Genomic DNA, 224,496 nt, shown 5'->3' with positions numbered 1-224,496 from the left:
GGCGGCGATGGCGCGCGTCCTGCACCGTCCGGCCCCGTTCGCGGTGCCTGCGCCGGTGCTGCGGGCGGTGCTGGGCGAGATGGCCGGGGATGTCCTGGGCAGCCAACGGGTGGTGCCGAAGCGGCTGTTGGAGTCGGGGTTCCGGTTCGCGTTCCCGGGCATCGAGGAGGCGATCCGAGCGGCCTGAGGCCCCTGATCCCGGCGGCTTGAGGCCCCTGATCCGGGCGACCTGAGGCTCCTGATCCCGGCGGCCTGACGCCCTCGGTCCCGACGGCTCGACGTACGTCAGAGATGTCCTGCGACCTCTTGTGACCGTATGCGACCTCCATGCGACCGTGCTCTGTCCATGCGCGACTGTTTGTGACCGATCACAGACCTAACCTCGACCCGAACTCGGGTATCCCCGAAGCCAGTTGGGGGCATGACGTCTCCACCGGCCGCGCAACCACAGGAGGGGCCTCGTGCTTGAGCCCGCGTACCAGGTGGACGTCGTCATCGTGGGAGCCGGAACAGCCGGACTCTCGGCGGCCCATCGGCTGACCAGCGCAGGAATCTCGACCGCCGTCCTGGAGGCCGCCCCGTACGTGGGCGGCCGCATGTCGACGGAGAAGGTCGACGGCTTCCGGCTCGACCGCATCGGACAGCTGCTGTCCACGTCCTACCCCGAACTGCGCACCACCCCCGGCCTGGACTCCCTGGTCCTGCGCACCTTCGCGCCCGGCGTCCTGCTGCACCGCGACGGACGCACCCAGCGCGCGGGCGCTCCGGCGAGCGGGGGGAGCGCACGGGGCGCACTGCATGCGGTGCGCGCCCTCGCGAGCGCCCCCAGGGGGCCGGCCGCCACCCCCGGCCGGGTCGGCGCGCCGGTGGGCGGCGCGGTCGACCAGGCCCGGCTCGGCGCCGCGCTCGGCCGGATCGCCGCCACGCCCGTGGAGCGCGTCCTGGCCCGCCCCGAGATGCCCGCCGGCCAGGCCCTCGCCCAGCGCGGGATGCCGTCACGCACGGTCGAGGGCTTTCTGCGCCCGCTGCTCGCCACGCTGCTGTGCGACCCGGAGCTGACCACCTCCAGCAGGTGCGCCGACCTCGCGCTGCGCGCCTTCGCGAGCGGCCGGCTGTGCGTGCCGGAGGGCGGCGCGGACGTGCTGCCGGAGCTGCTGGCGCGGGCGCTGCCGCCCGGCACCGTGCGCACCGGTGTGCGCGTGACCTCGGTGTGCACCACCTCGGTGACCACCGCCGAGCACGGTGAGATCCGCTGCCGGGCGGTACTGCTCGCGACGGACGCGCGGGCCGCGGCGCTGCTGCTGCCGGGCCTCAGGGTGCCGGACTTCCATCCGGTGACCGTGGTCCACCACACCACCGACGAACCGGCGGCGGCCTTCGCGACGGGCACCTCCCTACTGCTCGACGCCGACCGCGGCGGGCCGGTGGCGCACACGGCGGTGCTCAGCAACGTGGACCCGAGCCGGGCGCCGGTCGGCCGGGTGCTGATCTCCTCGACGGTGCTCGGGGCTCCGCCCGAGGGCGTCGACACCGCGGTCCGCATCCACCTCTCCCGCCTCTACCGCACCTCGACGCGCCGCTGGGAGACGCTGGCCGTGCACCACACCCCGGAGGCCGTACCCGCGATGCGCCCACCGCACGACCTCCGCCGCCCGGTACGCCTCCTGGCCGGCCTGTACGTCTGCGGCGACCACCGCGACACCAGCACCGTCCAGGGAGCCCTGCACTCCGCTCACCGAGCAGCGGCGGCCGTCCTGGCGGACCTGGGCGCCGCGGGATCGATGCACCGCGCGGAACCGGCCCCGACGTTGCCGAGGGCGGCGTAACCCCGAGGTGAACTAGCCCAACGCCGCCACCTTCTCCCGGTACCCCCTCACCGGTGCCGCGTCGCGATACGGCTCCAGTCGGCGTTCGAAGTCCCGCACGTACTCGATCGCGCGAGCGCTCCGCATCTCGGCGGCCTGCCCGGCGGCCTCCGCGGCCAGTGCGCAGGCCTGGTCCAGTTCGCCGAGACCGAGGCGGGCCGTGGCGAGGACGACCCGGCAGAAGAGCCGGCTGCGGGCGTGGGCGGGCGCGCGGAGCTGGAGCGAGCGCTCGGCGTGCTGGGCGGCCGCCCGGAACTGCTGCAGATCCCGGTGGCAGTGCCCGAACTCGTCCGCGAGCTGCGCCTCGTCGAAGAACTTGGCCCAGTACGGCACCTCGTCCCCGGGCCGGGCCGCCTCCAGGGCGCGCTCGGCCCGTACGAGCGCCGCCGTGCACGCCCGCACCTCACCGAGCACGCCGTGCGCTCGCGCCTCGCAGGCGTGCAGCAGCGCCTGCACCACCGGCGGGCCCGCGGTCCCCATGCCCTGCTGGGCGACCCGGGCCAGCTGCATGGCCTCCCGGCCGTGGCCGAGATAGACGGCCTGACGGCTCATGGTGACCAGCACATAGGAGCCGTACGCCCGGTCACCGGCCGCCTGGGCCAGCCGCAGGGCCTGCACGAAGTACCGCTGGGCGAGTCCGTGCGCGGCGATGTCGTACGACGTCCAGCCCGCGAGCCGGGTCAGGTCGGCCGCGGCGCCGAACAGCCGGCGGCCGGACTGCTCGTCGTAGCTGCCGCGGAGCATCGGCTCGCACTCGTGCTCCAGATAGCGCACCAGGGCCTGCCGGGCGTGGCCGCCGCCGAAGCGGTCGTCGAGGGTGCGGAACAGCTCACCGACCGAGCGCAGCGCGTTGATGTCGCCGTTGGTGACCCGGTGGCCGGGGGCGCGCTCGGCCTGCCCGCGCGCCCGGGGCGGGATCACCAGCACCTGCCGGCCCGGGGGCTTGGCGGGGGCCGGGCGGCTCTGCGGGGGCACGCGGGCCGCCGGTTCGCGGGCCACCTTGTCGTCGGGCTTGCCGATCAGCCAGTCCCGGCTGGGCACCACGAGCCCCGCCGGGGTGAACGCGATCTTGCGCAGTTCGGCGTGGCTGCCGGAGTCCTTGCGCCACAGCCCGCTGACGATGTCGACGGCCTCCTCGGGGGTGGCCGCGAACTCCAGCCCGGCGTACACCGGCGCGCACGCGTCAAGGCCGAGGTCCTGGGCCGTGAGCCTGCGCCCGAGGCGCCGGGTGAAGACCTCGGCGATGAGGGCGGGCGTCGTACCCCGCGGCTGCTGTCCGCGCAGCCAGCGGGTGACCGACGTCTTGTCGTATCTGAGGTCCAGGCCGTGCTCCAGGCCGAGCTGGTCGACGCGACGGGCCAGACCCGCGTTGGAGAACCCCGCTTCTGCGATGAGCGCGGCGAGTTGGCGGTTGGGGGTGCGCTGCGCGGGTCGATCCGTCATCTGCGGTGCGGTCTCCTGCCTTCCGGGCCCCTGAAGTGCCCGGCTTTCCGTTGAGCAGCCCTTTTGGCCTCACGAACGGCGCGAATGTAGCGGAGAGTGAGGAGGCGATCACACCTTCCGTCAGGCATTCATCCGATCGTGTGAGAAACGCCCGCAGGGCTGACGCACACCGGTCGGACGTACAGTGGCGTGGGCGCTTTACGTGCCTGACACACCGATTGCTCGGTCGCTGAGGGAGGCGCTTGCCGTGAGTGAGTTGCGGTTCGTCCGCATGGGATTCGGTGCGGATGCCGTCGATTACCAGGAGGCCTGGGACGAGCAGCGCCGGGTGCACGCGGCCCGGTTCGCGGACGAGGTCCCGGACACCGTGATCCTCCTGGAGCACCCGCCGGTGTACACCGCGGGCCGCCGCACCGCGGACAGCGAGCGCCCGCTGGACGGCACCCCGGTGGTCGACGTGGACCGCGGCGGCAAGATCACCTGGCACGGCCCGGGCCAGCTGGTGGGCTACCCGATCCAGAAGCTCCCGCGCCCGGTGGACGTGGTCGCGCACGTACGGCGCCTCGAAGAGGCGCTCATCCGCACCTGCGCCGACTTCAGTCTGGAGACCACCCGGGTCGAGGGCCGCAGCGGTGTGTGGGTGCTCGGCGACCCGGTCGAGCAGCGGCCCGCACTCGGCGGGCTGTCGCTGGACTTCGATCCGCGGCTGCAGGACGAGGAGTTCGACCCCCGGCTCAACGGCCCCGAGTACGCCCCCTCCAACGCGGGTCAGCGGCGCGAGGACCGCAAGATCGCCGCGATCGGCATCCGGGTCGCCAAGGGCGTCACGATGCACGGCTTCGCCCTGAACGTGAACCCGGACAACAAGTGGTTCGACCGGATCATCCCGTGCGGCATCCGGGACGCGGGGGTCGCCTCCCTCGCGGGCGAGCTGGGCCGGGACGTCACCATCGAGGAGGTCCTGCCGGTGGTCGAGAGGCACCTGACGGACATCCTGGAGAACGCGGAGCTGAAGCCCCGGGCGATCGAGAAGACCTCCGCCTGATGCCGCGCCGGTAGCGCGCCCCTCGCCCAGCACCCCCTTGCCGGGGAATGCGCCCTGCGGCAGCGGGGTTGGCTCCAGCGGCAGGGCGCAGTTTGTACGGGCGTACCCTAGGGTGCGCCGAAGAATCGAAGTCACAGGGAGCCGGTCGTGTCCGCAGTCGCACCCGACGGACGCAAGATGCTGCGCCTGGAGGTCCGCAACAGCCAGACCCCCATCGAGCGCAAGCCCGAGTGGATCAAGACCCGGGCGAAAATGGGTCCCGAGTACACGAAGATGCAGAACCTCGTGAAGAGCGAGGGCCTGCACACGGTCTGCCAGGAAGCCGGCTGCCCGAACATCTACGAGTGCTGGGAGGACCGCGAGGCGACCTTCCTCATCGGCGGCGACCAGTGCACCCGGCGCTGCGACTTCTGCCAGATCGACACCGGCAAGCCCGAGGCCCTCGACCGCGACGAGCCGCGCCGCGTCGGCGAGTCCGTGGTCACGATGGACCTGAACTACGCCACCATCACCGGCGTCGCCCGCGACGACCTGGAGGACGGCGGCGCCTGGCTGTACGCCGAGACCGTGCGCCAGATCCACCAGCAGACCGCGGACCGCGAAGGCGGCCGTACGAAGGTCGAACTGCTGGCCCCCGACTTCAACGCGATCCCCGAGCAGCTCGCCGAGGTCTTCTCCGCCCGGCCCGAGGTCTTCGCGCACAACGTCGAGACGGTCCCGCGGATCTTCAAGCGGATCCGCCCCGGCTTCCGCTACGAGCGCTCCCTGAAGGTCATCACCGAGGCCCGCGACTTCGGCCTGGTGACCAAGTCCAACCTGATCCTCGGCATGGGCGAGACCCGCGAGGAGGTCGGCGAGGCACTGAAGCAGCTGCACGAGGCGGGCTGCGAGCTGGTCACCATCACCCAGTACCTGCGCCCCTCCGTCCGGCACCACCCCGTCGAGCGCTGGGTGAAGCCGCACGAGTTCGTCGAGCTGAAGGAGGAGGCCGAGCAGATCGGCTTCTCCGGTGTGATGTCGGGCCCGCTGGTGCGGTCGTCGTACCGCGCCGGGCGCCTCTACCAGATGGCGATCGAGAAGCGTGGTTCGTACATCGCCTCACAGGCGGTGTGACACCGGCGTACGCCCCCGGCACGCGCGCGCGTGTGAATTCGCGCACAAGCAATTACTGGCCAGTAATGGCCGAGTCGACGCGGCCCTGACCGTCCTCGCTGATGAGGGCGGACATCAGGGCCGCGTCAGCGTTTCAGTGCTCTGTATCAAGGCTTCATTGGTGTTTGACCGGTCGGACACGCCCTGGTAACACCAATCAGTGACTCTGGTATCACGCCTCGTACACCACCCGCTCCGAGGGGGGACCTCGATCATGCAGGCCGCGCCCGTACGCGCCACCGCCATCCCGTCCTTCACCGACGCACTGCGCGCCGTCGAGTCCCTGCTCATGAGCGGCGGCCAGCGCACCGCCCGCCGTAACGCGTGGACCTCCGTGCTGGAGGACCGCCGGCGTGCCAAGGACCGGGTCGAGGCGCAGCGTGTCCTGGAGCAGGCCGCGGACCGCTCCTGACCCGCCCCTTGTCGCTCACCCCTCCCTTCCCCCGTTCCTTCCCTCCGGGCACTGCCGTCGTCCGCACTCCCGGGGCCACGTAGACTTCGTGCCATGGCGAGGAAGGAAACCGCGGCGGACGCCGCGAACGCAGGGCGACTGAAGCAGATCGCCCTCACATACAAGATGACCCGCAAGGCCGACAAGAAGATCGGTCTTGTCCTCGGGGCCGTCGGCATCGGCACCCTCGCTGTCTTTCTCGCGATCGGCTTTCTGCTCGGCCACCCCGTCTACCTGGGCATCTTCGGCCTGCTGATCGGCCTGCTGGCGGCGGCGATCGTGTTCGGCCGGCGAGCCGAGCGCGCCGCCTTCGGCCAGATGGAGGGCCAGCCGGGCGCCGCGGCCGCCGTACTGGACAACATCGGCCGGGGCTGGACGACGACTCCGGCGGTGGCGATGAACCGCAGCCAGGACGTGGTGCACCGGGCGGTCGGGAAGGCCGGCATCGTGCTGGTCGCCGAGGGCAACCCGAACCGGGTGAAGAGCCTGCTGGCCGCCGAGAAGAAGAAGATGAACCGCATCGTCGCGGACGTCCCCGTGCACGACGTGATCGTCGGCACCGGCGAGGGCCAGGTCGAGCTGAAGAAGCTGCGCACGACCATGCTGAAGTTCCCGCGCGTGCTCACCGGCCCCCAGGTGACGACCACCAACGACCGGCTGCGCGCCATGGGCGACCTGATGAGCAACATGCCACTGCCGAAGGGCCCCATGCCCAAGGGCATGCGGATGCCGAAGGGTCGCTGAGGCTCCTCAGTTCAGCGTCCGGAACTCCCGCTCGCAGTAGACCATCGGGGCGCCCTCGCCCAGCCGTACTCCCGTTACCCGGCCGATCAGGATCGTGTGATCCCCGGCCGGGTAACGCGCGTATGCGGCACAGTCCAGCTGCACCGGCGCCTGCTGCACCGTCGGCAGCCCGGTGGGGCTCGGCTGGAGCAGGGCGTCGGAGAACTTGTCCGCGCCCTTGGTGGCGAACAGCAGGGCCAGCGGCTTGTGCTCGGGGGCCAGCACGCTCACCGCGAAGTGGTCGCACCGGGCGAAGACCGCCGCCGAGTCGGCCGCGTCCGAGAGGCAGACCAGGACCAGTGGTGGCTCCAGGGAGACGGAACAGAAGGAACTGGCCGTGAAGCCGCGCGGGGTGCCGTCAGCGCAGCGGGCGGTCACCACCACCACGCCCGACGGAAAGCGCGCCATGGCGTCCCGGAACTCCTCCGGCGTCACCTCGGGCGCCACCACATCCTGAGCATCGGTCATACGGCGACCATGCCGCCGGCTGTTTGACCGGGCAACCGGATGGGGGCATCTGGGCCATTGCCGGGTGCGGGTACGTCGGGGCCGTTCACGCAGCCGAAAACGGTCAGATACGTACTTCGACGGTCTGCGCGAACCGGTCGTGCAGGCCGCGGCCGTCCCGGTCCCAGATCAGCGCCGGAATCGCGAGGCACAGCAGGACGGTACGGATCAGCGCGCGCACCGGGCTCACCGTGCCGGTCCGCAGGGCCACCACCCGGATGCCGAACAGTCGCTTACCCGGTGTGAAGCCGACCGTGCCGACGGTCAGGGCGCTCATGACGAAGAAGACGCCGAGGGCCCAGTTGCTGGTAGCGGGGCTGTAGCCATGGGTGATCAGCCCGTATGCGATCAGGACACTCAGACCCCAGTCCACCGCGAGCGCGCCGAGCCGTCGGCCCGGGCGGGCGACGGAGTTCGGCCCCTCCTCCGGGAGGCCCAGCTGCTCACCCCGGTAGCCGAAGTCCGCACCGGCCTCTTCCATGGCCGCGCGGGGCCCGGAGAGCCACGATCCGAGTGCTTGCCTGTTGTCCACGCGTCCACGGTACTGCGCCCGGTTTCGGACACTACGCCGAGGGGTGTGTCGGAGCTACGGTGGACACGTGGTCGGTTAACTTCTGCGAAACAAATGGGTCACGCCCGAGAAATCACCCGTCCCTAGGGTCGAGACCAGCGTGTGCCACCGCACTGGCCGCACGAACGATCTACCACCCCGGCGAGGACGGTCGGGAGTAGGAGGAGCTGGATGTTCCAGAACGCCGACGAGGCCAAGAAGTTCATCGCGGACGAGGACGTCAAGTTCGTCGACGTCCGGTTCTGCGACCTGCCGGGCGTCATGCAGCACTTCACGGTGCCCGTTGAGGCGTTCGACCCGGACGACGAGCTGGCCTTCGACGGATCGTCGATCCGCGGTTTCCAGGCCATCCACGAGTCCGACATGGCGCTGCGCGCCGACCTGTCCACCGCCCGGGTGGACCCGTTCCGCCGGGACAAGACCCTCAACATCAACTTCTTCATCCACGACCCGATCACGGGCGAGCAGTACTCCCGTGACCCGCGCAACGTGGCGAAGAAGGCCGAGGCCTACCTCGCGTCGACCGGTATCGCGGACACCGCGTACTTCGGTCCCGAGGCCGAGTTCTACGTCTTCGACAGCGTCCGCTTCGCCACCACGGCGAACGAGTCCTTCTACCACATCGACTCCGAGGCGGGCGCCTGGAACACCGGCGCCATCGAGGACAACCGTGGTTACAAGGTCCGCTACAAGGGCGGCTACTTCCCGGTCCCGCCGGTCGACCACTTCGCCGACCTGCGCGCCGAGATCTCCCTGGAGCTGGAGAAGAACGGCCTGAAGGTCGAGCGCCAGCACCACGAGGTGGGCACCGCCGGACAGGCGGAGATCAACTACAAGTTCAACACGCTGCTCGCGGCCGCCGACGACCTGCAGCTCTTCAAGTACATCGTGAAGAACGTGGCCTGGCGCAACGGCAAGACCGCGACCTTCATGCCGAAGCCGATCTTCGGTGACAACGGCTCGGGCATGCACGTGCACCAGTCGCTGTGGAGCAACGGCGACCCGCTGTTCTACGACGAGGCCGGTTACGCGGGTCTGTCGGACACCGCCCGCTACTACATCGGCGGCATCCTCAAGCACGCCCCGTCGCTGCTGGCCTTCACCAACCCGACGGTGAACTCGTACCACCGTCTGGTGCCGGGCTTCGAGGCGCCGATCAACCTGGTGTACTCGCAGCGCAACCGCTCCGCGGCCATGCGTATCCCGATCACCGGCTCCAACCCGAAGGCCAAGCGCGTCGAGTTCCGCGCGCCCGACTCCTCCGGCAACCCGTACCTGGCCTTCTCGGCCCTGCTGCTCGCGGGTCTGGACGGCATCAAGAACAAGATCGAGCCGGCCGAGCCGATCGACAAGGACCTGTACGAGCTGGCTCCCGAGGAGCACGCGAACGTCGCCCAGGTCCCGACCTCGCTGCCGGCCGTCCTCGACTCGCTCGAGGCCGACCACGAGTTCCTCCTCCAGGGCGACGTCTTCACGCCGGACCTGATTGAGACGTGGATCGACTTCAAGCGCACCAACGAGATCGCGCCGCTCCAGCTGCGTCCGCACCCGCACGAGTTCGAGCTGTACTTCGACGTGTGACAGGCGCCTGACCGTCGGATCCCCTGGGATCGGAAGGCCCCCCGGCTCGTGCCGGGGGGTCTTCGGCGTCCTGGGGCCGTGTGTCAGGCCGTGTGCCGGAAGCGGCTGCGGTACTCCGTCGGGGTCGTGTCCAGCTGCCGGCGGAAGGCGCGGATCAGGGTGTCGACCGTGTGGAAGCCGCAGGCCGAGGCCACCCGGTCGAGGGTGTCGTCGGTGGTCTCCAGCCGGCCCCGGGCCACCTCGACCCGGGCGGACTCGATGTACGAGGCGGGGGTGGTCCCCAGTTCGGTCCGGAAGAGCCGGGTCAGCTGGCGTTCGCTGACATGGGCGTGGGCGGCGAGGTCGGCGACTGTGAGCCGGCCGGTGACGTGCTGGGCGATGTGTCGGCGCAGGTCGTCCATGCGCCGGGTGGTGGAGACGGGTTCGATGGGGACGCTGAACTGGCTCTGGCCGCCCGGTCGCTTCAGGTACATCACCAGCTGCCGGGCCACGCGGAGCGCGACGGCCTCGCCGAAGTCCTCGGCGACGAGGGCGAGCGACAGATCGAGGCAGGCGGTGATGCCCGCGCCGGTCCACACCTTGCCGTCGCGGATGAAGATCGGGTCGGCGTCGACCTGGACGGCGGGGTGCTCGGCGGCCAGCTGCGGCGCGGTCGACCAGTGGGTGGTGGCGCGTCTGCCGTCGAGCAGTCCGGCGGCGGCGAGCAGATGCGCGCCCACGCACACGGAGGCGACGCGCCGGGAGCGGCCGGCGAGCGTGCGTACCCAGCGGACCACGCCCTCGTCGGTCACGGCGCGCACCCGGCGCCGGTCGTCGGCCTCGACCGCGCCGGGCACCAGCAGGGTGTCGATGGTGCGCCGGGCGGCCTCGGCGAAGGTGAGGTCGGGCAGGACGCGCACCCCGGCGAAGGTGGTGACGGGGTCCATGGTCTCGGCGGCCAGGACGACCCGGCAGCCGGCCGCGTCGTCGGTCTCCCGGCGCAGCAGCGCGAACACCTCGGGCGGGCCGGTGACGTCGAGCAGGTCGACGCCGTCGAAGAGGAGGACGACGACGAACCGTTCCATGCTGCTCACGAGGGCTCCCGATCCCGCATCCCGCTGATGTCCGTATCTGCAAGTTACATGACATTGCCGCCATGGGGTGGCCGCTCATAGCGTGATGACCATGGCTACGACGACTCTGCGTGACCTCAACGGCTTCGATCAGACCCCGGCCTCGCTCGCCGGCTCGACCCTGATCCTCATCGACTACCAGAACACCTACACCCGCGGCGTGATGGAGCTGACGGGCTGGCGGGCCGCCCTCGACGCGGGCGCCGACCTGCTGGCCCGGGCGCGGGCCGCGGGCGCGACGGTCGTGCACGTCGTCAACGACGGCGGCGCGGGCACGCCGTACGACGTCCGCGAGGAGATCGGGCAGATCCACCCGGCGGTCGCGCCGGCCGAGGGCGAGGCCGTGGTCGTCAAGCAGACCCCGAACGCGTTCCACGACACCGATCTGGCCGCGCACGTGGACGCCGCCGGGCACAAGGACGTGATCATCGCCGGCTTCATGACCCACATGTGCGTCGCCTTCACCGCCCACGGCGCGTTCCTGCGCGGCAACCGGGCCACCGTCGTCGCCGACGCCTGTGCGACCCGGCCGCTGGGCGCCGCCGTCGCCGAGGTGTCCGCCGAACAGCTCCACCGCGGCGCGCTCGCGACGATCGAGGACCTGTGGGGCGTCGTCGTCCCGTCCGCGGCGTCCCTCGGCTGAAATCCGCCGGCCTCGGCCGGATCCGCCCGCCCCGGTGCCGGGGCGGGCAACCTTTCCCGCTTCCCAGGCTTCCTACTCTCGGGGGATCATCCCTCCTGACCCTGCCGGACTAGAGAGGTTTAACGGGGATGACGGAACAGGACGACTGGGAGCGGGAATTCGATCACCGTTGGGCGAATTCCGCCGAGCACAAGGAGCCCTCCGCCCGGGCCCGGATGCTCGCCGCGCGCTGGAAGGAGAACCCGCCGAATCCGGCGCCCTTCCGCGCCGACCCGGACCCGGCGCCGCGCCGGTCGTCGTGGGCGTCGACGGCCATGGTCTTCGGGTGTGTGATCGCGGTGATGGTGCTGATCGGGGTGGTGCAGTTCGGCTCGGCCCGCTAGGCCGCCGCTGGGCCCTGTCGCGGCGGGCGGCGGGGACGCACCGCGACGGTCGGCGACTCACCGGTACGTTTTGCTGCTCCTAGGGGCGTTCGCAACCACTTCATGGGACTCGGCAGGTGCACACTGGACAGCGGGACGAGTGCCTGACTGCGGGGTGATGCAAGATGCAGAGCCGCTTCCGGAGCGATCGACGGCTGACCGTGCGCATGGGACTCACGCTGTTCCTGCTGGGTCTGCTGTACGTGGGCTTCATCGCCGCGTTGATCACGCTGCTGAAGTCCTGGGTGCTGGTCGTCGTGCTGGTCGGAGCGATGTTCGTGGCCCAGTTCTGGTTCTCCGACCGGATCGCCATGTTCGCGATGCACGGCCGGGTCGTGGAGCGCGAGGAGTATCCCGAGCTGCACGCGGTGATCGACCGGCTGTGCGCGATCGCCGACATGCCCAAGCCGGTGGTCGCCGTGTCCGAGATGGACATGCCGAACGCGTTCGCGACCGGCCGGAATCCCGACCATGCCGTGGTCTGTGTGACCACGGGGCTGCTACGGCGGCTGGAGCCCGCCGAGCTGGAGGGCGTGCTGGCGCACGAACTGTCGCACGTCGCGCACAAGGACGTCGCCGTGATCACGGTCGCGTCCTTCCTCGGTGTGCTGGCGGGCCTGATCGTGCGGTTCGCCTTCTACTCACAGGTCTTCGGCGGAGGCCGCAGGGACCAGAACACGGCCGCGGTCTTCGCCGCCGTCCTGGGCGTCTCCGCGGCGGTGTACGCGATCAGCTTCCTGCTGATCCGGGCGCTGTCCCGGTACCGCGAGCTGGCGGCCGACCGGGCGGCGGCGCATCTGACCGGGCGGCCCTCGGCGCTGGCGTCGGCGCTCACCAAGGTCTCCGGGGACATCGCCCGGATCCCGACCAAGGACCTGCGCACTGCCCAGGCCTTCAACGCCTTCTACTTCACCCCGGCGACGGGGAAGGAGCCCGGCATGGAGCGGTACTTCTCCACGCACCCGACCCTGGAGCAGCGGCTGGAGCAGCTGGGCCGGATCTCGGCGGAGCTGGGCGAGGCCGCCACGCCCGGGAAGGCGAGCTGACCAGATGGCACTGCGGAAGGCGGGCTGAGCCTTGGGGCTGCTGGACATCCTGCTGGGCCGTACGAAACCGGTCGCGCCCGATCTCGACCAGCTCTTCGCGCTGCCCTCGGCGGCCGTGACCCTCCAGGCCGCGGCCGGTTTCACACCGACCGGAACGGGCGCGGTGTGCTTCGCCACGGTGGAGGGGGCGGCCTTCGAGCAGACCCACCGGGAGGTGCAGGCGCTGCTGGACGCGGACACGGACCGCAGCGGCCCGCCGGTGGAGCTGCGGCGGGACGACTACGGCTACTCCTGGCTGCTCTCCGAGCGCGGCCCGGAGCAGCTGCCGGAGCTGGTCAACGATCTGCACGCGGTGAACAGCGCGTTGGAGGTCAACGGGTTCGGCCCGCAGCTGCTGTGCTCACTGGCCGCGTTCACGGACGACGGCGGCCGCAGGCTCGCGCTGGTCTATCTCTACAAGCGGGCCGCGTTCTACCCGTTCGCCCCGCTGCCCGGCGGCGCCGAGCGGCGGGACAGTGCGCTGGAACTGCAGGTGAAGGCGGCGCTCGCGAACGACCTGCGGATCGAGGAGGACCTGAGCCGCTGGTTCCCGGTGTGGGGCGCCCCCGGTCTGTGACCGGGGACGCCGTCGCTCACCTGCTCTTCTCGCGCTCCTGCCGGCGGGTCTCGAAGGGGCGCTCACGGCGGTAGCGGCGCTCCCACTTGGCCTGCCGGTCGCGGCGCTCGCGGTAGGCGCGGTAGCTGTCGGGCGGGGGCGGGGTGCCCGCGCCGGTGCCGGTGGTGGGTGGTGGCGTGCCGGGCGAGCCACGACCGTGCGTCGCGTACAGATACAGCAGCGCGACGGCGGCGAGCCACCACAGATGGTTTCCGATTCCGAGGATCACCAGGACGGCGGTCCCGGACACGACGATGCCACGCATGACGGACCTCCTCCGTGGGATGAGGGTGGCTGGGGTGGGAGTGTGTCGGCTTCGTGCCGTTTGTTCAGCGTAGGGAGGCCACCACCGCACCCGCATCCCGTTTTCCACCCGGCACGGCCCGCCATCAGTGCATGACCCCATGGCCGAACTCTCCGGTTTCACCCATGACTTCGACGGCGAACGGCTCAGCGGAGTGAGCGCCGGACCATCGGGCCGGGCGGCGCCGGCGGGGACCGGCGGGAGTTCGCGACCCGTCTGCTGGACGCCGGGTGCCCCGGCGGGGCACCCGGCATCGGTGACAGGGCCGGTGTCAGCGGCTGTAGCGCATGAAGGCGCGGACCATGTGGCAGGTCGTACCGGACGGCGGGCGCATCCCGATCTCCTGCGCCTTGCTGCGGATCCTCTCGTCGCGGGCCTGGGCCGGCAGGTAGATCCCGGAGTCGAGCAGGGCTATGGCGAGGCGCATGGCCTTCAGGCGGCGGTTGTGGGTGACGTACCACTCGCGCGGCCGTCCGGCCGGCAGCGGACGCTTCGTCACGGGCTCGTGGGGCGAGTCGAACAGCACCGGGTGCTGGGCGGTGGACTGGGTGGGCAACGGCTTCGGCTTCAGGGCGGCAGCGGGCACAGGCATCCTCCTGTCGCGGTCGGGCACCGGCCGGACAGTCCGGCCATGCCCTCGAACACTGCCTCCAGTTTAGTGCCCGGCACTGACATCGAGGGAGTCCGCAGAGTCCGAGAAACCTCCAGGTGGACAGGTGAATTGACCGCTCGTCACAGTAGGTCTTCGTGGTGCTCGTGAGGCGGCGTCAAATTCGAACAAGGGGGAGCGGCAACGACGCTCAGTCCGGGCCGGCGCCGACGCCGGCGACCACGGCCCTGGCCCTGGCCGTGGCCCGCAACGCGCTCTTGTCCACCTTGCCGTTCCCGGTGAGCGGCAGGCGCTCCGTCCACCAGACCGTGGTCGGCCGGTGCGCCGGGGCGAGCCGCTCCGCCACGAGCGCACATGCCTCGGCGGCGGCGGACGGGCTTGCCGTGCCGCCGGGTGCCGGCACGAGGAAGGCGCAGACCTCCTCGCCCGTCCAGGCACTGGGTCTGCCGACCACGGCGGCCTGACCGACGGCGGGGTGCCGGGCGAGGGCCGCTTCGACGGGCAGGCTGTAGATGTTGTCCCCGTCGACCACCACCATGTCTTTGACCCGGTCGTCGAGGTAGAGATAGCCCTCGCTATCGAGGTGCCCGAGGTCGCCGGTGCGCAGCCACCCGTCCCGCAGCACCTGCGCGGTGAGGTCGGGCCGCATCCAGTAGCCCGACATACCGGCGGCCGACCGCACCCACACCTCGCCCACCCGCCCGGCGGACAGGGGCCGCCCGGCATCTCCCGGCTCCCGTACCTCGATCTCCACGCCGGCCGCCGGGCGCCCCACCGAGCCGAGCAGCCAGGGCCGGCCGGCGACGGCCGCCGCGTGATCGGCGGGAGTGAGCCGGGTGACAACACCGGTCTCGGTCGCCCCGTAGCCCTGCTGCCAGCGGCAGCCCCAGGCGGCGACCGCCTGCCGCAGCCGCTGTGGCAGGATCGGCGCGGCGCCGTAGCTGATCGCTTCGAGACCCGGAATCCCGTCGGCGGTGCGGGGATCCTCGAGGAGCCGGTAGATCATGGGCGGCATCAGATAGGTCGACGCGGGCCCCAGTCTCCGGCAGGCGTCCGCCAGCCGCCCCGCGTCGAACGCGGACAGCACCTCCACCCGGCCGCCGGACCGCCACTGTTCGAGGCAGCGGCCGCCGGACCGCGCGGCCAGGGAGGTCACCGAGACGTAGGTACCCGGACCGTGGCGGCCTTCGGTGCCGCGCGCGTCCTGCCCGCCGGGGCGGGCCGCCAGCGCACGGAAGGTGATGGCGACGCCTCTCGGGCGGCCGGTGGTGCCTCCCGTGTACGCCACCCGGGCCACATCGTCCTCGCGGGCCGCGACCGGCACCGCGTCCGCCCGCCGCTGCGCGGCCCGCGTCAGCACCTCGGCCAGAGTCAGCCGCGGTACCCCCGGGTCCGGGACCGGTACGTCGTGCACCACCAGATCGGGACGGCAGTCCCGGAGCACGTGGTCCACTCCGTGGGTGGACGCGTCCCGCACCACCAGGGTCAGCCGCGCGCCGAGGACATGGGCGGCGGTTCGCAGCAGCAGTGCCTGAGCCCGGTTCGCGCCCAGCACACAGGCCAGTCCGGAGCCGCGGCACACCCCCGCGTCGCCCAGCACGCCGGCGATCCGGTGGACCTCTTGGAGCAATTCGCCGTGGTCGAGCACCCGGCCGCCGAGGCCCGCGCCGCCCAGCACCGGGCGGCCGGCATGCCCCTCCAGCGCCTCGACGAGCCGGGTCACGTAGATCGCCGCCACACTCCCATGGAAAGCCGGGCACGACCGCCGTGCAACACGGACCCGCGCGCGGTGACACCCGACGTCGCCACCGGCTGGGAGCCGGTTCTCGCATACCGTGTGCGGCATGGAAATCTGGATCAATCCCGCCTGCTCCAAGTGCCGCAGCGCCATCAGCCTGCTCGATGCCGAGGGGGCCGAGTACACCGTCCGCCGCTATCTGGAGGACGTCCCGAGCGAGGACGAGATCAGGGCCGTACTCGACCGGCTGCACCTCGAACCGTGGGACATCACCCGCACCCAGGAGGCCGTGGCCAAGGAGCTGGGGCTCAAGGAATGGGCGCGGGACGCGAGTGCGCGGGACCGGTGGATCGCCGCGCTCGCCGAGCACCCCAAGCTCATCCAGCGGCCGATCATCACCGCCGACGACGGAACGACGCTGGTGGCCCGCTCCGAGGAAGCGGTACGCGAGGCCCTCACGCACAACAAGGGCTGAGCAGCCGCTCAACTCCCCTGTGATGCAGGCCACTTCACCGACTGCTGCGAGCGCTGAGCAACCCCGTTCGGGATCTCGTACATAGCGGCGTACGCTCCCCTACCTCTTCAGGAGGCGCGCATGTCGCGCAGGCGCACCCTCAGTACGAAGAAGAAGCTCGCGCTTCTCGTCAGTGCCGCGGCGGTGGCGGGCGGCGGGGCCTTCGCGCTGGCCACCACGTCCAACGCCGCCCAGCCGGCGAACAACGCGAAGACCCTCTCCGCCGCGGACTCGTCGACCGCCTGCCAGGGGCTCGCCACCGCCCTGGGCAACAACGAGCGGTTCATCGCCGGGCAGCAGGCGAACCCGGACGCCCAGTCGGCGGCCCGGATCGCCAACCGGCAGGCAGTCATCAAACAGATCGAGGTCCAGCAGAAGGCAGCCGGTTGCACGGTTGGGGAGTCGGCTCAGGGCTCCCAGGCCGGTCAGCAGGCGCAGGGCGGCCAGCAGGGCGCAGGTCAACAGGGCGCCGGCCAGCAGAGCGGTCAGCAGGGCGCTGGTCAACAGGCCGGACAGCAGGGTGCCGGTCAGCAGAGCGCGCAGCCCTCGCAGAGTGCCGCCGGTGCCGCGGGCGCCGGTGGTGGCGCGGCGGCCTCCGGGCAGCAGGTCTGCAACGGCTCCACGGTCACCCTCTCCGGCGAGGCCGGCGCCCCGGCCGCGTCCAGCGGCCAGTTCCCGGCGGGTACGACCCTGAAGGTCACCAACCTGGACAACAAGAAGTCCACGACGGTGAAGGTGACCTCGGTCTCCGGCAGCTGCGTGCTCCTCAACAACGCGGCCTTCGAACAGGTCCGGGAGCCGGGCAAGTTCCTCATCCGCCACGCGCTGATCGAGAAGGTGGGGTGAGGCTCACCGGCCCGACAGGAAGGCGGTGAGGCGGCGGGCCAGGACGGCGGGTGCCGCGTGCGGCAGCGCGTGATGGGACATGCCCGGCAGTACGGCGGTCTCGACGTGCGGCACCAGTGCCGTCGCCCTGGTCACCACCTCGCGGGGGTCATGGGTCCTGCTGTTCGCCGCCACGAGCAGCAGGACCTGTGCGTTCAGGGCCCGCAGCGCGTCCGGCGCCGGGCGCGGGCTCGTCACCGGCTTGGCGGCCGGGAACCCGGCCGCCGCCTCCTGGAGGGCGAGCCAGTCCGGGTCCAGCGGTACTCCCCCGGTCTCCCACTCCAGGAAGGCGCGGACCCGGCGGGGCGAGGGCCGCAGCAGCATCGGCAGGGCGCGGAGCAGATACGCCGCCTTGAACCCGGCGAAGCACTGGGTCGGGTCCAGGAGGAACAGGCGGCGCATCCGGTCCGGGGCGCGCAGAGCGTAGTGCAGGGCGATCCAGCCGCCGTACGAGTGGCCGCCCAGGTCGGCCGAGTCGGCGCCCAGACCGTCGAGGACCGCGTCCAGCCAGCGCGTCAGGTCGGCGACGGTGCGGGGGTGGAGGTCGCCGGCCGGCTCGCTCAGCCCCGGGGCGCCGATCACATCGACGGCGTAGACCCGGCGGATCCGGGCCAGTTCCGCGACCTGGGCGTACCAGGAGACGGAGGTGGCTCCGCCGCCGCCCGGCAGCAGGAGCAGCGGGGGCGCTTCCCGGGGGCCGCAGGCGTTGACGCGGGTGGCGCCGAAGGGGGTACGGACCGTCAGCGCCTCCCGCTCGGCAGGCCACTTCGCCAGGACCTTGTCGTACGCAACCCGGAAGACCTCGTCGTCGTACCCGGCCATGGAACCGCCCCCTATTATCTCGCTCAACAAGATATTCGCTGAACGAGACAATAGCTTCGGAAGCCCCGCGTGCAGCCCGAAATGGAGATCGTCCATCTGCTGCGTGCCGTCGCCGTCGAACTCGGCCTGCACAGCGCCCGGTTCGCGCAGCGGAACGGCATGCACCCCACGGACGTACGCGCGCTGATCGCGCTGATGGACGCGCGGCGGGCGGACGAGGAGATGAGCGCCGGGCGGCTCGGGGCCGGGCTCGGGCTCAACTCGGCGGGCACCACGGCGTTGCTGGACCGGCTGGAGCGGGCGGGACATGTGCGGCGGGTGCGCGCGGAGAGCGACCGGCGGAAGGTCGTCGTGGAGGTGACGGACGGCGCCGTGGACCTCGGCACGTCCTTCTTCGGGCCGCTGATCGAGCGGTCGGTGGAGCTGCTGCGCGGCTACGACGACCACCAGCGAGCCGCCGTCCGGGACTTCCTCGACGGGGTGCGGGAGGCCGCGACGGAGAGCGCCCATACCCCGCCCCCTGGCACCTCACAAGGTGAGTCGTGACACAGAACCACCAGGTAACACGGGGTTCACATACGAGCAACGGTCGGGAAATCGCCCGTTGACAGGCTGCCGGGCAGATCGACGCGGCGCCCCGGTGCCGTGGCGCCGCAGCATCCGCAGCACCCGCACCGACGTGCGCCCGACACACCCCCGAAGGAAGTGCCCCCGTGACCTTCAAGGCCGAGTACATCTGGATCGACGGCACCGCGCCGACGGCCAAGCTCCGTTCCAAGACGAAGATCATCACGGGTGCCCCGGCCGGTCTCGACGCGCTGCCGATCTGGGGCTTCGACGGCTCCTCCACCAACCAGGCCGAGGGCCACGCCTCGGACCGCGTGCTCAAGCCGGTCTTCACCTGCCCGGACCCGATCCGCGGCGGCGACGACGTCCTCGTCCTGTGCGAGGTCCTCGACATCGACATGACGCCGCACGTGTCCAACACCCGTGCCGCGCTGGCCGAGGTCGCCGAGCGGTTCGCCGCGCAGGAGCCGATCTTCGGCATCGAGCAGGAGTACACCTTCTTCGACGGCACCCGTCCGCTCGGCTTCCCCGAGGGCGGCTTCCCGGCCCCGCAGGGCGGCTACTACTGCGGTGTCGGCGCCGACGAGATCTTCGGCCGTGACATCGTCGAGGCCCACCTGGACAATTGCCTCAAGGCCGGTCTCGGCCTCTCCGGCATCAACGCCGAGGTCATGCCCGGCCAGTGGGAGTTCCAGGTCGGCCCGCTCGCCCCGCTGGAGGTCTCCGACCAGATGTGGGTGGCCCGCTGGCTGCTGTACCGCACCGCCGAGGACTTCGGCGTCTCCGCGACCCTCGACCCGAAGCCGGTCAAGGGCGACTGGAACGGCGCGGGCGCGCACACCAACTTCTCCACCAAGGCGATGCGTGAGGGCTACGACGCGATCATCACCGCCTGCGAGTCGCTCGGCGAGGGCTCCAAGCCGCTCGACCACGTCAAGAACTACGGCGCCGGCATCGACGAGCGGCTGACCGGCCTGCACGAGACCGCCCCGTGGGACAAGTTCTCCTACGGCGTCTCCGACCGCGGTGCCTCGGTCCGTATCCCGTGGCAGGTCGAGAAGGACGGCAAGGGCTACATCGAGGACCGCCGTCCGAACGCCAACGTCGACCCGTACGTGGTGACCCGCCTGCTGGTGGACACCTGCTGCACCGCGCTGGAGAAGGCCGGCCAGGTCTGATCCCGGCTCCCGGAGGGGGCGTCCACCGTCGCGGTGGGCGCCCCCTTCCGCATGTCGTACGGTCACCCGTCCGGATGCCGAGACGGCGTCACGGACCGCACGGCGGGAGGGAAGCCGCTGATCAGGCCCTGATGCGCGCCCGCGACGGACTCGCCACGTCAACTTCACGCCAAGGAAGCGTCCAAGCAGTGAGAGGAGGGTCCTGCCCGGCGCCGCTGTCTGCTTCAATGGGCTCATGGCCAGCTTCCAGAAGATCACCGCGACGGGTCGCCATGACCTCGAGCCCTTCTGGCCTTCCCGTCAGCATCACGACTTCGACCGGGTGTGTTGCCGCGCGACGAACGCGCGGGCCCTCTAAAGCCGTAACCCCGGCCTTCGGCCAGCGCGAAGCGATGTACGTCCTCCGGCGCGCCCCGACCACGAATCGCGGCCGTCGCCTCGTCCGACGAAACTTCTCGCGCGAAAGAGCTGACCTCTCATGGCGACCTCTCGTTCTCTCTCCTCCGCCTCCACTCTGACCGCCCCCGCCCGGCACCGGCTGCGCGCCGTGGACCGGGACGAGGTGGTCGACGTCGCGGACTTCCTGCCGCCGGGCGCCACCTGGCTGCCCGCGCCGCAGCACACCCTGCCCACCCTCCCCGGCCAGCCGCCGATGGTCGGCTATCTGGTGCTGGTCCCTGCCGACCAGCGGCCGCCGTTCCTGCCGGTCGCGGTGCCGGACCAGCCGGGGACGGCCCCGGTCACCGACGCCGGCACGGGCAGCGGCCCGGCCGCCGAGCCGCTGGTGCGGTTGGACACCGAACGGCGCACCGCCGCCGTCGACGGCCGTGAACTCGACCTCACCTACCTGGAGTTCGAGCTGCTCGCGCACCTGGTGGCGCATCCGCACCGGGTGCACACCCGCGACCAGCTGGTCACCACGGTGTGGGGCTACGGCCATGTCGGCGACGGCCGCACCGTCGACGTGCACGTCGCCCGGCTGCGCCGCAAGCTGGGCGCCGAGCACCGCAAGGCGATCCAGACGGTGCGCCGGGTCGGCTACAAGTACACGCCGCCGACCGGCCGCTGACCCTCCCCCGCTCTGCCCTCGGCAGAGTCGCGTACCGCGACGCGCCCGGAGCGGGCACGATCACCGGTATGAGACTTCTGGTGCTGGGCGGTACGGAGTTCGTGGGGCGGGCGGTCGCCGAGGCCGCGGTGGCGCGCGGCTGGGAGGTGACCGTCTTCCACCGGGGACGGCACCAACCCCCGCCCGGGGTGCGGTCGTTGCACGGCGACCGCACCGCCCCGGACGGGCTGGCCGCGCTCGCCGCCGACCCGGGCGGCTGGGACGCCGTGGTCGACACCTGGTCGGCCGAGCCGCGTGCCGTGCTCGCGGCGGCACGGCTGCTGCGGGGCCGTGCCGCGCGGTACGCGTACGTCTCCAGCCGGTCCGTGTACGCCTGGCCCCGGCCCGCGCCGGGCGGGGCGGGCGAGACGGGTCCGGTGGTCGAGGGCGCCGCCGCCGACGCCGGGCCGACGGACTACGCACGGGACAAGCGGGGCGGCGAACTGGCCGCCGTCGAGACCTTCGGTGCGGAGGGCTCGCTGCTGGTACGGGCCGGGCTGATCCTCGGCCCGTACGAGAACATCGGCCGGCTGCCCTGGTGGCTGACCCGGATCGCCCGCGGCGGCCCGGTACTGGCCCCCGGGCCGCGCGAGCTGCCGGTGCAGTTCATCGACGCCCGCGATCTGGCCGGCTGGCTGCTCGGAGCGGTCGAGCGCTCGCTGAGCGGGCCGTACGACCTGGTCGGACCGCCGGGGCACAGCACCATGGGCGAGCTGCTCGACCTCTGTGTGCGGGTCACCGGCGCGGACGCGGAGCTGCGCTGGACCGACCCGGAGGTGATCCTGGCCGCCGGGATCGAACCGTGGACCGAGCTGCCGGTGTGGGTGCCGCCGGAGAGCGAGCTGCACGCGGCCCTGCACCGCGCCGACGTGTCGCGGGCGCTCGCCACCGGTCTGGTGTGCCGGCCGGCCGCGGAGACCGTCGCGGACACCTGGCGCTGGCTGACCCGGATCGGCGGCGAGGCACCCCGCCGCCCGGACCGCCCGCCCGTCGGCCTCGGCCCCGAGGCGGAGGCGAAGGTGCTGGCCGGGGCGGGGGGTGTACCTGGCACCACCCCGCAAGAGGCGACTTCGGACGACTGACGCGCGCGGAGCCGTCGGCGAGACTGACGGCATGAACACCGACCCGAAGAGAAACGACTTCCGCGCCCTGGCCAGGGAGGCACTGCTGGCCGCCGTGCAGGGGCTGGTGCTGGCCCTTGTGGTGCTGCCGACCGGTGCGGCGTTTCTCGTCCTGACCCTCGTCTCCGTCGCGCTCGTCCCGCTCGGCGTCGGGCTCGTCACCACTCCGGCGATCCTCACCGGCGTACGGGCTCTCGCGGACGCCCGCAGGAGGCTCGCGGCGGAGTGGTGCGGGATCCGGATCCCGGCGGTGTACCAGCCGCTCCCGAAGTCCGCCAACCCGTGGACGCGCACGGCCGCCCTGCTCCGGGACCCGCAGGTGCGGCGGGACCTGGTCTGGCTGCCGGTGGACATGACCGCGGGCTTCGCCACCGCGCTGCTGCCCGCGGTGCTGGTGTTCTTCCCGGTCGAGGGGTTCCTGCTGGCGGCCGGGCTGTGGCGGGCGTACGTGCACGGTCCGGGCGACACCTACTGGTACGCCTTCGTGCCGGTGAGCGGCCAGGCGAGTGCCTTCGGCGCGGCCGCGCTCGGCGCCGTGATCCTCGCCGTCTCCTGGCGCCGCACCCCGCGCCTGCTGACCACGCACTTCCGGCTCACCCGGGCCGTGCTCGGCGGCGACGCGGAACTCGCCGAGCGCGTCCGGGTGCTGACCGAGACCCGGCGGGACGCGGTCGACACCTCGGCCGCCGAGCTGCGCCGCATCGAGCGGGACCTGCACGACGGGGCGCAGGCCCGGCTGGTCGCCATGGGCATGGACCTCGGCACCATCGAAATGCTGGTGGAACACGACCCGGCCCAGGCGAAGCGGCTGCTCGCCCAGGCCCGCCGGAACTCCGCCGAGGCCCTGGAGGAGCTGCGCGACCTGGTGCGCGGCATCCATCCGCCGGTCCTCGCCGAACGGGGGCTCGGCGACGCCGTACGGGCACTCGCGCTGCGGCTCCCGCTGCCGACCGAGGTGAGCGTGGAGCCGGCGGGCCGTGCGGACGCGCCGGTCGAGTCGGCGGCCTACTTCGCGGTCAGCGAGGTGCTCACCAACGCCGTCAAGCACTCCGGCGCCGACCGGATCTGGGTGGACGTGCACCACGCCGACGGGCGGCTGCGGATCACGGTCACCGACAACGGCAAGGGCGGCGCGGTGATCGGCGGCGGGTCGGGGCTCGCCGGGGTCGAGCGCCGGCTCGGTACATTCGACGGCGTCCTGGCCGTCAGCAGCCCCGCGGGCGGCCCCACCCTGGTGACGATGGAGATCCCGTGCGCGTTGTCCTAGCCGAAGACCTCTTCCTGCTGCGCGACGGGCTGGTCCGGATGCTGTCGGCCTTCGGCTTCGAGATCGCCGCCGCCGTCGAGTCCGGTCCCGAACTCGCCCGCGCGCTCGCCGAGTTGGAGCCGGACGTGGCCGTGGTCGACGTACGGCTGCCGCCCACGCACACCGACGAGGGCCTGCAGTGCGCGCTCGCGGCCCGCAGGGCGCGGCCGGGACTGCCGGTGCTGGTGCTCTCCCAGCACGTGGAGCAGCTGTACGCGCGCGAGCTGCTCGCGGACGGCAACGGCGGGGTCGGCTATCTGCTCAAGGACCGGGTCTTCGACGCCGAGCAGTTCATCGACTCCGTACGCCGGGTCGCGGCCGGTGGTACGGCGATGGATCCGCAGGTCATCCAGCAGCTGCTGTCCCGGCGCGCGGCCGACGACCGGCCGCTCGCGAGCCTCACCCCGCGCGAGCTGGAGGTGCTGGAACTGATGGCGCAGGGCCGGTCGAACGCGGGCATCGCGGCCCAGCTGGTGGTGACGGAACGGGCCATCGCCAAGCACACCTCCAACATCTTCACCAAGCTGGGCCTTCAGGTGTCGGACGACGACAACCGTCGCGTCCTGGCGGTCCTCGCCCATCTCGACCGGGACCGCTGACCGAATCGGCGTGACCTGCCAACTCGCCTGTTCCTGCGAGGAATTTGTGAGACCGGTGAACATCTCTGGGGCGGCGTCCGTATGGAAGGACGCCGCTTCACTCCTGTCGGGCGCCCCGATGCTGCCCCGCTCGCAAGGAAGTCAGAGGAGTTCCATGGGACGCAACACACGAAAACGCCGTACGCCGCTGGCCACCAAGGCCATAGCCGCATCGGCGGCCCTAGCGCTCGGTGGGGGCGGGCTGATCTGGGCGAACTTCTATGCCTCCGCGCACGAGTCGAACAACCAGATGTGGGGAGGCAACCAGACGAAGGCCGCGACGGCGCAGGTCGCGACGATCTCCTGCCCGGACGTCCAGCAGAAGCTGACCAACGTGCCCTGGCGGGCCCGCCAGGGCGTGGCGACCGAGCTGGCCAACCTCGACAAGCAGATCACCGAGGCCTACACCCGGCTCGCCTCCACCCGGGACGCGCAGTCCAAGGATCCGAGCTTCGTGCAGAACGCGATCGTCGGCCCTCTCAAGGACAAGCGGGCCGCGACGATCGACCGGATCCGGATCGACGTCCAGCGGGTCGGCGGGGCGTTCAACAGCTCGCTGGCCCAGCTCGCCGCCTGTACGACACAGACCGCCAACCAGACCACCGCCGGCGGCCAGCAGCAGAACAACGGCGGTCAACAGCAGAACAATGGTGGCCAGCAGCAGAACAACGGCGGTCAGCAGCAGGGTGGCCAGCAGCAGGGCAACAACGGCGGCCAGGGCGGTGACGGCCCGGCCGCGGCGGACTTCGTGGACATCACGAAGGTCGCCCCGAACGTCCAGGGCAAGCCGCAGAATCAGCAGAACGCCTCGACCGGCCAGTTCATCACGCGCTGCGGCGTGAACGCGAACCAGAACCACAACAGCGACAACGTGATCGTCGCCCCCGGTGTGACCAACGGTGCCCACCACGTGCACGACTACGTCGGCAACCAGAAGGTCAACGCGTTCTCCAGCAACCAGACGTTCCTGCAGGGCGGCACCAGCTGCCAGAACCGCAACGACCTGTCGGCGTACTACTGGCCGGTCATCCGCGAGCAGGACGGCACCCAGGAGAAGGACGCGAACGCGGACGGCGGTGGCAAGGACCTCAACGTCGGCAAGATCCTGGTCGCCCAGCAGGCGCAGATCAAGTACGTCGGCAGCCCGGCGAGCAAGGTCGTCGCGATGCCGCAGTTCCTGCGGATCATCACCGGTGACGCCAAGGCCTTCGTCAACGGCACGGCCAACGCCAACGCGCACTGGAGCTGCACCGGCTTCGAGAACAAGGTGCAGCTGACGGACAAGTACCCGATCTGTCCGCAGGGCAGCAACGTGGTGCGCTCGTTCGCCTTCCAGAGCTGCTGGGACGGCGTGAACATCGACAGCGCCAACCACCGCACGCACGTGGCCTTCGCCGACCCGGCAAGCGGGGTCTGCCCGAACGGCTTCAAGGCGATCCCGCAGCTGACGATGCGCCTGGTGTACAACGTGCCGCAGCCCGTCGTCCAGGCGGACGGCACGGTGAAGAACGCCTACGCGGTGGACGGCTTCCCGGAGGAGCTGCACAAGCCGATCACCGACCACGACGACTTCATCAGCGTCACGACCGGCGGTCTGGCCAACAAGATCGCGAACTGCATCAACAGCGGCCGCAGGTGCGCCTGATCACCTGACGCGGGCCACAGGACGAGGCCGGTGACGGACCCCCCTCCCGTCACCGGCCTTCCCGTGTGTTTCAGCCACCCTGCACGGCATGGGAGGAGTGGTGGGAGGAGTGGTTCGTACCCATCTCCAGGTCCCCGCCCAGTGTGCCGCGCAGCGCCTTGACGACGCCGTCGCCGCCGACCGCGACCCACTTGCGGCCGACCAGGTAGTAACCGCCGTAGTCCTTCGCGTCGTTGATCCACTCGCGCTGGCCGCGGTCGGTGGCGAAGGTGGCGAGAATGAACTTGCCGTCGCCGTTCGTGCAGATGGCCTGCCGCAGTTCATCGGCGTCGGTCTGCATGTTCGGCTTGCACTTCACCTCGGCGGCCAGGCTCTCCAGGCTGCCGGTCGCGGTGGCCGGGACCGCCTTGGTCTCCCCACCCGCGCCGCAGCCCGCCAGCGCCAGTACGGCCGCGGCGGCCGGCAGCAGTCGTGTCACCCTCATCAGTTCCTCCGGTCCTCGGGGCCCATGCCTCAGCTCCTTCGGATACGGCTCCCGGCCGCCGCGCGCTCAATGGCGGCCGCATACGCCCGGCTACGCGTGGCGAGGGATGGCCGAATCACCCATCCGGTGGTGACCAACCTCCCCCTCGCTCGTTTTCCCTGACGTGCAGTCACAGGATGTAGCCCAGCGTCACGCCCCCGCCTCCGCCGGACAGCCCGCACCGGTCGATCTCGAGCAGGCCGAGGCCGCGCTCGTCGAGCACTATCCACGGCTGGTCCGGATCGCCTACCTGGTACTGCCACCCGGACTCGGCCGCAGCCGCCGGGTGCTGACCGCACACTCCCTCGCCCAACGCTCCCTGCCCAAGGGCCGCGGGCAGCAGCCCGTCATCCCGGCGCAGGCCTCGGGCGAGGAGGGCGACCCCGGGTACGCCTTCCTGCGCGAGCGCGTCCTGACCACGGCCCTGGAGGCGGCCCTGCCCCGCAAGGGCCTGCCCCGGCTCTCCCAGCTGCCGCCGCTGCTGCCCCAGGTGTGGGGCCTCAAGCTGTTCCCGCGCTCGGGCGGCGCCGACGAGCTCGCCCTGGACCAGCGGCTGTCCGCCCTGTCCGGCCCGGCCCGCGCCGCCTATGTGCTGCGCGGCCTGGAGCAGCTGTCCGACGCCGAGATCCGGGAGCTGCTGACGGCCGCCGGGGTGGACGACCCGGGCGGCGCGCTGGCCTCGGCGAACGGCGTGCCCACCCAGCCCGAGCTGCTCGCCTCCGCCGAGTTCGACCCCTGCCTGCTGCAGGCCCGGCCCACCGATCTGATGCGCCGCCGCCAGCACGGCAAGGCCGCGCTCGCCGCCGCCGCGGCGCTCGCGGTGTGCGGGGCCCTGATCGCCCTGCCCGGTGACGGCTGGGGCCCCGACGGCGCCGCCGCGCCCGTCTACGCCGGGAACCCGGCCGCCGAGGCCGCCCTCGACCCGGGCCGGCTGATCCGGGTCTCCCCCTCCGCCTGGGAGTCCGCCGCCCGCACCGACTTCTCGGCGTGGCCCGCGCGCGGCCCGCTCACCGGCGACTCCGACCTGCTGCACCGCGCCCTCGCGGTATGGGCCCGCCCCGGCGCGACGGTCCATGTCTCGGCGACCCCCGGCACCGAGACCGGCGGCCCGGCCGGCCCGCCCCAGCTGCTGTACGCGGGCCAGGTGGACAACGCCCGCGTGGTGGTGTTCTACGACGGCCTGCGCATCACCCGGTACGCCGAGCCGGTCGACGGCACCCAGGGCGCGGCCCTCGACTTCGCCCGTGCCGACGGTGCGACCGGCGCCGAGGCGAGCGCGCTGGTGCTGGGCCGCTCCGACGGCAACGTGCAGTACCTGACCGCGCCCTGGGTGACGAAGGCGGCCTCGCGGGACCTGATGAAGCCGGACGCGGCCGCGACCCCGCTGACGCTCACCAAGGGCGTCACCGCGCCGCTGGCCAGCGCCGCGCTGCGCCCCGGCAGCTGCACCTCCTGGACGGCGCTCCAGCTGACCGACGCCACCGGCACCCAACTCGCCACCGACCTGGGCGAGTTGACCCCCGCCCACCTCACCGTCGGCAAGCCCGGCTCGCCCGACGAGGTGTCCGACGCGGCCGGGCGGGCGGCCTGGGCGCCGTTCGCCTGCTCGCTGGCGGCGGCGCGCTCCGCCGGGGTGCGCAGCGTCAACGCCTGGGCGTACGCCGACCAGCCGCTGCCCGACGGCAGCGGGGCGGCGCAATGGGTGTGCACCAGGGCCGAGACCTGGCGCGGGGACGGTACGGGCGCGCTGGCCCTGTTCCGTACGCCGGGCGGGCGGACGGCGTCGGTGGTCGCCAAGGGCACGGATGCGCGGTCCTGCGGGGCGCGTGATCCGCACGCGCTCGCCGGGGTGCTGTGGAAGTCCGCGGCCGGGCACTGGTACCTGCTGGCGGCGGGCGACAAGGACACGGCGTCGATCCGGGCGGGCGGCGGGGTCACCGGCGCCGGGCAGGGCCAGTTCCTGGTGGCCCGCGCCAAGCAGGGGGCTCGGGCCCGGCTGCAGGGCACACTGACGGACGGGCGGGAGATCAGCGGCTTGCAGTGAGCCGTTGCTGACACCCGCGTAAACAAGCCCTGCCGCAGGGGTTCTCAGCGGGCCTACCCGCCAGTACATTGACGCCATGTCTAATACGCAGGCCCGGGTGCCGCTCAAGGCACGCAAGGTGTCCTTCTCCTGGGACGGCACGCCGCTGCACTGGGTGCCGGGGGATCCCTTCACCACGCACACCATCAATGTGCTGCACCTGCTGCTGCCCGCCGGTGAGCGGTGGTTCGTGCACGTGTACAAGCAGGTGCTGCCGTACATACGCGACGAGCGGCTCCGCGAGGACGTCATCGGGTTCATCGGCCAGGAGGCGATGCACTCCCAGGCCCATGACGAGGTGCTGCCGCACCTGCGCGAGCAGGGCCTCGACCCGACACCGTACACCGCGCAGGTCGACTGGTTCTTCGAGAAGCTACTCGGGGACCGGACGCTGCCGCCGGGCCGGGCGCGCCGGTGGTGGCTGATGGAGCGGGTCGCGCTCATCGCCGCGATCGAGCACTACACCGCGTTCCTCGGCAACTGGGTGCTCAACGCCGACGAGCTCGACCGGCGCGGTGCCGACCCGACCATGCTGGACCTGCTGCGCTGGCACGGCGCGGAGGAGGTCGAGCACCGCTCCGTCGCCTTCGAGCTGTTCATGCACGTCGACGGCAGCTACAGCCGCCGGGTGCGGACCTGGGCCACGGCCTTCTCGGCGATGGTGTTCCTGTGGCAGCGCGGGACGCGGTTCTTCATGGCGAACGACCCGACCCTCATCGACGGCAGGGCGAGCTTCAAGGACTTGTACGACCGTGGCCGGCGGGGGCTGCTCCCCTCGACCGGGGACATGGTCCGGTCCATCCCCCGCTATCTGAGCCGCGACTACCACCCCTCGCAGGAGGGCGACACCGAGCAGGCCGTCGCCTATCTGGCCTCCTCCCCCGCGGCGACGGCGGCGGAGAAGAGGGCCGCCTGATGCCGAAGCTGCGTACCGTCGCGCTCGTCGCGGGCGCCGTCCTGCTGACCCGGCAGGCCCTGCGCCGCCGTATCCAGGTCTCGCCGCTGTGGCCGATGCCCGCGCTGGAGGAGCCCACGTCGGGCCGTCCGCGCTCGCGGGCCCTGCGGCTGCTGGTGACCTCGCGCGAGATCGTGGCCGACGGGGTCGTGCAACTCCGGCTGGAAGGGCGGGACCTGCCCCGCTGGGAGCCCGGCGCGCATCTCGACCTCGTCCTGCCGTCGGGGCTCGTCCGGCAGTACTCGCTGTGCGGTGACCCCGAGGACACCTCCTCGTACACCGTCGCGACCCGGCTGGTCGAGGACGGGCGGGGCGGCTCGCGCGAGGTGCACGAGCAGGTGACGGAGGGCATGGAACTGGAGGTACGGGGGCCGCGGAACCGCTTTCCGCTGGTCGAGGCGGAGTCGTACGTCTTCGTCGCCGGCGGGATCGGGATCACCCCGCTGCTGCCGATGCTGCGGGCGCTCCCGGAGAACGCCGGGTGGCGGCTGCTGTACGCGGGGCGCGAGAGGGCCTCGATGCCGTTCCTGGAGGAGGTCGAGAAACTGGGCCGCGACCAGGTCACCGTCGTGGAGGGCCGGCCGGACCTCGACGCGCTGGAGGTGAGCGAGGGGACTGCCGTCTACGCCTGCGGCCCCGAAGGGCTCATGGCGGCCGTCGCGGCACGCTTCCCGGAGGTCCGTCTCGAACGGTTCGCGCCCCGTGCGTCGTCCGACGGCAACACGGAGTTCGAGGTCGAACTCCGGCGCAGCGGGCGGACCTTGACCGTGCCGGCCGACTCCACCGTGCTCACCGCCGTACGCCGGGCACTGCCGGGCACCGCCTACTCCTGTGAGCAGGGGTTCTGCGGGACCTGTCAACAGCGGGTGCTGGAAGGAGAGATCGATCACCGGGACGAGCTGCTGACGGACGAGGAGCGCGCCGATTCGATGCTGATCTGTGTGTCGCGGGCCCGGGGCGATCGTCTGGTCCTCGACATGTGATCACCCGTGGCCGAATCGGATCGGCAATCCGATCGGTAAGGTGTTCGCATGAGTACCGGGGTTCGCCGCAGGATGGGCGTCGAGGAGCGGCGGCAGCAGTTGATCGGCGTCGCCCTCGACCTGTTCAGCAGGCGCTCGCCCGACGAGGTCTCCATTGACGAGATAGCGTCGGCGGCGGGCATCTCACGCCCGCTGGTGTACCACTACTTCCCGGGCAAACTCAGCCTGTACGAAGCCGCGCTGAGGCGTGCCGCACAGGATCTGGCGGACCGTTTCGGCGAGCCCCACGAGGGCCCGCTGGGCGCCCGGCTGCTGCGTGTGATGCGTCGCTACTTCGACTTCGTGGAGGAACACGGACCCGGCTTCTCGGCGTTGATGCGGGGCGGACCGGCCGTGGGCTCCTCGGCCACGAACGCGCTCATCGACTCCGTTCGGCAGGCCGCGTACGAACAGATGCTGTCGCACCTCGGCGTCACCGACGTTCCCCCGCGCCTGGAACTGGTCGTCCGCTCCTGGATCTCCCTCGCCGAGTCCACGGCACTGATCTGGCTGGACGGCCGGCGTATTCCGCGCAGGGAGCTGGAGATCCAGCTGGTGCACGACTTCGCGGCGCTGGCCGCGGTCAGCGCCGCCTACGACCAGGACATGGCGACCCTGCTGAAGAAGATGGTCAAGGACGAGCCGGCCGACGGCCACTTGGCGGACCTCATCGGCCGGCTCATCTCCCTCGGTCTCTGAAGGACGCCTACCGGTCGGACTTCTTGAACACCGCCACGGTGCGCGCCGGGACGGTGAAGGTGCCGGGTCCGGAGGCGTACGCGGAGGTCTTCACCACCGGGTCGGCGCCAGAGGCCTGCACCGGGTGCAGCCGGTAGTGCGTGCCGGCGAGGGCGCCGATCGTCTGCTCCTGCTGCCGCGGGGTGGCGTTGAAGACGACGACCAGGTCACCGAGGCGCATGGTGATCACACCCGGTGTCTCGTCCTTTCCCGACAGCGGGAAGGACAGTTCGTCCTGCACCTGCGCGGCGGTGGAGAGCGAGAACGCCTGCTCCGTCGTACGGATCCTCAGCAGATCCCGGTAGGCGGCGGAGGCGCCGGTGATCTGATCGCAGCCCACCTTGACCGTGGTCAACAGCGGCTTGGCGTACTCCCACGCGGACTTGTTGTCGGCCGCCATGGGCAGCCCCCGCCCGAAACCGTTGCCGTCGGCGCAGTTCCAGTGGATGGCGTTGAACCAGTCCCCGCTGTCGAAGGAGTTGCGGTCCAGCGACTTCGAGCGCAGCAGGTCGGTGCCGGCCTGGGACAGCGCCGGCCCCTGCGAGAGGCCGGCCGTGGCCAGCGCCAGGACCTGCATGCGGGCCCGGTCGGCCGCGCTGGTCCGCGCGGGCAGCTTGTAGGCCAGCGCGTCGAACAGCGACTCGTTGTCGTGCGCGTCCGCATAGGCGAGGGCGTCGCCGGGCGCGTCCGCGTAGCCGGCGGGCGAGCCGTTGTAGTCGATCTCGGAGCCCTTGGCCTCCTTGCCGTCGGTGTCGGTGAAGGTGAATGACTTCAGGTTGCCGGTCAGCCCGACCTTGATCAGATCCTGGTAGTGCAGCAGCCGGGCCTTCTGCTCGGCCGAAGTGCCGTTAGCTGCCGAGGAGTTGGGGTCGGTGTACAGCCCGGACGCGAAGCCCTGGACGCCGGGGTCGGAGTCGAAGGGGCTGCCGCCGCGCACCGCGTCCCGGGCCCGGTCGGAGAAGGTGGCAATGCCGGTGCCGGCCATGTTCGCCTGCGTGGCCTGGACGAAGCGGGCGTCGTTCGCGACCTCGCCGAAGTTCCAGCCCTCGCCGTACAGGATGATCTTCTTGCCGTCGACGCCGTCCTTGGCGACGGTCAGCGCGTCGAGCGCCTTCCTGACCGCCAGGATGTTGGCCTTCGGGTGGTGGCCCATGAGGTCGAAGCGGAACCCGTCGACCTTGTACTCCTTGGCCCAGGTGACGATCGAGTCCACGACCAGCTTGCCCATCATGGCGTTCTCCGGCGCGGTGCCCGCACAGCAGGTGCTGTTGGCCACGTTTCCGTCGGCGAGGAGCCGCTGGTAGTAGCCCGGCACGATCCGGTCCAGGACGGAGGTGTCCGCCTGGCCGCTCGCGGCGGTGTGGTTGTAGACGACGTCCATGACGACCCGGAGGCCGTCCTCGTTCAGCGCCTGGACCATCCTGCGGAACTGGACCGTACGGGCGGTGCCGTCCGGGTCGGTGGCGTACGAGCCCTCCGGGACCGTGTAGTGGTACGGGTCGTAGCCCCAGTTGTAGGCGTCCTTCGCGGCGGTCTTGGCCACGCACGCCTGCTGCTGCTCGGAGTCGGCCGGGTAGGAGGCCAGGTCACAGGCCGGGCTCTGCTGGTCGGCCTTCTTCTCCGGGACGGTGGCGAAGTCGAAGGCGGGCAGCAGATGCACGTACGACGTCCCGGCCCTGGCCAGCTCCCGCAGATGCCTCGACCCGTCGCTGTTCTTGTCGGTGAAGGCCAGATAGCTGCCCTGGTCCTTCGCCGGGACGGTCTTGTCCGCGACCGAGAAGTCCCGGATGTGCAGCTCCTGGATCTGCGCGTCCCTCATCGGCACGGCCCTGGGCTTGCGCAGCGACGACCAGCCGCCCGGCGCGAGGGACGAGTCGTCCAGGTCGACGACGAGGCTGCGCTCGGAGTTCGCGGTGAGGGCGACCGAGTAGGGGTCGGTGACCTTGTTGACGACCAGCTTGCGGACGCTGGGCGCCCAGACCTTCACGACGTACCGGTAGGGCTTGCCCTTCCAGGACGCGGGGCCGGTGACGGACCAGACGCCGGTGGTGCCGTCCCGGTGCATCGCCTTGACCGAGCCGTCCAGCTCCAGCGCGACGCTCTGCGCGGTCGGTGCCCAGACGGACAGGGTCGGCTTGCCGTCGTGGAACACCGGCCCGAGCGCGGCCTTGGTGGCGCCGGGGTACAGGTCGTCCAGCACCCCCGCGATCTGCACACCGGTCGCGGCCAGCACGGCACCGTTGGCGGCCCGCTGCGAGGCGACCAGTTGGCCGGTGAGCGCCGTAGGCACCCGGTCCCGGTCACGCGGGTCCACGGACCAGGCGGCGTAGTCCTTCAGGTGCGGGAACTTCGCCTTCTGGGCGTCGGTGAGCGTTGTCTTCTCCAGCCGGATCCAGCGCTCGTCGTCGCTGGTCAGCGTCCCGTCCTTGACGGTGATCGAGCCGTCGCGGGAGGAGAGCAGCTGGGTGGAGGCGGCGCCGTCGACGCCGTTCCAGGCGAGGGTGTTCCGGTCGATCCAGACCGCCTTGGACGTGCTCAGGTCGAGGGCGGCCGCGCTGCCGGCCGGCTGCGGGAGCAGGTGCTTCTCCTGGCCGTTCAACAGCCACACCTCGTAGCCGTCGGACTTGAGGTCGAGCGACTGGTCGGTGGGCAGATCCTTGTCGTCGCCCTTGTGGACGATGTAGCTGAGGCTGGTGGCACCCGCGGTGAGCGGCACCTCGAAGACCGCGCCATAGGCATCAGTCTTCACCGGCTGCAGCGGCTTCGACCAGTCGGTGGGGGTGGCGGCACCCGTCCAGACGTGCAGGCCCCAGCCGTCGTAGTTCCCGTCGGCCCGGTGGTAGTGGATGACGGCCTTGGTGGTGTCCTGCGCGGGATAGGCGGGCTTGGTCGTCAGTACGTCGGCCTTGCCCTGCTCGACCCACACCTCACCCGTCCTGGTGACGTCGATGCTCCGGTCGGTGGCGACGTCCTTGTTGCCGTTCTTGTCGACGACCAGGAAGCCGACGTTCGAGGCGCCGGGCTTGAGCTTGACGTACGCGAAGGCGCCGTAGGCGTCCCGGCCGACGAAGGGGTGGCCGGCCGGCCACTGGGTCGCCTCGCCGTCGGCGAGGTCGCCCCAGGCGTACAGGCCCCAGTTCGCGTAGTCGCCGTCGGTGCGCTTGTAGTGGACGATCGCGTAGTCCCGCGCGGAGGCCGTGGGGGCCGGGGTCGCGGGCGGGGTGCCGGAGGTGCTGCTCGCCGTGGCGCTCGCGGTGTGCCCGGCGGAGTCGACGACGACGGCCTTGTAGCGCAGGGCGGCCCCGGCGGGTACGGCGGTGCCGAGGGGCTGGGTGACCTTGTACGGGGCGTGGTCGGCGGAGCCGAGCACCTGCCACTGGGCGTCGCCGACCTGCGCGGCGAAGACGACCCGGTTCAGCTGTCCGCCATCGACGTCAGCGGTGAGGCCGACCGTGCCGGTGGCTCCGGCGGCCGGGGCCTTGAGGGTGATCGTCGGCTTGGTGGCGGGCCGGTCGAGGGTGCCGGTGGCCTTGTAGACGACGGCGGACTCGACCGGGACGGTGACGGTGACCTGGTGGTCGGCGCCGGTCCGCACGGAGCCGTCCGCGCCGTAGATCCCCCGGTACGACGTGTCCGCCGCCCCGGTCGCGAAGGTGGCCGTCTTCGCCGTGTCCGCGTTGTTGAGGGCGACGACGTACTCCTGGCCGGTCTTCGCGTCCGTGCGGGTGAAGGCATAGATCCCGGCGCCGTCGGCCGCGTAGCGCTCGGTCTGGACTCCGTCCGTCAGCGCCGGGTTGGCCGTGCGGAGCCTGGACAGTTCGGCGATCTCCCGGTACAGCGGGGCGTTCGGGTCGTAGGAGTCACTGGCGTGGGTGCGCGTGGTACCGATCTCGGTGTCTTTGAGGTAGTCGGGGACCTTGGAGGCGAACATGGTCTGGCGGGCGTCCTTGTCGCCGCCGGGGCCGGTGAAGCCCTGCTCGTCGCCGTAGTAGACGACCGGGTTGCCGCGGCTGAGGAACATGAGCTCGTTGGCGAGCCGGTCCTTCTTCAGGATCTCGGCGTCGGTGGCCTTCGGGTTGTCCTGCTTGAGGAAGGAGCCGATGCGGCCCATGTCGTGGTTGCCGAGGAAGGTGACCTGCTCGTACGCGTTGGCGTTGTCGGTCGTGTACTTCCAGTCGTCGCCGAAGACGCTCGCGAGCCGCTGGGCGCTGCCGCCCTGGGAGGCGTAGGCGCGCGCCGCGTCCTGGAACGGGAAGTCGAGCGTGGCGTCGAGACGGCCCTGGGTGACGTACGGGGAGGTGACGGAGGTGTCGGCGGAGTAGACCTCGCCGAACATGAAGAAGTTCTTCCGGCCGTGCGCCGCCGCGTACTTGTCGAGGGCGGTCGCCCACTGCGTCCAGAACGGCATGTCGACATGCTTGACGGTGTCGATCCGGAAGCCGTCGACGGCGAAGTCCTTCACCCACCGTTCGTAGATCTGCTCCATGCCGTGGACGGCCTCGGGGCGCTCGGTCCACAGGTCGTCGAGGCCGGAGAAGTCGCCGTAGGTGGTGGACTCGCCGGCGAACGTCGAGTCGCCCCGGTTGTGGTACATCGTCGGGTCGTTGAGCCAGGCCGGGACCTTGCTGTTGCTGGTGACCTTCGGGGTGTACGGGAAGGAGCCGGTGCCGACGGCCGGGAACTTCCTGGTGCCGTCGGCGTAGTCGCTGTCGTCGAAGGGCCTGCCGTCCTTGGTCAGGTAGGGGAAGGCGCCCTTGGAGAGGTAGCCGGAGGACTTCTCCTCGTAGTTGACGACGTCGGCGGTGTGGTTGGTGATGACGTCGAAGAAGACCTTCATGCCCTTGGCGTGGGCCTGGGAGATGAGGGTCTTGAGGTCCTGGTTCGTCCCGAAGTGCGGGTCGACCTGGGTGAAGTCGGTGATCCAGTAGCCGTGATAGCCGGCGGAGACGTTGGCACCCGTGCCCTGCACGGGCTTGTTCTTGAAGATCGGGGCCATCCAGATGGCGGTGGTGCCGAGCCCCTTGATGTAGTCGAGCCGCCGGGTCAGGCCCTTGAGGTCGCCGCCCTGGTAGAAGCCCTTGTCGGTGGGGTCGTAGCCGGTGGAGAGGCGGGATCCGGTGAGGCCGCCCTTGTCATTGCTCGTGTCCCCGTTGGCGAAACGGTCCGGCATGACGAAGTAGAACTGCTCGCGGGTGTCGCCGTGCCGGGCGGGCCGGGCGGCGAGCGCCGCGTCCGAGGGGGGTGCGGGCGGGGTGGGTGCGGCGTGTGCCGCGAGTGGCTGGATCAGGGCGGCGGCGAGGGCCACGGCGGCCACGGCCGCGGCCCGTCTCGCTCTGGGTATCACGCGGTAACTCCTAGCGAATGCGGCTCTCTTGGGTCCGACCCCGCGTGACCGTATCCCCGACGAAAGCTTTACAGCAAGAGTCTTGAAACTCATAGCAAGAAGTTTCAACGTCAACCTTGACGTGCCCTTCTCAACTGCCGCACGCTCACCGGTTGTTGAAGGCTGTCCCTTCTTTTGGAGCCGCACATGATCCTTCGGAGCCGCACATGAGCAGACACCGACCCCCGGGTGTCCTCCGCCGCACCGCGACCGCCGCGGCCGCGGGCGCCCTCGCACTGGCCGGAGCCATGGCACTTCCCGCGCCGGCCGCGCAGGCGGACACCACCGCCAAGGGCGATGTGATCGCCAACCTGTGGGAGTGGAACTGGGACTCGGTCGCGAACGAGTGCACGAACATCCTGGGCCCGGCCGGTTACGGCGCGGTCCAGGTGGCACCGCCGGCGGAGTCCCTGAAGCAGTCGTCGTACTACTGGTGGGACGTCTACCAGCCGTACTCGTACCGCCTGAACAGCCGTTTCGGCAACCAGGCGAAATTCAGCGCCATGATCACCGCGTGCCACAAGGCGGGGGTGAAGGTCTACACGGACGCGGTGATCAACCACACCGCCGCGCAGACCGGCACCGGCTACGACGGCAGCACGATCACCAACAAGTACGAGACCCCCGACTGGACCCGCTCCGACTACCACGACGCGTCCGACTGCCCCACCTCCGACCTCACCATCCAGGACTACTCCAACCTCACCCAGGTCCAGAACTGCGAACTCCTCGGCCTGCCCGACCTCAGGACGGGATCGGACACGGTCCGCGCCGGGCTCGCGAACTACCTCAACTCCCAGCTGGCCCTGGGCGTCGACGGCTTCCGGATCGACGCGGCCAAGCACATCCCCGAGACCGACATCGCGGCGATCGAGGGCAAGCTGACGAACACCACGTCGGGCTCGGCACCGTACGTCTTCCAGGAGATCTACCCGGGCGCGACTCCCCGGCCGAGCGACTACTACGGCACCGGTGACGTCCTGGACTTCACCTACGCGTCCAAGCTCAAGTCGGCCTTCCAGGGCAACGTCTCCGACCTGTCCTCGATCGAGAGCAGCGGCATCCTGCCGGCCGCGAACTCGGTGTCGTTCGTGACGAACCACGACACGGAACGCAACGGCCTGCACCTGTCGTACAAGGACGGCGACACCTACAAGCTGGCGAACCTCTTCCAGCTGGCCTACAAGTGGTCGACGCCGACGGTGTACGCCAGTTGGGAGTGGACGCAGAGCGACCAGGCCCCGCCGAACTCCTCGGGCTTCGTCACCGGCACGGACTGCTCCGGCGGCGCCTGGTACTGCCTGGACCGGGACACCGGTGTGGTCGGCATGGTGGCCTGGCACAACGCGACCGACACCGCCGCGGTCTCCGACTGGCAGACCAAGTCGTCCGACGTGATCGGCTTCGGCCGCAGCGGCAAGGGCTTCTTCGCCCTGAACAACGGGACTTCGCCGGCGACGTACACCTTCGCCACGGGCATGGCGGACGGCACGTACACGAACGTGATCGACGGCGGAAGGACGACGGTGACCGTCTCCGGCGGCAGCGCGTCGATCACCGTCCCGGCGAAGGGCGCGGTCGCCTTCTACAACTCGTCCTACACCTGCGCGGTGGGCTGCTCCGGCGCGGGCGGCGGCTCGGGCGGCACGGTGAACGCCACGTTCGACGCGTACGCGCCCACGACGTCCGGCACGAACGTGTACGTGGTCGGCTCCCTCGCGGCACTGGGCAGCTGGGACACGTCGAAGGCGATCCAGCTGTCCCCGTCCGGGTACCCGGTCTGGTCGGGCGAGGTGAGCGTGCCGGTGAACACGTCCTTCGCCTTCAAGTACCTCAAGAAGGACGGCTCGGGCAACGTCACCTGGGAGTCGAACGCCAACAGATCGGCGACGACGACCACGTCCGCACTGACGCTGAACGACTCCTGGAACGTGGCGGACACCGACGCCACCGACGTCACCTTCAGCGAGAACGCGACGACGGACTGGGGCACCAACGTCTACGTCACGGGCTCGATCCCGTCCCTGGGCTCCTGGAACACGGCCGACGCCGTCCCGCTGTCCTCGGCGTCGTACCCGGACTGGCGCAGGCTCGCCATCGTCCCCAAGAGCACGTCCTTCGCGTACAAGTACGTCAAGAAGGACGGCTCCGGGAACGTGACCTGGGAGTCCGGGGCGAACCGCTCGTACACGACGGGCAGTTCGTCCGGCTACACGACGAGTGACACGTGGAAGTAGCTCAGCAGCCGGACTTCCCCGAATAGATCGCCAGTGCCGTGTTGGCACCCAAGGTGGCGGTGAACTGCCCACTGGAGTTCACCGTCACCGTCGTGCCGTTCTGGACGTCGCAGTACGTGCCGGCGGACAGCGACGTCTGATAGGTCCTGGTCAGGCTGCCGGTCTCGTGGTTGATCGCCACGTAGCCCTTGTCGCCCCGCCCGAAGGCGATCGCGTTGTTCCCGTTGTCCCACCAGTTCGAGACGGCCTGGCCGTGGGTCGTGTTGCGGAAGGCGACCATGGACTTGATCTCCGGCCAGGCGTGCTGGCACTTCCAGCCGTTCTGCCAGCAGGCGCTCACCTGGCCGTTGTCGGGCGGACCGGCGTCCGCGTCGGACCATTCGTAGCCGGAGTTGATGTCGGGCGCGCCGTAGGGCCAGGCGAGCATGAAGACGTTGGCCAGGGTGTAGTTGGCGCCGTCCTTGTAGTTCAGGGTGCTGCCGTTGCGTTCGGTGTCGTGGTTGTCGACGAAGACACCCGCGACCGAGCTCTTCAGATAGCCCCAGCCCTCGCCGAAGTTGGTGAGGTAGGCCAGCTTCTCGCTGTTGAAGACGCGCTTGAGGTCGTAGGCGTAGCGGAACTCCTGGACGTCTCCGTTGCCGGTGTACTCGGAGGGCTGGACGGCCTCGTTCGCGCCGTAGATGACCTCCTGCTTCCAGTAGACGGAAGGGTTCGTCAGGCGGCTCTTGATGTTGGCCAGGTCCTCCGCCGGGATGTGCTTGGCCGCGTCGATGCGGAAGCCGTCCGCGCCCAGCGACAGCAGGTCGTTCATGTAGCCGGCGATCGTCTTGCGGACGTGCTCCTCGCCGGTGTCCAGGTCGGCCAGGCCGACGAGTTCGCAGTGCTGGACGTTCCAGCGGTCCTGGTAGTTGCTGACCGGGGAGGTGCAGTCGTCGAAGTCGGGGTACGAGTACAGGCCCGGGTAGTCGTACTTCGTATACGTGGAGCCGCCGGTGCCGGTGCCGCTGCCCGCGGACATGTGGTTGACGACGGTGTCGACGACGACCTTCAGGCCGGCCGCGTGGCAGGTGTCGATCATGTTCTTGAAGGCGGTGCGGTCACCGAGCCTGCCCGCGATCTTGTACGACACCGGCTGGTACGAGGTCCACCACTGCGGGCCCTGTATGTGCTCGGCGGGCGGGGAGACCTGGACATAGCCGTAGCCCGCGGGGCCGAGGGTGCTGGTGCACTCGCGGGCCACCGAGGCGTAGTTCCACTCGAAGAGGACGGCGGTGACGTCCTTGGGCCCGGGTGGCGAGGCATCCGCGGTGGTTGGGGTCATGACAAGGACGGCGGCCGTGAGGGCGACCGCCCCGGAGAGGGTTCTGCGTGCCATGTGGGGGTTCCTTCGACGTTGAAGGCTTGGGGAGCCCGCTGAAGGCGCTTGCTGAAATATTTCAGCAAACTTGCGGTGACGCAGATGTTAAAGGCCCGCTGCCTGAAAGACAGCGGGCCGTTGTGAAGTTGATGCAAAAACTTCTGGACGGGTCGTCAGCTCGTGGTGAACCACACCGTCGTGTCGGCCGGCACCTTCGTCTCGCCGTCGGCCTCGGTCACCTCACCGCTCGCCAGCAGGACGCGGCCGTACGCCGGGGTCGTCACCGGCTCCCCCGTGGTGTTCGCCACGCACACGAACTCGCCGCGCCGGAAGGCCAGGACGCCCTCGGGGGCGCGCAGCCACTGCACGGTGTCGCCGGCGCCGAGGCCGGGGTGGGTTCGGCGGGTGGTCAGGGCCGTGCGGTACAGCTCCAGGGTCGAGCCGGGGGCGCCGGTCTGGGCCTCCACGCTCAGTTCGGACCAGCTCTCCGGCTGCGGGAGCCAGCTGCCGCCGGTGCCGAACCCGTACGAGGAGCCCGTACGGGTCCAGGGGATCGGGACGCGGCAGCCGTCGCGGAAGCCGTCCTGGCCGGCGCCGCGGAAGTACGCCGGGTCCTGACGCACCTCGTCGGGGAGGTCCACCACGTCCGGGAGGCCCAGTTCCTCGCCCTGGTAGATGTAGGCCGAGCCGGGCAGCGCGAGCATGAGGAGGGTGGCCGCCCGCGCCCTGCGCAGGCCCAGGTCGCGGTCGCCGGCCGTGCGGATCTGGGTGCCCAGGCCGGGCGGGTTGGCGAAGCGGGTGGCGTGGCGGGTGACGTCGTGGTTGGAGAGGACCCAGGTGGCCGGGGCGCCTACCGGGCGCATCGCCTCCAGGGTGCGGTCGATGACCGTACGGAGTTCCTTCGCGTCCCATTCCGTCGACAGGTACTGGAAGTTGAAGGCCTGGTGGAGTTCGTCCGGGCGGACGTAGTGGGCGGTGCGCTCGACGGTCGGGGTCCAGGCCTCCGCCACGAAGATGCGCTCACCCGCGTACTCGTCGAGGATCCCGCGCCACTGGCGGTAGATCGCGTGGACGCCGTCCTGGTCGAAGAACGGCATGACATCGTTGCCCAGCAGTTTGAGCTGCTCGTGCGAGCCGAGGTCGGGCAGGCCGTCGGCCTTCACCAGGCCGTGGGCCACGTCGATGCGGAAGCCGTCCACGCCCATGTCCAGCCAGAAGCGCAGGATCGAGCGGAACTCGTCGCCCACGGCCGGGTGTTCCCAGTTGAAGTCGGGCTGCTCGGGCGCGAAGAGGTGCAGGTACCACTCTCCGGCCGAGCCATCGGGCTCCGTGACGCGCGTCCAGGCGGGGCCGCCGAAGATGGACTCCCAGTCGTTGGGCGGCAGTTCGCCGTTCTTCCCCTTGCCGGGGCGGAAGTGGTAGCGCTCGCGCAGCGGGGAGCCGGGGCCCTCGGCGAGGGCGCGCTTGAACCACTCGTGCTGGTCGGAGGAGTGGTTGGGCACCAGGTCGACGATGACGCGCAGGCCGTGGTCGTGGGCGTCGCGGATCAGCGCGTCGGCGTCCAGCAGGTTGCCGAACATCGGGTCGACGGCGCGGTAGTCGGCGACGTCGTAGCCGGCGTCGGCCTGCGGGGAGGCGTAGAAGGGGCTGAGCCACACGGCGTCGACGCCGAGGTCGCGCAGGTAGGGCAGGCGGGAGCGAACGCCTTCCAGGTCGCCCATGCCGTCGCCGTTGCTGTCGGCGAAGCTGCGCGGATAGACCTGGTAGATGACCGCGTCCCGCCACCAGTCGCGGCGGCGGTCGGCTACGGCGGCTGTGGCGGAGTGGGGGGCCGGTGCGGCAGGGTGCTGCTGGCTCATGGCGTCCTTGATGCGTAAGGGAATTCGGGCATGGGCGCGTGGGTACGGCGGTGGATGCCGGGGACCGGGGGTGTGCGAGGCGGCCGCGGTGTCAGCGGGGTCGGATGGATACCACGGCCGCCTACCCGCGCGGAGTTCGCGCGGGAGCCTCTCTTGCGATGCGGGCGTCAGCCCTTCGTGCCGCCCGCGGTCAGGCCGGTGACGAGGTTCTTCTGCACGAGGTAGAAGAACACCGACACGGGTATCGCGATCAGCACCGCGGTGGCGGCCATGTAGTTCCACTGGGCGTCGTGCTCGCTGACGAAGGTCTGCAGACCGACGGCGAAGGTGTACTTCGAGTCGTCCAGCATGAAGGTCGTCGCGAAGGCGACCTCGCCGACCGCGGTGATGAAGTTGTAGAAGGCGGCCACGGCCAGGCCCGGGCGGGCCAGCGGCAGGATCAGCCGGAAGAAGGTGCCGAAGGGGGTCAGTCCGTCCACCCGACCCGCCTCGTCTATCTCGAAGGGGATGGTGTCGAAGTACCCCTTGAGCAGCCAGGCGCTGTACGGCACGGCCGTGGTGCAGTTGATGACGATCAGCGACCAGTAGGTGTCGATGAGGTCGAGCTCGCTGAAGATCTCGTACATCGGCACGATCAGGATGGCGATCGGGAAGGCCTGGGTGAGCAGGAGGACCCACATCAGCGACTTGTAGCCGGGAAAGCGCATGCGCGAGACGGCGTAGCCGGTGGTGGCCGCGACGAAGACACCGATGAGGGTGGTGCCGAGGGCCACGATCATCGTCGACTTGAACCAGTCGAAGAAGGCGGTGTGCTGCAGCACGAAGCCGTAGTTGGAGAAGGTGAGCTTGCCCAGGATCTTGCCGGGGTGCAGGTAGTCGTCCTTGTCCGGGCCGAGGGACAGGAAGATCAGCCAGGCCACCGGGGCCAGCGCGATGAGGCTCGCGAGGGCGAGGCCGCCGTGCAGCAGGGTGGCGCCGAGCGGGCCGCGTTCGCCGCGCCGGCGGGTGCGGCGGCGGGGCTCGGCGGTGGGGGCGGGGGCGGGCCCGGTGCCGGTCTTCTCAAGGGTCGTGGTGCTCATGGCGGCGGCTCCTGCGGCGTCAGACGGCGAGCTGGTCATTGCGCTTCAGCCAGCGGAAGTAGAAGGAGGTGAAGACGGTCAGGATCGACAGCAGCAGGACGCCGTACGCGGCGGACTGGGCGAAGTCACGCGGCTGCTGTCCGAAGCCCAGGTAGTAGGCCCAGGTGACGAGGATCTGGGCGTCGGGCGCACCGGTGGGGCCGAACAGCAGGAAGATGATGGCGAACTGGTTGAAGGTCCAGATGATGCCAAGCAGGACGACGGTGGAGCTGACCGAGCGCAGGCCGGGCAGGGTGACGTGCCGGAACTGCTGCCAGGCGCTGGCGCCGTCCATCTCCGCGGCCTCGTAGAGGGTGGAGTCGATGGACTGCAGGCCGCCGAGCAGCGAGAGCATCATGAACGGCACACCGCACCAGGTGTTGACCATGATCGCGGCGGATCGCTGCCAGAAGGTGTCCTCCAGCCACTGCGGCTGGGGCAGGTGGAGCGCGCCGAGGAACTGGTTGAGCGCGCCGGAGTCGGCGAGCATGATCCGCCAGGAGAAGACGGTGACGAAGGTCGGCACGGCCCAGGGCAGGACCAGCAGCAGGCGGTAGAAGGTGCGGCCGCGCACCTTCTGGTTGAGCATGAGCGCGAGGCCCAGGCCGATGGTGTAGTGCAGGGCCACGCAGGCGGCCGTCCAGAAGACGGTCCACAGGAAGTGCGACCAGAACCGGTCGTAGGACAGCGGGCCGAACAGGATGTCCTTGTAGTTGCCGATCCCGATGAACTTGTACGTGGCGTCGATGTGGTTGACGCCGATCGTGCGCGCCGAGTTGAGGCTGTTGGCGTCGGTGAGGGTCAGATAGAAACCGCGCAGCAGCGGGTAGCCGACGATGACGCCGAGCACGATGACGACCGGCGCGATCATCGCGTAGGCGTACCAGTGCTTCTGGAGTCCGTGTCTGATGCGCTGGCCCAGGCCGGGCCGCGGCGCGCGGTCACCGCGGCGGTTGCCGGTGGCGCGGTCGATGGCGACTGTCATGTTCGACACCTTCGGAGGTTCAGGGGGCGGGCCTGGGCACAGGCCGGTGGCCGTCGGATCCTTCCCCCCTCAGAGAGGATCCGACGGCCACGCGGGCTCACTTGCTGAAGTCGGGGACCAGCTTGGCGATGGCCACCTCGGCGTTGCTCAGACCCTGGTCGAGGGACTCCTTGCCGCCGGCGACCTTGGGCAGCTCGATGTCCAGCGGACCCCACAGGGAGCTGTACTCGGGCAGGGCCGGGCGGGGCTGGGCGGCGCCGAGGACGCCCTGGAAGCCGGCGATGCCGGGGTCGGCCGTGACCTTCGCGGTGTAGGCGTCGGAGCGGGTGGGCAGGGTGGAGTTCTTCAGGGCGATGGTCTCCTGGGAGGTCGCCGAGGTCATGAACTTCAGGAACTTCAGGGCCGCGTCCTGGTGGGCCTTGTCGGAGCCGGCGTAGACGGACAGGTTGTGGCCGCCGGTCGGGGCGCCCGCCTTGCCGCTGGAACCGGCCGGGACGACGGCGATGCCGAGGTTGGACTTGTCCTTGAAGGCGCTGCCCTTGTAGATGTTCGTGATCTCCCAGGGTCCCTGGACGATCGCGGCGACCTTGCCGTTGACGAACGCGTCCTGGATGTGGGCGTAGGCGTCGGCGGTGGTGTCGGCCTTGTGCAGGCCCTTGCCGGAGAAGGTGCTCAGCCAGGTGCCGTAGGCCTTCTTGGCGGCGGCCGAGTCGACGGTGATCTTCTTGGCGGTGGCGTCGACGGTGTCGGTGCCCTCGCCGTAGAGGAAGCTCTGGGCGTAGTAGGCCTGGGTGGAGCCCCAGTAGCCGTCGGCGCCGGTCTTGTCCTTGACCTTGGCGGCATCCGACTTCAGCTCGTCCCAGGTCTTGGGGGCGTCGGTGATGCCGGCCTTCTTGAAGAGGGCCTTGTTGTAGACGAGGGCGAGAGTGTCGGTGACCAGCGGGACACCGTAGGTCTTGCCCTGGTACTGGGCCTGCTTGATCAGGTTGGGCTGGAACTTGGCCTGGTCGGCGAGGGCCTCGGTGCCGTCCAGCGGCAGGAAGTAGCCCTTCTTCGCGAAGGCCGGGGTCCAGCCGACCTCGGAGCGCAGGATGTCCGGGGCGCCCTTGGAGCCGGCCGCGGTGTCGAACTTGTTCTGCGCCTGGTCGAAGGGCACGTCGACGTAGTTGACCTTGATGTTCTTGTTGGCGGCCTCGAACTGCTTGACCAGGGCCTGGTACGTCGGCGCCTCATTCGTGCCGTTGGAGGTGTCCCACCAGGTGAGGGTGACCGGTCCGTCCGACTTGCCGCTGTCGCTGGTCCCGCCGCCGCAGGCCGTCGCCGCCAGGGCGAGGGACGCCACCAGCGCGGAGGCCGCTATGCCACGCCGCATGAGTTCTCCTTGAGGGGTTAAGCCCGAGTGAGGCAGGGGCGGTCCCGTCCACCGTCCCCGCGGTCTTGCCGACTGCGCCGTTGCGGCGGCCGGGCGACAGGGAACGTAACAGCGATGTAAGCGTTCCGAAAGACCTTGCAGAAAAAAAGTGCAAGGGAACACGATGGTTACCCCGCCGTGACCCGTCATCGACCCCCGCGCAACCGCGCATTGAAGCCGATGGGGCGGTACGGACGGCACTTGTGCAAGACTCTGCAAGCTCTTGCCACCAGATTTTCGAGGGAGCGCGATGAGGCAGCAACCCACGGCGGGCCGCCCGGCCGGCCGGGCCCGGCGTTCGGCCGGTGTGCAAGGCGTCATACGACCGGTACAGTCCAGTGCCGTGACCACACGGCTTGCCGACATCGCTGCGCAGGCGGGGGTGAGCGAAGCGACCGTCAGCCGGGTCCTCAACGGGAAGCCGGGCGTCGCCGCCACCACCCGTCAGTCCGTGCTGGCCGCGCTGGACGTCCTCGGCTACGAGCGCCCGGTCCGGCTGCGGCAGCGCAGCGAGGGACTGGTCGGGCTGATCACGCCGGAGCTGGAGAACCCGATATTCCCGGCGTTGGCCCAGGTCATCGGCCAGGCGCTGACCCGCCAGGGCTATACGCCGGTGCTCGCCACGCAGACGCCGGGCGGGTCGACCGAGGACGAGCTGACCGAGATGCTCGTGGACCGCGGGGTCGCCGGGATCATCTATGTCTCCGGGCTGCACGCGGACACCACCGCCGACATGCAGCGCTATGAGCGGCTGCGGGCGCAGGGCGTGCCGTTCGTGCTGGTGGACGGTTTCTCGCCGAAGGTGCAGGCGCCGTTCATCTCCCCCGACGACCGGGCCGCGATGACGCTCGCGGTGACCCATCTGGTGTCGCTGGGGCACACCCGGATCGGGCTCGCGCTCGGGCCGAAGCGGTTCGTGCCGGTGCAGCGCAAGATCGAGGGTTTCGTGCGGGCGATGCAGGAGCTGCTGGGGCTCGCCGCCGAGGTGATCGAGACCGAGCTGATCCAGCACTCGCTGTACACGCTGGAGGGCGGCCAGGCGGCGGCCACGGCGCTGATCGAGCGGAACTGTACGGCCGTGGTGTGCGCCAGCGACATGATGGCGCTCGGGGCGATAAGGGCAGCCCGGCAGCGGGGGCTGGAGGTGCCGCGGGACGTGTCGGTGGTCGGCTTCGACGACTCCCCGCTGATCGCCTTCACCGATCCGCCGCTGACCACCGTCCGCAAGCCGGTGCCGGCGATGGGGCAGGCCGCGGTGCGTACGCTGCTGGAGGAGATCGGCGGGACGCCCGCGCCGCACAGTGAGTTCGTGTTCATGCCGGAGCTGGTGGTGCGCGGTTCGACCGCTTCGGCACCGAATGTCGTTCGTACGTCGTAGAACGTGCGGGGCGGACCCAACCTTGGGATGATCTGGCGAGGAAGGCTTTTCTGGCAGACTCTGTGCCTATGAGTGACTCGTCCGTGACAGAGCTGGAAGGTCGCGAGGAAGTGGCCGTTCCGCGGCCCGTCACGGATGAGCGTGGCCCAGGGGGGCTGCCGGGTGTGCTGGGCCGGCTGCGGTCTCCGCGGCGGCCCCGGCTGTGGTTCGAGATCCTTCTGATCGCGGTGAGTTACTGGACGTACTCGCTGATCCGCAACGCGGTCCCGGAGCAGAAGGCCGAGGCGCTGCGCAACGCGGACTGGATCTGGCGGGCCGAGCACCATCTGGGCATCGCCGTCGAGCAGTCGGTCAACCACGCGCTGAACTCGGTGACTTGGTTGATCATCGGGATGAACTACTACTACGCCACACTGCACTTCATCGTCACGATCGGTGTCCTGGTGTGGCTGTACCGATGGCATCCCGGCCGCTATGCGGCGGCCCGGCTGGTGCTGTTCGCGACGACGGGTGTGGCCCTGCTCGGTTACTACCTGTTTCCGCTGGCTCCGCCCCGGCTGATGCGCGACGGGCAGTTCGTGGACACGGTGGTGGTGCACCACACCTGGGGCTCGATGGCCTCCGGCGATCTGAAGCACATGTCGAACCAGTACGCGGCGATGCCGTCGATGCACATCGGCTGGTCGCTGTGGTGCGGGCTGACGATCTTCGCGCTGGCGTCGGTGCCGTGGGCGCGGGTGCTGGGGCTGCTGTATCCGACGGCCACCCTGCTGGTGATCGTTGCCACCGCCAACCACTTCTGGCTGGACGCGGTGGGGGGTGTGCTGTGCCTGGCGTTCGGGTTCACGGTGGCGCGGGCGTGGTACGGGGCCGTGCCGTATGCGCTGCCTCGGGTCGTGCGGCGGTGGGGGGCGACGGCCGAGCCTGAACCTGAGCCCGAGGTGGCTCGGGCTTAGCGGATCGGTTTGTGTCCTCGTGGTGCCTGCCGGTGGTCGCGCTGCGTGTCGTCGTCACGTCGAGTCGCCGTAGAACAGTTCCTCCACCACCGTGCGTGCCCGTCGCGTCGTACGGCGGTACGCGTCCAGCATGTCTCCCGCGTGACCGGCGCCGTAGCCCAGGTAGCGGCCCACGGCCGCCAGCTCCCGGGGCTCGGTGGGGAAGGTGTCCCCGGCGCGGCCGCGTACCAGCATCACCGCGTTGCGCACCCGCGTGGCCAGCACCCAGGCCTCGTCCAGGATCTCCGCCTCCTCGGCCGACAGCAGCCCGGCCTCGCGGGCCGCGGCCAGCGCCCCGCGGGTGCGGGTGGTGCGCAGGCCGGGGTGGTCCCAGCCGTGCCGGAGCTGGAACAGCTGCACGGTCCACTCGACGTCGGACAGGCCGCCCGGGCCCAGCTTGGTGTGCAGCTTGGGGTCGGCGCCGCGCGGCAGGCGCTCGGACTCCATACGGGCCTTCAGCCGGCGGATCTCGCGGACGGCCTCCTCCGCGAGGCCGTGCCGTGGGTAGCGCAGCGGGTCGATCAGTTCCGTGAAGCGCCGGCCCAGGTCCTCGTCCCCGGCCACCGGTTCCGCCCGCAGCAGCGCCTGGGACTCCCAGACCAGGGACCAGCGGCGGTAGTACGCCTCGTACGCCTTCAGGGTGCGCACCAGCGGGCCCGACTTGCCCTCCGGGCGCAGGTCGGCGTCGATGAGCAGCGCCGGGTCGGCGCTGGGCAGCTGGAGCAGGCGGCGCATCTCGGCCACGACCTTGTTCGCGGCGGCCGCCGCCTCATGCTCGTCCACGCCGTCCTGCGGTTCGTGTACGAAGACGACGTCCGCGTCGGAGCCGTAGCCCAGCTCGTGGCCGCCGAACCGGCCCATCCCTATGATCGCGAAGCGGGTGGGGAGCGTGTCGCCCCAGCCGTCCCGGACCACCGCGCGCAGGGTGCCCGCGAGGGTCGCGGCCGTGAGGTCGGAGACCGCCGCGCCGACCCGGTCCACGAGGGCGCCCTGGTCGGCCTCGGCGTGGTTGTTCTCCGTGCCGTAGGAGTCGACGATGTCGCCGGCGGCGGTGCGGAACAGTTCGCGGCGGCGTACCCCGCGGGCCGCGGTGACCCCCTGCTCGGCGTTCTCCGCGCGGCCCACCGCGGCCAGGATCTCCTGCTCCAGCGGCGCGCGCTCGCGGGGCTCCAGTCCGCCGCCGCCGTCGCCGTCGCCCAGCAGGGCCACCGCCTCGGGGGCGCGCATGAGGAGGTCGGGGGCGAGGCGGCCCGCCGACAGGACGCGGGCCAGGTTCTCCGCCGCGGCGCCCTCGTCGCGCAGCAGGCGCAGGTACCAGGGGGTCTTGCCGAGCGCGTCGGAGACCTTGCGGAAGTTCAGCAGGCCCGCGTCCGGGTCCGCGGAGTCGGCGAACCAGCCGAGGAGGACGGGCAGGAGGGTGCGCTGGATGGCCGCCTTGCGGGTCACGCCCGAAGCCAGGGCCTCCAGGTGGCGCAGGGCCGCCGCCGGGTCGGCGTAGCCGAGGGCGATCAGGCGTGCGCGGGCCGCTTCGGCGCTCAGGCGGGCCTCGCCGGGGGCGAGTTGGGCCACCGCGTCGAGGAGCGGGCGGTAGAAGAGCTTCTCGTGGAGCCGGCGTACGACGCCCGTGTGCCGCTTCCACTCCCGGATCAGCTCCGCCGCCGGGTCCGTGCGCAGGCCGAGCGAGCGGCCCAGACGCCGCTGGTCCTCCTGCTCGACGGGGACCAGGTGGGTGCGGCGCAGGCGGTAGAGCTGGATGCGGTGTTCCATACTGCGCAGGAAACGGTACGCCTCGTCGAGGCGGGCGGCGTCCTCGCGGCCCACGTAGCCTCCGGCGGCCAGGGCCTGGAGGGCGTCCAGGGTGGTGCCGCTGCGCAGGGCGGGGTCGGTGCGGCCGTGGACCAACTGGAGCAGCTGGACGGCGAATTCGACGTCGCGGAGGCCGCCCGGGCCGAGTTTGAGTTCTCTTTCGATCTCGGACGCCGGGATGTTCTCCACGACCCTGCGGCGCATTTTCTGGACGTCCGCGACGAAGTTGTCGCGCTCCGCCGCCGTCCAGACCATCGGTTCCAGTGCGTCGACGTACGCCTGGCCCAGGTCCGCGTCGCCGGCCACCGGGCGGGCCTTGAGCAGGGCCTGGAACTCCCAGGTTTTCGCCCAGCGTTGGTAGTAGGCGAGGTGGGAGGAGAGGGTGCGGACGAGGGGGCCGTTGCGGCCCTCGGGGCGGAGGTTGGCGTCCACCGGCCAGATGGAGCCCTCGACGGTCGTCTCCGAGCAGATCCGCATCAGGTGCGAGGCGAGGCGGGTGGCGGAGGTGAGGGCCTTGGCCTCGGTGGTGGCTTCGGTCGCTTCCGCTACGAAGATCACGTCCACGTCGGAGACGTAGTTCAGTTCGTGGCCGCCGCACTTGCCCATCGCGATCACCGCGAGGCGGCAGGCGGCGGCGTCCTCGGGGGCGTGCGCCTGCGCTATGGCCAGGGCCGTGCGGAGGGTGGCGGTGGCGAGGTCCGCCAGTTCTGCGGCCGTCTCGGCGAGGTCCGTGGTGCCGCAGACGTCGCGGGCCGCGATGGAGAGGAGGCAGCGGCGGTAGGCCACGCGCAGGGAGACGGGGTCGGTGGCGCCGGCCAGGCCGCGTTCGAACTCCATGAGGCCCGGGTGCAGGTCCTGCGGCTCGTACATGACCAGGGCCTGCCAGTCGGCGGGGTGGCGGGCCAGGTGGTCGGTGAGGGCGGCGGAGGCGCCGAGGACGCCGAGGAGTCGGTCGCGGAGGGGCTTGGCCGCGATGAGGGTGTCCAGCAGTTCGCGGTGGGCCGTGGGGCCGTCCTGGGCCTCCAGGAGGCGGACCAGGCCGTGCAGGGCGAGGTCGGGGTCGGCGGTGGCGCCCAGGGCTTCCAGGAGGAACGGGTCGTCGCGGACGGGGGCGAGTTCCGGGCCGTCCAGGAGGCGCTCTGCGGCGGAGGGGTCGGTGAAGCCGTGTCGGAGCAGGCGGGTGAAGGTGCTGCTCCTGCGGCCCGGCGTCATGCTCGGCCTCCCCTGCGATATCGGTCTTCCTGGCCAGAGCCTAACCGGAACGGGCGGAGGTGACTGCGGACGCCTGCGGCGGGCCTTGGGGGGGTGGGGGGTGCGGGTGGGGGGTGGATTGCGGGGCCTGCGGCCTGCGGGGGCGTGGTCGTGGGTGGCTGCGGGCCTTGTGGGTGCGGGTGCGTGTCGTGGGTGGGTGCGGGTGCGTCGTCGTGAGTGGCTGCGGTCCGCATATGGGTGGCCGTGGTTCCTGTGGGTGCGCGCGTCTCGTCGTGGGTGCCTGCAGGTGCGTGGTCATGTGCCTGCGGTCCGCTGTGTGTCGGTGCCGCGGCGGGTGGCGTCCGTCCTCGGTCCGGCGGGCAGTTGCTTGATGGGGTGTCCGGGGTTTTCGCCGGCCGCTGCGGGCGGACACCACCCGCCACGTCCCCTTCCCGCCGTACGCGGCTTGAGGCAGCAGTTCATCTGGTCTTCACCTTTTCGGTTGGGTGCCGTGAGGCAGGGGAATATTGGCGTGTGCATGCTCTGTCCGCATCACCAACCCCATCCCCCACCCCGGAGGTTGATGTGTCCGGCAGTTCCGTGTACCGCCGTGCCCGTACCGTCGTGGCGTCCTCAGCGGCCCTCGCCGCGGCCGCGGTCGGGCTGTGGACCGGGGTCGGCGAAGGGTCCGCGCACGCCGCGGGCGCCGTGCCGACTCCGGATCACGTGGTCGTCGTGGTCATGGAGAACCACGCGTACAGCCAGGTCATCGGCTCCTCCAAAGCCCCGTACATCAACTCGCTGGTCTCGGGAGGTGCCAGCCTGACGCAGTCGTACGCCGAGACCCACCCGAGCCAGCCCAACTACTACGCCCTGTTCTCCGGTTCGACGCAGGGAGTCACGGACGACAGTTGTGTCGATCCGGGCTTCTCGTCGGCCCCGAACCTGGCGTCCGAGGTGATCGACGCCGGCCGTACCTGGGCCAGCTACAACGAGTCGCTGCCCAGCGACGGTGCGACGGATTGCAGCAGCGGCGACTACGCGCAGAAGCACAACCCGTGGTTCGGGTTCGGCAATGTGCCCACGTCGAGCGCGAAGACGTTCGACGAGTTCCCGACGGACTACTCCACGTTGCCGCAGGTGTCGTTCGTGACCCCGAATCTGTGCAGCGACATGCACGACTGCTCGGTGTCCACCGGTGACACCTGGCTGAAGGACAACCTGGGCGGCTACGCGAGTTGGGCCAAGACCCACAACAGCCTGCTCGTCGTCACCTTCGACGAGGACAACCGGCTGAGCGGGAACCGGATCCCGACCGTGCTGTACGGGCAGCCGGTCGCTGCCGGGTCGTCCAGTTCCACGACGTACAACCACTACGACCTGCTGCGCACCCTGGAGGACAGCCAGGGGCTGACCTCGCACGCGGGCAACGCGGACTCCGCCAACGACATCACCGGCATCTGGGCCTCGTGACGTGTACGTAGCGGACAGCCGCGCAAGCGCGCCGGCGTCCGCGGACGGTGCCGTCCGGCCCGTGGCCGGGCGGCGCCGTGCCGCGATCGCCCCAACCGTGTTCGCGCTCGGAACGGTCAGTCTGGTGACCGATGTGTCGAGCGAGATGGTCACCGCCGTTCTGCCGTTGTACCTGGTCACCGGGCTCGGTCTGTCGCCCTTGGGGTTCGGGCTGCTCGACGGCGTCTACAACGGGTTCTCGGCCCTCGTGCGGCTGGTGGGCGGGCATCTCGCGGACCGCGGCGGCGGGCGGCACAAGTGGGTCGCCGGGGTGGGGTACGGCATCTCCGCCGTGTGCAAGCCGTTGCTGCTGGTCGCTCATTCGCTGACGCCGATCGGGCTGGTTCTGGCCGCCGACCGCACGGGGAAGGGGTTGCGGACCGCTCCGCGCGATGCGCTCATCTCGTTGTCGAGTACGGCCGAGACCCGGGGGCGTGCCTTCGGGGTGCACCGGGCGATGGACACGGCCGGGGCGCTGCTCGGGCCGCTGGTCGCCTTTCTGATCCTGCGGGCGACCGTCGACGGGTACGACGCGGTGTTCACCGTCAGCTTCTGTGTCGCGGTCGTCGGTGTGCTGGTGCTGGTGCTCTTCGTGCCGGGCGGGCGGGGTGACGCGGTCCCGGTCGAGCGGCCCACCCTGCGGGGTGCGGTGGGGTTGTTGCGGCGGCGTGAGCTGCGGCGGATCACCGTGTGCGCGCTGCTGCTGGGGCTTGCCACGGTGAGTGACTCGTTCGTCTATCTGCTGCTGCAGCGCCGGCTGGGTGTGCCGGACCGGTGGTTCGCCCTGCTGCCGCTCGGGACGGCCGCCTCGTTCCTGCTGCTCGCGGTGGTGCTCGGGCGGCTCGCGGACCGGGTGGGCCGGTGGGCCGTGTTCGTGGCCGGGCACGGTGGTCTGCTGGTCGCATACGCGTTGCTGCTCACGGCGTGGCGCGGCTCGGCGCTGCCGTATGTCGTCCTCGCCCTGCACGGCGCCTTCTACGCGGCCACCGACGGGGTGCTGATGGCGGCGGCCTCGGACGGGGTGCCGGAGGCGCTGCGCTCGTCCGGGCTGGCCCTCGTGCAGACCGGGCAGGCCATGGCCCGGTTCGCCTGCTCGCTGCTGTTCGGTGCGGCCTGGACGGTGTGGGGCGACCGCGCGGCGCTGGCGGGGGCGGCCGTGGCGCTGGCCGCTTGTGCCCTGTTCTCCCTCACCCTGCGCCCGAAGGGGACGGTGCCCGCATGACCGTACGCAACCGCGTCCTGATCCTGGTCTCGGCCGTCGCCGTGCTGGCGGCGATCGGGGTCGCGTCGGTGCTGCATGCCTCGGCCCGGGCCGACCGGCGCGACCACACCCAGGCGGGCGGTCCGCGGGTCACGCCGGGGGCGGTGACGCTGACCGGGCAGGGGTCGCTGCTCTTCCGGAACATGGCGTGGGGGCCGCATAGGGACGAGGTCGTCAGCGTTCCGGCGGGCGATCCGTCGGGGGCGCGCACCGCGTCGGGCGTCAAGTGCCTGCGGTTCTACGCCGCTTCGGGGACGGGTGTGTGCCTGCAAGCGGTGCATGGGGCGGTTTCGGACACGTACCGGGCGCTGATTCTGGACGCTCGGCTGCGGACCGTGCACACGTACGACGTACCGGGGATTCCGTCGCGTGCCCGGGTCTCCCCCACCGGGCACTTCGCCGCCTGGACGGCGTTCGTGGGCGGTGACAGTTACGCCGGTACGAACTTCTCGACGCGTACGGCGATCGTGGACACCCGGAGCGGCCGGCTGATCCCGTCGCTGGAGGACTTCCGGATCGTCAAGGACGGGCATCCGTACCGGGCGCCGGACGCCAACTTCTGGGGCGTGACCTTCGCCCGCGACGACCGCACCTTCTACGCGACGCTCGCGACCAAGGGCAGCACCTATCTGGTGCAGGGCGATCTGCGCGCCCGTACCGTCACGACCCTGCACGCCGATGTCGAGTGTCCCTCGCTCTCGCCCGACGGGACGCGGATCGCCTACAAGAAGCGGGTCAAGGGGCTGCCGAAGGACGCTCCTTGGCATCTGTACGTCCTCGACCTGCGCACCATGCGGGAGACCCCGCTGGCCGAGCGGAGGAGCGTGGACGACCAGGCGGTGTGGCGGGACGCCCGTACGGTCGTGTACGCGCTGCCGGGGGACTACGGCGCCGATCTGTACCAGGCTCCGGCCGACGGGTCGGGGGCGCCGCGGCGGATCACCGAGGCCGCCGTGTCACCGGCGTACGTCGGATAGCCATACCGGCCGCGGCCGCGTGACCTGGGCGGATCCGGTGTCGTTGACCAGGCTATGAAGAAGATCACCGCTCTTGCCGCGCTCACCGCGGCCGGTCTCGGGTTCGCCGCTCCGGCCCACGCCCACGACGGCGACCACGGCCGTATCAACATCGCCGGCCGGACCCTGTCCGGGAACAAGATCTGCCAGCAGGCCCTCGGACTGGTTCCCTTCGTCGTGCCCGGGACCAGCCAGCCGGTGTACGACGCCTGCAACAACCGCGACCACGGCGGTCAGGTGAAGCCCCGGCCCGGTCACGTGCAGCAGTACCAGGAGACCAACTCCGAAGCCGACGCGGGGTGACGCCCGGCCCGGCCGAGAAGGACCTGCCGGGCCGAGAACACCCACGACGGCCCAGAGGGAGTGGGACGCGACGGGGCCGACGGTCCACGACCGTCGGCCCCAAGGGATCATTTCGGCGGAAACCCGCCCGACCTGCGCCTACAGCACCGGCAGATTCTTCCGCAGCTCGAAGGCCGTGACCTCGCTGCGGTACTCGTGCCACTCGGCCTGCTTGTTGCGCAGGAAGAAGTCGAAGACGTGCTCGCCGAGGGTCTCGGCGACCAGGTCGCTGCGTTCCATCAGGGCGAGGGCCTCGCCGAGGTTCTGCGGGAGGGGTTCGATGCCCATCGCGCGGCGCTCGGCGTCGGAGAGGGCCCAGACGTCGTCCTCGGCGCCCGGCGGGAGCTCGTAGCCCTCCTCGATGCCCTTCAGGCCGGCGGCCAGCAGGACGGCGTAGGCCAGGTACGGGTTGGCGCCGGAGTCGATGGAGCGGACCTCGACCCGGGCGGAGCCGGTCTTGCCGGGCTTGTACATCGGGACGCGGACCAGGGCGCTGCGGTTGTTGTGGCCCCAGCAGATGTACGACGGAGCCTCGCCGCCGGCGCCCGCGGTGCGCTCGGAGCCGCCCCAGATGCGCTTGTACGAGTTCACCCACTGGTTGGTGACCGCGGAGATCTCCGCCGCGTGCTTGAGCAGGCCGGCGATGAAGGAGCGGCCGACCTTGGAGAGCTGGTACTCGGAGCCCGACTCGTAGAACGCGTTGCGGTCGCCCTCGAAGAGGGAGAGGTGGGTGTGCATGCCGCTGCCCGGGTGCTCGGAGAAGGGCTTCGGCATGAAGGTCGCCTGGACGCCCTGCTCCAGCGCGACCTGCTTCATGACCAGGCGGAACGTCATGATGTTGTCCGCGGTGGAGAGCGCGTCGGCGTAGCGCAGGTCGATCTCCTGCTGGCCCGGGGCGCCCTCGTGGTGGGAGAACTCCACCGAGATCCCCATCGACTCCAGCATGGTGATCGCCTGGCGGCGGAAGTCCATGCCGACGTTGGTCGGGGTGTGGTCGAAGTAGCCCGAGTTGTCGGCCGGGGTGGGGCGGGAGCCGTCCAGCGGGCGGTCCTTCAGCAGGAAGAACTCGATCTCGGGGTGGGTGTAGAAGGTGAAGCCCAGGTCGGAGGTGCGGGCCAGGGCGCGCTTCAGGACATAGCGCGGGTCCGCGAAGGACGGCGAGCCGTCCGGCATGAGGATGTCGCAGAACATGCGGGCGGTGCCGGGGGTCTCCGCGCGCCAGGGCAGGACCTGGAAGGTGGAGGGGTCCGGCTTGGCGATCATGTCGGACTCGTAGACCCGGGCGAAGCCCTCGATGGCGGATCCGTCGAATCCGATGCCCTCGTCGAAGGCCTGCTCCAGCTCGGCGGGGGCCACGGCGACGGACTTGAGGAAGCCCAGCACGTCGGTGAACCACAGGCGCACGAACCGGATGTCGCGCTCTTCCAACGTCCGGAGCACGAACTCCTGCTGCTTGTCCATCTTCCGCTTCCCCATCCTTGCTGGTCAGGCCGCCTTTCCCGGGTGCCACCGGCAGGCGGTCGGGCACCTGAGCATCACACCACACCACCGTTTCGTGCGCGTTGCCGACCTTGATCGCCCGAGCGTCCTCGGTCTGAACGCCTCTCGTACGGCAGGTGTACTGCTCTGTCGCCCATCTTGCCTGCTTGGACCGACATCCGTAATGGCCGAACCCGTGCGACGAGTGAGCGAAGCCATGTCCGTTTAATTTGCATCTCAGATGCAAGTTTTCATAGCGTGCCGCTCAGCCGAGTCGTGAGGAGTCCCGATGCTGTCCGAGTCGTCCGCAGCCACCGTCCGCGCCACGCTTCCCGCAGTCGGCGCGGCCATCGGCGAGATCACCGAGCGTTTCTACGCCCGCCTCTTCGCCGCCCGCCCCGAACTGCTGCGGGACCTGTTCAACCGCGGCAACCAGGCCTCCGGCGCCCAGAAGCAGGCCCTCGCCGGCGCCATCGCCGCCTTCGCCACGCATCTGCTGGAGCACCCGGACACCCGGCCCGACGCGATGCTCGGCCGCATCGCCCACAAGCACGCCTCGCTCGGCGTCGCGCCCGAGCAGTACGCGGTCGTCCACGAGCACCTCTTCGCCGCCATCGCCGAGGTCCTCGGCGACGCCGTCACGCCCGCGGTCGCCGCCGCCTGGGACGAGGTCTACTGGCTGATGGCGAACGCGCTCGTCGCGGTCGAGAAGCGGCTGTACGAGGAGAGCGGCGGCCGGGGATGGCGGGAGTGGGAGGTCGTCGAGCGGGTCGCGGAGACCGCGGACGTCGTCACCTTCCGGCTGCGGCCGGCCGACGGCGGCGCGGTGCGGGACTTCCGGGCCGGCCAGTACGTCTCGGTGCGCGTGCCCCTGCCCGACGGGGCCCGGCAGATACGGCAGTACAGCCTGTCCGGGGCGCCGGGCGGGACGGTACGGCAGTTCAGCGTCAAGCGGGTGCACGGCGGTACGACCCCGGACGGCGAGGTCTCCCACCACCTCCACGCGCGCGTGCGCCCCGGCGACGTCCTCGAACTGTCCGAGCCGTACGGCGACCTGGTCCTGGCCGCCGGCCCGGACACCCCCTTACTGCTCGCCTCCGCGGGCATCGGCGTGACCCCGATGATCGCCATGCTGGCCGACCTCGCGGCCACCGGCCACCGCGCCCCGGTCACCGTCCTGCACGGCGACCGCTCCCCCGCCGACCACGCCCTGCGCACCGACCACGAGTCGTACGCCGGAAAGCTCGCGGCCGCCTCCGTGCACTTCTGCTACGAGCGGGACGCGGCGCCGGGCACCCGCACCGGCCTGGTCGACCTCGCCGGCATCCCGGTACACCCCGGCACGCACGCGTACCTGTGCGGACCGCTGCCCTTCATGCGCGCGCTGCGCACCCAGCTGATCGAGAAGGGCGTGCCCCCGGCCGACATCCACTACGAGGTCTTCGGCCCGGACCTGTGGCCGGCCCAGGGCTGAGCGCTCCGCTGGAATTGCCGCGATGTCCGTTGGAATTGCCGCGATGTCCGTCGTTCGCCTGCGGCGCCGTCGTGGCTGGTCGCTCCCCCGTCAACCGGCCTGCGGTCCGCGGGAGATGCCCAGCAGCAGCGGGCCGGTGGGGTCGGCGACGATGTCGGCGACCGTGACCGGGTCCAGGGCCACGAAGAACGCCTCCTGGGCCCGCCGCAGGGCGCCGCGCAGCCGGCAGCCGGAGTTCAGGGGGCAGGGGGTCGCGCCCTCGCAGTCGACCACGTCGCCGTCGCCCTCGAAGATCCGCACCACCGCGCCGACCGACGCCGTACGGCCCCTCCCGGTCAGCGCGAGGCCGCCGCCGCGGCCGCGGCGGGCGTCGACGAGGCCCAGGTGCTGGAGTTCGGCGACGACCTTCGCGGCGTGCGTGTAGGGCACGTCCATGTCCGCCGCGACCTGGCGGGTCGTGGGTGTGGCGTCGGCGGCCACGGCCAGTCGCATCAGGACGCGCAGGGCCAGGTCGGTGGAGCGCAGGAGCCGCATACCGCGAGCGTAGGTAATACGCATCCGCGGTTCAAATTATCCCGGCGTCGTCCACCGTCGCCTGTCTTCATCCACCGTCGCCCGCCTTCATCCGCTTTGCGCATCCCTCGGCCGTTCCTTTGCCCCGCCCTCCCTACGGAAGCCGTCCCCTCCCCTACTACGATCAGCGGGCTCCACCCTTCCCGTTGCCGTCCCTTTCCCCAGAAGGACACCTCATGGGTTCCGCCAAGAACAGCAGCGCGGCGCGCAAGGCGCGCATAGAGGAGATGCGCCGCGCCGAGCGGGCGCGCGAGCGCCGCGGCCGCATACTCACCATCGGCGCGAGCGTGGTGATCGTCGCCGGCCTCGTCGTCGGCGGTGTGGTCCTCGTGAACTCCCAGTCCGGCAAGAAGGACACCGCGAGCGACACCAAGGGCGGCTCCTCCGGCGACTCCGGCCACTGGACCACCGGCAAGGACGGTGTGCAGGCCTGGAGCGGCAAGCTGGCGCGGACCCATGTGCCGAACAAGGTGTCGTACCCGATGCACCCGCCGGTCGGCGGCAACCACAACCAGATCTGGGCGACCTGCAACGGCACCGTCTACACCAAGGCGCTGCAGGACGAGAACGCGGTGCACTCGCTGGAGCACGGCGCGGTCTGGGTGACGTACACCGACAAGGCGAGCAAGGCCGACGTGGACGCGCTCGCGGCGAAGGTGAAGAAGACGCCGTACTCGCTGATGAGCCCGTACGAGAACCAGGCGGCGCCGCTGGTCCTGTCGGCGTGGGGCCACCAGGTGACGGTCAAGAGCGCGACCGATCCCGAGGTGAACAAGTTCTTCGCCGCCTACGTCCAGGGCCCGCAGACTCCGGAGCCGGGCGCCGCCTGCACCAACGGGGCGATGTAGTGCGGCGCCGGCACATCGGCTGGCTCGCGGGGGCCGCGGCGGCGGTGCTCGTCGCGGCCGGCGCGATCACCTACGCGGTGGCCGAGGACTCCGGCGCTTCCTCGCAGCCGACGGTGCCGGGGGCGGAGTCGGCCGACGCCGGGTTCGCCCGGGACATGGCCGTGCACCATCAGCAGGCTGTCGAGATGTCGTACATCGTCCGGGACCACACGCAGAACGAGGAAGTGCGGCGCCTCGCCTACGACATCGCGCAGACGCAGGCCAACCAGCGCGGGATGCTGCTGGGTTGGCTGGATCTGTGGCAGCTGCCGAAGGTGTCGGCCGAGCCGCCGATGAGCTGGATGGGCATGGGTGACATGCCCGAGCGCGGGGACGGCTCGCTGATGCCGGGCATGGCGACCGACACGGAGCTGAAGAAGCTCCAGTCGCTGAACGGCAGGCAGGCCGAGGTCCTGTATCTGCAGCTGATGACGGACCATCACAAGGGCGGCATCCACATGGCCGAGGGCTGCGCGGCCAAGTGCACCGTCGACGTGGAGAAGCGGCTTGCGCAGGGCATGGTCGACGCGCAGCAGTCGGAGCTTCAGGTGATGGCCCAGATGCTCAAGGCGCGGGGAGCGAAACCGCGTTCTTGAACAGCGAACAACCCCATTCGTTACACAGCTGTAAGGATAAAAGCCCCAAATCTCCCCACCTGACGGCCACTTGGGCTTGTCTTGACCTGTTCATTCCCCTGGCATGAACAGTTCATCGAAAGAGTGACCCCCATCATGTGATCCAATCACCGGCCGAACCGCCGCGGGCCGGTGCGCGGAACGCATGGCGTACCGACCACTACATGCATGCGAACCGCATCGCAGGGGGTTCTATGAGATCCAACCGCGCCAAACTGCGCGCCATGAGCATGGCAGCGACACTGCCCATGGTCGCCGGCGCGCTGGCGCTGGGCATACCCGCGGCGCACGCCGCGGACAGCCCCGCTCGTAACGCACTGAAGGGCACCAAGCCTCTCTGGGCCACGGCCAAGGCGGACAAGGGCGCGACCTCGAACAGCGCCAAGGTCAACGCCCGGGTCTACTTCGCCGGAAAGGACGCGGCCGGACTCGCCGCCTACGCCAAGGCCGTGTCCGACCCCAGCTCGCCGCTGTACGGCAAGTACCTGAGCGCCAAGAAGACGCAGGCCCGCTTCGGGGCCACCAAGGCCCAGGTGGCCGCCGTCAAGTCCTGGCTAACGTCGTCCGGCCTGCAGGTCACCGAGGTCACCCAGCACTACGTCGCCGTCTCCGGTGACGTGGCCACCACCGAGAAGGCCTTCGGCACCCAGCTGCACAACTACGCCAAGGGCTCGGCGATCTACCGCGCCCCCGCGCAGCCGGCCTCCGTCCCGGCCGCCCTCCAGGGCGCCGTCCTGACCGTCACCGGCCTGGACAACGCCCCGCACATGGCGAGCCACGACGACACGCTGCCGCCGCCGGACGCCGTGTTCAAGAACGCCGGACCGTCATCCTCGTACTACGGTTCGAAGATCGCGAGCACGCTGCCGGACGCGTACGGCCAGAAGATCCCGTACGCGATCAAGGGCTACACCGGCAAGCAGCTGCGCGCCGCCTACGGCGCCGGCACGTACACCGGCAAGGGCGTCCGCATCGCCATCACCGACGCCTACGCCTCCCCGACCATCGCCTTCGACGCCGGCACGTACGCCGCGAAGAACGGCGACCAGGCCTGGACGACCGGCCAGCTGCACCAGTCGCTGCCGGCCGCCTACACCAAGACCGCCGAGTGCAAGGCGGCCGGCTGGTACGGCGAGGAGACCCTCGACGTCGAGGCCGCGCACGCCGTCGCGCCCAACGCCGACATCACCTATGTCGGTGCGGCCTCCTGCTACGACGAGGACCTGCTCGGCTCGCTCAGCAAGGTCGTCGACAACCACCTGGCCGACATCGTCTCCAACTCCTGGGGCGACGTCGAGGCCAACCAGACCCCGGACCTCGCGGCCGCCTACGACCAGGTCTTCCAGCTGGGCGCGGTGCAGGGCATCGGCTTCTACTTCTCCTCCGGTGACAACGGCGACGAGGTCGCCCACACCAAGGTGAAGCAGGTCGACACCCCGGCCAACTCGGCATGGGTGACCGCGGTCGGCGGTACGTCGCTGGCCGTCGGCAAGGGCGACACGTACCAGTGGGAGACCGGCTGGGGCACCGAGAAGGCGACCCTGTCGGCCGACGGCAAGAGCTGGACGGGCTTCCCCGGCGCCTTCACCTCGGGCGCGGGCGGCGGCACCAGCAAGACGGTCGCCGAGCCGTACTACCAGAAGGGCGTGGTTCCCGACGCGCTCGCCAAGGCCAACAGCGCCACCGGCAACCGTGTCGTCCCGGACATCGCGGCCATCGCCGACCCGAACACCGGCTTCCTGGTCGGCCAGACCCAGACCTTCCCGGACGGCTCGCAGCAGTACAGCGAGTACCGCATCGGCGGCACCTCGCTCGCCGCTCCGGTGATCGCGGCGGTCCAGGCGCTGGCCCAGGAGGCGAACGGCGGCAAGGCGATCGGCTTCGCCAACCCGTCGATCTACGCCAAGTACGGCAAGAAGGGTGTCTTCCACGACGTCACGGACAACCCGACGGGCTCCGGCCTGGCGGTGGCCCGCGTGGACTTCGCCAACGGCCTGGACGCCAAGGGCGGCCTGCTGTACTCGGTCCGCAGCCTCGGCAAGGACAGCTCCCTGTCCGCGACGAAGGGCTACGACGACGTGACCGGTGTGGGCTCGCCCGCGGACGGTTATGTGCAGTCGTACGCGGCGAAGAAGCACTGACGCAAACTGACGCACTGAAGCTCCGCTGAGGAGCTGGGGGGCGTGGGGTCCTGGGGACCGCACGCCCCCCCTTTTTTTTGCGTTGCAGCCCCGGTAACTCGCGGTGCAGCCACGGCTGTTGGCAGCGTGTACGCGAGGGGCGCGGCATCGAGCGCGCGCGTGGCCCGCCCCGCTGTCCGTCACGGCGGCGGAGGAGTCCGGGCGGGGCCGGGACCCCGCTGGACGGATGTGATCCCCGCCGACGGGCCGGGCCCTTTAACACGACTCAAATCGTCACATCCGCACCGACACGCGCGGCTGACGGGTGAGCAGGAGCCGGGAGATCGCCCTAACGGCCTAATAGTATGTCAATCCTACCTTTTTTATGGCCACTTGATCCGCTGTCGACCCCTCAGGAGCGGGGCGCTCGGAGCGAAAAATGCCCCAATCGGCACTATGTCGCCAAATCTCCGGTATTGCCGATATGCGAGCTGTGCGTAGCTTTGATCTCGAGCCGGCTGACGGGCCGGCCTCTCCGATACACGAGACAGGAGAAGCGACATGAAGCTCGCCCGTTCCACGTTGGTGACCGCATCCGTGTCAGCCGCCGCCGCGCTTGCCGCGACTGGCATCACCTACGCCTCGGCCGCCTCCGCCCCGGAGCCCCAGGCAGCCCCGACGGCCGCCGCCGGCGCGCCCGCACCCCGGGACGGTGGCTCCGGACAAACGAGCAAGGGCGACGAGGGTTGGAGCAAGGGCAACGAAGGGGGTGAGGAGCACCACCACCGCCGGCACGAAGGCCGCATCCAGGTCAACGAGCGGTCCTACTCCAGCCACCCGGGCGACTGCATCACCGTCGTCAGCGGCCTGGGCGCCAACACCCTGAACATCCGCAACGACAGCCACTCGACCGTCGAGGTGTTCCGTGGGGCGGTCTGCGACAACGGCGCCCCCATCGCCACCGTCGGGCCCCACAGCGAAAGCAACGGCGTGCACCCCCGCGCCACCGAAGGCATCGAGGTCGAAAACGGAGTGGTGGCCAGCTTCCGCGTGGTCCGGCACCACGACCACGAGGACCGCGGCGACGACCGCGGCGACGACCGCGGCGACCACGACAACTGGGACGACTGATCCTGGTTGATGTGGAGCCCCGGCCCGCCGCAATCGGGCCGGGGCTCCGGTCCCGACCATTGTCCGACAACCTCGCGCCTCAGACACCCCGCCCGAGCCGGACGCCAGGCGCCGCGGCCTGGCGTCCGGGCGGCCGTCCGGGCCCTCACCGGCCGATCCGCCCGGTGATTTCCGTGCGAACGCCTCCCGTTGGCGCATGTCCCGGTGGCGTGGCCGCCGGCTTCCTTCCGGCGTTCCCTCCACGCCCGAACGGGTGAGACAAGGGTGCGAGCGGCATTCCGGCGGCGTGCTCGGCGCCGCGGTCGTCCCAGGCCTCCTCGCCTGCTGGACAAGGGCGACTGAGGCGACCGCCTGTGCGCGACCGCTGTCGTGCCCGGATGGTTCGGGGCCCTGAGTGACGCTTCGCCGCCGGGTCGGGCACGTGCCACGGCGGCACCATTCGTATCCGCGACACCGCGGGGTGAGTGAGGTGAGTATGCGTCTGGTGGAGGACGCGAGCGACGACTCCTATGTCCTGGACATCCTCGATATCACGTTGACCCCCGCATTGCCGTGGCTCGGGCACCAGGTCCGCTGGGAGATGAACGGACACCTCAAGGAAACCGTCGACCTGACCCGGGTCACCTGCAATGTGATCATGAAGTTCGGTCCGGTGAAGATACTGGACAGGAGCTACCGGCTGCCCGATCTGCTGGCGCGCATGGGATCGAGGCTCACGGGTGAACCGATGCTGCCCGCCGGGCCCTGGAAGCAGGCGTGGAACCTTCGGCTTCCCGAGACGGTCCCGGTGGCACAGCACCGGATCCGCCTGCGCGCACGGACGGGCAACGGAAAGAAGTTCCTGGCCCTGGACATCCCGCTGGACTTCAGCCGCAGATTCCGTCCGGCCGCGATGACAGCCGGTTACGGCCCACGCGTGCTGCACGGCGCGTACCACTACTGACCACCACTACTGGCCGTGCCGGGTGGGCCCGAGGCAGAACGGGGGTCCAGAGGGCGGAGCCCCCTGGACCCCCGGCGGAGCCCCCTGGGTCAGTGGTGCAGCGCCCCCGACTCCTCCGGCAGATGCGAGGTGATCACCCGGCCCGCCGAGGGAGTCGCATGGCGGCGGTCGACGGCATACGCGACCGCCGCCACGCCCAGCCCCAGCACCGCCAGCGCCGCTCCCGCCGGCGCGGGCGACGTCGTACCGAAGCCCGCCGCGAGGGTCAGGCCGCCGATCCAGGCGCCGCCGGCGTTCGCGAGGTTGAAGGCGGCCTGGTTGGCGGAGGAGGCCAGGGACGGGGCCGCCGACGCCTTCTCCATCACCATCAGCTGCAGCGGCGAGCCCGTGATGAACGCCGCCATGCCCAGCAGGGTCACCGCCAGCGCCGCGCTCCACTGCGCCCGCATGAGCAGCGGGAACAGGAGCAGCACCACCGCCAGTGCGGCCAGGCCGCCGAACAGCGTGCCGCGCAGGGAGTGGTCCGCCAGACGGCCGCCCAGCAGGTTGCCCGCCGTCGCGCCCACACCGAAGAGGGCCAGGAGCAGCGTCACGTTCGACTCGGCGTAGCCCGCCGTGTCCGTCAGCATCGGGGTCACGTAGCTGTACGCGGCGAACAGCGCGCCGAAGCCCGCCACCGTCGTACCGAGCGCCAGCCAGACCGGCAGGGAGCGCAGCGCCGCCAGTTCGCCGCGCAGGCCCGTCGACGCGGCGGCATGCCCCTTGTCCTCCGGGATCAGCAGGGCCAGCGAGGCGATCGCGGCCAGGCCGATCACGCTCACGGCCAGGAAGGTCGAGCGCCAGCCCAGGTGCTGGCCCATCAGCGTCGCCACCGGCACGCCCGCGATGTTGGCGACGGTCAGGCCGAGGAACATCAGGGAGACGGAGCGGGCCTTGCGCTCCGGGGGGACCAGCGACGTCGCCACGACCGCGCCCACGCCGAAGAACGCGCCGTGCGGCAGGCCGCTGAGGAAGCGGGCGCCGAGCAGGGAGTCGTAGCCGGGGGCGAACGCCGACAGGGCGTTGCCCGCGACGAACAGTCCCATCAGGGCGATCAGGACCGTGCGCCGGGACATGCGAGCCGTGAGCGCGGCGAGCAGCGGGGCGCCGATCACCACGCCCAGCGCGTACGCCGAGACCAGGTGTCCCGCCGTGGGGATGGAGATGTGCAGGTCGTCCGCGACGTCGGGCAGCAGGCCCATCATCACGAACTCGGTCGTACCTATTCCGAAAGCGCCGACGGCCAGAGCGAGCAGGGCCAGGGGCATGAAGGGCCTGTGCCTTTCCGAGTCAGAGAGCGGAGTTCCGTGCGTTCTAAGTTCAGCAGCGGAACAAAGTCTCTCAGGCCCGGTATTCCAACCGGTTACGAGGACGTGTCGAGCTTCACACGGGCGGCCACCGGAAGGTGATCGCTGCCCGTGCGCGGCAGCGTCCAGGAGCTCTCCGGCTCCACTCCCCTGACCATGATCTGGTCGATCCGCGCCATCGGGAACGACGCCGGCCAGCTGAACCCGAACCCGCTGCCCGCCGCGCCCTGCGTGGAGCGCATCTGCGAGGTGACCGCGTTGAGCGAGCGGTCGTTCATTGTGCCGTTCAGATCGCCGAGCAGGACGACCCGCTGCAGCGGCTCGTGGGCGATGGCCTCGCCGAGCGCGTCGGCGCTCGTGTCGCGCTGCCGGGCGGTGAAGCCGGCCTCCACCTTCACCCGGACCGAGGGCATGTGGGCGACGTACACCGCGATCGGGCCCTTGGGGGTGGTCACGGTGGCGCGCATCGCACGCTCCCAGCCCAGCCTGATGTCGACGGCCCGGACGTCGGTCATCGGGTACTTGCTCCACAGGCCGACCGTGCCGACCATCGCGTGGTGCTTGTACGTCGACGCGAGCGCCTGCTCGTAGACGGGTACGGCGGTGCCGGGGACCTCTTCCAGAGCCAGGATCTCGGCGCCGGAGGCGGCGACGTCGCGGGCGGTCCCGGCGGGGTCGGGGTTCTCGGCGTTGACGTTGTGGGTCGCCACCATCAGGTCGCCGCCCGAGCCCGACTTGTCGGTGAGCAGACCGCCGAAGAGGTTCAGCCACACGATCGCCGGGAGCAGCACGGCGATCAGCGCGGTCGCCGACTTCCGGATCAGGCCGAGGAGCAGCAGCACCGGGACGGCGAGGCCCAGCCAGGGCAGAAACGTCTCGGTCAGGCTGCCGAGGTTGCCCACGTTGTTCGGGATGTGCGAGTGCAGCAGCATCACCAGGGCGAGGAGCAGGGCCAGCACCGCGAGGACGATGCCGCGGCGCCAGATGCGTGGATCGCCGCGCCAGCCGGAGAAGAGGCGGTGCATCAGGCGCCGAAGCCGGGTTCCTGGATGCTCGGGCCCCGAGCCGCCGCCCACCGTCTTCGTCACGTACGCCTGCTGCGCCATACCGTCTGCCTCACTGCCTGCCGTACACACCGTCGTTCCCCCGTGTGTTCTTCCGACCCTAGGGGATGATCGGCTCCGGTCCCGCCGTCCCATGACGGCCGTACGGAAGACGAGGACGAGGAGGCGGGGCGGCGAGTTCCGGCTGCCCCCGGGACGCGCAGGGTCTGTGACGAAATGCGCACATGGGTGCTACGAGGCTGTCGAGCTGACGGGCCGTAGGCCTTCCAGGACCGCGTCGACGATCTGTTCCGCCAGGTCCTCGGGCAGGTCGCTGTCGGGGCGCATGATGCTGCGGACGAGCATGGGGCCGACGAACATGTCGTTGGCCAGTTCCAGGTCGACGTCCGCCCGCAGCTCGCCGCTGTCCCGGGCCCGGCGCAACACCTCCATGGAGAGCCGGCGGCGGGGCGCTATGACGCTGTCGTAGTACTCCCGCCAGAGCCGGGGGGTGTGCTTGATCTGCGCGTACACGTTGTGCAGGATCGCCGAGGAGCGGGTGGCGAGGCCGCGTTGGCGCAGCGACTCCAGCAGCACGACGAGGTCGTCGCGCAGGCAGGTCCCGGGGAGTTCGGGGTCGGGGGGCTCGGCGGCGCGTACGACGTCGAGGAACAGTTCCTCCTTGCCGCTCCAGCGGCGGTAGATGGTGGCCTTGCCGACGCCGGCCGTGCGCGCGACGCGCTCGATGGAGAGTTCGGCGAGCGGTACGCCGTCCTCCAGGAGCTTCATCACGCCTTCCAGAATGGCCCGTTCCACGGCCTCGCTGCGGGGGCGTCCCCGCGCGGGCCCGTCCGGCCGCGGCCGGCTTTCGGCAAGGCTCACGTCGATCCGTCCTCTCACTGCGCTGCGGTATTGTCCCGCAGCCGCCTCCTTCCCCCGTGAAAGCCCGTGCGTTTCGCGTCACTCCGCGGCCGCGACCAACTCCGTCTCCTTCTCGCCCTGCTGAGCGGCCGGCGGCCTGCCCGGCAGGAACAGGGCCGTCACCACGGCGCCGATCAGCGCGACGCCCACTCCGCACAGCGCGGTGACGTGCATGGCGTGCAGGAACGCGTCGTCGGCGGGCGTGACCAGGGCCTTGCCCTGCGGGCCGAGCCTGCCTGCGATGCCGAGGGTGGCCTCGATGGACTCGGCGGCCTTGTCGCGCAGGGCGGGCGGCAGCACGCCGAGCTTGCCCTCGATGCCGTTGCGGTACGAGGTGGCGAGCACCGAGCCGAGGACGGCGATGCCGAGCGCGCCGCCGACCTGGCGGAAGGTGTTGCTGAGCGCGGAGGCCGAGCCGGCCTTCTCACGCGGCAGCGCCTGCATGATGACGACCGAGGTCGGCGTCATGATGTGCGCCATGCCGGTGCCCATGAGGAAGAAGACGACCTCCAGGATCCAGATCGGCGTGTCGGCCTCGAAGCCGGCGAAGGCGGCCAGCGTCGCGGCGATCAGCACCAGGCCCGCCGTGGTCGTGGCCTTGTTGCCGAACCGGTCGACCAGCAGCCGGGCGCGCGGCGCGAAGATCAGCTGGGCGAGGGCGAGCGGCAGCATCAGCACACCGGACTCCAGCGGCGAGTAGCCGCGCACGCTCTGGGTGTAGAAGACACCGAAGAACGTGACGCCCATGAGCGCGAAGAAGACCAGCGCGATGGCGCCCATGGCGGCCGAGAAGACCTTGTTCTTGAAGTAGGTGACGTCGAGCGACGGGTGGTCGCTGTGCCGCTCGAAGACGACGAAGCCGACGAGGACGAGGAGACCGGCGATGATGGTCGCCAGCACCTTCGCGTCGGTGAAGTCGGCCAGCTCGCCGCCCTTGATGATGCCGTAGACGAGCAGGACGAGGCCGACGACGGACAGGACGACGCCGACGGGGTCGAGGCGGCCCGGCTTCGGGTCGCGGGAGTCGGGCACCAGCCAGGTCATGAGGATCAGCGCGACGATCACGATCGGCACGTTGACGAAGAAGACCGAGCCCCACCAGAAGTGGTCGAGGAGAGCGCCGCCGGTGATCGGCCCGATGGCGATGGCGAGGCCGACACCGCCCGCCCAGATACCGATGGCCTTCGGCTGCTCCTCGCGCTCGAAGACGTTCATCAGGACGGCGAGGGTGGCCGGCATCACGAAGGCGGCACCGAGGGCCATCAGCGCGCGGTAGGCGATCAGCTGGCCGGGCGAGCCGGACTCGGCGGCCAGGGCGGAGCCGATGCCGAACACGGCGATGCCGCCGAGCAGCACCTTCTTGCGGCCGAGGCGGTCGCCGACGAGGCCGGCGGTGAACAGCAGGCCGGCGAAGACGAGGGTGTAGGCGTTGATCGCCCACTCGATCTGGCCCTGGGAGGCGCCGAGGCCGGTCGGCGCGGGGGTCGAGATCGTCTTGATGGCGACGTTCAGGATCGAGTTGTCGAGCACCACGATGAGCAGGCTCAGCATCAGTACGCCGAGGATCGCCCACCGGCGCCGGTGCACCGCTTCCGGTATTCGGGAGGCAGGGACGGGACTTGTCATGTGTTCGAGCGTACGATCATTTCGATACGGAACGGTCTCGTATCTCATTTCTTTACCAAGGCCTTACATGGCTCGGTTTCCGGCCATGGACAGGGATCACAGGGGGTCCCCCTGTTCCTGACTGGCACGAGGTGCCACCATGGAAGCGATCCGGGGACGCCGTCAGGGCGCCTCGAGATGACTGAAGGAGCCGTTGCCATGACGCAGCTTTCGGCTGCCCGGAATGCGCAGACCACGCAGACGACATCCTCCGACGGCAGCAAGGCGCTGTACGGAGGCAAGAGCACCCGGCGCATCACCGTCCGCGACATCACCCTCGCCAAGGAACGCGGCGAGAAGTGGCCCATGCTCACCGCCTACGACGCGATGACCGCGTCCGTCTTCGACGAGTCCGGGATCCCCGTGATCCTGGTCGGCGACTCGGCGGGCAACTGTCACCTCGGGTACGAGACGACCGTGCCCGTCACCCTCGACGAGATGACGATGCTGTCGGCGGCCGTGGTGCGCGGCACGCAGCGCGCCCTGATCGTCGGCGACCTCCCCTTCGGCTCCTACCAGGAGGGTCCGGTGCAGGCGCTGCGCTCGGCGACCCGGCTGGTGAAGGAGGCCGGGGTCGGGGCGGTCAAGCTGGAGGGCGGCGAGCGCTCGCACGAGCAGATCCGGCTGCTGGTGGAGGCCGGCATCCCGGTCATGGCCCACATCGGGCTGACCCCGCAGTCCGTCAACGCGATGGGCTATCGGGTCCAGGGGCGCGGCGAGGAGGCGGCGCAGCAGCTGCTGCGCGATGCGAAGGCCGTGCAGGACGCGGGCGCGTTCGCGGTCGTGCTGGAACTCGTCCCGACGGAGCTGGCGGCCGAGGTGACGCGGGTGCTGCACATCCCCACGGTCGGTATCGGCGCCGGTCCCGAGACGGACGCGCAGGTCCTGGTCTGGACGGACATGCTCGGGCTGACCTCCGGCCGGGTCCCGAAGTTCGTCAAGAAGTACGCGAACCTGCGTGAGGTCATGGGCGACGCGGCGAGGTCGTTCGCGCAGGACGTCGTCGCCGGCGCGTTCCCGCTGGAGGAGCACTCCGTCCACTAGGCGTTGCCACTGAGCCACTGCGGAAACACCGGGCAGCCCGCCGATCTTCCCCCGTCGGCGGGCTGCCGCCTTGTCGGGGCTGGTGTCCCTGGGGGCTCCGCTCCCAGCCCCCCGTTTCGCCCAGCCGCCCACCCGTCCGGGTCGGCCGAATGGGCACCCATTCAGCCAAGCGAGTCGGGTGGTGGGTGGGCATGGGCCGCGGGTCCACCGGGGGTGTAGGTGGGCTGTCGGTGGCTTGTCGGTGGGCTGTCGGCAGACCCTGGCACCGTCTCTGGCATGACACGCATCGACAACCCCGCCGGCGCAAGCCACGCCGTGCACGTACGGGGACTGGTCAAGCACTACGGCGAGACCAAGGCGCTGGACGGTGTCGACCTGGAGGTACGCGAGGGCACCGTGATGGGTGTGCTCGGTCCGAACGGCGCCGGCAAGACCACCCTCGTACGCATCCTGTCCACCCTGATCACCCCGGACGCCGGACAGGCCACCGTGGCCGGCTACGACGTCGTACGCCAGCCCCGGCAGCTGCGCCGGGTGATCGGGCTGACCGGACAGTACGCCTCGGTGGACGAGAAGCTGCCCGGCTGGGAGAACCTGTACATGATCGGGCGGCTGCTGGACCTGTCCCGCAAGGCCGCCCGCGCCCGCGCCGACGAGCTGCTGGAGCGGTTCTCGCTGACGGAGGCGGCGCGGCGCCCCGCGAGCACGTACTCCGGCGGCATGCGGCGGCGGCTGGACCTCGCCGCGTCGATGATCGGGCGGCCCGCCGTGCTGTACCTGGACGAGCCGACGACCGGCCTCGACCCCCGTACCCGCAACGAGGTCTGGGACGAGGTGCAGGCGATGGTCGGCGACGGCGTCACCGTGCTGCTGACCACCCAGTACATGGAGGAGGCCGAGCAGCTCGCCTCCGAGCTGACCGTCGTGGACCGCGGCAAGGTCATCGCGACCGGCGGGATCGAGGAGCTGAAGGCCCGCGTCGGCGGTCGTACGCTCCGTGTCCGTCCCGTCGATCCGCTGCAGCTGCGCCCGCTCGCCGCCACGCTGGACGACCTGGGCATCACCGGGCTCGCGAGCACCACCGTGGACCCCGAGTCCGGGACGCTGCTGGTGCCGGTCCTCAGCGACGAGCAGCTGACCGCCGTGGTCGGCGCGGTCACCGCGCGCGGCATCACGATCTCCTCCATCACCACCGAACTGCCCAGCCTGGACGAGGTGTTCCTGTCCCTCACCGGCCACCGCGCCGGTGCTCCGCAGGAGCCCACGCCCGCCGACTCCCGCGAGGAGGTCGCCGTATGAGCGCCGCCACGACCCCACTCACCGACGTCGACGTCCGGATCCCGCTGCGCGGGCATCTGCGGCACACCGGCGCGCTCATCCGCCGCAACCTGCTCTGGATCCGCCAGGACCCGGAGTCGATGTTCGACGCGCTGTTCATGCCGGTCGTCTTCACCCTGCTGTTCGTGTACGTCTTCGGCGGTTCGATCGGCCAGGCGCTGGGCGGCGGCCAGGGCCAGTACGTGCAGTACGTCATCCCCGGCATGATCGCGATGATGAGCATGACGCTGTCGCAGGGTGTCGGTACCGGGTTCAGCCAGGACTTCAACAGCGGGGTCATGGACCGGTTCCGCACGCTGCCGATCGGCCGCGGCTCCGTGCTGTTCGCGAAGATCGCCGTCGAGCTGGGGCGGATGCTGTTCGCCACGGTCATCCTGATGGTCGTCGCCGTGTGCGTCGGGTTCCGCATCCACCACTGGGCGGGCCTGTTCGCGACCGTGGGCCTGTCCGCGCTGTTCGCCTCATCGATCATGTGGGTGTTCCTCACCCTCGGCGTGATGCTGAAGAACGCGCAGTCCGTGCAGGGCGTGGGCTTCCTGGTGCTGTTCCCGCTGCAGTTCGGGTCCTCGATCTTCGCGCCGACGAAGTCGATGCCGGGCTGGCTGCGCGACTTCACCGACTACAACCCGCTGTCCACGCTCGCGGACGCGGCCCGGGGGCTCATGGTGGGCGGCCCGGTGGCGCACGATCTGTGGGTGACCGTGGCCTGGTCGGTCGGGATCACGGCGGTCGTGGCGCCGATCGCGATCCACAAGTTCCGTACCAGGACTTGACGTTCACCGTGTCTCAGAGCAGGGCGGTGGCCTCCGCGAGGGAGAGGCCACCGCCCTCGGCGTACGCGGCCCGGTAGGCCGGCTCGTCCAGGGCCTGCCGGATCCGGGCCTCGATCATCTCGTGGCACCGGCGCTCCATGCCGGAGGAGATGTGGCCGGACGGCAGCAGGGCGTCGGAGGCTCCGAGGCAACGGGCGGCGTCACCGGCGCGGCTGCCGCCGTCGAGGCGGGCGAGGCCCATGGCCGCGACGCCGAGGCAGACGGAGTCCATGTGCGGGGCGATGCCCTTGACCAGCGGGTCGCGGGCGAGGTCCAGCGCCCGTGCCACCAGGTCCAGGGCGTCCTCGGGCCGGCCGTCGAGGGCGTCCAGCCAGGCCTCCTGGGAGAGGATCATGGAGTCGAAGACGGCGAAGTGCGCGATCGTGAACTCCTCGCGCAGCACGCGCAGTTGCTCACGCGCCTCGGCGGTGCGGCTGGTCAGGCCCAGCCAGCAGGCGAGGAACAGCCGGGCGAAGGGCATCGCCTCGTTGAGGGAGCTGTCCTGGGCCGCGATGACGTCCCGGAGCAGTCGCTCACCGCGCTCGGCGTCACCGCTCTCCATGAGCACGCTGCCGAGGCGGGCCCGGAGGACGGCCATCTGCCCGCGGGCGCCGAGGCGTTCGGCATGCTCGATGGCCGCCTGGTAGTCGGCGACGGCCTCCCGGTAGGCACCCCGGCGTTCGTGGGCCTCACCGCGGGCGGACAGCGCCTCCGCGGTGCCCCAGGCGTCACCCAGACGGCGGAAGATCTCCAGCGCCTCGTCCGCGTCCCGGGAGGCGTTGCCCGCCCAGGCGCTGCGGTTGGCGAGGATGTTGGCGCGCATCTGCAGCGCCCCGGCCAGCTCCCACTCGAAGCCCGGGGTCTCCCGGCAGGTCCGCACGCAGGCGTCGATGACCGTCCGCATCCTGTCCGCGCCGCCGGTCAGCATCACGGCGAAGAACCACAGCATGCCGGGCGCGCGGCAGGTCTGCGGCAGCCCGGGCTCGTAGACCTGGGTGATGGCACGCAGCTTGGCCTGCGCCTCGCCGGTCTGCCAGGCGCCCAGCTCGGTGTCCATGCAGGCGAGATGGGCCAGATGGACCCCGCGCCGGGCCTCCAGGAGAACCTCGCCGGCGTACGGGGGCGGGGTGTCGGTACAGGGCCGCCACACCGGGCGGGCGGGGCGGACCGGTTCGGCGAACGGGTCGGGGCCGAGTGCCATGACCTCCCGGCACCAGGTGCGGGTCTCGATGCGCTGGTCGCGCATCTGCCAGAACCACACCAGGGACAGCGTCAGGCACAGCGCCTCCTGCTCGTCCCGCGCCGCGACGGCGTGCCGCAGGGCGGTGCGCAGGTTCTCGTACTCCAGCTGGAACCGTTCGATGGCGGTGCGCTGTTCGGGGCCGCGCAGCAACGGGTCGGTGGTGCGGGCGAGTTCGCGGTAGTACGCGAGGTGGGCGCGCTCGGCGCCGGTGCGCCGGCCGGCGGCGTCCAGCCGTTCGCCGGCGTACTCGGCGACGGTCTCCAGGAGCCGGTAGCGCATGGTTCCCTCGGCCGAAGGAGCGGCCACCACAAGGGACTTGTCGACCAGGGAGCCGAGCGCGTCCAGGGCGGCCGGGCCGCACACGGCCTCGGCGGCGGCCAGGTCGCAGCCGCCCGCGAAGACGGACAGCCGGGCGAGGACGTCCCGTTCGTCCGCGTCCAGCAGCTCCCAGGACCAGTCCACGACGGCCCGCAGGGTCTGCTGGCGGGGCAGCACGGTACGGCTGCCGGAGGTGAGCAGCCGGAACCGGTCGTCGAGCCGGTCGGCTATCTGCCGCGGGGTCAGCATCCGCAGGCGCGCGGCCGCCAGCTCGATGGCGAGGGGCAGGCCGTCGAGCCGCCGGCAGATCTCGGCGCAGGACCCGGGATCGTCCTCGACGCGGAATCCGGGCCGGGCGGCGGCGCCGCGGTCGGCGAGCAGCCGCAGGGCGACCGGCTCGGGCAGCGGCTCCACGGGCCGCACCAACTCCCCCGGTATGCCGAGGGGTTCGCGGCTGGTGGCGAGGACGGTCAGCTCCGGGCAACGGGCCAGCAGGCGCTCGGTGAGGTGGGCGGCGGCCTCGATGACGTGCTCGCAGTTGTCCAGGACGATCAGCATCCGGCGCCGGGCGCAGTGCTCCACGATCCGTTCGAGGGGGTCGTCGTGGCGGTCGCCGACCGCGCGTATGGTCTCGGCCCCCGCGCCGTACAGCACGGTCTCGCGGGCGCCGATCGCGGTGAGCACGGCCTGCGGTACGGCGTCGGGGTCGTCCACGGGGGCGAGTTCGGCCAGCCACACCCCGTCCCGGGCGGTGTGCCGTACCGCCTCGGCGGCCTCCTGGGACAGCCGGGTCTTGCCGGCGCCGCCGGGCCCGACCAGGGTGACCAGGCGGGCGCCGGTGAGATCGGCGCCGATGGCCTCGATGTCGGCCTCCCGGCCGACGAAGGAGGTGAGCCGGGCGGGCAGGTTGCCGAGGACCCGGCGCTCCGGCTCCCGAGGAGCTGCTGTCAGCAACTCGGTGTGCAGGGCGCGCAGTTCGGGGCCGGGGTCGGAGCCGAGCCGGTCCGCGAGCAGCCGTCGTACCTCCTCGTAGGCGGCGAGGGCCTGGGCCGGGCGGCCGGCGTCGCGCAGGGCGCGCAGCCGCAGCGCCTGCAGCGGCTCGTCCAGCGGGTGGTCGTCGCACAGGGCGGTCAGCTCGGGCAGCGACTGTCCGGCGTGGCCGAGGGCGAGGGCGGCGGTGTGCCGGGCACGCAGGGCGTCGAGCCGGCGGGTCTCCCAGCGGGCCGCCTCGGCGGTGTGGTCGGGCAGGTCGGCGAGGGCGGGGCCGCGCCACAGGGCGAGCGCGTCGTCCAGGACGGCGGCGGCCTTGGCCGGGTCGCCGTCGCCGAGGGCGGCGAGGCCGTCGCCGGTCAGCCGCTCGAAGCGGGTGAGGTCGACGTCGTCGGGGGCGGCGGTGAGCCGGTAGCCGCCCTCGGCGGAGGCGACGGCGTCCGCGCCGAGCGTACGGCGCAGCCGGCCGACCAGCGCCTGCAGCGCCCCGACGGCATCGGCGGGCGGGTCGGCGCCCCACACCTCGTCGACCAGCACGGCGGCGGGCACGGTCCGCCCCGCACGCAGCGCGAGCACGCCCAGCAGGGCGCGCAGCCGCGCCCCGCCGACCGGGACGGCCGTACCGTCGGGGCGGAGTACCTGGGTGGTGCCGAGCAGGCGATAGCGCACGGGGTCCATTGTCGCCGGAGACGACGGGGCCCCGCTTCCGGGTTTCGGATGACCAGGAACCTCTGGCCGTCCGCCGGACGTTCCCCCCACATCACCGGTACGGTCGACCCCGCCCCGTCCGACACGCCCCGAGGAGCCCTGCCCCCATGACCACCGCCACCACCCGCCCCAGCGACCGGCGGGTCAGTCCCGTGTTCCTCGGGATCCTGGCCGTGACGGCGGTGACCGGCTGGGCCACCTGGACCGGGTATGCGGCGCAGCCGGGTGTCGCGATCTTCCTGTTCGTGACGGCGGCCTGGATCGTCTCCCTGTGCCTGCACGAGTACGCGCACGCGCGCACGGCGCTGCACGGCGGGGACATCACGGTCGGCGCGAAGGGCTACCTCACGCTGAACCCGCTGAAGTACACGCATGCGCTGCTCAGCATCGTGCTCCCGGTGCTCTTCCTGATCATGGGCGGGATCGGTCTGCCCGGTGGCGCGGTGTTCATCGAGCGCGGCCGGATCCGGGGCCGCTGGAAACACAGCCTGATCTCGGCGGCGGGCCCGCTGACGAACGTCCTGCTCGCGGCCGTGTGCACCGCGCCGTTCTGGCTGCACGCCCTGGACGGCGTGCCCGCCGACTTCCAGTACGCGCTGGCGTTCCTCGCGCTGCTCCAGGTGACGGCGTCGATCCTGAACTTCCTGCCGGTGCCGGGCCTGGACGGCTACGGCGTCATCGAGCCCTGGCTGTCGTACCGGGTGAAGCGCCAGGTGGAGCCGTTCGCGCAGTTCGGGCTGCTGTTCGTGTTCGCGCTGCTGTGGGTGCCGTCGATCAACAGCGTGTTCTTCGACGTGATCGACACCATCCTGCGCGGCCTCGGCGTGGGCGACTTCCCGCGCTACTGCGGCCAGGAGCTGTACCGCTTCTGGCAGGGCAGCCCCGACATCTGCCGGATCAACCCGTGACGGACTTGCCCCGCGCCGCGGCGGCCCGGCCGCGCTTGACGTAGTACCAGGTCATGTTGGACGTCAGGCCCGCCAGCAGCACCCAGACGACGCCCAGCCAGCTGCCCCGGGCGAAGGAGACGACGGCGGCGGCCACGGAGAGGACGCAGACGACGAGGGGGTAGAGGGCGATGCGGGGCATGGGGTCGGCTCCTTGCGGGGACACTGCTACGACGACCAGTGTCCCCCATCCGCTCAGACGTCGGTGACGCGGAGCCCGGCGTGTGCCTTGTAGCGGCGGTTGACCGAGATCAGGTTCGCGACCAGGGACTCCACCTGGTGGGCGTTGCGCAGCCGTCCGGCGAAGACGCCGCGCATGCCGGGGATGCGCCCGGCCAGCGCCTGCACGATCTCCACATCGGCCCGCTCCTCGCCGAGCACCATCACATCGGTGTCGATCTGCTCGATGTCCGGGTCCTGGAGCAGGACGGCCGACAGATGGTGGAAGGCCGCGGCGACCCGGGAGTCCGGCAGCAGGGCGGCGGCCTGTTCGGCGGCGCTGCCCTCCTCGGGCTTGAGGGCGTAGGCGCCCTTCTTGTCGAAGCCGAGCGGGTTGACGCAGTCCACGACGAGCTTGCCAGCCAGTTCGTCGCGCAGCGACTTCAGGGTGTCGCCGTGCCCGTCCCACGGTACGGCGACGATCACGATGTCGCTGCGGCGCGCGGTCTCGGCGTTGTCGGCGCCCTCGACGCCGTGGCCGAGTTCCCGGGCGGCGGCCTGGGCGCGCTCGGCGGCGCGGGAGCCGATGATCACCTTCTGGCCGGCCCGAGCGAGCCGGTAGGCGAGGCCCTTGCCCTGCGGTCCGGTGCCGCCGAGCACGCCGACGACGTACCCGGAGACGTCGGGCAGGTCCCAGGGGTCCTTGGCGGGGGCCTTGGCGGGGGTCTGTGCGCTGTCGGAAGAGGTCGTAGAGGTCATGGGGGCGACTCTACGTCCGTGCCGGGTACGGCACCCGGTCAGGTGAGGCGGTGGACCGGCACCCGGCGGAAGGCGACGGTCTCGTAGGCGCTGAAGTCGCCGGTCTCGTAGAGGAGTCCGACCGTGTCCGCGTCGACGCGGACCAGGTCGGAGTAGGCGGCGGGCAGCCCGTCGACGGTGTACGCGGTGCGCCAGGTGGTGCCGCCGTCGGTGGAGGCGCGGAGCGTCATCAGGGCGCGGGAGGCGGGGGCGGCGGGGCCGGAGTAGAGGAGCAGGTCGGGGTCGCGGAGCTGCAGGACGGCGGCCTGGCAGACCGGGGCGGTCAGCCCTGCCTGCGGCCGGAACGGCCTGACCAGGGTCCTCCCGCCGTCCGTCGAGTGGGCGTCGGCGCGGTTGCCGGGCGAGCGCGAGTCGGTGCGGGTGTTGAAGTAGACGCGTCCGTCGGGGAGTTCGGCGGCGGTGGTCTCGTTGACGTTGATGTATCCATCGGTGTTCTCGTCGACGTACCCGAGGTACCAGCTCTCGCCCCGGTCGTCGCTGAGCAGGCAGTGGCCGCTGTAGTAGTGCGGCTCGGTGCCGGTGTCCGTGCCGGTGGGCGGCAGGGAGTGGTTGGCCGGGACGAGGACGCGTCCGCTGCCCAGCTGGAGGGCGTGCCCGGGGGTGGTGGCGTACCAGCGCCAGCCGGGTTGCTTCACCTGCGCGGTGATCTCCCTGGGCGCGGACCAGGACTCCCCGTCGTCATCACTGTGCTGCACCCACACGCGCCGCCCGTCGGCGTCCTCGACCTGGCCGCGCAGGATGGCGTCCTCGGTGGCGGAGGCGGCGGCCCTAAGGTGCACGAGCAGGATCCGGCCGGTGTCGAGGACGACGGGGGCGGGGTTGCCGGCGAGGTGGTCGCCGTTGTTCGCGGCGATCCGGAGCGGACCCCAGGTGCGGCCGCCGTCCGTGGACCGTTTGAGCACGATGTCGATCTGCCCGTGGTCGGCGGCGGAGCCGGACCGGCCCTCGCAGAAGGCGAGGAGGGTGCCGGCGCCGGTGGCGACGACGGCCGGGATCCGGAAGGCGGCGTAGCCCTCGTGTCCGGCGCGGAAGGGGACGGTGACCTCGGTCATGGGACGGCTCCTCGGGGTGGTGGGGCACCGCATCGTGTGGGGACCGGATTGTGCGGGGACCGGATCGTGCGGGACCGGTGCATGTCCCCGGGGCGGGCGAATTCCGGGTGAACTCCGTGTCACGGGTGACCGGTTGCGGCAGGATGCGGGCGCATGGACGCCGTACGGGTCGCGCTGCTGCGCGAAGTGCTCGCCGGGACCGAGTGGCTGGGGGCCAGCCGGAGATTCGCGGGGGTGCTGCGCGGTTCGGTGGTGGCCCACGGGGGCGGGCTGCTGCTGGTGGGCACGCCGGAGTACGAACCCTGGCATCTGGCCGCACATCTGGTGGACGAGGCGGCCTGGTCCGGGACGCCCGAGCTGGCGCCGACGCTCGTACGGCATGACGCGCGCCCCTGTGACCCGCCGCACCTCGCCGTCGGACCGGGGCGGATCGCGGCGGCGCGGCGCGGGGAGACCCTGCTGGTCGTGGCGCCCGAGGAGCCGGCGCCGCTGCTGGAACGCGTGCACTCGGCCCGGCGGGCCGGGGTGACGGTACTGGCCCTGGGCGCCGGCGGGGGCGAGCTGGCCGCGATGGCCCACGAGTCGCTGACGGCGCCGGAGGGGTCGGAGCTGGACCTGGACACGGTGCAGCACCTGGTCAGCGCGGGGGCAGGCGAAAACGCGGGCTCTCCGAGGGTTCGGCGGGGATTCCGGGACCGGTTGGCAAGACTGACGGAAGCCCTGACGGCACCGCCTCCCGCCCCCTGGTGACCCCCCTGGTAACCCCGTGGGTGTGGGGAAAAGCAGTTGCTCGGTGGTCGCGGGCAGTCGAGCATTCCCGGGTGATCCGCTCTCTTCTCCCCGACCTCTCCCCCTGGAAGGCCTCCGTAGATTTCCGTCGGCTCTGGAAGTCCGGGCTGATCAGCAACTTCGGCAGCTTCCTCACCCTCGTCGCGCTTCCCGTCCAGCTGAAGGACCTGACGCAGTCCACCGCTGCGGTGGGCGCGATCGGCGCCGTGGAGCTGCTCCCCCTCATCGTCTGCGGACTGTACGGCGGCGCCCTCGCCGACGCCCTCGACAAGCGGCGGCTCATCGCGTGGACGGAGGCCGGTCAGGGCCTGCTCAGCGCCGCGCTGCTGGTCAACGCCCTGCTCCCGCACCCGGCGGTCTGGCCGCTGTACGCCGTCGCCGCCCTCTCCTCCGCCCTGGTCTCCGTACAGCGCCCGGCGCTGGACTCGCTGTGGCCCCGGATCGTCGCCCACGCCGACATGCCCGCCGCGGCCTCGCTGAACTCGCTGCGCTGGACCGTCGGCGGAGTCGCCGGGCCGGCGCTCGCCGGCGTGGTCGTCGCCTACGCGGGCCTCGGCTGGGCCTACGCCGCCGACCTGCTGACCTTCGCGGTCTCCCTGGCGTACCTCGTCCGGATCGCCCCCTCCCCCGCCTCTCACGCGGCCGCCAGGCCGTCGCTGCGGGCCGTCGCGGAAGGTGCCCGGTACGCCTGGAGCCGCAAGGAACTCCTCGGCACCTACGTCGTCGACCTCGCCGCGATGTCCCTGGCCATGCCGCTCGCCGTACTGCCGTTCCTCGCCGACGAACTGCACGCCGACTGGTCGCTCGGGCTGATGTACGCGAGCCTCCCGGCCGGCTCCCTGCTGGTGAGCCTGACCAGCGGCTGGACCTCCCGGATCCACCGGCACGGGCTGCTGGTGGTGCTGTCGGCCACGGGCTGGGGCCTCGCGGTCGCGGCGGCCGGCCTGTGTGGGAACGTGTGGCTGGTCCTGCTGTTCCTGACGGTCGGCGGCGGCTTCGACATGGTCTCCGGGATCTTCCGGGCCGCGATGTGGAACCAGACGATCCCCGACGAGCTGCGCGGCCGGCTCGCCGGGATCGAGCTGCTGTCCTACTCGGTCGGCCCCCAGCTCGGCCAGGTCCGGGCGGGCGGCCTCGCCGCCTGGGCGGGCCTGCGGGCCTCGGTCGTCTCCGGCGGGCTGGCGTGCGCGGGCGCCATCGGGCTGCTCGCGCTCTGCCTGCCGGGTCTCATGACGTACGACGCCCGGACCAACGAGCACGCCGTACGGATGCGGGAGCGAAGCGCCGCGGGCACCCGGACCGCCGGCTGATCACTCCTCGGCTGATCACTCCTCGTCGGCGTCCCCCCGCGCAGCCCTGTCGTGCCAGCGCGGGTCGGTCTCCCAGTCGAGGTTGCGCTCGCGGGCCGTCTCCATGGCGTGCTCGGCCTCCTCGCGGCTGGTGTACGGCCCGAAACGGTCCTTGGCCGGGCACTCCGGCCCTTCCTCGACCTTGCCGTGCACCAGGCAGTAGTACCACTCGCCCGGCTTGCCGACGGTGCGCTTCTTGAACAGGGCCATGGACAGCTCCTCTCGCCACCGACATGTTCCCCCATGCGGGCTGGATAGACTCGCTGGCATGTCTGGCCAGTCGCTGCTCGTACCAGGGGAGCTCTCTCCCACCCGTTCGGTCCCCGGAAACATCCGCCGCCCCGAGTACGTCGGCAAGCCCGCGCCGACGCCGTACACCGGGCCGGAGGTGCAGACCCCCGAGACCATCGAGGCGATGCGCGTCGCCGGCCGTATCGCCGCGCAGGCGATGGCGGAGGCCGCGCGGATCATCGCGCCCGGGGTCACCACGGACCAGCTGGACAAGGTCGCCCATGAGTACATGTGCGACCACGGCGCCTACCCGTCCACGCTCGGCTACCGCGGCTTCCCGAAGTCGCTGTGCACCTCGGTCAACGAGGTCATCTGCCACGGCATCCCGGACTCGACGGTCCTGAACGACGGTGACATCGTCAACCTCGACGTGACCGCGTACATCGGCGGCGTGCACGGCGACAACAACGCCACGTACCTGGTCGGGGACGTGGACGAGGAGTCGCGGCTGCTGGTGGAGCGGACCCGTGAGTCCCTCAACCGCGCGATCAAGGCGGTCAAGCCGGGCCGGCAGATCAATGTGATCGGCCGTGTCATCGAGTCCTACGCCAAGCGCTTCGGCTACGGAGTCGTCCGTGACTTCACCGGCCACGGGATCAACTCCTCCTTCCACTCCGGCCTGATCATCCCGCACTACGACAGCCCGCACGCGACGACGGTCATGCAGCCGGGCATGACGTTCACGATCGAGCCGATGCTGACGCTGGGCACCCATGAGTACGACATGTGGGACGACGGCTGGACGGTCGTGACGAAGGACCGCAGGCGGACCGCGCAGTTCGAGCACACGCTGGTGGTGACGGAGACCGGCGCGGAGATCCTGACCCTGCCGTAGCGCCGCGCTCGCCCCGGCCACGGCCGCGGAGCCCGCCCTCGGCGAGGGCGGGCTTTCTCTTGTAGACTTTTACCGACACCATGTCGGCAAGATGTCGGCAAGATTGTCGGCAAGATGGGCCACGATGGGCAGGGGACGGTCGCATGGACTCCTTCTCGATCCTCATCCGCACCGCGTCCCACGAGCAGCATGTGGCGGCGGAGACGTCGACGTTCATGAGCGACCTGCTCGGCGGCAGGCTGGGCGTGACCGCGTATGCGCGCTACACCGAGCAGCTGTGGTTCGTCTACGAGGCCCTGGAGTGCGGCGCCGGGCGGCTGGCGGCGGACCCGGTGGCGGGGCCGTTCATCCGGCCCGAGCTGCTCCGGCTGCCCGCGCTGGAGCGGGACCTGGCGCATCTGCGGGGGCCGGGATGGCGGGCGGGACTGAGCGCCCTGCCGGCGACCCGGGCGTACGCGGACCGGGTCCGCGCCTGCGCCGAGCGCTGGCCGGGCGGCTATGTCGCCCACCACTACACCCGCTACCTGGGCGATCTCTCCGGCGGCCAGATCATCCGGGACCGGGCGGAGAAGACCTGGGGCTTCGCGAGGAAGGGCGACGGCGTCCGCTTCTACGTCTTCGAGGGCATCCCCAACCCCGCAGAGTTCAAGCGGAGTTACCGTGACCGCCTGGACGCGATAGACGTGGACGACCTGGAGAAGCAGCGGGTCGTCGCCGAGTGCAAGCGGGCGTTCGCCTTGAACACGGAGGTCTTCCGGGCCCTTGCCGACGAGTTCCCGCTGAGCGCCTAGGCGGGCAGGCCCTGGTGTTCCAGAGACACCCGCCCGCCGACCTCCGTCCAGCCGTGCGGCTGCGGTGCGGTGAGGATCTGGGAGCCCTGGCCCTGGGTGATGTTCAGGGCGCGGCCCAGCCGGTCGGTGAGGAGGAGGGCGGCCGCGCCGGTGGCCTCGTCCTCGTCGATGCCGTCGCCCCGGCCGGGGAAGGCGCGGGCGCGGATCCGGCCGGCCGCCTCGTCCTCCCAGGCCCAGGCGTAGATCCACTCGCCGGGCGGGGGCACGTCGAGGGCGTCGACCTCGGCGGAGGTGCCGTACTGACGCAGGGTGCGCGGCGGGGCCCACTCCGCCCGGGCCTCGATCCAGTTGAACTCGCCGTCCAGCCGGGTGCCCACCACTCCGGCGGGCGTGACCAGTTCGGGCACGTCGAGCAGCCAGGCCGCGCCGACGCAGGGGTGTCCGGCGAAGGGCAGCCGCAGGGTGGGCGTGTAGATGTCGATCACACCGCGCTCGGGGTCGTCCACGAACACGGTCTCGCTGAAGCCGAGTTTGGCCGCCAGCGCCTGCCGGTCGCTCCGTTCGGGCAGCACCGAGCCGTCGCGGACGACGCCGAGTTCATTGCCGTAGCCGCCGTCCGGGCCGCAGAAGACCCGGAGTACGTCGTAGTCAGTCACTTGGGAATTGAAGCATCGCGGCGGCCGCGAGCGTACGCCAGGCGGGGGCTCCGCCGGGGAGGGAGGTCACGGTGTGGCCGCTGTACCTGATCCCGGCGCTCGCGGTGTTCTTCGCCCCGGTAGGGTTCGCCTCCGGGAAGGGGAAGGTGAAGGGACCCGATGAGCAGGGATCGCAGCTCGCGCAGGCTCCGCAGGCGTGACCGGAAGGCGCTGCTCCGCAGCCATGGCCGGAACGCGTTCGCGGCGGCCTCGCTGACCGCTCTGGCGCTGACGGCGAGCGGGTGCGTGGTGGTGCACGGGGAGCGCGAGATGCTCCCCTCCGCCACCCGCGCCGAGGCCGCCAAGGCGGTCACCGCGTTCACGACCGCGTACAACCAGGCCGACAAGGCCTACGACAGCTCCCTGGACGCGCCGTATCTGACCGGCCCGTTCGGCGACATCACCGCCGCGCGGCTGAAGGCCGGGCACACCAACAGCCCCTCCGGCAACCCTCATCACGTGCCGCTGCAGCTGTCCGACGTGAAGATCACGATCCCCAGGAAGCCCGGCTGGCCGCGCTGGTTCCTCGCCGACGCCAGGGGCAACAAGACCGGCGCCGCGCGCTGGCTGATGGTGTTCACGCGGGGCGACCTCGGCGCGCGCTGGCGGGTGGCGTACGTGACCCTGGTGGCACCCGGCGCCGTACCGCAGTTCAAGACGGACAACGCCGGCTGGGCGGAGGCGGTACCGGCCGATTCCACCCAAGTCGCCGTCGCGCCGGGGAAGTTGAGTCAGGAGTACGTGACGTACCTGAAGAAGGGCGGGCCGGCTTTCGCCGACGGCCGGTACACCAGCGTCGAGCGCTCCGACCGGGCCGGGCGGGCCCGCAAGCCGGGCCTGGTCACCCAGTTCATCGACCGGCCGCTGACGAGCGGCGACTACGCGCCGCTGGCCCTGCGCACCGCGGACGGCGGCGCGCTCGTCTTCTTCACCACGCATCACTACGAGAAGCAGACCGCCGCCGCCGGCACCACCGTCCCGGTCCCGAACAAGGACGTACAGGCCCTGACCGAGGGCGAGGTGAAACAGTCCCTCACCCTGGAACTCATGTCCGCCGAGACCGCCCTGGACCCGGCGGGCAACGGCAAGGTGTCGGTGCTGGGCCGGGTACCGGGCCTGACGTCGGCGCAGGGCGCGTAGGGCGCCCGGAAGGCGCGGAGCGCCAAGGCGCGCGGGGCTGTGCCCGATGTGCGGCCACCGCCGGGCGCTCAGTGCCGCAGGGGCCAGACCCCGCCCTCCACGCTCGTGCCGGCATGGCGCCCACACGCGTCCGTGAGCACCTCCAGCAGGCTCAGCGGATCCGGCAGCGGCTGCTCCGGGCCGTGGCCCCGTACCCACCGCACCTGCCGCCCGTCGTCACCGGGCAGCCGGGCGGGCGGAACCAGCACGTACGACCCCCGGCAGTGCCAGCGCAGCCCGGGGTGCTCGTCCATGGTCTCGGGGTGGCAGTCCAGCTCGCACGGCCACCACTCGTCCTCGTCCTCGGGGGTGCCGCGGGTGAGGGTGAAGAACAGCAGGCGGCCGTCGTCGCTCTCGGCGACGGGACCGACCTCGACACCGCTGCCGAGCAGCCGCTCCAGCGCCTCCCGCCCGGCCTCCAGGGGCACGTCGAGGACGTCGTGGGTCATGCCGGTGGCGGTGATGAAGTTGGCCTGCGGCTGGTGCCGGGCCCAGCGCTCGATCTGGGCGCGGTCGGTGGTGGACTGGGTCTGCCAGGCGAACGACACCGGGTGCCGGGCCGGGGTGGGACAGCCGACGCGGTCGCAGGAACAGCGGTAGCCGGGGGCGGGATGCGCGGCGGGGGCGAGCGGGAGGCCCGCCGCGGCGGCGGCGAGCAGCTGGGCCTCACGGCCGCCTTCGTCGGCGGGGGCCTCCTTCGGGCGGCGTCCGAGCAGCCACTGGGAGAGTTTGCCCTGCCGGCCGGAGCGGCCGCCGAACGTCGCGCTCATCTATCGCCTCGCCTCGGTGGTTGCCTCGCTGGTGTGCGGCCAGCATGCCTTATCGTCCCATCTTCCTGCGCTTCGGGGGGCCGCGGGGCGGATCCGGAGGAACCGGGCGAGACGCGCCTCACACGACTCAGCGGGGGACCAGGCCGTACAGGGCGTAGTCGACCAGCGTGTCCGTGTAGGCGTACGTGATCGGCGCCGTGTGCTGGAGCCAGCGCTGGGCCAGGGGCGAGACGAACAGCTCCAGGGCGATACGGGGATCGACGTCGGCCCGTACGGCCCCGGTGTCCTGGGCGGCGCGCAGCCGGTCGACGTACAGCTGGAGCTGGGGTTCGAGGAGCTTGGTGACGAACTCGCGGCCGAGCGGCTCGTTGACCACGCCCTCGGCGGCCAGCGCGCGGGAGGGCACCGCGAAGCGCGGGTCGAGCAGCTGGTCCACGGTGATCCGCAGCACCGTCTTGAGGTCGGCGGCCAGGTCGCCGGTGTCCGGGATGACGTACGGCTCCTGCCCCGCCTCCTGTGCCGCCTGCGTGGAGAGGTCGAAGAACGCCTCCATCAGGACGGCCGCCTTGGAGGGCCACCAGCGGTAGATCGTCTGCTTGCCGACCCCGGCGCGGGCGGCGATCCCCTCGACGGTGGTCTTCGGGTACCCGACCTCGCCGACCAGGGCGAGGGCGGCGTCGTAGATCGCTCGGCGGGACTTCTCGCTGCGCCGGCTGGCGTCGGGGGCGGGCTTCTTGACCATGGGGCGACGCTACAAGCTCCGCCGGTTCAGCGGTCCGCGGAGGTGCCGCGTCGTGGGTGCTGGTCTACGCGTCCGGATCCGGCGGCGGCCACGGGTCTCCCCAGTCGGCGTCCCGGGCCGCCTTGTACAGGTCGCCGTGGCGTTTGGTGACGGTCGTGCGGCGCAGTCGTTCGTCCGCCTCGCACAGGTCCAGCAGCACCTGCCCCTTGCGGATCTGCGGGCGCCGGACGATGCGGGAGGGGGCCGGCGGGGCGGGCAGGCGGGTGGCGACGACGTACGAGAACTTCTCGTCCTCGTACGGCAGGGTGCCGCCCTTGACCTGGCGGTGCAGGGAGGAGCGGCTCACCCGGGCGGCGAAGTGGCACCAGTCCTTGCCGGGCTCGATGGGGCAGGCGGCGCTGTGCGGGCAGGGGGCGACGACGTGCAGGCCGGCGCGGACGAGGCGGTCGCGAGCCTCGATCACCCGGGCGTAGCCGGCCGGGGTGCCGGCCTCCACGATCACCACGGCCTGCGCGGCGGCGGCAGCGGCGTCGACGAGGGCGGCCCGGTCGGGTTCGGAGAGTTCGTTGAGGACGTACGACACCGTGACGAGATCCACGTCGTCGAGCGTGAGGTCGGTGCCGATCCGGGCGCGCTGCCAGTGGGCGCCCCGCAGGGCCGGGTTGGCGCCGGCGATCTCCCGGCCGAGGGCGAGGGCGGGCTCGGCCCAGTCCAGCACGGTGACGCCGCGCTCGCCCGGCCAGGTCGCGGTGACGGCCCAGGTCGCGGCGCCGGTGCCACCGCCGACGTCGGTGTGGCTGCGCGGCGTCCAGTCGGGTACGGCCGTGGCGAAGGCCTCCAGCGCCGCGTGGACCGCCTCGAAGGTGGCGGGCATGCGGTAGGCCGCGTAGGCGGCCACGTCGGCGCGGTCGCGGAGGATCGGGGTGTGGGTGGGGGTGTCGCCCCGGTAGTGGGCGATGAGCCGTTCGACCGCGCCCGCCGCCTGCTTGGGCGGGAGTCCGTCGAGCAGCTCGGCGAGGCTCCTGCGGAGGGCGTCGGCCGGGGTTACGGGGGCGTTCACCCGGTGATTCTATGGCGCCCGCCCTGCGCGGGTGCGGGCCCTGCTGGGGGGTGCCGGCCCGGGTGGGGGAGCCGGCCCGGGTGGGGGAGCCGGCCCGGGTGGGTGCGTGCGCGCCGTCCCGCGATCCCGCCCCCACCCCGCGGACCCGCCTCAGATCACGGCTCTCGCCAGTCGCGTCGCCAGTCTCGCCCTCGGCCCGCTGTCCGGTGCCCGGCGCCTCGGGTGGACCGTGTTGGCCAGCAGGATCAGGAACGTGTCCGTTCTCGGGTCGAGGACGAGGGACGTGCCGGTGAAGCCCGTGTGGCCGGCCGCGCCGTTGCCCGCGAGTTCGCCCATGAACCACGGCTGGTCGACGGTGAAGCCCAGGCCGGGTGGGGTGAGGAGCAGTTCGACGAAGTCGGGGCCGAGGATGCGGGCCGGGCCGTAGGAGCCGCCGGCCAGCAGGGCGCGGCAGAAGACCGCCAGGTCGGGGGCGGTGGAGAACAGGCCCGCGTGTCCGGCCACGCCACCCAGCGCCCAGGCGTTCTCGTCGTGGACGACGCCCCGCAGCATCCCGCGGTCCGCCTTGGCCCACGGCCGCCGCTGGTCCTCGGTGGCGGCCGCGCCCCGGCAGGGGCCGAAGCTGGTGGCCGTCATGCCGAGCGGGCGGGTGATGCCGTCCTGGACGAGGACGTCGAGCGGCCGGCCGGTGATCCGCTCCAGCACGGACTGGAGCACGAGCATGTTCAGGTCGGAGTAGAGATACCGGCCGGGTGTGCTCGTCGGGGCCTCGGCGCGCAGCAGGGACAGGCGGGTGGCGTCGTCCGGGCAGTCGTACAGCGGGAGTTCGGGGCGGAGCCCGGAGGTGTGGGTGAGCAGTTGCCGCACGGTGATGCCGTGGGCGGCCGCGGCGTGGAAGTCGGGCAGGTAGTCGCCGACCCGGGCGTTCATGCCGAGGGTGCCGCGCTCGATCTGCTGCACGGCGGCGACGGAGGTGAACAGCTTGGTGAGGGAGGCCAGGTCGAAGGGTGTGTCGACGGTGGCCGGGACCCGGGCGGCGGGCGGCAGTTCGACACCGGTGTCGGTCTCGGGGTCGTAGCCGGAGTAGCGGACGGCGAAGCCCGCCGCCTCGGCGACGGCGATCACGGGTCCGCGGCCGGCCAGCACGACGGCGCCGGGCGCCCAGGGGCGGTCTCCGGCGGTGAGGGCGTGCACCTCGCCGACCAGGTGCCCGAGTTCCGCGGGGTCGAGCCCGGCCCGTTCCGGTGTGTCGGCGCGCAGTTTCGGTGCGCTCAGTGCTCGTCTCCCTCCGACCCCGCACGGGTGTTCCCCCGTGTCTTCCAGGGACGGCACATTCCCATGAAGCAGGCCGCCGCGACCAGTGCTCCCGCCAGTTGGACCACTGCCATGGGTACGGCGGTGTGCTCTCCGGCGACGCCGACGAGCGGCGAGGCGACCGCGCCGACGAGGAAGGAGGTGGTGCCGAGCAGCGCGGAGGCGGAGCCGGCGGCGTGCCGGGTGCGCATGAGGGCGAGGGACTGGGCGTTGGGGAGGGTGATGCCCATCGCCGACATCAGGACGAAGAGCGCGGCCGCAACGGGGGCGAGGCCGGTCCCGCCGAGGGCGCCGGCCGACATCAGCAGCAGGGCGCTCGCGGCGAGCACGATCACCGCGAGGCCGCAGGCCAGCACCTTCTCCAGGGCGACCCGGCCGACCAGCAGCTTCCCGTTGACCTGTCCGGCGATCACCAGCCCGACCGAGTTGAGGCCGAAGAGCAGGCTGAAGGTCTGCGGGGAGGCGCCGTAGATCTCCTGGATCACGAACGGGGACGCGGATATGTACGCGAACAGCGCGGCGAAGGCGAAGCCGCCGGCCAGCATGTAGCCGGTGAAGGGCAGGTCGGCGAGCAGCCCCCGCATGGCGCGCAGGGCCGTCCCGGCTCCCCCGGCGTGGCGGTCTGCGGGCGGCAGCGTCTCGGGCAGCCGCAGCCAGACGAGCGCGGCGAGCAGCGTGCCGACCACGGTGAGGACCACGAACACGCCCCGCCAGTCCGTCACCCTGAGGATCTGCCCGCCGATCAGCGGCGCCACGATCGGCGCGGCCCCGGAGATCAGCATCAGGGTGGAGAAGAAGCGGGCCATGGCCACGCCGTCGTACAGATCGCGTACGACGGCCCGGGCGATGACGATCCCGGCCGCGCCCGCGAGGCCCTGCGCCAGCCGGAGGGCGACCAGCGTCTCGACGTTCGGCGCGAGGGCGCACAGGGCGGTCGCGACGAGGTACACGGCGAGGCCGGCGAGGAGTGGCCGGCGGCGGCCCCAGCGGTCGCTCATCGGGCCGACGACCAGCTGGCCGAGGGCCATGCCCAGCAGGCACGCGGTGAGGGTGAGCTGGACGGTGGCGGCGGGCGCGTGCAGGGACCTGGTGACCTCCGGCAGGGACGGGAGGTACATGTCCATGGCGAGCGGGGGTGTCGCGGTGAGGCCGCCGAGGACGAGGGTGACGAGCAGGCCGGTGCGCCGCGCCGCGCCGGCCTCCGCCGGGGCAGCGCGGGGCGTGGACCGTGTCTTCGATGCCGGTGCCGCCGCGCGCTCGCGCATGCGCCCCTCCCCTGTTCCGTTCCCCTGTTCCGTGGCCGTCTGCCGGACACGACCGGCACCCATGCTCTCAGCTCGCACAGGCTGCCGGGGCACACATGAGCGAGGGCGGGGTGACCGAGGTCATGCGGGCGCCGCGCGCGCCGCGGGGGCGGATCGGGGTGCGGTATCCGGGCGGGGATCCGGCCACCCTCCCCCGATAACCGTATGGCGGACACGGCATTCCGCATGGCGGACTTGCCGCCTACGCTGCCATGCCATGACTGACAGGCAATCGAAGATCGCGGTGGTGACCGGCGCCGGTTCCGGTATCGGGCGGGCGGTCGCCGTGGAGCTGCTGCGGGCCGGCTGGTCGGTGGCGCTGGCCGGCCGGCGCGTCGAGACGCTGGAGGCGACGGCGGCGCTGGTCCCGGAGGCCGCCGCGCTCGCCGTGCGCACCGACGTCTCCCGCCCGGAAGACGTGGAGGCGCTGTTCGCTGCGACGGTGGACCGGTTCGGCCGGGTGGACCTGCTGTTCAACAACGCGGGAACCTTCGGGCCCGGCGGGGTTCCGGTCGAGGAGCTGTCCTACGACGCGTGGCGGCACGTGGTGGACACCAACCTCAACGGGGCGTTCCTGTGCGCGCAGGCGGCGTACCGGCGGATGAAGGAGCAGGATCCGCAGGGCGGCCGGATCATCAACAACGGCTCCATCTCGGCGCACACGCCACGCCCGCTCTCGGTCGCCTACACCGCGACCAAGCACGCGCTGACCGGCCTCACCAAGTCGCTGTCCCTGGACGGGCGGCCGTACAACATCGCCGTCGGGCAGATCGACATCGGCAACGCGGCGACCGACATGACGGCCCGGATGCAGACCGGCGCCCTGCAGGCGAACGGCGAGGTGGCCCCGGAGCCGGTGATGGACGCGGCCGATGTGGCGCGCACCGTACGGCACATGGCCGAGCTGCCGCTGGAGGCGAACGTGCAGTTCGCGACGGTGCTGGCGACGGCGATGCCGTACATCGGGCGGGGCTGAGGGCGGGGCCGGGCGCGGCCGGATCCATTTCTACAAACGGAATTTGGAAATCCGCGGTATTGCGGCCGGTCGAGCGCATATGCTCAACTCTCCTCCACAAGAGCTTCACAGTTGGAGCTCGTGGATTCCGTAGCCATACCGAGGGGGGATGCGGCGGCCGTTCCACCGGGCCGGAGTTGGGGGTGGACCTCGCGCGGGACGCGGGGTACGCACCGGCCGGTGGAACGGCCGCCGCGCAATTCAGCCGTTCTGCGCCTGCGTTCGCTGCGTTCTCTTCTTTTTTACTCTGCGTTCGCCGCGTTTCAGCGCCGGTGCCGGCCCCCGGGCTCCCTCATCCCCGTCAGGTCCGCGACCTCCGTGTCCGCCTCGGCCGGCGCGGTCGCCGCGACCGCCCTGCGGCGCCGCTTCACCACCACCGCCGCCCCCGCCGCCAGCAGCAGCGCCGTGACCCCCGCGCCCTCCACCACCTGCGCGGTGGACGACCCGCCGGAGTCCGACCCGGGCGCGCCGACCGCCGCCTGTGCCGCGTTCCGCCCGTGCGCCGCGCTCGCGCCGCCCTCGCTGAGCGGATCGACGAGCGTGCCCACGGCCCGCGCCGTACGCCCGCGTCCGAAGCCCCAGTCGAGCAGTGCGGCGGTCTGCTCGTAGACGGCGATGCCACCCGCGGCCGGGTGCATGACCGTCACCAGCAGGGTGCGCCCGCCCCGGGTGGCCGCGCCGGTGAACGTGTTGCCGGCGTTGCTGGTGTAGCCGTTCTTCACACCGATCAGGCCGTCGTACGTCCTCAGGCCCAACGCCCCGGTCAGCAGGCGGTCGGTGTTCTGGATCTGGAAGGTCTTCTTGCCGCCGGCCGGGAAGTCGGCGGTCCGCGTGCCGCAGTAGCCGCGGAAGTCGGCGTCCTTCAGGCCGTGCCGGGCGAACAGCGAGAGGTCGTACGCCGAGGAGATCTGGCCCGGGTGGTCGAAGCCGTCGGGGCTGACCACATGGGTGTCCAGGGCCTGCAGGTCCTCGGCCTTGGCCTGCATCTCCGCGACGGTCTTGGCGATGCCGCCGTTCATGTGGGAGAGCACGTGCACGGCGTCGTTGCCGGAGCGCAGGAACACGCCCTGCCACAGCTGCTCGACGGTGTAGGTGAGGCCGGGCTTGATGCCGACCAGGCTGGAGCCCGCCGGGACGTCGAGGACGTCGGAGTCCTTCACCGTGTACCGCGCGGTGCGGTCGAACTTCTTCAGCACGGTGTCCGCGAACAGCATCTTCAGCGTGGACGCGGGCGGGAGCCGCCGGTGCGCGTTGAACGCGGCGAGCACCTCGCCGCTCTCGCAGTCGGCGATCAGCCAGGAGCGGGCGGTGAGTTTGGCGGGCAACCCGGAGGCACCGCGCACCTGGACACCGGTACGGGCCAGCTGCTCGCCCCCGACGACCGTGGTCGCGGAGGCCTCGGCGGCCATGGACAAGGGAAGGGCGGCGGCCGTCAGTCCAAGGACGGCACGTCGGCTGAGCCGGGAACATTCGCGCACCCGGGGACCGTACACCGCGCCCAGCAGGGGATTCCTCGATCCCGGGCCGGACGGCGCCGAATTTGCCGCGTTATGAAAATAAGATGAGTCACCCCACTTCCCAAGCCTCACGCATCTTTTCGCCAGGGTGGCTCAATGGGTCCTGCACAGCCGGCCGGTGCTATGCCTGCCCGTGCTATGCCTGCCCGGTCTCGAAGCGGGAGATCCGTCCGTCGTCCTCGACGGTGAAGGTCCACCGGGTGCGCATCTCGCCCCAGGTGTCGTTGCGGTAGCGGGCGAGCAGGGCCCGGCCGCCGGAGGACTCGTTGTCGACCTCCAGGTGACCGTTGGAGGAGAAGATCTCCCGGTCGATCCAGTCGTCGAGGTCACGGTCGGAGCCGTCGTCGGACATGGTCGCACCGGGCGCGAGGAGGGCCATGAATCCGTCCCGGTCATGGGAGTTGACGGCGCTGACGAAGGCCCGGACGGCCGGGTCGCTGAGATTGGCTGGCTTGATCGTCATGGCGCCAGGCTCACACCACTGCCCCGGACCCGCCACCCGAACGCCCGCCACAACGGGCCCACGGGTGCCGCAGCTGCGACGGTGGTGACACGCGCCTCTCCGCCACTTCGCCTCTCCGCCTGGGAGCCACCGTGAGCTGTTTCGACCGACGCGATCTGGGCCTGCTGCTGCTCCGGCTGGGGACCGGCGGGGTGCTGGCCGCGCACGGTGCGCAGAAGCTGTTCGGCTGGTTCGGCGGGGGCGGTCTGGAGGGCACCGGCCAGTTCATGGAGTCCGTCGGCTATGCGCCGGGCAGGGCGAGTGCTACGGCGGCGGGCCTGGCGGAGGCGGGCGGCGGCACCCTGCTCGCCCTGGGCCTGGCGACCCCGGCGGCGGGCGCGGCGGCGGCCGGCGCGATGGCGGGGGCGGCGGCGGTGCACCTGCCCAACGGCTTCTTCGCCCAGGGGGGCGGCTACGAATACGCGGCGAGCCTGGGCCTGGCAGCCGCGGGTCTCGCCGTCACCGGCCCCGGCCGGCTCTCCCTCGACCACGCCCTCGGCCATGTCTTCGACCGCGGCTGGATGGTGCCGGTGGCCCTGGGGGTGACGGCGGCGGCCACGGCAGCGATGATCGGGGCGCGGAACTGCCGGGTACGGGCGAAGACGGAGGGGCAGCAGGAGGTGTTGTTCGAGGAGTTCGAGGAGTAGCCGGGGCGCACTCTCCCGCCTGGCGGCGCCCCGCACCCACACCGGTGTGCGACGTGGCGATCAGGTGAGGCTTCGGCATGTCGGTGCGCGGGACGGGGGAAGCGGGCGCGGAAAGGATGAGTATCCGATCCGACAGAGGCGCACCGTGCGCGCGGTCGCCCCTCGAAGACCGACACCCGCCAGAAGCGAGGGAGAGACACAGACCATGAGCGATGTGCGACGGTCGGCCATGACGCCGGCGCGTCCCGGCACCGAACGCCGTCCGTCCGTCCGCCGAGGCGTGCCGAGGCGTGCGGGCAAGTGGTGCGTCGCGGCCCTTGCGGCGGGCGCCGCGCTCGCCCTGGGCGGCGGCCCCGCCCCGGCCACCGCCGCACCGGCGCCGGGGGCTCCCCAGCCGTACTGGGGAACCGACAGCCCGCAGAGACCGATCGCCCTCATCAAGTCGGGCGCGTCCGGCCCGGTGTCGTTCGGGATCAAGGCCACGAAGGGCATGCCCTCCCGCGTCGACGACCTGACCTTGACGGTGTACTCGCCGGAGCTCATGCGGCTGGCCGACACGAAGGTGACCCCGGTCGGCCGTGCGCCGGGCGGGTGGTCCTGCCGGATGTTCCACGGGATGACCCCCATGACGCACAACGGCACCCACATGGTCTGCACGTCCCGTTACAGCGGGCCGCCGCCGGCCAAGGAATGGCGCTGGAAGGTGAACATCGCGGTTCCCGCGGAGCTGCCGGCCGGCACCCGGAGCGCCAACGGCTGGGCGTCCTTGCGGCTGCACTCCCCCGGCCGCGGCTCCGGCACCGGGTGGGACTCACACGCGATGACCCTGGAAGCGCGTACGCCGGTCGCGTCGCCGGCCTCCTGACGGTGTCCGCCCCGGCACTGCGGTGCCGGGGCGGCCTGCGCACCCCGGTCAGCGATGCTGTCCGTGCCGGGAGGTGTGCTGGGGCTTGCCCGGAGTGCTGACCTTCAGGGACATGGTCGTCCAGACGGACCGCCCGCGGTATCCGAAGTGGAACGCGGCTCCCTGGTTGTAGGGCGTGCCGGCCAGCGTCGTTCCGGCCTTCGTGCCGGGCACGACCTTCATCTTCAGCTGCCAGGCCGCCGTTCCGCCCGCGCGGGCGACCCGCCCGTGGTGGTCGGAGAAGCAGCGCAGGATCGTGCTCTCGTACGGGACGCCCTTCCGGTACGCGTCGCCCTTGCAGGTCCAGCCGCCCGGCGCCCCGTGGAGCGGGATCAGCCTGGTGTCCGTGAAGCGGGTGCCGTAGGGGGCCCAGACCTCCATGTACATGCGCCCGTCGTTGCGCATGCTCTTCCTGCCGGTGTTCTTGAGCTCGATCCGCGCCCGGCCCGCCTGCCCGGGCGCGATGACGACGGGCGGGTTCTGCGGGTGGTCGACCAGCACGGGATGCGGTTTCCCGGCGGCCGCCGCCGGGTGCACGCCCATGACCGCCGCCGAGCCGGCCAGTATGGCCGTGGCGCACCACGTGCCGACCAGGCGGGCCGCGCCCCGGCGCCGCGAACGGGCGGCGCTCGTGGTCCCGGTGGCCGGTCCCTGTCCATCCGTCATGACGAACGGCCTTTCCGTTGCCCTGGGTGGGCCGTGCCGGCGGCACCGCCACCGTACGACCCGACTGGATATGCGGTATCCAACCTCCCGAACGCCCAAATAGGCCGGAAAAGCGGACATGACGGCAGCGCCACTAACCCGTTCAGCCCTCTTCGAGGATTCTCCGCACATCACCTACCAGTGCGGTACCAGAGGAAACAGACCCCAATAGAAGGAAATAAGAACTTTATGACGATTCGTCACTTTCACTGCGGTATACGTGAGTCGAAGCTGCCGTAGGACCCGGCCATGAGGGACACAGGGTGGCGGCGGCCTTCCAGGACGGCCCATGTGCTGCCCACTCTCACCTTGGAGAAAGGAAAAACAGTCGCATGACTGAGTCTGCTGAGATCACCGGCAGCGGGAGCGACCGCCGCGGGTTCATGAAGGGCGCGGCGGTCACCGCCGCGGCGGTCGGCGCCGGGGCTCTGGCGCCGGGTGCCGCCCAGGCCGCGGAGGCGGAGCGGATCGCGGCTCTGCAGCCCGCGTTCCCGTTCCCGCTGCCGCCCGTCGGCGTGGACATCCCTTGTAGCTGCTACGCCTCCAATGTGCCCCTGCAGATCAACACCGGGGTCGTCAACCTCGACTTCAAGGGCGGCATCGACGTCTGCGTCCGTACGAGCAGCGAGACCGGCCTCGTCCTGGAGATCATCGGCCACAAGGTGGTCGCGGACACCCCCACCCAGACGGTCACCATCGAGCAGTCGGACGCCACGATCACCCCGCTGAGCGCGCTGCAGATGAACCCCGGCAACCCGACCGCGGTCCCGCCGGTCCCGCCCTTCCCGGAGATGCTCCTCAAGCTGCTCTTCAAGCTCACGGTCGCCCCGAAGGACGGCAGCCCGCCGCTGGTCCTGTCCACCGACCCGAACAACCCCGCCACGCTCAGCTCGGGCATCCTCAAGGCGTTCCCGCCCTCCAACCAGGGCTACACGCTCGGCAGCAACGTGCCGCTCCTCGACTCGAACGGCAACCAGGCCGGCATGCTGCAGGGCTTCCCGGTCACGGTCAACCAGAGCGCCTGAGCACCGTCGAACGCCGAACCGCGCCCCGCCACCGGCCAGGTGGCGGGGCGCGGCGTGCTGGTACCGGCGGCCCCGGGAGGGTGCTCCGCCTCAGTCAGGCCGCCGGCTGAAAGGCCTCGCCGAACACGGACTTCATCAGATACGGCCCGGCCTCCTTCTGGAAGTCCACCTGCGGGGCGAAGGCCCGTACGGTGCCCTCCAGCACCAGCAGGGACAGCAGCGGGAACACGAACTCCGGTGCGGCGTACAGGTCGTGGCGGCGCTGGATGTCGAACAGCGAGGCGCCGAACGTCACCAGGTCGAAGTCGGCCGCGACCGCCCCGCTGTTCGCCCGTACCAGTGCGGCGAGTTCGCGTGTGAAACCGTCCGTGTCGGCGCGCGGCCCGGGGGTCGCCGTGGTCAGGACGATCTGGGCGCAGGCCTCCCCGTCCCCCACGTGCATCTGCAGGAAGAACCAGGCGAAGGCGGCGCGGGTCCGCTCGTCCAGGCGCACGGTGAAGCCGGCGTCCACCAGCACCACGTCGCCGTCCGGCAGGAAGTAGAGGTTGCCGGGGTGCAGGTCGCAGTGGACCAGCCCGTCGATGAAGAGCATCCGGTAGATCCCGCGCAGCGTCGACAGGACCGCCCGCTCGCGGACTTCCTCCGGGAACTCGTGGGGCGCACGGCGCCGCAGGCCCTCCATGAACTCCATGACCAGGACGTCGTCGTGGCCGAGGTCCCGGTGCACGGCGGGGACCCGGAGGCCGGACTCCTCCGCCATGTTCCGGCGGAACTCGGCCAGGAAGCGCGCCTCCCGCTGGAAGTCGAGCTGGCCGTGGACCGCCTCGGTCATCTGGTCGACGACGGCGACGGCCGGGAGACCGCGCAGCTGTGGCAACCGGGCCATCAGCCGGGTGCCCCTGCGCATGAGTTCCAGGTCCACCGCCAGCTGCCGGGCGACTCCGGGGCGCCGCACCTTCACCGCGACCCTGCGGCCGTCGGGGGCGATCGCGCGGTAGACGCAGGCGATGCTGCCGGCGGCGACCGGGCGGGCGATCCCGTCGGCGCCCCGGTCCAGTACGAGGCCGGTGTCCCGCAGTTCGGCGGCCTCGGTCGTCAGCGGCGCAGGCCGGACACCGTCGTAGAGGCGGGCGAACGCGGCGCACAGCCGGGGCGGCAGCACGTCCGCCCGGGTGGCCAGCAACTGGGCGGCCTTGATGAAGGCGGGGCCGAGCCGGGTGACCAGGTCCACCAGCCAGCGGTCGCGGCGGGTGCGCAGGTCGCGGCGGAGGACCCCGACCGCCGTCTGCCCGGCGAGTGCCACGGCGCCGCGCAGCAGGAGCAGGAGGAGAACCGCCGCACGCCCCACGAGCGCTCGGCGCGGGACGGTGGCGAACGGGTCCGCGGGCGACCGGACGGTGTCTGCGTTCATCGATGACTCCGAGACGACTCGTGGGCGGGGCAGCGGTGTGTCAGTCCCTGCTTCCCGCCGGAACCTGGATCTGTGACGGCGTCAGGTCGAGCGACGACGCCTCGTCGGGCGAGAGCGCCGCCCCCGCCCTGCGCGTGCGCACCCGGTCGCGCCAGCCGATCACGGCCAGCGACAGGGCGAACAGGACGGTCATCGGCACCGCGAGGACCATCATGGTGAGCGGGTCGCCCGTGGGGGTGGCGAGGGCCGCGAACACGAAGATCAGCATGACGAGGGTCCGCCAGCGGGCCAGCAGGCTCGCCGCGCTCACCACGCCCGTGAAGTTGAGCAGCACCAGCAGCAGCGGCATCTCGAAGGAGAGGCCGAACACCAGGATCATCCTGAGGAAGAACTCCAGGAACTGGTCGCCCTGGAGAAAGTTGCTGAAGGAACCCGGCGTGAATCCGAGCAGGATCCGCAGGGCCTGCGGGAACACCCAGTAGGCCAGCCCGGCCCCGGACAGGAACAGCGGCACGGCGGCGGCGACGAACCCGAGCGCGTAGCGCTTCTCGTGGCGGTGCAGCCCCGGCGCCGCGAAGGCCCACAGCTGGTACGACCAGAACGGGCTGGAGAGCACCACTCCGGCGGCCAGCGCCACCTTGAAGGTGAAGGTCAGCGGGGTCATCACGCCCTGCATCACCATCAGCCCGTTGGGGCAGGCGGGGGTCGGGGGCGCGATCCCGTGCAGGCCGGGGATGTGGCAGCTGGGACCGGTCAGTTCGGAGATCAGCCAGGGGTGCAGATACCAGCCGGCCACCGTGCCGAGGAGCACGAAGAGCAGCGCCTTCGCCAAGCGGTTGCGCAGCTCGCGCAGATGCTCGCGCAGCGGCATCCGGCCGCCCGGGTGGGCCGGGGTCCGGGGTGTGTCGGGTCGGGTCGTGTCCACGGGGCCGGAACTCCTCATGCGTGAGCGACGAGATCAGCGATCGTGCATCCGTACGCCCCCGCCGCCCTCCGGCGCGGATGCCTCCACGGCGGATGCCCGCGCCCCCGCCCCCGCCGCCTCCGCCGCGGCCGCCGGTGACGTTTCCTCGACGGGCTCCTGCGGCGCCGCGTCCGCCGAGGTGCCCTGGGCCGGCGGCCCGGTCCGCTCACGCGGGATGGGCGCGCTGAACGGGTCCGCGTCCTCGGGCATGCCCATCTCGGCGGCCGAGGGGAACGGCACGTGCGCCGGCCAGTCCGCGGGCTTCGGGCCCGGCTGCCACTGCGGCTTCGGCGGGTCCCAGGGCGTGTCGTCCGCCAGCAGGTGCTTCGCCACGAACGCCCGCGGGTTGAGGTCACGCAGGCGCAGATCCTGGTACTCGGGACCCAGCTCCCGCCGTACCCCGTCGGTGGCGCCGCGCAGGGCCGTACGCAGCCTGCGCAGGCCACGTGCCGCTTCCCCGACGGCCTTGGGCAGCCGGTCGGGGCCGTAGAGGAACATGGCGATCAGAGCGAGAGCGACCAGGGTGAACGGGCTCAGGTTGAACACCATCACTCCAAGAGGAACATCGAGGTCGCTGAGGTTGCTGAGGTCGCTGGATCCGTCGAACACCCAATCATGACGACCATTTCATGCCCCATATCACCGCATATCATCACAAACGCGCGCCATGTGGCCGGGGATTCACTCGTTGAGGCCCTCACCTAGCGGCGCATCCGCCGACCGCGGACCGGGCCGGGCCGAGCCGGTGTGCGGCGGACCGAGCCGGGCTCGCGTGATGCGGACCGAGCCGGCTCGGGTGAAGTCGTCGCCCACCGGGTCGCGGGGGCGCCGGGTCGCCGGGTCGCCGGGTCGCCGGGTCGCCGGGTCAACTCGACGCCTGGACGGGCATCCCGATCCGGTGAACCCGCCCCCGGCGGGAACCACGCGCGGACATACCGCCGGAATCCGCATCGCCGCAGGTCACCGAGAGCCCCCGGCGCGACCGGCGGCCGACGTGCCGTGATGGCGGGCTCGTGCCTTCTTGTCGGGACGCGGGGGGCTTCCTATGGTCCGGGCCATGAGCATCCCCACGGAACCGATCGGCAGCATCCCCCGCCCTCGCGACCTGCAACAGGCCCTCGGTGAGCACGCCCAAGGCCGGTTGGACGACAAAGAGCTGACAGCGCTTCAGGAACGGGCGACGGCGGACACGCTCGCCCGCCTCGAGGCGCTGGGCTGCCCCGTCCTCGTCGACGGCGAGCAGGCCAAGCCCAGCTTCGCCACCTACCCGATCGCGGGCCTGGCCGCCCTCGCGCCGGACGGCGCCGTCATCCCGTTCGCCGACGGTCACGTCCGGCAGCTGCCGCACCTGACCGCGGGGCCGTTCCGCTACCAGGTGCGCGCGGAGTCGTATCTGCGCGACGCCCTGCGGCACACCGACCGCCCCCTCAAGCAAGCGGTCATCGCGCCCTCGGCGCTCAGCCTGCTCTACCCGGCCGAGCCCCTCGCGGGGTACTCCCGCGAGGCGTTCCTGAGCGACCTGGCCGACGAGGCGGAGGCCGACATCCGCGGCTGCCTGGAGGCGGGCGCGCACGTGGTCCAGCTCGACTTCACCGAGGGCCGTCTCTCCCTCAAGCTCGATCCGAGCGGCGCTCTCCTCGACGACTTCATCGCCCTCAACAACGAGGTGCTCGGCCGGTTCGGCGAGGCGGAGCGGGCCCGCCTCGGGGTGCACACCTGCCCCGGCGGCGACCACGACTCCACCCACAGCCTGGACGTCGACTACGCCGGACTGCTGCCCAAGCTCTTCCAGCTGCGGGTGGGCAACTTCTACGTCCAGCTGGCTAGCGAGGCCGACCCCGAGCGGGTCCTCGGCATCATCGCCGATCAACTGCGGCCCGGCATCCGGGTGTTCGTCGGGGTGACCGATCCCATCGATCCCCGGGTGGAGACCGCGGAGGAGGTACGCGACCGGGTGCTGCTCGCGGCCCAGCACATCCCGGTGGACCAGCTGGGCACCTGCGACGACTGCGGCTTCTCGCCGTTCGCCGACGACACGTCCACCTCACGCGACCTGGCCTTCGCCAAGATCGACGCCCGGGTGCGGGGAACCGCCCTGGCCGCCGAGGCGCTGGGCGTTCCGCTGGACGTGCGGTAGACCGACCGAAGGAGCCACGCATGCCGCACATCGAGCTCGGCAATGACCTGCCCGGGATCGTGTCGCTGTTCGCCTTCCGGCCCGAGACGGCGGCACCGCTCAGCGAGCTGGCCGAGGTCCTGCTGCGCGGGCCCAGCGCCCTGGACCGGGGCGAGCGGGAGCTGATCGCCGCCCGGGTCTCCCACCTCAACAGCTGCTCCTTCTGCACCGACTGCCACGCCGCGTTCGCCGCCGCCCAACTGGACCAGGGGCTGCCCCTGGTCGACCAGGTCCGCACCGAACCGGCCAGCGCGCCCGTCTCCGAAAAGCTCAAGGCGCTGCTCGCCGTGGCCGACGCGGTCCACAAGAGCGGCCGCGACGTCACCGACGAGCACATCAGGACCGCCCGCTCCGCCGGGGCGACGGACACGGAGATCCACGACACCGTGCTGATCGCGGCGGCGTTCTGCATGTTCAACCGCTACGTCGACGGCCTGGCCACCACTCTCCCCGACCGGCCCGGCGCGTACACCGAGATGGCGGAGCACATCACCACGCACGGTTACCGCAGCGCCGTACCCCTCCAGCCCTGACGACACCGCTTCCGTTCCGTCGCGGCCGACAGGGCAGCCCGATATGCGGGCTGCCCTGTGCCGTTGCGTGTCACGTCGCGGCGGCCTGGTGAGCCGCGGGCGGGCGGGACGAGCGCACCTCGTCCTCGGCCCAGAACGCCGTCAGAGCCGCGGCGAGGGCGTCGGGGTTGTCGTGGTGGGGCAGATGTCCGGCTCCGGGGACGACACTGTGGCGCGCGCCGAGGTGCCGGGCCAGTTCCCGGGTGCGGTCCACCGGGACCAGCGGGTCCTCCGCGCCGCCCACCACCAGCATCCGGATGCCGTCGGCGCGCAGCGCGGCGACGAGATCCGGTGCGGCGGCGGCCGCGGCGAGGTGCTCCATGCTCATCGGGTGGCTGCGGGCCAGCCGCTGCCGGATCAGGGCACGACGCTCGTCGGTCAGGGTGCCGCCGCGGTGCTGCCGCGCCACCAGCGGCTCCCAGTCGGCCGACGCCACGTCACCGGCCGTCAGGGGCGCGTCCCAGCAGGGCGCGACGAGGGTGAGGCTGCCGTACGTCGACGGTGCGAACCGCTCCCGGGAGCGGGCCTGGAGCACGGCGGTGGCCGCCACCAGGGCGCCCGCGCCGTGGCCGACGAGGTGCACGGGCTTGCGGGCACACGCCGCCGTCATCGCGACGGCCAGGTCGGTGGCCTGCGCGTCGATGCCGTACGCGGCGGGATCGTCGGGGCCAGGGGTCTCGTTCTGGCCGCACAGGTCCACGGCGAAGAGCCGGTGTCCCGCCTCGACCAGGCGGTGCATCAGCGGCAGGAAGTCCTCCTTGGCGCCTCCCGCTCCGGACACCAGCGCCACTCTGCTGCCGTCCCAGTGGGGGCCGGACGGACCCGGGCGGCGGACCTCGACGCCGGCGAGCGGACCGTGCGGGGCGGGCATCAGCAGGCGGACGACCGTCCGCGCATCGGCTTCCCGGCAATCGGACTCGGGCGTTCCACACATGGGTTTCCTCCTTCAGGGCGCTTCAGGGGCGCTTCAAAGGCGCTTCAATGGCGCTTCAGGGGCGCAGGATCCGGCATCCCACCAGCCCCGTACGCCCCGACTGCGCGTCGATGTGGCACAGCAGTTGGGCCAGATGCTCCAGCGAGCGGGCATGGGTGAGGGGTCCCGCCGGCACCGCCTCGAAGCCGAGCGCCTCCACCCAGGCGCAGACCAGTCGCTGCGCCGACGGATCGTCCACGGCGACGGGTACGCTCGGCCGGCGCCACTCCCCGCCGGGCGCGGGCCCAAGTCGGCTCAGGGCCTTGGCCGATACCGTGTTCAGCGCCTTCGCCACCCGTGCCCGGGGCAGCCGCCGGGCCAGCAGCTCCGCCTCGCTCGGCCCCCAGGGCCCACGCGGTGCGGGCATGTCCCGCCGGGGCATCGCGGGGTTGGACAGCTCCAGCACCACCTTGCCGGCCAGCACCGGTGCCAGCTGCTCCGCCACCTGCCGCAGCGGCTCGCCCGGCGGCACCGCGAGCACCACCAGCTCGGCCGCCGCCGCGGCTTCCCGGGGCGCCAGCTGCACCACCTCCGGCGGCACACCGGGCCGTCTGCGCCGGTGTTCGCGCACCCCGGCCCGTACCGGAAGGCCCTGCCGGAGCGCGGCCTGCAGCAGCGCGGACCCCATGCGTCCGCAGCCCACCACGGCGGTGCAGACGGGCAGCGGCGCGGCCGCGGCGGCACGGCCGGGGCGGACGTCCCCTTCAGACACTCCGGGCCACCGCCAGGGCGGGTTCCCGCTCGTAGGGGCGCAGCGCCGCGGCGAGTTCCTCGGGTACGTCCATCGGCTCCATCCCCTCGGCGGTGCGCCGCATGCAGGCGATGGTCTGCTCTCCCCGGGCCACCAGCTGGGCCGTCCGGTCCCGCAGCCGGTAGTAGTCGAAGAACATGGTGACCTTGTTCGCCTCGCGGGCGCCGAGCGACATCCGCACCTCCACCTCGTCGACGGCGTACAGCTCGGCGAAGAAGTCACAGCGGCTGGAGACGGTGACCATGGCGAAGTCCTCGTGCAGGGCCCTGAGCACTCCCGGTGCCCGCTCGGCCAGGAAGCGTTCGCGGCAATGCCCCTGCCACAGGAAGTAGTTACTGAAGTACACGTTCCCGACGAGGTTCGTCTCTTCCAGCATCACCAGATGCCGGTGGTTGTACGTGGTGCGCTGCCACATGTGTGCCTCCCGCTCCTGTCATCACGGCCACGGCGATCACCGGGCCCGGCCCGTCGCCGTCGCCCGGCCCCGGTGCCTGCACGCCCTCGGGCGCCAGCTCGGCCGGGACCACCGCGGTCGCGACGAGCGAACGCCCGCTGCGGAAACGGACCCAGCCGTCCTCGAAGACCCCGTCCACGGTCAGCGGCGCGGTGGGGCCGCACCCCGCTTTGGCGCCGCACTCGGCCACCGCCCACAGCCGTGCCGCGAGGGCGTGGTCCGGTTCGTCCAGCGCCGGCCGCAGTTGCGTCCACAGCCCCTCGTAGGGGGCGCCGAGCGCCGAGCGCACCCCGTCCGCCTCGGCGGCGGCGATCCGCTGCCAGTCCACGGCGACCCCGGCCGGGGCCGTGGCGGTCAGGACCAGCGGACCGCAGTGGCTGCGCGAGGTCCCGTGCGGTGGCCGCACCGGAGGGACGGTACGTTCCCGCGGTGGGCCCGACTCGATGCCGAGCGTCAGGGCGGGGTCCAGGCCGAGCGTGAGCGCGCCCCGTTCCAGGTGCACCGCGAGCAGCGGCCGGGTCCAGCGCTCCCGGCGCGGCAGCGGGCCCACGTCCAGCAGCCGCAGCCCGCGCCAGCGGACCAGGACCCGCCCGCCCCCGTCCACGGCCTCGACGTCCCATGCGTACGCACCGGCCTCGGACCAGCGCTCCCGGGCGTGCACGGTGACATCTCCGTCCGCGCCTGCCGGGCCCGGCGCCGCGGCCTGGAACTCCTCGCAGCCCACGGGCAGCAGCCGCCGGCCCGGGACACAGGCCTGCAGCGCGTGGATGGTCGCGTCGTTGCGTCCGGGGCTGCCGAGGAGCAGGCCCTGGGCCAGTCCCCCGGCGAACCAGTCCGCCTCGACGGCCTGGCCCAGCCGGGCCCTGACCTGCCGGGCCCGCAGTCCGGCCAGCCGTTCGACCCGCCGGAAGCGGCCGGTGTGGAAGTAGAGCGGCCCGTAGAGGTCCGCGGCCGGGACCTCGGGGTCGTCGCCGGTCACCGGCGGCAGGGCCGGCGCGTCGCCCGCCGGCACCGTGTCGTCGTCGTCCGGCAGCGGGAACACGGCGCGGAAGTGGTCCGCTCCGAACGCCGTCTCGTCGCTGCGCAGGGCCACGGTGACGGCGCCGTCCTCGGCGAGCGCGCACAGCCGCAGGACGCGTGGGGCGCCGGACGCCGGTGTGACGGGCTGCTCGAACGTCACCTCGCGGCAGCGGCGCAGCGCCCGGCCCGCCAGTACGGAGGCGGCCTGGGCCATCGCCTCCAGACCGACGACGGCGGGCAGCACCGGCAGCCCGTCGATGCGGTGGTCGCGCAGATACGGGTCGGTGGCCTCGGTCAGCACGTTGTCCACGACGAGTTCCACGCCCGGGTAGTGGATGCGCGGGCGCGTCAGGAACCGGGCCGCGGTGCCGAACGCGTCCACGGGCAGCGGGCTCGGCGGCAGTCCCATGCGCCCGTGCACGGCCACCGCCGTGGGCAGGCCCCGGGCGGCGGCCAGCCGCAGCAACAGGTCCAGGCCCTGCTCCACGGGGATCGGTGTGACGTCGTTGCGGGCCAACTGGTCCAGCACACCGAGCCGTTCCCCCATGCCCACGCCGGCCCACACCGACCAGTCGAGGACCAGGGTGCGGCAGTCGGGCAGGTCGCGGGCCTCGTCCTGGAGCATCTGGCGCAGCCGGCCGTTGGCGAGCGCGTAGTGGCACTCGCCCGCCAGTCCGTAGCGGCCGATCACCGAGCCGAATCCGATCAGCAGGCGCAGCCGGCCGCGGTCCACCGCGGCCAGCAGATGGGCCAGACCCGCTGTCTTCGGTGCCAGGTGTGCCCGTACGTCGGTCTCGGTGAGGTCGGCGAAGCGCCGCGGCTGGTTGATCCCGGCGGCGTGCAGCACGGCGGTGACCGGGCCCAGTTCGCGCTGCACCTCGGCGACCGCGTGCGCGGTGGCGTGCGGGTCGGTGAGGTCCGCCCGCTGGTAGCGGACCGTGGCGCCGAGTTCGGCGAGCCGTTCCAGGTTCCGCCGCAGCGCCGCGTCCCGGGCCGGATCACCGCGGCCGAGCAGGGCGAGCGCGACACCCGTCGTACGGGCGAACGCGGCGGCGGCCTCGAAGCCCAGCCCCTTGCCGCCGCCGCTGACCAGCAGGACGTCCCCCGCGCCGAGCACCGGTTCGGCGCCGGCGTCCGGTTCGGGCAGCGGCATGGCGACCGGCTCGGCGCAGCTGCCGTCCTCGCGCACCACCAGCTCCCGCAGCACCCCGGGCTCGGCGCCCGCGACGGCTGCCGCGGCCGCCAGGCCCGTCTCGGTCGGCGGCACCCGGAGCACGGTGATGCCGAGCTCCGGGTGTTCCTGGTACAGGCTGCCCGCGAAGCCGGACAGGCCCGAACCGTGGGTGACCAGGACGAGCCGACCGCCACCGGCGAGGGCCGAGCGGGCCGCGCCGAGGAGCCCGGCGAGCCCCTCCGGCGCCGCCGCGTCGGGCACGTACACCAGCTCGGCCCGGCCCGCCGGCTCACCGGCCGGCAGCCGGAAGGTGCCGGGCGCCGATCCCCGAGGTGCCGCGACGGTGACCCGGCCCGGACGGTCGGCGGGGTCCGGGGCGGGCGGGGCGACGGGACGCAGTTGCTCGGCGAAGCAGCGGATCCAGGGCGCGACCCCGGGGACGATCGTGTCCGGCCCCGCGCCGCTGCCGGCTCCGGGGAGCGCGCGCACCACCTCGACGATCTCGGCGAGCGACGCGTCCGCCATGGTCAGCGGCGCGGCCGGGGGCTCGCGATCCGCCGCGCGGGCGGCCTCGGCGACCAGCTGGGTGACCTTCAGCGACGACAGGTGGAGGTCGCTGAGCAGCCGCTGGTCCGGCGCGAGCGCCGTCGGCTCGAACTCCGTGGCCCGGGCGACCAGGCGCAGCACGATGTCGGCGACGTCCTCCCCGGACGGGTGGCCGACGGGTTCGTCAGGATCGGGGGGCGGGAACGGCTGGGCGGGGACGGGTTGTTCAGGCTCTAGGGAAGGTTCGGACCGTACGAAAGGTTCGGGCCGTACTGAGGTGAACGGCTGGGCGAAGGTGAACGGCTGGGTGGGCACCGCCGGTTCGTCGCGTACGGGCGGCTCGGCCGACGCGGCCCGCTCGGCAGGCACGGAAGCGAACGGCCCGGCGGATGCGGACGGTTCGGCGGATGCGGACGGTTCGGCCGGTGCGGTACCGGGGCCGGGTGCGGGCCGGGCGCAGGGGTTGCTGATGAACACCCGCTCCCGCCACGGGTTCACGGGGCGGCTCTCGCGGCCCTCGAACAGTGCCTCGGCCGAGGCGAGCGCACCGCAGGCGAAGAGCGCGGCCGCGGTCTGCGCGCGCGGCCCCGGGCCCGCCGCCCCGACGTCCAGGGACACCGTGGGCACGCCGCTGGGGGCGGCCAGGGCCGCGAGGCCGCGGCCGGGGCCGGTCTCGCAGAACAGGTCCGTGCGGTCGGCGGCCGCGCGGACTGCCTCCCAGAACCGCACCGGTGCCGTCATCTGCGCACACAGCAGGTCCTGCAGCTCCGCTCCCCCTGCGCGGCAGACGCCGCCGGTCACGCCGGAGAGCAGCGTGCCCCGGGGCGCCGCCCATCCGGTGGCGCGGACCAGGGGCGCGAACTTCTCCGCCGCGGCGGCGACGGCGGGCGAGTGGAAGGCGTGCGCCACGGGCAGCGGCAGCGCGTCGATCCCGCGCTCGGCCGCGCGCCGGGCCAGTGCGGCCAGTTCACCGGCGGGTCCGGCGACCACATGGGCCAGCGGCCCGTTGTACGCGGCGACCACCAGCGAGGTGCCCCGGCACAGCTCCTCGGCGGCCGCGGCGTCGACGGTCAGCGCCAGCATTCCCGTGCCGGGAGCGCAGAGTTCGGCCATGGTCCGGCCGCGCCGGTCCACCAGTTCCAGGCTCTCCCGCGCGTCCAGACAGCCGGCCCAGACGAGCGCGGCGTACTCGCCCAGGCTGTGCCCGAGCGCCGCCTCGGCCCGTACGCCGAGCTTCTGAAGCCACCGCAGGCCCGTCAGCGAGGCCCGGTGCACGACCGACTGGGCGGCGGCCGTGTCGGCGACCGCGCGGGGTCCGTGGGCGAAGGGTGGCTGGAGTTCGTGGGCGAGGGGAAACCCGCTCGCCTCCTCCTCGGCCAGGTCGGCGCCGAGCGCACCCGGCCCTGCGGGCAGCGGGGCCCCCTGGCCCGGGAACAGCAGGGTGACCCGGCCGGGGCAGGCGTTCCCGGCCCACACGCCGGGGCGCCGGACCAGCGTGCCCGGCCCGGACTCGGCGAGTGCGGCCGCGGCGGTCTCGGCGCGCCGGGCGAGCTGCTCGGGGGATGCGGCGATCAGGGCGGCGCGGACCGGGCCGGGGTGGGGCGCGCGGCCCCAGGCGCAGGCGAGGTCGTGGAGTTCGGCGTCGCACAGCCGCGGCGCCAGCCGTGCCAGGCGTCGCAGCCGGTCCGACAGTTCCCCGGGGCTGTCCGAGCTGAGCAGGATCAGCTCCTGCTCCGGGTCGGCCCTGCGGGCGCGCGGCACAGCAGGGAGGGTGACGGCTCGCGGCTTCGGCTGCCGGGGTTCGCTCAGCACCACATGGGTGTTGATGCCGCCGAACCCGAAGGCGCTCACCCCGGCGACGCGCGGCCCGGGCTGCCACTCCGTCGGGTCGGCGAGGATCCGCAACACCGCGCCGTCGCCGACGAGTTCGTCCCGGGGGTGGTCGCATCCCGTGGTCGGCGGCAGCACGCCGCCGTGCACGCTCAGACACGCCTTGATCAGGCCGGCCAGTCCGGCCGCGGCCTTGGTGTGGCCGATGTTGGCCTTGATCGATCCGAGCGCGGCCGGCCGCGGGGACCCGGCGCGCAGCGCGCACAGCGCCTGCAGTTCGATCGCGTCGCCCACCGCCGTACCGGTTCCGTGGCCCTCCAGCAGCCCGGTGGCGGCCGGGTCGGCCTCCGCGTGGGCGTAGGCCCGGCGCAGCGCCAGGAGCTGGCCCCGCCGATCGGGGCGGGTGATGCCGCCCGCGCCGTCCGAGGAGATGCCCCAGCCCCGGATCTCGGCGTAGACGGGCATGCCCGCGGCGGCCGCGTCCCGGCTGCGCATCAGGGCAACGACCCCGCATCCCTCGCCGGGCAGGAAGCCGGTGGCCTCCTTGTCGTAGATCCGCATCCGGTCCTCGGCCAGCGCGCCGAGCCGCGCGAACCCGACGAGTTCGAACGGGTCGAGGCTGATGTCCACGCCGCCGGCCAGCACCAGGTCGACGCTCCCCTCGCGCAGCCGCCCGCAGGCCGTGGTCACGGCGAGCAGCGAGGAGGCGCAGGCACCGTCCACGGTGAAGCCGCCGCCGTGGAAGTCGAACTGATTGCAGATCCGGCCGGCGATGGTGTTGGCGAGGCCGCCCGCCAGGAACTCGTCGTCGGGCGCGGGGAACGGCTCCAGGTAGCGCTCGGCGGTCCGGGCGAGCACCTTCTCGCGCTGTGCCCCGGTGAGTCCCTCCTCCGCCAGGACGCCGTCGAGCACGGCCCGTACGTACGGCCAGCGCAGCCGCATGGAGCGGGCGCGGGTGACCTCGCCGGTGAGGGTGTTGCCCATGACCACCGCGACCCGGTCCCGGTCCAGGCCGGCGCCGCCGGGGGCCCCGGCGTCCTCCAGCGCGCGGGCCGCGGTCTCCAGCGCGAGCCAGTGGGCGGGGTCGGTGGCTCGGTGCACCGCGCCGGGGACCCGGAAGGCGCCCCGGTCGAAGTGCCAGCCCTCCAGCAGGGCGGCCCTGGTCCCGTAGATGCTGTCCGGGTCGCGGCGCGTGGGGTCGGCGTAGTCCTCGACGGCGAGGCGTTCCGCGGGCAGCCGCCGGAACGCGCGCCGCTTGCGCAGGACGAGGTCCCACAGCTGCGCGGGGTCGTCGGCATCGGGGTAGCGGCAGGCCATGCCCACGACGGCGATGCCGTCGTGGGCTGCCGCACCGGCCTTCTCGTACGGGGACAACGGCGACCCTCCTAGCCAGTCAGGACGCGTCGGCGACCGCGGCACCGGCGCCGGAAGCGGCCGTGGCACGGGCGTCCTGGGCGTCGGCCTGTTCTGCCTCCTGGCGCGGGGCCGGGATGCTGCTGCCGCCGCGCGCCGAGAGGAAGGCCAGCAGGGCCGCGCGCAGCACGCAGGCGGTGACCAGGGCGAAGAACAGGCCGAAGACGATGTGCAGTTGCACGAGCACGCCGTACGCCGCGGCGATGGTCGCGCCGAAGACGACCTGGTTGCGGCGGCGCCACGGCGAGGTGCCCGGATCGGTGATCATGTAGTTGGTGAACAGCACGAAGGCCGTGCCGGTCATCGGCAGCAGGGCGCTCACGGTGGAGACGTCGGTGACCGCGCCCCGCAGCAGTGCCTGCGCCGCGAAGCCGCCCGCCCAGCCGAGGATCAGCGGGAGTTTGCCGGTCAGCTTGCCGTTCAGCAGGGTGCCGAGGACCAGCACCACCGACGGCGGAACCGCCCCCCACCAGCCGTTCAGCCACTCGGTGAACTCGTACGGCGGTGCGATGCCCACCCACGGGAACAGCAGCAGGACCGAAACGATGCCGAAGTTGCTGGGGTTGAGGACGTGCCGGGCCTTGCCCATCACCCGGACCCGGAACAGGTACTTGCTGGACACACCGACGATCGCGGCCAGCAGCGTAGGCCAGATGCGGCTGTTGGCGTACAGCAGCATCGCGCAGGCCAGGCCCCCGATGTAGGCGGGCAGCAGGAAGTCGACGGCTTCGCCGAGCGGCCGCCGGTACCGGACCGGGCGCCGTAGGCCCCATGCCTCGACCGTTTCCAGGAGCAGCTCGGTGAGCACCGCGGCCAGGACGGAGAACAGCGGGGTGGCATAGGCCTGTTCGAAGCCGAGGACGGTGTGGCCGAGCACGGTGGCGGCCGTGATGGACATCGCGAAGCGGCGCAGCGCCTTGCTGCGCCGGCACGGGGCGCAGGGCTTGCCGGTGTCGACGGCGCAGGTGTGGTCAGTCGTCATGCGGGGACCTCCGCGATGGTTCCGTCGGCGGCGAGCACGAGGGTGTGCCAGCCCGGTGGGAGGGTTGTGGTGCGCTCGTGCCGTACTCCGTGGAGGTCTCGCCAGGAGAGGTCCACGCGCATCGGGCGGACCGGCTTCTGACCGCCCAGGCCGAAGTGCAGATCCGGGGCGGCGACTCCGCCGTGTCCGTTGGCGGGGTAGAGCTGCTGCTCGGTCACCTTCCCGTCGGGCAGGTGCAGCCGGGCGACGGCACCGATGGCCGGGGTGGTGACGGCGCGCGCTGATCCGGTGGGCAGCCGCAGGTGCAGCCCCAGGAAGGGGGCCGCCTTGGACCGGTTCCGGTACAACACCGACTGTCCCCACTGATTGGCCGCGACGAAGTCCAGCCGTCCGTCACCGGTGACGTCACCGACGGCGAATCCCCGGGTGACCGCGGTGGACGCGACCCCGGCTTCCCTGGCCAGGTTCACATAGCGGCCTTCGGGGGTCCGGACGAAGAAGGTGTTCGGGTCGTGGCCGGAGAGATCGTCCCCCGGTTCCACATTGGGCCACAGTTCGGGGTGCCGCAGGATCAGGTCGTTGGACATCGCCGCCTCCTGCAGCTGCGCCCAGCGATCGGTCCGGCCCGCCAGGAATCCGGTGGCGTGCATCACCTGGGGATAGCCCGAGTTGTCGAAGTCGGCCGCGACGAGGTCCCACGTCCAGCCGGAGCGGGACAGCCCCATGTCCTCGCTGTGGTCGTCGTAGGGAGCCTCGCCACGGTGCAGCAGGGCGCCCAGCCGGTCGCGGGGCACCGTGGGCCGGAAGACGAAGTTGCTCTCCTCCAGTGCGTAGGGCTCGGTGATGTTGCCCACCAGGATGGACTGGGTGCCACTGCGGTCCAGGTCGGCGAAGGCGACGCCCATGCCCTTGAACGAGCCGTTGCCCAGCTGTTTGGACTTCGGGGTGGTGAAGTGGCGGGTGCCCGTGGCCAGGCGGAACTTGGGGGCGCCGGGCCGGGACTCGTTGATCAGCAGCCGGCCGCGGCCGAAGTCGTTCGCCTGGTACAGGTCCGGCAGTCCGTCGCCGTCCAGGTCCTGCGCGCCGAGCGCCAGCGTCCAGCCGTACGGCGGCTTCGGCCCGAAGGCGGTGCGCACCTCGGCGAAGCGGGCCTCGGGCTGCGGGCCCGAACGGCCGCCAGTGAACCGGAAGTAGCGCAGTGTGCCGCCGTTCAGCGCGTGGGACATCGACGACGGCATCTGGAGTTCGGACTGCCTGGCGGTGGGGTCCAGTACCCGGGCCCCGTCCTTGAAGTAGTTGCCCACGACGAGGTCGAGGTGCCCGTTGCCCTCGAAGTCGCCCAGGGTCATCGCGTTGGTGTTCCACACCGGGTGGCCGGGCACCAGTTCCCGCGGCACGAAGGCGGCCCGTGCGGGGGTGGCGCCGGGCTTGCGCAGGAAGAGCACGGGCGAGCGGCCCCAGTAGTAGACCACCAGGTCCTGCCGGCCGTCCTGGTTCAGGTCGGCCGGCATACAGCCCATCGGGGCCGCGTACGACGGCATGTACAGGCCCTTCGCCGCAAGGGTGAAGGGGCGGTACCGCTTCCCGGTACCGGGCGCCGGCTCGACGGTGACCGTGTCCGTGCGCGGGTCGACCAGGCACACGTCGTGCGCGACCGTCCCGCCGTCCGCGGCGAACAGCCCGGCGCCGGCACCGACCGAGGAGATCCACGACCGGATGTGGTGAAAGGCCGGAGCCACCGGCCGCACCCGCCGCTCACCCGGCCGGTCGGGGGCGTTCAGCGGCTCTGCGGTGAAGTGGAAGGGGGCCGCCGCCGCTGCCCGGTCGGCCGCGGACACCGCGTCAGGCAGGGCCAGCGAAAAGGCCGTGAGACAGCAGCAGAGTGCCGTGGCCTTGGCGGCGTGCGCCCTCAGAAAACGGCCGGGGGAGTTCATCGGCTCCTCCGAAAACGAAGCGCACCCTTGCCGGCTTTGGCGGTTACGGCTTTGGCGGCAGCGGGGGTTGGTGTGTTGGCGGCACCGGCGGTTAGGGCGTTGGGGGCACCGGCGGTTACAGCCTCCGCGGATTCAGCGGTTACGGCTTCGGCGGGTTCGGCGGGTTCAACGGTCACTGCCTCGGCGGGTTGAGCAGTGCTGGAGGCCGGGGCGGGGTGCTGGGTGGGGTGCTGGGTGGGGGTGCCGGTCGGGGCGGAACCGTCGTGGGCCGCCCACAGCCGTCTGATCCCGGCCCGCCATTCCTCGTAGTGCCGTGGTGTACGAGGGTCAGGGCCCAGGTTCGCATGGGCGGTGTCGGTCCAGCCGGCCGCGGTCTGCGCCGGCACCCCGGTGAGGATCAGGGCACCGCGGTCGCAGTGCTCGGGCAGGGGCGTACGGGCGCGCTGCCGGGCCCCGCAGGCGAAGGCGGCTCCCTGGGCGAGGTGGGCGCCGTAGCCGCCCGCCGCCTCCACCAGCGCGCGCAGCTCGTCCTGGTTCGCACCCCCCGCGTACACGGCCGCGAGGCCGATTCCGCTCCACAGGTCCGCCCGCCGCCACCCGGGGAATTCGGCCACCCGCAGGCTCAGTGCCTCGGGGTCGGCGCATTCGTGGAACCACAGGCACCGCCCGAGCCCCTGGTCCCGCACGGCACGCTGGCGCGGGTCGAGGCCTCGCTCGATCCGCTGCCCGGCCACGACCCGGTCCGAGTCGAAGAACCCCTGGTAGAAGCCGAATCCGTCCCAGGCGAGCCAGCGCAGCAGGGGATCGCCGGCGCGCAGCCCGTACCAGGGGCGCAGGCGCAGCTTGGCGAAGGCCCAGCCGGCCCCCACATGGATCAGGTGCGGATAGTCGGCACCGGCTCCCGCGAGAAGTTCCCGCAGTCTGCGCCCCCGGGAAAGGGTGAGCAGGTCGAGCAGCGCGGAGCCCATGCCCGCGCCCTCGTAGGCAAACCCTCGGAATTCTGCGGGGACACCGTCGAGCGCGGCGCCGAGCGCGTCCGCATTTCGGGCATCCACCGAGTGATTGAATCCCTCGAGAAAGGCCCTTCCGGAATCCTCCAACCGCTGCCGGGCCGGACCCGAGCGGAGCCTGAATCGGCGTGCTCCGAAATCGACTTGCCGCATGTCCTGCCGCAGCATTTATTTCCCCTCCAGTGCGTCATCTATTGCGATTAATAGCCTCGGGGCAACTCGGCGTTTCCTTGATCCTCCGAAAGAGTGCACCTGACCGGCCCTGCATCCAACAGGTGAACCCCGCTCAGCGGTCGCCGGTCAACCGGGTAGAACCCCGGAAAAGGTGACGGTGGGCATGCCGTCGCGTCGCGAGAATGATTCACCCGCACCAGCCGAAGAAGGTCGTGATGCTGGAAAACCGTCTGCTCGAAATCATCATCATCGCCCTGGTCGTCATGGTCCTGTTCGGAGCGAAGCGGCTCCCGGACAGCGCACGCTCACTCGGAAAGTCGCTGCGCATCCTCAAGGCCGAGGCCCGCGCCGGCCGCGACGAGGCGGCACAGGAGGAGCCGTCCACGGCGACCGAGCCGGCCGCGCTCACGAAGGCGGAGGTGTCCGCGCAGCCGCGTCCCGTCGTCGCGGAGGTCAACGGGAAGGGGCGAGAAGTGCTCCACGACTGACCGTCGTCGCACAGGTGGTGCACCGGGTGCCGTACATCGCGCAGCCGGTGCCCGATGCGCGCGACGCACCCGATGCACCCGATGCGCGCGATCACAAACCAGGGCCGATCGCACAGACTGTCCCGCCATTGACGCGTTGTAGTCACGTTGTCACAGTGCTTCGTGGCATCGGCCTGCACCGGTCGGCATCGGTCGGCACCAGCCTTCATCGGCCTGCATCGGCTCCGAGAGGTGGGGATCCATGGGACAGCGCATCGACTTCGCTCGGCCGGGATGGTTCTGGTGCGGCGCGCTGCTGTGCCTCGCCGGCGTGCTGGGCCATCTGCCGATGTACGCGCACCTCGCCCACCCGCCGGGGCATCAGGCCGCCATGGCGGGCAGTGGCTCGGACCCGCTCATGCTGACCGGCATGGCGTTCGTCCTGGCCGGGGTGGCAGCGTGCGGCTACGGAATCGTCGGCCCCCGCAGGACGCCGGGCGACGGCAGGCCGCGAGCGCTCCGGGCCGGTTTCGCCGACGACGTACCGCTGACGCGAGCGCACTGGGCGCTGACTCTGGTGATGGTGCTCGCCGTGGCCATCGACGTCATGAAGCCCATGACGCTGAGTTTCGTCGTGCCGGGTGTGGCCAGGGAATACGGCTTGCGTTCGGCGGTCCATCCGGACGGCGGCCTGCCCGTCGCGCTGCTGCCGCTCTCCGGAATCGGCGGAACCGTCATCGGCTCCTTCCTGTGGGGCAGATTCGGCGACCGCATCGGACGCCGCCCCGCCATTCTCCTGGCCGGCGTCGTCTTTCTCGCGACCTCCGTCTGCGGAGCCATGCCGCTGTTCTGGATGAACATCCTCATGTGCTTCCTGATGGGGATGAGCGCGGGCGGCATGCTCCCGCTCACCTTCACCCTGCTGACGGAGACCGTGCCGACCCGTCAGCGCGGCTGGATCGTCGTCCTCGTCGGCGGCGTCGGCACCGCCGGCGGCTATGTGCTGACGAGTTGGGCGGCCTCATTGCTCGTACCGCACTTCGGCTGGCGCGTACTGTGGCTGCTCGGACTGCCCACGGGCGTCGTCCTGTTGCTGCTCAACCACTGGATCCCGGAGTCCCCGCGTTTCCTCGCGGCGGTTGGCCGGACGGCCGACGCCGAAACCGTGCTGGCACGCTACGGCGCCCGCCTGATCCCCTCCCCCCGCCCGCCCACGGACGCCCCCGCGGCCTCGCCCCGCGACGGCTATCGACGGCTGCTGCGGGCGCCCTACACCGGAGTCAGCCTCCCCCTGGTGGTGCTGGCCCTCGGGATCGGCCTGGTGACCTACGGCTTCCAGTTGTGGATCCCGTCCGACCTGCAGCGCCTGGGCTTCACCGAACTGACCGCCGACACCACCCTGCGAGACGCGGCGCTGCTGGGACTGCCGTTCAACCTCGCGATCGCCTGGCTGTACGGCCGCTGGAGCAGCAAGGGCACACTCGTCCTCCTGGGCGCCTGCACCGCGGCCGCGATGGCGGCACTGGCAGCGGTGGGCGACCGGATCACCGGGCATCCGCTGACACTGCACCTGCTGCTCGCGGTCCCCATCTGGTCGGCCGGTTCGGCCGTCGCCGTCCTCAGTGCGTACACGGCGGAGGTGTACCCGACGGCGATCCGCTCCCGGGCTTCCGGACTCACGGCCGCGGTCACCAAGGTCGGCGGCGTACTGATGATCACCGTGGTCGTGGCGGCGGTGGCCACCCCGTCCCTGCGCACCACCGCCCTGCTCGGCGCGGCTCCCCTCACCCTCGCCACCGCCACACTGATCCTCTCCGGAGTGGAAACCCGAGCCCGCTCCCTGGAGGAAATCACCCCGACCCCCCAGAAGCGCAACGCCTCCGCATCCACCTCGGCATGACGGGGTCCCCGACAACCACACCCACGCCCCCGACCAGAGCCGCCCCGACAGACGAGTCGGGCCGCACGCCCGACACTCCACACGCCGCCTGCGAAGTCATGCGGCCGCCGCCCAGCGGATGCCGGTCGGCAGCCTTCTGATCCTACGAACGTTTCTGCACGTCAGTCCGCTTGTTTCTTGATCACTCAATCGCGTTGGATCAAGCGGAATCCGGCAACCGCCTGTCACAAAATCCGGTTGTCCCGGGTGCTCGTCAGGAGATCACCGGGAGGGACCGCCATGCGTCTGCAGTACTCAACTCGCCTCGCCACGACTCTGGCCGCGGCAGGAGCTCTTGTCCTCACCGCGCCGACGGGCGCGCATGCCACCGCGATCGGGACAACTCCCGTGCGTACCTTCGAGTACAGCGTCGGCGGCATGACCATGAAGATCCCGACAGGATGCATGTTCACGCACATCATCCGCGGAGACGGCCGGAGGATCACCTACCAGAACGCCGGCGTCGACTGCGCCTTCGTCGCGGCCCTCAGCAGCGGATTCTGCAACTGGCGCATCGACTTCGCCTACGCCGACACCGACGACCGGACATACCGCACATCCCGCGGGAGGACGCACACCGAGTGCAAGGTCGACCCGATGCGGAACAACTCTCCCCAGACGCTGCCTCGTTATGGAAAGGCGTGTGCCCACCTCTATGTCAACGGAGTGCACCGCGTAAGTCAGTGCCACCACATCACGAAGTGAGCCCGTCATGGTCGAACAGCAGCAGAACAACGCGGACCAAGCCCGGGAAGCGCGGCGTCGTCGCGTCGGGATCGTCTCGTTCCTCGTGGGGCTCTTCGCCACACTCGCCTTCTTCGCCTACTTCCCCGGGCTCCCACACGTCATCGACTGGGGAGCCGTCCTCGCCGCCATTGCCGTAGGCGGGCTTGCCCGATGGTCTTGCCGGTCCTTGATGGCAAGGACGGCACGGACGGCACGCAAGAAGCCTGGAAGTCTGGGCCCCGGACAATGACGTGACTCCGCACCGGACAGCGCGGTCAGCCCGCGCGCTGAGGGGGCAGACGAGTCGGGCTGTACGCCGGGTTCTGTTCCGAGGGTTCCTTGCGGTGCCCTCGGCGACGGCCATCCATCTAGGGCCGGTGTTGCCACCGGCCTCGTGCGGTCTACCCGCGGACTCGGGCGGGCAGCCCTCGAACGTCCGCGCAGGGCGCTTTTCACGGCGCCCCTTTTGACCTTGCTCCGGGTGGGGTTTACCTAGCTGCCCAGGTCACCCTGGGCACTGGTGGTCTCTTACACCACCGTTTCACCCTTACCAGGGGCCGAAGCCCCGGGCGGTTTGCTTTCTGTGGCACTGTCCCGCGGGTCACCCCGGGTGGCCGTTAGCCATCACCCTGCCCTGTGGAGCCCGGACGTTCCTCGGGAAGCCCCCTAGGGGAACTCCACGCGGCCGTCCGCCCGGCTCGTCTGCCGTGTCGACCATGGTACCGGGCGCCCGGAGCGGCGAGGACCGGTGGCCGCCGTGGCCAGGACCGAGCCCGCCAGGATCAGGGCGAAGGCCGCCAGGACCGTGGGGGTCAGCCGCTCGTCCAGGAAGAGCGCGCCCGCCGCCACCGCCACGGCCGGGTTGACGTACGTGATCACCGTCGCCCGTGTCGGGCCCGCCTCCTTGATCAGCTCCAGGAATGCCACGAAGGCCACCGCCGTGCAGAGCACGCCCAGCCCGGTCAGGGCCGCCAGGGCGGAGGGCGAAGGGAGGGACGAGGGGCGGGTCAGGGCCGCCGGCAGGGCGTAGACCAGCGCCGCAAGGGTCAGGCACGCCGCCGTGAGGTGCAGGGACGGGACCTCCTTGAGGCGGCGGGCGGCGATGACCGGGGCCGTCGCATAGCCCAGCACCGTCACGAACACCTCGACCAGGGAGCGGACGTCGCCGCCGGTCAGGTGGGGAAGTGTCAGGACCGTCACGCCGCCGAGGCCGAGAGCGAGGCCGGTCAGGCGGCGGGCTCCGAGGTGTTCCGTGTCGCCGAGGAGGCGGGCGACGATCACTCCGACGATCGGTACGCCCGCGATCAGCAGGCCCGCCGTCGAGCTGGACAGGTGCCGTTCGGCGTCGGTCAGCGTCATCCAGGGGATCAGGATCTCCAGGCACGCGAAGGCCAGCAGGGGACGCCAGTGGGTGCGTATGGTCCGGAGCAGGCCGCCTTGGCGGGCGGCGAAGGGGAGCAGCAGGAGCGCGCCCAGCGCGCAGCGCGTGAACACGACGACCGGCGGGGACACCTCGTCCACCGCCACTTTGATCATCAGATAGGGGACGCCCCAGATCACTCCCATGAGGGAGAACAGGAACCAGCCGCGTGCAGTCATGCGGTGAGTTTCGGCCACGACCTCACCGGGAGTCTTGAACGCTGTTGCGGTACGCCGCCGGCGTCACCCCCAGCACCCGGCGGAACCAGCGGGTCAGGTGCGCCTGGTCGGCGAAGCCGACCAGCGGCGCCACCTCCGCCGGGCGCAGGCCCGCCTCCAGCAGTCCGCGCGCCCTGCTCACCCGGTACTGGGCGAGCCAGGCGTACGGGGGTATGCCCATCGTCGTACGGAAGGCTCGCAGGAGCTGGTAGCGGGACAGGCCCAGGTCGGCGGCGAGGCCGGCCAGCATGGGCGGTTCCGTGAGGTCGTCGGCCAGCCGGTCGCGGACCAGCCGGGCGATCGCGCCGGCGCCGGGGATCACGTCGGACGCGGGGCGGGCCGTGGAGTGGCGGCGGGCCAGGGCCGTCAGCAGCCAAGGGAGGCGGGATTCCGCCTCCAGGGGGTCGGGGCAGGCGCTGAGTTCCGTGTGGGCGCGGCGCAGGACGGTGGCCAGTTCGGGGTCGTCGAGGAGGGGTTCGCGGAAGTGCGGGAGGCCGCCGAGGGTGCCGTCGGCCAGCAGCGACGGCTCGGCGTACAGGGCGCGGTAGGCGTAGCCGTCGGTGGCGTTGCCAGGGCCGCCGGTGTGCATCTCGCCGGGATCGAGGACGACGATGGTGCCGGGGCCGGTGCGGATGTGACCGCCCCGGTAGTCGATGACCTCGTTGCCGCCGACGCACACGCCGATCGTGTACTCGTCATGGGCGTGCGGGGCGTAGGTGTGGCGGCGGAAGTTCGCCGTCAGGAGGTCGAGCGGGGGACCTTCGTGGCCCAGCCGGGCACGCGTCCACAGCGCCTGTTCCGCCATCCGGCCTCACCCTTTCCCGTTCCCGCCAAGGGTGCAACGCCTTCAGGCCCCGCTTCCATGCCGCGAGCGAAGGCCCAGACCGCGCGGGCCAGATCGACGTCCTCGGTGCATCGCGTTGCAGTACGGCACCGCGCGCAGCGGCAGCTGACCGCGGCCATGCGGGGCGCGTCGTCCGCTCATGACTGCCTCCGGTGCCGTACGGCGGTCTCGGCTGATGCCCCACCGCCGCCCATCTCCGGCCACCGCCGCGCCACCCACACCGTTGACCACGGCAAACGGCCGTGCAGCTACCGGTGTTGGCCGTCAAGGCCCGTTCGCTCCAGCGCCGCAAAGGCCGCCTCCAGGCGCAGCCGGTGCTCCTGCGCCACCTCGTCCACCGGGGCGCCCGCCATCAGTCGGCGTACGGAGGTGACGAAGACCGTGCGGCAGGCTGCCAGGACCAGTGCCGCCAGGAGGTGCGGGTCCGGCGTGCCGGTCCCGGCGAGGGCGGCGGCCAGTGCGCGCTCCAGTTCCTCGGCGCCCTCGCGGGCGCGGGCACGCAGGGCCGGTGAGTCGACGACGACCCGCCAGAAGGGGGCGAAGGCGTCCCCCACGCCCCCCAACGGGTGTCGCTCCTCCAGCAGTCGAAGGGTGAGGCGGCGCAGGGCGGCGAGCGGAGGTTCGCCGGCCGCCCGGTCGCGCACCGCTCCGGCAAGCAGTTCGGCGGCCTGCGGAATGCGGTCGAGGAACAGGTCCTCCTTGCGCGGGAAGTAGTTGAAGACCGTCATCGCGGAGACGTCCGCCCGCCGCGCGACCTCGGCGACCGTCACCGCGTCGAAGCCACGCTCGATGAACAGGCCCGTCGCGATGTCCGAGATCCGCTGCCGCGTGGCCAGTTTCTTGCGCTCCCTCAGGGAAAGTTCCTGATCCATGGGAAAACTATAGCCACTCAAAACTTTTAGTTACTACAGTCAGAGTCATGACGACGACGATCGATTACGACGTGGTGGTGGCCGGCGCCGGCCCCGTGGGTCTCTTCCTCGGCTGCGAACTGGCGCTCGGCGGTGCGCGGGTGCTGGTCGTGGAGCGGCTGACCGAAGTGGACGAGACGATCAAGGCGGGCGCGATCAACATCCCGAGCGCGGTCGCCCTGTACCGGCGCGGACTGCTGCCCGAGCTGGCGGCGGTGTGGGAGGCGGCGCTGCAGCGGGTGTCCGCCTTCCGGGAAGCGGCCAAGAGCCGGGGCGAGGGCGAAGCCAAGGTTCCGCCCAAGTTCGCCGGGCACTTCGCCGGGATCATGATGGACCCCGACCTGTTCGACGGCTCCGACCCGGCCTGGGCCGACGCCGGCCCCGCCGCCGAGTCCGGACTCGGCGTGCCGCAGGCCGCCCTGGAGCGGATCCTGGCCCGGCGGGCCGAGGAGCTCGGGGTGGAGGTGCGCCGGGGCGTGGAGCTGACCGGCTTCGACGCGGACCCGGACGGAGTGGCCGTACACACCGGCGAGGGGACGGTCCGGGCCGGCTGGCTGGTCGGCTGCGACGGCGGGCGCAGCACCGTCCGCAAGCTCGCCGGGTTCGACTTCCCGGGCACGGAACCGGAGATAACCGGCTATCAGGCGATCGTGGAGCTGACCGGCGCCGAGCGGCTGCGCCCGGGCTGGAACACCACGGACACGGGGACGTACGTCCACGGGCCGTTCCCCGGGCGGATCCTCAGCGTCGAGTTCGACGGACCCCCGGCCGACCGCTCCGCACCCATCACCGCCGAGGAACTGCAGGCCAGCCTGCGCCGGGTGGCGGAGGTGCCCGAGGTCACCATCACCAAGGTGCTCAGCGCCACCCGCTTCACCGACAACGCCCGCCAGGCCACCGAGTACCGCAAGGGCCGGGTGTTCCTCGCGGGCGACGCGGCGCACGTGCACTCGCCGTTCGGCGGGCAGGGGCTCAACCTCGGCCTCGGGGACGCGATGAACCTGGGGTGGAAGCTGGCCGCCGTCGTACGCGGCACGGCACCGGTGTCCCTGCTCGACACCTACACCGCCGAGCGGCATCCGATCGGCGCCTGGGTGCTCGACTGGACCCGGGCCCAGATCGCGGTGATGCGCCCGGACCGGCACGCCCGCGCGCTGCGCCGGGTGGTGACCGATCTGGCGCTGACCACGACCGGGACGACGTACCTCGTCACCAGGATCTCCGGCATCTGGCAGCGCTACGACCTGCCCGGCGACCACCCGCTGACCGGCGCGAGCGCACCCGACCTGGTGCTGGCCGACGGTTCCCGGCTCGGCGACCATCTGCACTCCGGGCACGCCCTGCTGCTCGACCTCGCCGGCGACCCCGCGCTGCGCGCCCGCGCCGAGGGATACGGCGACCGGCTGGAGGTCCGTACGCTCCCCTGCCCGGACCGGCCCGGTCTGCGCGCGCTGTTCGTACGCCCGGACGGATTCGTGGCCTGGGCCGCCGGCCCGGAGGACACGGACGCCAAGGGGCTGCCGGAGGCCCTGGAGCGCTGGCTCGGCGTCCCGCACGCCGCCGCTTGACCCTGCCGCGACGTCAACGTCTGTACTGATCCCCTGCGGATCGGAGAACTCGCCGCCGCCGTCGGCGTCACGACGCGCACCGTGCGCCACTACCACCAGCTGGGCCTGTTGCCCGAGCCCGAGCGGCTCTCGAACGGCTATCGCCGCTGCACGCTGCGGCACGCCGTGGATCCGGGAGCGCCGGCAGCGGCTGCGGGCACTGCTGGACGCCGGGGAGCTGCCCGCCGAGGGGCCGGTCTCACCCCTGTTGGCCGGGCTGCTCGCCGCGCTGCCCGGCAGCGACTCCTCCATGGCCGCCAAGGACCGCGGGGTGCCCGCCCTGATCGACACCGGGGCGGCGCCCGCGGACCGGGAACGGATGATGTCCGCGCTGCGCGGCGCCCTCGACGACCCGGACGTCCTGGCGCGGACCCGGGAGGCGTACGCGCTGCTCGACGCGCTCGTGGACGCCGCACCGGACGACCCGCGCGTGGCCGAGGCCGCGCGTGCCCTGGCCGAGGCGATCCGTCGCACGCTGAAAATCCTTACCGGGGAGGGGAGTTGAGGGGCATACAGGCACACCCAGGGAACCGCCGGTCGGCGGGCGGTGCTGGACGTCTGCACCCTGCTGCTGGTCATCGGCCTGCACGCGGCCTGCGTGGTCCGGTCGCACGTGCTGACCGGGGACACGCTGCGGGTGCGCCACGGCGCCCAGGTGGACCTGCGGATCCCGCCGGCCGCGATCACCGCCGTACGCCGGGAGGCGCGCGGCACGCACCGGCCCGCGCCGGGCGTACTCGATTTCGCCGTCGGCTCGCAGACCTCGGTCACCCTCGAACTCGCCGAGCCCGTCGCCCACTTGACGCTGCTGGGCCGCCGCAAGGACGTCAGCGTGGTACGGCTGCACGCCGACGGCCCGGGTGGTCTCGTGCGGGCACTCACGCGGTCGTGAAGAGGATCTTCGACGTCCCCGGATCGGCCTGGGCGAGCCGCACCCGCAGCCGCTCACCGAGCGGGAGACGGTCGCCCTCGACGCGGCCGATGACGGCCGGGGAGATCAGCTGCACGGTGCCGACGGTCGGGCGGTGCTCGTCGACGTCCACCACACAGCCGTCGAAGACGTCCCCGACCCGGTCCTTGAGCAGGGCCGCCTCCACGATGTCCACGCACTCGCGCTCGACCGTACCGGCGATCCGGGCGCCGTCGGCCATCCGCCGGGGCAGCCCGTCGAGCGCGGCGAGCACCCAGCCCGGCGGGGGCCGACCCGCTACGGCGGCGAGGCAGATCTCCGAGGCGTAGCGGTCGGCGAGGCGGCGCAGCGGGGCGGTGCAGTGGGTGTAGGGGGCGGCGACGGCTGCGTGGGTCGTGATCGCGGGGAGGGCGCCGTCACGGAACACCGTGTAGCCGGCGCCGCGCAGCAGGGTGGTGCACTCCTGGAGGAAGGCCGCGTGGCGGGTGTCGTGCGGGTCGAGGGTGCGGATGAGGGCCGCGTACGACACATGGTGCGGCCAGTCGATGTGCAGCGCGGTCGCGGTACGGCGCAGCCGCGCGACGGCGCCGTCCGGCGCGGCCGGGAGGGTGCGCAGGACGCCGGTGCCGTGGGTGAGCATCAGGTCGGCGGCGGCCATGCCGGTGAGCAGGGAGAGCTGGGCGTTCCAGCCCTCGGCGGGCAGCGGGGCCCGGTAGCCGAGGAGGTAGGTGTGGTCCTGCTCGGTGATCTGCTGCTCGGGCGCGTTCAGGGAGATGCCGCCGCGCTCGGCCTCCTGCCGTTCCCGGGCCTCGCCGATCTCCTTGAGCAGCGCGACCGGCTCCTCGGCGGTCCCGCCGTCGATCTGCTTCTGCACCCCCGTGTAGTCGAGCTTGGCGCGGCTGCGGACCAGGGCGCGGCGCACGTCGACGGCGCCGGTCCGGCCGTCCGCGTCCAGGTCGATCGTCCACAGCACGGCCGGACGGACCTGGTCCGGCAGCAGGCTGGCCGCGCCCTCGCTGAGCACACTGGGGTGCAGCGGGATCTTCTCGTCGGGGAAGTACAGGGTGTTCACCCGGCGGTGCGCCTCCGCGTCCAGCGCTTCGCCGGGTACGACGAAGGCGGCGACGTCGGCGATGGCGTACCGGACCCGGTAGCCGGTGCCCTGCCGGGACAGGTGCGCCGCCTGGTCGAGGTCGGTGGAGGCAGGGGGGTCGAGGGTGAAGAAGGGGATGTCGGTGGCGTCGTACGCCGGCCGGGCGGGGGCCTTCGCCGCGCGCTCGGCCGCCTCCTGGACCTCCGGTGGGAAGGCCTCCGGGACACCGAGTTCGCTGCGCAGCGCGGCGAGCGCGGCCCGCAGGGGGGCTTCGGGGGCACCGGTCACGCGGATCTTGCGGCGGGGCATACAGCGAGCGTAGGTCGCGGCCGCGGCGGCGGCACGCCGTACGCTGTCGCGGAGGTCTACGTGAGGAGTACGTGTGCTGGTCCTGCTGCCGCCCTCGGAAGGCAAGGCGAACTCGGGCGAGGGCGCCCCGCTGAAGCTGGGGTCCCTGTCCCTGCCGGGGCTCACCGGCGCACGCGAGGCCGTCCTCACCGAGCTGGTCGAGCTGTGCTCCGGGGACGAGGAGAAGGCGCGCGAGGTGCTCGGGCTGAGCGAGGGGCTGCGCGGCGAGGTCGCGAAGAACGCCGGCCTGCCGACGGCCGGCGCCCGCCCCGCCGGCGAGATCTACACCGGTGTCCTCTACGACGCCCTCGGCCTGGCCACCCTGGACGCGGCGGCCGGGCGGCGCGCGGCGGCTTCGCTGCTGGTGTTCTCCGGGCTGTGGGGCGCGGTGCGGGTGACGGACCGGATCCCGTCCTACCGCTGCTCGATGGGTGTGAAGCTGCCGGGGCTCGGCGCGCTGGCCGGGCACTGGCGGGCACCGATGGCCGAGGTGCTGCCCGAGGCGGCCGGGGACGGACTGGTGCTGGATCTGCGGTCCGCCGCGTACGCGGCGGCCTGGCGGCCGAAGGGCGAGGTCGCGGGGCGGACGGCGACGGTACGGGTGCTGCACGCGCCGACGCGGAAGGTGGTCAGCCACTTCAACAAGGCGACCAAGGGCCGGATCGTACGAAGCCTGCTGTCGGAGGGTGCCCGGCCGAAGGACCCGGCCGAGCTGGTGGAGGCGCTGCGGGACCTCGGATACGAGGTGGAGGCGGAGGCGCCGGGGAAGGCGGGCAGGGCGTGGTCGCTGGATGTGCTGGTGGAGGAGATTCACTGACCGCCAGAACCCTTCGGCGTTGCAATATGCGCAATGCCCGTTGCGGGTAATGCAGTAGCTGGGCACGATGAGGGCATGACCTCACCGCTGCCCTCGCCCTCCCCTGTCTCCGTACTGGGTCTCGTGGAGGGCGCCCCCGTCGTGCCCGTGGTGGCCGTCTCGGACGCCGCCGATGCCGTACCGCTGGCGCGGGCGCTGGTGGCGGGCGGGCTGCCGGCGATCGAGGTGACACTCAGGACACCGGCGGCGCTGGACGCGATCCGGGCGATCGCCGCCGAGGTGCCGGGGGCAGTGGTCGGGGCGGGCACGGTGATCGCGCCGGAGCAGGTCGGCGCGTGTGTGGCGGCGGGGGCGCGGTTCCTCGTCGGCCCCGGGTGGACGGATGCCCTGCTGGCGGCGATGCGCGGGTCCGGGGTGCCGTTCCTGCCGGGGGTGTCGACCACCTCGGAGGTCGTGGCGCTGCTGGAGCGCGGGGTGCGGGAGATGAAGTTCTTCCCGGCGCAGGCGGCGGGCGGTACGGCCTATCTGCAGTCGCTGGCCGGGCCGTTGCCGCAGGCCCGCTTCTGCCCGACCGGCGGGATCGGTCCGGCGACCGCGCCGGAGTATCTGGCGCTGCCCAACGTCGGCTGTGTGGGCGGCAGTTGGATGGTCCCGGCGGACGCGGTCGCCGCCCGGGACTGGGCCCGGATCGAGGAGCTGGCGCGGGGCGCCGCGCGGCTCGGCGGGGTCAGGGACGCAGGTGGGACGTGTCGTTGAAGAGCCGGACGCTCGCGTTGCCGTCCGCGTAGTACGCCACCGCCGACAGGGACGCCGCCGAGAGTTCCATCCGGAACAAGGACTCGGGCGGGGCGCCGAGGGCCAGGCGGACGAAGGTCTTGATCGGGGTGACGTGCGTGACCAGCAGGACCGTGCGGCCCGCGTAGGCGGCGACCAGCTTGTCGCGGGTGGCGGCGATACGGGTGGCCGTCTCGGCGAAGCTCTCGCCGCCGCCGGTGGGGTGGGCCTCCGGGTCGGCGAGCCAGGCGTTCAGGTCGTCGGGGTGGCGGTCGCGGACCTCGCCGAAGGTGAGGCCCTCCCAGGCTCCGAAGTCCGTTTCGCGCAGGCCGTCTTCGATCGTCATGTCGAGGCCGAGGCGGGTCGCGACGATGGCGGCGGTTTCGCGGGTGCGGGTGAGGGGGGAGGCGAGGATGGTCTGGACGGTGCCGCGTCTGGCGAGTGCCTCCGCGACCCGGTGGGCCTGTTCGCGGCCGGCGGTGGAGAGGGCGGGGTCGGTGCCGCCGCTGCCGGAGAAGCGCTTCTGGGGGGTGAGCGGGGTTTCGCCGTGGCGGAGAAGGACGAAGGTGGCGGGTGCGCCGAGGTCGGGGGCGGAGCTCCAGCCGGGGGCACGGGAAAGTTCCTGCTTGTCGGCGGTCTCCCCGCTGGTGCCGGACGGCTGGGGCTCGCTGGGGGGCTTCAGCTGCTGCTCGCCGGGAGGTGCCGCCACGTCAGCCTTCGGCCGCTCCCACTGTTCGCCCTTCGCCCCCGCGTCCATCGCCTCGTTCGCCAAGCGGTCAGCGTGCTTGTTCTGCTCGCGCGGGATCCACTCGTACGTCACCTGGTCCGGCGGCAGGACCGCTCTCGACTCCGCCGCCAGGGGCTTCATGTCGGGGTGTTTGATCTTCCAGCGGCCCGACATCTGCTCGATGACCAGCTTGGAGTCCATGCGGACGTGGACCATGGCCGTCGGGTCCAGGGCGCGGGCGGCGCGCAGGCCCGCCAGCAGGCCCCGGTACTCGGCCACGTTGTTGGTGGCGACGCCGATGTACTCCGCCAGCTCGGTCAGCGTCTCCCCCGTCGCCGCGTCGCTGACCACGGCGCCGTAGCCCGCGGGCCCCGGGTTGCCCCGTGACCCGCCGTCCGCCTCGACGATGAACTCCCGCACCCGACAAGCCCCTTGTCTACAGACGCCGACAAACCGCTACGGACCTCGGACCTCGGACCTCTACAGACCCGACTCGGCCGTACGCACCAGGATGCGGCGGCAGTTCTCGCAGCGCACCACCGTGTCCGGTGCCGCCGTGCGGATCTCGTTCAGCTCGGTGATCGCCAGCTCCTGCCGGCAGCCCTGGCAGGTGCGGGCGTACAGCTTGGCCGCGCCGATGCCGCCCTGCTGCTCGCGCAGCTTGTCGTAGAGCTTGAGAAGGTCGGCGGGGACCGATGCCGCCACGACCTCGCGCTCCTTCGTCACCGTCGCCGCCTCGCCGTCGATCTCCTCGAAGGCCGAGTCCCGGCGGCCGGCCGCGTCGTCGATCCTCGACTGGACGGAGGCGACGCGCTCGGTCAGCTCGCTCACCCGCTCCTGCGCGGCCTCGCGGCGCTCCATGACCTCCAGGACGATGTCCTCCAGGTCGCCCTGGCGCTTGGCGAGGGAGGCGATCTCGTGCTGGAGGTTGGCCAGGTCCTTCGGCGAGGTGACCGCGCCGGAGTCCAGGCGCTGCTGGTCGCGGGCGGCGCGCTGGCGCACCTGGTCCACGTCCTGCTCGGCCTTGGTCTGCTCGCGGGCGGTGTCGCTCTCCTGGGTCTGCGCGGCCACGAGCAGGTCCCGCAGCTGCGTGAGGTCCTTGTTCAGCGAGTCGATCTCGGCGTGCTCGGGCAGCGACTTCCGCTTGTGCGCGAGCTGCTGCAGCCGGACGTCCAGGGCCTGGACGTCGAGGAGTCGGATCTGGTCGGCGGACGCGGCGTTCAGTTGGGGGCTCCTGCAGTTGTAGTACTGGACGCCGCGTGGGCGGTCCAGGGGTCGGTGACCGTCTTGGAGACATGGACCCGCAGGTCCCAGTCATGGCGGTCGGAGATCTCGTCGAGCTGGGCTGCGGCCAGCTCGCACCAGGGCCACTCGGTGGCCCAGTGCGCCGCGTCGAGCAGCGCGAGGGGACTCTGGGCGACCGCCTCGCCGGCCGGGTGGTGGCGCAGGTCGGCGGTGAGGAAGGCGTCGACACCGGCCGCGCGGACCTGGTCGAAGAGGCTGTCGCCGGAGCCGCCGCTGACCGCGACCGTACGGACGACGGCCTCGGGGTCGCCGGCCACCCGGATGCCCTGGGCGGTGGCGGGCAGCCGCTCGGCGGCGCGGGCCGCCAGTTCGCGCACGGTCACCGGGTGGTCCAGCTCGCACACCCTGCCGAGGCCCCGACGGCCCGCCGGATCGGTCGGGTCCGGCACGAGGGGGCCTACGACCCTGAGGTCGAGCGCGCCCGCGAGGGCGTCGGAGACACCCGGGTCCGCGGTGTCGGCGTTGGTGTGGGCGACGTGCAGGGCGATGTCGTTCTTGATCAGCGTGTGCACGACCCGGCCCTTGAAGTGGGTCGCCGCGACCGTGGTCGTACCCCGCAGATAGAGCGGATGGTGGGTGACCAGCAGGTCGGCGCCGAGCTTCACCGCCTCGTCGACGACGTCCTGCACCGGGTCGACGGCGAACAGGACCCGGGTGACCTCCTGGTCGGGGTCGCCCACGACCGTGCCGACCGCGTCCCAGGACTCGGCCCGCTCGGCGGGCCACAGGTTCTCCAGCGCGGCGATGACTTCAGACAGACGGGGCACGAAGCAAAGGCTACCTGGCTGGTCTGCGCGGCCGTACCGCATCCACCGCTCTGGTCCCGCTCAGCACAAAGGTCCCGGTTTCCTCAGGCGAATCGCTTCTGCGCCACCCGTATGTGTGAAGCCGCAGTCGGCCGATCCCACGCCTGTGCGTGCGAAAACTAGCTTCGTCGCCGGAGGTGACCGAACGATGACGGCCTGTGCGATCGAACCCCCCTCCACCGGCGAGGACGACGGCGCGCCGGGGACGGGGTGTGCCATCACGGCGGACGGGGCCTACGCCGCCCGGCTCGCGCCGGCCGGTGACTGCTGGTTCCCGGAGCGCTGGACGCTGGACGGCCCGGAGCCGTACGCGGTGCCGCTGCCCGGCAACCAGCCGGAGGAGCCCGGCACCGAGGTGCAGCCGCTGTCCGACGGCCGGGTGCTGATCCACCGGCGGACGGCGCGGCGGCACCTCTTCGCCCTGCTGTACCCGACCGGGCCCGGCACCGGCGAGCTGCCGCTGGGCGCGGTGGAGTGCCCCGAACCCGGCACCCGGCTCACGCTGCTGCCGCCCGCCCCGGGCGGCGCGCGGGCCTACGCCCTCGCCGTCGGGCCGCGCTCGAGTGCGGTCTGGCTGGTGGCGGGCGGCGCGTTCGGCCCGGAGCGGCTCGTGGAGGTGCCGGGGCGCTGCTCGGGCGGGGTCTGGCTGGACCGCGCGGGACGGCTGCTGGCGCTGGACCGGGGGTCGGCCGACGGGCCGGTCAAGACGGTCGTGGTGGACCTGGAGCGAGCGGAGGTCTCGCCGTTGCTGCAGATCGCGGCCGGGAGCACGGACCGGCTGCTGCTCGCCGATCCGGACAGCGGACTGCTGCTCATCTCCTCCGACGCTCCCTCGCCGGGGCAGGAACGATTGGGCTGGGGCGTGCTCGGCAGCACCCTGCCGGTGCGCTTCCCGGAGAGCCTGCGGGTACCGGACTGTGCGGTGACGCCGTTCGCGATCCAGCCCGAGCAGGTGCTGACGCCGGAGAACTGCGCGGTGGCGCTGCGCGTCGAGGGGCCGTTCGGGGACTGGGTGGGCATCTGGCGGCCGGCGGGCAGGCAGGTGAGCTGTCTCCCGGCGCCCGAGGGGTGGCTGGCCGGGGCCGGGCTGTGGACACGGGACGGGGTGCTGCGGCTGCCCTGCGCCACGGAGGAGACTCCGTGCGGCGTGGTGGAGCTGACGGCGCCCGGGGAGACGGGGGGCACGGAGTCCGCGGGGAGCAGGACCACCGCGGCTCCGGGGGGAACCGGGGGGCCGGGGGAACCGGGGGCGGCGGGCCTGGAGGGTCCGGTCCGGGACGGCACGGCTACCGGGACGCCCAAGGCGTCACGACAGCCGACCGAACCGGACCCTCCGGAGCCCGGGGAACGGAGGGACTCGGAGGCCGGGGAACGGAGGACCTGGGAGCCCGGGGACCGGAAGGCCTCGGAGCCTGGGGAACGGTGGGGTGCGGAGCCCGGGGACCGGAAGGCCTCGGAGCCTGGGGAACGGTGGGGTGCGGAGCCCGGGGACCGGAAGGCCTCGGGGCCTTGGGAGCGGTGGGGTGCGGAGCCTGGGGAACGGGGGGCCTCGGAGGCTGCGGAACGGTGGGGCTCGGAAGCCGGGGAACGGAAGGCCTCGGAGGCTTCGGATCGGTGGGGTGTGGGGGCTGCGGACCGGCGGAGTGCCGAGGCTGCGGATCGGTGGAGTGCGGAGGCCGCCGATCGGCGAGGTGCGGAGGCCGGGGAACGGCGGGGTGCCGAGGCAGCCGATCGGCCGGGGGCGGCGGCTACGGATCGGTGGAGTGCCGAGGCTGCGAACCGCTGGAGTGCGGAGGCCAGCGAACGGCAGAATGCGGAGGCTGCCGATCGGCGGAATGCCGCGGCCGGGGAACGGCGGAGTGTGGGGGCTGTGGACCGGAGGGGTGCCGAGGCTGCGAACCGCTGGAGTGCGGAGGCCAGCGAACGGCAGAATGCGGAGGCTGCCGATCGGCGGAGTGCGGAGGCTGCGAACCGGTGGGGTGCGGAGGCCGGGGAACGGCGGAGTGCCGAGGCTGCCAATCGGCGAGGTGCGGGGGCTGCGGACCAGAGAGGTGCCGAGGCTGCCCATCAGCCGGGGGCGGCGGCTACGGATCGGTGGAGTGCCGAGGCAGCGAACCGCTGGAGTGCAGAGGCCGGGGAACGGCGGAGTGCGGAGGCTGCCGATCGGCGGACTGCCGAGGCTACGGAACGGCAGAATACCGAGGCTGCAAACCGGCAGAGCGCCGAGGCTGCGGAACGGCCGGAGGCGGACGCTGTGGATCGGTGGGCTCCCGATACTGTGGTGGATCGGGCGGTTCCGGATGTTCTGCGAGCGGAGGTTCCGGAGGCGGTGGTGGCGCGCCCGGTGCCCTTGCAGCAGGCGCCGCTGGGACGTCTTGTAACGAACTAGTGCCGGTTGGCGTGTGCGCCTGGATTCGGCCGGTGGTGCGCCGGTTACACTCGCCCGGCTGTACGAAAGATCATATGACGGGGTGAATACGTCCGATGAGCGACACCAGCACGACGGAGCAGCTGTCTGCCGACTCTTCCGAGGCTGCCGGCCACGGCCGGCACCGGGGGCCGGTCGCGGCCCAGGAGAGCGAGGCCTCTCCGCACGGCCGGCACCGCCGGCCTACGGGGGAGACCACGGAGGCGGCCGCCTGACGGTCGTAACGGAAGAGGGGGCGTCCCATGGGCGCCCCCTCTTCCCTTGTCCTCACCCGCGTTTGAGCCCCAGCACCTCCGCCGCCGCGAAGGTCTCCCCCGGCGGCCGGTCCGCGTAGTGCGGGGTGAGCAGCGCGTCGAGTTCGTCGTAGGTGAACGTCTCCTGCTTGCTGTCGAACTTGGCCTGCACCCGCGGCCGTTCCACGATCGCGACCATGCCGCCGTGCACGACGAGCAGCTGGCCGTTGAGGCCGGCGGCGGCCGGTGCGGCCAGATAGGCGACGAGCGGGGCGACATGCTCGGGGGCCAGCGGGTCCAGGCCCTCGTCGGGCAGTTGGAAGCCGGCGAACACGTCCTCCGTCATCCGGGTGCGGGCGCGCGGGCAGATCGCGTTGGCCGTGACGCCGTACTTGGCGAGGGCGAGGGCCGTGGAGGTGGTCAGCCCGACGATGCCGCCTTTCGCGGCCGCGTAGTTGGGCTGGCCCGCGGAGCCGGCGAGGAACGCCTCCGAGGAGGTGTTCACGATCCGCCCGTAGACCTTCTCTCCCCCGGCCGCCTTGGACCGCTCCCGCCAGTGCGCGGCGGCGAAGTGGGTGGTGTTGAAGTGTCCCTTGAGGTGGACGCGGATCACCGAGTCCCACTCGTCCTCGGTCATCGAGAAGACCATGCGGTCGCGCAGGATCCCCGCGTTGTTGACGAGGATGTCCAGCTTGCCGAACTCGGCGATGGCCAACTCGACCAGTGCCCCGGCCTGTTGGAAGTCGGCGACGTCCCCGGTGTGGGCGACGGCCCGGCCGCCCTGGCCGCGTATCCAGGCGGCCACCTCTTCGGCGGGCGCCGCCGAGGCCGCGCCGGAACCGTCCCGGCCCGGCTGTCCGTAGTCGTTGACGACGACGGCCGCGCCGAGCCGGGCGAGTTCCAGGGCCTCGGCCCGGCCGAGCCCGCGCCCGGCCCCCGTGACGACGGCGGACAGCCCTTCAAGTGGCAGTGGCATCGGCGGGTCCTCAGATCTCGATGCACGTACGCAGGGCGGTCCCGGTACGCATCTGGTCCAGTGCCTCGTTGATCCCGGCCAGGGGGACCCGGTGGGTGATCAGGCCCGCCAGGTCGATCCGGCCGGCCCGCCACAGGGCGATCGCGCGCTCGTAGGAGCGCAGCACGTCGCCGCCGCCGTACAGGGACGGCAGGATGCGCTTCTCGTCGAAGAACAGCTCGAACATGTTGAGCTGCAGGAAGTCGTCCATGGCGCCGGCGCCGACCACGACGAGGGTGCCGCCGCGCCGGGTGTTCTCGTAGGCGGTGCGGGCGGTGGCGGACCTGCCGACGACCTCGAAGACGTAGTCGAAGCCCTCGCCGCCGGTGACCCGCTGCTTGACGTCGGCGAGCTCCTCCGGCGAAACCGCCTTCGTGGCACCGAACCTGAGGGCGGACGCGCGCCGGGAGGCGACCGGGTCCACGGCGACGATCTCGGCGGCGCCCTTCAGCCGCGCCCCCTGCACCGCGGAGATGCCGACACCACCGCAACCGATGACGGCGACGGACGAACCGGCCACCACATCAGCGGTGTTGAGGGCGGCGCCGAGACCGGTGGTGACCCCGCAGCCGATCAGCGCGGCGATGTCGAAGGGCACGTCCTCCGGGATGGGCACGGCACAGCCGGCGTCGACCACGACCTCCTCGGCGAAGGTGCCGGTGCCCGCGAAGCCGAACACATCGGAAGAACCGCCGCTCGTGCGCTTGAAGTTCGGGGTGCCGGCGTTCATGAACCCGGCCAGGCACAGCTGGGTCTGGCCGCGCTTGCAGGCCGGACAGGCGCCGCAGGCGGGCAGCCAGCAGAGGACGACCCGGTCGCCGGACCGCAACCCCCTTACCCCCTCCCCGACTTCGAGGATCTCGCCCGCGCCCTCATGCCCCGGCACGAACGGCGCGGGCTGCGGCAGCACGCCGCTCATCGCGGACAGGTCCGAGTGGCACAGCCCAGTGGCCCGCACCCGGACCCTGACCTTGCCGGGCCCGAAGCCCACCGCCTCGACGTCGTCGAGGACCTCCAGCTTTTCCTGGCCGATCTCGTGCAGTACGGCTGCCCGCATGGCGCGGCTCCCCTCGGAAGGACGGGTTCTACGAGTGCTCTACGACGGTGTCGGCGAGGACCGGCGCGTCCTCCCGCTCGACAGCACTGACGGCCACCCGGACGCTCCCCTCCCCCTGCCACATACGGATGCGCAGGGTCTCGCCCGGGAACACGACCCCGGCGAACCTGGTGGTGTAGGACCGCACCCGGCTCACGTCCCCGCCGAGCAGCGTGTCCACGACCGCCTTGAGCGTGATGCCGTAGGTGCACAGCCCGTGCAGGATCGGCTTGTCGAACCCGGCGCGCCGGGCGAAGTCGGGGTCGGCGTGCAGCGGGTTCCAGTCGCCGGAGAGACGGTAGAGGAGGGCCCGGTCCTCGCGGATCGGACGCTCGACGGTCCGGTCGGGCTCACCTGCAGGGGGGTCCAGCCGGGTGGAGGGGCCGCGATCACCGCCCCATCCGCCTTCCCCTCGTACGAAGATCTGGGCGTCGTTGGTCCACAGCGGGCCGTCGGCGTCGGCGACCTCGGTGCGCAGCACCAGGATGGCGGCCTTGCCCTTGTCGTAGACGGCGGCGAGCCGGTTGGTCGCGGTCGCGGTGCCCTCGGCCGGGATGGGGCGGTGGATCTCCAGTGTCTGCCCGCCGTGCAGGACCTTGGCGAGTTCGACCTCCACACCGGGCATGGAGAGTCCGCTGATCACGCCGGGTGCGCCGGAGCCCGCGACGGTGGCGAAGCTGGGCAGGACGTGCAGCCGGGACTCCAGGGTGTAGCGCAGTTCGCCGGGGTCGGTGGCGGGGATGCCCGCGCCGATACCGAGGTGGTAGAGCTGGACGTCCTTGGTGGTCCAGGAGATGACTCCGGTACGGGGCTCGGCCGCGAGGGCTTTGGCTGCGTCGATGGGCATACGGCTCCTGTGGCGGTTCAAGACCCCGGCACGGCCGTCCGCACCGTCGGCCGCACCGAGGTCGTCCTTGGGGCGGATCTAGAACGCGTTCCAGTCCAGCGCCCTCTGTATAGCCCAGCATCCCGCAGTTGTGAAGGCTCCTGACACTGTGTCAGATGAGCGCGCCAGTGACATTTGTACTGCCCGAGTCCGTACATGCGCCTCTGCCGGAACGGGGCCGGCTTCTCTAGCGTCGTGGACAGCCCGGTCGAGCACCGTCGGCGCGCGGGAGCGCACCCCGGGCCTGGGTGCCATCATCGTGTCGTACCGCCAGGGAGCGGGGACCAGCTGATCGGGGGAACACGGATATGTCGGTGTGGCGCAGAGCACGGTGCCAGGTGCGGGCCTGGCGGGCGACACGGCTCAAGTGGAAGGCGGAGCACGCGCACTGGAAGGCGGAGCACGAGCGTTTCAAGGCAGCGCAGCGGGCCGCGGGCAAGACGGGCAAGGTCCCGGACGTCGACCATCCGGGCCCGCCGCCCACCGGCTTCGCGCTGCTGCCCTGGCTGCTGATGGGGATGGGGGCCTTCTCCAACCTGCTCCAGGGCAAGACCCCGAACCCGCTGATCGGCGGCCTGGGCCTGCTGGCCTTCAACTCTCTGTACATCTACGTCACGTTCCGTGCCTTCCACCGGGAGACGCGCGAGGCGACTTCCACCCGGGTGGCGCTCGGGCTCATGGGCCTGCTGACCACGGGTCTGGCCCTCGGCTACGGCGGCAACTGGCTGATGTTCTTCCCGCTGCTGGGCCTCGCGGTCGGCGCCACCCTGCGCGGCCCCTGGCTGGGCCGCACGGGTCTGCTGCTCGCCGCGTACGCGGGGGCGATCTCCGGCGTCCGCGAGGGCTCGGACGCGATGAACATCGCCTACGCCACCTTCCTCTCCAGCATGGTGACCGCCGCGATCCTCGGTCTGTCCGAGGCGGTACGGGAGCTGCGTGCCGCCCGGGAGGAGCTGGCCCGGCGCGCGGTGGAGAAGGAACGGCTGCGTTTCTCGCGGGATCTGCACGATCTGCTGGGCCACACGCTGTCGGTGATCGTGGTGAAGTCGGAGGCGGCCCGGCGGCTGGCCCAGCGCGACATGGACGCGGCACTGGGTCAGATCACGGACATCGAGTCGGTGGGCCGGCAGGCGCTCACCGAGATCCGGGAGGCGGTGACCGGCTACCGGGAGGGCAGCCTCGCCACCGAGCTGACCCGGGCCCGCTCGGCGCTGTCCGCGGCGAGCGTGGAGCCCGTGGTACGGCAGTCCGGTACGCCGCTGGAACCGCAGACCGAGGCGCTGCTCGGCTGGGTGGTGCGCGAGGCGGTCACCAACGTGGTCCGGCACAGCGACGCCGGCCGCTGTGAGATCACCGTGGACAGCGGCACCGAGCAGGTCCGGCTGACGGTCACCGACAACGGCAGCGGCACGCCCGCGAGCCGGCCGCAGCCGGGCATCGGCGGTACGGGCCTGAAGGGGCTGGCCGAGCGCCTCGCGGCGGCGGGCGGCTCGCTCACGGCCGGCCCGTCGCCACGCGGCGGTTTCACGGTGACCGCCGAACTGCCGGTGCAGTCGGCGCAGCTCGCGGACGCGGTGGCTACGGCGCCCAGGGCGAGCTGACCGCCCAGCTGACGTCGTTCGTCCAGGACGTGCTGTTGTCGAAGTCGTTCGACCCGCCGTCGCTCGCTATGTACAGGTTGTAGTCGTAGTGGCGCAGATATCGGGTCGGGTAGTTGTACGAGGCGAACGAGGTGCCCGTGCCGCTCTTGCCGGTCTGCGGGCAGAAGGTGGCGTCGGCGCGGAACTGGGCGGTGCCGTCCATGGGCTGCCGGTAGAGCTTGTAGTTGTAGTGGCGCAGGAAGTCGCCGGGGTAGTTGCGCGATTCGAAGGAGACGCAGGAGCTGTCGGCGAGCCCCTTGCGGACGATCCAGGTGGCGTCGTTCTTGTCCAGGCTGGAGCTGCTGGAGGTGATGGCGGAGACGACGCCGGCGTCGTTCTGGTGGCGGACGTAGTCGCCGGTGCAGCAGGAGGTGGTGGCGCGCAGTGAGATCTCCGATCCGGCGCCCAGCGTGCCGGTGCTGCCGGTCGCGCCGCCGTAACCGACGGAGACGATGTTCGACTGGACGGTGTTGTCGGCGGCGTCGGTCGGGATGCCGGAGGTCATGACGCCCTCGAAGAAGGAGCCGATGGAGCCGTTGCTGTTGTCGCCGCCGGTGCCGAGGACGATCGCGCCCTCCTGGTGCATCGGCGAGTAGCCACTGGTGGTCGGCTCACCCCCGGAATAGGTGGTCGTCAGCCCGCCCGATTGCGCATTCCCGTATTTCAGCGCGAAATGGTTCTGGCCGTTGTTCTTGAGCAGCGCGGTCACGAAAGGCAGCTGTCCGGTGCCGGTGTTGGAGGTGTTCTTGCTGTATCCGGCGTCCGACTGGAACAGGCCGTTCTCCAGGTCGGCCTGCACCCAGGGGCCCTGTCCGTAGCAGGGCGAGAACCAGCACTCGGTGCCGAAGTTGATGGCGTCCATGTGCCCGTTGCCGGTGTCCTTGTTGTTGGTCTCGGCGTTGCCGTAGTCGAAGCAGCAGGCGCCGTTGACATGGGTACCGGACGTCACCATGTACATCCCCTCGGCACCGCCGTTGGTGGCGACACCGGAGGTGGAGTCGTTCCGGTAGCCCATGCCGGCGGAGATCTCCAGGCCGTAGACCTGGTGGCCGCCGACGGTCACCGGGAGCGCGTCGGCGGGCGCCCCGACATCGGCCTTGCCGGCGCCGCCCGCGCCCTCGATCGTGAGGTCGTTGTGGCGCGCGGACTGGTCGTAGATCTTGGTGATGATGCAGGTCGTGCCGGAGCAGAAGGAGTCCTGGGCAGCCGCGTTGGCGTATCCGCCGGCGGACAGCAGACCGATGTTCGCGGTGGCCCCGTCGGAGGCCCGCTGCACCTGGTAGAGCGAGCCGTTGTACGAGGAGTACAGCGCCCGGACCAGGCTGTGCGCGGCGACACAGGGGGTGCCCGCGGCGGCGTAGACGTCACAGGGCAGCGAACTCGCGGCGGCGGCCTGGGGTGCACCGACGCCGAGGAGCAGCGCGGCGAGCGTCGCGCAGACGGCGAGCACGGACAGCGCGGCGCTTCTCAGGCGCCTCGGGCGCGGGAGGCGCAGAAGCCGCGGAAGGCGCGGGAGGCGGGGGGGTTCGGGGAGCAAGGTGTGCACCTCGGTTCGTCTCGGGGCAGCTCTGTTCGGTATTTCGGACGTCGTTCGATCGAAATACCGAACCCATTCGACTGCAAAATTGCGAGGGGATTTCGGAAATGCAGGGGCGATTGTTTGCACACCATCCGCGGCCGTCAACCCCCGCTGCACCGAATCAGGCGGATTCTTTGCTGGCGACCGGTGAAAGCAGGGCAACTACCGGAAGAAACCCGGCTCTTCAGACACCAGTCAGACGATGACCGCAAAACCCTCGGCACGACCGGGCCGATCGGCCCGATGGCCGTAACCTGAGCCCATGAACGAGATGCCCCGGGACCATCGGCCCGCCAAGTGCATTCGGGTGCTGCTCGCCGAGGACCAGGGCATGATGCGCGGGGCGCTCGCGCTGCTGCTCGGCATGGAGGACGACATCGAGGTCGTCGCCCAGCTCTCCCGGGGTGACGCGATCGTCGAGGCGGCGCTGCTGCACCGGCCGGACGTGGCCCTGCTGGACATCGAACTGCCCGGCATCAGTGGGCTTGACGCGGCGGCCGAGCTGCGGGAGCAGGCACCCGACTGCCGGGTGCTGATCCTCACCACTTTCGGCCGGCCCGGCTATCTACGCCGGGCCATGGAGGCCGGGGCGGCCGGGTTCCTCGTCAAGGACGGGCCCGTGGAAGAACTGGCCGCGGCGATCCGGCGCGTGCTCACCGGGGAGACCGTCGTCGACCCGGCGCTGGCCGCCGCCGCGCTCAGCGCCGGCCCGAACCCGCTGACGGCCCGTGAGTGCGATGTGCTGAAGGCGTCCGTGGACGGGGCGACGGTGGCCGACATCGCGGGCCGGCTGCATCTGTCCGAGTCCACCGTCCGCAACTACCTCTCCTCGGCGATCGGCAAGACCGGCACCCGGAATCGCGCGGAGGCGGTACGGGAGGCCCGTCAGCAGGGGTGGCTGTGAGTCACGTGCGCTACTGGATCACCTCCGCGTTCAGATAGCTCGTCTCTTCCGGGGCCGTGCACGCGAACCAGTTCACCGGGGAGCCAGCCACCGGCACGGGCAGGGCCACGGTGCTGGTGCCGTTCTTCCAGCCGCACTTGACCTGCCGGGCGGTGGTGGCGACCGAGCCCACCACGAGCCGCTCGGGGCCGTCGGTGTTCCCCTTGGCCAGGGGTACGGCCCCCGACATCAGCTCCGTGCCGGAGAGGGGCTCCCACTTCTCGTCCGTGCCGAAGATGAGCGTTCTGGGGTGGTTGTCGCCGTAGTACAGGTTCGAGTAGTGCGAGGTCTTGCCGATCAGGTTCCGGCCGTCGGGGAGCAGGGCCGACTCAAGGCCGTACTTCCTCATCGCGGCCAGCTGCCCCGCCGCTTCCGCCCTGTCCCGTGGCGCCCCCCACACGGTCACGACCACGCGCCAGCTCGTGCCGCGGTCCGTGCCGTGTGCGACTTCCGTGACCCGCGGCACGTACACATGCCGGGCCTCGGGTGTGGTCGGCCGGGTCGCCACGGTCGTATGCCCGTCGGTGCGGCCGGGCAGCCCGGTCACCGCCAGCGTCGCTCCCGTCGACCCCGCCAGCACCAGGGCGGTGGCCGTCGCCACCGCCCAGCGGCGGGCTCTGCGACGGCGGCCGCCGCGGACGACCGCCTCCACGGGGGGTATACCGATCTCGACCTCGTCCGCGGCATCCGCGAGCAGGAGGGCGATGTCCGTCTGTGTCATCTCGGTCCTCTCATGGGTCTCCCGGTCCGCGCTCATCACTTCCGCCCTCCGTGCGTCACCGTCTCGGCGAGTGCCGGTATGGCCCTGAGCTTCGCGATCCCCTTGGCCGCGTTGCTCTTCACCGTGCCGACCGAGCAGCCCATCGCCTCCGCCGCCTGGGTCTCCGTCAGGTCCTCCCAGTAGCGCAGGACCACCGCCTCCCGCTGCCGCACGGGCAGTTGGGCGAGCGCCGTGAGCAGCGCGCTGCGGTCGTCGGCCTGCGCGATCCGGTCGCCCGTGTCGGCCACCTCGTGCACCAGGCCCGAGTCGTCCCTCGGAGCCAGAAACTCCTTGAGCCTTCTTCTGTGCTTGCGCGCATGCAGGTTGATCATCACGCGCCGTACGTACGCCTCCGGATCGTCGGCCGAGCCGACCTTGCGCCAGGACACATACACCCGCTCCAGCGTCGACTGGACCAGGTCCTCGGCGGCGTGCTGCTCCCCCGTGAGGAGAAATGCCGTACGCATCAGCCGCGGCCAGCGGCCGACCATGAAGCTCTGGAACTCCTCGCTCCGAGCCTGCTTCCCGTCCCCCATGGGCACCTCCCTTGATGTCAGAAGGAGTCCATGAGCCGCCCGGACCGTTGCCTCATCCGCGAGAAGTCGCGGAATCCCTTCCCGCGCCCTGTCCCTCGTCCTGTCCCGCGGGACGCGCTGTGGCCCGCGCCGCGGCCGTCGCCGGATTCTGCCGCGGCAGCCACAGCACCATCAGCACCGCCCCGCCCAGCAGCACCGCCGTACTGGCCCGGAAGGCCAGCGCGTAGCCGTCCGTCAGGGCCTCGGGGCCGTGGCCGGGGCCCGTCCCGGCCGCCGCGACGGTCGACATCACCGCGAGGCCGAGCGAACCGCCCATCGTGCGCGAGGTGTTGACCAGCCCCGACACCACACCGGCCTCGCCCGGCGCCGCCCCCGACGTGGCCAGGGCGGCGAGCGGGGTCGCGGCCAGACCCGCCCCGAGCATCATGAGGATCCCCGGGATCATGATCGCGGTGACGTACGCCTCGTGCGCGCTCATCGTCGACTGCCAGCCGAAGCCGGCCGCGGCCACCAGCGTGCCCAGCGTCGCCACGGTCCGCGCACCCCCCGTCCGCATCAGGCGCGGCGCTACCTTGGAGCCGACGACCACCGACAGCGAGCTGGGCACCAGGGCGAGACCGGCCTGAAGCGGCGAGTAGCCGAGGACGTTCTGGGCGTAGAGCGTCATGAAGTACCACATGCAGAACATGGCCGAGCCGGAGAGGAACATCGCCGCGTTCGCCGACGCCACCGAGCGCAGCCGAAGCAGCCCGAGCGGCATCAGCGGGGCCGCCGTACGCGCCTCGACCAGCAGGAACAGAGCGATCAGCAGCAGCCCGGCGAGCAGTGGCAGCAGCGTGGCCGGGGCCGTCCAGCCTTCCGCCTCCGTCTGCGAGATGCCGTAGGCGAGGGTCGCGAGGCCCGCCGTGACCAGCAGCGCGCCCGGCAGGTCCAGCCGTCGCCCGTCGCCGGCCCGGCTCTCGCTGAGCCAGACCACCGAGCCGGCCAGCACCAGCGCGCCCACCGGCACGTTGATCAGCAGCACCCAGCGCCAGTCCAGCACGTCCACGAGGACTCCGCCGACCAGTCCGCCCGCGGCTCCGCCACCGGCGCCGACCGCGGTCCAGGTCGCTATCGCCCGCGCCCGCGCCGCCCCCTCCGGTACCGCGGACGTCAGCAGGGTCAGCGTCGAGGGGGCCAGCACCGCCGCGCCGAGCCCCTGCACGGCCCGCGCCAGCAGCAGCTGCCAGCCCTCCTGGGCGAGGCCGCCGCCCAGCGAGGCCAGCGTGAACAGGCCGAGGCCGACCAGGAACATCCGCTTGCGCCCGTACAGGTCGCCGGCCCGGCCGCCGAGCAGCATGAACCCGGCGAAGGCGATGGCGTAGGCGTTCACCACCCACTGCAGACCGGACGGGGTCAGGCCGAGGCCGGTCCGCATGGACGGCAGGGCGACGTTCACCACCGACACATCGAGGACGACCAGGAACTGCCCGGCGCAGGCGAGCGCCACGACCAGCCAGGTGGGCGCCTTCGTCCGGCGGGACAGGAGGCGGGACAGGAGAGGTGTGGTGTCGGCGGCTTCGAGCATGGATGTCATGCTCTCAACCCGGCTACGGCCCTTGCATCGGCATTTCGGACCAGGGTTCACGACCGCTGGTACTAGGCCCTGCGGCCTGGACCGCACCAGGCCGTGCCGGTCACACCGCGCGCAGCAGCGTCACCACCGCGGCCCCGCCCAGCCCGATGTTGTGGGCGAGCCCCACCCGCGCGTCGGGCACCTGCCGCTGCCCCGCCGTGCCCCGCAGCTGCCACACCAGCTCGGCCGTCTGCGCCAGGCCGGTCGCGCCCAGCGGATGCCCCTTGGAGATCAGCCCGCCCGACGGGTTCACCACCCAGCGGCCGCCGTACGTCGTCGCGCCCGACTCGACCAGCTTCCCGGACTCCCCCACCGCGCACATGCCGAGCGCCTCGTACGTCAGCAGCTCGTTGACGGAGAAGCAGTCGTGCAGCTCGATCACGTCGACGTCCTCGATGCCGAGCCCGGCGCGTTCGTACGCCTGCCGGGCCGCCTCCCGGGACATGGGCTGTCCCACGACGTCGATGCAGGAGCCGGACGCGAAGGACTCCTCGGTGTCCGTGGTCATGGCCTGCCCGGCGATCTCGACGAGCCCGGTGAGCCCGCGCTGCGCGGCGAACCGTTCCGACACCACGACCACCGCCGCCGCGCCGTCGGAGGTCGGCGAGCACTGGAGCCTGGTCAGCGGCCGGTGCACCAGCGGCGCGGCGAGGATGTCGGCGACCTCGTGGACCTCCCGGAACTGCGCGTACGGGTTGTGCGCGGAGTGCCGGTGGTTCTTGGCGGCGACCGCGGCGAGCTGGGCCTCGGTCGTGCCGTACCGCTCCATGTGCTCGCGGGCCGCGTCGCCGAAGATCTGCGCGGTGGGCGGGGTCGCCTCGAAGCCGTGCCGGGCCGCCATGATCCCGTAGTGCCGGGCGACGGGAGAGGTCGCGCTCCAGTCATCAGCGGCTCCGCCGCGGGCTCCCCCGCCCAGCGCGCCCTTCTTCATCTTCTCGAAGCCCAGCGCCAGCACGCAGTCGGCGGCTCCTCCTTCGACGAGCTGCCGGGCGAGCATGAGCGCGGTCGAGCCGGTCGCGCAGTTGTTGTTGACGTTGTAGACGGGGATGCCGGTGAGGCCGATTTCGTAGGCGGCGCGCTGGCCGGCGGTCGAGGGCTGGAAGCAGTAGCCAACGGGAACCTGTTCCACGTCGGTATAGGCAACGCCGGCATCCTCCAGCGCCGCCGCCCCCGCCTCCCGCACCATGTCCCAGTACTGCCATGAACGGGTCTCGGGCTTCTCGAACTTGGTCATCCCGACCCCGGCGACATAGGCCTTCATGGCGCGCAGACTAGAACGCGTTTCATGAACTCACCAGCCCCTGACGGCAGATCAGAAACCCATGAGCCGGTCAAGGATTCATTAGAGGCCCGAAGCAACGGAATAGTTGCCTGTGCATACGAGGTTTACCGAGCACTTATCTCGACGGGGAGGCCTCGACTCAATGACCCACACGACGACCGACCAGCCCGGCCGGAAAGCCGGCGGCGCCGTGGTCCCGGTGCTCGCCTTCGCGGGCATCACCGTCGCGGTGATGCAGACGCTGCTCGTGCCGGTCATCAAGGACCTGCCGCAGCTGCTGAGCACCGCGCCCAGCAACGCCACCTGGGTACTGACCTCGACCCTGCTGTCCGGCGCCGTGGCCACCCCGATCATGGGCCGCCTCGGTGACCTGTACGGCAAGCGCAAGATGCTGATCGTCAGCCTCGCCGTCATGGTGGTCGGCGCCCTGGTCAGCGCGCTCACCAGCCAGCTGCTCACCATGATCGTCGGCCGTACGCTGCAGGGCTTCGCCATGGGCGCGATCCCGCTCGGCATCGGCCTGATGCGCGACATGCTGCCGCGCGAGAAGCTCGGCTCGGCCATGGCCCTGATGAGCTCCTCCATCGGCGTGGGCGGCGGCCTCGCGCTGCCCGCCGCCGCCCTGGTCGCGCAGCACACGAACTGGCACGCCCTCTTCTACGGCGCCGCCGGCCTCGGCGCGCTCGCCATCGCCCTGACCCTCCTCGTCGTGCCCGAGTCCCCGATGCGGGCGGAGGGCTCCTTCGACCTGCTCGGCGCGATCGGCCTGTCCGGCGGTCTGGTGCTGCTTCTGCTGCCGATCACCAAGGGCAGCGACTGGGGCTGGTCCTCGGGTACGACACTCGGCCTGTTCGGCGGGTCCGTCGTCGTACTCGTCGTGTGGGGCCTGTTCGAGCTGCGAGTCAAAGCGCCCCTGGTCGACCTGCGCACCACCGCGCGCCCGGCCGTCCTCTTCACCAACCTCGCGTCGATCATGGTCGGCGTCGCGTTCTACGTCGTCTCGCTCGTCCTGCCCCAGCTGCTCCAGCTGCCGAAGGCCACCGGCTACGGCCTCGGCCAGTCCATGGTCGTCGCCGGTCTGTGCGTGGCTCCGCTGGGCCTGACGATGATGTTCACGGCACCGGTGTACGCCCGGCTGTCCGCCAAGTACGGCCCGAAGGTCACCCTCATCCTCGGCCTGCTGATCATCGCGCTCGGCTACGGCGGCGGCCTCGGCCTGATGGACGCGGCCTGGCAGACCATCGTCACGTCCGTCGTCCTCGGCGCGGGCATCGGCCTCGCGTACTCGTCCCTGCCGGCGCTGATCGTGGGTGCCGTTCCCGCCTCGGAGACCGGTGCGGCCAACGGGCTGAACACGCTGATGCGTTCCATCGGTACGTCGGTGTCGAGCGCCGTCATCGGGATGGTGCTGGCCAACACCGCGAAGAACGTGGGGGGCCTCGCGATCCCCACGATGCATGGCTTCCGGGTGTCCTTCCTGATCGCCACGGCCGCGGTCGCCGTGGGCCTGCTGCTGGCGCTGTTCCTGCCGAAGGCCGGCCGCCCGGCTCAGCACGGTCAGCACACGCAGCTGCGGGCGAGCAGTGAGGAGGATGCCGCGCTGGAGCGGGCGGAAGAGGTGCTGCGCGGGTTCCGGGGGCGGATTCTGGGTGCCGACGGTGTTCCCGTCGCCCGGGCCAAGGTCACGCTGATCGACCGGCGGGGGCGGCAGGCGGGGGCGACGCTCTCCGAGACGGACGGCACCTATGCCCTCGCGGTGCCGGGCTCGGGTGCGTATGTGCTGGCCGCCAAGGCTCCCGGGCACGGCCCGCTTGCCTCTGCTGCCACGCATTCCGGTGAGGAGCGGGCTGTCGAGCTGGATCTTTCGTTGCCCGGGGAGGTTGTGAGCGCCTGAGAGCCCGGGGCGTTGCGTCCTCTGGCGGCTTGCCCGCCCTCGTGGTTTGTCGCGCAGTTCCCCGCGCCCCTTCTTGCCGCACCCCCTGTCACATCGGTGGCCGGGGGTGCGGCAGCATGGGGCGTCGGACAGACGTACGACCGAGAGGTACTCCATGCTCGTCCCCGCACCCAAGCCCGAGATCCTGGCCGCGTTCGAGGGGGCCAAGGGGTTCATGCCCGTCGACGAGGGCCTGGCGTTGTACGGGGCCGCGCTGGAGGCCGGGCGGCTGGGGTTGCCGTTGCTGGAGGTCGGGACGTACTGCGGGCGGTCCACCGTGCTGCTCGCCGATGCCGCCCGGGCCGCCGGGGTCAGCGTGCTGACCGTCGACCATCACCGGGGCAGTGAGGAGCAGCAGCCCGGGTGGGACTACCACGATCCGGAGACCGTGGACCCCGAGATCGGGCTGATGGACACGCTGCCCGCCTTCCGGCGCACGCTGTTCAAGGCGGGTCTTGAGGAGCATGTCGTCGCGCTCGTGGGGCGCTCCCCGCAGATCGCGGCGATCTGGAACTCCCCGCTCGGCTTCGTCTTCGTCGACGGCGGCCACACCGACGAGCACGCCGGCGCCGACTACGAGGGCTGGGCGCCCCACGTGGCCGAGGGGGGCCTCCTCGTCATCCACGACGTCTTCCCGGAGCCCGCGGACGAGTTCACCGGGCAGGCGCCGTACCGCGTGTACCTGCGGGCCGTCGGGTCGGGGGCGTTCACGGAGGTCTCGGCGACCGGCTCACTGCGTGTCCTGCGGCGAACGGGGGCGGGGATCTGAGGGCCCGGTTAGAGTCGCAGACGTGTCGTACGTAGGCCCGGAGTTCGAACCCGCACAGCCCCGCCGCCCCCGGCGGGGGCCGCTGACCGTGGCGCTCGCCGCGCTGGTGCCCGGCGCGCTGCTCGGCTGGATGGTGTACGAGGCGGTGGGCGGCGGTACCGGGGGCGGCTCGCACCGCGCGGCCGGCGCCACCCCGGCGTCCAGCGCCGCCTCCACGCCCTCCTCCGCCGCCTCCCCCACGGACGACGGCAAGCCGCCCTCGGGAGCGTCCGGGTCGCTGAAGGGGAAGGTCGTCGTCATCGACCCGGGGCACAACCCGGGCAACTTCCAGCACACGGCCGAGATCAATCGCAAGGTCGATATCGGGACGAATGAGAAGGAGTGCGACACCACCGGGACGTCCACGAACGACGGTTACACCGAGGCCCGGTTCTCCCTCGATGTCGCCCACCGGCTGCGTGCGCTGCTGGAGCAGCAGGGCGCCGAGGTGCGGCTGACCCATGACGACGACCAGCCGGCCTGGGGGCCGTGCGTGGACCAGCGGGCCCGGATCGGCAACGACGCGCACGCCGACGCGGCGATCTCCCTCCACGCCGACGGCTCCGCGGCCGGCAACCGCGGCTTCCACGTCATCCTGCCCGGGACCGTGCACGCCGGGGCCGCCGACACCCGCAAGATCGTGGGCCCTTCGCACGACCTCGGTACGCGCATCGCGGGCACCTTCCTGCGCGCCACCGGTGAGCCGCCCTCCAACTACCTCGGCGAAGGTACCGGCCTCGTTACACGTACGGACCTGGGCGGTCTCAATCTGTCAACAGTTCCCAAGGTGTTCATCGAGTGCGGCAACATGCGCGATAGCAAGGACGCGGCACTGCTGAGCAGCGGCGCCTGGCGGCAGAAGGCCGCGCAGGGGATCTCTGAGGGAATCGTGAGTTTCCTGCGCGAGTCGTGACCGCCGGGTGGAACCGGCCGGACAGCCGGATCTTGCGGACGGTAGTGTCTACCGACGACGAGACGACTTACGAAGGACCCGAAGTGAATATCCGCTCCCTCACTCGAGGCGACGGCGCAGTGATCGTGGCAGCGGTGGTGCTGTTGATCGCGTCGTTCCTCAGCCTCTACTCGATCGACGGAGTCAGCAGCTCGGAAATCCCCAACGCCTGGAGCAGCGGGCCGGTCATGCTGAGCGTCATCCTGGCGGGCATCATCGGGGCCGCGCTGATCGTCGTCGCTCGCGGGCTCCCGCAGGTGCCCAAGGTCGCCGGCCTCGATCTCGGCCAGTTCGGTGTCGCGTTCACCGTCTTCGCCGCTTGGGGCGCGCTCGGGAACATCTTCGACCCGGCGGGCGCCTTCGACAACATCGGCAACAACTCGAGCAGCGGCTTCAACGCCGGCGGCGGCCTGATCCTCGCGCTCGTGGCCACCCTGGTCATGGCTGCGGCCGCCATCGCCACGCCCCTCGTTCCCGCCCTCCAGGCCGCTCTCCTCCCGGCCCCCAAGCCCGCCGCCCCGCAGCCCTACGGCGCGCAGCCGCCCGGTGGTTACGGGTACCCGGGTGCCCCGGGCCCGCAGCCGGGGCAGCCGTACGGTGCGCAGCCGCAGCCGGGGCAGCCGTTCGGGCAGCAGCCGGCCCCGCAGGGTGCCGCTCCGGCGGCAGCGCAGCCGGCTCCGGCCGCGGCGGACTTCTCGCCGTTCTGGTTCGCCGTGCCGGTGACCCGTCCGCTGTTCCCGGAGGACGGCTCACAGACCCCGATCGCCGAACTGGCGCCGGGCACCTGGTACCTGGCCGTCGAGCAGCGCGGTGCCCAGCTCGTCGCGCAGACCCAGGACGGCCGCCGCGGCGTGCTCCAGGACACGTCCGGGATCCAGCGCGGCTGAGTCCCGCACAGCGCCGCACACGGCCCCTCGCCCTTCCGGGCGGGGGGCCGTTGTCGTACAGTCGGCTCCCGGCTGGAGAACTGACGGACCGTCAGGAGGCAGGCGCATGCGGCTCGGTCTGGCACTCGGCTACTGGGGGCGCGGTCCCGACGCCGGTCATGTGCCGCTCGCGCAGGAAGCGGAGCGGCTCGGCTACCACTCGGTGTGGACCGCCGAGTCCTGGGGCTCGGACGCCTTCACCCCGCTGACCTGGATCGCGGCGCAGACGTCGACGATCAGGCTGGGCACGGCCGTTGCCCAGATGGCCGCCCGCTCGCCGACCGCCACCGCGATGCACGCGCTCACCCTGGACCATCTCTCGGGCGGGCGGATGCTGCTTGGCCTCGGGCTGTCCGGACCGCAGGTGGTGGAGGGCTGGTACGGCCGCCCGTTCCCGAAGTCGCCGCTGACCGCGACCCGGGAGTACGTGGACGTCGTACGGCAGGTGCTGCGGCGCGAGGCGCCGGTGGCCTGCGAGGGGCGGTTCCATCCGGTGCCGTACCGGGGCGCGGACGGCACGGGGCTCGGCAGGCCGCTGAAGCCGATCACGCATCCGCTGCGGGCCGATCTGCCCGTGCTGCTCGGCGCCGAGGGGCCGAAGAACGTGGCGCAGACCGCCCGCATCGCCGACGGCTGGCTGCCGCTGTACTGGGCGCCGAGCCGGCCCGAGGTGTACGGGGACGTGGTGCGCACGCTGCCCGAGGGGTTCCTGGTGGCTCCGATGGCCCGGGTGCAGGTCTGCGACGACATCGCCGAGGGACTGCTGCCGGTCAAGGCCATGCTCGGCTTCTACATCGGCGGGATGGGACACGCGGCCCGCAACTTCCACGCCGACCTCATGGCGCGCATGGGGTACGAGACCGGGGCCCGGCGCATCCAGGAACTGTTCCTCGCCGGGCGGCGGGAGGAGGCCGTGCTGGCCGTGCCGGACGCCTTCGCCGACGAGATCTCACTGGTCGGCCCCCGCGAACGCATCGCCGAGCGGCTTGAGTTGTGGCGCGCGGGTCCGGTGACGGACCTGCTGGCCCTGTCCCCGGACCCGCACACCCTCAGGGTGCTGGCGGAGCTGAACTCCTAGCTGCCCTTGGCGAGTTGGGACGCGGAGGGCACCTGGTCCTTGACCGGGGCGCCGGCACCCGCGCCCGCGTCCTTGACCTTGCCGATGATGTCGTTGAAGGAGTTGGCCGCGCTGTCGTCGCCCGTGCGGAGCTTGGCCGGCAGGTCCTTCAGGGCGTCGATGCCCGCGGTGAGCGGCGCGAGCGCCTTGGACAGCGCCGGGTCGCCCTGGGCGTTGCGCTGGGCCGCCTTGAGGCGGTTGTAGGTGAAGGCACCGGCGAGACCGGCCTTCACCAGGGCGCTCTTGCGGCCCTTGGCGCCCTTCTTGAACGTGCCGGCCTTCCAGGGCTTCACGATCCACTGGTAGGTCGCGCCGGCCGCGAGGCCCGCGTTCGTCACGAAGCGGGTCTTGGCGAACTTCTGCCGTTCGGCGGACGTGGTCGGGCTGGGTGTGTCGGCGGCGGGGACGGCCCGGACCGCCGCGGTGTCCTTCGTACTGGTGTTCTCGCTGCTCCCGCAGGCGGTGGCACCGGCCAGCAGGGCAGTACAGAGCGTGAGCGCCACGAAGAGGCGCCGTATGGCTACGGGCACGGGGTCCTCCGGACGTGTCCTCCCCGAGCGGTTCTGTTTCCTCCGGCAGGCTCACCCGGGGCGGCCGAGTCCGCCACTCGGGGGCGACGCCGTTCAGGTTTCAACGTCCGTTTCACGGCAATCCGGCAGGTATGAGCCCTCGCTATCTCTCCTACGGTGCGAATCCGGCCGGGAGGGTCATCGCAGCCGTCGCCGACGTCATGGCGCTGATCATCGGCCTGTGGATCCTGCTGTTCCTGCTGGACGCGAACCGCTCCAACGGCGCGGTCCGGTTCGTCCACGACGCGGCGACCTGGTTGGCGGGCTGGGCCCAGGGCATCTTCACGTTCGACCAGGAGTGGGCCCGGGTGGTCGCCGATTACGGGCTGGCGGCGGTCGTCTACCTGTTCGTGGGTCACGCCATCGCCAACCGGATGCACCGGTACTGAAGGCCGTGGGTCAGTCGCAGCAGTCCGGGTCCAGGCCCCCGGGCAGCTGGTCGCCTCCGAAGACCGCGCACGTCGCCTCGTGGCCGCCCAGGGCCGCTACCGCGAGGAGGAGGGAGCCGGCCGTCCAGGTGGTGAGTTCCCGGGGCCAGATCGCGTCGTCCTCGAAGACGTAGCCCGTCCAGTACAGGCCGCTGTCCGGGTCGCGCAGGTGCTGGATGGACTGGAGGATGTCCAGGGCCCGGTCGGACTCGCCGACCGCCCACAGGGCCAGGGCGAGTTCGCTGGACTCGCCGCCGGTGACCCAGGGGTTCGGGATCACGCAGCGCACGCCGACGCCGGGCACGACGAACCGGTCCCAGGACTCCTCGATGCGGGCCTTGGCCTCCGCGCCGGTCAGCGCGCCGCCGAGGACCGGGTAGTACCAGTCCATCGAGTAGCGGTCCTTGTCCAGGAAGCGCTCCCGGTGCCGGCGGATCGCGTGGCGCAGCGCCCCCGCGGCCAACTCCCAGTCCGGCTGCGGCTCTTCGCGCTGCTCGGCGATGGCGAGCGCACAGCGCAGCGCGTGGTGGATCGAGGAGCTGCCGGTGAGCAGGGCGTCCGCGGTGGGCGTGCCGTCGTCGTCGCGGCGCCAGCCGATCTGGCCGCCGGGCTGCTGGAGCCCGAGCACCCATTCCATGGCCGCGTAGACGGTCGGCCACATACGGTCCAGAAAGGTGTCGTCGCCGGTGGACAGGTAGTGGTGCCACACGCCCACGGCTATGTAGGCGACGAAGTTGGACTCGCGGGCGCGGTCGGTGACGTCGTCGTGGGCGCCGTCGGCGTAGGCGGCGTACCAGGAGCCGTCCGCGTTCTGGTGCCGGGCGAGCCAGGTGTACGCCCGCTCGGCGGCCGCGTGCTCGCCGGCCGCGTCCAGGGCCATCGCGGCCTCGGTGTGGTCCCACGGGTCCAGGTGGTGCCCGCGGAACCACGGGATCGCACCGTCCTCCCGCTGCACGGCGAGGATGCCGTGGACGGTCGCGGCAGCCTGCTCGGCGGTGAGGACCCCGGGCAGCACGAGGTGTTCTGTCCGGGGGGTGGTCACTTGGCGGCCGCCCCGGAGGTCTCGGTCTCCGCGAGCCGTGGGAGGTGCGGCTTGGTCGCGTACACCACGAAGCTCTTGCCGATCAGCGGGTTCAGCGCCTGCTCGGCGACCCGGGTGGCGAGCGGCTTCTTCATGATGTCCCAGACCAGCAGCTTGTGGTACGCCCGCACCGGCAGCGCCTTGTCGTTGTCGACGCCGAACGCGCACTTCAGCCACCAGTACGGCGAGTGCAGCGCGTGCGCGTGATGGCTGCCGTACGGCTTCAGGCCCGCCTCGCGGACCTTCGCCACGAGCTCGTCGGCCTTGTAGATGCGGATGTGACCGCCCTCGACCTCGTGGTAGGCGTCGGACAGCGACCAGCAGACCTTCTCGGGGCCGTAGCGCGGCACGGTGATCGCGATACGCCCGCCGGGCTTGAGCACCCGCACCATCTCCGCCAGGACGCCCTTGTCGTCGGGGATGTGCTCCATCACCTCGGAGATGATGACGACGTCGAAGGACTCGTCCGGGAAGGGCAGGGCCAGTGCGTCGCCCTCCATGGCGGTGGCGGTGGCGCCCTCCGGTGCCTCCCCGGCCTCCTTCATCGCCGCGAACCACTTGGCGACCTCGCGGATCTCCTCGCCGTTCTGGTCCAGGGCCACGACCTGGGCGCCGCGCCGGTAGCACTCGAAGGCGTGCCGGCCGGCCCCGCAGCCGAGGTCCAGGACTCGGTCGCCGGGGGCGAGCGGGAACCGGGAGAAGTCGACGGTCAGCACGTGGCCCTGCTTTCGGAAGAGACGCCTGCAACACTTGCTGGGGCCGCGGAGCGGCCGGGTATCCGAGGCGCGGTGGGAGTCGCGGAGCGGGCCTCGCGGGGGCCCGCCGAACGGCTCTCGCGGGCGATGGCCGCACGGTAGTGGGCCACGGTGCCCTCGGCTGCGCGGGCCCAGGTGAAGCGCCGTAGCACCCGCTCCCGGCCCGCCGTGCCGAGCCGTCTGCGCAGCTCGCGGTCCCCGAGCAGCCGGCCGAGCCCGGCGGCCAGCGCGCCCGCGTCGCCGGGCGGTACGGCCAGGCAGGTCTCGCCGTCACGGCCGGCGACCTCGGGGATGGCGCCGCCGGTCGTGGCGAGCAGCGGGGTGCCGGTGGCCATGGCCTCGGCGGCGGGCAGCGAGAAGCCCTCGTACAGCGAGGGCACGCAGGCGACCTCGGCCGAGCGGATCAGGTCGACCAGCTCGGCGTCGGAGATGCCCTTGACGAACTCGACGGCGCCGTGGAGGCCGTAGCGCTCGACGGCCGCCGCGACCGGTCCCTCCTCGGGGCGCTTGCCGACGACGACGAGATGGGCGGCCGGGTGCTCGGTGCGCACCTTGGCCAGTGCCTCCACCAGGAACACCAGTCCCTTCAGCGGCACATCGGCGCTGGAGGTGGTGACGATCCGGCCGGGCACCTCGGGCACGGCCGGATTCGGCGCGAACAGATCGGTGTCGGCGCCGATGTGGACCACATGGACGCGGTCGTCGTGGACGCCGAGATGGTCCACGATCTCCTGCCGGGAGCTGCCGGAGACGGTGAGGACCGAGGGCAGCCGGCGCGCGACACGCTTCTGCATCCGAGTGAAGGCGTACCAGCGGCGCACCGAATAGCGGCGCTGCCAGCCCTCGGCCGCGTCCAGCTCCAACTGCCGGTCGACAGTGATGGGGTGGTGGATGGTGGTCACGAGCGGGGCACCGATGTCCCCCAACAGGCCATATCCCAGGGTCTGGTTGTCGTGCACGACGTCGAACCGGCCGCGCCGGGCGCGCAGCTGCCGGCGGGCGCGGAGCGAGAACGTCAGGGGCTCGGGGAAGCCACCGGTCCACATCGTCGCTACTTCGAGAGCGTCGATCCAGTCCCGGTACTCGCCCCGCCCGGGGGTGCGGAAGGGATCGGGCTGGCGGTAGAGGTCGAGGCTGGGCAGCTCGGTGAGGGTGAGCCCGGGGTAGCCCTCGTCGAGGACGGGGTACGGCTGCGAGCCGATGACCTCGACCCGGTGCCCGAGCCGGGCCAGCTCACGCGACAGATGCCGGACATAGACGCCCTGGCCGCCGCAGAACGGGTTCCCTTTATAGGTGAGGAGCGCGATGTCGAGCGGTCGCTCGCCGTCGGCGGCGGGGTCCTCCTGGGCACCCGCCTCCCGGGCCTCAGCGGTCACTCCGTGCCCCCTTCTGCCTGCACTGTCCCGCGAGACTACGACGGGACGCTAATCTAGAACAAGTTTCAGACTTGATCGTTCAAGAGGCTCTGAATCTACCGGCAGGTAGGGGCGCTGTGAGCAGTGGATCAGGTGATTCGCGCCACGACGCGCCGTCCTGTCATGCTGTCTGATCACGTGCCCCACAGACGCCTTCACCGACTGTCACGGAACGGGACCCATGCCTGCGGAATCCAAGGTGGAAGCCAGAACGTCCCGGCCCTCGCCGTCTGCCTCGTCTCCGCTCACCGAGCGCCAGGAGGCTCGCCGCCGCCGGATCCTGCACGCGAGCGCCCAGCTGGCCAGCCGGGGCGGTTTCGACGCCGTACAGATGCGCGAGGTGGCGGAGTCCTCCCAGGTGGCCCTGGGCACCCTGTACCGCTACTTCCCCTCCAAGATCCACCTGCTGGTGGCGACGATGCTGGACCAGCTGGAGCACATGCACGGCACGCTGCGCAAGAAGCCCCCGGCGGGCGAGACGGCGGCCGAGCGGGTGGCGGAGACCCTGATGCGAGCGTTCCGCGCGTTGCAGCGCGAACCCCATCTGGCCGACGCGATGGTCCGCGCCCTGACCTTCGCCGACCGCAGCGTCTCGCCGGAGGTCGACCAGGTCTCCCGCCAGACGACCCTGATCATCCTGGACGCGATGGGCCTGGAGCACCCGACCCCCGAGCAGCTCTCGGCGGTCCGCGTCATCGAGCACACCTGGCACTCGGCCCTGATCACCTGGCTCTCCGGCCGCGCCTCCATCGCCCAGGTGAAGATCGACATCGAGACGGTGTGCCGGTTGATCGATCTGACGGAGCCGGGCGACACCCGATCGGCCTGACGGACCGGCACGCACGTCCGATCACCTCCGCTCACCGCCGCCACCCGCCCCTCCGCCCTCATAGGCCTCCTCCGCCTCGCCGCGGAACTGAGCCTGGAGGACTGGCCGGCCACCCATGCGCCGGAGATCCTCGCCGCCCTCCCCGCCACCGCCTTCGGCCTGCTCCGCCCCTCCGACCTTCCCCATCTGCGCGCAGCGCTGCCGCCGGGCGCGTACGGCGAGTGGTTCGAGGAGGTGGAGCGGGCCTGGCGGGGACCGGAGGCGGCCGGGCCTGGCGGGGACCGGAGGCGGCGTCACCGTGACGCGCCGGCGGCTACTCCTCCGGCGGGAACACCGCCTCCCCGCTCCCCACCAGCGTGATCAGGATCGCCTCCACCGGGCAGCTCTCGGCCGCCGCCAGGACGGGTTCGGCGGCGTCGGTGTCGGAGGCCGTCGGGTGCGACTGGCGGGCGGAGTCGAGGCGGAAGTGGTCCGGGGCGTGGTGGAGGCACTGGGCCGAGCCGATGCACACCGAACGGTCGACCTCGACGTGCCAGCGGTCGCCCATGGTCACGCCCCCGCCGGCAGATGGATCATCTTGTGCTCCAGGAACTCCCCGTACCCCTCCGGGCCGAACTCCCGCCCCAGGCCGGAGTTCTTGTAGCCGCCGAACGGGCCGAGCATGTCCAGGCTGAAGGTGTTGACCGAGTAGGTGCCGGTGCGGACCTGCCGGGCGATCTCGATGCCGTGCTCGACGTCGGCCGTCCACACGCTGCCGGACAGGCCGTAGTCGGAGTCGTTGGCGATCTTCACCGCCTCGGGCTCGTCTCCGTAGGGGAGGAGGCAGATGACCGGGCCGAAGATCTCCTCGCGGGCGATGCGCATGGCGTTGTCGACGTCGCCGAAGAGGGTCGGTTCGACGTACCAGCCGTGCTCCAGGCCCGCCGGACGGCCGCCGCCGGTGAGGAGCTTGGCGCCCTCCTCCTGGCCGATCCGGATGTAGTCGAGGTTGCGCTGCTGCTGGCGGTGGGCGACCAGCGGGCCGACCTGGGTCGCCGGGTCCAGCGGGTCGCCGACCCGCAGCGCGCTCGCGGCCTGCGCGAAGGCGTCGGCGAACTCGTCGTAGCGGGCGCGCGGGACGAGGATGCGGGTCTGGGCGACGCATGCCTGCCCGTTGTTCATCCAGGCCGCCGGGACGATGCCGGCCACCGCCGTCTGCACGTCCGCGTCCGGCAGGACGACCGCCGCGGACTTGCCGCCCAGCTCCAGGGTGACCCGGGTGAGGTTGCGGGCGGCCACCTCCATCACCCTCTTCCCCGCGGCCACCGAGCCGGTGAAGGAGACCTTGTCGATGCCGGGGTGCCCGACCAGGTATTCGCTGACCTCGCGGTCGGCGGGGAGGATGGAGAGCACCCCCTCCGGCAGGCCGGCCTCGCGCGCGATCTCCCCGAGGAGATACGCGTCCAGGGGGGACTCCGGGGATGGCTTCAGTACGACCGTGCAGCCGGTCAGCAGCGCGGGCGCGAGCTTGGCGGCGGCGACGAACTGCGGGACGTTCCACGGGACGACGGCCGCGGCCACCCCGACCGGCTCCCGCCGGACGAGGATCGGACCGAGGACGCCGTCCCGGCGCTCCTCGTGCGTGAAGTCCCGGGCGACCCTGATCGCCGCGTCCCACACCATCATCGCGCCGAGCGCCTGGGCGAGGACGCTCCAGGAGTACGGGGAGCCGTTCTGCGACGAGATCAGCCGGGCGATCTCCTCGTGCCGTGCGGCGATGCCGTCCTTGATCCGGGTGACGACCTCGATCCGCTCCTCCAGGCTCGCCCGCGGCCACGGCCCCTCGTCGAAGGCGCGGCGCGCGACGGCCACGGCCCGGTCCACGTCCTGCCGGGCGGCGTGCGGCACCCGGCCGACGACCTCCTCGGTGTGCGGAGAGATCACCTCGATGACGTCCTTGCCCAGGGGATCGGTCAACTCCCCGCCGATGAACAGCTGTCCGTGTTCCACGAGCCCGGTCATGACCGTCCGCCTCCCACCGCACCGCACCAGTTTCTGACGCTGTTTCAGAACTGATATCAGTTCTAGTTATAGTGGGCAATGGCCGTGGGCCGGTGGGTGGAGGGGTGGAGGGGCGATGGTGACGACGTTCGAGCACGGCGGGGGCGTACGGTCCGTGGCGGTCCCCATCCCGGACAACCCCCTCGGGCACACGCTGGTGTACGTCGTGGACACCGACCGCGGCCCGGTGCTGGTCGACAGCGGGTGGGACGATCCCGCGTCCTGGGACACGCTCGTGGCAGGGCTCCTGGCGTGCGGTACGGCGGTGGCCGAGGTGTACGGCGTCGTCGTCACGCATCATCACCCCGACCACCACGGGCTGTCGGCGCGGGTGCGCGCGGCCTCCGGCGCCTGGGTGGCGCTGCACGAGGCCGACGCGGCGATCGTGCGCAGGGCGCGAGAGACGCGGCCCGGGCGGTGGTTCACGTACATGGCCGACAAGCTGACGGCCGCCGGGGCGCCCGAGGAGCAGGTGGCACCGCTGCGCACCGCCCGTGGCCGACGGCTGCCCGGCCTCTCCCCCGCCCTCCCCGACCGGGAGATCGTCCCCGGCGAACTCCTCGACGTGCCCGGCCGCCGACTGCGCGCGATCTGGACCCCGGGCCACACCCCCGGCCACGTCTGTCTGCACCTGGAGGAGGAGCACCCGGCCCGGCTCCCCGGTCGGGGCCGCCTGTTCAGCGGGGATCACCTGCTGCCCCGGATCACCCCGCACATCGGCCTGTACGAGGACCCCGACGACGCGACCGTGACCGACCCGCTCGGCGACTACCTCGACTCCCTGGAGCGGATCGGCCGGCTCGGCCCCGCCGAAGTCCTCCCCGCCCACCAGCACACCTTCACCGACGCGCCCGGCCGGGTACGGGAGTTGCTCGCCCACCACGCGGAGCGGCTGGCCGGTCTCCTCGCCCTGCTCGCCGAGCCGCTCACCCCCTGGCAGCTCGCCGAGCGCATGGAGTGGAACCGCCCCTGGGCCGACATCCCCTACGGCTCCCGGAACATCGCCGTCTCGGAGGCCGAGTCCCATCTGCGCCGCCTGGTGAAGCAGGGCCGGGCGGAACCCGTCGCGGGGAGCGAGCCGGTGGCGTACGTGGCGGTGTGAGTGGCCTGCGTGGCGGGGTAAGTGGCAGGGTAAATCGTTCGCCTGGTGCGCGGCCCGCTGTTACACAGCCCTATGGAATCCATGGCTCCCTTGGACCGACTTCTCGTCGAGCGTGCCTGTGAGCGCCTGATCGTCGGCTTCGTCCACCGGCTCGATCTCGGTGAACCGGCCTCCGTGGCCGAGCTGTTCACCGAGGACGGCGTCTGGGAGTGGCCGTCGCCGGGGGACGGGCGGCGGATCCGGGGCCGGGAGGCGCTGCGCGCGTACTTCGGCTCCCGGCCCGCCGACCGGCTCTCCCGCCGGCTGATGTCCAACGTGCTGGTCACCGTGACCGGACCGGACACGGCAGGCGCCGTCTCGTACTTCACGACGTACCGCGTCGACGGATACGAGGGGGGCGCCCCCATCCCCGCCGGGCCGCCCGTCCAGGTCGGTCACTACGCCGACACCTTCCGCAGGGTCGACGGCACATGGCTGATCACCTCCCGCACCCTGCACCTGCCCTTCGGCGGCGAGACCCCGAAGGCGGGCTGAGTCCGGCCGAGTTCGGCGCGGCTCCTGGGCGGCTGCCCTGCCCCCGTCGTGACCGTGCCTGTCCCCGTCATGACCGTGGCCCCCGTCACCGGGAGTCCGTGCGCACGGGCACTCCTCGGGCCGCTCGGGGCTGCCGGTAAAGTGGCGGGGTCGTCATCACACCCGTACGGGGGGAAGCCGGTGCAATTCCGGCGCTGACTCTCCCCCGATCCGTGAGCCGTCCCAGGACGGTGAGCCGGACTGCCCCGGACGGGACGTTGACCGGCTCGCGTGCGTCGGCGGTCCGCCGTGCACGGCACCGTCGAGGTTCACGGAGCCGAGCCGCCCGGGGTGTCTCCCGTGCGCTGCCGGTTCCCCGCAGGAGAGGCAGTCGCCGACCATGAACGTCCGCCGCAGTGCCGCGGTGCTCGCCGCCGTAGGCGTGCTGGCCGCCGCCGCGCCCGCCACGGCCGCCGGCCCGTCCCCGTCTCCGAAGGCGGCGATCCCGTCGGGGCTGTACGGCACGTCCGACCCGGCCAACGACGGCGTGTGGCGGCAGTCGTTGACGCTGATCGCCCAGCGGACCCTCGGCTACCGGCCGGCCGCACAGGCCGTGGACTGGCTCGCCGGCCAGCAGTGCGCGAACGGCGCCTTCGCCGCCTTCCGCGCCGACCCCACCAAGGCCTGCGACAGCAGGGTCGCGGTGGACACCAACAACACCGCCGCCGCGGTGCAGGCCCTCAAGGCGGCCGGCGGGCACGACGCCGCCGTCGGCAAGGCGGTGGCCTGGCTGAAGTCCGTGCAGAACAAGGACGGCGGCTGGGGCTACCTGCCGGGCGGCGCCAGTGACACCAACTCCACCTCCGCCGTCGTGGGTGCCCTGGCCGCGACCGGCGCCGACCCGGCGTCCGTCCGCACGTCCGGCAAGTCCCCCTACGACCTGCTGGCCGCCTGGTCCATCCCCTGCGACCAGGACGGCGGCGGCGCCCTCGCCTACCAGCCCGACAAGAAGGGCACGTTGGTCGCCAACGCGGACGCCACGGCGGCCGGGGTGCTCGGCGCGCTCGGCAAGGGGTTCGTCGCCAAGGCCGGGAAGGCGCCCGCGCAGGAGGCGTGTGCCAAGGCCGGTCGTCCCACCCCGGCGCAGGTCGCCGACAACGCCGGCGCCTATCTGGCGGCCGCCGTCGCCAAGACCGGGCACCTGCAGTCCGCGCTGCCCGGGGCCGAGGACCAGCCGGACTACGGCAACACGGTGGACACGGTCGTCGCGCTCGCCGCGGACGGCCGGACCGAGCAGGCGAAGAAGGCGTACGGCTGGCTGGAGAAGAACGCCGGGAAGTGGGCGGCGCAGAGCGGTCCGGCGGCGTACGCCCAGCTGATCCTCGCCGCCCATGCGGTCGGCGCGCAGCCGGGTGACTTCGGCGGCACCAGCCTGGTCCGGTCCCTCAACGCGCTCGGCCCCCTCCCGCAGATGGCGGCGACCGGGTACCAGCAGGAGACCAAGTCCGACGGCGGCTCCGGCTTCGGCGCCTGGTGGTTCGTCGGGGTCTGCCTGGTCGCGGGCATCGGTGTCGGCTTCCTGCTCAGCGGCCGGAAGAAGCGGCAGCCGTGACGGCCGTCCGCCGCACCGCGAGCCTGCTCGTGGCCGCACTCGTCCTGTCGGCGGCCGGAACCGGCCAGGCACAGGCCACCGGCTACCGCTACTGGTCCTTCTGGGAGCGGACCGGCGGGCACTGGACGTACGCCACCATGGGCCCGTCGAGCGCCCGTCCCGACGACGGTGCCGTGGAGGGGTTCCGCTTCGCGGTGAGCGCGGACTCGGCGGACGCGAGCCGGCCGCGCGGGGCGGCGGACTTCGGCACGATCTGCTCGTCGACACCGGCCGCGTCCGGTTTGAAGCGGGTGGCCCTGGTCCTCGACTTCGGCACGCCCGAGGACGCGCCGTCGGGTGAGACGCCGCCGGCGGGGCGTACGGCCTGCGCCCGGGTGCCCGCCGACGCGACGACCGCGGAGGCGCTGGCCGCTGTGGCCAAGCCCCTGCGCTACGACACCAACGCCATGTTGTGTGCGATCTCCGGGTATCCGAAGCAGGGGTGCGGCGAGCAGGTGGCCTCCGGCCGGAAGGGCAGCTCGGGCCAGAAGAGCGGCTCGGGCGAGAAGGACGGCTCGGACAGTGGGCCTTCGCTGGGGCTGCCGATCGGCGCGGGTGTCGTCGCCCTCCTGGCAGGTGCAGCGGTGTGGCAGTCCCGACGGCGACGCAATGCGTCCGGGTGACTGCGAACCGGTGGGGGCTGGTCGCGCAGTTCCCCGCGCCCCTGGGGAACCGCCGGCGCCGCAGCCGTCAAGGCACCGTAGCCGCCCCACCGTTCACCCCGGCGCCTGGTGGCTCTGGGCGCTCAGCCTGGGTGCGGCCGCCACCCGTACCACCAACCCCCTGCTGCTCGCCCTCCTCATATCCGCCTCCGCCTACGTCGTGGCAACGCACCGCGCCCCTACCCCGACCGCCCGCGCCTACACCGCCTTCGCCAAGCTCGCCCTCGCCGTCCTTCTCGTCCGTCTCCTCTTCGCGACCGCCCTCGGCTCCCCCATCCCGGGCACCCACACCCTCCTCACCCTCCCCGAAGTCCCGCTCCCCTACTGGGCGCAGGGCATTCGCCTGGGCGGGAAGGTCACCGCCGAGTCCCTCGTCTTCGCCGCCTACGACGGTCTGAAGCTCGCCGCCCTCCTGATCTGCGTCGGCGCCGCGAACGCCCTCGCCGGCCCCGCCCGCCTGCTCAAGTCCCTCCCCGGCGCCCTGTACGAGACCGGTGTCGCCGTGGTCGTCGCGCTCACCTTCGCGCCGCATCTCATCGCCGACGTGCAGCGGTTGCGTGCCGCCCGCCGGCTGCGCGGCCGCCCCGACCGGGGTCTGCGCGGCCTGCTGCAGGTCGGACTGCCGGTCCTGGAGGGCGCGTTGGAGCGCTCGGTCGCGCTCGCCGCGGCCATGGAAGCCCGTGGCTACGGCCGTACCGTCGACGTCCCCGCCCGGGTCCGGCGCACGACGGCCGCGCTCACCCTCGGCGGTCTGCTCGGCGTGTGCGCGGGGACGTACGGGCTGCTCACCGCGGCGGGCGGCACCTACGGGATCCCGCTGCTGCTCGCCGGTGCCGCCGCCGCGCTGGCGGGGCTGCGGCTCGGCGGCCGGCGTTCGCCGCGCACCCGGTACCGCCCGGACCCCTGGGACGCGCGGGCCTGGCTGGTCGCCGGTTCCGGCGCCGCCGTCGCCGCGCTGCTCGGCCTGGCCGCCGCCCGCGATCCAGAAGCCCTGCACCCAGGGGTCGTCCCGCTCGTCGCGCCCGCCCTCCCGCTGTGGCCCGCCGCGGCGGTCCTCCTCGCCCTCCTCCCCGCCTTCGTCGTCCCCCAGGCCCCCAAGGAGCCGTCGTGATCCGCTTCGAGGACGTCTGCGTGACGTACGACGGTGCGGCCGAACCCACCGTCCGGGGCATCGACTTCGAGGTGCCGGAAGGTGAACTGGTGCTGCTCGTCGGCCCGTCCGGGGTCGGCAAGTCGACCGTGCTCGGTGCCGTGAGCGGGCTGGTGCCGCACTTCACCGGCGGCACCCTGCGCGGCCGTGTCACGGTGGCCGGCCGGGACACCCGTACCCACAAGCCGCGCGAACTCGCCGACGTGGTCGGCACGGTGGGGCAGGATCCGCTCGCCCATTTCGTGACCGACACGGTCGAGGACGAACTCGCCTACGGAATGGAGTCGTTGGGGCTGGCCCCGGAGGTGATGCGCCGCCGGGTCGAGGAGACCCTGGACCTGCTGGGCCTGGCCGGACTCCGCGACCGCCCGATCGCCACCCTGTCCGGCGGCCAGCGGCAGCGGGTCGCGATCGGCTCGGTCCTCACCCCGCACCCTCAGGTGCTGGTCCTGGACGAGCCGACCTCGGCACTGGACCCGGCCGCGGCGGAAGAGGTCCTGGCCGTGCTCCAGCGCCTCGTCCACGACCTCGGTACGACGGTCCTGCTGGCCGAGCACCGCCTGGAGCGCGTGATCCACTACGCCGACCGGGTCGTCCTGCTCCCCGGCCCCGGCGAAGCGGCCGTCGTGGGCACCCCGTCCGAGGTCATGGCCGTCTCCCCCGTGTTCCCTCCGGTGGTGGACCTGGGGCGGCTGGCAGGCTGGTCCCCGCTTCCCCTGACCGTACGAGACGCCCGGCGCAGGGCCGGTGACTTGAAGGAACGTCTGGCCGCGTCAGCACCTGCGGGCGCGTCGTGGCCGGTCACGCAGTTCCGCGCGCCCCTTCAGGGCGCGCCCACCGCCGGGACGACCCCCGGCACAGGACGCCGTCTCCTCTTCCGTCGCCGCCCCGCCCCCACCCTGGAACACCCACAGACGCACATCGCCGAAGTCCGCGCCCTCTCCGTCCGCCGAGGCCACATCACGGCCCTGCGCCACATGGACCTGACCGTCGCCCCCGGTGAAACCATCGCCCTCATGGGTCGCAACGGCGCCGGAAAGTCCACCCTGCTCAACTCGCTCGTCGGCCTGCTGCCCCCCACCACCGGTACGGTCACCGTCGCCGGAGCAATCCCCCACCGCACCACCCCCCGCGACCTGGTACGCCGAGTCGGCCTCGTCCCGCAGGAACCACGGGACCTCCTCTACGCCGACATGGTCGCCGACGAGTGTGCGGCGGCCGACCGGGACGCCGGTGCCGAGCCGGGGACCTGCCGGGCACTGGTGTCGGAGCTGCTGCCCGGGATCACGGACGACACGCACCCCCGCGATCTGTCCGAGGGCCAGTGCCTGGCGCTCGCCCTCGCCGTCGTCCTGACCGCCCGTCCGCCCCTGCTCCTGCTCGACGAGCCGACCCGCGGCCTGGACTACGCGGCGAAGGCCCGCCTGGTGACCGTGTTGCGCGGGCTCGCCACCGAGGGGCACGCGATCGTGCTGGCCACGCATGACGTGGAGCTGGCGGCCGAGATCGCGCACCGGGTGGTGCTGCTCGCCGAAGGGGAGGTCATCGCCGACGGGCCGACCGCGCAGATCGTCGTCTCCTCGCCGTCCTTCGCCCCGCAGGTGACGAAGATCCTCGCCCCGCAGCAGTGGCTCACCGTGGCCGAGGTACGCGAGGCGCTGCGATGAGTGCCCGGCGCTCGACCGCCCGGCTGCACGTCGTCCGGCTCGGCCCCCGCTCCCTCGCCGCGCTGGCGCTGGTCGGCGCGGTCGGCGTGATCGCCTTCGGCTGGCCCTTCCTCGCCCCGCCGGCCTCGCAGCTGAGCGCGCACGCCCAGGACGCGCCCTGGCTCTTCGCGGGCCTCCTCGTCCTCCTGGTCGCGGTCGTGGCGGCGACGATCTCCGAGTCGGAACTCGGGCCGAAGGCCGTGGCCATGCTGGGCGTGCTGGCCGCGACGGGGGCCGCGCTGCGGCCGATCGGCGCGGGGACGGCCGGGATCGAGCCGATATTCTTTCTGCTGGTCCTCAGCGGGCGGGTGCTGGGCCCCGGCTTCGGCTTCACGCTGGGGTCGGTGACGATGTTCGCGTCCGCGCTGCTCACCGGCGGGGTCGGGCCGTGGCTGCCGTTCCAGATGCTGGCGATGGGCTGGTTCACGATGGGCGCCGGGCTGCTGCCGGGTCCGGTCCGGCTGCGGGGCCGTACAGAAGTCGCGCTCCTCGCGGGCTACGGCTTCCTCGCCGCGTTCGCCTACGGCACGGTCATGAATCTGGCCGGCTGGCCCTTCATGGGCGCCGCCGCTTCGGACATCTCCTTCGACGCCCATGCCTCCGTCCCCGCCAACCTGGCCCGTTTCGTCGCCTACTGCCTGGCCACCTCGCTCGGCTGGGACCTCGGCCGGGCCGTCTGCACGGTGCTGCTGACCCTCGCCCTCGGCCCCGCCGTGCTGCGCGCGCTGCGCCGGGCCACCCGGCGGGCCGCGTTCGAGACCGCGGTCACATTCGACCCTGAAGAGCGATCACCGGACGGATACGGCGGCTCACCCAGCGGCACCGCGACGGTGAAGCACCCCACATGACCCAGGTCACCTACGATCCCGGGCCGTAGAACCAAATGTCCGATACGTCCGCCAGTGCACCCTTACTGACCTGCACTTTGAGACCCACGCCACAGAGCCGACGTTTCCCATCGATCCGGCCACAACTAGTAAAAGGGGTCATTGCGGACCCAGTTCGCGCCTGCTTGTCTGGACGACGTCGCCGGGCGCCACGAGCCCTCACGGGCCGCGGCGCCGACGTATGCGGCCACCGCGTGTGGCCCCGACATACGAGCGACCCCCTGTCCCCGACGCAAGAGGTTCTCCGTGTCCGTCTCCTTCATCCGCCGCATCGCTTCCCCGAAGAAGGCCCTCACCGCCGCCGCCGTGGCCGCCGCCACCGCCGGTCTGGCGCTCTCCGCGGCGCCCGCCCAGGCCGCCCCGGCCTCGGCCTCCTCCGCTCAGGCGATCGCGAAGAAGATGATCCCGGACGCCGCGCAGTTCAACGCGTTCAACAAGATCGTCTCGCATGAGAGCGGCTGGAACCCGTCCGCCACCAACAGCTCCTCCGGCGCCTACGGCCTGGTCCAGGCGCTGCCGGGCTCGAAGATGGCGTCCGCCGGCTCCGACTGGAAGACCAACCCGGCCACCCAGATCAAGTGGGGCCTGGACTACATGAACTCCCGCTACGGCAGCCCGGTCAAGGCCTGGAGCTTCTGGCAGGCGAACGGCTGGTACTGAGCCGCCGGCGCAACACACCAAAGCCTCTGAAGGCGGCGGCCCCGATCCCCGGGGTCGCCGCCTTCGGCGTTCCCGCGCCGCCACGCGGCAGGCGTGGTCCACTGGGCCGGTGAGCGCAAGGGAAGAGGCAGCGGCGGACGAGACGTACGACTCCGAGGCGCGCGGGCTGCGGCTGGTGCTCGTGCTGCTGCTCCTGACCGTGGTGAGCGGCCTGATCGACGCCGTCGGCTTTCTGGGCCTCGGCCGGGTCTTCACGGCCAACATGACCGGCAACGTCGTCGTCCTCGGCTTCGCGGCGGCCGGCGCGCCCGGCTTCTCCGTCCCGCACACGGCCACCTCACTGGCCTGCTTCCTGCTCGGCGCGCTGGCGGGCGGCCGGCTGGCGGCCCGTGTCGGAGCAGGCTCCCGGCGCCGGTGGACCCGGCTGACGCTGACCGCCGAGGCGATCCTCGTCGGCGTCTCGGCGGTGGTGGCCTTCGCCTGGCCGGACACCTCCGGCACCCGCTACGCCCTGATCGCCCTGACCGCCTTCGCGATGGGCCTGCGCAACGCGACCGTCCGCAAGCTGGGCATCGCCGATCTCACCACCACGACCGTCCTGACCATGACCCTCACCGGCCTGGCCGCCGAGTCCCCCCTCGGCGACGCCACCGGCCGCCGCGCACCGCGCCGCACGGCCGCGGTGATCGCGATGGTCGTCGGCGCCTTCCTGGGCGCGCTGCTGGTCCTCCGGCACGAGCTGGGCATCCCGCTGTTGATCGCGGCGGTGGCGTCGGGCGCGCTGGCGGTGGTCACGTCCGGCAGGGAATGAGCCGTACGTATCCCGGACCACCTATCCCGGATCACGTGTCCCGGATCACGGATCTCGGGGGAGGCAGGAACGGGGCGTTGGGGTAGGGGTGCTCCTGCCTCCCTCGGGATGGGCCGACCCCACGGGGTCAGCCGGTGGTGACCTGGAGTTCCTTGACGCCGTTGATCCAGGCCGAGCGCAGCCGGCGCGGGGCGTCGGCCAGCCGCAGGCCGGGCATGGCGTCGGCGATCGCGCCGAAGATCAGGTCGATCTCCAGGACCGCCAGGGACTTGCCGAGGCAGAAGTGCGGGCCGCCACCGCCGAAGCCCAGGTGGGGATTGGGGTCGCGGGTGATGTCGAAGGCGTCGGGGTCGGTGAAGACCTCGGGGTCGTGGTTGGCGGAGGCGTAGAACAGCCCGACCCGAGCGCCCTTCTTGATCGGGACCCCGGACAGTTCGGTGTCCTGGGTGGCGGTCCGCTGGAAGGCGTTGACCGGGGTCGCCCAGCGCACGATCTCCTCGGCCGTGGTGGCCGGCCGCTCCCGCTTGAACAGCTCCCACTGCTCGGGGTGGGTGAGGAAGGCGTGCATCCCGTGGGTGATGGCGTTCCGGGTCGTCTCGTTCCCGGCCACGGCCAGCATCAGCACGAAGAAGCCGAACTCGTCGGAGTTGAGGTTGCCTTCGTCCTCCGCCGCGACGAGGGTCGTGACGATGTCGTGGGCCGGGCACTTCTTCCGCTCGGCGGCCATGTTCATCGCGTAGGCGATGATCTCGGTGGCCGACTCCGCGCCGACCTCCTCGGTGATGGCGTACTCGGGGTCGTCGTAGGCGATCATCTTGTTGGACCAGTCGAAGATCTTGGACCGGTCCTCCTGAGGGACCCCGATCAGCTCGGCGATGGCCTGCAGCGGCAGCTCACAGGCGACCTCGGTGACGAAGTCGAAGGGCCCGGAGCGGGCGCGGGCACCCGCGACGATCGCCTGCGCGCGCTCCCGGAGCCGTTCCTCCAGGGCGCGGATGGAACGTGGCGTGAAGCCTCGCTGCACGATCTGCCGTACGCGCGTATGTTCCGGAGGATCCATGTTGAGCAGGATGAGGCGCTGTGCGTCGATCGCGTCGCGCTCGATGTGCTCGTTGAAGCGGATGATCGCGGTGTTGAGGGTGGAGGAGAAGAGTTCCGGGTGCGTGGAGACGTGTCTGACGTCCGCGTGCCGGGTCACGGCCCAGTAGCCGGTGTCGGCGAAGCCCGCGATCCCGTGCGGCTGCGGGATCCAGCGGACCGGTTCGGTACGGCGCAGCTCGGCGAACTCGGGCAGGGGCACGCGGTGGTGCAGCAGGTCGGGGTCGGTGAGGTCGAACCCGTCGGGCAGCGCGGGGCAGTGCATGGCGGCTCCCGTCGTCCGTTCTGCGTCCGTTCTGACGGTCCATCAGCGGGTGCCGTGAAGGTAGTAACGGGTTCTACAAGTCGCAAGAGGTACGACGCCCCCAATCCGTGCGGAATTCGTGCAGATCGAAACTTCGGCACCTGCAAGACCCTTGCGGTGATGGACATCACGTCAGCAGACTGCTGAACAGAACTAGAACGCGTACTAGTTCTGGAGGAGAGCCCTCTCGGAGAGGACCCGCACCCATGGCCGCCGAACCCGTGATCGTCGAAGCCGTCCGCACCCCGATCGGCAAGCGCGGCGGTGCGCTCGCCAATCTGCACCCCGCCTATCTCCTGGGCGAGACCTACCGTGAACTCCTCGGCCGCACCGGCATCCCCGCCGACGCGGTCGAGCAGATCGTCGGCGGCACGGTCACCCACGCCGGCGAACAGTCCATGAACCCCGCGCGCACGGCCTGGCTGACCATGGGCCTGCCGTACGAGACGGCCGCGACGACCGTCGACTGCCAGTGCGGCTCCTCCCAGCAGGCCTCGCACATGGTCGCCAACATGGTCGCGGGCGGCGTCATCGACGTCGGCATCAGCTGCGGAGTCGAGGCGATGTCCCGCGTTCCGCTGGGGTCGGGCTCGAAGCACGGCCCCGGAAAACCGTTCCCGGACGAGTGGAACGTCGACCTCCCCAATCAGTTCGAGGCCGCCGAACGGATCGCCCGGCACCGGGGGTTGACGAGGGAGGACGTGGACGCACTGGGGCTGGTGTCGCAGGAGCGGGCGGCGCTGGCCTGGGCGGAGGAGCGCTTCAAGCGCGAGACGTTCGCCGTGCAGGTGCCGACGACCGAGGAGGAGCAGTACGCCGGTCAGGGCATGTGGCGGCTCGTGGACAAGGACGAGGGCCTGCGGGACACGTCGATGGAGGCGCTGGCGGGCCTGAAACCGGTGATGCCGACGGCCGTCCATACGGCGGGCAACTCGTCGCAGATCTCGGACGGGGCCGCAGCCATCATGTGGGCGTCGAAACGGATGGCGCGAGCGCTGAAGCTGAGGCCCCGCGCACGGATCGTCGCTCAGGCACTGGTCGGCGCCGACCCGCACTTCCACCTCGACGGCCCGATCGACGCGACGCGCGCGGTGCTCGGCAAGGCGGGGATGTCCCTGAAGGACATCGACCTCGTGGAGATCAACGAGGCTTTCGCGTCCGTGGTGTTGAGCTGGGCCCAGGTCTTCGAACAGAACCTGGACAAGGTCAACGTGAACGGCGGTGGGATTGCCCTGGGCCACCCGGTGGGAGCGACGGGCGCCCGCCTGATCACCACCGCCCTGCACGAACTGGAGCGCACGGACAAGGAGTTCGCGCTCATCACCATGTGCGCGGGCGGTGGACTGGCTACCGGGACGATCATTCAGCGCCTGTAGAGGCCCAGTTCACGAAGGTGGTGAAGGTGGCGGGGTCGAGGGTGAGGATCGGTCCCGCCGGGGTCTTGCTGTCGCGGATGGCGACAGTGGCTTCCGCCAACTCGGCGACCTCGATGCACTGGCCGCCCTGGTCGCTGCTGTAGCTGGACTTACGCCACTTGCTCTCCATAGCGGTCCTCCATCACGCGCCGGATCAACTCCGCCGAGTCCTTGAGGGAGAGTGCGGAGGCTTGGAGATGATCGTAACGGAGCGAGCACTCTTTGACCGTTTCCGGGTTCGCCGTGGGATGCCCACTGCGGAAGCTCTCGGTATAGAGAATGGTGGGGTCGCCTGCAAACCGGTAGAGGTCGAACGAGCCGGTGAGACCCGCGTGTGCTCCGGCCGAAAATGGCAGCACCTGGATGTTGATCCGTGGGTTGTCCTCGAAGGTCAACAGGTAAGCCAGTTGGCCTCGCATAGTGTCCCGGCCACCGATCTCCAAGCACAGTGCGGCCTCGCTGAGTACTGCCCAGAAAACCGGCGGTTCCTCCTTCTCGAAGACGTTCTGGCGCGCCAGCCGGACGGCGGTGCGATCGTCGAGGTCGTTCCGGTCCAGCGCTCCGAGGACGGCACGCGCGTACGCCGGAGTCTGGAGCAGACCCAGGATCATGTGCGTCTGGAAGGAACAGATCTCAACAGCGCGCACCTCCAGCTCAGCCACCTCCTGGAACCAAGCCGGAAGCTGACTCCGCATCACCAGCGGATGCAACCGCGTCAGTAACCCACCCGTGCACAGCGCCGCATCCGCCCGCTGGCTGAAGTCGAGCGTCGGCAGCTTCCGTGCCGTCTCCACCTGGCCGACCATCGACCCCGTGTAGTTGATGATGTCCCCGAGCTGCCTCTGTGTGAGCCCCGCCGCCTCCCGGAAGCGCCGCAACTCGAAGCCGTAGTAGTCGAGCGGTGAGGCGCTCGGGTCGAGGGTGTTGATGTTCACCATGGCCAAGTCCCCTCTCGGACCCGTTGTGTTCGTCCCGTAGCCCAGAGTAGTGATCCGAGGTCAACCTCGTCCTGTGAACCTCAACATTCCCCACACTCCCCAGTACCGCATGAACCTCACCGTGGGCGAGCACTCCGTACGCCACATCCGCCGCATCGTCCGCTCGCTGCTCCACGAATGGCGGCTGACGGAGCTGACGTTCGCCGTGGAGCTGGGTGTCAGCGAGCTGGTCACCAACGTCGTACGGCACGTGCCCGACCGTCGCTGCACCATTCTGATCGCGCGGCAGACCGCGGGCGTACGGGCCGAGGTGACCGATGGTTTCGGTCAACTTCCCGTAACCGGAACGGGTTTGGACCAGGAGTCGGAGAGCGGGCGCGGCCTCCTCCTGCTGGACGCCGTGGTCGACAAGTGGGGCGTGTCACCGGCCGGGGCCGGAAAGTCGGTCTGGTTCGAGTGCGGGGTCGCCTGAGCGCGCCGACACGAGCGTCGGCATCGCTTCCCTTTCCACACGGGCTCGCGGGCCCTGGAACACGTACGACAGCCCGAAGCCCGCGCTCACCACCGCCGCGCCGCCCACCGCGTCCAGTACCCAGTGGTTGCCGGTGGCGACGATGGCCGAGACGGTGAACAGGGGGTGCAGGAGGCCGAGGGCCTTCATCCACCGCTTCGGGGCGATGATCGCGATGACCACTCCGCACCACAGGGCCCAGCCGAAGTGCAGCGACGGCATCGCCGCGTACTGGTTGGTGAGGGCGGTCAGGGTGCCGTAGTCCGGCTTGGAGAAGTCCTGGACGCCGTGCACGGTGTCGATCACGCCGAGGTGGGGCATCAGGCGCGGCGGGGCCAGCGGGAAGAGCCAGAAGCCGATCAGGGCGAGGAAGGTGGCGAAGCCGAGGGAGGCGCGGGCCCAGCGGTAGTCGACGGGGCGGCGCCAGTAGAGGACGGCGAGGACGGTCAGCGGGGCGACGAAGTGGAAGGACTCGTAGTAGAAGTCGAAGAAGCCCCGCAGCCAGTCGACCTTCACCACGGCGTGGTTGATCGCGTGCTCGATGTCGATGTGCAGGAACCGCTCGATGTCCAGCACGATGTGCCCGTGGTGCTCGGCGCGCGCCCGGCCCCCGGAGTTGGTGCCGCCGGTCGCGGCGAGGCGGACCTGCTGGTAGGCGGCGTAGACGACCCGGATGAGCAGCAGTTCCAGCAGCAGGTTCGGGCGGGTCAGGACGCGGCGGAGGAAGGGCAGGAGCGGGACGCGCCGGAAGCGGGACGGGACGGTCGTCGCGTACTGCGTGGGGATCGGGGTCCGGTAGGAGGGGGACGTCCGGGACAGGAAGGGGACGGCCGTGGCGGCGGCGAGCGCGGCGAGCAGGACGAGGTTGTCGCGCAACGGGTACATCACCGGCGTGTTCGGCAGCATCATCTTCGCCGGGAGCGTGGTGACGAGGACGACGGCGACCGGCCAGACGTAGCGGTCGGAGGCCCGCTTGCCGACCCGGCCGACGGTCGCGAGCAGCACCCACAGCAGCTGGTGCTGCCAGGCCGTGGGGGACACGGCGATGGCGGCGCAGCCGGTGATGGCGACGGCGAGCAGCAGCTGGCCGTCGTGGGCGTAGTGGACGGCGCGGCGCAGGGCGAGGGCCGCGACGGCGGCGGCGAGCAGGAGGAAGAGGGCGATCTCCGGGGAGCCGGTGAGGCCCAGGCGGAGCAGGGCGCCGTGCAGCGACTGGTTGCCGAGGGCGTCGGCCTTGCCGCCGAGGCCCGTCCCGGCCATGTGGTGCACCCAGTACGCGTACGAGTCGTGCGGCAGTGCCGCCCAGGCGAGCGCGGTGCAGGCGGCGAAGGTGCCGGCCGTGGCGGCCGTGGCCCGGCGGCGACCGGTGAACCAGAGCAACGGGGCGAAGAGCAGCACGGTCGGCTGCAGAGCCGCCGCCAGGCCTATGCACAGGCCGCTCCCGCGTTCTCCGCGCACGGTGAAGCAGCCGAGCAGGACGAGCAGGACCGGGATGATGCTGGTCTGGCCGAGCCACAGGGCGTTGCGGACCGGCAGCGACAGCATGAGCAGGCTGACGGCGACCGGCGCGGCCAGCAGGGAGGTGCGGCGGCCGATCGGCTGGGGCAGCGCGCGGGCGGCGATCAGGCCGAGGGCGACGACCAGCAGCAGGGTGCCGAAGGTCCAGCCCCAGCCGAGGGCGGCCTGCGCGGAGCGGGTGAGGGGCTTGAGGACGAGGCCCCCGAAGGGGGTGCCGGTGAAGCGGGTCGAGTCGTAGATCGAGCCGTTCACATGGAGGACGCCGTGGGGTCCCACCCAGGTCTCCAGGTCGGTCAGCCGCTCGCCGCTCGGCGTACTGAGGACGACGGCCAGCTGCCGTACGGCGAGGATCGCGGCCACCGCCCACAGGCCCAGCCGGGCGACGCGCAGCCGGGCCTCGGCCGTGGCGCTTGGGAAGGTGTCCGCCGGTCTCCCGCTGTGCTCCACGTTCGCCACGCCTCGCCGGCCTCCCGCCCCGTTTGTCCCGGCGCTGTTCACGCCGGGTTCTTCCGCGAACCCTATGAGGCTCGCCCACCCCTGGGAGAAGGGACGCAGGAAACCCCCGCTTCACCTGAGGTCCGTCCTCCTTTTGTCCGGAAGACGATAGTCGGCGGCCTGTGTGGTTCCTTGCCCGGGGCGCGAGAAGGATCACAGCACGGGGCCGGCTTGGCGTGTGCCGAGCGGGCAGACGTACCTGCGTATGCGCTGTTTGGCTGCGCTGTGCAGTCGAGTGTGCGCATTCCGTAAGTGGGCAAAGGCCCCCTATGGTCGGTTTCGGCCCGTTTCCCGGCAGCGCTGCCGTACGGACCGCGCCCTGTCCCCGTCGAAAGGTAGGCGAGCCCCGTTTTGGCGACCGCCACAGCCGTCTCCCCGCTTCCGAAGACCCCGCGTGCCGCACAGGCCCGCGGCGACGTCACCGTCACCGACCCCGCACTGGTCAAGCGCGCCGTGAAGGCGGCCGCGCTCGGCAACGCGATGGAGTGGTTCGACTTCGGTGTCTACAGCTACATCGCGGTCACCCTGGGCAAGGTCTTCTTCCCGACCGGCAACCCGACCGCGCAGCTGCTGTCGACCTTCGGCGCCTTCGCGGCGGCCTTCCTGGTCCGGCCGCTCGGTGGCATGGTCTTCGGTCCGCTGGGCGACCGCGTGGGCCGCCAGAAGGTGCTCGCCCTCACGATGATCATGATGGCGGCGGGCACGTTCGCGATCGGCCTGATCCCGTCGTACGCGTCGATCGGTGTGGGCGCGCCGCTGCTGCTGCTCGCCGCGCGGCTGGTGCAGGGCTTCTCGACCGGTGGTGAGTACGCGGGCGCGTCGACCTTCATCGCCGAGTACGCCCCGGACAAGAAGCGCGGGTTCTTCGGCAGCTGGCTGGAGTTCGGCACGCTGGCGGGCTACATCGGCGGTGCGGGTCTGGTCACCCTGATGACCGCGCTGCTGTCCTCGCACGATCTGGTGTCGTGGGGCTGGCGGATCCCGTTCCTGATCGCGGGCCCGATGGGCATCATCGGTCTCTATCTGCGGATGCGGCTTGAGGAGACCCCGGCGTTCGCCGCCGAGCTGGAGAAGGCGGAGGCGTCCCGGCCGAAGGCGGGGCTGCGCGAGATGGTGGCGGGCCAGTGGCGGGCGCTGCTGCTGTGCATGGCCCTGGTGCTGGTCTTCAACGTCACCGACTACATGCTGCTGTCGTACATGCCGAGCTATCTGACCAGTGAGCTGAAGTACGACGAGACGCATGGCCTGCTGGTCGTGCTGGGCGTGATGGTGCTGATGATGGTCGTGCAGCCGTTCGCGGGCGCGCTGACGGACCGGATCGGCCGGCGCCCGGTGATCGCGGCGGGCTGCGCGGGCTTCCTGTTCCTGTCGATTCCCGCGCTGCTGCTGATCCGGCAGGGCAGCCTGCTCGCCGTCGCGCTGGGCATGGGCGCGCTGGGTCTGCTGCTGGTGTGTTTCACGGCGGCGATGCCGGCCGCGCTGCCCGCGCTCTTCCCGACGCGGGTGCGTTACGGCTCGCTGTCCATCGGCTTCAACGTCTCCGTGTCCCTGTTCGGCGGGACGACTCCGCTGGTCGTGACCGCGCTGATCGGGGCGACGGGGAACATGATGATGCCCGCGTACTACATGATGGCGGCGGCTGTCGTGGGCGGGTTCGCCGTGTGGCGGATGTCGGAGTCCGCGGGGCTGCCGTTGCCGGGTTCGGCGCCGTCGGTGGAGGGCCGCCGAGCGCCGTAGGGGCGGCTGTGTTCGGGCGGGTGCGGGCCCGTCTTGGCTGTTCGCGCCCACGCGGCGGTAGCCGCATGTCGGATACAGCCCCGCGCCCCTAGGGGGTTGCGATCGCCGCCCGCCGGGAACGCGGCCTGGGCCGCACGCGCACCGGAACCGCCGGCCAGGGCCGTACCGTCTGTAGGCCTGTGAAAAACGCCCGCGCCCGCATACTCACCCTGGTCCTCAGCCTCCTCGGGGTCCAGCTGACCTGGCTCATCGCCCCCGCCTACGCCTGCGGGTGCGGAGCGATGGTGCCGGACCCGGCGGCACGGATTTCCGTCAGCGACGAGCAGTCCGTGCTGCGCTGGGACGGCCGGCAGGAGCAGATCGTGATGCGGCTGACGGTGCACGGCGACGCGCGACACGCCGCCTGGATCATGCCCGTCCCGCACCGCGCCACCGTCACCCTCGGCGACCCCGCGCTCTTCGACCAGCTGGCCGAGGCCGTCCAGCCCGTCCGCCGCACCCGGTATCACTTCTGGCCGAAGAACGGCGACTGGCCCTTCGACGACCACAACATGTCCGCCAAGGCCCCCGCACCGGGCGCCGGCGCCGCCGTCGGCGTGGTCGGCCGCCAGCGGCTCGGCCCCTTCGACGTGGCTCGGCTGACCGCCACCGACCCGGCCGCCCTCGGCGACTGGCTGCACACCCACGGCTTCGTCCTGCCCGCCCGCCTGAAGACGGCCCTGCAGCCGTACGTCGACCGGCACTGGGAGTACGTGGCCGTCCGCCTCGCCCCGGAGGCCGACGGCAGCGGCAGCACCGGCGGCGCCGCGCTGCACGGTGCGCTGGACCCCCTCCACCTCACCTTCGCCGCCGACGGCCCGGTGTACCCGATGCGGCTGTCCCGCCTGGCGAGCACCCCGCAGTCGCTCGCCCTGTACGTCCTCGCCGCGCACCGCATGGCGACGCGCACGACGATCGGCGGCCTCCAGCCCAGCGTGCACTTCGCGGGCCGCGTCCACCCGCACGACGGCACCCTCGGCAAGCTGGCCGCCGGCACGCCGTATCTGACCGCGCTCACCCAGGAGTTCCCCGAGCCGGCCCTCATCTCCGGCGACCACGAACTGGTCCGGGCCGCCACCGACACCCCGGTCCAGCAGGTGATCTACGAAGACCGGCTGCGCGAGGTCGGCGGGTTCCCGGCCTGGCTGCTCACGGTGGGCGGTGCGCCGGCACTGGCCGGTGCCGTGATCGTCGTACGGCGACGGCGGCGGCCGGTGATCCCGCCGCCGCCCGTGCAGCCTCCGCCCCCCATCGCCCCGTCGGCGCCCGTCGACTGAGACGATGTGGGTGGGAAGGGCAGACACTTCGCGAAAGGCAGGGTCATGAGCGACTCCCGGCTCTGGGACGACGTCGACGACTACTTCATCAACCAACTCGCTCCGGACGACGAGGCGCTGCAGGCGGCCCAGCGGGAGAACGACGCCGCCGGACTGCCGCAGATCGCCGTCACGGCGGCACAGGGCAAGTTCCTCCAGCTGCTCGCCCAGGTGCAGGGCGCGCGGCACATCCTGGAGATCGGCACACTCGGCGGCTACAGCACGATCTGGCTGGCCCGCGCCCTGCCCGAGGACGGCAGACTGGTGTCGCTGGAGTACGACGCCCGGCACGCCGAGGTGGCGACCCGGAACATCGCCCGGGCGGGCCTGGACCGGATCGCGGAGGTGCGGGTGGGCCCGGCCCTGGAGTCGCTGCCCAAGCTCGCCGACGAGAACCCGGCCCCGTTCGACCTGGTGTTCATCGACGCCGACAAGGCGAACAACCCGCACTACGTGGAGTGGGCGCTGCGGCTCACCCGTGCCGGCAGCGTGATCGTCCTGGACAACGTGGTGCGCGACGGCCGGGTCGCCGACCCGGGCTGCACCGAGCCCGACGTCGTGGGCACGCGTGCCGCGATCGAGCTGATCGCCTCCCATCCGCGGCTGACCGGCACGGCGATCCAGACGGTCGGCAGCAAGGGCTACGACGGCTTCGCGCTGGCCCGCGTGCTCGGGTGATCCAGGGCCACCGGCCTGACGTCAAACCTCGTGGTAGAAGCCGACGTTGACGCTGCGCGGCGCGGTGCGGTCCTGGACGACGATCTCGCCGGACCCGCCGTGCGGCAGCCGTACGGTCGCGCCGTAGCCGAGGGGCTGCGCGTACTCCCCGACGATCAGCCGTACTTCGGAGGACGGCTCGGACTGGGAACCGCGCAGCCAGGTCAACTGCCAGCCGCCGTCCGGGCCGCACAGGAACTCCAGGTGCACACGGGAGACGAACAGCCAGTCGTCCGGGGTGACCAGCCGGCACGTGGCCGCGTCCCGGCCGACCCGGAGCACGGCGCCCGGCTCGCTCGGCGCGTCGGCCATCGCCATCCCGGCCGTGGCACCCGCGTCCGCCCCGGAGACGGTGGCCATGGTGAGTTCGAGCACGTGCGTTCCCCCTGTGGCGTTCCACGTCGGACGTTCTGCGACGTCCTTGCACGGCGGCCGGATTGGCTGCCGCCGCCGCATGATAAAACGCCCGGCCGGGCGCCGTCCGGCACAATGGAGTCATGACCGAGCGAAAGCCACCGGGGGTGCCCTTCGACTCCTGGGTCGACCGGCAGATCCGTGACGCGCAGGGGCGCGGTGCGTTCGAGCGGCTGCCGGGGACGGGCGAGCCGCTGCCCGCCGAGGTCGACTGCACCTACGACGAACTGTGGTGGATCAAAAGGAAGTTGGCGCGCGAGGGCCTGTCCGTCCTGCCGCCCGCCCTCGCCCTGCGCAAGGAGGCCGAGGACGCGCTGCAGGCGGCGTACGCGGCGCCCTCGGAGCGGATCGCGCGGAAGATCATCGAGGATGTCAACGTCAAGATCAAGGACATGATGTTCAAGCCGCCGCCCGGCCCCCCGCTGGGCAGGAAGCCGTACGACGTCGAGGAGGTCGTGCGCGAGTGGCGGCAGCGCAGGGCCGCCGCCACCGCGGAATGACAGGTCGGTCAGTCGGCGAAACGGCGCAGGCCGGTCACCGACCGGACGGCCGCGATCCGTCCGTCCACGACCTCCAGCACATCGATCCCGCTCTGCTGCGTGCCGTCCTGACGGGTCACGTACCAGCAGCAGGCGGTGCGGCCGAGGCCGGTGTCCGTCAGCGGCGTGCCGTCCACGGAGAACACCAGTCCGGGCTTCTCGGCACGGAAGTCGGAGATCAGGCCGACGATCCCGGCGGGGCCGCGCACCTCGTCGGTGGCGGCCCCCCGCTCCGGCTCATTGGCGAAACGGATACGGAAGCCGGGCGCGAGGAAGGCCTCCGGGTCGCTGAAGTCGCCGTTCCAGAGCGCGGTCCAGCGGTCGCAGAGGGCGAGGGCGGTGGCGGGGGTGAGGGGGTTGGCCGTGGCGTGCTGAGTCGTTGTCATGGGCACCAGCCTGGGCCCGGTCCGCGACACCGCCCTGTCGGTGATTGCCGTCACATCACCGTGGCCGCATCGAGGGGTACGACGTCGGAGCCGAGGGTGTCGAGGGCGGCGAGGTCGACCTCGCGCCGCGGAGCCCGCTCGTCCAGGGCCGTCGCCGCGCGGACGCGGTCCAGCCGGAACCCGCGCGGCGCGTCCCGCAGCCGGCACCAGGCGGCCAGATACCAGTGGCCGGCTCCGCCGAGGAAGCCGAGCGGCTCCACGTCCCGCGCGGTGACCCGGCCCGCCGCGTCGGCGTAGTCGAGCCGCAGTACCCGGCCGGCGGTCAGCGCCTCCCGGAGCGCCACGGGCACCACGGGTCCGGCGGGCGGCGCCGGGCGGGCCGCCGGGACGAGCAGCCGTACCCGTCCGGTCAGCTCGGCCGCCGCCCCGCGCTCCCGTTCCGGCATCACGGCCAGCACCTTGTGCAGCGCGCTGCGCGCGTCCGCCGCGAACGGCGTCCCGGCCAGAGCCTCAAGCCCGACGGCGAGGGCGGTCGCCTCGGCCGGAGTGATGGCCAGCGGCGGCAGCGTCCGCCCCCGGTCCAGCACGTATCCACCGCTGCGCCCCGGCTCGGCGTGGATCGGCACCCCGGACTGCTGCAGCGCCGCCAGGTCCCGCTCGATCGTGCGGACGCTCACCTCGAAGCGCCGGGCGAGCGCGCGGGCACTGCGGGGGCGGGGAGCGGCGGCGCGCAACTCCTCGACGAGGGCGTAGAGACGATCGGTGCGGTTCACAGCGGACAAGTCTGCGCAACGCATGCGGCCGACGCAGCTGCGACCCCCCTGAGGGGCGCGGGGCCGTATCGACATGCCCGCACCCGGCGAACGGCCGTCACCCCGCCGGCGCCTGCCGCTGCACGGCCCCGTCGCGCGGGCGCTCCCCTTCCGTGCCGCACAGCTCCCCGGTCAGCTCCTGCACCAGTTGGGTCAGGTCGGTGCAGCGGCCGGGCTGCCACCAGTCGCCGAGGAGTTCGGCGAGGGACTCCTCGCGGGCCCGGGCGAGCCGGTCGGCGACCTCGCGGCCGGAGTCGGTCAAGTACAGGTCCAGGCCCCGTCGTTCGGCGAGGTGGCGTTCCTCGACCTGGCGGGCGGCGGCGAGGACGACGTCGAGCGGGACGGGGCTGCGCTCGGCGAGCACGGCCGGCTCGACGGAGCCGTACTTGCGGATGCGCAGCAGCACCCAGCTGGCGGCGGGCAGCAGATCGTACCCGGCCCGTTCGGTGATCTTCCGGTAGATCTCGCGGCGGCCCTCGCGGGTGCCCAGCAGGGACAGGGCCCGGGAGCACTCGTCGTAGGAGGACCGCTGGACCGGGTTGGGCGGGATGGTCTCGGAGGCGTCCGGCGCGGTGACCGAGCCGCGCAGCCGGTCCTCCTTCAGGAACCAGGCCAGCAGGAAGCCGAGGAGGGCGACCGGGGCGGCGTAGAGGAAGACGTCGGTGATGGCGGACGCGTAGGCGTGCAGGGCCGCGGGGCGCAGGGCGGGCGGCAGCGCCGCTATGCCGCGCGGGTCGGACTTCAGGGCGTTCGCGGAGGCGCCCGGAGGCAGGCTCACCCCTTTGAAGGCGGCGGCGAGCTTGTCGCCGAGGCGGCTCGCGAAGACCGTGCCGAAGATCGCCACGCCGAAGGAGGCGCCGATGGAGCGGAAGAAGGTCGCGCCGGAGGTGGCGACGCCCAGGTCCTCGTACGACACCGCGTTCTGCACGATGAGTATCAGGACCTGCATGACCAGGCCGAGCCCGAGGCCGAACACGAAGAAGTAGACACTCATCCGGGCCGTCGAGCTGTGCTCGTCGAGCCGGTGCAGCAGGAGCAGGCCGAAGGCGGTGACGGCGGTGCCGGTGACCGGGAAGACCTTCCAGCGGCCGGTGCGGCTGACGATCTGCCCGGAGGCCGTGGACGACAGCAGCAGCCCGAACACCATCGGCAGCATGTGCACCCCGGACATGGTCGGTGAGACACCGTGCACGACCTGCAGGAAGGTCGGCAGATAGGTCATCGCGCCGAACATGGCGAAGCCGACGATGAAGCTGATCACGGCGGCGAGGGTGAAGGTGCGGATGCCGAACAGCTGCGGCGGCAGGACGGGTTCGGCGGCCCGCCGCTCGACGGCCACGAACGCCACCGCGAGCAGCACGCCCAGCACGGCCAGCCCGATGATCTGCGGGGAACCCCAGGCCCAGGTCGTACCGCCGAGGGAGGCGACCAGGACCAGACAGGTCGCGACGGCGGCGATCAGGAAGGTGCCGAGGTAGTCGATGACGTGGTGGGCGCTGCGGCGCGGGATCCGCAGGGCAGTGGCGATCACGGCGAGCGCGACCACACCGACCGGCAGATTGACGTAGAACACCCAGCGCCAGCTCAGCTGCTCGGTGAACACCCCGCCGAGCAGCGGCCCGAGCACACTGGTCGCCCCGAACACGGCCCCGAACAGCCCCTGGTAGCGCCCGCGTTCACGCGGCGGCACGATGTCGCCGACGATCGCCATGGACAGCACGATCAGCCCGCCGCCGCCCAGCCCCTGCAGCGCCCGGAACCCGATCAGCTCGCCCATGTTCTGCGCCATGCCGCACAGCGCGGAACCGATGAGAAAGATCACGATCGCGGTCTGGAACAGCCGTTTCCGGCCGTACTGGTCGCCGAGCTTGCCCCACAGCGGGGTCGCGGCGGTCGAGGCCAGCAGATAGGCGGTGACCACCCAGGACAGATGCTCAAGACCGCCGAGGTCGCTGACGATGGTCGGCAGGGCGGTCGACACGATCGTCTGGTCGAGCGCGGCGAGCAGCAGCCCGAGGAGCAGGGCGCCGATCGAGACGAACACACCGCCGGAGACTTGCTCGGCGGCCTGCGCCTGCTTGTCCGTGCCGTGCGTGTCCAGGGTCATGGAGGCCTCCCGGGGCTCGGGTGCACCTTCCATCGTGGTCGGTGTCCCCGTTTATGGCCTGTTGAGTCCGGCGTTTCCGGGGGCGGATGCGGAGAAGGTGCGCATAGTCTCGGAAGTTCCTGAGGGGAGGGACGAACAGGTGAGTGATTCCGGAGGCCATACCTGCCCGGAGTGCGGCGCGCCGAGAGGACCGGACCGCAGCCCGTCCTGCGACTGCACCGAACGCGCCGCCGAGGCGCTGCGCGAGACCCGTACGGCCGAGGCGGCAGCGGCGGAGGACTTCGATCCCCTGCGGATACGACCGTATGTGGAGGTCGTCGAGGCCCACGCGGTCGAGCGGGCGGAGGTTCGGCCGGTACCGCCCGTGACGGGAGGGTCACCCGACGCGAGGACACGCTCGACACCGGCCGCCGAGACCACGCTGCCGCTGCGGCCGGTGCCGGGGGCGAGCGCGGCCGACCTGCGGATGTTCGAGGACGGCGGCACGGACGGCCCTGACGGGGCGAACGGACCCGGCCCCGCCGTCGTGTCCGGCGGTGCGGCAGAGCCCCCGGGCGGCGGGACGCCCCGCCGCCGAACCCGTCGCGCCGTCCTGCTGTCGGTCGCCGGCGCCGGCATGGCGGTCGTGGCGGCCGCCGGGTTCGCGAGCGGTGTGTTCTCGTACCGCACGCCGGCCCGGGACCCGGCGGCCCAGGAGGTCAGGGAGAGCGTCCCGGACGTCAGCGCACCGGCCCCGACGTCACCGACGGCGTCGCCGCCCTCTCCCACCGTGTCCCGCGCGCCGGTACCGCCGTCGCGCTTCACGCCGACGCCCCGTCCGAGTCCCCCGTCCACGACGCCGACGCCGACGCCGGCTTCACCGACCCCGACCGCGTCCGCCGCCACGTCCCACCCGGCGTCCCCCACTCCGGCCACGACAGTCTCCGCCCTCGTCGCCCCGGTACTCCAACGCGGCGACCGCGGCCCGGAGGTGGCCGAACTCCAGTACCGGCTGTGGCAGTTGGGCCTCTACGACGACCGGATCGACGGCGTGTACACCCGCCCGGTGGAGGACGCGGTACGCACCTACCAACTGGCCCGCGACATCCAGGACGACACCCTGGGCGTGTACGGACGGGCGACGCGGGAGAGCCTGGAGGCGGAGACGGAGAAGCCGTGACCGCCGGCAGACCCCCGCATCGGGACGTCAGCCGATGTGCAGCCGAATCGTCCCGTCTTCCATCGCCTCGACCCGCACCTGCGTGAGGTCGGACACGGTCACGTCGGGACCATGGCTCCCGGCACGAGGACCGACCCCCACCACGGCCATCCCCGCGGCGCGCCCGGCCGCGATACCGGCCCCGGAGTCCTCGAAGACCACGCAGTCGGCCGGGTCCACCCCCAGCTCGGCCGCGCCCTTCAGGAAGCCCTCGGGATCGGGCTTGCTCGCGCCGACCGACTCGGCGGTGATCCGCACGTCCGGCAGCGGGAGCCCGGCGGCGTTCATCCGGGCGGTGGACAGCGCGACGTCGGCGGAGGTGACCAGCGCGTGCGGCAGACCGCGCAGTGCGGCGAGGAAGGCGCTCGCGCCGGGGATCTCGACCACGCCGTCGGTGTCGGAGGTCTCCTCGGCGAGCATGCGGGCGTTGTCGGCGAGGTTCTGCTCGACGGGCCGGTCGGGCAGCAGTACGGCCATGGAGGCGTGGCCCTGCCGGCCGTGCACGACCTTCATCACCTCGTCGCCGTCCAGCCCGTGCTGCTCGGCCCAGTGGCGCCAGATGCGCTCGACGACGGCGTCCGAGTTGACGAGCGTGCCGTCCATGTCGAGCAGGAGCGCGCGGGCGGTGAGGACGGTGGGCGTGGTGGTGGCCGTCATCGGCAGCTCCAGGAACGACGGGAACGAGAAGACCTCAGGCCGGGAACGAGAAGAACCCAGGCCGGGGGAACAAGGCGGCCCCGCCCGCCGGTCAGGGAAAACGGGCGGGAGCCACTTTGTTTCTCCACGGTACAAAACCCGGGCGGATCCCGCCACCATCTCCCCCAAGGATTCACCGACCGTTCAGCCCGCCCGGCCTCGGCCCGCCTCGGCCCCGCGCGCTCAGCCCGCCACCGCCCCGTACAGGCTCCACACCCCGAGGCCGAGCATCAGCAGCGCCGCGACCTGCGTGATCAGCCGCAGCGGCACCCTCTTCATCAGGGCCTTTCCGCCGACGATGCCGAGTCCGGCGACGGCCCACAGGCCGAGCACCGCGCCGAGGCCGACGGAGACGGGGTCGTTGTAGCGGGCGGCGAGGTTGGCGGTCATGATCTGGGTGAGATCGCCGAACTCGGCGACGAGGATGAGCATGAAGCCCGTACCGGCGACCCTCCAGAAGGACTGGTCGGCGGGCTTCTTGATGTCCTCCTCGTCCTCGTCCTTCTTCATCAGGAGCACGGCCGCGCCGCCGAGGAAGAGGACGCCGGTGAGCGCGGAGACGATCTGGTGCGGCAGCAGGTTCAGCACGCTGCCGGCCGCGACGGCCAGCACGACGTGCAGGAGGAAGGCGGCGGCGACACCCGCGAAGACGTAGCTCGCGCGGTAACGGGTGCCGAGGACGAGACCGGCGAGCGCGGTCTTGTCCGGCAGTTCGGCGAGGAAGATGACGCCGAAGACGAGCGCCGTCACGGTGATGCTGATCAAGGTTCCTCAATCGGTCGGGGCTGCCCCGCCGAGAGTGCGGTACGTCACGCGATGACACCTCGGCACGGCAGCACACTCGGCGTCCCTGTCGCGGGACATGGACGTGCACTGCTTGCCGAAGGTCTCGCTGGCGGGCCTCGATGAGATGCGGCGGTCCGCCTCCGGGCGCCGGCTCAGGCTGGCTGAGCAGTATGTCGACGGTCCGGCGAAGAGCTACTCCCCTTCTGCGCTCCCCATCGTAAGGGACGTGAAGGTTTAGTCGGCAACCTTGTCATGGACAACTCCCGAGTGTCTCCGCCGGCCCGGCGAGCCACCGGCGGACGGAACCGCCCGCGACCGCCGCCCTCAGGAAGCCGGGCGGCGCCGCACCAGATATCCCGCCACCGCGCCCGCGCCGAACAGCGCGCCCAGGGAGACGGCCGTGGCGAGCCAGGTCGCGCCGAGCCACTGGGCGCCGTAGTACCCGAGGGCGACGCTGTAGGCGGCCCAGGAGAGGCCGGCCAGGGCGGACCAGGGGACGAAGTCGCGGGCGCGGCGGTGGGCGGCGCCCGCGCAGAAGGAGACGACCGAGCGGCCGGCGGGGGCGAAGCGGGCCAAGACGACCAGCGCGCCGCCGCCCCGCGCCAGGGCATCGCCGAGACGTTCCTGCGCGCTGGTCAGCCGCCGGGAGCGGGCTATCGCCCGGTCCAGCCGGGCACCGCCCCGCCAGGCCAGCCGGTAGGCCACGAGATCGCCGAGGACCGAGGCGGTCGCCGCGGAGAGGACCAGCGCCAGCAGATCCGGCACGGCGGGCCCGCCCCGGCCGGCCGCCGCTCCCGACCCCGCCGCCGCTGCCGTACCCGCCATGATGACCAGCACGCCGCTCGGCAGCACCGGCACGAACACGTCGAGCAGGACGGACACGGCCACCGCGGCATAGATCCACGGTCCGGTGGCCAGCGACCCCAGACTCTCCAACACGACGACTCCCGTTGCTCCCCCGTTGACAGCCATACAGCGTACGCGGGGGGTGTGACAGACGGGCTTCGGGGGGCTCATGGGACTGATGGCACGCACTGGACTCATGACACCCATGTCACTTATGGGGCATTACAGAGCGTTTTCACCCGAGCAGCCCATCGTGACCGGCGGAGCCGTCCCGCGTCCCGTAGCAAGGGAGAGAGGCCGTGCATTCACATAAGGCCGATATCCCAACAAAACGGCGCATAAGCGCAGAAGGTGGTGCACATCATGGTCGCAGCCGTATACGCGGGCGCTCTTGCCGCAGCCCTGTTCGCGACCGGGAGCGCGAGCACTCCCGGCGTCTCACTGGAGACCGTCGGCAAGTTCGCCCCACCGGCCGCATCCGCGAAGTCGACGGCGGTGACATACAACCAGAGCCTGATCCCGGCGGGCGCCCGGATCCGGGTCCGGCAGCAGATCCAGCGGAACGGCGTCACCACCGTCCAGCTGCGGGTCACCGGCGTCAAGGCCGGCCACTCCTTCGGGGTCCACGTCCACCAGAAGGCCTGCGGCGCCGACCCCGCCGCCGCCGGCTCGCACTACCAGAACAAGGTCGGCATGGACACCGCCCACGTGAACGCCAAGAACGAGGTCTGGCTGGACTTCAAGGCCGACGCCCACGGCCAGGGCACGGCCACCGCCCAGCACACCTGGGCCTTCCGGAAGGGCGAGGCCGCCTCGGTGGTGATCCACAGTGAACCCGGCACCAAGGGCGCCCGGGTGGCCTGCCTCACCGTGCCGTTCGGCAAGAAGTAGTAGGCGGACCGCGAGAGCCCACGGCCGGGCCGCGCGGCAGGACGCGCCGGCGGGAGCGGGCCGAACGCAGGACGGCGCCCTTCCCCTCGTGACGGGGGAAGGGCGCCGCACCCATCAGGCCGCTGCGCGTCAGGCCGTCATCGGGCCGGTGTGCGTCAGGCCGCTATCGGGGCCCGCTCGGCGGCCGCGTCGTCCGTGGCGGTGCGGCGGACGACGAGGCGGTCGAGACCGAAGGCGCCGGAGCCGGTGAAGACCAGCAGGAAGAACGCCCAGCAGAACAGGACCGACAGCTCGCCGCCGTTCTGGATGGGCCAGAGCGCGGCCTGCTGGTGGACGTCGAAGTAGGCGTACGCCATCGAGCCCGAGGCGATCAGCGCGGCCCCGCGGGTGCCGAGGCCGAGGAGCACCAGGGCGCCGGCGACCAGCTGGATCACGGCCGCGTACCAGCCGGGCCAGGTGCCGGTGGGGATTGTGCCGCCCTGGGTGCCGGCGGCGCCGCCGAGGACGCCGAAGAGGGACGCGGCGCCGTGCACGGCGAAGAGCAGGCCTACGACGATGCGGAAGAGCCCGAGGACATAGGGCTGAGCGGAGTTGAGACGTGCGGTCATGAGGGGGTTCTCCTCTTCGGTGGCGGTCGGGCCGGCCGGGGACGTGTGGTGTGCGTGGCCGGTCGTGGGGGCGGCGGTACCGAACGAGGGACCCAGGTTAGGGCTCCCTAATCAGTGCTTGCAAGTTCAACATTTGGCCATGCTTCCGCTTCCGCTTGCGGCTCCGCCTCGGCGGCGGCCGTCCGCAGGACGGCCCGCGCGACCGCGTCGGCGTCCGACAGCGTGACCGAGTCCACCCCCGGCCGGGCCCCGGCCGCCGTCACCCAGTGCACGCCCTCCGTGGGCACACCGAAGGCGAATCTCCTTGCGTGCACGGCTCCTTGACGATCGATCAGGTGGTACGGGCGGCGCGTCACGTCCAGCCCGCCGGTTTCGTAGCCGTCCACCGTGTGCGGCCGGCAGCCGCCGTCCGCGAGCAGCCCGGCGAGCAACGCGTCGGCCGTGTACCGCAGATCCGGTTCCGGAAGGCGCGCCTCTATGAGAGTCGTCACACGGACACCGGAGCCCGGCACATCCGGCGAGGACGCCAGCCAGGCCTCCCGCATCGGCCGCACCTCCAGACGCGGGCCGAGCACCTCCACCACGCCCGCCTCCAGCAGAGCCACCAGTTCCTCGATCCGGCGCCGGGGCGGGCCGATGGACAGAAAGGCGTTCAGCGGCGTGTACCAGTGGTCCAGATGTGCCCGCCGGGAGATGCCGCTCAGCCCGCCGTGGTCGACCACCAGCCGTATCTCGTTGCGCAGGTCCCGCAGCACGTCGAGGGCCGCCTTGAGCGGGCCGCGCACATTGCCCAGCGCGGCCTGCGCGGCGTCCTCGCGCAGATACCCCAGCAGCCACGCCCGCCACTCCCCCGGATCCGCGAACTCCCGCTCCCCGTACGGCCGCGACACCCGCTCCCAGCACCACCGCTCCGCCGACCCGACCCCGAACTCGTCCAGCAGCAGCGCCTCTTGGGGATCGCCGTGGGGCAGGGCGAGAAAGCGCTCGGTGAAGGCGGAGCGCCCGGCACAGCCGGTGCGGCCCGTATCGCCCGCGCTCTCGATCAGCGCGCGGTAGTAGACCGTCTCCACCTCCTTCGCGACCAACGGCCATATCTCCGCGAGGAAGTCGGGCGCCTCGCCGGAGTCGGCGCGCTTGCGGAAGCCCGCGATCACCTCCGGGGTGAGCAGCAGCGGGGCGTGCCGGCCGTAGGGGCCCTTGGCGTTGTCGCCGCGCGCCTGGTACGGCACCCCGCGCCGGGAGCCGGCGTACAGGCGCGGTTCCCGCCCGGAGGGCAGATAGCGCAGGGTGCCGCCCGGCCCGTCCCGGACGAAGCGGCCGTCCCGGCCGCTGGTGAGGAGCGCCAGGTGGTCGAAGAAGTTCAGCCCGAGGCCGCGCAGCAGCACGGCCTCGCCCGGCCGTACGGCGCCGAGCTCGACGTCGGCCGGATTGGCGGGCGGGACGTGGGTGAGGCCGTGCCGGGCGGCGTACGCGGCGCTGCGCCGGTGCTCCTCGCCCTCGGCGGTGGGCAGATGGCCCTGGGCCAGCACGACCGCGGCCGGCCCGGACAGCACCCGGCCGTCGTCGAGGGTGAGCACCTGCCGGCCGTCGGCGGCGTCGTCCAGCCGTACGGCACGGGTCCGGTGGATCTCGACGCGTATCGCCTCCGGCGCCTCGCGGAGGGTGCGGGCGAAGACCCACTCCAGATAGCGGCCGAAGTGCGCGCGGGTCGGATAGTCGTCCGGGCCCACCTCGCCGGCCGCCCACTCGTGCAGACTCGGTCCGGGGCGGACCGGGCCCGCGCAGTCCACGCTGTCGTCGGTGAACAGCGTCACCTGGCTCGCCACCGTGTTCATCAGTAGCTCGGCCGGCTGCGTGGTCCGCCAGACCCGCCCCGGGCCGGGCGCCGCCGGGTCGATCACATGGACCGTCAGCCGGACACCGGGCGGGAGCAGCTCCGGCGCGGAGGCGCAGATGCGTTCCAGCACGCTGGTTCCGCGCGGCCCGGCCCCGACCAGGGCGACGGAGACCGTGGGGGATTCCTGGCTCGGTGCAGACAAAGGAGGGACTCCCGGGCAGTTGGGGCGGGATGGCGTGCGCCGGCGTGAGCCATAAGCGGACGGCGCGCTTCATCATGCCCTGTGCGCCCCAACCCTCCATGTCCCTAATCCGAGTTATCCGTCATGCCGGATTGCGGAAGGTGACACTTCGCGCGACTGGACACCGCGCACCGACTGGCCCCGCACCTCCAACCCGCCGAGAAGCTCGGCCGTGGCCTCGGCCACGGCGGCCACCGCGCGGTCGAAGGCCTCGCGGTTGTGCGCGGCGGGCGCCCGGAATCCCGAGACCTTCCGCACGTACTGCAGGGCGGCGGCGTGGATGTCGTCGTCCGTGGCCTCGCCGGGCAGCACGGGCGGACGCAGTGTCTTGATGCTCCGGCACATGCCCCCAGTCTCACGCACACCGCGCCCGGTGCGAAGATCACGTCGAAGGCGGCCACCGAACCCCGGGGCCGACCGACGAAGGGAACAGCCTCATGGCGACCAAGAACACCGTGGCCATCCTCGGCCCCGGCGGCACCGGCGGCCTCCTCGCCGCCCTGCTCTCCCGCTCCGGCCACCGCGTCATCTGCCTGGCCCGGGAAGAGACGGCCGACACCCTGCGCAGCACCGGCATCCAGGTCCGCAGCCGCCAGTTCGGCGACTTCACGGCCCCCGTCGAGGCCGACACGGAACTGCGCGAACCGGTGGACGCCTGCCTCGTCGCCGTCAAGCACACCGCCCTGGACGCCGCCCTCACCCGCGTCCCGCCCGCCGCCCTCGGCGACACCCTCGTCGTACCGCTGCTGAACGGCGTCGAGCACCCCGCGGCCCTGCGCGACCGCTACCGCCCCGACCGGGTGGCGCCCGCCGTGATCCGCGTGGAGTCCACCCGCCTCGCCCCGGGCGTGATCGAGCACGGCAGCCCGTTCGCGGAGATGGACCTCGCCGGCGACACCGTCCCCCGCCCCCGCCTCGATCAGCTGGCGGCGCTCCTCACGTCCGCCGGCGTGACGGCCCGGGTGCTGGAGGACGAGACGGCGGCGCTGTGGGCCAAGATGGCATTCCTCGCCCCCTTCGCCCTGCTCACCACCCGGTACGGCCTCCCCCTCGGCGAGGTCCGCACCCGGCACCGTGCGGAACTGGAGTCCCTGGTCGCCGAGACCGCCGCCGTCAGCCGCGCCTGCGGCGCCCCCGCCGACCCGGCCCAGGCGCTGGCCCGGTACGACGCCTTCCCGCCCGGGAGCAAGTCCTCCATGCAGCGCGACGCCGAGGCGGGCCGCCCGCTCGAACTCGACGCCATCGGCGGGGCGCTGCTGCGCGCGGCCGCCCGGCACGGCGTAGCGGTACCGGTGACGGCCCGCCTGATGGACGAACTGCGCGCCACCGGCCACTGAGGACGCCCGTCGGCCCAGTGGTTCAACCGCCACTGGGCCGACGGCGAGCAACACGAACGCGTTCGACCACCCGTTTGGCTGAACCTCCCGGCAGCCCCACGAACGAGCTCGCCACCCAAAATCGAACAGGCGTAGCATTGCCGCGTGGCGACGACCTATGAATTCCCCAGTGACCTCCTCGCCGGTCAGGAGGAGCTGCATCAGGTCCGGGCCGAGCTGTCGGCCCTGCTCAAGCGACTGCCCTGGTCGGTGCAGCCGATGGACGGCTTCAGCGACGACACCGGCTGGCGCAGAGTGGAGCGGCCCGCGTCCCCGGGCTGGACGGCGGACGAACAGGCCGAGGTGGAGAAGCTGCGCCGCCGCGAGCACGAGCTGGCGGTGTTCATCAGCACGCACCGCTTCTGGGCCGAGGTCGCGGCAGCGGACCGCGTGGAGGCCCGCACCCGGCTGAAGCACGCCCAGGAGCGGCCGAGCGGGGAGGAACAGCCCGGCGAGGAAGAGGAATGAGACCCGGGGAGGAATGAGAAGAGCCCCCGGCCGGACGGGTCGGGGGCTTCACCGGTGGGCGCGGACGGTTTCGAACCGCCGACATCCTGCTTGTAAGGCAGGCGCTCTACCCCTGAGCTACGCACCCGGTATCCGGGCTGTGCGCCCAGGACGAGTCGACAGCCTACCTTGCCGGGACCGGTGCACCGCAAACCTGTAACGCCGGGACCACGGCGTACGGGGGTTAACCCCACCTCGGATCCGGGAGGCTGCCGGATCGGGGCACGGGTGATGATCATCTAGGGTCGGCGGAGACCGAGTTGGTCCGGCCGCCGTGACCCGGCGGACCGGTGCAGGGGGAGATCCGTATGACCGGCATGACCCGTTCCGTTCCCGTCCGCGCCGCCGCCCTGGCCTCGGTCACCGGGGTGCTCGTCGCGGGGGTCAGCGCGTGCGGCGCCTCCGCCAGTGACGACAAGCATCCCGACCACCGGTCCTTCGCGCTGCACGGCCGCACCCTCGGCGTCGACTCCGACGACGCGGCGCTGGAGATCGTCGCGGCGCAGGGCAACGAGGCGGGGACGGTCCAGGTCACCCGGTGGTTCAAGGGGAGGGTCGTCGTCGGCGGCACGCCCAAGGTGAGCTGGTCCTTCCAGGGCGACCGGCTGAAGCTGCGCATGCACTGCTCCGGGTTCATCGCCGACTGCTCGGCCAAGTACAGGATCGAGGTGCCGCGCGGGATCAGCGTGAAGGTCGACGACGGGGACGGCAGCGTACGGGCGCAGGGGTTCCGGGATCCGCTGAGCGTCGACACCGCAGACGGCGCCGTACACGTCACCGACTCCAGCGGGCCGCTCGACCTGAGGTCGGCGGACGGTGCGGTGCGCGCCGACGTCTCCTCGCGCCGGGTGAAGGCGGACACCACCGACGGTGCCGTGGATGTACGGCTGTCCGCCGTACCCGACCAGGTGGACGCCTCCAGCGCCGACGGCGCCGTCACGGTCGCCCTGCCCAAGGGCGCGTACCGGCTGTCGGCCGGCTCCGACGACGGCGGGGTGTCGGTGTCCGTGCCCCGCGACGACACCAGCCCGCACCGGGTCTCGGCCCATTCGTCGGACGGGAAAGTGACCGTGCGCAGCGCGAACTGACCGGCCCGTGTGTTCGTCTTCAACGGGTGGGAGAATGGCACCACTCACGGCGAACCACACCACGGGAGAGGGATGTGACGGCGACTCCGGGCACGCCAGCGAAGCGGTCGTACCCGCATCCGCCGTCGACCGTACGGGGCCGGGGCGGGGCGTCGGCTCTGCGCGACACCCTCGCCCTGATGACCCTGCCGGTGCTGGCCGCGCTCGCGCTGCCCGCCGCGTTCGCCGGCGGGGGCACCCGGCGCTGGTTCGGCGGCCGGGCGGAGAGCCAGCGGGCCGAGGCACAGGCCGCGAAGGACGCCGCGGCGGCCGCGTTCTACGAACTGGACACCGCCCAGCGGGACCTCAGGATCTCCATCGAGACCATCACGGCCGTGGACGACTCCCCTGCCGCCCGGCGTGCCGGCACCGACTTCGAGGCGCTCGGGCAGCGCATCGACGAGGTCAGCCGGCGGTACATCCAGGCCGTCGACTCCCATGATCTCGACCGGGACGACCTGGAGGCCGCGGCGGCCGCCCGGGCGCGCACGGAGCTGACGTCCGCCAAGGACGAGCTGATCCGGGTCAAGCAGGACCTGGACCGGTTCGGCACCTCGCTCGGGCCGCTGCTCGGCAAGGCCGAGACCCAGCTGGCCCGGGTGGCACCCGCCGTGGAGCGGGCCCGGCAGGCCCTGCTGGGCGCCAGCAACGCCCTGGACGCCGTACGGGAGCAGGGGCTGCGGGCCGATGACCTGGCCGGCCGGCTCGCCGCGCTGTCCCCCGAGCTGACCAGGCTGAACCAGGGTGCCGGGCAGCACGGGGTGCAGCAGACGGTGGAGCGGGCCGAGCGGGTGCAGCGGGAGGCCGGGGCGATCCGGGCCGAGGCCGAGCGGCTGCCGGAGAAGGCCGCCGAGATCGATCACCGGCTGGTCAGCCTGCGGACCCGGGCCCAGGCGCTGACCACCCGGGCCGGGCAGGTGGACCCGGTGCTGAGCGAGCTGCGGCGCCGGTTCGCGGCCGCCTGCTGGCAGGACCTGCAGCAGGTGCCCGAGCAGGCCACGGAGAACGTACGACAGGCGGAGCTGAAGCTCCGCGAGGCGCAGACGGCCCGGGACGCCCAGCGCTGGCCGGACGCGACCTCGCTGCTGTCGACGGTACGGGCGCTGCTGAACACCACCGACGAGGCCGTGTCGGCCGCCGGCGACCGGCTCGCCCGGCTGAACGCCGTACAGAAGGATCCGCAGGCCGAGGCCGAGCGCACGCGGTTCGCGATCCGGGACGCCCAGCGGCTGGCCATGACGGGCCGTACGACGCCGGACCCCCGGCACGCGCGGCCGCTGGACGACGCGGTGGGGCGGCTGGAGCGGGCGATCGGCTCGTTGCAGGGGCGGCATCCCGACTACTGGCACTTCCTGACCGAGACGGAAGCCGTCCGGCAGACGGTGGCTCGGGTGGTGGCGCAGATTCGCGAGGAGCGCGGGGGGCATTGAGCGCGGGCCCGCCGTAGGGGCAGGTGTGTTGCCGCGTGGGTCGGGCGGGCGGATATTGGATGGACGGACGGCCTCCGCTCACACGCCCGAGGGAGGCGGATATGGCCACACACGCAGTGCACACGCCGCGACGGCGGATCGAGTTCGACAAGCACCTGCCCGTCGACCACCGGCTGAACACGGTCTACCGGATCGGTGCGGGTCTGATCGGCGCGTTCCTCGTCGCCTTCGGCATCCTGGGTCTGATCCACCACATCGGCTACTTCGACACCGGCGGAGCGACGGTCACCGGCCTGAACACCAACGGCACGCTGAGTGTGCTGTCGATCTGCATCGGCGCGATCCTGCTGGTCGGCATGGTGATCGGCGGGAACGTCGCGTCCACGCTGAACATGGTCCTCGGGATCCTGTTCCTGCTGAACGGCTTCCTGTTCCTCGGCCTGCTCGACACCCCGCACAATTTCCTGGCGTTCAAGATCCAGAACGTGCTGTTCAGCTTTGTCGTGGGCCTGCTGCTGATGACCTTCGGTATGTACGGGCGGGTCGGCTCGACCCTGCCGCACGACAACCCGTACTGGCGGGCCCGGCACCCGGACGCCGTCGAGCGTGAGCAGGCCGACCAGTAATCTGTGGCCATGCCTCGATACGAGTACCGGTGCCGCACGTGCGGCGACACCTTCGAACTGAGCCGTCCCATGGCCGAGTCCGCCGCCCCCGCGACGTGCCCTGTGGGGCATGAGGACACGGTCAAGTTGCTGTCGACCGTGGCGGTGGGCGGCGTCGCATCGAGTGCCTCCGCGCCTGCGGCGCAGGCCGGGGGCGGGGGTTGTTGTGGTGGGGGCTGTTGCGGGTAGTCGCCTGGCGGAGTGCCACGCGATGCCGTCCTGCGGGTGCGGCATCGTCGTGGCTTGTCGCGCCCACGCGGCGGAGCCGCATATCGGACACAGCCCCGCGCCCCTTCAGGGCGCTTGTCGTGCCGCCCGTAGAAACTCCCGTACGATCCTCTCCCCCGCCAGGACCCCCCGCTCCGGTAGCGCCACGATCTCCGGTGCCGTCCAGCCCGTGTCCGCCAGTTCGCCGTGTCCGGGGCGCCAGCCGCGGTCGGCGGCGAGGAGCAGGTCGGCGTCGAGCAGGGAATCACCGGCCGCCAGGGTCAGCTCGGCGCCGGTGCGGCGGGCGACCTCGCGTACCGCCGCGCTCTTGGTGAGCGGCTGCGGGACGGCGTAGATCTTGCGGCCCTGGAGGGAGACGGTCCAGCCCCGGTCCTCCGCCCACACCGCCAGCTCCTTCACCCATTCCCCGGGCAGCAGCTCGCGCTCCACGACGAGATAGGCGAAGAGATCCTCGGCGACCCGGTGCTTGCGCAGCCAGGCGGGGTCGGCGGAGCGCTGCAGATGGTCGCGGACCTCCGCCAGCGGTGCGCACTCGTCGGCGAGCCGTGCCTGCACGCCCGCGTGCCAGTCGGCGTCGGTGACCCCGTCGACCAGCAGATGGCCGCCGTTGGCGCAGATCGCGTACTTCGGGGGCGGTCCGGGCAGGTTGATGCGCTGGTACTGCTTGCGCGTCCGGGTCGTCGTCGGCACGAAGACGGCCGTGTCGCCGAGGTCGGTCAGCAGCTGGGCCGCCGTCTCGGTCAGGTAGGAGAGCGGCTTGGCCTCGTGCACCTCCACGCACAGCAGCCGGGGCGCTGGGGGCACCGCCCGCGCGAGCGAAGCCGAGCGTGGGGGAGCGTCCGGCATGGTGAGCGCGAGGGCTGCCGCGGAGTAGATCAGCGTACGGTCGAGGTCGCTCGCCACCAGCACCGGCATCAGACGTTCACCGCCTTGCCGTCGGCGCCCGTGGCACCGCGTGTGTACCGGGGGTGGATCAACCCGACGCAGGTGTACGGCAGTTCGCCGACCTCCACGACCGGCACCCCGCGCTGCTCGGCGAGCAGGCGGACGTGGTCCAGGTCGGCACCGGCCCCCTTTCGGGCCAGGATCTTCCAGGGCACCCGGCGCAGCAGGACCCGGGTGGTCTCGCCGACGCCGGGCTTGACCAGGTTCACGTCGTGGATGCCGTACTCCTCGCTGATCCGCTCGACGGCTCGCCAGCCGGCCCAGGTCGGGGTACGGTCCTCGCCCATCAGCTCCTTGACCGCCGTGTCCACGCTGTCGGCGACCTCGGGGAAGCGGGCGCAGACGGCGTCGAGGAAGGCCACGGAGACATCGGCGCCGGCGAGTTCGCGGTAGAACTTCGCGCCGTGGAAGTCGTCCGGGCCGACCAGGTCGGCGCGCAGGACCGTACGCGAAATCAGGCCGGATACCGTCGAGTTGAGGCAGGCGGAGGGGATGAGGAAGTCCTCACGGGTGCCGTACGTGCGTACGCAGGAGCCCGGGTCGGCGAGTACGGCGATCTCCGGGTCGAAGCCGGTGATGCCCTCCTTCTCCTCGAACTCCTCAACGGCCTGGGCGAGTTCGCGGGTGATGGCGCCCTTGCCGGTCCAGCCGTCGACGAACACGACGTCCCGCGGGTCGTGGTGGGCGGCCAGCCAGCGCAGCGCGCCCGCGTCGATACCGCGGCCGCGCACGATCGACACGGCGTAGTGCGGCAGGTCCAGGCCGTGCCGGAAGCGGGCCCAGCGGCGCATCAGGATGCCGACCGGGGTGCCCGCGCGGGCGAGCGAGACCAGCACCGGGCGCGGTGACCGCTCGGCGAGCACCGTCTCCGTCACGACCCCGACGGCCTGCGCGATACGGCCGCCGGAGGCATCCAGCGCGGTGTGGAACAGCTCCTGGTACTGCTCGCTCGGCTGGTACTCCACCGGCAGCGACTCGGCGTAGTGCGCGCCACCGCTCTGGATGGCCTCCTCCCGCTCCTCGGTCGGCGCCTCCAGCGTGAGGTCGGAGAGGTCCTGGAGCAGCCAGCCGACCTCGTCGGGCGCGTACGAGGAGAAAGCGGGGCCACGGAGGGGCTCGGGCAGCATGGCCGGCCTTTCGGGAGCGTGCGGGACGTACGACGGGACGACCGCGAGCAGGACGTGCGGGGTGTGGGCGGCGAGGCGGGCCAGCAGGCCGTCGGATGCGTGCAGGGCCGGGGTGTCGGCGACGGAGTCGACCACGGCGACGACGGCGTCGAAGCCGCCGCCCGCCACGTTGTAGGCGTAGCGTTCACCGGGGCCGTCGGCCGGGGCGTCGTGCGCGGGGAAGGCCAGCCGGGTGCGGATCGCGTAGCCGGGGTCGTCCAGCGCGAGGACGGGCGAGCGGGTGGTGGTGGAGAACCGCACCTCGGCGTCGGTGACCTGCTCCAGTTCGCGCGCGAGGCGCAGCGGGGCGTACATCAGCTCCTCGAAGCCGAGGACGAGGACGCGCCGGGCGCCGGGGGGCAGGGCGTCGCGTATACGGGCGGCCATGGCGGGCAGCGCGGCTTCGAGGCGGGTGCGGTGGGCGGGGGTGAAACCGTGACGTCCACCGTCCGGGAGACGGTGAGGCCAGTTCAGATCAACACGGCTGAACTGGGGCGCCCGTTCAGGGGCGCGGGGCGAGACACTATGCGGCTCCGCCGCGTGGGCGCGAGCAACCACATCGGACCCGCACCCGGCGGACTCATAGCGCCCCACCAGTCGCTGCCCCTTCTCCAGCACACCCTCCGGCAGCCGTACGGCCCCGGACGCGGCGGCGACCAGATCCACCCGCGCCCCGATCTCGTCGGCGAACCGTTCCATCCGCTCGGTATCCTCAGCCGAACGCATATCCACCAGCGCAACCACCACATACCGCCGCCGCGGATACCGTTCATGCAGGTCACGGACGGTGCTCAGCACAGTGTTACCGGTGGAGAACTCATCGTCGACGAGCACCAGCGGACCGTCCCCGGCCAGCAGCCCAGGATCCTCCGGCAGCAAAAGATGAGAAGTGGCATGGGAATGCGACTCCTCGAAGCCGCCCGCACGGGCAACCCCGGCCACCGGCCGACGCGTGGAGTGCAGATACGGCGCCGTTCCCAGACCGTCCGCCACCGCATGGCCCAGGCCCGTGGCGGTCTCCGCGTATCCGAGGACGACGGCGGCACCGGCCTCCGCCTCGCCGAGCAGCGCGAGGACCCGTCGGCCCAGGCGGTGGCCGTGGTCGTAGACCACCGTCGGCGACTGGGGCACATGCTTGCCGAGGACGTTGGACACCAGCAGATGGGCCCGCTTGGGGTTGCGGCGCAGGGCGAGCCCCAGCAGAGCCGGCAGGCCGTCGTCGCCGACGAGTTCGACCCCGAGCCGCTCGGCGACCCAGCTGCCGGTCCAGACCCCGTCGTTCACTGCGTTCTTCATGCGTTCCTTATTCCGGCGGCGAGCAGCTCCACGAAGCCCACGTCCTCGTGGGCCACGCCGAAGACCTCGGCGCGCAGCAGGGTCCGCTCGGCCCAGGCGCGGTGCGGCTTCACCTCGTTCATCTTGTTCGTGTAGGCCGACCGGAGCACTCCCCCGCCGCCGCGTTCCGGCCGCAGGATGTCCTGGGCGTCGCTGTACTCCTCGTGGCTGACCACGGACAGCGCGTGGACGGGCAGCACATGGGAGGGGTGGATGCAGGTCTTGCCGAGCAGACCGTTGGCCTGGTCGAGGGAGATCTCCCGCAGCAGTCCGTCCATGGCGTGCTCGATCAGCCTCTCGCGCAGCTCGACGGCCTGTACTTCCAGGAAGGGGCTCTGTCGCAGCTGCGGCTTGAACATGCGCTCGGAGACCCGGAAGTACTCCCACACCGGGCCGGTCACGGTGAATCCGGTGCCGTCGGCCCGGCCCAGCATGTTCACGACGTCGGCGATCACGGAGGCGACGACCTGGACGTCGTAGGCGGTCATGTCCGGGGCGCGGCGCAGGCCGTAGGAGGAGCAGAAATCGGTCACGCCGAGGCGGAGCGCCAGGACCCGGTCGCGGAATTTGTCGACGGCGCGGGCGATGCCTTCCAGGGTGTCCACGCGCGACTCGCGGTAGAGCAGCTCGGGGGACTCCAGGACGGGCATGGCGAACAACCGGCGTCCGCTGTCGGCCTCGGCGACCGTCAGGGCCTCCAGGAAGGGGATGCCGCGCTCCTCGGTGAACTTCGGCAGCACGAATCCGGACAGCAGCCGTACGGACGGGCCGAGGCGCCGTACGAGGTCGGGGATCTGCTCGGGGGCGCGGACCCGGACGAACAGCAGCGGCGGCTCGGCTCCGGGCCGGGCGGCCAGGTCGGCGAAGTGCCGGACGAGGTTCTCCTCGCCGGCCACGACGTCCGCGTCGTCGATCGAGTCCTCCAGGCACAGCACCATCGAGACCACGCCGTTCTCGGCCTGCTTGACGATGTCGTCGGCGAGCCGCGGCCGGGTTGCCGGGCTGTACAGGGTGGCGCCGAGGGCGGCGGCGAGCAGCCGGGCCGGAGAGTCGGCGGTGAACACGCCCGGCTCCCGGTGGAAGAGGCGCTGCCGCACCTCGGGGGCGATGTGCCCGAAATGACGCATAGGACTCCCTCTGGGGTGCGAGCCGAGTCTGTGTTCGGTAAAGGGTTCGGTAAAGGGTGGCCGGTAATAGTACGTAGGGATCCATGTCGAGGGTTCCCGGTGGGCATGAATTTCCGGTAACTCGCCCATGTCGGCAGCGCCGTGGGAGACCACCCCCCGCATTGTCGTGGCCAGGACCGAGAAGGCAGGATGACCGCATGACGCACGCGATGCTGAAGGGGTCGAACGTCCCGCTGGAGGCCGAAACGGTCCGCGCCGTACTGCGCTGGACACCCGGACAGGGGGTCCCGGACGTGGATGCCTCGGCGCTGCTGCTGGGTCCCGACGGCCGTGTGCGCTCCGACGAGGACTTCGTCTTCTACAACCAGCCCCGGCACCCCTCCGGAAAGGTGTGGCGGCTGGGCAAGAGGCGGGTCACCGAGGGGCTGACCGACACGATCCAGTCGGATCTGCCGGGTGTCGAGCCGGACGTCGGCCGGATCCTGCTGGTCGCGTCCGCGGACGGCATCACCTTCGACCAGGTACCGGCGCTGTGCATCCTGCTGTACGACGCCGCGGTCGCCGACGGGGAGCCGCTGGCGCACTTCGAGATCAAGCCGGAGACGGGTGCGGAGACCGCGCTGATCTGCGGTGAGCTGTACCGGCGCGGGGAGGGCTGGAAGTTCCGCGCGCTGGGCGAGGGGTACTCGAACGGGCTGAAGGGGCTCGCGACGGACTTCGGTATCTCGGTGGACGAGTCGGACGCGGGCGAACCGCAGCCGTCCGAACCGCTTCCGCCCGAGCAACCGCCGTCGGCTCCGCCGGAGCAGCCGCCGGCCTACGGCTATCCGCAGCTGACGTCGGCGCCGCCGGCGTACGGGTATCCGCAGCCGGTGCCTATGCCGGTGCCGGTGCCCGTACCCGTGCCTGTGGGGCCGGTGGACCCGAACTTCCGGTTGCCTCCGCAGGGGCCGCAGTTCATCGGGCGCTGAGTTCGCGCCCAGCAGCTCGCGGCGGAGGCGCATGTCGGCCCCGCGCCCCCAGGGGGCCGGCGCTAGGCCTTGGTCTTATAGCCCCGGCCCCACTGCAGCCCCCACCCGTACAGCCGGTCCAGCTCGCCCTGGAAGCCGTAGACGAACTTCACCTCGCGGCGGACGACGAGCTCGCCCTTCACGTTCTCGATCATGACGACCGCGCAGGAGCGGGCCTGGGGATGGCGTTCGTCCAGGCCTATCTCGATGCGGGGGCCGTTGCTGGGGTACAGCGTGACGATGGCGTGGGTGCGGTCGAAGGCCGGGGTCTGGTCGTAGATGTAGACGAAGACCAGCAGGCGTTTGATGGCGTCGAGGTGGTCGAGGTTGATGTACATCGTCTCGCCGGACGCCGAGCCGAAGCGGTCGTCGCCGCTGAGCTTGATGTACGGCGGGGCGTTGACGTCGCCGAGGTAGTTGCCGAGCGGCTGGACAACGCCCTTCGTGCCGTCGGTCAGTTCGTAGAGGCAGCCGAGGTCCAGGTCGACGTTGACCATGCTCTGGCCGTGGCCGAGGACCTCCGGCGGCTTGAGGGCCTTGAAGGGGTGGCGGAAGAGGCTGGTGCGCTGGGTGGCGTCGAAGTCGGACGCGCGCATCCGCCAGGTCAGGTTGACGCGCAGATGGCCGGTGGCCGCGCCTTGTTTGGTGAGCGACACCGTGTGGTGCCGCCCGGTGAGCTGGATGGAGCCGGTCGCGGCCTCGCCCGAGTCGAAGTCGGAGAGCCGCGCACCCAGCAGTCCGTCGAAGAAGCCCATTCCCGCCCCCTGGTCACTCTGGTGAACGCCGTCGGGGCGGCCGACCGTGTCGGCCGCCCCGCTCAGAGCGTTCCTCACCGGCAAGGGTGTCACACCCCGGAGGAGACCTCGGCCCGCTCGTCGGTGCCCTCGCCGGCGGCCGCCAGTGCGCGGTTGCGGCGGACGGAGGACCAGAAGGACCAGGCGATCAGGACGACGCCGACGAGGCCGGTGATGACCTCGTTGATCTCGTACTGGATGGTGACCATGAGGATCACGGCCAGGGCGCCGATCGCGTAGTGGGCGCCGTGCTCCAGGAAGACGTAGTCGTCGAGGGTGCCCTGGCGGACCAGGTAGACCGTGAGGGAGCGGACGTACATCGCGCCGATGCCGAGGCCGAGGGCCATCATCACGATGTCGTTGGTGATGGCGAAGGCGCCGATCACGCCGTCGAAGGAGAAGGACGCGTCCAGGACCTCCAGGTAGAGGAACATGAAGAACGCGGCCTGCCCGGCCAGCAGCACCGCCGGCTTCTTCTTGCCGGTGCGGGCGGCCTCTTCCTCCTCCTCGTGCTCGCGCTCCTCCTCTTCCTCCAGCCGGTCCTCGAAGTAGCCGGACAGACCGCCGACGATCATGTACGTGATCAGGCCGGCGACACCGGCGATCAGGACCGTCTGCGCCTTGTCGACGTGGGCGCCGCCGTGCTGGTGGGCCTGGGTGGCGAAGGTGAAGGAGGTGATCAGCAGGGCGATCAGGGCGATGCAGACCGCCAGCATGTCGACCTTGCCGAGCTTGGCCAGGGGCCGCTCGATCCAGCGCAGCCACTGGATGTCCCGGTCCTCGAAGATGAAGTCCAGGAAGATCATCAGCAGGAACATTCCGCCAAAGGCGGCGATCGCCGGGTGTGCGTCGGTGACCAGCTGCTGGTACTGGTCCTTGTCGGTGAGGGCCAGATGGACGGCGTCGTACGGGTTGAGCTTCGCGGTGATGGCGACGATGACGACGGGGAAGACCAGCCGCATGCCGAACACCGCGATCAGGACGCCGACCGTGAGGAAGATCTTCTGCCAGAAGGCATTCATCTTCTTCAGGATTCCCGCGTTGACCACGGCGTTGTCGAAGGACAGGGAGATCTCGAGGACGGCGAGGATCGCCACGACCCCGAAGCCCTCCCACCCTCCGTAGAAGACGGCGGCGACCAGGCCGAGCGCGGTCACCGCGAACGACCAGCCGAAGGTTTTCAGAAGCACTGGCTACCCAATCGTGTTCTGGGGGCCTCCCAGAGGAGGGCCTCCCCCGTGCCGAACTCGGCTTTGCGAAACATTGACCCGATTCTAGAGGGGTCCCTTACCCTTGGTGCCGCCCAGGGCAACCTTCACGCCAAAGCCACAGGTCAGCCGACGGGGAGACCTTCGGCTACGAGACGTTCACCCCGAAGTCGAGGGCGATGCCGCGCAGGCCCGAGGCGTAGCCCTGGCCCACGGCCCGGAACTTCCACTCTCCCTGGTAGCGGTACAGCTCGCCGAAGATCATGGCGGTCTCGGTGGAGGCGTCCTCACTCAGGTCGTAGCGGGCCAGTTCCTGGCCGTCGGCCTGGTTCACGACCCGGATGAAGGCGTTGGAGACCTGGCCGAAGGTCTGGCCGCGCTCGTCCGCCATATGGATCGAGACCGGGAAGACGATCTTCTCGCACTGCGCCGGCACCTTGGCGAGGTCCACGAGAATCGACTCGTCGTCACCCTCGCCCTCACCGGTGAGGTTGTCACCGGTGTGCTCGACGGAGCCGTCGGGGCTCTTGAGCTGGTTGTAGAAGACGAACCATTCGTCGCCCATGACGCGATTGCCCGCGCCGCACAACAGCGCACTGGCGTCCAGGTCGAAGGGGGCGCCGGTGGTGGAACGCGCGTCCCAGCCGAGCCCGATCATGACGTTCGTGAGGTTCGGTGCGGCTTTGGAGAGGGAGACATTGCCTCCCTTGGCGAGCGTGACGCCCATGATGCTGGTCCTCCCCTAGTGGTGCTTCCCTGGTTTTCCTGCACGTCCGGCGCCGACCGTAAACGGTGCGGCGCCGGACGGAACACGCGGGCTGTCGTACGTCAGACGTTGACGCCGAAGTCCTGTGCGATACCGCGCAGACCGGAGGCGTAGCCCTGGCCGATGGCGCGGAACTTCCACTCCGCCCCGTGCCGGTACAGCTCGCCGAAGACCATGGCGGTCTCGGTGGAGGCGTCCTCGCTCAGGTCGTAGCGGGCGATCTCCTGGCCGCCGGCCTGGTTCAGCACCCGGATGTAGGCGTTGCGGACCTGGCCGAAGGACTGCTGGCGGTTCTCGGCGTCGTAGATCGACACCGGGAAGACGATCTTCTCGATGTCGGCCGGGACGCCTGCGAGGTTGACCTTGATCACCTCGTCGTCGCCCTCGCCCTCACCGGTGAGGTTGTCACCGGTGTGCTCGACCGAGCCCTCGGGGCTCTTGAGGTTGTTGAAGAAGACGAAGTGCTGGTCGCTGGCAACCTTGCCGGAGTTGTTCAGCAGCAGCGCGCTGGCGTCGAGGTCGAAGTCACTGCCGGTCGTGGTGCGGGCGTCCCAGCCCAGACCGACGAGGACCGCGGTCAGGCCCGGGGCCTCCTTCGTCAGCGATACGTTGCCGCCCTTGCTGAGGCTGACTCCCACGAGTCCTCCATGTGGTGTCCAGGGGCGGGGAGCCCCGTCGTGCTTCGGATATGGGATCAACGTGCCGATCCTAGTGACGGGTTCCCGCCCCTCGCAGACCCTGGAACCGGAGCATCACAGGTGTCGGCCACGGTCGGCCTACAGGGTGTCGAGCGCCTTCACGTACTCGTTCAGATCGCGCGCGTCCGGCAGGCCGTTGACCACGGTCCACCGCACGACGCCTTCCTTGTCGATGATGAAGGTGCCCCGGACGGCGCATCCCTTGTCCTCGTCGAAGACGCCGTACGCGCGCGAGACGTTGCCATGCGGCCAGAAGTCGCTGAGCAGCGGGTACTCCAGGCCCTCCTGCTCGGCGAAGACGCGCAGGGTGTGGATGGAGTCGTTGGAGACGGCGAGCAGCTGGGTGTCGTCGTTGACGAACTTCGGCAGGTGGTCGCGCAGCTCGCACAGCTCGCCGGTGCACACACCGGTGAAGGAGAAGGGATAGAAGAGGAGGACCACGTTCTTGTCGCCGTGGAGGTCCGAGAGCTTCACGGTGCGGCCGTGGTTGTCCTTGAGCTCGAAGTCAGGGGCCTTGTCGCCGACCTGGATCGCCATCGGGATGCTTCCCTTTCGGTGGGCTGTTCGGAGGACAACAGCCTACGGCGGCGGGGGCGGCGGTCACCCGGAGGGACCGCCGCCCCCGCATCGCTCACCCACCGGGGACGGTCACCGCTTGGTAGCGGCCTTCGGGGTCGAAAGCCTGCTGCCGTTCCAGTCCTTGCCCACGCTGACGCTCTTGGTCTGCGACAGGCCGGCCGTCCGCGCCGCGTCGCTGATGTCGCTGGGCTCGATGTAGCCGTCCCGGCCGGTCTTCGGCGTGAGGAGGACGATCTGGCCGTCTTCTTCGAGGAGCCCGATGGCATCGACCAGCGCGTCGGTCAGGTCTCCGTCATCGTCACGGAACCACAGCAACACGGCATCGGCCACGTCGTCGTAGTCCTCGTCCACCAGCTCGCTGCCGATGGCTTCCTCGATGGACTCGCGGAGGTCCTGGTCGACGTCGTCGTCGTAGCCGATCTCCTGGACCACCTGGTCGGGCTGGAACCCCAGCCTGACGGCCAGGCTCGTCTCCGCGTGGTCCGCGGTCGCGCTCACGGTCTGCCTCCTGATCATGTCTTTGGGAAAAACTCAGCCACGCGCGTGCGCGCGGTGCCTGGCCGTAGTCCACACGGGCGGGACGGATCGCGCAAGTACCCGGCCGTTCAGACCGCCGAAACGGTGACGATACCGGCCTTGTCACCGCAACTTCTGGCACCGTATCCCGATTCAGCGTGGCCCACATCACGCGCGTTTGCCTGTTTTGCTCCAGCTCTCGAACACCTTTGCCATGCACGTCACACCCCGGGCGTATCGTTGCGTTTTGACCGGTGGAGATGACGTACGCCGCCCCGAGGTAGACGATGGGGGGCGGCGCAGGCAGGCGCGGAAAAGCAGGGAACAGCAGAAAACCGGCCCTCTGACAGGTAAGGAACAGCGTGGCTTCCGGATCCGATCGCAATCCGATCATCATTGGCGGCCTTCCGAGTCAGGTTCCTGACTTCGATCCCGAAGAGACCCAGGAGTGGCTCGACTCGCTCGACGCCGCCGTGGACGAGCGCGGCCGGGAACGGGCCCGCTATCTCATGCTCCGTCTGATCGAGCGGGCCCGCGAGCGGCGCGTGTCCGTGCCCGAGATGCGCAGCACGGACTACGTCAACACCATCGCCACCAAGGACGAGCCGTTCTTCCCGGGCAACGAGGAGATCGAGCGCAAGATCCTCAACGCGACCCGCTGGAACGCGGCCGTGATGGTCTCGCGCGCCCAGCGCCCCGGCATCGGCGTCGGCGGCCACATCGCCACCTTCGCCTCCTCGGCCTCCCTGTACGACGTCGGCTTCAACCACTTCTTCCGCGGCAAGGACGAGGGCGACGGCGGCGACCAGGTCTTCTTCCAGGGCCACGCCTCGCCCGGCATCTACGCGCGCGCCTACCTGCTCGACCGGCTCACCGAGAACCAGCTCGACGGCTTCCGCCAGGAGAAGTCGAAGTACCCCGACGGCCTGTCCAGCTATCCGCACCCGCGCTCCATGCCGGACTTCTGGGAGTTCCCGACGGTCTCCATGGGTCTCGGCCCGCTCGGCGCGATCTTCCAGGCACGGATGAACCGCTACATGGCGGCACGCGATATCGCCGACACCTCCAAGTCGCACGTCTGGGCGTTCCTCGGCGACGGCGAGATGGACGAGCCGGAGTCGCTCGGCCAGCTGTCCATCGCCGCGCGCGAGGGCCTGGACAACCTGACCTTCGTGGTCAACTGCAACCTCCAGCGCCTGGACGGCCCGGTGCGCGGCAACGGGAAGATCATCCAGGAGCTGGAGTCGGTCTTCCGGGGTGCCGGCTGGAACGTGATCAAGCTGGTCTGGGACCGCACCTGGGACCCGCTGCTCGCGCAGGACCGCGACGGCGTGCTGGTCAACAAGATGAACACGACTCCGGACGGCCAGTTCCAGACGTACGCCACGGAGTCCGGCGCGTACATCCGCGAGCACTTCTTCGGCGACGACCACCGGCTGCGCGCGATGGTCGAGAACATGACCGACGACCAGATCCTGCACCTGGGCCGCGGCGGTCACGACCACCGCAAGATCTACGCGGCGTTCAAGGCGGCCAAGGAGCACAAGGGTCAGCCGACGGTCATCCTGGCCAAGACGATCAAGGGCTGGACGCTGGGCCCCAACTTCGAGGGCCGCAACGCCACGCACCAGATGAAGAAGCTGACGGTCGACGACCTCAAGCGCTTCCGGGACCGCCTGCACCTGCCGATCTCCGACAAGGAGCTGGAGTCCGGCCCGCCGCCGTACTACCACCCGGGCCGGGACACCGACGAGATCCAGTACATGCACGACATGCGCAAGCAGTGCGGCGGCTACGTCCCCACCCGCGTCGTGCGCTCCAAGCCGCTCGCGCTGCCGGACGACAAGACGTACGCGAGCGTGAAGAAGGGCTCGGGTCAGCAGTCCATCGCCACGACGATGGCGTTCGTGCGGCTGCTGAAGGACCTCATGCGGGACAAGGAGATTGGCCGCCGCTTCGTGCTGATCGCGCCGGACGAGTACCGCACGTTCGGCATGGACTCCTTCTTCCCGAGCGCGAAGATCTACAACCCGCTGGGCCAGCAGTACGAGGCGGTGGACCGCGATCTGCTCCTGGCCTACAAGGAGTCGCCGACCGGCCAGATGCTGCACGACGGCATCTCCGAGGCGGGCTGCACGGCCTCGCTGATCGCGGCGGGCTCGGCCTACGCCACGCACGGCGAGCCGCTGATCCCGGTCTACGTCTTCTACTCGATGTTCGGTTTCCAGCGCACGGGTGACCAGTTCTGGCAGATGGCCGACCAGCTGGCGCGCGGTTTCGTGCTGGGCGCGACCGCGGGCCGTACGACGCTGACCGGTGAGGGTCTGCAGCACGCGGACGGCCACTCGCAGCTGCTCGCCTCGACCAACCCGGCGTGCGTGGCCTACGACCCGGCGTACTCGTACGAGATCGCGCACATCGTGCAGGACGGCCTGCGCCGCATGTACGGCGCCGACGCGGAGCACCCGCACGGCGAGGACGTCTTCTACTACCTGACGGTCTACAACGAGCCCATCCAGCACCCGGCCGAGCCGGAGAACGTGGACGTCGAGGGCATCCTCAAGGGCGTCCACCAGCTGAGCGAGGGCCAGGCGGGCTCGGTCCCGGCGCAGATCATGGCGTCCGGTGTGGCGGTCCCGTGGGCGCTGGAGGCGCAGAAGATCCTCGCCGAGGACTGGAACGTGCGCGCCGGCGTCTGGTCGGCCACCTCCTGGAACGAGCTGCGCCGCGAGGCGGTCGCGTGCGAGGAGCACAACCTGCTGCATCCGGAGGAGGAGCAGCGGGTGCCGTACGTGACGCGGAAGCTCGGCGGCGCCGAGGGGCCGTTCGTGGCCGTGTCCGACTGGATGCGGTCGGTTCCGGACCAGATCGCGCGGTGGGTGCCGGGTCCGTACCAGTCGCTCGGCGCGGACGGCTTCGGCTTCGCCGACACCCGGGGGGCGGCGCGCCGCTTCTTCCACATCGACGCGCAGTCGATCGTCGTCGCGGTGCTGACCGAACTGGCCCGGGAGGGGAAGGTGGACCGCTCGGCACTGAAGCAAGCCATTGACCGGTACCAGTTGCTGGATGTCTCGGCGGCGCATCCGGGGGCGGCGGGAGGAGACGCGTAGGCGGCAACTGGGGTGGGGCTACGTGCCCGTTGCCGGGTGCGAGTCGTATGTGGTCGCTCGCGCAGTTCCCCGCGCCCCTAGGTAGGCGAGCTGCAACTTGCTCAGGGGCGCGGGGAACTGCGCGACCAGCCCACCACTCACTCGCACCCGGCAACGGACACGCAGCCCCCGCCCAGTTGCCGCCCGGCCCAGGCGCCGCAGGCCCAGGCACGCGCAGCCCCCTCCGCTGCGCGCGCCGCGGACCGACGGTCCTCCCATGCCCTGCGGAGGAGTTGACCCACTGTGAACCGCGGCGCGCGCCCGGTGCGAGGGATCTTTAGCGAAGTCACCCTGATAGGCGAAACTCCGCGAGAGAAACCCAGGCCGAGGCAGGCTCAGACGTGGCCCACGCCCGCTCCCGCCTCTGCGTTCGCGCCCCGCTTGGTGAGCAGCGCGACGAAGACGGCGACGGCCGCGACACCCGCCGCGACCAGGGAGGCGAGGCTCATGCCGGAGATGAAGGTGTGATGGGCGACGTCGGTGATCTTCGCGGCGACCTGCTCCGGTACCCCCTTCGGCACCGGCGCCACACCGACCTGCACCGCCTCGGAGGCCTTGCCCAGCTGATCCGGGGTCAGCTGGGGCAGCCCGGCCCCGGTCCAGTTGCCCGCCAGGTCGCTGTCGACCTTGGAGGCCATCACCGCGCCCAGCACCGCCGTACCGAGGCTGCCGCCGATCTGCATGGCCGCCTGCTGGAGGCCGCCGGCCACACCGGACAGCTCCATGGGGGCGTTGCCGACGATGACCTCGGTGGCGCCGACCATGACCGGCGCGAGGCCGAGGCCGAGCAGCGCGAACCAGACGGACATGGCACCGCTGCCGGTGTCGGCCTTGAGCGTCGACATGCCGTACATGGCGACGGCGGTCGCGATCATGCCGCCGGCCAGCGGGATGCGCGGGCCGAGCTTGGTGATCGCGGCACCGGCGAGCGGGGAGCCGACGATCATCATGCCGGTGAGCGGCAGCAGGTGCAGGCCGGCGTTGATCGGGCTCATGCCGTGGACGTTCTGCAGGTAGAACGTCACGAAGAACAGGCCGCCCATGAACGCGATGGCCATGAGGACCATCAGCACGACGCCCGCCGACAGGGGTATCGAGCGGAAGAGGCCGAGTGGGATCAGCGGCTCCCTGACCCTCGTCTCCCAGAACGAGAACGCGGCGAAGAGCACCACGGACGCGGCGATGAAGGTCCACGTCCTGCCGCTGCCCCAGTGCCACGTCGGGGCCTTGATGAGCGCCCACACCAGGCAGAACATCGCGCCGGAGAGCAGCGCGATGCCGAGGATGTCGAAGGAACGCGGGGCGTTCTCGGCGCGGTGGTCGAGCAGGATCAGCACGCCCAGGGTCAGGGCGAGGGCGCCGACCGGCACGTTGATGAAGAACACCGACTGCCAGTTGACGTGCTCGACGAGGACACCGCCGAGGATCGGGCCGCCCGCGGTGGACGCGCCGATCACCATGCCCCAGATGCCGATGGCCATGTTGAGCTTCTCGGCCGGGAAGGTGGCTCGCAGCAGGCCGAGCGCGGCCGGCATCAGCAGCGCGCCGAACAGGCCCTGGAACACGCGGAACGTGACGACCGCGGCGATGCTGTTCGACAGGCCGATGGCGCCCGAGGCGGCGGCGAAGCCGGTGACGCCGATGAGGAAGGTCTGCCGGTGGCCGAAGCGGTCACCGAGCTTGCCCGCGGTGATCAGGGAGACCGCGAGGGCGAGGAAGTAGCCGTTGGTGATCCACTGCACCTGGGCGAAGGTGGCCCCCAGGTCCTTCTGGATCGCCGGGTTGGCGATGGCGACGATGGTGCCGTCGAGGGCCACCATCATGACGCCTACGGCGACGGTGATGAGGGTGAGCCAGGGATGACCGCGCAGCCCCGCGGCCGGGGGCGACTCGAGCGGGGCTTCCGGTAGCGCGTCCCCCGGCCCCGTCGCGTCGATGGTGGTCCGACTAGTCATGCGTTCGAGGTTAGTGACAGCGTATGACAATTGACAAACTATTTCATCCGTCAGTAACTGACACGCATGGAAACACTGCGCGAACGCAAGAAACAGCGCACCCGGGAGGCCCTGCTGCGGGCCGCTCTGGAACTGTTCACGTCTCAGGGGTACGAGCACACCACCGTCGACGAGATCGCCGAGGCCGTCGACATCTCACCGCGCACCTTCTTCCGCTACTTCGCCGGCAAGGAGGACGTGGCCTTCGCGGTGCAGGCCATGACGGAGGAGCGCTTCGTGGCCGCCGTACGGGCGCGGCCCGCGCACGAGGCGCCGATGGAGGCGCTGCGGCAGGCGGTCCTGGAGGGCTGGGACGCGATCCGCGGGACCGTCGAGTCGGCCGTCCCGGTCGAGCTGTATCTGCGCATGTACCGGACGATCGAGTCGACACCCGCGCTGCTCGCGGCTCATCTGCGCCGCTCGGCGGCCACCGAGGAGACGATCGCGCGGCTGCTGGCCGAGCGGGAGGGCGTGGACGTGGACGCCGACCCGCGGCCGCGACTCGCCGTGGCCGTGTTCGGCGGGGTGATAAGGGTCACCGAGCGGCAGTGGTGCACGGGCGACGACTTCAGCCTGGCGGCGATCCGTCAACTCACCGCGTCCCACCTCGATCAGGTGGGGTCGGCACTCACCGGGAACTGGCGCTCCGAGTGAGATCGTTGACGAGGCGTTCGAAGATCCACGAAACGTGATCCCCATCACTCGGTTACCGCGAGACCCTCTCGTTCTCCTAGTGTGTCCTCCCAGTGACTTCCTTCGACACCTCCCCGCAACTGAACGTCTGGCGCGCACTGCTGGCGCTGGCCGTGGTGTTCGTGATGCTCGCGACCACCGGCTGGACCGCCCTGCACACCCACCGGGAGTCCACCGCGCTGCAGGCCTCGCTCGCCAAGTGGCGGCACGGCAGCATCGCCGGCCTCCATCTGCCGGATCCCGAGGCCGCACCGGCCCGGCTCAGCCGTTTCTTCGCCTCCCTCGGCCCCGAGGACCAGGCCCGACTCGCCCACCGCTACCCGCTCGCGGTCGGCAACATGAACGGCGCCCCGGCCGGCCTGCGCTACCGCGCCAACCACATCGCGCTGGAGCAGGCCCGCAAGGTCGAGAAGAAGCGCATGCACGACAGCCGTCTCAGCGCGGCCGGCCACCAGGACGCGGGCCGTCGTATGCACCGCTACGAGTCCCTGCTGACCCCGGGCCGGCAGATCCTGGCCTTCGACCCCGAGGGCTCGGGCCGCGTCGCGGAGGTGTTCGGGGACCTGGAGGGGGCCGAGCGGATCTCGGTCGTCGTCCCCGGCGTCGACACCGATCTGCTCACCTTCCAGAAGACCTACCGCCCGTACAGCGCCCCGGTCGGCATGGGCCAGGCGCTGTACGCGGCGGAACGCGCGCAGAGCCCCTCGACCCGTACCGCCGTGATCGCCTGGGCCGACTACACCGCCCCGGACGGGGTCGGGGTGGACGCGGCCACCGGACTGCGCGCCGAGGAGGGCGCCGTACGGCTGAACGCCCTGCTGGGCGGCCTGCCCGGCAGGGCCCCGGTGGCGCTGGTCTGCCACAGCTACGGCACGGTGGTCTGCGGCGTCGCCGCCACGCACGTCCTGCCCCGCCGGGTGACCGACATAGCGGTGGCCGCGAGCCCCGGCATGCGGGTCTCCAGCGCCTCCGGCCTGGACACCGGGGCCCGGGTGTGGTCCATGCGGGACGCCACCGACTGGATCCAGGACGTTCCGTATCTGGAGCTCGGCGGGCTCGGGCACGGCGCCGATCCGGTGTCCTCGGGGTTCGGCGCGCGCGTGCTGTCCGCCCGGGACGCACAGGGCCACGCCGGCTACTTCCAGCCCGGCACGGACAGCCTGCGCAACCTCGCCGACGTCGGCGTCGGGGCGTACGACGCGGTGACGTGCGCCCATGAGAACAACGCGTGCCGGACCGGTCTGCCTGCTGCGTCTATGGCCGGACGCGCGTAGAAACAGCAGGAAGTGCGGTCTGCGCGGGTGGCGACGGAGGAGCACGTGCCGCATACGATGAGCCGCATGGGTGACGTACTGGCGGGTTTTCATGCCGTCTGGGAGTTCGAGTCCGACTCCGTGCTCATCCGTTACGAACGGGGGATTCGAACACCGAAGCTGTTCCAGGCGCTCGGGGAACGGCGGATCCCGCTGTCCGCGGTCGAGGGCGTGACACTCTCCCCGGGCAAGCGCGGCACCGTCGTCCTGCGACTGCTGCCGCGCGTCGGCGCCGATCCGCTGCTGGAGGCCGCGGGCGGGCAGCTGAAGGAGGGCTCCGATCCGTACCGTCTGGTGCTGCCGGCCGAACGGGAGACGCTCGCCGAGTACTACGCGGACGACCTGAAGGGCCTGTTGACCGAGTCCGGGCCCGCCGACCACCATCTGGTGGCCGCGCCCGAGGCGCCGCTGCACTTCAAGGCGTACGACGGGAAGGCGAGCTTCGACGGTACGTCCGTGCAGTTCCGCTGGTCGTGGACGGGGGCGTCGTCGGCGAAGTGGAAGGCCGGCGACCAGAGCTTCGCGGTCGCCGACCTGAGCGGGGTGGAGTGGCGGTCGCCGGAGGTGTTCGAGGGGCACCTGCGGCTGATCCGGCGCTCGGCCGACTCGGCGGCGGCCGTGGCGGCCGATCAGGATCCGGCGGCCGTCGTCTTCGGGCTGGGGTACGGGCCGGTGCACGAGTCGCTGCCGTTCGCCGCGGCGGTGCTGGCCGCCGTGCGCACGCGGGGGCCGGTACCGGTGGTCCCGGCCCCGTCACGCCGCGACCCCGCCGACATCGCCGAACGGATCAGGCATCTCGGGGAGTTGCATCAGGCCGGGCTGGTCACCGATGAGGAGTTCTCCTCCAAGAAGGCCGAGTTGCTGGCGGAGCTGTAGTCACTCCCTGCCCGCGGAGGTGAAGGTCATGTCCGCGTACCGGTCGCCCGCCACCTTGGCCGCGAGGGGCTCCAGTCGGGCGAGTTCCCCGGCGGTGAGGGTGATGGCCGTCGCCGCCACGTTCTCCGTCACACGGCCCGGCTTGCGGGTGCCCGGGATCGGGACGACCGGGAGGGCGTCGATCGTGGCGCGCTGCTGCACCCAGGCCAGGGCGATCTGGCCGGGAGTGGCGTCGTGGGCCGCGGCGATCGCGCGCAGGGGCTCCAGGAGGGCCGCGTTGGCGTCCGCGTTGGCACCGGTGAAGCGGGGCTGCTGACGACGGAAGTCGTCGGCCGTGAGCTCCTGTTCGGCGTGGGTGAAGGCACCGGTGAGGAAGCCGCGGCCGAGCGGCGAGTACGGCACCAGGGCGACGCCCAGGTCACGCGCGGCCGGTACGACCTTCGCCTCGATGTCCCGGCTGAACAGGGACCACTCCGACTGCACGGCCGCGATCGGGTGCACGGCGTGCGCGGCGCGCAGCTCGTCGGCGGTGACCTCGCTCAGCCCGAGGTGCTTGACCTTGCCCTCGCGGACCAGCTCCGCCATCGTGCCGACGGTCTCCTCTATGGGGACGTCCGGATCGCGGCGGTGCATGTAGTAGAGGTCGATCGCCTCGACGTCGAGCCGACGCAGGCTGGCCTCGACGGCCTCCCGGATGTACGGCGCGTCGTTGCGGATGATCCGCTTGGCCGGGTCGTCCTCGGGGATCGACAGGGCGAATTTGGTGGCGATGACCACCTCGTCGCGGTGGGCCTTGAAGAACGGGGACAGGAACCGCTCGTTCTCCCCCGCGCCGTAGGCGTCCGCCGTGTCGTACAGCGTCACGCCCAGCTCCAGCGCCCGCTCCAGCGCGGCGCGGGCCTGGCCGGCGTCCGTGGGGCCGTACGCGAAGCTCATGCCCATGCAGCCGAGGCCCTGTACGCCGACCTCCGGTCCGCCCTCGCCCAGCCGTACCGTCGCAATCCTGGCGTCGGTCATCGCGTGGTCCCCTCCATCGCGTAGAAACTGATCTTCCGGTCGAGTACGGCGAGCGTGTCCCGCAGTTCGGCGATCCTGTTCAGCACGTCCTGGCGGGTCGACTCCAGCAGGGCCTGCCGCTCCCCGTAGGTGCTCTCGCCCTCCCGGACCAGCTCCGCGTACCGGACCATGTCGGCCACCGGCATGCCGGTCAGCCGCAGCTTGGTCACGAAGTCCAGCCAGTCCAGGTCGCGGTTGCTGTAGCGCCGCTGGCCGGTGTGCGAGCGGTCGACGTGCGGCATCAGGCCGATCCGCTCGTACCAGCGCAGGGTGTGCGCGGTGAGGCCGGTGAACGCGACGACCTCGCTGATCGTGTAGCGGTCCTGGCCGTCGGGTCGCGGATGGCGTCTGGGCGGGGCGGAGCAGATGTCGGCGGGGGCCGTGCGTGCGGTGTCCGCTGGCGTGGTCTGCATCACCGTCATGACCTCCACGCTATGACCTTGGAGTGCACTCCAAGCAAGCGGGTCCGGTAAGAAATCCGCAGGACGCGGGGCCGGGCACGGGATTAGCGTGCCGCGCATGAGTCTTGTACGCAGGGCCCTGCCCGAGGATGCCGGTGAACTGCTGCGCCTGCGGCAGATCATGCTCGACGCGATCCGGGGCGGCGGGCCGACCGACTGGCACACCGAGTCCCTGCCGACGCTGCGGGAGCGGCTCGCCGGGGCCGAGGGGGACTTCGCGGCCTTCGTCGTGGACCATCCGGACCGGCCGGGGGCGCTGGCCGCGCTGGTGGCCGGGACGCTGGAGTACCGGATCGGGAGGGCCGGCAATCCGCACGGGCGGGTCGGGTACGTGTTCAGCGTGGCGACCGACCCGGACGCCCGGCGCCGCGGGTACGCGCGTGCCTGCATGGAGGAGCTGCTGGGCTGGTTCCGGGAGCGGGGCGCCGGGCATGTGCTGCTCAACGCCTCCCCCGCGGCCGAACCGCTGTACGCCTCGCTCGGCTTCACCCGCGATCCCGACCCGTCGATGCGGCTGCTGCTGTGAGCCGCATAGGCTCGGCACCATGTCGTTGAACAGCTTGACGAGCCTGGCGTCGATCGAGAAGTGGCCCGTCCCCACCGCCGCGGCGGGCGTCGTACGAGCCGACGGGACCGTCCTCGGGACGCACGGCCCCGCCGGGCACCGCTTTCCGCTCGCCTCGGTCACCAAGCCGCTGGCGGCCTACGCGGCGCTCGTCGCGTACGAGGAGGGCGCGATCGAGCTGGACGAGCCGGCCGGGCCGCCCGGTGCGACCGTCCGCCATCTGCTCGCGCACGCCTCCGGGCTGGCCTTCGACGAGCACCGGGTGACGGCTCCGCCCGGGGAGCGGCGGCTGTACTCCAACGCCGGGTTCGAGCAGCTCGGCGACCACATCGCCAAGGCCACGGACATTCCCTTCGCGGAGTATCTGCGGCAGGCGGTGCTGGAGCCGCTGGGCATGACGGCCACGTCGCTGGCGGGCTCCCCGGCGAAGGACGGCGTGTCCACGGTGGCCGACCTGCTGCTGTTCGCGGCGGAGGTGCAGGCGCCGCGGCTGCTGGATCCGCGGACGGTCGCGGAGGCGATGACCGTGCAGTACCCGGGGACGAAGGGGGTGCTGCCGGGGTACGGGCACCAGAACCCGAACGACTGGGGGTTGGGCTTCGAGATCCGCGACGCCAAGTCACCGCACTGGACGGGGAGTTCGTCCTCCCCGCGCACCTTCGGGCACTTCGGGCAGTCCGGTACGTTCCTGTGGATCGACCCGGTCGCGGGAGTCGCCGCGGTCGCCCTGGCGGACCGGGCGTTCGGGCCCTGGGCGATCGAGGCGTGGCCGGTGTTCACGGACGGGGTGCTCGCGGAGCTGCGGAGCTGACGCCGGCGGGGATGCGCAGGTGGGGCGCTGACGAGTGCGGCGGCTGCGGCTCTCCAGGGGCGCGGGGCCGTATCGATGTGCGGCTCCGCCGCGTGGGCGCGATCAACCCCCACCGGGCCGCAGCCGAACGACGGCCCCTACACCCCCATCTCCCACACCAACAGCTCCGTCGCCGCCACCCCCACCGCCTCCAACCCAACCGCACCCGTGATCCGGGCCGAGTCGCCCGCACCCAGGTCCTCGCCGGCCAGCCGGACGGCACCCCGGACCACGTGCACGTACACGTACGCCGCGTCCGGCACGGCCGTCCGCTCGCCGCGGGCCAGGCGGCGGACGTGGAGCATCGCGCCCGCCGCCGGTACCGCGTACGGCGTGGAGTCGGCGATGCCGGGAACGATCTCGTACGACGGCACCCCGCCGGGGTCCCGTGGGGCCAGCCACATCTGGAGGAAGGTGAGCGGCGACGAGCCGTCGTTGCGCTCCACGTGGCGGACGCCCGCGGCCGAGCTGAGGCGCTGGACGTCGCCGGGGCGTACCCGGGTCTCGTGGCCGGCGGAGTCGCGGTGGGTCAGCTCGCCCTCGACCACCCAGGTGACGATCTCGGTGTGGCTGTGCGGGTGTTCGTCGAAACCGGCGCCGGGCGCGAGCCGCTCCTCGTTGCAGGCGATCATCGCGCCGAAGCGCAGGTTGTCCGGGTCGTAGTGCGGCCCGAAGGAGAAGGCGTGCCAGGAGGCGATCCCGGCCTCCGCATCGCCCCCGGGGTAGCGCTCACCGGCGCGCCGTACGTCCATCACGCGCACCACCGTAGACCCGCGCGGCACCGGGCAGCCCCCGCACCCCTGACCCGGCGACGCACGTCGGCGTCCGGATAAGGCAGTCTTGTCCCCGTGCCCGAACCCGAATCCCGCAGCAGCGAACCCCACGCCGATCACCACGCACGCACACACGACGTCCACCCGCACGCCGCGACCCTGAAGCGGCTGGAGAAGTCCTCCGGGTCCCTCGCCGCGCAGGCCATCGCGCGCATGGACGAGACCCTGCCGTGGTACCGGGCCATGCCCCCGGAGAACCGCTCCTGGATCGGGCTCGTGGCCCAGGCGGGCATCGCGGCCTTCACCGAGTGGTTCCGGCACCCGGACGCCCCGCAGGCGATCTCCACCGATGTGTTCGGGACCGCGCCGCGCGAGCTGACCCGGGCCATCACGCTGCGGCAGACCGTGGAGATGGTGCGGACCACCATCGAGGTCATGGAGAGCGCCATCGACGAGGTGGCCGCCCCCGGTGACGAGAGCGTGCTGCGCGAGGCGCTGCTCGTCTACGCCCGGGAGATCGCCTTCGCCACCGCGCAGGTGTACGCGCAGGCCGCCGAGGCACGCGGTGCCTGGGACGCGCGGCTGGAGTCCCTCGTCGTGAACGCCGTACTGAGCGGGGAGGCCGACGAAGGAGCCGTCAGCCGGGCCGCCGCCCTCGGGTGGAACTCGCCCGAGCATGTGTGTGTCGTGCTCGGGACCGCGCCCGACGGGGACAGCGAGCTGACCGTCGAGGCGATCCGGCGGGCCGCCCGGCATGCCAAGCTGCAGGTGCTCACCGGTGTGCTCGGGGACCGGCTCGTCGTCATCGCGGGCGGCAGCGCCAATCCGCTCGCCGTCGCCAAGTCGCTGATCGGGCCCTTCGCCGCCGGGCCGGTGGTCGCGGGGCCCGTCGTACCGGATCTGCTGGCCGCCACGCGGTCCGCGCAGGCCGCCGCCGCGGGTCTGAAGGCGTGTTCGGCCTGGCAGGACGCGCCGCGGCCGGTGCTGGCGGACGATCTGCTGCCGGAGCGGGCGATCGCGGGCGATCCGAGTGCCCGCGAGCAACTGGTGGAGGAGATCTACAGACCGCTGGAGGAGGCGGGCTCGGCACTCCTCGAAACGCTGAGCGTCTACCTCGAGCAGGCGAGCAGCCTGGAAGGCGCCGCCCGGATGCTCTTCGTTCACCCGAACACCGTGCGCTACCGGCTTCGACGTGTGACTGACGTCACCGGCTGGTCGCCATCGGATGTACGATCCGCGTTCACACTGCGGATCGCGCTCATCCTCGGGCGTCTGGCCGACGGTGAGGCCCCGGCATAGGGTTTTGTCGGGGGCCCACAAAAGCCCTTCGTGTTCTTCGTCCCTGTCCTCACGGGCGGCCGTGGCCGTCCCCAAGAGAGAGTGTGAGAGTGCTCGTACTCGTCGCTCCCGGCCAGGGCGCCCAGACGCCCGGCTTCCTGACCCCCTGGCTCGACCTCCCCGGTGTCCGCGGTGCCCTTGAGGCATGGTCCGACGCCCTGGGGCTCGACCTGATCCGCTGCGGCACCGAGGCGGACGCGGAGGAGATCCGCGACACGGCGGTGGCACAGCCGCTGCTGGTCGCGGCCGGACTGGCGTCCGCGCACACGCTGTTCGACGACCCGGCGGAACTGCCGCGGAAGGTCGGTGCCCTCGCCGGGCACAGCGTCGGTGAGATCACCGCCGCCGCGCTGGCCGGGGTGCTGCCCGACGAGGAGGCCGTCCGCCTGGTCCGCACCCGCGGGCTCGCCATGGCCGCAGCCGCCGCCGTCACCGAGACCGGCATGTCGGCGCTGCTCGGCGGCGACCCCGAGACCTCCGTGGCACATCTGGAGAAGCTGGGCCTGACCCCGGCGAACATCAACGGCGCGGGCCAGATCGTCGCCGCGGGCACGCTGGAGCAGCTCGCCGCGCTGAGCGAGGACAAGCCCGAGGGCGTCCGCAAGGTCGTCCCGCTGAAGGTCGCCGGCGCCTTCCACACCGAGCACATGGCTCCCGCCGTCGAGACGCTGGCCAAGGCCGCCGCGGACCTGACGCCCGCCGACCCCGAGGTCCGTTACGTCTCCAACAAGGACGGCCGGGCCGTCGCGACCGGCGCCGAGGTTCTGGAGCGGCTGGTCGGCCAGGTCGCCAACCCCGTGCGCTGGGACCTGTGCATGGAGACGTTCAAGGAGCTGGGCGTCACCGCGCTCATCGAGCTGTGCCCGGGCGGCACGCTGACCGGCCTGGCCAAGCGGGCGCTGCCCGGGGTCAAGACGCTGGCCCTGAAGACCCCCGACGACCTCGACGCGGCCCGCGCGCTCATCACCGAGCACGTCGACGCCTGACGCCTAAGGAGCCGTACATGGCGAAGATCAAGCCCAGCAAGGGCGCCCCGTATGCGCGCATCCTCGGTGTCGGCGGCTACCGGCCGACCCGGGTGGTGCCCAACGAGGTGATCCTGGAGAAGATCGACTCCTCCGACGAGTGGATCCGCTCGCGCTCCGGCATCGAGACCCGGCACTGGGCGGGTCCCGAGGAGACGGTGGCCGCGATGTCGATCGAGGCCGCCGGCAAGGCGATCGCGGACGCGGGCATCGGCGCCGAGCAGATCGGCGCGGTCGTCGTCTCGACCGTGTCGCACTTCAGCCAGACCCCGGCCGTCGCCACCGAGATCGCCGACAAGCTGGGCACCGACAAGGCCGCCGCCTTCGACATCTCGGCAGGCTGCGCGGGCTTCGGCTACGGCCTCACCCTCGCCAAGGGCATGGTGGTGGAAGGTTCCGCCGAGTACGTGCTCGTCATCGGCGTGGAGCGGCTCAGCGACCTGACCGACCTGGAGGACCGGGCCACGGCCTTCCTGTTCGGTGACGGCGCCGGCGCGGTCGTCGTCGGTCCCTCGCAGGAGCCGGCCATCGGCCCGACCGTGTGGGGCTCCGAGGGCGACAAGTCCGAGACGATCAAGCAGACCGTCCCCTGGGACCGGTTCCACGTCGGCGACGTGTCCGAGCTTCCCCTGGACAGCGCCGGCAACATCAAGTTCCCCGCCATCACGCAGGAGGGCCAGGCGGTGTTCCGCTGGGCCGTGTACGAGATGGCGAAGGTCGCGCAGCAGGCGCTGGACGCGGCCGGGATCAGCCCGGACGAACTCGACGTCTTCATCCCGCACCAGGCCAATGTGCGGATCATCGACTCGATGGTGAAGACTCTCAAGCTGCCGGAGCATGTCACGGTCGCCCGGGACATCCGCACCACCGGCAACACCTCGGCCGCCTCGATTCCGCTCGCGATGGAGCGGCTTCTGGCGACCGGGGAGGCGAAGAGCGGTGACACCGCGCTCGTCATCGGATTCGGGGCGGGTCTCGTCTACGCCGCCACGGTCGTTACCCTCCCCTAGGCACTCCGTGCCGGATCGTGCGATCGGGCACGGCAGCAATTGCCACAAACCGTCTGAACATGAAGAAGGAGCGCCAACATGGCCGCCACTCAGGAAGAGATCGTCAAGGGTCTCGCCGAGATCGTTAACGAGATCGCTGGCATCCCGGTTGAGGACGTCCAGTTGGACAAGTCCTTCACCGACGACCTGGACGTCGACTCGCTGTCCATGGTCGAGGTCGTCGTCGCCGCCGAGGAGCGCTTCGACGTGAAGATCCCGGACGAGGACGTCAAGAACCTCAAGACCGTGGGCGACGCGACCAAGTACATCCTCGACCACCAGTAGTCCTGAGCCACCCTTAGGTACCAGGCTGCAAGGCCCCGCCACCCGGCGGTGGCGCCGTAGAATCCCGTATCCGTTGGAGAAAGAATTCCCGTGAGCCCGACCAATCGCACCGTGGTCGTCACCGGTATCGGCGCAACCACACCGCTGGGTGGCGACGCAGCCTCGACCTGGGAGGCTCTTGTCGCCGGCAAGTCCGGTGTCAAGCCTCTGGAGCAGGACTGGGCGGCCGAGCAGGCCGTCAAGATCGCGGCCCCCATCGCCGTGGAGCCCACCGAGGTCATCCCGCGGCCGCAGGCGCGCAGGCTGGACCGTTCGGCGCAGTTCGCGCTGATCGCCGCTCAGGAGGCCTGGAAGGACGCGGGCTTCACCGACAAGGCCGGCGAGGACGCCAGCATCGACCCGGACCGGCTCGGCGCCGTCATCGCCTCCGGCATCGGCGGCGTGACGACTCTGCTCGACCAGTACGACGTGCTCAAGGAGAAGGGCGTCCGCCGCGTCTCCCCGCACACCGTCCCCATGCTGATGCCGAACGGCCCCTCGGCCAACGTGGGCCTGCTCGTGGGCGCCCGCGCGGGCGTGCACACGCCGGTCTCCGCGTGCGCCTCGGGCGCCGAGGCCATCGGCTACGCCATCGAGATGATCCGCACCGGCCGCGCCGACGTCGTCGTCGCCGGCGGTACGGAGGCCGCCATCCACCCGCTGCCGATCGCCGCGTTCGGCAACATGATGGCGATGTCCAAGAACAACGAGAACCCGCAGGGTGCCTCGCGTCCCTACGACGTCGACCGCGACGGCTTCGTCCTCGGCGAGGGCGCGGGCGTGATCGTCCTGGAGTCCGCCGAGCACGCGGCCAAGCGCGGTGCCCGGGTGTACGCCGAGGCCGTCGGACAGGGCGTCTCCGCCGACAGCCACGACATCGTGCAGCCGGAGCCCGAGGGCCGCGGCATCTCGCACGCGCTGCAGAACCTGCTGGACAGCACCGACCTGGACCCGGCCGAGATCGTGCACGTCAACGCGCACGCCACCTCGACGCCGGCCGGTGACATCGCCGAGCTGAAGGCGCTGCGGAAGGTCTTCGGCGACGACGCGGACCACATGGCGGTCTCCGCGACCAAGTCGATGACCGGTCATCTGCTCGGTGGCGCCGGCGGTGTGGAGTCGGTCGCGACGGTGCTCGCGCTGTACAACCGGGTGGCGCCGCCGACCATCAACGTCGAGAACCTCGACCCCGAGGCGGAGGCCGCCGCCGACGTCGTCCGGGGCGAGGCCCGCAAGCTGCCCGTCGAGGGCCGTATCGCCGCGCTGAACGACTCGTTCGGCTTCGGCGGGCACAACGTCGTCCTGGCGTTCAGGACCGTCTGAGAACGTGCATGAGGGCCCCTGCCGACCGGCGGGGGCCCTCTTCTCATACCCGGATACGCGAGATTCCCGGCTGCGGAAGCTCACACCACCTGGTGCAGCCAGCGGACCGGTGCGCCCTCGCCCGCGTATCTGAACGGCTCCAACTCGTCGTCCCACGGCTTGCCCAGGAGCTTGGCGATCTCCGCTTCCAGGTCGGTCTCGTCCCGCTGGGACCGCGTGAGCGCCGCGCGGAGGCGGTCCTCGGGGATGAGGATGTCGCCGTGGATGCCGGTGACGGCGTGGAAGATGCCGAGGTCGGGGGTGCAGCTGTAGCGCTCGCCCTCGGCGGTCGGGCAGGGCTCGGCGGTGACCTCGAAGCGCAGGAGATGCCAACCGCGCAGCGCGGAGGCCAGCTTGGAGGCCGTACCGACCTGGCCCTGCCAGGAGAACTCCGAGCGCCAGGTGCCGGGGGCCGCGGGCTGCCGGATCCAGTCGAGGCTGACGCGCGTGCCGAGCACCCCGGCGACGGCCCACTCGACGTGCGGGCACAGCGCGCGCGGCGCGGAGTGCACGTACAGAACTCCACGTGTCGTCACCGGAACCTCCGGGCAGAGCGGGACATCTTGCGGACTGGCTGGCGGCTGTGGCGCGACGGCCGCGTTGATGGCGAGGCTACCCTGCGGCGGTGCAAGGAGTGTGACGTACCGTCCGTCCCGCTGCCAGGAAACCTTCGCCATTCACCCAGGGGGACGCTTGTACGGGGGTGGTCCGTTCCAAGGCGGCCGGTCGGGAACTCTCGCACGTTGTTATGGGAGGAAGCACCCGGAACACCGGATTCGACGACGAGGGGATCAGCAGGGGATGCGGAAGCGAAGCAGCCGTGGGCGGGCCGCTCTCGGCGTCGTGACGGCCGCCGCCGTGCTGGGCGTGGCCGGCTGCGACGCCGGGGGCGGGAATTCACCCGCGCCCAAGGGCGCCAAGGATCGTGCCTCCAGACCCGCGCCCCTGTGGAACCGCAGCCCGGCCTCGATCGCCGCCGTCGGCGACTCCATCACCCGCGGCTTCGACGCGTGCACGGTGCTGTCGGACTGCCCCGAGGTGTCGTGGGCGACGGGCAGCGACGCGAAGGTCGACAGCCTGGCGGTGCGGCTGCTCGGGGTCGCGGGCGCGGCGGAGCGCAGCTGGAACTACGCGGAGACCGGCGCCCGGGTGGCGGACCTGCCGGAGCAGATGTCCCAGGCTGCGGCGCGCGACCCCGAGTTGGTGACGGTGATGGTGGGCGCGAACGACGCCTGCCGGTCCTCGGCGCGGGCGATGACCTCGGTGAGCGAGTTCCGGGCGGACTTCGAGGAGGCACTGCGTACGCTGCGTACGGCCCGGCCGAAGGCGCAGGTGTACGTGGCGAGCGTGCCGAACCTGAAGCGGCTGTGGTCCGAGGGGCGGACCAATCCGCTGGGCAAGCAGGTGTGGAAGCTCGGCATCTGCCCGTCGATGCTGTCCGACGCGGACGACCTGACCGGCGCGGCCGTGCTGCGCCGGGACCAGGTCCAGCAGCGGGTGGTGGAGTACAACAAGGTGCTGAAGGCGGTCTGCGCCAAGGACCGCCGCTGCCGTTTCGACGGGGGCGCGGTCTACGACTACCGCTTCGGTGCGGACCAGCTGAGCCACTGGGACTGGTTCCATCCCAGCAAGGACGGCCAGGCCCGGCTCGCAGCCATCGCGTACCGGACGATCACCGCGACCAATCCGGCTGCGTAGGACACCGATCACCTACTGTTTTACACATGAGCGAACTTTTCGGCACACTTTCCGACGGCACCGAGGTCCATCGCTGGACGCTGGAACGCGCCGGGACGCGGGTGGAGGTGCTGACGTACGGCGGGATCGTGCGGTCGGTGCGGGTGCCGGACCGGGAGGGCCGGACGGCCGAGGTGGTGCTGGGCTTCGCCGGCCTGGACGGCTATCTCGCACACCCGGAGCCGTACTTCGGCGCCCTGGTCGGCCGGTACGCCAACCGGATCGCGCACGCCCGCTTCCCGCTGGACGGCGCGGTCTACGCCCTGGAGCCGAACAGCGGCCCGCACTCCCTGCACGGCGGCGGGCGCGGTTTCGACAAGCGGGTGTGGGCGGCCCGGCCCGCCGGGCAGCACGGGGTGCGGCTGCACCGGGTGAGCCCGCACGGGGAGGAGGGCTTCCCGGGCCGGGTCGAGGTGTCGGCGACGTACTCGCTGGACCCGTCCGGCGCGCTGCGGATCGCCTACGAGGCGGTCACGGACGCGCCGACGGTGCTCAACCTCACCAACCACAGCTACTTCAACCTGGCCGGCTCGGGCCATGCGGGCGGGCACGAACTGCGGCTCGCCGCCTCCCGTTTCACCCCGGTCGACGCGGACCTGATGCCGACGGGCGTACTGGAGGACGTGAGCGGCTCCCGCTTCGACTTCCGCACCTCCCGCAAGATCGGTGCGGCCTACGACCACAACTTCGTCCTGGACAAGGGCGTGACCGCCACCCCGCAGCAGGCCGCCGAGCTGCACGACCCGGCCTCCGGCCGCACCCTGACGATCGCGACGACCGAACCGGGCCTCCAGCTGTACACCGCCGACCACCTGCAGGAACCCTTCGCCCCCGGCGACGGCGTCGCCCTGGAGACCCAGCACTTCCCGGATTCCCCGAACCGGCCGGACTTCCCCGGGACGGAGCTGAGGCCGGGTCAGGTCTTCCGCTCGGAGACGGTGTACGGGTTCGGGGTCCGTTAGACGGTCTCGCCGCGCATCCGTTTGGCCGCCCTGCCCAGCAAGGACATCGCGCCGCCGCAGATCAGCAGGGTCACGACTCCGCCCACGACCGGTCCGACGGCGTGGCCCTTGATGCCCTCGCCGGTCACGGTCGTGGCCAGCACGAAGATGATCGAGTACAGACTCCGCCCGACCTTCGCGCCGGCCGGAATCACCTGGAGCAGCTGCGGAATGGTGGTCGCGGCGGCCAGCGCCATCCCGAAGGGCAAGGCCGCGGCGGTCATCAGCGCACCGAAGCCGAAGGAGTTGCCGTACGCGCCCCAGCCGGCGCCCTTGTAGAGCAGATAGCCGGTGGCGGCGAGGGACAGCAGGACCAGCACGCCGTTGAGATAGGCGGCCTGCGTGGCGGCCTTGCGGGCGCCCGGCCGGGGAGCGCCAGGCGTCCGCCGTGATGAGCCGCAGCTGCTTCTTGAGGCCCCGCATCTGCAGCAGCGAGAAGACGCCGAAGGCCAGCAGGCCCAGTCCGGCGAGTGCCGCGACGAATCCGAGGGGCTTCTGCGTGAGGCCGTAGTGGACGCCGCCGAAGGTGAGCGGGATGCCGAGGACCATGCCGTAGGCCATGGGCTTGGACTTGGCCTGGATCCTCAGCACCAGATCGCGCTGGTCCGGCGTGAGGTTGGGATCCAGCCGCATCCTGCCCTCGCCGACGTGCTGGGCGGGCGGCGGCGCGGACTGCTGCGGAGGATAAGGCTGTTGAGGCGCGTACGGCTGCTGGGGGTACCCCTGCGGCGGATACGGTTGCTGTTGCGGATACGGCTGCTGAGGGGCGTAGGGCTGCTGCGGAGCATACGGCTGCGGCTGCTGCCCGTACGGTCCCACGGGCGGCTGCTGGGCCCCGTAAGGACCCGGCTGTTGCGGCCCGTAAGGACCTGGCTGCCCTGGCTGCGGTGGCCCGTAGGGACCCGGCTGTTGCGGCTGGCCTGGATACACGCAGTCTCTCCCCCGTACCCGGTCTCTCCGGTACTCGCGGGCCGGGAGTCTGCCATACCTGCTGGGCGGCCATGAGCCCCGGTCCAGGGGTCAGGTCCCGGACCGGGGCTGCTCGTGGGGGACTTGTCCCGGATCAGACGTTAATAGGCGCGGTGAGCCTGCGGTCCGCGATCGAGCGTCCGGCGGCGATCTCGTACGAACCCTTCACAACTGCCCACGCCTTCGCCTTCTCGTCCCAGATCTCGAAGGCGCGGCGCGGCAGGGCGACGGTCACCTCGACGCTCTCGCCGGGCGCGGCCTCGGCGGAGGCGAAGCCGGCCAGCAGCCGGGCCGGGCGCTCGGGGTCGGGCTCGGCCGGGGCGACGTAGACCTGGACGACCTCGCGGCCCGGCCGCGCGCCGGTGTTGCGGAGCAGGATCCGCGCCGTGGTGCCGTCGGCCTCCAGGGACTCGTAGGTCCAGTCGGCGTAGCCGAGGCCATGACCGAACGGGTACGCGGGGGTGCGGCCGGCCCGCTCCCAGGCACGGTAACCGATGAACACGCCCTCGGAGTACGGCAGTTCACCATCGGTGGGCCACGCTCACGGCCTCGATGCCGTCACGGCGGGCAACGTGTCTGAGCCGCCCCGGCGGGTGGGCGCCCCGGCGTCGCTACTCCGGCGCGGTGCAGGCGAGGTCGGGCGCCGAGTCGTCCCCGGCGCCCTCCCCCAGCAGCTCGCGCGTCAGCAGTGTCGCGCCTGCGACCGCGCCCGGCATCAGGAACACCGCGACGAACGGGATCAGGAAGGCCAGGGCGAGAGGTGTGCCGAAGCCCCAGATCAGGGGCTTGCGGGAGCGGAGGAGGGTGAGGCGGGGGCGGAGTGCGACACCGCGGCGCTGGAGGGCGACGGCGGTCAGTTCCTCGGCGAGGAAGAAGCCGGTGACGAAGAAGCCGAGCACGGGGACGAAGGTCTGGCCGACGAAGGGAAGGAAGCCGAGGGCGAAGAGCAGGACGCCCCACAGCGTGGCCCGCACCAGCACGCGCAGGCTGTCCCGGGCCGAGATCCACAGCTCGCGCCAGAGCGGCGACGAGGACTGCGGGGCGGTGCCGTCCGGCGAGACGTCGGCGTCGACCTTCTCCGACAGGTTCTCGTAGAAGGGCTGGCCGACCAGCAGCGTGACCGCCGTGAAGGTCAGCACGGACAGCAGCAGGCCCAGGGCGAACAGGACGGCCGTGAGGAACCCGCGGAACAGGCCCTGCCAGGGGCTGGACCAGCTGTCGGCGAACGGCGTCGCCCAGGTGACCGCGTCCTCGCCCCACACGGCGAGCGAGACCAGCGCCGCCGCGTAGAGGACGAGGGTGATCAGTCCGGGCAGCAGCCCGAAGCCGTACTGCCGGCCGTGCCGGGCCATCCAGCGCTGGCCCTCCAGCAGACAACGGAATCCCACCCCAAGATCGCGCATGGGGAAAACTTTACCGACCCTCAGCCGGCCAGCATGCGGCGCAGCAGATCACGCAGGGAGCCGCGCTCCTCCGCCGACAGCCCGGCGAGGGGTTCGCGGGCGAAATGGAGGCCTTCGCGCAGGTCACGGGCGACGCTCAGGCCCTCCTCGGTGGCGGCGGCCACCTTCACCCGGCGGTCCGCCGGGTCGGGGCGCCGCTCGACCAGCCCCCGGGACTCCAGGCGGTCCACTATCCCCGTGACGTTCGACGGCTCGCACTTCAGCTTCTGCGCGAGCTTCCGCATGGGCAGCGGCTCCACCGAGAGCAGGCTGAGCAGCCGGGCCTGCGGTCCGGTGAGCGCGTGCTGGCCCGCCGCCTCCTCGTAGTCCGCGTAGAAGCGGGCCACGACGTCTCCGATGAGTTCGACGACCTCCATGGTGAGGGCGTCGGGGCGGTGGGTCTTCGGTGGTGTGGCCATACCCGCCAGGATACCCGCTTACTTGACATCATGAAATATTGAAGCGCATGGTTGTTTCAGGTTCTGAAGTAATCAGGTTCTGAAGCGATCCGAAGCAAGAAGCGATCCGAAGCAATCCGAAGCAACAGGAAAGGCGCTGCCATGATCAACCGCGAGTGGCACCTGCTCAGCCGTCCCGTCGGCTGGCCCAAGCCCGAGGACTTCGCCCTCGTCGAGACCCCAGTCCCGACCCCGGGCGAGGGCCAGGTGCTGGTACGGAACAAGTACCTCTCCGTCGACCCGTACATGCGCGGCCGGATGAGCGCCGCGAAGTCGTACGCCGCCCCCTTCGAACTGGGCAAGGTCATGCAGGGCGGCGCGGTCGGCGAGGTGATCGAGTCCCACGCCGAGGGCATCGAGGTCGGCGACCACATCCTGCACTTCTTCGGCTGGCGCGAGTACGCGGCCGTGGACGCGAAGAACGCCGTCAAGGTGGGCCCGACGTCCGTACCGGCCGTGAAGGTCGAGATGCAGGACGTGCCGCTGTCGGCGTACCTCGGCGTCCTCGGCATGACCGGCCTGACCGCCTACGCCGGCCTGCTGCGCACCGCCTCCTTCAAGGAGGGCGACATCGTGTTCGTCTCCGGCGCCGCGGGTGCCGTGGGCAGCGAGGTCGGCCAGCTCGCCAAGCTCCTGGGCGCCTCGCGGGTCATCGGCTCGGCCGGCTCCGACGAGAAGGTCAAGCTGCTGGTCGAGGAGTACGGCTTCGACGCCGCGTTCAACTACAAGAACGGCCCGGTGAGCGAGCAGCTGCGCGCGGCCGCCCCCGACGGCATCGACGTCTACTTCGACAACGTCGGCGGGGACCACCTGGAGGCGGCCATCGGCTCCCTCAACCAGGGCGGCCGCATCGCCGTCTGCGGCAT

204 protein-coding genes, 1 tRNA gene, 1 other RNA gene, 5 pseudogenes and 1 riboswitch (2 of these 212 only partly in view) are annotated in these 224,496 nt (G+C 71.6%); of the genes and pseudogenes, 110 read left to right on the top strand and 101 right to left on the bottom strand.

Annotated elements, in window-relative coordinates:
* Positions 1 to 187, top strand: partial view of a TIGR01777 family oxidoreductase gene (locus AB5L52_RS31475; protein ID WP_351018272.1) — the final stretch only. The gene continues 707 nt to the left of window position 1, outside the view; the window shows 187 of its 894 coding nt (coding positions 708–894); its start codon lies off the left edge, out of view; the stop codon is at positions 185 to 187.
* Between the two features lie 274 nt (positions 188 to 461).
* Entirely contained in the window at positions 462 to 1,826 is a 1,365-nt protein-coding gene (locus AB5L52_RS31470) for an NAD(P)/FAD-dependent oxidoreductase (RefSeq protein ID WP_351018275.1), read from the top strand.
* A 12-nt stretch (positions 1,827 to 1,838) separates the two neighbouring features.
* Here AB5L52_RS31470 and AB5L52_RS31465 read toward each other — a convergent pair whose 3' ends face one another.
* Positions 1,839 to 3,308: a regulator gene (locus AB5L52_RS31465; RefSeq protein ID WP_351018278.1), complete on the bottom strand. Its 1,470-nt coding sequence runs from the start codon at positions 3,306 to 3,308 to the stop codon at positions 1,839 to 1,841.
* Positions 3,309 to 3,555: 247 nt separating this feature from the next.
* On the opposite strand from AB5L52_RS31465, the gene lipB reads away from it, so the two are divergent.
* The 4 genes from lipB to AB5L52_RS31445 all read left to right on the top strand — a co-directional run bounded on the left by lipB (position 3,556) and on the right by AB5L52_RS31445 (position 6,700).
* Positions 3,556 to 4,353: a lipoyl(octanoyl) transferase LipB gene (gene lipB / locus AB5L52_RS31460; RefSeq protein WP_369367314.1), complete on the top strand. Its 798-nt coding sequence runs from the start codon at positions 3,556 to 3,558 to the stop codon at positions 4,351 to 4,353.
* Positions 4,354 to 4,500: 147 nt separating this feature from the next.
* Positions 4,501 to 5,466 carry a lipoyl synthase gene (gene lipA / locus AB5L52_RS31455; RefSeq protein ID WP_351018283.1) on the top strand — a complete coding sequence of 322 codons (966 nt, stop codon included), beginning with the start codon at positions 4,501 to 4,503 and terminating at the stop codon, positions 5,464 to 5,466.
* Positions 5,467 to 5,719: 253 nt separating this feature from the next.
* Complete coding sequence (locus tag AB5L52_RS31450) at positions 5,720 to 5,917, top strand: hypothetical protein (RefSeq protein WP_069781302.1); 198 nt, start codon at positions 5,720 to 5,722, stop codon at positions 5,915 to 5,917.
* Positions 5,918 to 6,010: 93 nt separating this feature from the next.
* Positions 6,011 to 6,700 (top strand): DUF4191 domain-containing protein, encoded by a 690-nt coding sequence (locus AB5L52_RS31445; RefSeq protein WP_351566272.1) that lies wholly within the window; start codon positions 6,011 to 6,013, stop codon positions 6,698 to 6,700.
* A 6-nt stretch (positions 6,701 to 6,706) separates the two neighbouring features.
* Here AB5L52_RS31445 and AB5L52_RS31440 read toward each other — a convergent pair whose 3' ends face one another.
* Together AB5L52_RS31440 and AB5L52_RS31435 are read right to left on the bottom strand one after the other, a co-directional pair.
* Positions 6,707 to 7,207: a flavin reductase family protein gene (locus AB5L52_RS31440; RefSeq protein WP_351018297.1), complete on the bottom strand. Its 501-nt coding sequence runs from the start codon at positions 7,205 to 7,207 to the stop codon at positions 6,707 to 6,709.
* Positions 7,208 to 7,310: 103 nt separating this feature from the next.
* Positions 7,311 to 7,778 carry an RDD family protein gene (locus AB5L52_RS31435; protein WP_351018300.1) on the bottom strand — a complete coding sequence of 156 codons (468 nt, stop codon included), beginning with the start codon at positions 7,776 to 7,778 and terminating at the stop codon, positions 7,311 to 7,313.
* 210 nt (positions 7,779 to 7,988) lie between these two features.
* On the opposite strand from AB5L52_RS31435, the gene glnA (AB5L52_RS31430) reads away from it, so the two are divergent.
* A complete protein-coding gene (gene glnA / locus AB5L52_RS31430; RefSeq protein WP_351018302.1) occupies positions 7,989 to 9,398 on the top strand; it encodes a type I glutamate--ammonia ligase in 1,410 nt (469 codons plus the stop codon).
* An 83-nt stretch (positions 9,399 to 9,481) separates the two neighbouring features.
* Here the strand turns inward: glnA (AB5L52_RS31430) and AB5L52_RS31425 are convergent, their stop codons facing one another.
* Entirely contained in the window at positions 9,482 to 10,471 is a 990-nt protein-coding gene (locus AB5L52_RS31425) for a GlxA family transcriptional regulator (protein ID WP_369367313.1), read from the bottom strand.
* Between the two features lie 91 nt (positions 10,472 to 10,562).
* On the opposite strand from AB5L52_RS31425, the gene AB5L52_RS31420 reads away from it, so the two are divergent.
* The 4 genes from AB5L52_RS31420 (at position 10,563) to AB5L52_RS31405 (ending at position 13,237) form a co-directional block, all read left to right on the top strand.
* On the top strand, positions 10,563 to 11,153 hold the full coding sequence (locus tag AB5L52_RS31420; protein WP_369367312.1) for an isochorismatase family protein: 591 nt from the start codon (positions 10,563 to 10,565) through the stop codon (positions 11,151 to 11,153).
* 128 nt (positions 11,154 to 11,281) lie between these two features.
* On the top strand, positions 11,282 to 11,536 hold the full coding sequence (locus AB5L52_RS31415; RefSeq protein WP_351018311.1) for a hypothetical protein: 255 nt from the start codon (positions 11,282 to 11,284) through the stop codon (positions 11,534 to 11,536).
* A gap of 164 nt (positions 11,537 to 11,700) precedes the next feature.
* Complete coding sequence (htpX, locus tag AB5L52_RS31410) at positions 11,701 to 12,621, top strand: zinc metalloprotease HtpX (protein ID WP_351018313.1); 921 nt, start codon at positions 11,701 to 11,703, stop codon at positions 12,619 to 12,621.
* Between the two features lie 31 nt (positions 12,622 to 12,652).
* Positions 12,653 to 13,237, top strand: coding sequence for a hypothetical protein (locus tag AB5L52_RS31405; protein WP_351018316.1), 585 nt, complete (start codon positions 12,653 to 12,655; stop codon positions 13,235 to 13,237).
* Between the two features lie 16 nt (positions 13,238 to 13,253).
* Here AB5L52_RS31405 and AB5L52_RS31400 read toward each other — a convergent pair whose 3' ends face one another.
* The 3 genes from AB5L52_RS31400 to AB5L52_RS31390 form a co-directional block, all read right to left on the bottom strand.
* Positions 13,254 to 13,541 carry a hypothetical protein gene (locus AB5L52_RS31400; protein WP_351018319.1) on the bottom strand — a complete coding sequence of 96 codons (288 nt, stop codon included), beginning with the start codon at positions 13,539 to 13,541 and terminating at the stop codon, positions 13,254 to 13,256.
* 310 nt (positions 13,542 to 13,851) lie between these two features.
* Complete coding sequence (locus tag AB5L52_RS31395) at positions 13,852 to 14,166, bottom strand: hypothetical protein (RefSeq protein WP_369367311.1); 315 nt, start codon at positions 14,164 to 14,166, stop codon at positions 13,852 to 13,854.
* Between the two features lie 214 nt (positions 14,167 to 14,380).
* Complete coding sequence (locus AB5L52_RS31390; RefSeq protein ID WP_369367310.1) at positions 14,381 to 15,928, bottom strand: AMP-binding protein; 1,548 nt, start codon at positions 15,926 to 15,928, stop codon at positions 14,381 to 14,383.
* Positions 15,929 to 16,034: 106 nt separating this feature from the next.
* On the opposite strand from AB5L52_RS31390, the gene AB5L52_RS31385 reads away from it, so the two are divergent.
* Together AB5L52_RS31385 and AB5L52_RS31380 are read left to right on the top strand one after the other, a co-directional pair.
* Complete coding sequence (locus AB5L52_RS31385; RefSeq protein ID WP_351018325.1) at positions 16,035 to 16,403, top strand: arsenate reductase family protein; 369 nt, start codon at positions 16,035 to 16,037, stop codon at positions 16,401 to 16,403.
* Between the two features lie 120 nt (positions 16,404 to 16,523).
* A complete protein-coding gene (locus AB5L52_RS31380) occupies positions 16,524 to 17,288 on the top strand; it encodes a hypothetical protein (RefSeq protein ID WP_351018327.1) in 765 nt (254 codons plus the stop codon).
* A gap of 3 nt (positions 17,289 to 17,291) precedes the next feature.
* Here AB5L52_RS31380 and AB5L52_RS31375 read toward each other — a convergent pair whose 3' ends face one another.
* Positions 17,292 to 18,149: an alpha/beta fold hydrolase gene (locus AB5L52_RS31375; protein ID WP_369367309.1), complete on the bottom strand. Its 858-nt coding sequence runs from the start codon at positions 18,147 to 18,149 to the stop codon at positions 17,292 to 17,294.
* An 81-nt stretch (positions 18,150 to 18,230) separates the two neighbouring features.
* On the opposite strand from AB5L52_RS31375, the gene AB5L52_RS31370 reads away from it, so the two are divergent.
* From AB5L52_RS31370 to AB5L52_RS31340, 7 genes are all read left to right on the top strand, one after another.
* Entirely contained in the window at positions 18,231 to 18,695 is a 465-nt protein-coding gene (locus tag AB5L52_RS31370; RefSeq protein WP_351018449.1) for a MarR family transcriptional regulator, read from the top strand.
* Positions 18,696 to 18,862: 167 nt separating this feature from the next.
* On the top strand, positions 18,863 to 19,894 hold the full coding sequence (glnII, locus tag AB5L52_RS31365; protein ID WP_351566246.1) for a glutamine synthetase: 1,032 nt from the start codon (positions 18,863 to 18,865) through the stop codon (positions 19,892 to 19,894).
* Positions 19,895 to 20,372: 478 nt separating this feature from the next.
* Positions 20,373 to 20,963: a winged helix-turn-helix domain-containing protein gene (locus AB5L52_RS31360; protein WP_351018333.1), complete on the top strand. Its 591-nt coding sequence runs from the start codon at positions 20,373 to 20,375 to the stop codon at positions 20,961 to 20,963.
* Positions 20,964 to 21,031: 68 nt separating this feature from the next.
* Entirely contained in the window at positions 21,032 to 22,084 is a 1,053-nt protein-coding gene (locus AB5L52_RS31355) for an NAD-dependent epimerase/dehydratase family protein (protein WP_369367308.1), read from the top strand.
* 31 nt (positions 22,085 to 22,115) lie between these two features.
* Complete coding sequence (locus tag AB5L52_RS31350; protein WP_369367307.1) at positions 22,116 to 23,390, top strand: sensor histidine kinase; 1,275 nt, start codon at positions 22,116 to 22,118, stop codon at positions 23,388 to 23,390.
* Positions 23,375 to 24,028 (top strand): response regulator transcription factor, encoded by a 654-nt coding sequence (locus AB5L52_RS31345; RefSeq protein ID WP_351018340.1) that lies wholly within the window; start codon positions 23,375 to 23,377, stop codon positions 24,026 to 24,028. The genes AB5L52_RS31350 and AB5L52_RS31345 overlap by 16 nt, the downstream gene beginning before the upstream one ends.
* Positions 24,029 to 24,182: 154 nt before the next feature.
* Positions 24,183 to 25,712, top strand: coding sequence for a DUF1996 domain-containing protein (locus AB5L52_RS31340; RefSeq protein ID WP_351018343.1), 1,530 nt, complete (start codon positions 24,183 to 24,185; stop codon positions 25,710 to 25,712).
* A gap of 70 nt (positions 25,713 to 25,782) precedes the next feature.
* On the opposite strand, the gene AB5L52_RS31335 is transcribed toward AB5L52_RS31340, so the two are convergent.
* Positions 25,783 to 26,196, bottom strand: coding sequence for a hypothetical protein (locus AB5L52_RS31335; RefSeq protein WP_351018346.1), 414 nt, complete (start codon positions 26,194 to 26,196; stop codon positions 25,783 to 25,785).
* A gap of 163 nt (positions 26,197 to 26,359) precedes the next feature.
* Here AB5L52_RS31335 and AB5L52_RS31330 point away from each other — a divergent pair, with 163 nt between their 5' ends.
* From AB5L52_RS31330 to AB5L52_RS31315, 4 genes are all read left to right on the top strand, one after another.
* Positions 26,360 to 28,279, top strand: coding sequence for a hypothetical protein (locus AB5L52_RS31330; protein WP_369367306.1), 1,920 nt, complete (start codon positions 26,360 to 26,362; stop codon positions 28,277 to 28,279).
* A gap of 76 nt (positions 28,280 to 28,355) precedes the next feature.
* Positions 28,356 to 29,234: a metal-dependent hydrolase gene (locus AB5L52_RS31325; protein ID WP_351018352.1), complete on the top strand. Its 879-nt coding sequence runs from the start codon at positions 28,356 to 28,358 to the stop codon at positions 29,232 to 29,234.
* Entirely contained in the window at positions 29,234 to 30,256 is a 1,023-nt protein-coding gene (locus tag AB5L52_RS31320; RefSeq protein WP_369367305.1) for a 2Fe-2S iron-sulfur cluster-binding protein, read from the top strand. The genes AB5L52_RS31325 and AB5L52_RS31320 overlap by 1 nt, the downstream gene beginning before the upstream one ends.
* A 48-nt stretch (positions 30,257 to 30,304) precedes the next feature.
* The gene (locus AB5L52_RS31315; RefSeq protein WP_351018359.1) at positions 30,305 to 30,994 is read left to right on the top strand and encodes a TetR/AcrR family transcriptional regulator; all 690 of its coding nucleotides are present in this window, start codon (positions 30,305 to 30,307) and stop codon (positions 30,992 to 30,994) included.
* A 7-nt stretch (positions 30,995 to 31,001) separates the two neighbouring features.
* On the opposite strand, the gene pulA is transcribed toward AB5L52_RS31315, so the two are convergent.
* Positions 31,002 to 36,377, bottom strand: coding sequence for a pullulanase-type alpha-1,6-glucosidase (pulA, locus tag AB5L52_RS31310; protein ID WP_369367304.1), 5,376 nt, complete (start codon positions 36,375 to 36,377; stop codon positions 31,002 to 31,004).
* A gap of 206 nt (positions 36,378 to 36,583) precedes the next feature.
* Here pulA and AB5L52_RS31305 point away from each other — a divergent pair, with 206 nt between their 5' ends.
* The gene (locus AB5L52_RS31305; protein ID WP_369367303.1) at positions 36,584 to 38,653 is read left to right on the top strand and encodes a carbohydrate-binding module family 20 domain-containing protein; all 2,070 of its coding nucleotides are present in this window, start codon (positions 36,584 to 36,586) and stop codon (positions 38,651 to 38,653) included.
* A 1-nt stretch (position 38,654) separates the two neighbouring features.
* Here AB5L52_RS31305 and AB5L52_RS31300 read toward each other — a convergent pair whose 3' ends face one another.
* From AB5L52_RS31300 to AB5L52_RS31280, 5 genes are all read right to left on the bottom strand, one after another.
* Positions 38,655 to 40,028 carry an alpha-amylase family protein gene (locus tag AB5L52_RS31300; protein ID WP_369367302.1) on the bottom strand — a complete coding sequence of 458 codons (1,374 nt, stop codon included), beginning with the start codon at positions 40,026 to 40,028 and terminating at the stop codon, positions 38,655 to 38,657.
* A gap of 155 nt (positions 40,029 to 40,183) precedes the next feature.
* The gene (locus AB5L52_RS31295; protein WP_351018371.1) at positions 40,184 to 41,869 is read right to left on the bottom strand and encodes a glycoside hydrolase family 13 protein; all 1,686 of its coding nucleotides are present in this window, start codon (positions 41,867 to 41,869) and stop codon (positions 40,184 to 40,186) included.
* Positions 41,870 to 42,036: 167 nt separating this feature from the next.
* Positions 42,037 to 42,948: an ABC transporter permease subunit gene (locus AB5L52_RS31290; protein WP_351018374.1), complete on the bottom strand. Its 912-nt coding sequence runs from the start codon at positions 42,946 to 42,948 to the stop codon at positions 42,037 to 42,039.
* Between the two features lie 19 nt (positions 42,949 to 42,967).
* Complete coding sequence (locus AB5L52_RS31285) at positions 42,968 to 43,972, bottom strand: sugar ABC transporter permease (protein ID WP_351018377.1); 1,005 nt, start codon at positions 43,970 to 43,972, stop codon at positions 42,968 to 42,970.
* Positions 43,973 to 44,069: 97 nt separating this feature from the next.
* Entirely contained in the window at positions 44,070 to 45,344 is a 1,275-nt protein-coding gene (locus AB5L52_RS31280; RefSeq protein WP_369367301.1) for an extracellular solute-binding protein, read from the bottom strand.
* Between the two features lie 382 nt (positions 45,345 to 45,726).
* On the opposite strand from AB5L52_RS31280, the gene AB5L52_RS31275 reads away from it, so the two are divergent.
* Both AB5L52_RS31275 and AB5L52_RS31270 read left to right on the top strand, forming a co-directional pair.
* Positions 45,727 to 46,761 carry a LacI family DNA-binding transcriptional regulator gene (locus tag AB5L52_RS31275; protein ID WP_351018383.1) on the top strand — a complete coding sequence of 345 codons (1,035 nt, stop codon included), beginning with the start codon at positions 45,727 to 45,729 and terminating at the stop codon, positions 46,759 to 46,761.
* 68 nt (positions 46,762 to 46,829) lie between these two features.
* Positions 46,830 to 47,717 (top strand): phosphatase PAP2 family protein, encoded by an 888-nt coding sequence (locus tag AB5L52_RS31270; RefSeq protein WP_351566200.1) that lies wholly within the window; start codon positions 46,830 to 46,832, stop codon positions 47,715 to 47,717.
* A gap of 54 nt (positions 47,718 to 47,771) precedes the next feature.
* Here the strand turns inward: AB5L52_RS31270 and AB5L52_RS31265 are convergent, their stop codons facing one another.
* Complete coding sequence (locus AB5L52_RS31265) at positions 47,772 to 50,774, bottom strand: bifunctional [glutamine synthetase] adenylyltransferase/[glutamine synthetase]-adenylyl-L-tyrosine phosphorylase (protein ID WP_369367300.1); 3,003 nt, start codon at positions 50,772 to 50,774, stop codon at positions 47,772 to 47,774.
* A gap of 564 nt (positions 50,775 to 51,338) precedes the next feature.
* On the opposite strand from AB5L52_RS31265, the gene AB5L52_RS31260 reads away from it, so the two are divergent.
* From AB5L52_RS31260 to AB5L52_RS31245, 4 genes are read left to right on the top strand one after another with little or no spacing between them, the layout of a single operon-like run.
* The gene (locus AB5L52_RS31260; RefSeq protein ID WP_351566194.1) at positions 51,339 to 52,226 is read left to right on the top strand and encodes an alkaline phosphatase family protein; all 888 of its coding nucleotides are present in this window, start codon (positions 51,339 to 51,341) and stop codon (positions 52,224 to 52,226) included.
* A gap of 1 nt (position 52,227) precedes the next feature.
* The gene (locus AB5L52_RS31255) at positions 52,228 to 53,487 is read left to right on the top strand and encodes an MFS transporter (RefSeq protein ID WP_369367299.1); all 1,260 of its coding nucleotides are present in this window, start codon (positions 52,228 to 52,230) and stop codon (positions 53,485 to 53,487) included.
* Positions 53,484 to 54,503 (top strand): TolB family protein, encoded by a 1,020-nt coding sequence (locus AB5L52_RS31250; RefSeq protein ID WP_369367298.1) that lies wholly within the window; start codon positions 53,484 to 53,486, stop codon positions 54,501 to 54,503. Before AB5L52_RS31255 ends, AB5L52_RS31250 begins: the two co-directional genes overlap by 4 nt.
* Before the next feature lie 54 nt (positions 54,504 to 54,557).
* The gene (locus tag AB5L52_RS31245; RefSeq protein WP_351018400.1) at positions 54,558 to 54,845 is read left to right on the top strand and encodes a hypothetical protein; all 288 of its coding nucleotides are present in this window, start codon (positions 54,558 to 54,560) and stop codon (positions 54,843 to 54,845) included.
* Positions 54,846 to 54,983: 138 nt separating this feature from the next.
* Here the strand turns inward: AB5L52_RS31245 and glnA (AB5L52_RS31240) are convergent, their stop codons facing one another.
* On the bottom strand, positions 54,984 to 56,345 hold the full coding sequence (gene glnA, locus AB5L52_RS31240; RefSeq protein WP_351034352.1) for a type I glutamate--ammonia ligase: 1,362 nt from the start codon (positions 56,343 to 56,345) through the stop codon (positions 54,984 to 54,986).
* 307 nt (positions 56,346 to 56,652) lie between these two features.
* On the opposite strand from glnA (AB5L52_RS31240), the gene AB5L52_RS31235 reads away from it, so the two are divergent.
* On the top strand, positions 56,653 to 57,837 hold the full coding sequence (locus AB5L52_RS31235; RefSeq protein ID WP_351034354.1) for a globin domain-containing protein: 1,185 nt from the start codon (positions 56,653 to 56,655) through the stop codon (positions 57,835 to 57,837).
* 90 nt (positions 57,838 to 57,927) lie between these two features.
* On the opposite strand, the gene AB5L52_RS31230 is transcribed toward AB5L52_RS31235, so the two are convergent.
* On the bottom strand, positions 57,928 to 58,371 hold the full coding sequence (locus AB5L52_RS31230) for an Rrf2 family transcriptional regulator (RefSeq protein ID WP_351034356.1): 444 nt from the start codon (positions 58,369 to 58,371) through the stop codon (positions 57,928 to 57,930).
* Between the two features lie 215 nt (positions 58,372 to 58,586).
* Between AB5L52_RS31230 and AB5L52_RS31225 the strand changes: the two genes are divergently transcribed.
* The 5 genes from AB5L52_RS31225 (at position 58,587) to AB5L52_RS31205 (ending at position 64,126) form a co-directional block, all read left to right on the top strand.
* Positions 58,587 to 59,258: a DUF3105 domain-containing protein gene (locus tag AB5L52_RS31225; RefSeq protein ID WP_351034358.1), complete on the top strand. Its 672-nt coding sequence runs from the start codon at positions 58,587 to 58,589 to the stop codon at positions 59,256 to 59,258.
* Complete coding sequence (locus AB5L52_RS31220; protein WP_351034361.1) at positions 59,258 to 59,893, top strand: DUF305 domain-containing protein; 636 nt, start codon at positions 59,258 to 59,260, stop codon at positions 59,891 to 59,893. The genes AB5L52_RS31225 and AB5L52_RS31220 overlap by 1 nt, the downstream gene beginning before the upstream one ends.
* A gap of 269 nt (positions 59,894 to 60,162) precedes the next feature.
* A complete protein-coding gene (locus AB5L52_RS31215; RefSeq protein WP_351034366.1) occupies positions 60,163 to 62,073 on the top strand; it encodes a S53 family peptidase in 1,911 nt (636 codons plus the stop codon).
* Positions 62,074 to 62,613: 540 nt separating this feature from the next.
* Complete coding sequence (locus AB5L52_RS31210; RefSeq protein ID WP_369367297.1) at positions 62,614 to 63,183, top strand: hypothetical protein; 570 nt, start codon at positions 62,614 to 62,616, stop codon at positions 63,181 to 63,183.
* Positions 63,184 to 63,658: 475 nt separating this feature from the next.
* The gene (locus tag AB5L52_RS31205; protein WP_351034368.1) at positions 63,659 to 64,126 is read left to right on the top strand and encodes a hypothetical protein; all 468 of its coding nucleotides are present in this window, start codon (positions 63,659 to 63,661) and stop codon (positions 64,124 to 64,126) included.
* Between the two features lie 89 nt (positions 64,127 to 64,215).
* Here the strand turns inward: AB5L52_RS31205 and AB5L52_RS31200 are convergent, their stop codons facing one another.
* The 4 genes from AB5L52_RS31200 to AB5L52_RS31185 form a co-directional block, all read right to left on the bottom strand.
* The gene (locus AB5L52_RS31200) at positions 64,216 to 65,433 is read right to left on the bottom strand and encodes an MFS transporter (RefSeq protein WP_369367296.1); all 1,218 of its coding nucleotides are present in this window, start codon (positions 65,431 to 65,433) and stop codon (positions 64,216 to 64,218) included.
* A gap of 95 nt (positions 65,434 to 65,528) precedes the next feature.
* Positions 65,529 to 66,578 (bottom strand): endonuclease/exonuclease/phosphatase family protein, encoded by a 1,050-nt coding sequence (locus tag AB5L52_RS31195; RefSeq protein WP_351020951.1) that lies wholly within the window; start codon positions 66,576 to 66,578, stop codon positions 65,529 to 65,531.
* Positions 66,579 to 66,767: 189 nt separating this feature from the next.
* Positions 66,768 to 67,397: a TetR/AcrR family transcriptional regulator gene (locus tag AB5L52_RS31190; protein ID WP_351020949.1), complete on the bottom strand. Its 630-nt coding sequence runs from the start codon at positions 67,395 to 67,397 to the stop codon at positions 66,768 to 66,770.
* A gap of 78 nt (positions 67,398 to 67,475) precedes the next feature.
* Positions 67,476 to 69,062, bottom strand: coding sequence for an MFS transporter (locus AB5L52_RS31185; protein ID WP_351020947.1), 1,587 nt, complete (start codon positions 69,060 to 69,062; stop codon positions 67,476 to 67,478).
* A 198-nt stretch (positions 69,063 to 69,260) separates the two neighbouring features.
* On the opposite strand from AB5L52_RS31185, the gene panB reads away from it, so the two are divergent.
* From panB to AB5L52_RS31170, 3 genes are all read left to right on the top strand, one after another.
* On the top strand, positions 69,261 to 70,145 hold the full coding sequence (panB, locus tag AB5L52_RS31180) for a 3-methyl-2-oxobutanoate hydroxymethyltransferase (RefSeq protein ID WP_369367295.1): 885 nt from the start codon (positions 69,261 to 69,263) through the stop codon (positions 70,143 to 70,145).
* Positions 70,146 to 70,421: 276 nt separating this feature from the next.
* Entirely contained in the window at positions 70,422 to 71,444 is a 1,023-nt protein-coding gene (locus tag AB5L52_RS31175; protein ID WP_351020943.1) for an ATP-binding cassette domain-containing protein, read from the top strand.
* On the top strand, positions 71,441 to 72,256 hold the full coding sequence (locus AB5L52_RS31170) for an ABC transporter permease (protein ID WP_351566163.1): 816 nt from the start codon (positions 71,441 to 71,443) through the stop codon (positions 72,254 to 72,256). The genes AB5L52_RS31175 and AB5L52_RS31170 overlap by 4 nt, the downstream gene beginning before the upstream one ends.
* Positions 72,257 to 72,269: 13 nt before the next feature.
* Here AB5L52_RS31170 and AB5L52_RS31165 read toward each other — a convergent pair whose 3' ends face one another.
* Positions 72,270 to 75,524, bottom strand: coding sequence for a BTAD domain-containing putative transcriptional regulator (locus tag AB5L52_RS31165; RefSeq protein ID WP_369367294.1), 3,255 nt, complete (start codon positions 75,522 to 75,524; stop codon positions 72,270 to 72,272).
* Between the two features lie 137 nt (positions 75,525 to 75,661).
* Between AB5L52_RS31165 and AB5L52_RS31160 the strand changes: the two genes are divergently transcribed.
* Positions 75,662 to 76,462: a site-2 protease family protein gene (locus tag AB5L52_RS31160; protein WP_369367293.1), complete on the top strand. Its 801-nt coding sequence runs from the start codon at positions 75,662 to 75,664 to the stop codon at positions 76,460 to 76,462.
* On the opposite strand, the gene AB5L52_RS31155 is transcribed toward AB5L52_RS31160, so the two are convergent.
* From AB5L52_RS31155 to AB5L52_RS31145, 3 genes are read right to left on the bottom strand one after another with little or no spacing between them, the layout of a single operon-like run.
* Complete coding sequence (locus AB5L52_RS31155) at positions 76,452 to 76,643, bottom strand: hypothetical protein (protein ID WP_351020937.1); 192 nt, start codon at positions 76,641 to 76,643, stop codon at positions 76,452 to 76,454. The genes AB5L52_RS31160 and AB5L52_RS31155 overlap by 11 nt on opposite strands.
* Positions 76,644 to 76,696: 53 nt before the next feature.
* Positions 76,697 to 77,419 (bottom strand): NADPH-dependent F420 reductase, encoded by a 723-nt coding sequence (npdG, locus tag AB5L52_RS31150; RefSeq protein ID WP_351020935.1) that lies wholly within the window; start codon positions 77,417 to 77,419, stop codon positions 76,697 to 76,699.
* 38 nt (positions 77,420 to 77,457) lie between these two features.
* Positions 77,458 to 78,531, bottom strand: a complete 1,074-nt coding sequence (locus AB5L52_RS31145; protein ID WP_369367292.1) for an exo-alpha-sialidase — start codon at positions 78,529 to 78,531, stop codon at positions 77,458 to 77,460.
* Between the two features lie 153 nt (positions 78,532 to 78,684).
* On the opposite strand from AB5L52_RS31145, the gene AB5L52_RS31140 reads away from it, so the two are divergent.
* A complete protein-coding gene (locus tag AB5L52_RS31140; RefSeq protein ID WP_351020931.1) occupies positions 78,685 to 79,281 on the top strand; it encodes a hypothetical protein in 597 nt (198 codons plus the stop codon).
* Between the two features lie 74 nt (positions 79,282 to 79,355).
* Positions 79,356 to 80,630, top strand: coding sequence for an MFS transporter (locus tag AB5L52_RS31135; RefSeq protein WP_369369007.1), 1,275 nt, complete (start codon positions 79,356 to 79,358; stop codon positions 80,628 to 80,630).
* A gap of 15 nt (positions 80,631 to 80,645) precedes the next feature.
* On the opposite strand, the gene AB5L52_RS31130 is transcribed toward AB5L52_RS31135, so the two are convergent.
* On the bottom strand, positions 80,646 to 80,879 hold the full coding sequence (locus AB5L52_RS31130; protein WP_351020929.1) for a hypothetical protein: 234 nt from the start codon (positions 80,877 to 80,879) through the stop codon (positions 80,646 to 80,648).
* Between the two features lie 58 nt (positions 80,880 to 80,937).
* On the opposite strand from AB5L52_RS31130, the gene map reads away from it, so the two are divergent.
* Both map and AB5L52_RS31120 read left to right on the top strand, forming a co-directional pair.
* A complete protein-coding gene (gene map, locus AB5L52_RS31125) occupies positions 80,938 to 81,795 on the top strand; it encodes a type I methionyl aminopeptidase (protein ID WP_369367291.1) in 858 nt (285 codons plus the stop codon).
* A gap of 143 nt (positions 81,796 to 81,938) precedes the next feature.
* Entirely contained in the window at positions 81,939 to 82,586 is a 648-nt protein-coding gene (locus tag AB5L52_RS31120) for a biliverdin-producing heme oxygenase (RefSeq protein WP_351020925.1), read from the top strand.
* On the opposite strand, the gene AB5L52_RS31115 is transcribed toward AB5L52_RS31120, so the two are convergent.
* Positions 82,583 to 83,242: a PhzF family phenazine biosynthesis protein gene (locus AB5L52_RS31115; RefSeq protein WP_351020923.1), complete on the bottom strand. Its 660-nt coding sequence runs from the start codon at positions 83,240 to 83,242 to the stop codon at positions 82,583 to 82,585. The two genes, AB5L52_RS31120 and AB5L52_RS31115, sit on opposite strands and share 4 nt — an antisense overlap.
* A gap of 62 nt (positions 83,243 to 83,304) precedes the next feature.
* Here AB5L52_RS31115 and AB5L52_RS31110 point away from each other — a divergent pair.
* Positions 83,305 to 83,442, top strand: a pseudogene (locus AB5L52_RS31110) (iron transporter); the annotation flags it as partial.
* On the top strand, positions 83,402 to 84,421 hold the full coding sequence (locus AB5L52_RS31105) for a hypothetical protein (RefSeq protein ID WP_369367290.1): 1,020 nt from the start codon (positions 83,402 to 83,404) through the stop codon (positions 84,419 to 84,421). The pseudogene AB5L52_RS31110 and the gene AB5L52_RS31105, both read left to right, overlap by 41 nt.
* Positions 84,422 to 84,489: 68 nt before the next feature.
* On the opposite strand, the gene AB5L52_RS31100 is transcribed toward AB5L52_RS31105, so the two are convergent.
* The 5 genes from AB5L52_RS31100 to AB5L52_RS31080 all read right to left on the bottom strand — a co-directional run bounded on the left by AB5L52_RS31100 (position 84,490) and on the right by AB5L52_RS31080 (position 89,611).
* The gene (locus AB5L52_RS31100; RefSeq protein ID WP_351020919.1) at positions 84,490 to 85,230 is read right to left on the bottom strand and encodes a bifunctional DNA primase/polymerase; all 741 of its coding nucleotides are present in this window, start codon (positions 85,228 to 85,230) and stop codon (positions 84,490 to 84,492) included.
* A 127-nt stretch (positions 85,231 to 85,357) separates the two neighbouring features.
* The gene (locus AB5L52_RS31095) at positions 85,358 to 85,972 is read right to left on the bottom strand and encodes a TetR/AcrR family transcriptional regulator (RefSeq protein WP_351020917.1); all 615 of its coding nucleotides are present in this window, start codon (positions 85,970 to 85,972) and stop codon (positions 85,358 to 85,360) included.
* Positions 85,973 to 86,036: 64 nt separating this feature from the next.
* Complete coding sequence (locus tag AB5L52_RS31090) at positions 86,037 to 87,032, bottom strand: small ribosomal subunit Rsm22 family protein (protein WP_369367289.1); 996 nt, start codon at positions 87,030 to 87,032, stop codon at positions 86,037 to 86,039.
* 150 nt (positions 87,033 to 87,182) lie between these two features.
* Entirely contained in the window at positions 87,183 to 88,364 is a 1,182-nt protein-coding gene (locus tag AB5L52_RS31085; RefSeq protein WP_351020913.1) for a serine hydrolase domain-containing protein, read from the bottom strand.
* A complete protein-coding gene (locus AB5L52_RS31080) occupies positions 88,304 to 89,611 on the bottom strand; it encodes a multidrug effflux MFS transporter (protein ID WP_369367288.1) in 1,308 nt (435 codons plus the stop codon). The genes AB5L52_RS31085 and AB5L52_RS31080 overlap by 61 nt, the downstream gene beginning before the upstream one ends.
* A gap of 256 nt (positions 89,612 to 89,867) precedes the next feature.
* Here AB5L52_RS31080 and AB5L52_RS31075 point away from each other — a divergent pair, with 256 nt between their 5' ends.
* The gene (locus AB5L52_RS31075; protein ID WP_351566127.1) at positions 89,868 to 90,626 is read left to right on the top strand and encodes an SDR family oxidoreductase; all 759 of its coding nucleotides are present in this window, start codon (positions 89,868 to 89,870) and stop codon (positions 90,624 to 90,626) included.
* Between the two features lie 302 nt (positions 90,627 to 90,928).
* Here AB5L52_RS31075 and AB5L52_RS31070 read toward each other — a convergent pair whose 3' ends face one another.
* Together AB5L52_RS31070 and AB5L52_RS31065 are read right to left on the bottom strand one after the other, a co-directional pair.
* Complete coding sequence (locus AB5L52_RS31070) at positions 90,929 to 92,143, bottom strand: serine hydrolase (RefSeq protein ID WP_351020907.1); 1,215 nt, start codon at positions 92,141 to 92,143, stop codon at positions 90,929 to 90,931.
* Positions 92,144 to 92,318: 175 nt separating this feature from the next.
* Entirely contained in the window at positions 92,319 to 92,645 is a 327-nt protein-coding gene (locus AB5L52_RS31065; RefSeq protein WP_351566120.1) for a nuclear transport factor 2 family protein, read from the bottom strand.
* A gap of 131 nt (positions 92,646 to 92,776) precedes the next feature.
* On the opposite strand from AB5L52_RS31065, the gene AB5L52_RS31060 reads away from it, so the two are divergent.
* Together AB5L52_RS31060 and AB5L52_RS31055 are read left to right on the top strand one after the other, a co-directional pair.
* The gene (locus tag AB5L52_RS31060; protein ID WP_369367287.1) at positions 92,777 to 93,331 is read left to right on the top strand and encodes a DoxX family membrane protein; all 555 of its coding nucleotides are present in this window, start codon (positions 92,777 to 92,779) and stop codon (positions 93,329 to 93,331) included.
* Between the two features lie 205 nt (positions 93,332 to 93,536).
* Positions 93,537 to 94,196, top strand: a complete 660-nt coding sequence (locus AB5L52_RS31055) for a hypothetical protein (protein WP_351020901.1) — start codon at positions 93,537 to 93,539, stop codon at positions 94,194 to 94,196.
* Between the two features lie 48 nt (positions 94,197 to 94,244).
* On the opposite strand, the gene AB5L52_RS31050 is transcribed toward AB5L52_RS31055, so the two are convergent.
* Positions 94,245 to 94,901, bottom strand: a complete 657-nt coding sequence (locus AB5L52_RS31050; RefSeq protein WP_369367286.1) for a hypothetical protein — start codon at positions 94,899 to 94,901, stop codon at positions 94,245 to 94,247.
* A 371-nt stretch (positions 94,902 to 95,272) separates the two neighbouring features.
* Here AB5L52_RS31050 and AB5L52_RS31045 point away from each other — a divergent pair, with 371 nt between their 5' ends.
* Positions 95,273 to 95,965 carry a twin-arginine translocation signal domain-containing protein gene (locus AB5L52_RS31045; RefSeq protein WP_351020897.1) on the top strand — a complete coding sequence of 231 codons (693 nt, stop codon included), beginning with the start codon at positions 95,273 to 95,275 and terminating at the stop codon, positions 95,963 to 95,965.
* Positions 95,966 to 96,059: 94 nt separating this feature from the next.
* Here AB5L52_RS31045 and AB5L52_RS31040 read toward each other — a convergent pair whose 3' ends face one another.
* Genes AB5L52_RS31040 through AB5L52_RS31030 form a run of 3 tightly spaced genes read right to left on the bottom strand, consistent with a single transcriptional unit; the run spans position 96,060 to position 98,949 of the window.
* Complete coding sequence (locus AB5L52_RS31040; RefSeq protein ID WP_369367285.1) at positions 96,060 to 97,376, bottom strand: ABC1 kinase family protein; 1,317 nt, start codon at positions 97,374 to 97,376, stop codon at positions 96,060 to 96,062.
* Between the two features lie 40 nt (positions 97,377 to 97,416).
* Positions 97,417 to 98,301 (bottom strand): twin-arginine translocase subunit TatC, encoded by an 885-nt coding sequence (tatC, locus tag AB5L52_RS31035; protein ID WP_351020893.1) that lies wholly within the window; start codon positions 98,299 to 98,301, stop codon positions 97,417 to 97,419.
* Positions 98,302 to 98,334: 33 nt separating this feature from the next.
* Positions 98,335 to 98,949 (bottom strand): twin-arginine translocase TatA/TatE family subunit, encoded by a 615-nt coding sequence (locus AB5L52_RS31030; RefSeq protein WP_351020891.1) that lies wholly within the window; start codon positions 98,947 to 98,949, stop codon positions 98,335 to 98,337.
* Between the two features lie 448 nt (positions 98,950 to 99,397).
* Here AB5L52_RS31030 and AB5L52_RS31025 point away from each other — a divergent pair, with 448 nt between their 5' ends.
* Together AB5L52_RS31025 and AB5L52_RS31020 are read left to right on the top strand one after the other, a co-directional pair.
* The gene (locus AB5L52_RS31025) at positions 99,398 to 100,477 is read left to right on the top strand and encodes a cobalamin-independent methionine synthase II family protein (RefSeq protein ID WP_369367284.1); all 1,080 of its coding nucleotides are present in this window, start codon (positions 99,398 to 99,400) and stop codon (positions 100,475 to 100,477) included.
* A gap of 20 nt (positions 100,478 to 100,497) precedes the next feature.
* Positions 100,498 to 101,049 (top strand): carboxymuconolactone decarboxylase family protein, encoded by a 552-nt coding sequence (locus AB5L52_RS31020; protein WP_369367283.1) that lies wholly within the window; start codon positions 100,498 to 100,500, stop codon positions 101,047 to 101,049.
* A gap of 70 nt (positions 101,050 to 101,119) precedes the next feature.
* Here AB5L52_RS31020 and AB5L52_RS31015 read toward each other — a convergent pair whose 3' ends face one another.
* The 7 genes from AB5L52_RS31015 to AB5L52_RS30985 are packed head-to-tail and all read right to left on the bottom strand — an operon-like array spanning position 101,120 to position 113,328.
* The gene (locus AB5L52_RS31015; protein WP_369367282.1) at positions 101,120 to 102,022 is read right to left on the bottom strand and encodes an alpha/beta fold hydrolase; all 903 of its coding nucleotides are present in this window, start codon (positions 102,020 to 102,022) and stop codon (positions 101,120 to 101,122) included.
* Between the two features lie 55 nt (positions 102,023 to 102,077).
* Entirely contained in the window at positions 102,078 to 102,773 is a 696-nt protein-coding gene (locus AB5L52_RS31010) for an NAD(P)-binding domain-containing protein (RefSeq protein WP_351566093.1), read from the bottom strand.
* Positions 102,766 to 103,227: an acyl-CoA thioesterase gene (locus AB5L52_RS31005; RefSeq protein WP_351020881.1), complete on the bottom strand. Its 462-nt coding sequence runs from the start codon at positions 103,225 to 103,227 to the stop codon at positions 102,766 to 102,768. The genes AB5L52_RS31010 and AB5L52_RS31005 overlap by 8 nt, the downstream gene beginning before the upstream one ends.
* Entirely contained in the window at positions 103,145 to 109,210 is a 6,066-nt protein-coding gene (locus AB5L52_RS31000; protein WP_369367281.1) for an SDR family NAD(P)-dependent oxidoreductase, read from the bottom strand. Before AB5L52_RS31000 ends, AB5L52_RS31005 begins: the two co-directional genes overlap by 83 nt.
* Before the next feature lie 19 nt (positions 109,211 to 109,229).
* A complete protein-coding gene (locus tag AB5L52_RS30995) occupies positions 109,230 to 110,231 on the bottom strand; it encodes an enediyne biosynthesis protein UnbU (RefSeq protein ID WP_351020877.1) in 1,002 nt (333 codons plus the stop codon).
* Positions 110,228 to 112,165 carry a CRTAC1 family protein gene (locus tag AB5L52_RS30990; protein WP_351020875.1) on the bottom strand — a complete coding sequence of 646 codons (1,938 nt, stop codon included), beginning with the start codon at positions 112,163 to 112,165 and terminating at the stop codon, positions 110,228 to 110,230. Before AB5L52_RS30990 ends, AB5L52_RS30995 begins: the two co-directional genes overlap by 4 nt.
* A complete protein-coding gene (locus tag AB5L52_RS30985; protein WP_369369006.1) occupies positions 112,162 to 113,328 on the bottom strand; it encodes a DUF1702 family protein in 1,167 nt (388 codons plus the stop codon). Before AB5L52_RS30985 ends, AB5L52_RS30990 begins: the two co-directional genes overlap by 4 nt.
* Positions 113,329 to 113,564: 236 nt before the next feature.
* On the opposite strand from AB5L52_RS30985, the gene tatA reads away from it, so the two are divergent.
* The 3 genes from tatA to AB5L52_RS30970 all read left to right on the top strand — a co-directional run bounded on the left by tatA (position 113,565) and on the right by AB5L52_RS30970 (position 116,460).
* Positions 113,565 to 113,837 (top strand): Sec-independent protein translocase subunit TatA, encoded by a 273-nt coding sequence (tatA, locus tag AB5L52_RS30980; protein WP_351020873.1) that lies wholly within the window; start codon positions 113,565 to 113,567, stop codon positions 113,835 to 113,837.
* Between the two features lie 241 nt (positions 113,838 to 114,078).
* Entirely contained in the window at positions 114,079 to 115,716 is a 1,638-nt protein-coding gene (locus AB5L52_RS30975) for an MFS transporter (protein ID WP_369367280.1), read from the top strand.
* Between the two features lie 279 nt (positions 115,717 to 115,995).
* Complete coding sequence (locus tag AB5L52_RS30970) at positions 115,996 to 116,460, top strand: hypothetical protein (RefSeq protein ID WP_369367279.1); 465 nt, start codon at positions 115,996 to 115,998, stop codon at positions 116,458 to 116,460.
* 317 nt (positions 116,461 to 116,777) lie between these two features.
* On the opposite strand, the gene rnpB is transcribed toward AB5L52_RS30970, so the two are convergent.
* The 4 genes and pseudogenes from rnpB to AB5L52_RS30950 form a co-directional block, all read right to left on the bottom strand.
* An RNA gene (rnpB, locus tag AB5L52_RS30965) (RNase P RNA component class A) lies at positions 116,778 to 117,182 on the bottom strand.
* Between the two features lie 118 nt (positions 117,183 to 117,300).
* A pseudogene (locus AB5L52_RS30960) lies at positions 117,301 to 118,017 on the bottom strand (DMT family transporter); the annotation flags it as partial.
* Positions 118,018 to 118,102: 85 nt separating this feature from the next.
* Positions 118,103 to 118,924 (bottom strand): AraC family transcriptional regulator, encoded by an 822-nt coding sequence (locus AB5L52_RS30955; RefSeq protein ID WP_369367278.1) that lies wholly within the window; start codon positions 118,922 to 118,924, stop codon positions 118,103 to 118,105.
* Positions 118,925 to 119,211: 287 nt separating this feature from the next.
* Positions 119,212 to 119,835: a TetR/AcrR family transcriptional regulator gene (locus AB5L52_RS30950; RefSeq protein WP_369367277.1), complete on the bottom strand. Its 624-nt coding sequence runs from the start codon at positions 119,833 to 119,835 to the stop codon at positions 119,212 to 119,214.
* A 47-nt stretch (positions 119,836 to 119,882) separates the two neighbouring features.
* Here AB5L52_RS30950 and AB5L52_RS30945 point away from each other — a divergent pair, with 47 nt between their 5' ends.
* From AB5L52_RS30945 to AB5L52_RS30935, 3 genes and pseudogenes are all read left to right on the top strand, one after another.
* Positions 119,883 to 121,442, top strand: a complete 1,560-nt coding sequence (locus AB5L52_RS30945; protein ID WP_369367276.1) for an FAD-dependent monooxygenase — start codon at positions 119,883 to 119,885, stop codon at positions 121,440 to 121,442.
* Between the two features lie 33 nt (positions 121,443 to 121,475).
* Positions 121,476 to 121,938, top strand: a pseudogene (locus AB5L52_RS30940) (MerR family DNA-binding transcriptional regulator); the annotation flags it as partial.
* Positions 121,939 to 122,028: 90 nt separating this feature from the next.
* The gene (locus AB5L52_RS30935; protein WP_369367275.1) at positions 122,029 to 122,373 is read left to right on the top strand and encodes a hypothetical protein; all 345 of its coding nucleotides are present in this window, start codon (positions 122,029 to 122,031) and stop codon (positions 122,371 to 122,373) included.
* Here AB5L52_RS30935 and AB5L52_RS30930 read toward each other — a convergent pair.
* Entirely contained in the window at positions 122,360 to 123,793 is a 1,434-nt protein-coding gene (locus tag AB5L52_RS30930; RefSeq protein ID WP_369367274.1) for an RNB domain-containing ribonuclease, read from the bottom strand. The genes AB5L52_RS30935 and AB5L52_RS30930 overlap by 14 nt on opposite strands.
* A 73-nt stretch (positions 123,794 to 123,866) precedes the next feature.
* Here AB5L52_RS30930 and yaaA point away from each other — a divergent pair, with 73 nt between their 5' ends.
* Positions 123,867 to 124,649: a peroxide stress protein YaaA gene (gene yaaA, locus AB5L52_RS30925; protein WP_351020857.1), complete on the top strand. Its 783-nt coding sequence runs from the start codon at positions 123,867 to 123,869 to the stop codon at positions 124,647 to 124,649.
* A gap of 75 nt (positions 124,650 to 124,724) precedes the next feature.
* Positions 124,725 to 125,405, top strand: a complete 681-nt coding sequence (eda, locus tag AB5L52_RS30920; RefSeq protein WP_369367273.1) for a bifunctional 4-hydroxy-2-oxoglutarate aldolase/2-dehydro-3-deoxy-phosphogluconate aldolase — start codon at positions 124,725 to 124,727, stop codon at positions 125,403 to 125,405.
* Here the strand turns inward: eda and AB5L52_RS30915 are convergent.
* Genes AB5L52_RS30915 through AB5L52_RS30905 form a run of 3 tightly spaced genes read right to left on the bottom strand, consistent with a single transcriptional unit; the run spans position 125,377 to position 128,222 of the window.
* The gene (locus tag AB5L52_RS30915; RefSeq protein WP_369367272.1) at positions 125,377 to 126,570 is read right to left on the bottom strand and encodes a bifunctional RNase H/acid phosphatase; all 1,194 of its coding nucleotides are present in this window, start codon (positions 126,568 to 126,570) and stop codon (positions 125,377 to 125,379) included. The genes eda and AB5L52_RS30915 overlap by 29 nt on opposite strands.
* A 60-nt stretch (positions 126,571 to 126,630) precedes the next feature.
* On the bottom strand, positions 126,631 to 127,374 hold the full coding sequence (locus tag AB5L52_RS30910) for a C4-type zinc ribbon domain-containing protein (protein ID WP_351020992.1): 744 nt from the start codon (positions 127,372 to 127,374) through the stop codon (positions 126,631 to 126,633).
* Positions 127,371 to 128,222 (bottom strand): Nif3-like dinuclear metal center hexameric protein, encoded by an 852-nt coding sequence (locus AB5L52_RS30905; protein WP_351020852.1) that lies wholly within the window; start codon positions 128,220 to 128,222, stop codon positions 127,371 to 127,373. The genes AB5L52_RS30910 and AB5L52_RS30905 overlap by 4 nt, the downstream gene beginning before the upstream one ends.
* 187 nt (positions 128,223 to 128,409) lie before the next feature.
* Here AB5L52_RS30905 and AB5L52_RS30900 point away from each other — a divergent pair.
* Together AB5L52_RS30900 and AB5L52_RS30895 are read left to right on the top strand one after the other, a co-directional pair.
* A pseudogene (locus AB5L52_RS30900) lies at positions 128,410 to 129,441 on the top strand (hypothetical protein); the annotation flags it as partial.
* A gap of 1,304 nt (positions 129,442 to 130,745) precedes the next feature.
* Positions 130,746 to 130,904: a hypothetical protein gene (locus tag AB5L52_RS30895; RefSeq protein WP_351020850.1), complete on the top strand. Its 159-nt coding sequence runs from the start codon at positions 130,746 to 130,748 to the stop codon at positions 130,902 to 130,904.
* A 52-nt stretch (positions 130,905 to 130,956) separates the two neighbouring features.
* Here the strand turns inward: AB5L52_RS30895 and AB5L52_RS30890 are convergent, their stop codons facing one another.
* The 3 genes from AB5L52_RS30890 to AB5L52_RS30880 are packed head-to-tail and all read right to left on the bottom strand — an operon-like array spanning position 130,957 to position 133,880.
* Positions 130,957 to 131,898: a 3-oxoacyl-ACP reductase gene (locus AB5L52_RS30890; RefSeq protein WP_369367271.1), complete on the bottom strand. Its 942-nt coding sequence runs from the start codon at positions 131,896 to 131,898 to the stop codon at positions 130,957 to 130,959.
* 10 nt (positions 131,899 to 131,908) lie between these two features.
* Positions 131,909 to 132,994: a Zn-dependent alcohol dehydrogenase gene (locus AB5L52_RS30885; RefSeq protein WP_369367270.1), complete on the bottom strand. Its 1,086-nt coding sequence runs from the start codon at positions 132,992 to 132,994 to the stop codon at positions 131,909 to 131,911.
* A 28-nt stretch (positions 132,995 to 133,022) separates the two neighbouring features.
* Entirely contained in the window at positions 133,023 to 133,880 is an 858-nt protein-coding gene (locus tag AB5L52_RS30880; protein WP_351020844.1) for a MaoC/PaaZ C-terminal domain-containing protein, read from the bottom strand.
* 347 nt (positions 133,881 to 134,227) lie between these two features.
* Between AB5L52_RS30880 and AB5L52_RS30875 the strand changes: the two genes are divergently transcribed.
* Positions 134,228 to 135,520: a sensor histidine kinase gene (locus AB5L52_RS30875; protein WP_369367269.1), complete on the top strand. Its 1,293-nt coding sequence runs from the start codon at positions 134,228 to 134,230 to the stop codon at positions 135,518 to 135,520.
* On the opposite strand, the gene AB5L52_RS30870 is transcribed toward AB5L52_RS30875, so the two are convergent.
* Entirely contained in the window at positions 135,498 to 137,096 is a 1,599-nt protein-coding gene (locus AB5L52_RS30870; protein ID WP_369367268.1) for an alpha-L-arabinofuranosidase B, read from the bottom strand. The genes AB5L52_RS30875 and AB5L52_RS30870 overlap by 23 nt on opposite strands.
* Before the next feature lie 313 nt (positions 137,097 to 137,409).
* Here AB5L52_RS30870 and AB5L52_RS30865 point away from each other — a divergent pair, with 313 nt between their 5' ends.
* Entirely contained in the window at positions 137,410 to 138,042 is a 633-nt protein-coding gene (locus AB5L52_RS30865) for a response regulator transcription factor (RefSeq protein WP_351020990.1), read from the top strand.
* A gap of 10 nt (positions 138,043 to 138,052) precedes the next feature.
* On the opposite strand, the gene AB5L52_RS30860 is transcribed toward AB5L52_RS30865, so the two are convergent.
* From AB5L52_RS30860 to AB5L52_RS30845, 4 genes are all read right to left on the bottom strand, one after another.
* Positions 138,053 to 138,802, bottom strand: a complete 750-nt coding sequence (locus tag AB5L52_RS30860) for a hypothetical protein (RefSeq protein WP_351020838.1) — start codon at positions 138,800 to 138,802, stop codon at positions 138,053 to 138,055.
* 35 nt (positions 138,803 to 138,837) lie between these two features.
* Positions 138,838 to 139,377: a SigE family RNA polymerase sigma factor gene (locus tag AB5L52_RS30855; RefSeq protein WP_351566039.1), complete on the bottom strand. Its 540-nt coding sequence runs from the start codon at positions 139,375 to 139,377 to the stop codon at positions 138,838 to 138,840.
* A gap of 52 nt (positions 139,378 to 139,429) precedes the next feature.
* Positions 139,430 to 140,953 carry an MFS transporter gene (locus tag AB5L52_RS30850; RefSeq protein ID WP_351020834.1) on the bottom strand — a complete coding sequence of 508 codons (1,524 nt, stop codon included), beginning with the start codon at positions 140,951 to 140,953 and terminating at the stop codon, positions 139,430 to 139,432.
* Positions 140,954 to 141,053: 100 nt separating this feature from the next.
* Positions 141,054 to 142,253 (bottom strand): lipid-transfer protein, encoded by a 1,200-nt coding sequence (locus AB5L52_RS30845; RefSeq protein ID WP_369367267.1) that lies wholly within the window; start codon positions 142,251 to 142,253, stop codon positions 141,054 to 141,056.
* Between the two features lie 163 nt (positions 142,254 to 142,416).
* On the opposite strand from AB5L52_RS30845, the gene AB5L52_RS30840 reads away from it, so the two are divergent.
* The 5 genes from AB5L52_RS30840 (at position 142,417) to AB5L52_RS30820 (ending at position 147,971) form a co-directional block, all read left to right on the top strand.
* The gene (locus tag AB5L52_RS30840; protein WP_351020831.1) at positions 142,417 to 144,168 is read left to right on the top strand and encodes an MFS transporter; all 1,752 of its coding nucleotides are present in this window, start codon (positions 142,417 to 142,419) and stop codon (positions 144,166 to 144,168) included.
* A gap of 154 nt (positions 144,169 to 144,322) precedes the next feature.
* Positions 144,323 to 144,976: a class I SAM-dependent methyltransferase gene (locus AB5L52_RS30835; protein ID WP_351020829.1), complete on the top strand. Its 654-nt coding sequence runs from the start codon at positions 144,323 to 144,325 to the stop codon at positions 144,974 to 144,976.
* A gap of 22 nt (positions 144,977 to 144,998) precedes the next feature.
* Complete coding sequence (locus AB5L52_RS30830; protein ID WP_351020827.1) at positions 144,999 to 145,928, top strand: N-acetylmuramoyl-L-alanine amidase; 930 nt, start codon at positions 144,999 to 145,001, stop codon at positions 145,926 to 145,928.
* Between the two features lie 83 nt (positions 145,929 to 146,011).
* On the top strand, positions 146,012 to 146,854 hold the full coding sequence (locus AB5L52_RS30825) for a hypothetical protein (protein ID WP_369367266.1): 843 nt from the start codon (positions 146,012 to 146,014) through the stop codon (positions 146,852 to 146,854).
* A 106-nt stretch (positions 146,855 to 146,960) separates the two neighbouring features.
* Positions 146,961 to 147,971 (top strand): LLM class F420-dependent oxidoreductase, encoded by a 1,011-nt coding sequence (locus tag AB5L52_RS30820; protein WP_369367265.1) that lies wholly within the window; start codon positions 146,961 to 146,963, stop codon positions 147,969 to 147,971.
* Here the strand turns inward: AB5L52_RS30820 and AB5L52_RS30815 are convergent.
* Positions 147,968 to 148,540, bottom strand: a complete 573-nt coding sequence (locus tag AB5L52_RS30815; protein ID WP_369367264.1) for a hypothetical protein — start codon at positions 148,538 to 148,540, stop codon at positions 147,968 to 147,970. The two genes, AB5L52_RS30820 and AB5L52_RS30815, sit on opposite strands and share 4 nt — an antisense overlap.
* Positions 148,541 to 148,671: 131 nt before the next feature.
* On the opposite strand from AB5L52_RS30815, the gene AB5L52_RS30810 reads away from it, so the two are divergent.
* Complete coding sequence (locus tag AB5L52_RS30810) at positions 148,672 to 148,968, top strand: hypothetical protein (RefSeq protein WP_351020819.1); 297 nt, start codon at positions 148,672 to 148,674, stop codon at positions 148,966 to 148,968.
* Positions 148,969 to 148,978: 10 nt separating this feature from the next.
* Here AB5L52_RS30810 and AB5L52_RS30805 read toward each other — a convergent pair whose 3' ends face one another.
* Genes AB5L52_RS30805 through AB5L52_RS30795 form a run of 3 tightly spaced genes read right to left on the bottom strand, consistent with a single transcriptional unit; the run spans position 148,979 to position 152,219 of the window.
* The gene (locus AB5L52_RS30805) at positions 148,979 to 150,049 is read right to left on the bottom strand and encodes a prenyltransferase (protein WP_351020817.1); all 1,071 of its coding nucleotides are present in this window, start codon (positions 150,047 to 150,049) and stop codon (positions 148,979 to 148,981) included.
* A complete protein-coding gene (locus AB5L52_RS30800; RefSeq protein ID WP_369367263.1) occupies positions 150,046 to 150,804 on the bottom strand; it encodes a class I SAM-dependent methyltransferase in 759 nt (252 codons plus the stop codon). Before AB5L52_RS30800 ends, AB5L52_RS30805 begins: the two co-directional genes overlap by 4 nt.
* On the bottom strand, positions 150,798 to 152,219 hold the full coding sequence (locus AB5L52_RS30795) for a glycosyltransferase family 4 protein (RefSeq protein ID WP_369367262.1): 1,422 nt from the start codon (positions 152,217 to 152,219) through the stop codon (positions 150,798 to 150,800). The genes AB5L52_RS30800 and AB5L52_RS30795 overlap by 7 nt, the downstream gene beginning before the upstream one ends.
* Positions 152,220 to 152,439: 220 nt before the next feature.
* Between AB5L52_RS30795 and AB5L52_RS30790 the strand changes: the two genes are divergently transcribed.
* On the top strand, positions 152,440 to 153,087 hold the full coding sequence (locus tag AB5L52_RS30790) for a TetR family transcriptional regulator (RefSeq protein WP_351020811.1): 648 nt from the start codon (positions 152,440 to 152,442) through the stop codon (positions 153,085 to 153,087).
* Between the two features lie 313 nt (positions 153,088 to 153,400).
* Here the strand turns inward: AB5L52_RS30790 and AB5L52_RS30785 are convergent, their stop codons facing one another.
* Both AB5L52_RS30785 and AB5L52_RS30780 read right to left on the bottom strand, forming a co-directional pair.
* Positions 153,401 to 153,634, bottom strand: a complete 234-nt coding sequence (locus AB5L52_RS30785; RefSeq protein ID WP_369367261.1) for a ferredoxin — start codon at positions 153,632 to 153,634, stop codon at positions 153,401 to 153,403.
* A gap of 2 nt (positions 153,635 to 153,636) precedes the next feature.
* The gene (locus AB5L52_RS30780; protein WP_369367260.1) at positions 153,637 to 155,088 is read right to left on the bottom strand and encodes an aldehyde dehydrogenase; all 1,452 of its coding nucleotides are present in this window, start codon (positions 155,086 to 155,088) and stop codon (positions 153,637 to 153,639) included.
* Positions 155,089 to 155,203: 115 nt separating this feature from the next.
* Here AB5L52_RS30780 and AB5L52_RS30775 point away from each other — a divergent pair, with 115 nt between their 5' ends.
* The 9 genes from AB5L52_RS30775 to AB5L52_RS30735 all read left to right on the top strand — a co-directional run bounded on the left by AB5L52_RS30775 (position 155,204) and on the right by AB5L52_RS30735 (position 164,269).
* Positions 155,204 to 156,229 carry an MBL fold metallo-hydrolase gene (locus AB5L52_RS30775; RefSeq protein WP_369367259.1) on the top strand — a complete coding sequence of 342 codons (1,026 nt, stop codon included), beginning with the start codon at positions 155,204 to 155,206 and terminating at the stop codon, positions 156,227 to 156,229.
* An 81-nt stretch (positions 156,230 to 156,310) separates the two neighbouring features.
* The gene (locus AB5L52_RS30770; protein WP_351020803.1) at positions 156,311 to 156,763 is read left to right on the top strand and encodes a nuclear transport factor 2 family protein; all 453 of its coding nucleotides are present in this window, start codon (positions 156,311 to 156,313) and stop codon (positions 156,761 to 156,763) included.
* 130 nt (positions 156,764 to 156,893) lie between these two features.
* Positions 156,894 to 157,026, top strand: a riboswitch (cobalamin riboswitch).
* A 116-nt stretch (positions 157,027 to 157,142) separates the two neighbouring features.
* Entirely contained in the window at positions 157,143 to 158,354 is a 1,212-nt protein-coding gene (locus tag AB5L52_RS30765) for a prenyltransferase/squalene oxidase repeat-containing protein (protein WP_369367258.1), read from the top strand.
* The gene (locus AB5L52_RS30760) at positions 158,351 to 159,016 is read left to right on the top strand and encodes an SCO2322 family protein (protein ID WP_369367257.1); all 666 of its coding nucleotides are present in this window, start codon (positions 158,351 to 158,353) and stop codon (positions 159,014 to 159,016) included. Before AB5L52_RS30765 ends, AB5L52_RS30760 begins: the two co-directional genes overlap by 4 nt.
* 10 nt (positions 159,017 to 159,026) lie before the next feature.
* Complete coding sequence (locus AB5L52_RS30755) at positions 159,027 to 160,166, top strand: CbiQ family ECF transporter T component (RefSeq protein WP_369367256.1); 1,140 nt, start codon at positions 159,027 to 159,029, stop codon at positions 160,164 to 160,166.
* A complete protein-coding gene (locus AB5L52_RS30750) occupies positions 160,163 to 161,872 on the top strand; it encodes an ABC transporter ATP-binding protein (protein ID WP_369367255.1) in 1,710 nt (569 codons plus the stop codon). The genes AB5L52_RS30755 and AB5L52_RS30750 overlap by 4 nt, the downstream gene beginning before the upstream one ends.
* A complete protein-coding gene (locus tag AB5L52_RS30745; RefSeq protein WP_369367254.1) occupies positions 161,869 to 162,759 on the top strand; it encodes an ECF transporter S component in 891 nt (296 codons plus the stop codon). The genes AB5L52_RS30750 and AB5L52_RS30745 overlap by 4 nt, the downstream gene beginning before the upstream one ends.
* 285 nt (positions 162,760 to 163,044) lie before the next feature.
* A complete protein-coding gene (locus AB5L52_RS30740) occupies positions 163,045 to 163,458 on the top strand; it encodes a transglycosylase SLT domain-containing protein (RefSeq protein WP_351020791.1) in 414 nt (137 codons plus the stop codon).
* A 109-nt stretch (positions 163,459 to 163,567) separates the two neighbouring features.
* Positions 163,568 to 164,269 carry a YoaK family protein gene (locus tag AB5L52_RS30735; RefSeq protein ID WP_369367253.1) on the top strand — a complete coding sequence of 234 codons (702 nt, stop codon included), beginning with the start codon at positions 163,568 to 163,570 and terminating at the stop codon, positions 164,267 to 164,269.
* Between the two features lie 127 nt (positions 164,270 to 164,396).
* On the opposite strand, the gene AB5L52_RS30730 is transcribed toward AB5L52_RS30735, so the two are convergent.
* Positions 164,397 to 165,632: a cytochrome P450 gene (locus AB5L52_RS30730; RefSeq protein WP_351020787.1), complete on the bottom strand. Its 1,236-nt coding sequence runs from the start codon at positions 165,630 to 165,632 to the stop codon at positions 164,397 to 164,399.
* 245 nt (positions 165,633 to 165,877) lie between these two features.
* On the opposite strand from AB5L52_RS30730, the gene AB5L52_RS30725 reads away from it, so the two are divergent.
* Positions 165,878 to 167,047, top strand: coding sequence for a steroid 3-ketoacyl-CoA thiolase (locus AB5L52_RS30725; RefSeq protein WP_351020785.1), 1,170 nt, complete (start codon positions 165,878 to 165,880; stop codon positions 167,045 to 167,047).
* Here AB5L52_RS30725 and AB5L52_RS30720 read toward each other — a convergent pair.
* Together AB5L52_RS30720 and AB5L52_RS30715 are read right to left on the bottom strand one after the other, a co-directional pair.
* On the bottom strand, positions 167,031 to 167,216 hold the full coding sequence (locus AB5L52_RS30720) for a DUF397 domain-containing protein (protein WP_351020783.1): 186 nt from the start codon (positions 167,214 to 167,216) through the stop codon (positions 167,031 to 167,033). The genes AB5L52_RS30725 and AB5L52_RS30720 overlap by 17 nt on opposite strands.
* On the bottom strand, positions 167,197 to 168,024 hold the full coding sequence (locus AB5L52_RS30715; protein ID WP_369367252.1) for a helix-turn-helix transcriptional regulator: 828 nt from the start codon (positions 168,022 to 168,024) through the stop codon (positions 167,197 to 167,199). The genes AB5L52_RS30720 and AB5L52_RS30715 overlap by 20 nt, the downstream gene beginning before the upstream one ends.
* Positions 168,025 to 168,133: 109 nt before the next feature.
* On the opposite strand from AB5L52_RS30715, the gene AB5L52_RS30710 reads away from it, so the two are divergent.
* Positions 168,134 to 168,496, top strand: a complete 363-nt coding sequence (locus AB5L52_RS30710; protein WP_351020988.1) for an ATP-binding protein — start codon at positions 168,134 to 168,136, stop codon at positions 168,494 to 168,496.
* Here the strand turns inward: AB5L52_RS30710 and AB5L52_RS30705 are convergent.
* Positions 168,446 to 170,509, bottom strand: a complete 2,064-nt coding sequence (locus tag AB5L52_RS30705) for a bifunctional glycosyltransferase 87/phosphatase PAP2 family protein (protein WP_351020779.1) — start codon at positions 170,507 to 170,509, stop codon at positions 168,446 to 168,448. The two genes, AB5L52_RS30710 and AB5L52_RS30705, sit on opposite strands and share 51 nt — an antisense overlap.
* Positions 170,510 to 170,899: 390 nt before the next feature.
* On the opposite strand from AB5L52_RS30705, the gene AB5L52_RS30700 reads away from it, so the two are divergent.
* From AB5L52_RS30700 to AB5L52_RS30690, 3 genes are all read left to right on the top strand, one after another.
* Positions 170,900 to 172,285 carry an MFS transporter gene (locus AB5L52_RS30700; protein WP_369367251.1) on the top strand — a complete coding sequence of 462 codons (1,386 nt, stop codon included), beginning with the start codon at positions 170,900 to 170,902 and terminating at the stop codon, positions 172,283 to 172,285.
* Positions 172,286 to 172,464: 179 nt separating this feature from the next.
* The gene (locus tag AB5L52_RS30695) at positions 172,465 to 173,601 is read left to right on the top strand and encodes a DUF2330 domain-containing protein (RefSeq protein ID WP_369367250.1); all 1,137 of its coding nucleotides are present in this window, start codon (positions 172,465 to 172,467) and stop codon (positions 173,599 to 173,601) included.
* Between the two features lie 45 nt (positions 173,602 to 173,646).
* Complete coding sequence (locus AB5L52_RS30690) at positions 173,647 to 174,318, top strand: O-methyltransferase (protein WP_351020773.1); 672 nt, start codon at positions 173,647 to 173,649, stop codon at positions 174,316 to 174,318.
* A gap of 21 nt (positions 174,319 to 174,339) precedes the next feature.
* Here the strand turns inward: AB5L52_RS30690 and AB5L52_RS30685 are convergent, their stop codons facing one another.
* Positions 174,340 to 174,732 carry a hypothetical protein gene (locus tag AB5L52_RS30685; protein WP_351565960.1) on the bottom strand — a complete coding sequence of 131 codons (393 nt, stop codon included), beginning with the start codon at positions 174,730 to 174,732 and terminating at the stop codon, positions 174,340 to 174,342.
* Between the two features lie 122 nt (positions 174,733 to 174,854).
* On the opposite strand from AB5L52_RS30685, the gene AB5L52_RS30680 reads away from it, so the two are divergent.
* A complete protein-coding gene (locus tag AB5L52_RS30680; RefSeq protein ID WP_351020769.1) occupies positions 174,855 to 175,271 on the top strand; it encodes a DUF1992 domain-containing protein in 417 nt (138 codons plus the stop codon).
* Between the two features lie 8 nt (positions 175,272 to 175,279).
* Here AB5L52_RS30680 and AB5L52_RS30675 read toward each other — a convergent pair whose 3' ends face one another.
* The 3 genes from AB5L52_RS30675 to AB5L52_RS30665 all read right to left on the bottom strand — a co-directional run bounded on the left by AB5L52_RS30675 (position 175,280) and on the right by AB5L52_RS30665 (position 178,615).
* A complete protein-coding gene (locus AB5L52_RS30675) occupies positions 175,280 to 175,696 on the bottom strand; it encodes a nuclear transport factor 2 family protein (protein ID WP_351020767.1) in 417 nt (138 codons plus the stop codon).
* Between the two features lie 50 nt (positions 175,697 to 175,746).
* The gene (locus AB5L52_RS30670; protein WP_351020765.1) at positions 175,747 to 176,469 is read right to left on the bottom strand and encodes a YafY family protein; all 723 of its coding nucleotides are present in this window, start codon (positions 176,467 to 176,469) and stop codon (positions 175,747 to 175,749) included.
* A gap of 97 nt (positions 176,470 to 176,566) precedes the next feature.
* Positions 176,567 to 178,615: a DHA2 family efflux MFS transporter permease subunit gene (locus tag AB5L52_RS30665; RefSeq protein ID WP_369367249.1), complete on the bottom strand. Its 2,049-nt coding sequence runs from the start codon at positions 178,613 to 178,615 to the stop codon at positions 176,567 to 176,569.
* Between the two features lie 139 nt (positions 178,616 to 178,754).
* Between AB5L52_RS30665 and AB5L52_RS30660 the strand changes: the two genes are divergently transcribed.
* Positions 178,755 to 179,774: a peptidoglycan-binding protein gene (locus AB5L52_RS30660; RefSeq protein WP_369367248.1), complete on the top strand. Its 1,020-nt coding sequence runs from the start codon at positions 178,755 to 178,757 to the stop codon at positions 179,772 to 179,774.
* Between the two features lie 27 nt (positions 179,775 to 179,801).
* Here the strand turns inward: AB5L52_RS30660 and AB5L52_RS30655 are convergent, their stop codons facing one another.
* The 3 genes from AB5L52_RS30655 to AB5L52_RS30645 form a co-directional block, all read right to left on the bottom strand.
* Entirely contained in the window at positions 179,802 to 180,470 is a 669-nt protein-coding gene (locus AB5L52_RS30655; RefSeq protein WP_369367247.1) for an HAD-IA family hydrolase, read from the bottom strand.
* A 222-nt stretch (positions 180,471 to 180,692) separates the two neighbouring features.
* On the bottom strand, positions 180,693 to 181,274 hold the full coding sequence (locus tag AB5L52_RS30650) for a TMEM165/GDT1 family protein (RefSeq protein WP_351020755.1): 582 nt from the start codon (positions 181,272 to 181,274) through the stop codon (positions 180,693 to 180,695).
* Positions 181,275 to 181,619: 345 nt separating this feature from the next.
* Positions 181,620 to 182,234, bottom strand: coding sequence for a VTT domain-containing protein (locus AB5L52_RS30645; RefSeq protein ID WP_351020753.1), 615 nt, complete (start codon positions 182,232 to 182,234; stop codon positions 181,620 to 181,622).
* Positions 182,235 to 182,504: 270 nt separating this feature from the next.
* Here AB5L52_RS30645 and AB5L52_RS30640 point away from each other — a divergent pair, with 270 nt between their 5' ends.
* Positions 182,505 to 183,032, top strand: coding sequence for a superoxide dismutase family protein (locus AB5L52_RS30640; protein WP_351020751.1), 528 nt, complete (start codon positions 182,505 to 182,507; stop codon positions 183,030 to 183,032).
* Between the two features lie 155 nt (positions 183,033 to 183,187).
* On the opposite strand, the gene AB5L52_RS30635 is transcribed toward AB5L52_RS30640, so the two are convergent.
* The 3 genes from AB5L52_RS30635 to AB5L52_RS30625 all read right to left on the bottom strand — a co-directional run bounded on the left by AB5L52_RS30635 (position 183,188) and on the right by AB5L52_RS30625 (position 186,063).
* The gene (locus AB5L52_RS30635; RefSeq protein ID WP_351020749.1) at positions 183,188 to 183,640 is read right to left on the bottom strand and encodes a DoxX family protein; all 453 of its coding nucleotides are present in this window, start codon (positions 183,638 to 183,640) and stop codon (positions 183,188 to 183,190) included.
* A gap of 107 nt (positions 183,641 to 183,747) precedes the next feature.
* Entirely contained in the window at positions 183,748 to 185,679 is a 1,932-nt protein-coding gene (locus AB5L52_RS30630) for an FAD/NAD(P)-binding protein (RefSeq protein WP_369367246.1), read from the bottom strand.
* A 114-nt stretch (positions 185,680 to 185,793) separates the two neighbouring features.
* Entirely contained in the window at positions 185,794 to 186,063 is a 270-nt protein-coding gene (locus AB5L52_RS30625) for a DUF2277 domain-containing protein (protein WP_351020745.1), read from the bottom strand.
* 92 nt (positions 186,064 to 186,155) lie between these two features.
* On the opposite strand from AB5L52_RS30625, the gene AB5L52_RS30620 reads away from it, so the two are divergent.
* On the top strand, positions 186,156 to 187,055 hold the full coding sequence (locus AB5L52_RS30620; RefSeq protein ID WP_369367245.1) for a ketopantoate reductase family protein: 900 nt from the start codon (positions 186,156 to 186,158) through the stop codon (positions 187,053 to 187,055).
* A 144-nt stretch (positions 187,056 to 187,199) separates the two neighbouring features.
* Positions 187,200 to 187,562 carry a hypothetical protein gene (locus tag AB5L52_RS30615; RefSeq protein ID WP_351020741.1) on the top strand — a complete coding sequence of 121 codons (363 nt, stop codon included), beginning with the start codon at positions 187,200 to 187,202 and terminating at the stop codon, positions 187,560 to 187,562.
* A 55-nt stretch (positions 187,563 to 187,617) separates the two neighbouring features.
* Here the strand turns inward: AB5L52_RS30615 and AB5L52_RS30610 are convergent.
* Positions 187,618 to 187,689: transfer RNA gene (locus AB5L52_RS30610), tRNA-Val, on the bottom strand.
* Positions 187,690 to 187,918: 229 nt separating this feature from the next.
* Here AB5L52_RS30610 and AB5L52_RS30605 point away from each other — a divergent pair.
* The 4 genes from AB5L52_RS30605 (at position 187,919) to AB5L52_RS30590 (ending at position 191,012) form a co-directional block, all read left to right on the top strand.
* Positions 187,919 to 188,689 carry a DUF4097 family beta strand repeat-containing protein gene (locus tag AB5L52_RS30605; protein WP_369369005.1) on the top strand — a complete coding sequence of 257 codons (771 nt, stop codon included), beginning with the start codon at positions 187,919 to 187,921 and terminating at the stop codon, positions 188,687 to 188,689.
* 74 nt (positions 188,690 to 188,763) lie between these two features.
* Positions 188,764 to 190,158, top strand: a complete 1,395-nt coding sequence (locus AB5L52_RS30600) for a hypothetical protein (protein WP_351020739.1) — start codon at positions 188,764 to 188,766, stop codon at positions 190,156 to 190,158.
* Between the two features lie 101 nt (positions 190,159 to 190,259).
* Positions 190,260 to 190,784 carry a DUF4383 domain-containing protein gene (locus tag AB5L52_RS30595; RefSeq protein WP_369367244.1) on the top strand — a complete coding sequence of 175 codons (525 nt, stop codon included), beginning with the start codon at positions 190,260 to 190,262 and terminating at the stop codon, positions 190,782 to 190,784.
* Between the two features lie 9 nt (positions 190,785 to 190,793).
* Positions 190,794 to 191,012, top strand: coding sequence for a zinc ribbon domain-containing protein (locus AB5L52_RS30590; protein WP_369367243.1), 219 nt, complete (start codon positions 190,794 to 190,796; stop codon positions 191,010 to 191,012).
* Between the two features lie 105 nt (positions 191,013 to 191,117).
* Here AB5L52_RS30590 and AB5L52_RS30585 read toward each other — a convergent pair whose 3' ends face one another.
* The 3 genes from AB5L52_RS30585 to AB5L52_RS30575 are packed head-to-tail and all read right to left on the bottom strand — an operon-like array spanning position 191,118 to position 195,624.
* On the bottom strand, positions 191,118 to 191,966 hold the full coding sequence (locus AB5L52_RS30585) for an HAD family hydrolase (RefSeq protein WP_369367242.1): 849 nt from the start codon (positions 191,964 to 191,966) through the stop codon (positions 191,118 to 191,120).
* Positions 191,966 to 194,458 carry a phosphoribosyltransferase gene (locus AB5L52_RS30580; protein WP_369367241.1) on the bottom strand — a complete coding sequence of 831 codons (2,493 nt, stop codon included), beginning with the start codon at positions 194,456 to 194,458 and terminating at the stop codon, positions 191,966 to 191,968. Before AB5L52_RS30580 ends, AB5L52_RS30585 begins: the two co-directional genes overlap by 1 nt.
* Positions 194,455 to 195,624: an HpcH/HpaI aldolase/citrate lyase family protein gene (locus AB5L52_RS30575; protein ID WP_351565927.1), complete on the bottom strand. Its 1,170-nt coding sequence runs from the start codon at positions 195,622 to 195,624 to the stop codon at positions 194,455 to 194,457. The genes AB5L52_RS30580 and AB5L52_RS30575 overlap by 4 nt, the downstream gene beginning before the upstream one ends.
* A 197-nt stretch (positions 195,625 to 195,821) precedes the next feature.
* Here AB5L52_RS30575 and AB5L52_RS30570 point away from each other — a divergent pair, with 197 nt between their 5' ends.
* A complete protein-coding gene (locus tag AB5L52_RS30570) occupies positions 195,822 to 196,595 on the top strand; it encodes a TerD family protein (protein WP_351020727.1) in 774 nt (257 codons plus the stop codon).
* Positions 196,596 to 196,657: 62 nt separating this feature from the next.
* Here the strand turns inward: AB5L52_RS30570 and AB5L52_RS30565 are convergent, their stop codons facing one another.
* From AB5L52_RS30565 to AB5L52_RS30540, 6 genes are all read right to left on the bottom strand, one after another.
* On the bottom strand, positions 196,658 to 197,389 hold the full coding sequence (locus AB5L52_RS30565) for a Tellurium resistance (RefSeq protein ID WP_351020985.1): 732 nt from the start codon (positions 197,387 to 197,389) through the stop codon (positions 196,658 to 196,660).
* 89 nt (positions 197,390 to 197,478) lie between these two features.
* The gene (locus AB5L52_RS30560) at positions 197,479 to 198,618 is read right to left on the bottom strand and encodes a DUF475 domain-containing protein (protein ID WP_351020725.1); all 1,140 of its coding nucleotides are present in this window, start codon (positions 198,616 to 198,618) and stop codon (positions 197,479 to 197,481) included.
* 166 nt (positions 198,619 to 198,784) lie between these two features.
* Complete coding sequence (locus AB5L52_RS30555; RefSeq protein ID WP_351020723.1) at positions 198,785 to 199,363, bottom strand: TerD family protein; 579 nt, start codon at positions 199,361 to 199,363, stop codon at positions 198,785 to 198,787.
* A 101-nt stretch (positions 199,364 to 199,464) separates the two neighbouring features.
* Positions 199,465 to 200,040 (bottom strand): TerD family protein, encoded by a 576-nt coding sequence (locus AB5L52_RS30550; RefSeq protein ID WP_351020721.1) that lies wholly within the window; start codon positions 200,038 to 200,040, stop codon positions 199,465 to 199,467.
* 138 nt (positions 200,041 to 200,178) lie between these two features.
* A complete protein-coding gene (locus tag AB5L52_RS30545; protein ID WP_351020719.1) occupies positions 200,179 to 200,637 on the bottom strand; it encodes a peroxiredoxin in 459 nt (152 codons plus the stop codon).
* Between the two features lie 111 nt (positions 200,638 to 200,748).
* Positions 200,749 to 201,177, bottom strand: coding sequence for a DUF3052 domain-containing protein (locus AB5L52_RS30540; protein WP_351020717.1), 429 nt, complete (start codon positions 201,175 to 201,177; stop codon positions 200,749 to 200,751).
* Between the two features lie 380 nt (positions 201,178 to 201,557).
* On the opposite strand from AB5L52_RS30540, the gene aceE reads away from it, so the two are divergent.
* Positions 201,558 to 204,305, top strand: coding sequence for a pyruvate dehydrogenase (acetyl-transferring), homodimeric type (gene aceE, locus AB5L52_RS30535; protein ID WP_351020716.1), 2,748 nt, complete (start codon positions 201,558 to 201,560; stop codon positions 204,303 to 204,305).
* Between the two features lie 374 nt (positions 204,306 to 204,679).
* Here aceE and AB5L52_RS30530 read toward each other — a convergent pair whose 3' ends face one another.
* The gene (locus tag AB5L52_RS30530) at positions 204,680 to 206,299 is read right to left on the bottom strand and encodes an MFS transporter (protein ID WP_351020714.1); all 1,620 of its coding nucleotides are present in this window, start codon (positions 206,297 to 206,299) and stop codon (positions 204,680 to 204,682) included.
* A gap of 66 nt (positions 206,300 to 206,365) precedes the next feature.
* Between AB5L52_RS30530 and AB5L52_RS30525 the strand changes: the two genes are divergently transcribed.
* From AB5L52_RS30525 to AB5L52_RS30515, 3 genes are all read left to right on the top strand, one after another.
* Complete coding sequence (locus AB5L52_RS30525; protein ID WP_351020712.1) at positions 206,366 to 206,992, top strand: TetR family transcriptional regulator; 627 nt, start codon at positions 206,366 to 206,368, stop codon at positions 206,990 to 206,992.
* 92 nt (positions 206,993 to 207,084) lie between these two features.
* On the top strand, positions 207,085 to 208,305 hold the full coding sequence (locus tag AB5L52_RS30520; protein WP_369367240.1) for an alpha/beta hydrolase: 1,221 nt from the start codon (positions 207,085 to 207,087) through the stop codon (positions 208,303 to 208,305).
* A gap of 66 nt (positions 208,306 to 208,371) precedes the next feature.
* On the top strand, positions 208,372 to 209,220 hold the full coding sequence (locus AB5L52_RS30515; RefSeq protein ID WP_351020708.1) for a DUF4429 domain-containing protein: 849 nt from the start codon (positions 208,372 to 208,374) through the stop codon (positions 209,218 to 209,220).
* Here AB5L52_RS30515 and AB5L52_RS30510 read toward each other — a convergent pair whose 3' ends face one another.
* Positions 209,221 to 210,237, bottom strand: a complete 1,017-nt coding sequence (locus AB5L52_RS30510) for an aldo/keto reductase (RefSeq protein WP_351020706.1) — start codon at positions 210,235 to 210,237, stop codon at positions 209,221 to 209,223. It lies immediately after the preceding gene.
* Positions 210,234 to 210,698, bottom strand: coding sequence for a MerR family transcriptional regulator (locus AB5L52_RS30505; protein ID WP_351020704.1), 465 nt, complete (start codon positions 210,696 to 210,698; stop codon positions 210,234 to 210,236). Before AB5L52_RS30505 ends, AB5L52_RS30510 begins: the two co-directional genes overlap by 4 nt.
* A gap of 97 nt (positions 210,699 to 210,795) precedes the next feature.
* Between AB5L52_RS30505 and AB5L52_RS30500 the strand changes: the two genes are divergently transcribed.
* Together AB5L52_RS30500 and AB5L52_RS30495 are read left to right on the top strand one after the other, a co-directional pair.
* Positions 210,796 to 211,263, top strand: coding sequence for a GNAT family N-acetyltransferase (locus AB5L52_RS30500; RefSeq protein ID WP_369367239.1), 468 nt, complete (start codon positions 210,796 to 210,798; stop codon positions 211,261 to 211,263).
* A gap of 19 nt (positions 211,264 to 211,282) precedes the next feature.
* Positions 211,283 to 212,113 carry a serine hydrolase domain-containing protein gene (locus AB5L52_RS30495; protein ID WP_351565897.1) on the top strand — a complete coding sequence of 277 codons (831 nt, stop codon included), beginning with the start codon at positions 211,283 to 211,285 and terminating at the stop codon, positions 212,111 to 212,113.
* A 137-nt stretch (positions 212,114 to 212,250) separates the two neighbouring features.
* Here the strand turns inward: AB5L52_RS30495 and AB5L52_RS30490 are convergent, their stop codons facing one another.
* Positions 212,251 to 212,904 (bottom strand): pirin family protein, encoded by a 654-nt coding sequence (locus AB5L52_RS30490; protein ID WP_369369004.1) that lies wholly within the window; start codon positions 212,902 to 212,904, stop codon positions 212,251 to 212,253.
* A gap of 96 nt (positions 212,905 to 213,000) precedes the next feature.
* Here AB5L52_RS30490 and AB5L52_RS30485 point away from each other — a divergent pair, with 96 nt between their 5' ends.
* The 5 genes from AB5L52_RS30485 to fabF all read left to right on the top strand — a co-directional run bounded on the left by AB5L52_RS30485 (position 213,001) and on the right by fabF (position 217,984).
* The gene (locus AB5L52_RS30485; RefSeq protein ID WP_351020698.1) at positions 213,001 to 214,224 is read left to right on the top strand and encodes a helix-turn-helix domain-containing protein; all 1,224 of its coding nucleotides are present in this window, start codon (positions 213,001 to 213,003) and stop codon (positions 214,222 to 214,224) included.
* An 89-nt stretch (positions 214,225 to 214,313) separates the two neighbouring features.
* A complete protein-coding gene (locus AB5L52_RS30480; protein WP_351565894.1) occupies positions 214,314 to 215,249 on the top strand; it encodes an ACP S-malonyltransferase in 936 nt (311 codons plus the stop codon).
* A 17-nt stretch (positions 215,250 to 215,266) separates the two neighbouring features.
* Positions 215,267 to 216,298, top strand: coding sequence for a ketoacyl-ACP synthase III (locus AB5L52_RS30475; RefSeq protein WP_369367238.1), 1,032 nt, complete (start codon positions 215,267 to 215,269; stop codon positions 216,296 to 216,298).
* Positions 216,299 to 216,376: 78 nt separating this feature from the next.
* Positions 216,377 to 216,622, top strand: a complete 246-nt coding sequence (locus AB5L52_RS30470) for an acyl carrier protein (protein WP_351020692.1) — start codon at positions 216,377 to 216,379, stop codon at positions 216,620 to 216,622.
* A gap of 90 nt (positions 216,623 to 216,712) precedes the next feature.
* Positions 216,713 to 217,984 (top strand): beta-ketoacyl-ACP synthase II, encoded by a 1,272-nt coding sequence (fabF, locus tag AB5L52_RS30465; RefSeq protein ID WP_351020690.1) that lies wholly within the window; start codon positions 216,713 to 216,715, stop codon positions 217,982 to 217,984.
* A gap of 80 nt (positions 217,985 to 218,064) precedes the next feature.
* Here the strand turns inward: fabF and AB5L52_RS30460 are convergent, their stop codons facing one another.
* Positions 218,065 to 218,559 carry a DUF3145 domain-containing protein gene (locus AB5L52_RS30460; protein ID WP_351020688.1) on the bottom strand — a complete coding sequence of 165 codons (495 nt, stop codon included), beginning with the start codon at positions 218,557 to 218,559 and terminating at the stop codon, positions 218,065 to 218,067.
* A gap of 265 nt (positions 218,560 to 218,824) precedes the next feature.
* Between AB5L52_RS30460 and AB5L52_RS30455 the strand changes: the two genes are divergently transcribed.
* The gene (locus tag AB5L52_RS30455) at positions 218,825 to 219,721 is read left to right on the top strand and encodes an SGNH/GDSL hydrolase family protein (protein ID WP_369367237.1); all 897 of its coding nucleotides are present in this window, start codon (positions 218,825 to 218,827) and stop codon (positions 219,719 to 219,721) included.
* A 26-nt stretch (positions 219,722 to 219,747) separates the two neighbouring features.
* The gene (locus tag AB5L52_RS30450; RefSeq protein WP_369367236.1) at positions 219,748 to 220,722 is read left to right on the top strand and encodes an aldose epimerase family protein; all 975 of its coding nucleotides are present in this window, start codon (positions 219,748 to 219,750) and stop codon (positions 220,720 to 220,722) included.
* Here the strand turns inward: AB5L52_RS30450 and AB5L52_RS30445 are convergent.
* From AB5L52_RS30445 to AB5L52_RS30430, 4 genes and pseudogenes are all read right to left on the bottom strand, one after another.
* Positions 220,719 to 221,081, bottom strand: coding sequence for a hypothetical protein (locus AB5L52_RS30445; RefSeq protein ID WP_369367235.1), 363 nt, complete (start codon positions 221,079 to 221,081; stop codon positions 220,719 to 220,721). The two genes, AB5L52_RS30450 and AB5L52_RS30445, sit on opposite strands and share 4 nt — an antisense overlap.
* Positions 221,082 to 221,824: 743 nt before the next feature.
* Positions 221,825 to 222,265, bottom strand: a pseudogene (locus tag AB5L52_RS30440) (fibronectin type III-like domain-contianing protein); the annotation flags it as partial.
* 76 nt (positions 222,266 to 222,341) lie between these two features.
* Entirely contained in the window at positions 222,342 to 223,133 is a 792-nt protein-coding gene (locus tag AB5L52_RS30435) for an EI24 domain-containing protein (RefSeq protein ID WP_369367234.1), read from the bottom strand.
* Positions 223,134 to 223,153: 20 nt separating this feature from the next.
* The gene (locus AB5L52_RS30430) at positions 223,154 to 223,591 is read right to left on the bottom strand and encodes a MarR family transcriptional regulator (protein ID WP_351565874.1); all 438 of its coding nucleotides are present in this window, start codon (positions 223,589 to 223,591) and stop codon (positions 223,154 to 223,156) included.
* A gap of 141 nt (positions 223,592 to 223,732) precedes the next feature.
* On the opposite strand from AB5L52_RS30430, the gene AB5L52_RS30425 reads away from it, so the two are divergent.
* Positions 223,733 to 224,496, top strand: partial view of an NADP-dependent oxidoreductase gene (locus AB5L52_RS30425; protein ID WP_369367233.1) — the 5' portion only. The gene runs 265 nt beyond the window's last position; the window shows 764 of its 1,029 coding nt (coding positions 1–764); it begins with the start codon at positions 223,733 to 223,735; its stop codon lies beyond the right edge, outside the window.

Source organism: Streptomyces sp. CG4 (assembly GCF_041080655.1).
Taxonomy (GTDB): Bacteria; Actinomycetota; Actinomycetes; order Streptomycetales; family Streptomycetaceae; genus Streptomyces.
Note: the sequence above shows the minus strand (reverse complement) of the source record. Positions and strands in the feature narration are given on the sequence as shown.

Excerpts from the sequence above, each read along its gene's own strand:
- AB5L52_RS31200 (WP_369367296.1), bottom strand. The coding sequence starts at position 65,433 with ATGCCCCTGGCCCTGCTCGCTCTGGCCGTCGGCGCTTTCGGAATAGGT.
- AB5L52_RS31420 (WP_369367312.1), top strand. The coding sequence starts at position 10,563 with ATGGCTACGACGACTCTGCGTGACCTCAACGGCTTCGATCAGACCCCG.
- AB5L52_RS30820 (WP_369367265.1), top strand. The coding sequence starts at position 146,961 with ATGCGGCTCGGTCTGGCACTCGGCTACTGGGGGCGCGGTCCCGACGCC.
- AB5L52_RS30565 (WP_351020985.1), bottom strand. The coding sequence starts at position 197,389 with ATGGGCTTCTTCGACGGACTGCTGGGTGCGCGGCTCTCCGACTTCGAC.
- AB5L52_RS30595 (WP_369367244.1), top strand. The coding sequence starts at position 190,260 with ATGGCCACACACGCAGTGCACACGCCGCGACGGCGGATCGAGTTCGAC.
- AB5L52_RS30895 (WP_351020850.1), top strand. The coding sequence starts at position 130,746 with ATGAGCGACACCAGCACGACGGAGCAGCTGTCTGCCGACTCTTCCGAG.
- AB5L52_RS30620 (WP_369367245.1), top strand. The coding sequence starts at position 186,156 with ATGGCGACCAAGAACACCGTGGCCATCCTCGGCCCCGGCGGCACCGGC.
- AB5L52_RS30730 (WP_351020787.1), bottom strand. The coding sequence starts at position 165,632 with ATGCACTGCCCCGCGCTGCCCGACGGGTTCGACCTCACCGACCCCGAC.
- AB5L52_RS31450 (WP_069781302.1), top strand. The coding sequence starts at position 5,720 with ATGCAGGCCGCGCCCGTACGCGCCACCGCCATCCCGTCCTTCACCGAC.
- AB5L52_RS30490 (WP_369369004.1), bottom strand. The coding sequence starts at position 212,904 with ATGGACGTACGGCGCGCCGGTGAGCGCTACCCCGGGGGCGATGCGGAG.
- AB5L52_RS30575 (WP_351565927.1), bottom strand. The coding sequence starts at position 195,624 with ATGCGTCATTTCGGGCACATCGCCCCCGAGGTGCGGCAGCGCCTCTTC.
- AB5L52_RS30665 (WP_369367249.1), bottom strand. The coding sequence starts at position 178,615 with ATGACCCTGGACACGCACGGCACGGACAAGCAGGCGCAGGCCGCCGAG.
- AB5L52_RS31350 (WP_369367307.1), top strand. The coding sequence starts at position 22,116 with ATGAACACCGACCCGAAGAGAAACGACTTCCGCGCCCTGGCCAGGGAG.
- AB5L52_RS31375 (WP_369367309.1), bottom strand. The coding sequence starts at position 18,149 with ATGGCCGGGTACGACGACGAGGTCTTCCGGGTTGCGTACGACAAGGTC.
- AB5L52_RS30590 (WP_369367243.1), top strand. The coding sequence starts at position 190,794 with ATGCCTCGATACGAGTACCGGTGCCGCACGTGCGGCGACACCTTCGAA.
- AB5L52_RS30945 (WP_369367276.1), top strand. The coding sequence starts at position 119,883 with ATGACGACGACGATCGATTACGACGTGGTGGTGGCCGGCGCCGGCCCC.
- AB5L52_RS30810 (WP_351020819.1), top strand. The coding sequence starts at position 148,672 with ATGAGCCCTCGCTATCTCTCCTACGGTGCGAATCCGGCCGGGAGGGTC.
- AB5L52_RS30790 (WP_351020811.1), top strand. The coding sequence starts at position 152,440 with ATGCCTGCGGAATCCAAGGTGGAAGCCAGAACGTCCCGGCCCTCGCCG.
- AB5L52_RS31355 (WP_369367308.1), top strand. The coding sequence starts at position 21,032 with ATGAGACTTCTGGTGCTGGGCGGTACGGAGTTCGTGGGGCGGGCGGTC.
- AB5L52_RS31415 (WP_351018311.1), top strand. The coding sequence starts at position 11,282 with ATGACGGAACAGGACGACTGGGAGCGGGAATTCGATCACCGTTGGGCG.
- AB5L52_RS31005 (WP_351020881.1), bottom strand. The coding sequence starts at position 103,227 with ATGTGGCAGCGCACCACGTACAACCACCGGCATCTGGTGATGCTGGAA.
- AB5L52_RS30890 (WP_369367271.1), bottom strand. The coding sequence starts at position 131,898 with ATGCCACTGCCACTTGAAGGGCTGTCCGCCGTCGTCACGGGGGCCGGG.
- glnA (WP_351034352.1), bottom strand. The coding sequence starts at position 56,345 with ATGGACAAGCAGCAGGAGTTCGTGCTCCGGACGTTGGAAGAGCGCGAC.
- AB5L52_RS31270 (WP_351566200.1), top strand. The coding sequence starts at position 46,830 with ATGAGTGACTCGTCCGTGACAGAGCTGGAAGGTCGCGAGGAAGTGGCC.
- AB5L52_RS30880 (WP_351020844.1), bottom strand. The coding sequence starts at position 133,880 with ATGCCCATCGACGCAGCCAAAGCCCTCGCGGCCGAGCCCCGTACCGGA.
- AB5L52_RS31280 (WP_369367301.1), bottom strand. The coding sequence starts at position 45,344 with ATGCGGCGTGGCATAGCGGCCTCCGCGCTGGTGGCGTCCCTCGCCCTG.
- AB5L52_RS30970 (WP_369367279.1), top strand. The coding sequence starts at position 115,996 with ATGCGTCTGCAGTACTCAACTCGCCTCGCCACGACTCTGGCCGCGGCA.
- AB5L52_RS31295 (WP_351018371.1), bottom strand. The coding sequence starts at position 41,869 with ATGAGCCAGCAGCACCCTGCCGCACCGGCCCCCCACTCCGCCACAGCC.
- AB5L52_RS31050 (WP_369367286.1), bottom strand. The coding sequence starts at position 94,901 with ATGACGGATGGACAGGGACCGGCCACCGGGACCACGAGCGCCGCCCGT.
- AB5L52_RS30785 (WP_369367261.1), bottom strand. The coding sequence starts at position 153,634 with ATGGGCGACCGCTGGCACGTCGAGGTCGACCGTTCGGTGTGCATCGGC.
- AB5L52_RS31185 (WP_351020947.1), bottom strand. The coding sequence starts at position 69,062 with ATGACAAGTCCCGTCCCTGCCTCCCGAATACCGGAAGCGGTGCACCGG.
- AB5L52_RS30855 (WP_351566039.1), bottom strand. The coding sequence starts at position 139,377 with ATGGGGGACGGGAAGCAGGCTCGGAGCGAGGAGTTCCAGAGCTTCATG.
- AB5L52_RS31065 (WP_351566120.1), bottom strand. The coding sequence starts at position 92,645 with ATGACGATCAAGCCAGCCAATCTCAGCGACCCGGCCGTCCGGGCCTTC.
- AB5L52_RS30690 (WP_351020773.1), top strand. The coding sequence starts at position 173,647 with ATGAGCGACTCCCGGCTCTGGGACGACGTCGACGACTACTTCATCAAC.
- AB5L52_RS31015 (WP_369367282.1), bottom strand. The coding sequence starts at position 102,022 with ATGTGTGGAACGCCCGAGTCCGATTGCCGGGAAGCCGATGCGCGGACG.
- AB5L52_RS30885 (WP_369367270.1), bottom strand. The coding sequence starts at position 132,994 with ATGCGGGCAGCCGTACTGCACGAGATCGGCCAGGAAAAGCTGGAGGTC.
- AB5L52_RS31300 (WP_369367302.1), bottom strand. The coding sequence starts at position 40,028 with ATGGCACGCAGAACCCTCTCCGGGGCGGTCGCCCTCACGGCCGCCGTC.
- AB5L52_RS30525 (WP_351020712.1), top strand. The coding sequence starts at position 206,366 with ATGGAAACACTGCGCGAACGCAAGAAACAGCGCACCCGGGAGGCCCTG.
- AB5L52_RS30570 (WP_351020727.1), top strand. The coding sequence starts at position 195,822 with ATGACGCACGCGATGCTGAAGGGGTCGAACGTCCCGCTGGAGGCCGAA.
- AB5L52_RS30530 (WP_351020714.1), bottom strand. The coding sequence starts at position 206,299 with ATGACTAGTCGGACCACCATCGACGCGACGGGGCCGGGGGACGCGCTA.
- AB5L52_RS30840 (WP_351020831.1), top strand. The coding sequence starts at position 142,417 with ATGACCCACACGACGACCGACCAGCCCGGCCGGAAAGCCGGCGGCGCC.
- AB5L52_RS31440 (WP_351018297.1), bottom strand. The coding sequence starts at position 7,207 with ATGACCGATGCTCAGGATGTGGTGGCGCCCGAGGTGACGCCGGAGGAG.
- AB5L52_RS30640 (WP_351020751.1), top strand. The coding sequence starts at position 182,505 with ATGGTCGCAGCCGTATACGCGGGCGCTCTTGCCGCAGCCCTGTTCGCG.
- AB5L52_RS31170 (WP_351566163.1), top strand. The coding sequence starts at position 71,441 with ATGAGCGCCGCCACGACCCCACTCACCGACGTCGACGTCCGGATCCCG.
- AB5L52_RS31320 (WP_369367305.1), top strand. The coding sequence starts at position 29,234 with ATGCCGAAGCTGCGTACCGTCGCGCTCGTCGCGGGCGCCGTCCTGCTG.
- AB5L52_RS31145 (WP_369367292.1), bottom strand. The coding sequence starts at position 78,531 with ATGACCGAGGTCACCGTCCCCTTCCGCGCCGGACACGAGGGCTACGCC.
- AB5L52_RS31465 (WP_351018278.1), bottom strand. The coding sequence starts at position 3,308 with ATGACGGATCGACCCGCGCAGCGCACCCCCAACCGCCAACTCGCCGCG.
- AB5L52_RS31360 (WP_351018333.1), top strand. The coding sequence starts at position 20,373 with ATGGCGACCTCTCGTTCTCTCTCCTCCGCCTCCACTCTGACCGCCCCC.
- AB5L52_RS31400 (WP_351018319.1), bottom strand. The coding sequence starts at position 13,541 with ATGCGTGGCATCGTCGTGTCCGGGACCGCCGTCCTGGTGATCCTCGGA.
- AB5L52_RS30515 (WP_351020708.1), top strand. The coding sequence starts at position 208,372 with ATGGGTGACGTACTGGCGGGTTTTCATGCCGTCTGGGAGTTCGAGTCC.
- AB5L52_RS30455 (WP_369367237.1), top strand. The coding sequence starts at position 218,825 with ATGCGGAAGCGAAGCAGCCGTGGGCGGGCCGCTCTCGGCGTCGTGACG.
- AB5L52_RS31040 (WP_369367285.1), bottom strand. The coding sequence starts at position 97,376 with ATGAACGCAGACACCGTCCGGTCGCCCGCGGACCCGTTCGCCACCGTC.
- AB5L52_RS31195 (WP_351020951.1), bottom strand. The coding sequence starts at position 66,578 with ATGGCGCAGCAGGCGTACGTGACGAAGACGGTGGGCGGCGGCTCGGGG.
- AB5L52_RS30505 (WP_351020704.1), bottom strand. The coding sequence starts at position 210,698 with ATGACGGTGATGCAGACCACGCCAGCGGACACCGCACGCACGGCCCCC.
- AB5L52_RS30555 (WP_351020723.1), bottom strand. The coding sequence starts at position 199,363 with ATGGGCGTCACGCTCGCCAAGGGAGGCAATGTCTCCCTCTCCAAAGCC.
- AB5L52_RS30985 (WP_369369006.1), bottom strand. The coding sequence starts at position 113,328 with ATGCGGCAAGTCGATTTCGGAGCACGCCGATTCAGGCTCCGCTCGGGT.
- AB5L52_RS31290 (WP_351018374.1), bottom strand. The coding sequence starts at position 42,948 with ATGAGCACCACGACCCTTGAGAAGACCGGCACCGGGCCCGCCCCCGCC.
- AB5L52_RS31230 (WP_351034356.1), bottom strand. The coding sequence starts at position 58,371 with ATGCGGCTCCTGCGCTCCACCGACCTGGCCCTGCGCGTCCTGATGCGA.
- AB5L52_RS30775 (WP_369367259.1), top strand. The coding sequence starts at position 155,204 with ATGGTGACGACGTTCGAGCACGGCGGGGGCGTACGGTCCGTGGCGGTC.
- AB5L52_RS30510 (WP_351020706.1), bottom strand. The coding sequence starts at position 210,237 with ATGACCGACGCCAGGATTGCGACGGTACGGCTGGGCGAGGGCGGACCG.
- AB5L52_RS31120 (WP_351020925.1), top strand. The coding sequence starts at position 81,939 with ATGGACTCCTTCTCGATCCTCATCCGCACCGCGTCCCACGAGCAGCAT.
- eda (WP_369367273.1), top strand. The coding sequence starts at position 124,725 with ATGACCTCACCGCTGCCCTCGCCCTCCCCTGTCTCCGTACTGGGTCTC.
- AB5L52_RS31325 (WP_351018352.1), top strand. The coding sequence starts at position 28,356 with ATGTCTAATACGCAGGCCCGGGTGCCGCTCAAGGCACGCAAGGTGTCC.
- AB5L52_RS30580 (WP_369367241.1), bottom strand. The coding sequence starts at position 194,458 with ATGAAGAACGCAGTGAACGACGGGGTCTGGACCGGCAGCTGGGTCGCC.
- AB5L52_RS30500 (WP_369367239.1), top strand. The coding sequence starts at position 210,796 with ATGAGTCTTGTACGCAGGGCCCTGCCCGAGGATGCCGGTGAACTGCTG.
- AB5L52_RS30545 (WP_351020719.1), bottom strand. The coding sequence starts at position 200,637 with ATGGCGATCCAGGTCGGCGACAAGGCCCCTGACTTCGAGCTCAAGGAC.
- AB5L52_RS30995 (WP_351020877.1), bottom strand. The coding sequence starts at position 110,231 with ATGACGACTGACCACACCTGCGCCGTCGACACCGGCAAGCCCTGCGCC.
- AB5L52_RS31305 (WP_369367303.1), top strand. The coding sequence starts at position 36,584 with ATGAGCAGACACCGACCCCCGGGTGTCCTCCGCCGCACCGCGACCGCC.
- AB5L52_RS31380 (WP_351018327.1), top strand. The coding sequence starts at position 16,524 with ATGTCGCGCAGGCGCACCCTCAGTACGAAGAAGAAGCTCGCGCTTCTC.
- AB5L52_RS30605 (WP_369369005.1), top strand. The coding sequence starts at position 187,919 with ATGACCCGTTCCGTTCCCGTCCGCGCCGCCGCCCTGGCCTCGGTCACC.
- AB5L52_RS31225 (WP_351034358.1), top strand. The coding sequence starts at position 58,587 with ATGGGTTCCGCCAAGAACAGCAGCGCGGCGCGCAAGGCGCGCATAGAG.
- AB5L52_RS31385 (WP_351018325.1), top strand. The coding sequence starts at position 16,035 with ATGGAAATCTGGATCAATCCCGCCTGCTCCAAGTGCCGCAGCGCCATC.
- AB5L52_RS30625 (WP_351020745.1), bottom strand. The coding sequence starts at position 186,063 with ATGTGCCGGAGCATCAAGACACTGCGTCCGCCCGTGCTGCCCGGCGAG.
- AB5L52_RS31025 (WP_369367284.1), top strand. The coding sequence starts at position 99,398 with ATGAGCATCCCCACGGAACCGATCGGCAGCATCCCCCGCCCTCGCGAC.
- AB5L52_RS31210 (WP_369367297.1), top strand. The coding sequence starts at position 62,614 with ATGAAGCTCGCCCGTTCCACGTTGGTGACCGCATCCGTGTCAGCCGCC.
- AB5L52_RS31205 (WP_351034368.1), top strand. The coding sequence starts at position 63,659 with ATGCGTCTGGTGGAGGACGCGAGCGACGACTCCTATGTCCTGGACATC.
- AB5L52_RS30435 (WP_369367234.1), bottom strand. The coding sequence starts at position 223,133 with ATGCGCGATCTTGGGGTGGGATTCCGTTGTCTGCTGGAGGGCCAGCGC.
- AB5L52_RS30850 (WP_351020834.1), bottom strand. The coding sequence starts at position 140,953 with ATGACATCCATGCTCGAAGCCGCCGACACCACACCTCTCCTGTCCCGC.
- AB5L52_RS31080 (WP_369367288.1), bottom strand. The coding sequence starts at position 89,611 with ATGCGCGAGCGCGCGGCGGCACCGGCATCGAAGACACGGTCCACGCCC.
- AB5L52_RS30990 (WP_351020875.1), bottom strand. The coding sequence starts at position 112,165 with ATGAACTCCCCCGGCCGTTTTCTGAGGGCGCACGCCGCCAAGGCCACG.
- AB5L52_RS31075 (WP_351566127.1), top strand. The coding sequence starts at position 89,868 with ATGACTGACAGGCAATCGAAGATCGCGGTGGTGACCGGCGCCGGTTCC.
- AB5L52_RS30745 (WP_369367254.1), top strand. The coding sequence starts at position 161,869 with ATGAGTGCCCGGCGCTCGACCGCCCGGCTGCACGTCGTCCGGCTCGGC.
- AB5L52_RS30770 (WP_351020803.1), top strand. The coding sequence starts at position 156,311 with ATGGCTCCCTTGGACCGACTTCTCGTCGAGCGTGCCTGTGAGCGCCTG.
- AB5L52_RS31445 (WP_351566272.1), top strand. The coding sequence starts at position 6,011 with ATGGCGAGGAAGGAAACCGCGGCGGACGCCGCGAACGCAGGGCGACTG.
- AB5L52_RS30860 (WP_351020838.1), bottom strand. The coding sequence starts at position 138,802 with ATGACACAGACGGACATCGCCCTCCTGCTCGCGGATGCCGCGGACGAG.
- AB5L52_RS30655 (WP_369367247.1), bottom strand. The coding sequence starts at position 180,470 with ATGACGGCCACCACCACGCCCACCGTCCTCACCGCCCGCGCGCTCCTG.
- AB5L52_RS31105 (WP_369367290.1), top strand. The coding sequence starts at position 83,402 with ATGAGCAGGGATCGCAGCTCGCGCAGGCTCCGCAGGCGTGACCGGAAG.
- AB5L52_RS31020 (WP_369367283.1), top strand. The coding sequence starts at position 100,498 with ATGCCGCACATCGAGCTCGGCAATGACCTGCCCGGGATCGTGTCGCTG.
- AB5L52_RS31100 (WP_351020919.1), bottom strand. The coding sequence starts at position 85,230 with ATGAGCGCGACGTTCGGCGGCCGCTCCGGCCGGCAGGGCAAACTCTCC.
- AB5L52_RS31285 (WP_351018377.1), bottom strand. The coding sequence starts at position 43,972 with ATGACAGTCGCCATCGACCGCGCCACCGGCAACCGCCGCGGTGACCGC.
- AB5L52_RS30930 (WP_369367274.1), bottom strand. The coding sequence starts at position 123,793 with ATGCCCCGCCGCAAGATCCGCGTGACCGGTGCCCCCGAAGCCCCCCTG.
- AB5L52_RS31335 (WP_351018346.1), bottom strand. The coding sequence starts at position 26,196 with ATGAGGGTGACACGACTGCTGCCGGCCGCCGCGGCCGTACTGGCGCTG.
- glnA (WP_351018302.1), top strand. The coding sequence starts at position 7,989 with ATGTTCCAGAACGCCGACGAGGCCAAGAAGTTCATCGCGGACGAGGAC.
- AB5L52_RS30450 (WP_369367236.1), top strand. The coding sequence starts at position 219,748 with ATGAGCGAACTTTTCGGCACACTTTCCGACGGCACCGAGGTCCATCGC.
- AB5L52_RS31245 (WP_351018400.1), top strand. The coding sequence starts at position 54,558 with ATGAAGAAGATCACCGCTCTTGCCGCGCTCACCGCGGCCGGTCTCGGG.
- map (WP_369367291.1), top strand. The coding sequence starts at position 80,938 with ATGTCTGGCCAGTCGCTGCTCGTACCAGGGGAGCTCTCTCCCACCCGT.
- AB5L52_RS30715 (WP_369367252.1), bottom strand. The coding sequence starts at position 168,024 with ATGGTGAACATCAACACCCTCGACCCGAGCGCCTCACCGCTCGACTAC.
- AB5L52_RS31055 (WP_351020901.1), top strand. The coding sequence starts at position 93,537 with ATGAGCGATGTGCGACGGTCGGCCATGACGCCGGCGCGTCCCGGCACC.
- AB5L52_RS31045 (WP_351020897.1), top strand. The coding sequence starts at position 95,273 with ATGACTGAGTCTGCTGAGATCACCGGCAGCGGGAGCGACCGCCGCGGG.
- AB5L52_RS30675 (WP_351020767.1), bottom strand. The coding sequence starts at position 175,696 with ATGACAACGACTCAGCACGCCACGGCCAACCCCCTCACCCCCGCCACC.
- AB5L52_RS31130 (WP_351020929.1), bottom strand. The coding sequence starts at position 80,879 with ATGGCCCTGTTCAAGAAGCGCACCGTCGGCAAGCCGGGCGAGTGGTAC.
- AB5L52_RS31370 (WP_351018449.1), top strand. The coding sequence starts at position 18,231 with ATGGAGATCGTCCATCTGCTGCGTGCCGTCGCCGTCGAACTCGGCCTG.
- AB5L52_RS30495 (WP_351565897.1), top strand. The coding sequence starts at position 211,283 with ATGTCGTTGAACAGCTTGACGAGCCTGGCGTCGATCGAGAAGTGGCCC.
- AB5L52_RS30875 (WP_369367269.1), top strand. The coding sequence starts at position 134,228 with ATGTCGGTGTGGCGCAGAGCACGGTGCCAGGTGCGGGCCTGGCGGGCG.
- AB5L52_RS30470 (WP_351020692.1), top strand. The coding sequence starts at position 216,377 with ATGGCCGCCACTCAGGAAGAGATCGTCAAGGGTCTCGCCGAGATCGTT.
- AB5L52_RS31215 (WP_351034366.1), top strand. The coding sequence starts at position 60,163 with ATGGCAGCGACACTGCCCATGGTCGCCGGCGCGCTGGCGCTGGGCATA.
- AB5L52_RS31265 (WP_369367300.1), bottom strand. The coding sequence starts at position 50,774 with ATGACGCCGGGCCGCAGGAGCAGCACCTTCACCCGCCTGCTCCGACAC.
- AB5L52_RS30765 (WP_369367258.1), top strand. The coding sequence starts at position 157,143 with ATGAACGTCCGCCGCAGTGCCGCGGTGCTCGCCGCCGTAGGCGTGCTG.
- AB5L52_RS30845 (WP_369367267.1), bottom strand. The coding sequence starts at position 142,253 with ATGAAGGCCTATGTCGCCGGGGTCGGGATGACCAAGTTCGAGAAGCCC.
- panB (WP_369367295.1), top strand. The coding sequence starts at position 69,261 with ATGACGCAGCTTTCGGCTGCCCGGAATGCGCAGACCACGCAGACGACA.
- AB5L52_RS30720 (WP_351020783.1), bottom strand. The coding sequence starts at position 167,216 with ATGGAGAGCAAGTGGCGTAAGTCCAGCTACAGCAGCGACCAGGGCGGC.
- AB5L52_RS31235 (WP_351034354.1), top strand. The coding sequence starts at position 56,653 with ATGCTGTCCGAGTCGTCCGCAGCCACCGTCCGCGCCACGCTTCCCGCA.
- AB5L52_RS31095 (WP_351020917.1), bottom strand. The coding sequence starts at position 85,972 with ATGGTCAAGAAGCCCGCCCCCGACGCCAGCCGGCGCAGCGAGAAGTCC.
- AB5L52_RS30865 (WP_351020990.1), top strand. The coding sequence starts at position 137,410 with ATGCCCCGGGACCATCGGCCCGCCAAGTGCATTCGGGTGCTGCTCGCC.
- AB5L52_RS30955 (WP_369367278.1), bottom strand. The coding sequence starts at position 118,924 with ATGGCGGAACAGGCGCTGTGGACGCGTGCCCGGCTGGGCCACGAAGGT.
- AB5L52_RS30975 (WP_369367280.1), top strand. The coding sequence starts at position 114,079 with ATGGGACAGCGCATCGACTTCGCTCGGCCGGGATGGTTCTGGTGCGGC.
- AB5L52_RS30585 (WP_369367242.1), bottom strand. The coding sequence starts at position 191,966 with ATGCCGGTGCTGGTGGCGAGCGACCTCGACCGTACGCTGATCTACTCC.
- AB5L52_RS30680 (WP_351020769.1), top strand. The coding sequence starts at position 174,855 with ATGACCGAGCGAAAGCCACCGGGGGTGCCCTTCGACTCCTGGGTCGAC.
- AB5L52_RS30780 (WP_369367260.1), bottom strand. The coding sequence starts at position 155,088 with ATGACCGGGCTCGTGGAACACGGACAGCTGTTCATCGGCGGGGAGTTG.
- htpX (WP_351018313.1), top strand. The coding sequence starts at position 11,701 with ATGCAGAGCCGCTTCCGGAGCGATCGACGGCTGACCGTGCGCATGGGA.
- AB5L52_RS31165 (WP_369367294.1), bottom strand. The coding sequence starts at position 75,524 with ATGGACCCCGTGCGCTATCGCCTGCTCGGCACCACCCAGGTACTCCGC.
- AB5L52_RS31160 (WP_369367293.1), top strand. The coding sequence starts at position 75,662 with ATGACCACCGCCACCACCCGCCCCAGCGACCGGCGGGTCAGTCCCGTG.
- AB5L52_RS30635 (WP_351020749.1), bottom strand. The coding sequence starts at position 183,640 with ATGACCGCACGTCTCAACTCCGCTCAGCCCTATGTCCTCGGGCTCTTC.
- AB5L52_RS31250 (WP_369367298.1), top strand. The coding sequence starts at position 53,484 with ATGACCGTACGCAACCGCGTCCTGATCCTGGTCTCGGCCGTCGCCGTG.
- AB5L52_RS30710 (WP_351020988.1), top strand. The coding sequence starts at position 168,134 with ATGAACCTCACCGTGGGCGAGCACTCCGTACGCCACATCCGCCGCATC.
- AB5L52_RS30475 (WP_369367238.1), top strand. The coding sequence starts at position 215,267 with ATGGCGAAGATCAAGCCCAGCAAGGGCGCCCCGTATGCGCGCATCCTC.
- AB5L52_RS30725 (WP_351020785.1), top strand. The coding sequence starts at position 165,878 with ATGGCCGCCGAACCCGTGATCGTCGAAGCCGTCCGCACCCCGATCGGC.
- npdG (WP_351020935.1), bottom strand. The coding sequence starts at position 77,419 with ATGACCTCTACGACCTCTTCCGACAGCGCACAGACCCCCGCCAAGGCC.
- AB5L52_RS31140 (WP_351020931.1), top strand. The coding sequence starts at position 78,685 with ATGGACGCCGTACGGGTCGCGCTGCTGCGCGAAGTGCTCGCCGGGACC.
- tatA (WP_351020873.1), top strand. The coding sequence starts at position 113,565 with ATGCTGGAAAACCGTCTGCTCGAAATCATCATCATCGCCCTGGTCGTC.
- AB5L52_RS30430 (WP_351565874.1), bottom strand. The coding sequence starts at position 223,591 with ATGGCCACACCACCGAAGACCCACCGCCCCGACGCCCTCACCATGGAG.
- AB5L52_RS31175 (WP_351020943.1), top strand. The coding sequence starts at position 70,422 with ATGACACGCATCGACAACCCCGCCGGCGCAAGCCACGCCGTGCACGTA.
- AB5L52_RS31315 (WP_351018359.1), top strand. The coding sequence starts at position 30,305 with ATGAGTACCGGGGTTCGCCGCAGGATGGGCGTCGAGGAGCGGCGGCAG.
- AB5L52_RS31155 (WP_351020937.1), bottom strand. The coding sequence starts at position 76,643 with ATGCCCCGCATCGCCCTCTACCCCCTCGTCGTCTGCGTCCTCTCCGTG.
- AB5L52_RS30835 (WP_351020829.1), top strand. The coding sequence starts at position 144,323 with ATGCTCGTCCCCGCACCCAAGCCCGAGATCCTGGCCGCGTTCGAGGGG.
- AB5L52_RS30950 (WP_369367277.1), bottom strand. The coding sequence starts at position 119,835 with ATGGATCAGGAACTTTCCCTGAGGGAGCGCAAGAAACTGGCCACGCGG.
- AB5L52_RS31340 (WP_351018343.1), top strand. The coding sequence starts at position 24,183 with ATGGGACGCAACACACGAAAACGCCGTACGCCGCTGGCCACCAAGGCC.